The organism is Polaromonas sp. P1_A2, assembly GCF_056406895.1.
Map to the genome: position 1 here is coordinate 788226 of NZ_JBFTZI010000002.1, position 221771 is coordinate 1009996.

Annotated in this window: 217 protein-coding genes, 2 tRNA genes and 1 other RNA gene (1 of these 220 only partly in view); 100 read left to right on the forward strand and 120 right to left on the reverse strand. The window is 64.7% G+C overall.

Features of this window, described 5'->3' with window-relative positions:
* Positions 1-282: 282 nt before the first annotated feature.
* Positions 283-624, forward strand: a complete 342-nt coding sequence (locus tag AC1D09_RS10690) for a hypothetical protein (protein WP_477701044.1) — start codon at positions 283-285, stop codon at positions 622-624.
* Positions 625-769: 145 nt separating this feature from the next.
* Here the strand turns inward: AC1D09_RS10690 and AC1D09_RS10695 are convergent, their stop codons facing one another.
* Positions 770-1693 carry an LD-carboxypeptidase gene (locus AC1D09_RS10695; protein WP_477663074.1) on the reverse strand — a complete coding sequence of 308 codons (924 nt, stop codon included), beginning with the start codon at positions 1691-1693 and terminating at the stop codon, positions 770-772.
* A gap of 69 nt (positions 1694-1762) precedes the next feature.
* Here AC1D09_RS10695 and AC1D09_RS10700 point away from each other — a divergent pair, with 69 nt between their 5' ends.
* Positions 1763-2371: a trimeric intracellular cation channel family protein gene (locus tag AC1D09_RS10700; RefSeq protein WP_477663073.1), complete on the forward strand. Its 609-nt coding sequence runs from the start codon at positions 1763-1765 to the stop codon at positions 2369-2371.
* Here AC1D09_RS10700 and tadA read toward each other — a convergent pair.
* The 7 genes from tadA to guaB form a co-directional block, all read right to left on the reverse strand.
* Complete coding sequence (tadA, locus tag AC1D09_RS10705) at positions 2355-3746, reverse strand: tRNA adenosine(34) deaminase TadA (RefSeq protein ID WP_477663072.1); 1392 nt, start codon at positions 3744-3746, stop codon at positions 2355-2357. The two genes, AC1D09_RS10700 and tadA, sit on opposite strands and share 17 nt — an antisense overlap.
* A gap of 26 nt (positions 3747-3772) precedes the next feature.
* The gene (locus AC1D09_RS10710; protein WP_477663071.1) at positions 3773-4000 is read right to left on the reverse strand and encodes a hypothetical protein; all 228 of its coding nucleotides are present in this window, start codon (positions 3998-4000) and stop codon (positions 3773-3775) included.
* A gap of 1 nt (position 4001) precedes the next feature.
* Positions 4002-4640: an FMN-binding negative transcriptional regulator gene (locus tag AC1D09_RS10715; RefSeq protein WP_477663088.1), complete on the reverse strand. Its 639-nt coding sequence runs from the start codon at positions 4638-4640 to the stop codon at positions 4002-4004.
* A 75-nt stretch (positions 4641-4715) separates the two neighbouring features.
* The gene (locus AC1D09_RS10720) at positions 4716-5300 is read right to left on the reverse strand and encodes a 2'-5' RNA ligase family protein (RefSeq protein WP_477663070.1); all 585 of its coding nucleotides are present in this window, start codon (positions 5298-5300) and stop codon (positions 4716-4718) included.
* Between the two features lie 97 nt (positions 5301-5397).
* Complete coding sequence (locus AC1D09_RS10725) at positions 5398-8106, reverse strand: AAA domain-containing protein (RefSeq protein ID WP_477701045.1); 2709 nt, start codon at positions 8104-8106, stop codon at positions 5398-5400.
* Between the two features lie 17 nt (positions 8107-8123).
* Positions 8124-9743: a glutamine-hydrolyzing GMP synthase gene (gene guaA / locus AC1D09_RS10730; protein WP_477663068.1), complete on the reverse strand. Its 1620-nt coding sequence runs from the start codon at positions 9741-9743 to the stop codon at positions 8124-8126.
* Between the two features lie 67 nt (positions 9744-9810).
* Positions 9811-11280, reverse strand: coding sequence for an IMP dehydrogenase (gene guaB / locus AC1D09_RS10735; RefSeq protein ID WP_074574413.1), 1470 nt, complete (start codon positions 11278-11280; stop codon positions 9811-9813).
* A 4-nt stretch (positions 11281-11284) separates the two neighbouring features.
* Here guaB and AC1D09_RS10740 point away from each other — a divergent pair, with 4 nt between their 5' ends.
* Positions 11285-12019, forward strand: a complete 735-nt coding sequence (locus tag AC1D09_RS10740; protein ID WP_477663067.1) for a DUF4124 domain-containing protein — start codon at positions 11285-11287, stop codon at positions 12017-12019.
* Positions 12020-12060: 41 nt separating this feature from the next.
* Here AC1D09_RS10740 and AC1D09_RS10745 read toward each other — a convergent pair whose 3' ends face one another.
* Together AC1D09_RS10745 and AC1D09_RS10750 are read right to left on the reverse strand one after the other, a co-directional pair.
* Positions 12061-12417 carry an RnfH family protein gene (locus tag AC1D09_RS10745; protein ID WP_477663066.1) on the reverse strand — a complete coding sequence of 119 codons (357 nt, stop codon included), beginning with the start codon at positions 12415-12417 and terminating at the stop codon, positions 12061-12063.
* On the reverse strand, positions 12404-12850 hold the full coding sequence (locus tag AC1D09_RS10750) for a type II toxin-antitoxin system RatA family toxin (RefSeq protein ID WP_477663065.1): 447 nt from the start codon (positions 12848-12850) through the stop codon (positions 12404-12406). Before AC1D09_RS10750 ends, AC1D09_RS10745 begins: the two co-directional genes overlap by 14 nt.
* A 67-nt stretch (positions 12851-12917) precedes the next feature.
* Here AC1D09_RS10750 and smpB point away from each other — a divergent pair, with 67 nt between their 5' ends.
* The 4 genes from smpB (at position 12918) to AC1D09_RS10770 (ending at position 15385) form a co-directional block, all read left to right on the forward strand.
* Positions 12918-13451, forward strand: a complete 534-nt coding sequence (gene smpB / locus AC1D09_RS10755) for an SsrA-binding protein SmpB (RefSeq protein ID WP_477663064.1) — start codon at positions 12918-12920, stop codon at positions 13449-13451.
* 124 nt (positions 13452-13575) lie between these two features.
* Complete coding sequence (locus tag AC1D09_RS10760) at positions 13576-13950, forward strand: COG4315 family predicted lipoprotein (protein ID WP_477663063.1); 375 nt, start codon at positions 13576-13578, stop codon at positions 13948-13950.
* Positions 13951-14014: 64 nt separating this feature from the next.
* Entirely contained in the window at positions 14015-14539 is a 525-nt protein-coding gene (locus AC1D09_RS10765; protein WP_477663062.1) for a sigma-70 family RNA polymerase sigma factor, read from the forward strand.
* 12 nt (positions 14540-14551) lie between these two features.
* The gene (locus tag AC1D09_RS10770) at positions 14552-15385 is read left to right on the forward strand and encodes an anti-sigma factor family protein (protein ID WP_477663061.1); all 834 of its coding nucleotides are present in this window, start codon (positions 14552-14554) and stop codon (positions 15383-15385) included.
* Between the two features lie 12 nt (positions 15386-15397).
* On the opposite strand, the gene AC1D09_RS10775 is transcribed toward AC1D09_RS10770, so the two are convergent.
* The 12 genes from AC1D09_RS10775 to AC1D09_RS10830 all read right to left on the reverse strand — a co-directional run bounded on the left by AC1D09_RS10775 (position 15398) and on the right by AC1D09_RS10830 (position 32024).
* Positions 15398-16525: an enoyl-CoA hydratase/isomerase family protein gene (locus AC1D09_RS10775; RefSeq protein ID WP_477663060.1), complete on the reverse strand. Its 1128-nt coding sequence runs from the start codon at positions 16523-16525 to the stop codon at positions 15398-15400.
* Entirely contained in the window at positions 16522-17397 is an 876-nt protein-coding gene (locus tag AC1D09_RS10780; protein WP_477663059.1) for a DMT family transporter, read from the reverse strand. Before AC1D09_RS10780 ends, AC1D09_RS10775 begins: the two co-directional genes overlap by 4 nt.
* Before the next feature lie 189 nt (positions 17398-17586).
* Entirely contained in the window at positions 17587-19413 is a 1827-nt protein-coding gene (typA, locus tag AC1D09_RS10785; RefSeq protein ID WP_477663058.1) for a translational GTPase TypA, read from the reverse strand.
* A gap of 47 nt (positions 19414-19460) precedes the next feature.
* Complete coding sequence (gene truB / locus AC1D09_RS10790; RefSeq protein ID WP_477663057.1) at positions 19461-20501, reverse strand: tRNA pseudouridine(55) synthase TruB; 1041 nt, start codon at positions 20499-20501, stop codon at positions 19461-19463.
* Positions 20502-20591: 90 nt separating this feature from the next.
* Positions 20592-20960 carry a 30S ribosome-binding factor RbfA gene (gene rbfA, locus AC1D09_RS10795; protein WP_007865402.1) on the reverse strand — a complete coding sequence of 123 codons (369 nt, stop codon included), beginning with the start codon at positions 20958-20960 and terminating at the stop codon, positions 20592-20594.
* Between the two features lie 69 nt (positions 20961-21029).
* Entirely contained in the window at positions 21030-23927 is a 2898-nt protein-coding gene (gene infB / locus AC1D09_RS10800; RefSeq protein WP_477663056.1) for a translation initiation factor IF-2, read from the reverse strand.
* 28 nt (positions 23928-23955) lie between these two features.
* The gene (gene nusA / locus AC1D09_RS10805) at positions 23956-25482 is read right to left on the reverse strand and encodes a transcription termination factor NusA (protein WP_007865395.1); all 1527 of its coding nucleotides are present in this window, start codon (positions 25480-25482) and stop codon (positions 23956-23958) included.
* A gap of 33 nt (positions 25483-25515) precedes the next feature.
* Positions 25516-26103: a ribosome maturation factor RimP gene (rimP, locus tag AC1D09_RS10810; protein WP_074574433.1), complete on the reverse strand. Its 588-nt coding sequence runs from the start codon at positions 26101-26103 to the stop codon at positions 25516-25518.
* 370 nt (positions 26104-26473) lie between these two features.
* Complete coding sequence (locus AC1D09_RS10815) at positions 26474-28114, reverse strand: ABC transporter ATP-binding protein (protein WP_477663055.1); 1641 nt, start codon at positions 28112-28114, stop codon at positions 26474-26476.
* Complete coding sequence (locus tag AC1D09_RS10820; protein WP_477663054.1) at positions 28114-29193, reverse strand: ABC transporter permease; 1080 nt, start codon at positions 29191-29193, stop codon at positions 28114-28116. Before AC1D09_RS10820 ends, AC1D09_RS10815 begins: the two co-directional genes overlap by 1 nt.
* On the reverse strand, positions 29177-30202 hold the full coding sequence (locus tag AC1D09_RS10825) for a microcin C ABC transporter permease YejB (RefSeq protein ID WP_477663053.1): 1026 nt from the start codon (positions 30200-30202) through the stop codon (positions 29177-29179). The genes AC1D09_RS10820 and AC1D09_RS10825 overlap by 17 nt, the downstream gene beginning before the upstream one ends.
* 4 nt (positions 30203-30206) lie before the next feature.
* The gene (locus AC1D09_RS10830; protein ID WP_477663052.1) at positions 30207-32024 is read right to left on the reverse strand and encodes an extracellular solute-binding protein; all 1818 of its coding nucleotides are present in this window, start codon (positions 32022-32024) and stop codon (positions 30207-30209) included.
* A gap of 96 nt (positions 32025-32120) precedes the next feature.
* Between AC1D09_RS10830 and fabI the strand changes: the two genes are divergently transcribed.
* Positions 32121-32930, forward strand: a complete 810-nt coding sequence (gene fabI, locus AC1D09_RS10835; RefSeq protein ID WP_413330533.1) for an enoyl-ACP reductase FabI — start codon at positions 32121-32123, stop codon at positions 32928-32930.
* A 20-nt stretch (positions 32931-32950) separates the two neighbouring features.
* Here the strand turns inward: fabI and AC1D09_RS10840 are convergent, their stop codons facing one another.
* Entirely contained in the window at positions 32951-33691 is a 741-nt protein-coding gene (locus tag AC1D09_RS10840; RefSeq protein ID WP_477663051.1) for a GNAT family N-acetyltransferase, read from the reverse strand.
* Positions 33688-34035 (reverse strand): GFA family protein, encoded by a 348-nt coding sequence (locus AC1D09_RS10845; RefSeq protein ID WP_074575115.1) that lies wholly within the window; start codon positions 34033-34035, stop codon positions 33688-33690. The genes AC1D09_RS10840 and AC1D09_RS10845 overlap by 4 nt, the downstream gene beginning before the upstream one ends.
* Before the next feature lie 45 nt (positions 34036-34080).
* On the opposite strand from AC1D09_RS10845, the gene AC1D09_RS10850 reads away from it, so the two are divergent.
* Positions 34081-35118: a DNA ligase gene (locus AC1D09_RS10850; RefSeq protein ID WP_477663050.1), complete on the forward strand. Its 1038-nt coding sequence runs from the start codon at positions 34081-34083 to the stop codon at positions 35116-35118.
* 21 nt (positions 35119-35139) lie between these two features.
* Here the strand turns inward: AC1D09_RS10850 and AC1D09_RS10855 are convergent, their stop codons facing one another.
* Positions 35140-37428, reverse strand: coding sequence for an Orn/Lys/Arg family decarboxylase (locus AC1D09_RS10855; RefSeq protein WP_413330537.1), 2289 nt, complete (start codon positions 37426-37428; stop codon positions 35140-35142).
* 200 nt (positions 37429-37628) lie between these two features.
* Between AC1D09_RS10855 and AC1D09_RS10860 the strand changes: the two genes are divergently transcribed.
* From AC1D09_RS10860 to AC1D09_RS10875, 4 genes are all read left to right on the forward strand, one after another.
* Positions 37629-38054 carry an NfeD family protein gene (locus AC1D09_RS10860; RefSeq protein WP_477663049.1) on the forward strand — a complete coding sequence of 142 codons (426 nt, stop codon included), beginning with the start codon at positions 37629-37631 and terminating at the stop codon, positions 38052-38054.
* A 10-nt stretch (positions 38055-38064) separates the two neighbouring features.
* Positions 38065-38982: an SPFH domain-containing protein gene (locus tag AC1D09_RS10865; protein ID WP_007865341.1), complete on the forward strand. Its 918-nt coding sequence runs from the start codon at positions 38065-38067 to the stop codon at positions 38980-38982.
* Positions 38983-39007: 25 nt separating this feature from the next.
* On the forward strand, positions 39008-39382 hold the full coding sequence (locus tag AC1D09_RS10870) for a DUF2237 family protein (RefSeq protein WP_413330540.1): 375 nt from the start codon (positions 39008-39010) through the stop codon (positions 39380-39382).
* A gap of 66 nt (positions 39383-39448) precedes the next feature.
* A tRNA-Ser gene (locus tag AC1D09_RS10875) sits at positions 39449-39538 on the forward strand.
* An 81-nt stretch (positions 39539-39619) separates the two neighbouring features.
* Here the strand turns inward: AC1D09_RS10875 and AC1D09_RS10880 are convergent.
* From AC1D09_RS10880 to AC1D09_RS10900, 5 genes are all read right to left on the reverse strand, one after another.
* Complete coding sequence (locus AC1D09_RS10880; protein WP_477663048.1) at positions 39620-40006, reverse strand: hypothetical protein; 387 nt, start codon at positions 40004-40006, stop codon at positions 39620-39622.
* 252 nt (positions 40007-40258) lie between these two features.
* Complete coding sequence (locus tag AC1D09_RS10885) at positions 40259-41389, reverse strand: branched-chain amino acid ABC transporter substrate-binding protein (RefSeq protein ID WP_074575116.1); 1131 nt, start codon at positions 41387-41389, stop codon at positions 40259-40261.
* A gap of 235 nt (positions 41390-41624) precedes the next feature.
* Entirely contained in the window at positions 41625-41978 is a 354-nt protein-coding gene (locus AC1D09_RS10890) for a hypothetical protein (protein WP_477663046.1), read from the reverse strand.
* A complete protein-coding gene (locus AC1D09_RS10895) occupies positions 41975-42412 on the reverse strand; it encodes a DNA polymerase III subunit chi (RefSeq protein ID WP_477663045.1) in 438 nt (145 codons plus the stop codon). Before AC1D09_RS10895 ends, AC1D09_RS10890 begins: the two co-directional genes overlap by 4 nt.
* Positions 42409-43917 (reverse strand): leucyl aminopeptidase, encoded by a 1509-nt coding sequence (locus AC1D09_RS10900; protein ID WP_477663044.1) that lies wholly within the window; start codon positions 43915-43917, stop codon positions 42409-42411. Before AC1D09_RS10900 ends, AC1D09_RS10895 begins: the two co-directional genes overlap by 4 nt.
* Before the next feature lie 65 nt (positions 43918-43982).
* Between AC1D09_RS10900 and lptF the strand changes: the two genes are divergently transcribed.
* From lptF to AC1D09_RS10930, 6 genes are all read left to right on the forward strand, one after another.
* On the forward strand, positions 43983-45110 hold the full coding sequence (gene lptF / locus AC1D09_RS10905) for an LPS export ABC transporter permease LptF (RefSeq protein WP_477663043.1): 1128 nt from the start codon (positions 43983-43985) through the stop codon (positions 45108-45110).
* The gene (gene lptG, locus AC1D09_RS10910) at positions 45107-46246 is read left to right on the forward strand and encodes an LPS export ABC transporter permease LptG (RefSeq protein ID WP_477701046.1); all 1140 of its coding nucleotides are present in this window, start codon (positions 45107-45109) and stop codon (positions 46244-46246) included. The genes lptF and lptG overlap by 4 nt, the downstream gene beginning before the upstream one ends.
* Before the next feature lie 12 nt (positions 46247-46258).
* The gene (locus tag AC1D09_RS10915; protein ID WP_477663041.1) at positions 46259-46639 is read left to right on the forward strand and encodes a sirohydrochlorin chelatase; all 381 of its coding nucleotides are present in this window, start codon (positions 46259-46261) and stop codon (positions 46637-46639) included.
* A 90-nt stretch (positions 46640-46729) separates the two neighbouring features.
* Positions 46730-47674 (forward strand): CysB family HTH-type transcriptional regulator, encoded by a 945-nt coding sequence (locus AC1D09_RS10920; RefSeq protein WP_477663040.1) that lies wholly within the window; start codon positions 46730-46732, stop codon positions 47672-47674.
* A gap of 109 nt (positions 47675-47783) precedes the next feature.
* Positions 47784-48959 (forward strand): pyridoxal phosphate-dependent aminotransferase, encoded by a 1176-nt coding sequence (locus tag AC1D09_RS10925; RefSeq protein ID WP_477663039.1) that lies wholly within the window; start codon positions 47784-47786, stop codon positions 48957-48959.
* Positions 48960-49063: 104 nt separating this feature from the next.
* Positions 49064-49222, forward strand: a complete 159-nt coding sequence (locus AC1D09_RS10930; RefSeq protein WP_007856361.1) for a DUF3309 family protein — start codon at positions 49064-49066, stop codon at positions 49220-49222.
* 70 nt (positions 49223-49292) lie between these two features.
* On the opposite strand, the gene hrpA is transcribed toward AC1D09_RS10930, so the two are convergent.
* Entirely contained in the window at positions 49293-53168 is a 3876-nt protein-coding gene (gene hrpA, locus AC1D09_RS10935) for an ATP-dependent RNA helicase HrpA (protein WP_477701047.1), read from the reverse strand.
* Positions 53169-53281: 113 nt separating this feature from the next.
* A complete protein-coding gene (locus AC1D09_RS10940; RefSeq protein ID WP_477663037.1) occupies positions 53282-54502 on the reverse strand; it encodes a GGDEF domain-containing protein in 1221 nt (406 codons plus the stop codon).
* A 203-nt stretch (positions 54503-54705) separates the two neighbouring features.
* Between AC1D09_RS10940 and argA the strand changes: the two genes are divergently transcribed.
* The 6 genes from argA (at position 54706) to AC1D09_RS10970 (ending at position 60163) form a co-directional block, all read left to right on the forward strand.
* Positions 54706-56055 carry an amino-acid N-acetyltransferase gene (argA, locus tag AC1D09_RS10945; RefSeq protein ID WP_477663036.1) on the forward strand — a complete coding sequence of 450 codons (1350 nt, stop codon included), beginning with the start codon at positions 54706-54708 and terminating at the stop codon, positions 56053-56055.
* 73 nt (positions 56056-56128) lie between these two features.
* A complete protein-coding gene (locus AC1D09_RS10950) occupies positions 56129-56377 on the forward strand; it encodes a DUF1272 domain-containing protein (protein ID WP_413330552.1) in 249 nt (82 codons plus the stop codon).
* Positions 56374-57006, forward strand: a complete 633-nt coding sequence (locus AC1D09_RS10955) for a LysE family translocator (protein WP_477663035.1) — start codon at positions 56374-56376, stop codon at positions 57004-57006. Before AC1D09_RS10950 ends, AC1D09_RS10955 begins: the two co-directional genes overlap by 4 nt.
* 180 nt (positions 57007-57186) lie before the next feature.
* Positions 57187-58893, forward strand: a complete 1707-nt coding sequence (locus AC1D09_RS10960; RefSeq protein WP_477663034.1) for a PAS domain-containing hybrid sensor histidine kinase/response regulator — start codon at positions 57187-57189, stop codon at positions 58891-58893.
* The gene (locus AC1D09_RS10965) at positions 58890-59369 is read left to right on the forward strand and encodes a response regulator (RefSeq protein WP_477663033.1); all 480 of its coding nucleotides are present in this window, start codon (positions 58890-58892) and stop codon (positions 59367-59369) included. The genes AC1D09_RS10960 and AC1D09_RS10965 overlap by 4 nt, the downstream gene beginning before the upstream one ends.
* Before the next feature lie 116 nt (positions 59370-59485).
* Positions 59486-60163: a phosphoribosyltransferase gene (locus AC1D09_RS10970; RefSeq protein ID WP_477663032.1), complete on the forward strand. Its 678-nt coding sequence runs from the start codon at positions 59486-59488 to the stop codon at positions 60161-60163.
* Here the strand turns inward: AC1D09_RS10970 and AC1D09_RS10975 are convergent.
* The 3 genes from AC1D09_RS10975 to imuA are packed head-to-tail and all read right to left on the reverse strand — an operon-like array spanning position 60157 to position 65580.
* Positions 60157-63330 (reverse strand): error-prone DNA polymerase, encoded by a 3174-nt coding sequence (locus AC1D09_RS10975; RefSeq protein ID WP_477663031.1) that lies wholly within the window; start codon positions 63328-63330, stop codon positions 60157-60159. The two genes, AC1D09_RS10970 and AC1D09_RS10975, sit on opposite strands and share 7 nt — an antisense overlap.
* Before the next feature lie 11 nt (positions 63331-63341).
* A complete protein-coding gene (locus AC1D09_RS10980; RefSeq protein WP_477663030.1) occupies positions 63342-64796 on the reverse strand; it encodes a Y-family DNA polymerase in 1455 nt (484 codons plus the stop codon).
* Positions 64756-65580, reverse strand: coding sequence for a translesion DNA synthesis-associated protein ImuA (imuA, locus tag AC1D09_RS10985; RefSeq protein ID WP_477663029.1), 825 nt, complete (start codon positions 65578-65580; stop codon positions 64756-64758). Before imuA ends, AC1D09_RS10980 begins: the two co-directional genes overlap by 41 nt.
* Before the next feature lie 270 nt (positions 65581-65850).
* On the opposite strand from imuA, the gene AC1D09_RS10990 reads away from it, so the two are divergent.
* Positions 65851-66123 (forward strand): hypothetical protein, encoded by a 273-nt coding sequence (locus AC1D09_RS10990; RefSeq protein WP_007865292.1) that lies wholly within the window; start codon positions 65851-65853, stop codon positions 66121-66123.
* A gap of 98 nt (positions 66124-66221) precedes the next feature.
* Positions 66222-66482 (forward strand): hypothetical protein, encoded by a 261-nt coding sequence (locus AC1D09_RS10995; RefSeq protein WP_477663028.1) that lies wholly within the window; start codon positions 66222-66224, stop codon positions 66480-66482.
* Positions 66483-66506: 24 nt separating this feature from the next.
* Here the strand turns inward: AC1D09_RS10995 and AC1D09_RS11000 are convergent, their stop codons facing one another.
* Entirely contained in the window at positions 66507-67013 is a 507-nt protein-coding gene (locus AC1D09_RS11000) for a disulfide bond formation protein B (protein ID WP_477663027.1), read from the reverse strand.
* Between the two features lie 233 nt (positions 67014-67246).
* Between AC1D09_RS11000 and AC1D09_RS11005 the strand changes: the two genes are divergently transcribed.
* The 3 genes from AC1D09_RS11005 (at position 67247) to AC1D09_RS11015 (ending at position 68629) form a co-directional block, all read left to right on the forward strand.
* Positions 67247-67657: a VOC family protein gene (locus AC1D09_RS11005; RefSeq protein ID WP_477663087.1), complete on the forward strand. Its 411-nt coding sequence runs from the start codon at positions 67247-67249 to the stop codon at positions 67655-67657.
* A gap of 47 nt (positions 67658-67704) precedes the next feature.
* A complete protein-coding gene (locus tag AC1D09_RS11010; protein WP_477663026.1) occupies positions 67705-67980 on the forward strand; it encodes a DUF2277 domain-containing protein in 276 nt (91 codons plus the stop codon).
* Positions 67981-68143: 163 nt separating this feature from the next.
* A complete protein-coding gene (locus AC1D09_RS11015) occupies positions 68144-68629 on the forward strand; it encodes a low molecular weight protein tyrosine phosphatase family protein (protein ID WP_477663025.1) in 486 nt (161 codons plus the stop codon).
* 95 nt (positions 68630-68724) lie between these two features.
* On the opposite strand, the gene AC1D09_RS11020 is transcribed toward AC1D09_RS11015, so the two are convergent.
* From AC1D09_RS11020 to AC1D09_RS11050, 7 genes are all read right to left on the reverse strand, one after another.
* Entirely contained in the window at positions 68725-69813 is a 1089-nt protein-coding gene (locus tag AC1D09_RS11020; protein ID WP_477663024.1) for a sulfate/molybdate ABC transporter ATP-binding protein, read from the reverse strand.
* Positions 69814-69824: 11 nt separating this feature from the next.
* Positions 69825-70739 (reverse strand): sulfate ABC transporter permease subunit CysW, encoded by a 915-nt coding sequence (gene cysW / locus AC1D09_RS11025; RefSeq protein WP_477663023.1) that lies wholly within the window; start codon positions 70737-70739, stop codon positions 69825-69827.
* Positions 70736-71629 (reverse strand): sulfate ABC transporter permease subunit CysT, encoded by an 894-nt coding sequence (cysT, locus tag AC1D09_RS11030; RefSeq protein WP_477701048.1) that lies wholly within the window; start codon positions 71627-71629, stop codon positions 70736-70738. Before cysT ends, cysW begins: the two co-directional genes overlap by 4 nt.
* Before the next feature lie 8 nt (positions 71630-71637).
* Positions 71638-72633 carry a sulfate ABC transporter substrate-binding protein gene (locus AC1D09_RS11035; protein ID WP_477663021.1) on the reverse strand — a complete coding sequence of 332 codons (996 nt, stop codon included), beginning with the start codon at positions 72631-72633 and terminating at the stop codon, positions 71638-71640.
* Positions 72630-73229 (reverse strand): RBBP9/YdeN family alpha/beta hydrolase, encoded by a 600-nt coding sequence (locus tag AC1D09_RS11040; protein ID WP_477663020.1) that lies wholly within the window; start codon positions 73227-73229, stop codon positions 72630-72632. Before AC1D09_RS11040 ends, AC1D09_RS11035 begins: the two co-directional genes overlap by 4 nt.
* Positions 73230-73384: 155 nt before the next feature.
* Complete coding sequence (locus tag AC1D09_RS11045; protein WP_477663019.1) at positions 73385-74035, reverse strand: peroxiredoxin; 651 nt, start codon at positions 74033-74035, stop codon at positions 73385-73387.
* Positions 74036-74876: 841 nt separating this feature from the next.
* Positions 74877-75782 (reverse strand): LysR substrate-binding domain-containing protein, encoded by a 906-nt coding sequence (locus tag AC1D09_RS11050; RefSeq protein ID WP_477664861.1) that lies wholly within the window; start codon positions 75780-75782, stop codon positions 74877-74879.
* Positions 75783-75973: 191 nt separating this feature from the next.
* On the opposite strand from AC1D09_RS11050, the gene AC1D09_RS11055 reads away from it, so the two are divergent.
* Both AC1D09_RS11055 and AC1D09_RS11060 read left to right on the forward strand, forming a co-directional pair.
* A complete protein-coding gene (locus AC1D09_RS11055) occupies positions 75974-76627 on the forward strand; it encodes an FMN-dependent NADH-azoreductase (protein ID WP_477664862.1) in 654 nt (217 codons plus the stop codon).
* 152 nt (positions 76628-76779) lie between these two features.
* Positions 76780-77694, forward strand: coding sequence for a TauD/TfdA dioxygenase family protein (locus AC1D09_RS11060; RefSeq protein ID WP_477664863.1), 915 nt, complete (start codon positions 76780-76782; stop codon positions 77692-77694).
* 474 nt (positions 77695-78168) lie between these two features.
* On the opposite strand, the gene AC1D09_RS11065 is transcribed toward AC1D09_RS11060, so the two are convergent.
* From AC1D09_RS11065 to AC1D09_RS11090, 6 genes are all read right to left on the reverse strand, one after another.
* The gene (locus AC1D09_RS11065; protein ID WP_477664864.1) at positions 78169-78717 is read right to left on the reverse strand and encodes an NADPH-dependent FMN reductase; all 549 of its coding nucleotides are present in this window, start codon (positions 78715-78717) and stop codon (positions 78169-78171) included.
* A gap of 152 nt (positions 78718-78869) precedes the next feature.
* Entirely contained in the window at positions 78870-80825 is a 1956-nt protein-coding gene (locus tag AC1D09_RS11070; RefSeq protein WP_477701049.1) for a family 2A encapsulin nanocompartment cargo protein cysteine desulfurase, read from the reverse strand.
* A 12-nt stretch (positions 80826-80837) separates the two neighbouring features.
* Positions 80838-81770, reverse strand: coding sequence for a family 2A encapsulin nanocompartment shell protein (locus tag AC1D09_RS11075; RefSeq protein ID WP_074574500.1), 933 nt, complete (start codon positions 81768-81770; stop codon positions 80838-80840).
* Positions 81771-81856: 86 nt separating this feature from the next.
* Positions 81857-82126, reverse strand: a complete 270-nt coding sequence (locus AC1D09_RS11080; RefSeq protein WP_477663826.1) for a helix-turn-helix domain-containing protein — start codon at positions 82124-82126, stop codon at positions 81857-81859.
* Positions 82123-83076 (reverse strand): serine O-acetyltransferase EpsC, encoded by a 954-nt coding sequence (gene epsC, locus AC1D09_RS11085; protein WP_477663825.1) that lies wholly within the window; start codon positions 83074-83076, stop codon positions 82123-82125. The genes AC1D09_RS11080 and epsC overlap by 4 nt, the downstream gene beginning before the upstream one ends.
* A 9-nt stretch (positions 83077-83085) precedes the next feature.
* Positions 83086-83556 carry a rhodanese-like domain-containing protein gene (locus tag AC1D09_RS11090; RefSeq protein WP_477663824.1) on the reverse strand — a complete coding sequence of 157 codons (471 nt, stop codon included), beginning with the start codon at positions 83554-83556 and terminating at the stop codon, positions 83086-83088.
* 326 nt (positions 83557-83882) lie between these two features.
* On the opposite strand from AC1D09_RS11090, the gene AC1D09_RS11095 reads away from it, so the two are divergent.
* The 4 genes from AC1D09_RS11095 to AC1D09_RS11110 are packed head-to-tail and all read left to right on the forward strand — an operon-like array spanning position 83883 to position 88001.
* Positions 83883-84902 carry an ABC transporter substrate-binding protein gene (locus AC1D09_RS11095; protein ID WP_477663823.1) on the forward strand — a complete coding sequence of 340 codons (1020 nt, stop codon included), beginning with the start codon at positions 83883-83885 and terminating at the stop codon, positions 84900-84902.
* On the forward strand, positions 84899-85753 hold the full coding sequence (locus tag AC1D09_RS11100; protein WP_477663822.1) for an ABC transporter ATP-binding protein: 855 nt from the start codon (positions 84899-84901) through the stop codon (positions 85751-85753). The genes AC1D09_RS11095 and AC1D09_RS11100 overlap by 4 nt, the downstream gene beginning before the upstream one ends.
* Positions 85746-86606, forward strand: a complete 861-nt coding sequence (locus AC1D09_RS11105) for an ABC transporter permease (protein ID WP_477663821.1) — start codon at positions 85746-85748, stop codon at positions 86604-86606. The genes AC1D09_RS11100 and AC1D09_RS11105 overlap by 8 nt, the downstream gene beginning before the upstream one ends.
* A 42-nt stretch (positions 86607-86648) precedes the next feature.
* Positions 86649-88001: an LLM class flavin-dependent oxidoreductase gene (locus AC1D09_RS11110; protein WP_477663820.1), complete on the forward strand. Its 1353-nt coding sequence runs from the start codon at positions 86649-86651 to the stop codon at positions 87999-88001.
* Between the two features lie 89 nt (positions 88002-88090).
* Here AC1D09_RS11110 and AC1D09_RS11115 read toward each other — a convergent pair whose 3' ends face one another.
* The 6 genes from AC1D09_RS11115 to AC1D09_RS11140 all read right to left on the reverse strand — a co-directional run bounded on the left by AC1D09_RS11115 (position 88091) and on the right by AC1D09_RS11140 (position 94919).
* Complete coding sequence (locus tag AC1D09_RS11115) at positions 88091-89047, reverse strand: TauD/TfdA dioxygenase family protein (RefSeq protein WP_477663819.1); 957 nt, start codon at positions 89045-89047, stop codon at positions 88091-88093.
* A 50-nt stretch (positions 89048-89097) separates the two neighbouring features.
* Entirely contained in the window at positions 89098-90897 is a 1800-nt protein-coding gene (locus AC1D09_RS11120; RefSeq protein ID WP_477663818.1) for a phosphatase PAP2 family protein, read from the reverse strand.
* 204 nt (positions 90898-91101) lie between these two features.
* Positions 91102-92235, reverse strand: coding sequence for a sigma-54 interaction domain-containing protein (locus tag AC1D09_RS11125; protein ID WP_477663817.1), 1134 nt, complete (start codon positions 92233-92235; stop codon positions 91102-91104).
* Between the two features lie 29 nt (positions 92236-92264).
* The gene (locus tag AC1D09_RS11130; RefSeq protein ID WP_477663816.1) at positions 92265-93059 is read right to left on the reverse strand and encodes a MetQ/NlpA family ABC transporter substrate-binding protein; all 795 of its coding nucleotides are present in this window, start codon (positions 93057-93059) and stop codon (positions 92265-92267) included.
* Positions 93060-93196: 137 nt separating this feature from the next.
* Positions 93197-93862 (reverse strand): methionine ABC transporter permease, encoded by a 666-nt coding sequence (locus tag AC1D09_RS11135; RefSeq protein ID WP_477663815.1) that lies wholly within the window; start codon positions 93860-93862, stop codon positions 93197-93199.
* Positions 93852-94919 (reverse strand): methionine ABC transporter ATP-binding protein, encoded by a 1068-nt coding sequence (locus tag AC1D09_RS11140; RefSeq protein ID WP_477663814.1) that lies wholly within the window; start codon positions 94917-94919, stop codon positions 93852-93854. The genes AC1D09_RS11135 and AC1D09_RS11140 overlap by 11 nt, the downstream gene beginning before the upstream one ends.
* Before the next feature lie 258 nt (positions 94920-95177).
* Between AC1D09_RS11140 and AC1D09_RS11145 the strand changes: the two genes are divergently transcribed.
* On the forward strand, positions 95178-95765 hold the full coding sequence (locus AC1D09_RS11145) for a DUF2239 family protein (protein ID WP_477663813.1): 588 nt from the start codon (positions 95178-95180) through the stop codon (positions 95763-95765).
* Positions 95762-97135: an MATE family efflux transporter gene (locus AC1D09_RS11150; protein ID WP_477663812.1), complete on the forward strand. Its 1374-nt coding sequence runs from the start codon at positions 95762-95764 to the stop codon at positions 97133-97135. Before AC1D09_RS11145 ends, AC1D09_RS11150 begins: the two co-directional genes overlap by 4 nt.
* Positions 97136-97162: 27 nt before the next feature.
* Here AC1D09_RS11150 and AC1D09_RS11155 read toward each other — a convergent pair whose 3' ends face one another.
* Complete coding sequence (locus AC1D09_RS11155) at positions 97163-97582, reverse strand: hypothetical protein (RefSeq protein ID WP_477663811.1); 420 nt, start codon at positions 97580-97582, stop codon at positions 97163-97165.
* A 340-nt stretch (positions 97583-97922) separates the two neighbouring features.
* Here AC1D09_RS11155 and AC1D09_RS11160 point away from each other — a divergent pair, with 340 nt between their 5' ends.
* Positions 97923-99014 carry an acyltransferase family protein gene (locus tag AC1D09_RS11160; RefSeq protein ID WP_477701050.1) on the forward strand — a complete coding sequence of 364 codons (1092 nt, stop codon included), beginning with the start codon at positions 97923-97925 and terminating at the stop codon, positions 99012-99014.
* Positions 99015-99043: 29 nt separating this feature from the next.
* Here AC1D09_RS11160 and AC1D09_RS11165 read toward each other — a convergent pair whose 3' ends face one another.
* On the reverse strand, positions 99044-100132 hold the full coding sequence (locus AC1D09_RS11165; RefSeq protein WP_477663809.1) for an OmpA family protein: 1089 nt from the start codon (positions 100130-100132) through the stop codon (positions 99044-99046).
* Positions 100133-100549: 417 nt separating this feature from the next.
* On the opposite strand from AC1D09_RS11165, the gene AC1D09_RS11170 reads away from it, so the two are divergent.
* The 4 genes from AC1D09_RS11170 to AC1D09_RS11185 all read left to right on the forward strand — a co-directional run bounded on the left by AC1D09_RS11170 (position 100550) and on the right by AC1D09_RS11185 (position 102523).
* Positions 100550-101017, forward strand: a complete 468-nt coding sequence (locus tag AC1D09_RS11170; RefSeq protein WP_477663808.1) for a hypothetical protein — start codon at positions 100550-100552, stop codon at positions 101015-101017.
* Positions 101018-101137: 120 nt separating this feature from the next.
* Positions 101138-101782, forward strand: coding sequence for a glutathione S-transferase (locus AC1D09_RS11175; RefSeq protein WP_477663807.1), 645 nt, complete (start codon positions 101138-101140; stop codon positions 101780-101782).
* Positions 101783-101821: 39 nt separating this feature from the next.
* The gene (locus tag AC1D09_RS11180; protein ID WP_477663806.1) at positions 101822-102208 is read left to right on the forward strand and encodes a hypothetical protein; all 387 of its coding nucleotides are present in this window, start codon (positions 101822-101824) and stop codon (positions 102206-102208) included.
* A gap of 57 nt (positions 102209-102265) precedes the next feature.
* Positions 102266-102523: a hypothetical protein gene (locus AC1D09_RS11185; protein WP_477663805.1), complete on the forward strand. Its 258-nt coding sequence runs from the start codon at positions 102266-102268 to the stop codon at positions 102521-102523.
* A gap of 6 nt (positions 102524-102529) precedes the next feature.
* Here AC1D09_RS11185 and AC1D09_RS11190 read toward each other — a convergent pair whose 3' ends face one another.
* From AC1D09_RS11190 to AC1D09_RS11205, 4 genes are all read right to left on the reverse strand, one after another.
* Positions 102530-102790 carry a UBP-type zinc finger domain-containing protein gene (locus tag AC1D09_RS11190; RefSeq protein WP_477663804.1) on the reverse strand — a complete coding sequence of 87 codons (261 nt, stop codon included), beginning with the start codon at positions 102788-102790 and terminating at the stop codon, positions 102530-102532.
* 11 nt (positions 102791-102801) lie between these two features.
* The gene (locus tag AC1D09_RS11195; protein WP_477663803.1) at positions 102802-104508 is read right to left on the reverse strand and encodes an FAD-dependent oxidoreductase; all 1707 of its coding nucleotides are present in this window, start codon (positions 104506-104508) and stop codon (positions 102802-102804) included.
* 290 nt (positions 104509-104798) lie between these two features.
* A complete protein-coding gene (locus tag AC1D09_RS11200) occupies positions 104799-105950 on the reverse strand; it encodes a DSD1 family PLP-dependent enzyme (protein ID WP_477663802.1) in 1152 nt (383 codons plus the stop codon).
* A 35-nt stretch (positions 105951-105985) separates the two neighbouring features.
* Complete coding sequence (locus AC1D09_RS11205) at positions 105986-107029, reverse strand: ornithine cyclodeaminase family protein (protein WP_477701051.1); 1044 nt, start codon at positions 107027-107029, stop codon at positions 105986-105988.
* A 76-nt stretch (positions 107030-107105) separates the two neighbouring features.
* Between AC1D09_RS11205 and AC1D09_RS11210 the strand changes: the two genes are divergently transcribed.
* The 4 genes from AC1D09_RS11210 (at position 107106) to AC1D09_RS11225 (ending at position 111112) form a co-directional block, all read left to right on the forward strand.
* Positions 107106-108581, forward strand: a complete 1476-nt coding sequence (locus AC1D09_RS11210; protein WP_477701052.1) for an MFS transporter — start codon at positions 107106-107108, stop codon at positions 108579-108581.
* An 80-nt stretch (positions 108582-108661) separates the two neighbouring features.
* Positions 108662-109921: a DEAD/DEAH box helicase gene (locus AC1D09_RS11215; RefSeq protein WP_477663799.1), complete on the forward strand. Its 1260-nt coding sequence runs from the start codon at positions 108662-108664 to the stop codon at positions 109919-109921.
* Complete coding sequence (locus AC1D09_RS11220) at positions 109921-110376, forward strand: hypothetical protein (RefSeq protein WP_477663798.1); 456 nt, start codon at positions 109921-109923, stop codon at positions 110374-110376. Before AC1D09_RS11215 ends, AC1D09_RS11220 begins: the two co-directional genes overlap by 1 nt.
* A gap of 190 nt (positions 110377-110566) precedes the next feature.
* Complete coding sequence (locus tag AC1D09_RS11225) at positions 110567-111112, forward strand: DUF2846 domain-containing protein (protein WP_477663797.1); 546 nt, start codon at positions 110567-110569, stop codon at positions 111110-111112.
* A gap of 41 nt (positions 111113-111153) precedes the next feature.
* On the opposite strand, the gene AC1D09_RS11230 is transcribed toward AC1D09_RS11225, so the two are convergent.
* The 4 genes from AC1D09_RS11230 to AC1D09_RS11245 all read right to left on the reverse strand — a co-directional run bounded on the left by AC1D09_RS11230 (position 111154) and on the right by AC1D09_RS11245 (position 113028).
* The gene (locus AC1D09_RS11230) at positions 111154-111696 is read right to left on the reverse strand and encodes a CcdC protein domain-containing protein (RefSeq protein WP_477663796.1); all 543 of its coding nucleotides are present in this window, start codon (positions 111694-111696) and stop codon (positions 111154-111156) included.
* A gap of 67 nt (positions 111697-111763) precedes the next feature.
* The gene (locus AC1D09_RS11235) at positions 111764-112159 is read right to left on the reverse strand and encodes a type II toxin-antitoxin system PemK/MazF family toxin (RefSeq protein ID WP_477663795.1); all 396 of its coding nucleotides are present in this window, start codon (positions 112157-112159) and stop codon (positions 111764-111766) included.
* Between the two features lie 54 nt (positions 112160-112213).
* The gene (locus AC1D09_RS11240) at positions 112214-112666 is read right to left on the reverse strand and encodes an ankyrin repeat domain-containing protein (RefSeq protein ID WP_477663794.1); all 453 of its coding nucleotides are present in this window, start codon (positions 112664-112666) and stop codon (positions 112214-112216) included.
* A 38-nt stretch (positions 112667-112704) separates the two neighbouring features.
* Positions 112705-113028, reverse strand: coding sequence for a DUF6172 family protein (locus AC1D09_RS11245; protein WP_477663793.1), 324 nt, complete (start codon positions 113026-113028; stop codon positions 112705-112707).
* Positions 113029-113224: 196 nt separating this feature from the next.
* On the opposite strand from AC1D09_RS11245, the gene AC1D09_RS11250 reads away from it, so the two are divergent.
* Positions 113225-113749: a hypothetical protein gene (locus AC1D09_RS11250; RefSeq protein ID WP_477663792.1), complete on the forward strand. Its 525-nt coding sequence runs from the start codon at positions 113225-113227 to the stop codon at positions 113747-113749.
* A gap of 3 nt (positions 113750-113752) precedes the next feature.
* Here AC1D09_RS11250 and AC1D09_RS11255 read toward each other — a convergent pair whose 3' ends face one another.
* On the reverse strand, positions 113753-114310 hold the full coding sequence (locus AC1D09_RS11255) for a helix-turn-helix domain-containing protein (RefSeq protein ID WP_477663791.1): 558 nt from the start codon (positions 114308-114310) through the stop codon (positions 113753-113755).
* 96 nt (positions 114311-114406) lie between these two features.
* Here AC1D09_RS11255 and AC1D09_RS11260 point away from each other — a divergent pair, with 96 nt between their 5' ends.
* Positions 114407-114928 (forward strand): N-acetyltransferase family protein, encoded by a 522-nt coding sequence (locus tag AC1D09_RS11260; RefSeq protein ID WP_477663790.1) that lies wholly within the window; start codon positions 114407-114409, stop codon positions 114926-114928.
* A gap of 9 nt (positions 114929-114937) precedes the next feature.
* Here the strand turns inward: AC1D09_RS11260 and AC1D09_RS11265 are convergent, their stop codons facing one another.
* The 4 genes from AC1D09_RS11265 to AC1D09_RS11280 form a co-directional block, all read right to left on the reverse strand.
* On the reverse strand, positions 114938-115486 hold the full coding sequence (locus AC1D09_RS11265) for a DsbA family protein (RefSeq protein WP_074574574.1): 549 nt from the start codon (positions 115484-115486) through the stop codon (positions 114938-114940).
* 117 nt (positions 115487-115603) lie between these two features.
* Positions 115604-115852, reverse strand: coding sequence for a hypothetical protein (locus AC1D09_RS11270; RefSeq protein WP_074574576.1), 249 nt, complete (start codon positions 115850-115852; stop codon positions 115604-115606).
* Positions 115839-116204 (reverse strand): hypothetical protein, encoded by a 366-nt coding sequence (locus tag AC1D09_RS11275; RefSeq protein ID WP_074574578.1) that lies wholly within the window; start codon positions 116202-116204, stop codon positions 115839-115841. Before AC1D09_RS11275 ends, AC1D09_RS11270 begins: the two co-directional genes overlap by 14 nt.
* Positions 116205-116443: 239 nt before the next feature.
* A complete protein-coding gene (locus tag AC1D09_RS11280; RefSeq protein WP_477663789.1) occupies positions 116444-117346 on the reverse strand; it encodes a LysR family transcriptional regulator in 903 nt (300 codons plus the stop codon).
* 124 nt (positions 117347-117470) lie between these two features.
* Between AC1D09_RS11280 and AC1D09_RS11285 the strand changes: the two genes are divergently transcribed.
* From AC1D09_RS11285 to AC1D09_RS11295, 3 genes are read left to right on the forward strand one after another with little or no spacing between them, the layout of a single operon-like run.
* The gene (locus AC1D09_RS11285) at positions 117471-118433 is read left to right on the forward strand and encodes a hydroxymethylglutaryl-CoA lyase (RefSeq protein ID WP_477701068.1); all 963 of its coding nucleotides are present in this window, start codon (positions 117471-117473) and stop codon (positions 118431-118433) included.
* A gap of 54 nt (positions 118434-118487) precedes the next feature.
* A complete protein-coding gene (locus AC1D09_RS11290; protein WP_477701053.1) occupies positions 118488-119696 on the forward strand; it encodes a CaiB/BaiF CoA transferase family protein in 1209 nt (402 codons plus the stop codon).
* 43 nt (positions 119697-119739) lie between these two features.
* Entirely contained in the window at positions 119740-120753 is a 1014-nt protein-coding gene (locus AC1D09_RS11295; protein ID WP_477663787.1) for a tripartite tricarboxylate transporter substrate binding protein, read from the forward strand.
* A 98-nt stretch (positions 120754-120851) separates the two neighbouring features.
* On the opposite strand, the gene AC1D09_RS11300 is transcribed toward AC1D09_RS11295, so the two are convergent.
* Complete coding sequence (locus tag AC1D09_RS11300; protein ID WP_477663786.1) at positions 120852-121436, reverse strand: MarR family winged helix-turn-helix transcriptional regulator; 585 nt, start codon at positions 121434-121436, stop codon at positions 120852-120854.
* Between the two features lie 109 nt (positions 121437-121545).
* Between AC1D09_RS11300 and AC1D09_RS11305 the strand changes: the two genes are divergently transcribed.
* The 3 genes from AC1D09_RS11305 to AC1D09_RS11315 all read left to right on the forward strand — a co-directional run bounded on the left by AC1D09_RS11305 (position 121546) and on the right by AC1D09_RS11315 (position 124421).
* Positions 121546-122346: an SDR family NAD(P)-dependent oxidoreductase gene (locus AC1D09_RS11305; RefSeq protein WP_477663785.1), complete on the forward strand. Its 801-nt coding sequence runs from the start codon at positions 121546-121548 to the stop codon at positions 122344-122346.
* 89 nt (positions 122347-122435) lie between these two features.
* Entirely contained in the window at positions 122436-123512 is a 1077-nt protein-coding gene (locus AC1D09_RS11310) for an alkene reductase (RefSeq protein ID WP_477663784.1), read from the forward strand.
* Positions 123513-123605: 93 nt separating this feature from the next.
* Positions 123606-124421 (forward strand): SDR family NAD(P)-dependent oxidoreductase, encoded by an 816-nt coding sequence (locus AC1D09_RS11315; protein WP_477663783.1) that lies wholly within the window; start codon positions 123606-123608, stop codon positions 124419-124421.
* Positions 124422-124502: 81 nt separating this feature from the next.
* Here the strand turns inward: AC1D09_RS11315 and AC1D09_RS11320 are convergent, their stop codons facing one another.
* From AC1D09_RS11320 to AC1D09_RS11355, 8 genes are all read right to left on the reverse strand, one after another.
* On the reverse strand, positions 124503-124718 hold the full coding sequence (locus tag AC1D09_RS11320) for a TOBE domain-containing protein (RefSeq protein ID WP_436154846.1): 216 nt from the start codon (positions 124716-124718) through the stop codon (positions 124503-124505).
* Between the two features lie 48 nt (positions 124719-124766).
* The gene (locus AC1D09_RS11325) at positions 124767-125666 is read right to left on the reverse strand and encodes an ATP-binding cassette domain-containing protein (RefSeq protein ID WP_477663782.1); all 900 of its coding nucleotides are present in this window, start codon (positions 125664-125666) and stop codon (positions 124767-124769) included.
* Between the two features lie 18 nt (positions 125667-125684).
* Positions 125685-126581, reverse strand: a complete 897-nt coding sequence (gene ssuC, locus AC1D09_RS11330; protein WP_477663781.1) for an aliphatic sulfonate ABC transporter permease SsuC — start codon at positions 126579-126581, stop codon at positions 125685-125687.
* Positions 126582-126596: 15 nt separating this feature from the next.
* Positions 126597-127760, reverse strand: coding sequence for an FMNH2-dependent alkanesulfonate monooxygenase (gene ssuD / locus AC1D09_RS11335; RefSeq protein WP_477663780.1), 1164 nt, complete (start codon positions 127758-127760; stop codon positions 126597-126599).
* Between the two features lie 44 nt (positions 127761-127804).
* Positions 127805-128815, reverse strand: coding sequence for a sulfonate ABC transporter substrate-binding protein (locus AC1D09_RS11340; RefSeq protein ID WP_477663779.1), 1011 nt, complete (start codon positions 128813-128815; stop codon positions 127805-127807).
* Between the two features lie 16 nt (positions 128816-128831).
* Complete coding sequence (locus AC1D09_RS11345) at positions 128832-129851, reverse strand: sulfonate ABC transporter substrate-binding protein (RefSeq protein ID WP_477701054.1); 1020 nt, start codon at positions 129849-129851, stop codon at positions 128832-128834.
* A 145-nt stretch (positions 129852-129996) separates the two neighbouring features.
* A complete protein-coding gene (ssuE, locus tag AC1D09_RS11350) occupies positions 129997-130596 on the reverse strand; it encodes an NADPH-dependent FMN reductase (protein WP_477663777.1) in 600 nt (199 codons plus the stop codon).
* A gap of 138 nt (positions 130597-130734) precedes the next feature.
* Positions 130735-131784 carry a sulfate ABC transporter substrate-binding protein gene (locus tag AC1D09_RS11355; protein ID WP_477663776.1) on the reverse strand — a complete coding sequence of 350 codons (1050 nt, stop codon included), beginning with the start codon at positions 131782-131784 and terminating at the stop codon, positions 130735-130737.
* Positions 131785-131962: 178 nt separating this feature from the next.
* On the opposite strand from AC1D09_RS11355, the gene AC1D09_RS11360 reads away from it, so the two are divergent.
* On the forward strand, positions 131963-132235 hold the full coding sequence (locus AC1D09_RS11360; RefSeq protein ID WP_074574597.1) for an oxidative damage protection protein: 273 nt from the start codon (positions 131963-131965) through the stop codon (positions 132233-132235).
* A gap of 9 nt (positions 132236-132244) precedes the next feature.
* A complete protein-coding gene (mnmC, locus tag AC1D09_RS11365) occupies positions 132245-134137 on the forward strand; it encodes a bifunctional tRNA (5-methylaminomethyl-2-thiouridine)(34)-methyltransferase MnmC2/FAD-dependent 5-carboxymethylaminomethyl-2-thiouridine(34) oxidoreductase MnmC1 (RefSeq protein WP_477701055.1) in 1893 nt (630 codons plus the stop codon).
* Positions 134138-134140: 3 nt separating this feature from the next.
* Here mnmC and AC1D09_RS11370 read toward each other — a convergent pair whose 3' ends face one another.
* Together AC1D09_RS11370 and AC1D09_RS11375 are read right to left on the reverse strand one after the other, a co-directional pair.
* The gene (locus AC1D09_RS11370) at positions 134141-134926 is read right to left on the reverse strand and encodes a response regulator transcription factor (protein ID WP_477663278.1); all 786 of its coding nucleotides are present in this window, start codon (positions 134924-134926) and stop codon (positions 134141-134143) included.
* Between the two features lie 139 nt (positions 134927-135065).
* The gene (locus tag AC1D09_RS11375) at positions 135066-136319 is read right to left on the reverse strand and encodes an ABC transporter substrate-binding protein (protein WP_477701056.1); all 1254 of its coding nucleotides are present in this window, start codon (positions 136317-136319) and stop codon (positions 135066-135068) included.
* Positions 136320-136542: 223 nt separating this feature from the next.
* Here AC1D09_RS11375 and AC1D09_RS11380 point away from each other — a divergent pair, with 223 nt between their 5' ends.
* From AC1D09_RS11380 to AC1D09_RS11420, 9 genes are all read left to right on the forward strand, one after another.
* A complete protein-coding gene (locus tag AC1D09_RS11380) occupies positions 136543-137334 on the forward strand; it encodes a sulfite exporter TauE/SafE family protein (RefSeq protein WP_074574603.1) in 792 nt (263 codons plus the stop codon).
* 55 nt (positions 137335-137389) lie between these two features.
* The gene (locus tag AC1D09_RS11385) at positions 137390-139201 is read left to right on the forward strand and encodes a nitrite/sulfite reductase (RefSeq protein WP_477701057.1); all 1812 of its coding nucleotides are present in this window, start codon (positions 137390-137392) and stop codon (positions 139199-139201) included.
* Between the two features lie 11 nt (positions 139202-139212).
* Positions 139213-139608, forward strand: a complete 396-nt coding sequence (locus AC1D09_RS11390) for a DUF934 domain-containing protein (RefSeq protein WP_477663281.1) — start codon at positions 139213-139215, stop codon at positions 139606-139608.
* Positions 139609-139613: 5 nt separating this feature from the next.
* The gene (locus AC1D09_RS11395) at positions 139614-140234 is read left to right on the forward strand and encodes a phosphoadenosine phosphosulfate reductase domain-containing protein (protein WP_007869726.1); all 621 of its coding nucleotides are present in this window, start codon (positions 139614-139616) and stop codon (positions 140232-140234) included.
* Between the two features lie 43 nt (positions 140235-140277).
* A complete protein-coding gene (cysD, locus tag AC1D09_RS11400) occupies positions 140278-141234 on the forward strand; it encodes a sulfate adenylyltransferase subunit CysD (protein WP_477663282.1) in 957 nt (318 codons plus the stop codon).
* A complete protein-coding gene (locus AC1D09_RS11405) occupies positions 141234-142544 on the forward strand; it encodes a sulfate adenylyltransferase subunit 1 (RefSeq protein ID WP_477663283.1) in 1311 nt (436 codons plus the stop codon). The genes cysD and AC1D09_RS11405 overlap by 1 nt, the downstream gene beginning before the upstream one ends.
* Positions 142545-142647: 103 nt before the next feature.
* Positions 142648-142977 carry a ferredoxin FdxA gene (gene fdxA, locus AC1D09_RS11410; RefSeq protein ID WP_007869720.1) on the forward strand — a complete coding sequence of 110 codons (330 nt, stop codon included), beginning with the start codon at positions 142648-142650 and terminating at the stop codon, positions 142975-142977.
* Between the two features lie 70 nt (positions 142978-143047).
* Positions 143048-144151: an NAD(P)/FAD-dependent oxidoreductase gene (locus AC1D09_RS11415; protein WP_477663284.1), complete on the forward strand. Its 1104-nt coding sequence runs from the start codon at positions 143048-143050 to the stop codon at positions 144149-144151.
* Between the two features lie 266 nt (positions 144152-144417).
* Positions 144418-145731 (forward strand): purine-cytosine permease family protein, encoded by a 1314-nt coding sequence (locus AC1D09_RS11420; RefSeq protein ID WP_477663285.1) that lies wholly within the window; start codon positions 144418-144420, stop codon positions 145729-145731.
* Here AC1D09_RS11420 and thiD read toward each other — a convergent pair.
* The 3 genes from thiD to thiM are packed head-to-tail and all read right to left on the reverse strand — an operon-like array spanning position 145715 to position 148060.
* Positions 145715-146560 (reverse strand): bifunctional hydroxymethylpyrimidine kinase/phosphomethylpyrimidine kinase, encoded by an 846-nt coding sequence (gene thiD / locus AC1D09_RS11425; RefSeq protein WP_477663286.1) that lies wholly within the window; start codon positions 146558-146560, stop codon positions 145715-145717. The genes AC1D09_RS11420 and thiD overlap by 17 nt on opposite strands.
* A 4-nt stretch (positions 146561-146564) precedes the next feature.
* Positions 146565-147215 carry a thiamine phosphate synthase gene (gene thiE / locus AC1D09_RS11430; RefSeq protein ID WP_477663287.1) on the reverse strand — a complete coding sequence of 217 codons (651 nt, stop codon included), beginning with the start codon at positions 147213-147215 and terminating at the stop codon, positions 146565-146567.
* An 11-nt stretch (positions 147216-147226) separates the two neighbouring features.
* Positions 147227-148060 carry a hydroxyethylthiazole kinase gene (gene thiM, locus AC1D09_RS11435; RefSeq protein ID WP_477663288.1) on the reverse strand — a complete coding sequence of 278 codons (834 nt, stop codon included), beginning with the start codon at positions 148058-148060 and terminating at the stop codon, positions 147227-147229.
* 304 nt (positions 148061-148364) lie between these two features.
* On the opposite strand from thiM, the gene AC1D09_RS11440 reads away from it, so the two are divergent.
* The 5 genes from AC1D09_RS11440 (at position 148365) to AC1D09_RS11460 (ending at position 151946) form a co-directional block, all read left to right on the forward strand.
* The gene (locus AC1D09_RS11440; RefSeq protein ID WP_477663289.1) at positions 148365-149033 is read left to right on the forward strand and encodes a class I SAM-dependent methyltransferase; all 669 of its coding nucleotides are present in this window, start codon (positions 148365-148367) and stop codon (positions 149031-149033) included.
* 223 nt (positions 149034-149256) lie between these two features.
* Positions 149257-149332: transfer RNA gene (locus AC1D09_RS11445), tRNA-Asn, on the forward strand.
* A 211-nt stretch (positions 149333-149543) separates the two neighbouring features.
* The gene (gene aat, locus AC1D09_RS11450) at positions 149544-150311 is read left to right on the forward strand and encodes a leucyl/phenylalanyl-tRNA--protein transferase (RefSeq protein WP_477663290.1); all 768 of its coding nucleotides are present in this window, start codon (positions 149544-149546) and stop codon (positions 150309-150311) included.
* On the forward strand, positions 150308-151093 hold the full coding sequence (locus AC1D09_RS11455; protein WP_477701058.1) for an arginyltransferase: 786 nt from the start codon (positions 150308-150310) through the stop codon (positions 151091-151093). The genes aat and AC1D09_RS11455 overlap by 4 nt, the downstream gene beginning before the upstream one ends.
* A gap of 73 nt (positions 151094-151166) precedes the next feature.
* Entirely contained in the window at positions 151167-151946 is a 780-nt protein-coding gene (locus tag AC1D09_RS11460; RefSeq protein WP_007869695.1) for an IclR family transcriptional regulator, read from the forward strand.
* Positions 151947-151992: 46 nt separating this feature from the next.
* On the opposite strand, the gene pbpG is transcribed toward AC1D09_RS11460, so the two are convergent.
* The 7 genes from pbpG to AC1D09_RS11495 form a co-directional block, all read right to left on the reverse strand.
* Positions 151993-153057, reverse strand: coding sequence for a D-alanyl-D-alanine endopeptidase (gene pbpG, locus AC1D09_RS11465; protein ID WP_477663292.1), 1065 nt, complete (start codon positions 153055-153057; stop codon positions 151993-151995).
* A 204-nt stretch (positions 153058-153261) separates the two neighbouring features.
* Entirely contained in the window at positions 153262-154800 is a 1539-nt protein-coding gene (locus tag AC1D09_RS11470) for a 2-isopropylmalate synthase (RefSeq protein WP_477663293.1), read from the reverse strand.
* 27 nt (positions 154801-154827) lie between these two features.
* Entirely contained in the window at positions 154828-156528 is a 1701-nt protein-coding gene (gene leuA / locus AC1D09_RS11475; protein ID WP_477663294.1) for a 2-isopropylmalate synthase, read from the reverse strand.
* A gap of 173 nt (positions 156529-156701) precedes the next feature.
* The gene (gene pssA, locus AC1D09_RS11480; protein ID WP_477663295.1) at positions 156702-157514 is read right to left on the reverse strand and encodes a CDP-diacylglycerol--serine O-phosphatidyltransferase; all 813 of its coding nucleotides are present in this window, start codon (positions 157512-157514) and stop codon (positions 156702-156704) included.
* Between the two features lie 248 nt (positions 157515-157762).
* Entirely contained in the window at positions 157763-158779 is a 1017-nt protein-coding gene (gene ilvC, locus AC1D09_RS11485; protein ID WP_413329667.1) for a ketol-acid reductoisomerase, read from the reverse strand.
* A 127-nt stretch (positions 158780-158906) separates the two neighbouring features.
* The gene (gene ilvN, locus AC1D09_RS11490) at positions 158907-159398 is read right to left on the reverse strand and encodes an acetolactate synthase small subunit (RefSeq protein ID WP_007869681.1); all 492 of its coding nucleotides are present in this window, start codon (positions 159396-159398) and stop codon (positions 158907-158909) included.
* A 111-nt stretch (positions 159399-159509) separates the two neighbouring features.
* Positions 159510-161288, reverse strand: a complete 1779-nt coding sequence (locus AC1D09_RS11495) for an acetolactate synthase 3 catalytic subunit (RefSeq protein WP_477663297.1) — start codon at positions 161286-161288, stop codon at positions 159510-159512.
* Positions 161289-161611: 323 nt separating this feature from the next.
* Here AC1D09_RS11495 and AC1D09_RS11500 point away from each other — a divergent pair, with 323 nt between their 5' ends.
* From AC1D09_RS11500 to AC1D09_RS11525, 6 genes are all read left to right on the forward strand, one after another.
* Positions 161612-162178: an RNA polymerase sigma factor gene (locus AC1D09_RS11500; RefSeq protein WP_477663298.1), complete on the forward strand. Its 567-nt coding sequence runs from the start codon at positions 161612-161614 to the stop codon at positions 162176-162178.
* A complete protein-coding gene (locus AC1D09_RS11505; RefSeq protein ID WP_477663299.1) occupies positions 162175-162621 on the forward strand; it encodes a DUF3619 family protein in 447 nt (148 codons plus the stop codon). The genes AC1D09_RS11500 and AC1D09_RS11505 overlap by 4 nt, the downstream gene beginning before the upstream one ends.
* Positions 162622-162704: 83 nt before the next feature.
* Entirely contained in the window at positions 162705-163346 is a 642-nt protein-coding gene (locus tag AC1D09_RS11510) for a DUF3106 domain-containing protein (protein WP_477701069.1), read from the forward strand.
* A 104-nt stretch (positions 163347-163450) separates the two neighbouring features.
* Complete coding sequence (locus AC1D09_RS11515; protein WP_477701070.1) at positions 163451-163966, forward strand: RDD family protein; 516 nt, start codon at positions 163451-163453, stop codon at positions 163964-163966.
* A gap of 36 nt (positions 163967-164002) precedes the next feature.
* Positions 164003-164455, forward strand: coding sequence for a diacylglycerol kinase (locus AC1D09_RS11520; protein ID WP_477663302.1), 453 nt, complete (start codon positions 164003-164005; stop codon positions 164453-164455).
* Positions 164452-165072 (forward strand): LOG family protein, encoded by a 621-nt coding sequence (locus AC1D09_RS11525; protein WP_477663303.1) that lies wholly within the window; start codon positions 164452-164454, stop codon positions 165070-165072. The genes AC1D09_RS11520 and AC1D09_RS11525 overlap by 4 nt, the downstream gene beginning before the upstream one ends.
* Positions 165073-165087: 15 nt before the next feature.
* Here AC1D09_RS11525 and AC1D09_RS11530 read toward each other — a convergent pair whose 3' ends face one another.
* Positions 165088-165426: a P-II family nitrogen regulator gene (locus AC1D09_RS11530; RefSeq protein ID WP_007869659.1), complete on the reverse strand. Its 339-nt coding sequence runs from the start codon at positions 165424-165426 to the stop codon at positions 165088-165090.
* Positions 165427-165583: 157 nt separating this feature from the next.
* Positions 165584-167272, reverse strand: a complete 1689-nt coding sequence (locus AC1D09_RS11535) for an NAD+ synthase (protein WP_477663304.1) — start codon at positions 167270-167272, stop codon at positions 165584-165586.
* Positions 167273-167332: 60 nt separating this feature from the next.
* On the opposite strand from AC1D09_RS11535, the gene AC1D09_RS11540 reads away from it, so the two are divergent.
* From AC1D09_RS11540 to AC1D09_RS11565, 6 genes are all read left to right on the forward strand, one after another.
* Positions 167333-168514 (forward strand): GNAT family N-acetyltransferase, encoded by a 1182-nt coding sequence (locus AC1D09_RS11540; RefSeq protein ID WP_477663332.1) that lies wholly within the window; start codon positions 167333-167335, stop codon positions 168512-168514.
* Between the two features lie 116 nt (positions 168515-168630).
* Entirely contained in the window at positions 168631-169227 is a 597-nt protein-coding gene (locus AC1D09_RS11545; RefSeq protein ID WP_477663305.1) for a porin family protein, read from the forward strand.
* A gap of 88 nt (positions 169228-169315) precedes the next feature.
* Entirely contained in the window at positions 169316-169633 is a 318-nt protein-coding gene (locus tag AC1D09_RS11550) for a hypothetical protein (RefSeq protein WP_477663306.1), read from the forward strand.
* A 31-nt stretch (positions 169634-169664) separates the two neighbouring features.
* Positions 169665-170471, forward strand: a complete 807-nt coding sequence (locus AC1D09_RS11555; RefSeq protein ID WP_477663307.1) for a hypothetical protein — start codon at positions 169665-169667, stop codon at positions 170469-170471.
* 111 nt (positions 170472-170582) lie between these two features.
* Complete coding sequence (locus AC1D09_RS11560) at positions 170583-172187, forward strand: wax ester/triacylglycerol synthase family O-acyltransferase (RefSeq protein ID WP_477663308.1); 1605 nt, start codon at positions 170583-170585, stop codon at positions 172185-172187.
* Positions 172188-172272: 85 nt separating this feature from the next.
* Positions 172273-173109 (forward strand): alpha/beta hydrolase, encoded by an 837-nt coding sequence (locus AC1D09_RS11565; RefSeq protein ID WP_477663309.1) that lies wholly within the window; start codon positions 172273-172275, stop codon positions 173107-173109.
* A gap of 68 nt (positions 173110-173177) precedes the next feature.
* On the opposite strand, the gene ppa is transcribed toward AC1D09_RS11565, so the two are convergent.
* Complete coding sequence (gene ppa / locus AC1D09_RS11570) at positions 173178-173711, reverse strand: inorganic diphosphatase (RefSeq protein WP_074574658.1); 534 nt, start codon at positions 173709-173711, stop codon at positions 173178-173180.
* Between the two features lie 308 nt (positions 173712-174019).
* Here ppa and AC1D09_RS11575 point away from each other — a divergent pair, with 308 nt between their 5' ends.
* From AC1D09_RS11575 to moeA, 6 genes are all read left to right on the forward strand, one after another.
* On the forward strand, positions 174020-176209 hold the full coding sequence (locus tag AC1D09_RS11575; RefSeq protein ID WP_477663333.1) for a sodium-translocating pyrophosphatase: 2190 nt from the start codon (positions 174020-174022) through the stop codon (positions 176207-176209).
* 95 nt (positions 176210-176304) lie between these two features.
* Complete coding sequence (locus AC1D09_RS11580) at positions 176305-177738, forward strand: aldehyde dehydrogenase family protein (RefSeq protein WP_477663310.1); 1434 nt, start codon at positions 176305-176307, stop codon at positions 177736-177738.
* Positions 177739-177829: 91 nt separating this feature from the next.
* The gene (locus AC1D09_RS11585; RefSeq protein WP_477663311.1) at positions 177830-178591 is read left to right on the forward strand and encodes an SDR family oxidoreductase; all 762 of its coding nucleotides are present in this window, start codon (positions 177830-177832) and stop codon (positions 178589-178591) included.
* 103 nt (positions 178592-178694) lie between these two features.
* Complete coding sequence (moaA, locus tag AC1D09_RS11590) at positions 178695-179822, forward strand: GTP 3',8-cyclase MoaA (protein ID WP_477663312.1); 1128 nt, start codon at positions 178695-178697, stop codon at positions 179820-179822.
* A 1-nt stretch (position 179823) separates the two neighbouring features.
* Complete coding sequence (gene mobA / locus AC1D09_RS11595; RefSeq protein WP_477663313.1) at positions 179824-180471, forward strand: molybdenum cofactor guanylyltransferase MobA; 648 nt, start codon at positions 179824-179826, stop codon at positions 180469-180471.
* On the forward strand, positions 180468-181772 hold the full coding sequence (gene moeA, locus AC1D09_RS11600) for a molybdopterin molybdotransferase MoeA (RefSeq protein ID WP_477663314.1): 1305 nt from the start codon (positions 180468-180470) through the stop codon (positions 181770-181772). The genes mobA and moeA overlap by 4 nt, the downstream gene beginning before the upstream one ends.
* Before the next feature lie 29 nt (positions 181773-181801).
* Here moeA and AC1D09_RS11605 read toward each other — a convergent pair whose 3' ends face one another.
* From AC1D09_RS11605 to AC1D09_RS11625, 5 genes are all read right to left on the reverse strand, one after another.
* Positions 181802-183040 carry a hypothetical protein gene (locus AC1D09_RS11605; RefSeq protein ID WP_477663315.1) on the reverse strand — a complete coding sequence of 413 codons (1239 nt, stop codon included), beginning with the start codon at positions 183038-183040 and terminating at the stop codon, positions 181802-181804.
* A 57-nt stretch (positions 183041-183097) separates the two neighbouring features.
* Positions 183098-186271: an efflux RND transporter permease subunit gene (locus tag AC1D09_RS11610; RefSeq protein ID WP_477663316.1), complete on the reverse strand. Its 3174-nt coding sequence runs from the start codon at positions 186269-186271 to the stop codon at positions 183098-183100.
* 28 nt (positions 186272-186299) lie between these two features.
* On the reverse strand, positions 186300-187682 hold the full coding sequence (locus AC1D09_RS11615; protein WP_477663317.1) for an efflux RND transporter periplasmic adaptor subunit: 1383 nt from the start codon (positions 187680-187682) through the stop codon (positions 186300-186302).
* A gap of 264 nt (positions 187683-187946) precedes the next feature.
* Positions 187947-188429, reverse strand: coding sequence for a ribonuclease HI (rnhA, locus tag AC1D09_RS11620; RefSeq protein ID WP_477663318.1), 483 nt, complete (start codon positions 188427-188429; stop codon positions 187947-187949).
* A 77-nt stretch (positions 188430-188506) separates the two neighbouring features.
* Positions 188507-189325, reverse strand: a complete 819-nt coding sequence (locus AC1D09_RS11625) for a class I SAM-dependent methyltransferase (RefSeq protein ID WP_477701059.1) — start codon at positions 189323-189325, stop codon at positions 188507-188509.
* An 11-nt stretch (positions 189326-189336) separates the two neighbouring features.
* On the opposite strand from AC1D09_RS11625, the gene gloB reads away from it, so the two are divergent.
* Together gloB and AC1D09_RS11635 are read left to right on the forward strand one after the other, a co-directional pair.
* Entirely contained in the window at positions 189337-190107 is a 771-nt protein-coding gene (gene gloB, locus AC1D09_RS11630) for a hydroxyacylglutathione hydrolase (protein ID WP_477663320.1), read from the forward strand.
* A complete protein-coding gene (locus AC1D09_RS11635) occupies positions 190104-191678 on the forward strand; it encodes a transglycosylase SLT domain-containing protein (RefSeq protein ID WP_477663321.1) in 1575 nt (524 codons plus the stop codon). Before gloB ends, AC1D09_RS11635 begins: the two co-directional genes overlap by 4 nt.
* Before the next feature lie 25 nt (positions 191679-191703).
* Here the strand turns inward: AC1D09_RS11635 and AC1D09_RS11640 are convergent, their stop codons facing one another.
* The 8 genes from AC1D09_RS11640 to dnaX all read right to left on the reverse strand — a co-directional run bounded on the left by AC1D09_RS11640 (position 191704) and on the right by dnaX (position 198577).
* Positions 191704-191856, reverse strand: coding sequence for a DUF3096 domain-containing protein (locus AC1D09_RS11640; RefSeq protein WP_007871478.1), 153 nt, complete (start codon positions 191854-191856; stop codon positions 191704-191706).
* Between the two features lie 165 nt (positions 191857-192021).
* Positions 192022-192861, reverse strand: a complete 840-nt coding sequence (locus AC1D09_RS11645) for an ABC transporter permease (protein ID WP_477663322.1) — start codon at positions 192859-192861, stop codon at positions 192022-192024.
* A gap of 2 nt (positions 192862-192863) precedes the next feature.
* Positions 192864-193691 carry an ABC transporter ATP-binding protein gene (locus AC1D09_RS11650; RefSeq protein ID WP_477663323.1) on the reverse strand — a complete coding sequence of 276 codons (828 nt, stop codon included), beginning with the start codon at positions 193689-193691 and terminating at the stop codon, positions 192864-192866.
* Positions 193692-193912: 221 nt separating this feature from the next.
* Positions 193913-194962, reverse strand: coding sequence for an ABC transporter substrate-binding protein (locus AC1D09_RS11655; protein WP_477663324.1), 1050 nt, complete (start codon positions 194960-194962; stop codon positions 193913-193915).
* A gap of 136 nt (positions 194963-195098) precedes the next feature.
* Positions 195099-195512 carry an MAPEG family protein gene (locus AC1D09_RS11660; protein ID WP_477663325.1) on the reverse strand — a complete coding sequence of 138 codons (414 nt, stop codon included), beginning with the start codon at positions 195510-195512 and terminating at the stop codon, positions 195099-195101.
* A 44-nt stretch (positions 195513-195556) separates the two neighbouring features.
* On the reverse strand, positions 195557-196183 hold the full coding sequence (gene recR, locus AC1D09_RS11665; RefSeq protein WP_477663326.1) for a recombination mediator RecR: 627 nt from the start codon (positions 196181-196183) through the stop codon (positions 195557-195559).
* Positions 196184-196339: 156 nt separating this feature from the next.
* Positions 196340-196663 carry a YbaB/EbfC family nucleoid-associated protein gene (locus AC1D09_RS11670; protein WP_477663327.1) on the reverse strand — a complete coding sequence of 108 codons (324 nt, stop codon included), beginning with the start codon at positions 196661-196663 and terminating at the stop codon, positions 196340-196342.
* A gap of 72 nt (positions 196664-196735) precedes the next feature.
* Positions 196736-198577 (reverse strand): DNA polymerase III subunit gamma/tau, encoded by a 1842-nt coding sequence (gene dnaX, locus AC1D09_RS11675; RefSeq protein ID WP_477663328.1) that lies wholly within the window; start codon positions 198575-198577, stop codon positions 196736-196738.
* A gap of 225 nt (positions 198578-198802) precedes the next feature.
* Here dnaX and ffs point away from each other — a divergent pair.
* An RNA gene (ffs, locus tag AC1D09_RS11680) (signal recognition particle sRNA small type) lies at positions 198803-198899 on the forward strand.
* A gap of 100 nt (positions 198900-198999) precedes the next feature.
* On the opposite strand, the gene AC1D09_RS11685 is transcribed toward ffs, so the two are convergent.
* Positions 199000-199374: a hypothetical protein gene (locus AC1D09_RS11685; protein WP_477663329.1), complete on the reverse strand. Its 375-nt coding sequence runs from the start codon at positions 199372-199374 to the stop codon at positions 199000-199002.
* 726 nt (positions 199375-200100) lie between these two features.
* On the opposite strand from AC1D09_RS11685, the gene AC1D09_RS11690 reads away from it, so the two are divergent.
* Entirely contained in the window at positions 200101-200853 is a 753-nt protein-coding gene (locus AC1D09_RS11690) for a hypothetical protein (RefSeq protein ID WP_477663330.1), read from the forward strand.
* Between the two features lie 159 nt (positions 200854-201012).
* Here the strand turns inward: AC1D09_RS11690 and AC1D09_RS11695 are convergent, their stop codons facing one another.
* Entirely contained in the window at positions 201013-202377 is a 1365-nt protein-coding gene (locus AC1D09_RS11695; RefSeq protein ID WP_477663331.1) for a hypothetical protein, read from the reverse strand.
* Positions 202378-202581: 204 nt separating this feature from the next.
* Here AC1D09_RS11695 and AC1D09_RS11700 point away from each other — a divergent pair, with 204 nt between their 5' ends.
* A complete protein-coding gene (locus AC1D09_RS11700; protein WP_477664421.1) occupies positions 202582-203163 on the forward strand; it encodes a hypothetical protein in 582 nt (193 codons plus the stop codon).
* A 174-nt stretch (positions 203164-203337) separates the two neighbouring features.
* On the opposite strand, the gene AC1D09_RS11705 is transcribed toward AC1D09_RS11700, so the two are convergent.
* Both AC1D09_RS11705 and AC1D09_RS11710 read right to left on the reverse strand, forming a co-directional pair.
* Complete coding sequence (locus tag AC1D09_RS11705) at positions 203338-203628, reverse strand: hypothetical protein (RefSeq protein WP_477664422.1); 291 nt, start codon at positions 203626-203628, stop codon at positions 203338-203340.
* A gap of 121 nt (positions 203629-203749) precedes the next feature.
* Positions 203750-204226 (reverse strand): low molecular weight protein-tyrosine-phosphatase, encoded by a 477-nt coding sequence (locus tag AC1D09_RS11710; protein ID WP_477664423.1) that lies wholly within the window; start codon positions 204224-204226, stop codon positions 203750-203752.
* A 141-nt stretch (positions 204227-204367) separates the two neighbouring features.
* On the opposite strand from AC1D09_RS11710, the gene AC1D09_RS11715 reads away from it, so the two are divergent.
* On the forward strand, positions 204368-204679 hold the full coding sequence (locus AC1D09_RS11715) for a hypothetical protein (protein ID WP_477664424.1): 312 nt from the start codon (positions 204368-204370) through the stop codon (positions 204677-204679).
* Here AC1D09_RS11715 and AC1D09_RS11720 read toward each other — a convergent pair.
* The 8 genes from AC1D09_RS11720 to AC1D09_RS11755 all read right to left on the reverse strand — a co-directional run bounded on the left by AC1D09_RS11720 (position 204665) and on the right by AC1D09_RS11755 (position 215848).
* Entirely contained in the window at positions 204665-205207 is a 543-nt protein-coding gene (locus AC1D09_RS11720; RefSeq protein ID WP_477664425.1) for a hypothetical protein, read from the reverse strand. The genes AC1D09_RS11715 and AC1D09_RS11720 overlap by 15 nt on opposite strands.
* A gap of 208 nt (positions 205208-205415) precedes the next feature.
* Positions 205416-206108 carry a Crp/Fnr family transcriptional regulator gene (locus AC1D09_RS11725; protein WP_477664426.1) on the reverse strand — a complete coding sequence of 231 codons (693 nt, stop codon included), beginning with the start codon at positions 206106-206108 and terminating at the stop codon, positions 205416-205418.
* A gap of 416 nt (positions 206109-206524) precedes the next feature.
* Positions 206525-207241 (reverse strand): Crp/Fnr family transcriptional regulator, encoded by a 717-nt coding sequence (locus tag AC1D09_RS11730; protein WP_477664447.1) that lies wholly within the window; start codon positions 207239-207241, stop codon positions 206525-206527.
* 150 nt (positions 207242-207391) lie between these two features.
* Positions 207392-207673, reverse strand: coding sequence for a hypothetical protein (locus AC1D09_RS11735; protein ID WP_477664427.1), 282 nt, complete (start codon positions 207671-207673; stop codon positions 207392-207394).
* Between the two features lie 15 nt (positions 207674-207688).
* On the reverse strand, positions 207689-209092 hold the full coding sequence (locus AC1D09_RS11740) for a TIGR03862 family flavoprotein (protein WP_477664428.1): 1404 nt from the start codon (positions 209090-209092) through the stop codon (positions 207689-207691).
* Positions 209093-209247: 155 nt separating this feature from the next.
* Positions 209248-209880: a hypothetical protein gene (locus AC1D09_RS11745; RefSeq protein WP_477664429.1), complete on the reverse strand. Its 633-nt coding sequence runs from the start codon at positions 209878-209880 to the stop codon at positions 209248-209250.
* A gap of 65 nt (positions 209881-209945) precedes the next feature.
* Positions 209946-213248 carry a UvrD-helicase domain-containing protein gene (locus AC1D09_RS11750; protein WP_477664430.1) on the reverse strand — a complete coding sequence of 1101 codons (3303 nt, stop codon included), beginning with the start codon at positions 213246-213248 and terminating at the stop codon, positions 209946-209948.
* The gene (locus AC1D09_RS11755; RefSeq protein ID WP_477664431.1) at positions 213245-215848 is read right to left on the reverse strand and encodes a PD-(D/E)XK nuclease family protein; all 2604 of its coding nucleotides are present in this window, start codon (positions 215846-215848) and stop codon (positions 213245-213247) included. Before AC1D09_RS11755 ends, AC1D09_RS11750 begins: the two co-directional genes overlap by 4 nt.
* Before the next feature lie 179 nt (positions 215849-216027).
* On the opposite strand from AC1D09_RS11755, the gene trxA reads away from it, so the two are divergent.
* The 5 genes from trxA to AC1D09_RS11780 all read left to right on the forward strand — a co-directional run bounded on the left by trxA (position 216028) and on the right by AC1D09_RS11780 (position 221728).
* Positions 216028-216360: a thioredoxin TrxA gene (trxA, locus tag AC1D09_RS11760; RefSeq protein ID WP_477664432.1), complete on the forward strand. Its 333-nt coding sequence runs from the start codon at positions 216028-216030 to the stop codon at positions 216358-216360.
* A gap of 247 nt (positions 216361-216607) precedes the next feature.
* Entirely contained in the window at positions 216608-217870 is a 1263-nt protein-coding gene (rho, locus tag AC1D09_RS11765; RefSeq protein WP_007875125.1) for a transcription termination factor Rho, read from the forward strand.
* Between the two features lie 244 nt (positions 217871-218114).
* Positions 218115-218402 carry a type B 50S ribosomal protein L31 gene (locus tag AC1D09_RS11770; protein WP_074574709.1) on the forward strand — a complete coding sequence of 96 codons (288 nt, stop codon included), beginning with the start codon at positions 218115-218117 and terminating at the stop codon, positions 218400-218402.
* A gap of 183 nt (positions 218403-218585) precedes the next feature.
* Positions 218586-220367 carry a hypothetical protein gene (locus AC1D09_RS11775; RefSeq protein ID WP_477664433.1) on the forward strand — a complete coding sequence of 594 codons (1782 nt, stop codon included), beginning with the start codon at positions 218586-218588 and terminating at the stop codon, positions 220365-220367.
* The gene (locus AC1D09_RS11780) at positions 220364-221728 is read left to right on the forward strand and encodes an MATE family efflux transporter (protein WP_477664434.1); all 1365 of its coding nucleotides are present in this window, start codon (positions 220364-220366) and stop codon (positions 221726-221728) included. The genes AC1D09_RS11775 and AC1D09_RS11780 overlap by 4 nt, the downstream gene beginning before the upstream one ends.
* Here the strand turns inward: AC1D09_RS11780 and phoR are convergent.
* Positions 221716-221771 carry the 3' portion of a phosphate regulon sensor histidine kinase PhoR gene (phoR, locus tag AC1D09_RS11785; protein WP_477664435.1) on the reverse strand. It continues 1309 nt past the right edge of the window, so 56 of the gene's 1365 nt are visible here — the last part of the coding sequence; its start codon lies off the right edge, out of view; the stop codon is at positions 221716-221718. The genes AC1D09_RS11780 and phoR overlap by 13 nt on opposite strands.

A 221771-nucleotide genomic window follows, 5' to 3' on the forward strand; every position in this document is an offset into this window, starting at 1 on the left:
AAGGCCCAAAAAATGGTGAATAATGCCGAAAAAAAGGGTGAGTGACTTTCGACTCACAGGGAAAATCCCTCTGTAGGCCTAAAGATTTAAACAGTGTTCAAAACCAGAATCAACTTGACATCTGGTTACTAACTCCTTGATTCATTTGTTGTTTTGCGTTAACCATTTCACACAAAACACCTTGCATATCCTTAGATGTCGTCTTAATCTAACAGAAGACGCCGTTCCGCGGGGACGCGGACAAATATCCCACGGATGTTCCGGTAGAAAGTTGTGAAACACATGCGCTGGTTAAAACCGAATCTGAAAAGCAGCTTCATGGCTTTGCTGGGCTCTGGCGAGGTCACACCTTCCATACTGGAAGACCGCACCGAGGACATCCGCCAGTTCATTCTCGACGAACTCGGCGAATTCGGCGAAAAACACTATCCCAAGATTACCCGCCGCGTGCGCTACGCCCAGGACGTGCAAAGCCTGTGGTACACCCGCGGCGACGTGATGGCGGTGCTGGCGGCCATGCACGGTGAGACCATCGCCCGTGAAAAAGTCAGCCGCATCAGCGACAAATTCAAGGGCATGCTGCCGCGCGGACTGAGTTCGCGGTCCAGCCCGCTCACCACCTGAACCCCTTTTTCTTGCTTTTCCTTCGTTAGTTCTTTTTCAGTTTCTCCAGTTTCTTCCTGGCCTCCAAGGCAACTTTTTAAACCAGCTTCTAGCTGGTTTATTTTTGTCCGCTCGCAGCCGGCGCCCCGCGCGCCGGCCTGCCCGCTCAGTGCAGATGGCCCCAGAGCACAAAGGCGTCGCGCCCCTCCACCGCCAGGGTGGTTTTCAGGCCCACCGGCAGCACCACCTTGGTCGGCACATGGCCGAAAGGCAGTCCCGTCAGCACGCGCGCCTTGACCTTGCTTTGCAGCCAGGCAATCACCGTCGCCAGCTTGAAGCCCTTGTCGTGCGGCACCAGCGCGTAATTCGTGAACTGCCCGAAGACGATGGCTTTTTGCTGGCCCAGCACGCCGGCATGCAGCAGCTGGGTCAGCATGCGTTCCACGCGGTAGGGATGCTCGGCGACGTCTTCGATGAACAGGATGCCGCCCTTGACCGTGGGCAGGTAGGGCGTGCCCACCAGCGAGGACAGCATGGCCAGGTTGCCGCCCCAGAGCACCGCATCCTTGATCATGAAATCGGCGGCCGGTTTGGCATCGGCCGCGGGTTTGGGCAATTGCCAGCCCGTGCCCTCGCCCTGCCCCGTGATCAGGTCGTCGAAACAGGCTTCGGTAATTTCGTCCGGCGCCTGGGCGCCGAAATCCTCGCCCAGCGCCGGACCGGCCCAGGTCACCGCGCCGGTCTTGGCCATCACCGCCATCTGGAAGGCCGTGAAGTCGCTCAGGCCTACGAAGCGGGTGCCGCCCGCGATGGCCTTGGCGACGGCCTTGTAGGGAATGCCCGGCAGGATGCGCGACAGGCCGTAGCCGCCGCGTGAGATCAGGGCCACGTCGGCGCCGCTGGCGGCCGCGCGGTGGATGGCCGCCAGCCGGGTGTCGTCGTCGCCGGCGAAACGCTGGTGGCGCGCGAGCGCGTCGGTGTCGACCTCGACTTCATGGCCCAGGGCGGTGAGGCGCTGCACGCCGCGCCTGAAAGCGGCTTTGTCGCGCACGGCGCTGGAGGGGGAGTAGATGTAGATATGTTTTTTCACGGCTGCAAGTATCCCACTGCTGGCGCGGCTTTCCGCGCCGGCACGGCAGCAGGTATAAACAGGGCCACCATGATGCTGTATGTGCTGGACCTGCTGGGCGTTGCCGTCTTCGCCGTGAGCGGCGCGCTGGCGGCCGGGCGATTGCAGCTCGACCTGCTGGGCGTGCTGGTGCTGGCGGCGCTGACCGCCATAGGCGGCGGCACCCTGCGCGACCTGCTGATGAACCGCCACCCGGTGTTCTGGATGGCCAGGCCGGCCTACCTGCTGGTGATTGCCGCGGCAGCCCTGGGCACCATGCTGTATGTGCGGCTGCTGCCGATTCCGTCGCAGGCCTTGCTGGTGGCCGACGCACTGGGGCTGGCGCTGTTCGCGCTGTCGGGCGCGCAGCTGGCCGAAGCCGCGCGGCTGTCACCCATCATCGTGGTGGTGATGGGCACCATGACCGGCGTGGCAGGCGGCCTGATGCGCGACATCTGCAGCAACCAGGTGCCGCTGCTGCTGCGCCAGGACATCTATGCCAGCGCCGCGATCGCCGGCATCACGCTTTACCTGCTGCTCAAGGCGCTGGGGCTCAAGCCCTCATGGGCCTTCGGCGCGGGCCTGGTCGCCGTGGCGGCGCTGCGCATCTGCGCCATCTTCATGGGCTGGCATTTGCCGGTCTTCAGACTGCCGGGCTGAAAAACGCCAAGGCCTGGCGCGCGACCGGCTCGCCGTGTTCCTGCACAAAATGCCCGGCTTGCTGGAGCACTACCGGTTCGCCGCAACCGCGGATCAGGGCCCGCAGGCCATGCATGACGGGCGGGCCCAGCACCGGGTCCTGCGCGCCCACCACCATCAAGCTGCGGCCCGTCCAGTCGTTTTGCCAGAAGCCGCGCGCCTGCCGTGAAATGGCGGCGCCGTCGGCTTCCGGGCTGTCCGGCACCATGGGCGGGAAGGCGCGCAAGGCCGCACGGTGGCCTTTGTCCGGAAAGGGCGCGCTGTAGGCCGCACACTCGGCAGCGCTCATCTGCGGGTTGCCGCGGGCGAAAAGCCGTGCCACGTCGAACTCCGGATTTTTCGCGCACATCTCGCGCCAGGCCACAAAACCCGCGGGCAGCGGCGCATCGCCGGTACCCAGCGTGGTGTTCATGACCAGCAAACCCTGGTAGCGCTGCGGTGCCGCCATGGGCAGCGTCAGGCCCAGCAGGCCGCCCCAGTCCTGCACCACCAGCACCACGTTTTGCAGGTCCAGGCTTTCGACCAGCTCCAGCAGTATCTGGCGATGGGTGCTGAAGCTGTGGAAGCTGTCTTTCTTGGGCTTGTCGCTTTTGCCGAAGCCGACCAGGTCGGGCGCGACCACACGATGCCCGGCCTCCAGCAGTACCGGGATCATCTTGCGGTACAGATAACTCCAGGCCGGGTTGCCGTGCAGGCACAGCCAGGTCAGGCCGCCCTCGCCTGCTTCACCTTCGTCGAGGTAGTGCATGCGCAGCCCGCCCAACGCGGGCAGCTCGCTGACGTAACGCGGCGGCCACGGGTAGTCCGGCAGGCCGTTAAAAGCCGCGTCGGGCGTGCGCAGCGCGTCCTCGCGCAGCGGGTGTGCCAGCCGGGCCTCTTCGCGCTTGTCGGCGCGCCGCTGGCGGAAGAAGGCCTGCAGCAGGTCGCCGCACGCCTGCGCCAGCACGCCGCCCTGCAAGGTGGTCTGGTGGTTCAAGCGCGGCTGCTCAAACAGGTTGAGCACCGAGCCGGCCGCGCCGGTTTTGGGATCCGCCGCGCCGAACACCACGCGCTGGAGCCGCGCGTGCAGCATGGCGCCGCTGCACATGGCACAGGGTTCCAGCGTGACAAAGAGTTCGCAGTCCTCGAGCCGGTAATTGCCCAGCGCCTGCGCCGCGGCGCGCAAGGCCACGATTTCGGCGTGGGCTGTAGGGTCGTGGCCGTCCACCGGCGCATTGCGGCCGGTCGCTATGACCTCGCCGCGCCGCACCACCACCGCGCCCACCGGCACTTCGCCCGCGGCGGCAGCCTGGCGCGCCTGGGCAAGCGCCTGTTGCATGAAAATCTCGTCGCTCATGGAAATGGCAGCGGCTGCCGCCGGCCTTATTTCTCTTCCGGCATGGGGCGCGCCTGCTGCAGGGCGCCCTCCACGGCCTGCTTGACCTGCTGCTGCGCTTGCTGGCTTTGCACCTGCGGCGGGGCGTCGGCGGAAACGGCGGGCATGCCGGCGGTCGCAGGCACAGCCACCGGGGTGCTCAATTGTTTTTTGACCAGCAAACCGATGATGGCCAACGTGACCAGCAGTCCCACGATGCTGAAAATACCGCGCATATCAAACCTCCTTGGGGGTGTCATTGCCGGCGGCCATGCCCAGCCGGTCCATCCAGCCGGCCAGGGCGCGCTCGTTTTCATTGCCGCCGGCGTAAATCGTCTTCATCGCGGCATGGGCCTCGCGCCTGTGCTGGTTGATCTTGAGCTTGCACTGCAGCTCGGTCACCAGCAGCTCAAAGCCCACGATGCCGGCCAGCATCTTGTGGGCGAACTCCTCGCCCTGGTCACGCCACTGCTGGGCATAAGGCGGCTCGTGGTCGCCTATGAGTTTTTTGAGCAGGCGGTCCTTGGCCAGCGGGTCTTCAACCAGTGTGGCTTGCACGGTGCAGTGCACGGCCAGGTAGTTCCAGGTCGGCACCCGCGCCAGGTCGGGGTAGACCTTGGGCGACAGGTAGGCATGCGGCCCGAGGAATGTCGCGACGGCCTGGGGCCTTGCCTGCAGGTAGCGCCAGTGCGGGTTGGGTTTGGCCACATGGCCCAGCAAGACCATCTGTTCGCCCCGCATTTCAAGGTGCAGCGGCAAGTGCGTCACATAGGGCAGGCCCGCGTCGTCGACGCTGATCAGGCTGGCGAAGGGGTGATCATGGATCAGCGCCGCGGCCTGGGCGCTGTCACCTTTGAATTGGGGCGGCAGGTACATGGGCTGAAGCATAGGCCAAAACGGCGGGGATTTCCCAGGCCCGCCGGCACGGCCGGCACAGTCGGCCCAAAAGGCTCAGGGCCGCAAGGGCCAGCGCGCCAAGTGAACATGGCGGGTCTGCCCGAGCAAACTATGGACCAGCACGAGTTCACCGACCGTCCAGGCCACAGGCGGCACTGGCGTAGCGCCCAGCAGGCTGTCGTCGTACAGCAAGGTTACATGCGGCGTATAGCCGGGCTTGGCCCACTGCCCCAGCTTGGCCTTCCTGAGCGCCATGCCCAAGGTCTGGTGGAAAGCCATCAGAGCCGATAGGCCCTCACCGCCGCGCAGCACCAGCGGACGGTTGCGCGGCATGCTGGCAAAGCTTTCCGCGCGGTCAAAGCTGACGACGAAGGGCTGCGTGGCAGTCGCTTCGGCAGCGGCCGCGCCGGCCTGCCTGACGATATCTGGCGGCAAACCGGCATAGTCGCCCAGGTGGTTCAGGGTGATGTGAAAGCGCGCGGCCTCCAGAGGCCGGCCGTGCAAGCCATGGTCGACGCGAATCCGGGCGGCAAGCTCCGCGATTTCCAGCGCTATTGCAGGCGGAGGAAACAGCGCCAGGAACAGGCGGTCGGTCGGTTTGGCCTCTTCAAAGCCTGGAAATGAGGATTGTGCGGACATGAATTGGGGTTCTACTGGTCAAGGGTTACCAAGGTGCAGCACTTTGCATGGCTGTTCGCATTGAATTTTCTCAAGGCTGAACCGTTCAGGGGAAACTTCATACATTTGAAGCAGAGCTTGCCCAATTGGCGAGAAACTGGGCAACCTTATCTTCAATGCGGCTCTCCACCGTCCTCAAGCGAAGTAAAGGAATATTGATCTTCCGCAAGATGCTGTTTTTCAACATATCCCGCTCCGCCTGTTCCGGCTTGTCATGGGAGCCGCCATCGACTTCGATCACACCCAGCGGCGTTTTCCCCACCTTGAAATAGAGCACAAAATCACAACTGGCGCGGTTTCTCATGAACGCCTGCTCTCGCGCTGTCAAGGCTGTGTTGGCCGAGGAGGCGACCTGATTTAACGCGACCTGGGAGTGGAACGTCAGCGCCCGGTAGGACGCACGAGACATCGCATCCCTCAGCACCTGCGCCACGACCTGCTCGGACTTGAACCGTGAATCTTCGGGCCTCAACCTGGCGTTGAGCCGCTCCAGGGATTGGTCGTACTCCCGGTACAGCAGATCAAAGGCCGAAACCACGGGAGCGCGCAGAACCTGTTTTCCATCCGCGTAATACTCGACATAGCGCACCAATGCGGCGACGGGTCCATTGTTCGCCGCAAAGACCTCGTCGCCCGTCACCAGGGTGAATTTGCTCTTGGCCCTCGACACCGCCACATTGACCATGCGTGCGTCATCCACAAAATCCAGCCGGGCCTGGTTTTCCCGTTTCTTATCCAGCACGGTGGAAAAGACGATTTCATCGCACTCCCGGCCCTGAAACTTGTGCACGGTGTCTTTCACAAAATCCGCCGGCAAGTGTGAATCAGAAAGAACGACTTGTGCCCTGAAGGGAGCGATAAAGCCTCTGCCGTCTCTACCCAACTCTGCGGGCTCTCCCTCGTCTTCGAGCATCTTGAGCAACGAGTCCAGCTCCCGAAGATTCATGTTTTTCCGGGTATGGTTTCCCTTGGCGGTGACGAGCAGACTTAAGGGTTCTCCGCCACCATCCTGTCTCATCGGAATCAGTTCATTCTCATAGAATTGCTGGTTGCAGAACTGAATGATCCTGGGGTGGCATCGGTAGTGCTCTTTCAGCAAGGTCCGGGGCAGTGTCTGCTTGAAAACACCGATGCTCGAATCGAGCAGACTGTATTTCTCGCAATCGTATTCATCAACAGGCGCCGTCATGTCCAGCTTCACGGGAATGTGCGCCAACTGCCTGCGATCGCCGACGATGACCAGATTCTTCGCGCAACCCAGCGCCAATATTCCCGGGACAATGTCTTGCTGGGAGGCCTCGTCGATGATGACGTAGTCGAGCATGGCCCCTACCTCCATCGAGTTGACGATGGAGTGCGTGCTGCTGCCTATGATCGGAAAACGCTTTAAAAACGCATCAAAGTCTCGCCGGTAAGTCTGCGCATCGAAGGTTTGCGAATCCCGGATATTTTCCTGAAGATGGCGTTTCAGATACCTCATCGAATCCGCCGTCAATTTTTCCAGCAATGCCGTGAAATTTCCACGCGCCAAGGACTCACGGCATGCGACCAGGGCCGCGCCCTTCTCTCGCCGCACCTTGTCGTAATAGTGCATCTGCAAGGCATAAAAGACGGACTGGCGCCTTTGCGCATTACCGAAAGGTTTGGTTCGGAATATCCTGAAGTTAAACAGCAGTTCAACCCTGTCCTTGAGCCTGATGCGCTGTTCCGCGAGATGGGAGAGATAGGCCATCAAATCCGCTGTTTTTCGCGGGGATAAGCTGTATTTTTCCAAAGGCACAGGGCTCCGCACTCCATTTTCCTGCTGCCACTGCAGAAGATAGCGCCGTTCTATGTCCAGCTCATCGATCTCGGCTTTGAGTTGAGCCTCGGTGTTGTGGGCTTGCAGATGCTGCTTCAACTGCGCCAAAGTCGCCTGAAGATCCTCCATTGCGGGAGCAGCCTCGGGCTCACCTGGCGGTACGGCGGGAATGCTGGCGAAGAAGTCCTTTTGGTTGTCTTTGCTCCCAAGCCGGGCAACCAAGTAATCCAAGCCGGATTTTTCTAGTTTTTCATAGACATTTTTCACTGCGGCATTGTTGTTGGACAGCACCGCGACCGTTTTGCCGCGCAAAAGGACATTGGCGATGATGTTCAAGATTGTCTGCGTCTTGCCTGTCCCGGGAGGCCCCTCGATCAGGCTGATCTGCGCGTTGAAAGCCTGTTCAACCGCAGTGAGCTGGCTTTCGTTGACACCAAAGGGATAGATCAGTGGCTCCGACTGTTTTTGCCTGCCATTGATCCCCGCGCAGTAGGCTTGCAAGGCAGTGCCGACACAGTCAGGCAACTTTTCCAGTTGACGCACGACATTGGCCGCGATCTGTTCTTGATCCGTCGACGTCCCGCGGTCCACCCGGGCCTTTGCCACGGAAAGGAAGTAGCGGAATATCGGCTCATCCTTCATCCCCGTCTGCGAAACGAATTCAATACCATCCAGCTTATGGATGTAGGTCTTGGGATTTCCTGGGTACCGGATGGCGGCATATTTCTCGCCATAGATCACCGCCTGTTCGATGGTCTTGACGAGCGAACTGCCTTTCTTTACAAAAAACTTCTCACCCGGCTCCCGGGTGGGATCGATCTTGCAATCACTGAGCGGGCGGGTAAAGGATTTATTGGACGGGAAATGGCAAGTCAATGCCAATGACTGGTGCGTGTCGCTCCATTGAATCGTCCAGTCTCTGATCTGCCGAGTCCTGTCTTCGCCACAGACATGGATAGAGACCATGGACATTCTCTACACGCTCATTCCCATTCAATCGTCGCCGGCGGCTTGCTGCTCACGTCGTAAGTCACGCGGTTGATGCCGCGCACCTCGTTGATGATGCGACCCGAGACCTTTTTGAGCAGCGCATAGGGCAGCTCGGCCCAGTCGGCGGTCATGAAGTCGCTGGTCTGCACCGCGCGCAGGGCCACGACGTAGTCGTAGGTGCGGCCGTCGCCCATCACGCCCACGCTTTTGACAGGCAGGAACACGGTGAAGGCCTGGCTGGTGAGTTCGTACCAGGTCTTGCCGCTGGCCGCATCCTTGAAGTTGCGCAGTTCCTCGATGAAGATCGCATCGGCGCGGCGCAGCAGGTCGGCGTATTCCTTTTTGACTTCGCCCAGGATGCGCACGCCCAGGCCGGGGCCCGGGAAGGGGTGGCGGTAGACCATGTCGTGCGGCAGGCCCAGCGCCACGCCGAGTTCGCGGACTTCGTCCTTGAACAGCTCGCGCAGCGGCTCCAGGAGCTTCAGGCCCAACTGCTCGGGCAGGCCGCCCACGTTGTGGTGGCTTTTGATGGTGACAGCTTTTTTGCTCTTGGCGCCGCCGGACTCGATGACGTCGGGGTAAATCGTGCCCTGGGCCAGCCATTTGGCGCCTTTGTGGCCGCCGTCGCCGGCCTTGAGCCTGGCGGCCTCGGCCTTGAACACCTCGACGAACTCGCGGCCTATGATCTTGCGCTTGGCCTCGGGCTCGCTGACGCCGGCCAGGTGGCCGAGGAACTGCGCGCTTGCGTCGACGCGAACCACCTTGGCGTGCAGCTTGCCGACAAACATGTCCATCACCATGTCGCCCTCGTTCAGGCGCAGCAGGCCGTGGTCGACAAAAACACAGGTCAGCTGGTCGCCGATGGCGCGGTGGATCAGGGCCGCGGCCACCGAGGAATCGACGCCGCCCGAGAGACCCAGGATGACTTCTTCGTCACCGACCTGCTGGCGGATCTTCTCGACGGCTTCGCTGATGTAGTCGCCCATGACCCAGTCCTGGCGCGTGCCGCAGATATCGAGCACAAAGCGCTTGAGGATGGCGTTTCCCTGCTTGGTGTGCGTGACCTCGGGGTGGAACTGCACCGCATAGAAGCGGCGCTCCTCGTCGGCCATGCCGGCGATGGGGCAGGAATCGGTGGACGCCATGAGCTTGAAGCCGGGCGGCATTTCGGTGACCTTGTCGCCATGGCTCATCCAGACATCGAGCATGCCCTGGCCTTCGGGCGTGGTGTAGTCGGCGATGTCCTTGAGCAGCGCCGTGTGGCCGCGGGCGCGCACGTCGGCGGAGCCGAATTCGCGCTTGTGCCCGCCTTCGACCTTGCCGCCCAGCTGGTGCGCCATGGCCTGCATGCCGTAGCAGATGCCCAGCACCGGCAAGCCCAGCTCAAAAACGGATTGCGGCGCCTTGTCGGTGGTTTCTTCGTAGATGCTGGCGTGGCTGCCGGAGAGGATCACGCCCTTGAGCGTGCCGTCCTTGGCGTACTCGCGGACCCAGTCATCGCTGACGTCGCAGGGATGGACTTCGCAAAACACATGGGCGTCGCGCACGCGGCGCGCGATCAGCTGGGTGACCTGGGAGCCGAAATCGAGGATGAGGATTTTCTGGTGTTGCATGAGGGGCTTCTTCAAGGCAAAAAAAGAAAGGGCGTCTTTCAAGACGCCCTGGCCGGCTGGGTCAAACTCAATCGGCGCGGTAGTTTGGCGCTTCTTTCGTGATCTGCACGTCGTGGACATGGCTTTCGCGAATGCCCGCCGAGGTGATTTCGACGAACTCGGCCTTGTCGCGCATGTCCTCGATGGTGGCGCAGCCGCAGTAACCCATGCTGGCCCGCAGGCCGCCGGCCATCTGGAACACGATGGCGACCATGGAACCCTTGTAAGGCACCCGGCCTTCGATGCCTTCGGGCACCAGCTTGTCGGCATTCGGGTTGCCGGTGCTCGATTCCTGGAAGTAGCGATCGGCGCTGCCCTGCTGCATGGCGCCTATGCTGCCCATGCCGCGGTAGCTCTTGTAGCTGCGGCCCTGGAACAGGATGACCTCGCCCGGGGCTTCCTCGGTGCCGGCGAACATGCCGCCCATCATGACGGTGTTGGCGCCGGCCGCGATGGCCTTGGCGATGTCGCCGCTGTAGCGGATGCCGCCGTCGCCGATCAGCGGAACGCCGGTGCCTCGCAGCGCGGTGGCGACGTTGTCGATGGCCATGATCTGCGGCACGCCGACACCCGCGACGATGCGGGTGGTGCAGATGCTGCCGGGGCCTATGCCGACCTTGACGCCGTCGGCGCCGGCTTCGACCAGCGCGAGCGCGGCCGCGCCGGTGGCGATGTTGCCGCCTATGACGTCGACCTGGGGATAGTTTTGCTTGACCCAGCGCACCCGGTCGAGCACGCCTTTGCTGTGGCCGTGGGCGGTATCGACCACGATGGCGTCGACACCGGCCTTGACCAGGGCTTCAACGCGCTCTTCGGTGCCCTCGCCCACCCCGACGGCGGCGCCCACGCGCAACTGGCCGTGGGAATCACGCGCGGCGTTCGGGAAGGTGGTCTGCTTGGTGATGTCCTTGACGGTGATCAGGCCCTTGAGCTCGAAGTTGTCGTTGACCAGCAGCACGCGCTCCAGGCGGTGCTTGTTGAGCAACGCCTTGGCGTCGGACAGCGAGGCGGTTTCGGAGATGGTGATCAGGCGCTCGCGCGGCGTCATGATGGTGCTGACCGGCACGTCCATGCGCGATTCGAAGCGCATGTCGCGTCCCGTCACGATGCCGACCACCCGGCCGCCGTCGATGACGGGGAAGCCGGAAATGCCGAGCTGCTCGCTGAGCGCCATGACCTGGCGCACGGTGTGGGTGGGGGTGATGACGACCGGGTCGCGCAGGACGCCGCTTTCGTAGCGCTTGACCTTGGCGACTTCAGCGGCCTGCTGCTGGGCCGTGAGGTTCTTGTGGACGATGCCTATGCCGCCTTCCTGGGCGATGGCGATGGCCAGCCGGGCTTCGGTGACCGTGTCCATTGCCGCCGACACGAGCGGCAGGTTCAGGCGGATGTTTCGGGAGAATTGGGTGGAAAGTGAAGTGTCCTTGGGCAGGACCTGGGAGAACGCTGGCACCAACAATACGTCGTCGAAGGTGAGCGCTTTGCCGAGTAGGCGCATAGGGATGGCTCCAAAAACACGATTGTACCCTTGTCGCAAAAACCCGTCGGTACTAACCCTTGCCCTCCCGCCGCCGCCCCTGGCACCGGTATCGCCGCTGTTGCGCCCAGGTTGTAAAAAGGCCGCTTTGCCTGCTCTTTGCGCCCCGTTTGCGTCCGAACAGGCAAAAAACCGTGCCGCACAGCGCTACACTCGCGAAATGGACCTCAAACTCGTCTCAAGAACACTCATCCTGGCCGTCGCCGGCGGTGCATTTTCACTGACTGCCCTGGCGCAGTGGCAATGGATAGACAAGGACGGCCGCAAGGTCTACAGCGACCGCTCCCCGCCAGCCGATATCCCGCCAAAAAACATCCTGAAGATGCCGCGCGGAGCCAAAATGGTTGCGCAGCCCGCCACCAATGAGGACCCGGCAGCAGCGCCCGGAGCAGCGGCCTCCGCCCCGGCGGCCAAAAGCGATCCCAACGCACCCAAGCTGACCGGCAAGGACGCACAGCTCGAAGCCAAGAAAAAACAGGCGGAAGACGAAGCCGCCGCCAAAAAGCAGGCGCAAGATGAGCAGGTCTCCAAAGCCAAGGCGGAGAACTGCGAACGGGCGAAAAAGACGCTGGCCGGCCTGCAATCGGGCCAGCGGGTCCCCATCACCAATGCCAAGGGCGAGCGCGACTATATGGATGACAACGCCAGGGCCGCGGAAATCAAGCGTACCCAGGGTATTGTGAGCAGCGACTGCAAATAAGCAGGGTGTGCCGGCCGCGGGCCTGGCCCCTGCCCTTCACCTCAGTAACCGGCCTTGGCGCCGACCCGGGTTTTGGCAAACAGTCCGGCCCGCTTGGCGCCCTGGCGGTTGAACCTCTCCCGGCGCGCCACTTTGGGGTCCACGCGCAGGCCGCGGTAGATTTCCACCCTGTCCTGTTTGTGCAGCACATGTCCCGGCGTGGTTTTGCGGCCCCAGATGCCCAGCACCAGGCGGGCGGCCCGCAGTTCGGGAAACTCCTTGAATATCCCGCTGGCCGCCAGGGCCTGGGCGACCGTCGCGCCGGCTGCCAGCTCCAGCATCCACTCACGCACCTGCCGCGGCGCGGGGGAATAAACCAGGGTGATGGCCAGCGGAGCGCCGCCCTCAGGGCTCGCCATAGACGTCCGAGGCTCTTTTGACAAAAGCATCGACCAGGCTTCCCGCGATCTTGTCGAACACGGGACCGACCAGCGCCGCCAGCGCGGCATTGTCGAAGTCATAGCGCAGGCTGAACTCGACCTTGCAGGCCCTTTCGCCGCCCTTGCCCACCGGCGTGAAATCCCAGTGGCCGTCCAGTTTTGAAAACGGGCCGTCGACCAGCTTGAGGCTGACCTTGCGGTCTTTTTCGTGGGTGTTGCGCGTGGTGAAGCTTTGTGAAAGGCCGGCAATCGAAATGCCGACCTTGGCCGTCATGCCCTGCGCGTTTTCTTCCAGCACCGAGGCCTGGTCGCACCACGGCAAAAACTCGGGATAACGTGCGACGTCGGTGACCAGGGCGTACATCTCGGCGGCGCTGTACCAGATTAAAACGGACTTGTGAACGGTTTTCATACAATGGAAGGCTGGGCGCAATTGTATTGGCACTGTACTTTCCGGTTTTCGCCCCTATCTCTTATCCATGGCCACCAAAGAAGCATCCTCCTCCAAAAAAACGGCCGCAACGCCTTCCGTCAAGCTGTCCCCCAAGGCCGCTGCTGCGGCCGTGCGCATTGCCGACAACAAAAAAGCCCTCTTCAACTATCACATCGAGGAGCGCTTTGAAGCCGGCATGGTGCTCGAAGGCTGGGAAGTGAAGTCCCTGCGCGAAGGCAAGGTGCAGCTCACCGACGGCTATGTGGTGGTGCGCGGCGGCGAGCTGTTCATCATCGGCTGCCAGATCAACCCGCTGGGCACGGCCTCCACGCATGTGCGGCCCGATTCGGTGCGGACCAAAAAGCTGCTGATGCACAAGGAAGAAATCCGCAGGCTGGTCGGCAAGGTCGAGCAAAAAGGCTTCACCCTGGTGCCGCTGAACATGCACTGGAAGGCCGGCAAGGTCAAATGCGAGATCGGCCTGGCCAAGGGCAAGGGCGAACACGACAAGCGCGACACCATCAAGGACCGCGAAGGCAAGCGCGAGGTCGAACGCGCGATGAAGTCCCGCAACCGCTGACCGCGGCATTTTTTTCTCCGGCGATGGAATAAACCGGCCCCGGCCGGTGTTTATCCCTGTGCAGCCGCATGCACGTGCGTGCTGCGCCATCGAAAACGCCCACAACACCACACCGGAGAACTCCATGAAGCTGCTGTCCACCGCCCTTCTGGCGGCTGCCCTGCTCGGCGGCTGCGCCTCCATGACCGCCCCCGCCCCGGCCCGCGTTGCCGACGGCGTGCTGGTCGGCCCCAACGGCATGACGCTGTACGTCTTCGACCGCGACGCCGCCAACAGCGGCAAATCCGTCTGCAACGGCCCCTGCGCCACCAACTGGCCGCCCCTGATGGCCACCGATGCCGACAAGCCGGCTGGCGACTACACGGTGATCACCCGCGACGACGGCAAGAAACAATGGGCCATGAAGGGCAAGCCGCTGTATTACTGGGCCAAGGACAGCAAGCCGGGCGACAAGACCGGCGACAACGTAGGCACCGTCTGGCACGTCGCCAAACCCTGACGCCAGGGCGCTGCTGCCTGCCCTGCCCGGCCTGGTTAGGATGGCAGCAGGCTTTGCACCACGCATGACCCACTTTCCGCTGACCGACCATATCCCCAGCCTGCGCCGCTATGCGCGCGCGCTGACGGGCGACGCCTGGACGGCCGACGACCTGGTGCAGGACACGCTGGAGCGCGCCTGCGCCAAATGGCGGCTGTGGGTGGTGGGCAGCGACCTGCGCGCCTGGTTGTTCACGCTGATGCACAACATCTTCGTCAACCAGGTCAGACGCTCCCTGCGGCAGGCGGCCGCGGGTGCCACGGTCAACGTCGATGAGGTCGAGAACGAACTGGCGGCGCCGGAGGCCGGCACCGCCCAGTCGCTGGACCTGCAGCGCTGCCTGCTGCGCCTGCCCGAAGACCAGCGGGCCGTGCTGCTGCTGGTCAGCCTCGAAGACCTCAGCTATGAGGAGGTCGCCAGGATCACCGGCGTGCCGGTCGGAACGGTCATGTCCCGGCTGTCGCGCGCGCGAAGCCGTTTGCGTGAATTGATGGACGGCCCGGCCCCGGTGGCCGCCGCCGCGCCGGCCCAGCTCAGGCGCCTGAAGTAAAGGCAGCACCCTATGGAAAAAAACCACGACACCTCTCACGCCCAAGGCGAAGCCCTGCACGACCGGATCAACGCCCTGGTCGACGGCCGCTTGCCGCCTGCCCGGCAGGCTGAACTCGAAGCGCAACTGGGCGAAGACGCCGCCGCGCGCGAGACCCTGCGAAGCTGGAAGGCCCAGCGCGAGGCCTTGCGCGCCCTGCACCGCCCCTTGCTGGACGAAGCCATCCCCGACACCCTGCTGGCCGCCGCGCGCCGCGGCCAGGCGGGCAAACAGCAGATCGAGCAATGGCGGCGCTGGGGCGGCATGGCGGCCGCCGTGATGCTGGCCTTTGGCGTGGGCTGGCTGTCGCATGGGCAGCTCGGCGGCCCGGCGCCGCAACAACTCGCCGCTGCGCGCTCGGCGCAATCCTTTGTGCACCAGGCTTCGCTGGCGCACGCGGTGTTTTCGCCCGAGGTGCGCCATCCTGTGGAGGTCACCGCCGCGCAGCAGGAGCACCTGGTGCAGTGGCTGTCCAAACGCGTGGGCCGGCCGCTGAAAGTGCCGGTGCTGGCAGCCGAAGGTTATGAGCTGGTCGGCGGCAGGCTGCTGTCCGGTGACGGCGGCGCCCGCGCGCAATTCATGTTCCAGAACGCGGCCGGCCTGCGCCTGACGCTGTACCTGGGCGCCATCGATGCGACCTCCCAGCCGCAGTCCCAGGCGGCACAGGAAACCGCCTTCCGCTACAGCGGCGACGGCCCCGTGCCCTCGTTTTACTGGGTGGACCAGGGCTTTGGTTATGCGCTGAGCGGTGCCGTCTCGCGCGATGAATTGATGAAGCTGGCGCAGCAGGTGTACCAGCAGCTCTGAGCCTCGGCTCGCTTACTTCAGCCCGCGCAGGGGATGCGCCTCAGGCGTCCAGGGGCTCGCAAAAAACGCATCCGCCATGCCGGGCTTGACGTCTTCAATGCGCGCCGGGTTCCACTGCGGCTTGTAGTCCTTGTCAATGGCCAGCGCGCGTATGCCTTCGACGGTTTCGCCGGCCGCGCCCGGGCGCAGGTGAAAGCAGTGGTGCACCATGTCGCGCTCCATGCGCAGGTCATCGGCCAGGCCCATGCCGCGCGCGCGGCGAATCTGCTCCAGCGTGACGTGCAGCATCAGCGGCGAGCGTTTGCGCAAGGTTGCGGCGGTTTTGGCCGCCCAGGGGTCGGCCGACGCCTCCAGCGCATCGACGATGTGCTTCACACGCTGCAGCGAGAAATAGCCATCGATCTGGCCGTCTGCCTTGGCCGGCCGGGTGTGGCCCGCTGTCCACTGTGCCGCTATCCAGGCCTCGGCCGCCGCGGCCGAAGCAAAGGCCTGGCTACCCAGCGCATCCCAGAGTTCAGGAAGGCGGGCCGCCTCGACCTGGATGTCGGCCAGCCCATAGTCCAGCGCCTCTTGCGCGCCAATGACGTCCCCCGTCAGCGCCAGGTACTCGCCCGCATGGCCGGGGCAACGGCTCAGGAAATAACCGCCGCCTACGTCCGGGAACAGACCAATGTTGGTTTCCGGCATGGCCATCTTGGTGTGCTCGGTCACGATCCGTAATTTGGCACCCTGGCTGATTCCCATGCCGCCGCCCATGACCACGCCGTCCATGAAAGCAACATAGGGCTTGGGATAGGTGTGGATCAGGTGGTTGAGGGCGTATTCCTCGGTGAAGAAGTCTTCCAGCGCGGAATCGCCCGCAAACACCGCCTGGTGGAAAAAGCGGATGTCGCCGCCCGCGCAAAAGCCGCCGAACAGGCTCTCCGGTGTGCCGGGCTGGCCTTTTTTGTTGCTGCCGCGTATGGCCACGACATGGACCGCCGGGTCGTCGCGCCAGGCCAGCAAGGCGGCGGACAAGGCCCGGATCATGCCCAGGGACAGCGCATTGAGCGCCTTGGGGCGGTTCAGGGTGATGAGCCCGGCATTGCCGCGGCGCTCGACCAGCACCTCGGTCCGGGTCTCCGTGTTCATGCCGTTCATGCGCGCTGCCTCCATCCAATCAGTTCATTGACCACCAGCGCGCCTATGACCAGCGCCCCGCCCGTGAGCACACTGGCGCCGGGCACCTCGCCCGCGCCGAACCAGGCCAGCAGAATCCCGAAAATCACTTCCAGCAGCGCCAGCAAGGCGACTTCCGGCGCCTTGAGCACACCGGCGCACATCACCGACAGCACGCAGGGAATGGCCAGTTGCACCAGGCCCAGCAGCGCCAGCAGGCCGACGTCATGCGCCGTGGCGGAAAACGGCAGCGACAGCGGCAAGGTCGCCAGCGTCGAAATCGCCGCGCCCAGCAGCACCGCGGGCACCAGGTCGACGTTCTTGCCATGGGCACGGCTATGCTGCACCACCGTCCAGTTGCTGGCGCTGGCCAGCGGCACCATCAGGGCCACCAGGGTCCCGCCTATATGGCTGGAAAGGTCCATCTGCCCGCCGTACATCCAGGCAATGCCGGCGCCGGCCATGGCGATGGCCAGCCAGGTGCGTGCCGGAATCTTGTGGCCGATGAAGGCGCGCGCCAGCAGGGCCGTGATGAAGGGACTGACCGCCATGGTCACCAGCACGTTGGCCACGGTGGTCAGCGTGAGCGCGACCATGAAGGCGGTGAACATCACGCTCCAGCAGACACCCGACAGCCAGAAAGCCGAGCCGCCGTTGCGGATCTTGCTGAACACCGCCCTGCCCTGGAAAAACGGCAGGATGACCAACAGCGACACCACCGTGAAAAAGCTGCGCCAGAAGGTGACCTCAAAGCTGCGGGCCGACTCCAGGTGGCGGGTCACGACCCCGGCAATCGACCACATCATGGTCACCAGGATCATCAGGAAGACAGCGCGGGAATGCGTGAGTTTCATGGGCGAACAATCAATTCAGCTCTGATACAAACTTAAAAAGCCGCTGAAGCTTTTACGCACAGCGGCCTGATTTTCAAGCGCTCCCCCTCTGTTGCCAGCAGGGGCCGCGGAACCGGCTTTGCCGGGCCGCAGGCGCAGCGGCCCCCTCGGGGGGCAGGAAGCTACACGAAGTGAGCGACCGTGGGGGCTTTAAGACCTTCCAGCGCGCTTGCGGTCGCTTTCTTTCAGATGGCGCTTGCGCAGGCGGATGGACTTGGGCGTGATTTCGACCAGCTCGTCGTCCTCGATGAATTCCACGCCGTATTCCAGCGTGCATTCAATCGGCGGCGTGATCTTGATCGCGTCTTCCTTGCCGCTGACGCGGAAGTTGGTCAACTGCTTGGTGCGCGTGGCGTTGACCACCAGGTCGTTGTCGCGGCTGTGGATGCCGACGATCATGCCTTCGTACACCGGGTCGTTGGCGCGCACGAACATGCGGCCGCGGTCGTCCAGCTTGCCCAGGGCGTAGGTGAAGATTTCACCGTCGTCCATGGAGATCAGCACGCCGTTCTTGCGGCCGCCGATGTCGCCCTTGTGCGGCTCGTAGCTGTCGAAGATGTTGGAGATCAGGCCCGAGCCGCGCGTCAGGTTCAGGAACTCGTTGGTAAAGCCGATCAGGCCGCGCGCCGGGATGCGGTACTCAAGGCGCACACGGCCGCGGCCGTCCGGCTCCATGTTCACCAGCTCGCCCTTGCGCTCGCCCAGGGCCTGCATCACGCCGCCCTGGTGCTGGTCTTCGATGTCGGCGGTGACCAGCTCGATAGGCTCGTGCTTCTCGCCGTTGACGTCCTTGAACACCACGCGCGGCTTGGAGACGGCCAGCTCATAGCCTTCGCGGCGCATGTTTTCCAGCAGGATGGTCAGGTGCAGCTCGCCACGGCCCATGACTTCAAAAATGCCTTCTTCGTCGGTTTCCTTGACGCGCAGGGCCACGTTGTGCTGCAGCTCTTTCTGCAGGCGGTCCCAGATCTGGCGGCTGGTGACGTACTTGCCTTCGCGGCCGGCCAGCGGGCTGGTGTTGACGCAGAAGTTCATGGTCAGGGTCGGTTCGTCGACCTTGAGCATGGGCAGCGGCGCGGGGTTGAGCGGGTCGGTGATGGTCACGCCGATGCCGATGTCGGCAATGCCGTTGATCAGCACGATCTCGCCGGGGCCGGCTTCGGTGGCCTGCACGCGCTCCAGGCCCTGGAAGGTCAGGACCTGGTTGATGCGGCCCTTGATGGCCTTGCCGTCCGGGCCTTCCATGACGACCACGTCCATCATGGGCTTGATGGTGCCCTGGCTGATGCGGCCCACGCCAATGCGGCCGACGAAGGTCGAGAAATCAAGCGCGGAAATCTGCAGCTGCAGCGGCGCAGCCGGGTCGCCCTTCTGGGACGGCACGTGCTTGAGGATGGTGTTGAACAGGGCCGACATGTCGGGGCCCCACTGCTCGTTGGGCGGGCCTTCCTCGAGCGAGGACCAGCCGTTGATGCCGGAGGCGTACACCACGGGGAAGTCCAGCTGCTCGTCGGTTGCGCCCAGCTTGTCGAACAGGTCGAAGGCGGCGTTGACCACCTTGTCGGGATTGGCGCCCGGCTTGTCGACCTTGTTGACCACGACGATGGGCTTCAGGCCCAGGGCCAGCGCCTTCTTGGTCACAAAGCGCGTCTGGGGCATGGGGCCTTCCTGCGCGTCGATCAGCAGCACCACGCCGTCGACCATGGACAGCGCGCGCTCGACTTCACCGCCGAAGTCGGCGTGGCCCGGGGTGTCGACGATGTTGATGTGCGTGCCTTCCCAGGTCACGGCGCAGTTCTTGGCCAGGATGGTGATGCCGCGTTCTTTTTCGATGGCGTTGTTGTCCATCACGGTGTCGACCACTTTTTCGTGCTCGGCGAAGGTGCCGGACTGGCGCAGCAGCTGGTCGACCATGGTGGTTTTGCCATGGTCAACGTGGGCGATGATGGCGATATTGCGGATCTGTTTGTGGCTCATGGTTGGCTTTCTGGGAACTTTAAAACGTCAAAAACTGGCAAAAACTGTCAATGGTGAACAAAGGCCGCCGCACCCGCGGGCGCGGTGCCGCCGGAACTGTGCGCGGCATTCAAAATGTCCTGGATCTCGATCGGGCTCAGCAGGCGTTGCGGAATCAGCTCGTCCGCCGTGATGTGGGCCGAGCCCAGGAAGGCCGGGGCGTCGCCGCCCTGCCCCGCCGCAGGACCGTAGACCTGCACCAGCGGCGCGTCGGCGCCCCACTGGCCGGGCTCGCCCCGGCGGCGCAGGCCGCTTAAAAACCGCCCCGCATTGTCGGCGTCCAATGTGACAGACGGGTACGCGGCCACCAGGGACTGGGCCGGCAGCAGGCAGGCTTCGCGCTCGGGCTCGGTCATGGCTTCCAGGGTCGGCAGGCTGACGCACTGCTGCGTGGTGTAGCCGCCGGTCTCCAGCCGCCTGAGCGAGCCCAGGTGGGCGCCGCAGCCTATGGCCTCGCCGATGTCTTCGCCCAGCGTGCGGATGTAGGTGCCCTTGCTGCAGGTCACGGTGATCTTGATGGCGGCCGGCGCGCGCTCGTCGTGGACCCGGGCCATCTCCAGCTTGAAGATGGTGATGTGGCGGGCTTCGCGCTCGACTTCCTGGCCCTTGCGGGCGTATTCATAGAGGGCCTTGCCGTCTTTCTTGAGCGCCGAATACATGGGCGGCACCTGCGCCAGCGGGCCGGTGAAGCGTGCCGTCAGGTCCTGCAGCAGGGCGGGCGTGATCTCGGGCACGGGACGGGTCTCTATGACCTCGCCCTCGGCGTCGGCGGTGCTGGTCTTTTTGCCCAGCAGCAGCACGGCTTCGTAGGTCTTGTCGGCATCGAGCTGGATCTGGCTGAACTTGGTGGCCGCGCCAAAGCACAGCGGCAGCACGCCGGTGGCCAGCGGGTCCAGCGTGCCGGTGTGGCCGGCCTTGTCGGCGCGCAGCAGCCATTTGGCCTTCTGCAAAGCCTGGTTGCTCGACAGGCCCAGCGGCTTGTCGAGCAGCAGCACGCCGTGCACGGGACGTCGCTGGATTTTCTGGCGATGAGAAGAAGTTTGCGTCATAAGTTCCGACAGGCTCGGCGCACGGGACAAACCCGGCGCTTCGTTGGCGCCGTTGTCCCTGAACCTGTCATCAAGGGGAACGGCGCGAACTCAGTCGTCGTGCGCGCGGGAAGAGACCGCCTTGGCAATCAAGGCGTTCATGTCGGCCGCGCGCTCGGTGGTGCGGTCGAAGTGGAAATGCAGGGTCGGCACGGTGTGCGTCATCAGGCGCTTGAACAGGCCGTTGCGCAGGAAGCCGGCGGCCTGGTTGAGCGCTTCCTCGCACTCCTTCGGGTCGCCGACGAGCACGCTGAAGAACACCTTGGCATGCGCATAGTCGGCCGTCACCTCGACGGCCTGGATGGTCACCATCCCGACCCGCGGGTCTTTCAGCTCGCGCGCGATCAGCTCCGTCAGGTCGCGCTGGATCTGATCGGCGACACGAAAGCCGCGGTTGGGGGTGGATGACTTTTTACGCATGGGCTGAATGGGGCGGAATCTTGTCTTGCCTGGAAGGCCCGCCGCGGGAAGGCGGCGGGCCGGTCCGTTTTACAAGGTACGCGCCACTTCCTTGATCTCGAAGAACTCGAGGATGTCGCCTTCTTGAATATCGTTGTAGTTCTTGATATTCAGGCCGCACTCGAAACCTTCCTTGACTTCGCGCACGTCGTCCTTGAAACGCTTGAGCGAGTCGAGTTCACCCGTGAAGATGACCACGTTATCGCGCAGCAGGCGCAGGCGCGCGCTGCGGCGAACCAGGCCGGAGGTGACCATACAGCCGGCAATGGAGCCGATCTTGCTGACCTTGAACACCTGGCGGATCTCGGCGGTACCGATGACTTCCTCTTTCTTGTCGGGCGTGAGCATGCCGGACATGGCGGCCTTGAGTTCGTCCACAGCGTCATAAATGATGTTGTAGTAACGAATGTCGATGCCGTTGTTCTCGGCCTGCTTGCGCGCCTGGGCGTCTGCGCGGGTGTTGAATCCGATCAGCACGGCCTTGGAGGCGATGGCCAGGTTGACGTCGGACTCGGAAATGCCGCCGACGCCGGAGTACACCAGTTGCACCTTGACCTCGTCGGTCGAGAGCTTGAGCAGCGACTGGGCCAGCGCTTCCTGCGAGCCCTGCACGTCGGCCTTGATGATGATGGGCAGCATCTTGACCTCGCCCGCCGAGATGTCGGAGAACATGTTCTCCAGCTTGGCGGCCTGCTGCTTGGCCAGCTTGGTATTGCGGAACTTGCCGGCACGGTAAGTGGCGATTTCACGGGCGCGGCGCTCGTCGGTCATCACCATGAACTCGTCGCCCGCCTGGGGCACTTCGGTCAGGCCCTGGATTTCCACGGGAATGGAGGGGCCCGCCGATTTGATCGGCTTGCCGTTTTCGTCCAGCATGGCGCGCACGCGGCCGTAGGTCGAGCCGGCCAGCACCACATCGCCGGCCTTGAGCGTGCCGGACTGGATCAGCACGGTCGCGACCGGGCCGCGGCCCTTGTCGAGCTGGGCTTCAATGACCAGGCCCTTGGCCATGGCGTCAACCGGTGCGCGCAGTTCCAGCACCTCGGCCTGCAGCAATACCTGCTCGAGCAGCTGGTCGATGCCGGCGCCCGTGCGGGCGGAAACCGGCACAAAGGGAGAATCGCCACCGAATTCTTCGGGCACGACTTCCTCGGTGACCAGTTCACCCTTGACGCGGTCCAGGTTGGCATCGGGCTTGTCGATCTTGTTGATCGCCACCACGATGGGAACGCCGGCCGCCTTGGCATGCTTGATGGCTTCCTTGGTCTGGGGCATCACGCCGTCGTCGGCCGCCACCACCAGGATCACGATGTCGGTGGCCTGGGCGCCGCGGGCACGCATGGCGGTGAAAGCCTCGTGGCCCGGGGTGTCCAGGAAGGACACCATGCCGCGCGGGGTTTCCACGTGGTAGGCGCCGATGTGCTGGGTAATGCCGCCGGCTTCACCCGCGGCCACTTTGGCGCGGCGGATGTAGTCGAGCAGCGAGGTCTTGCCGTGGTCGACGTGGCCCATGACGGTGACCACGGGCGCGCGCGGCAGCAGTTCCGCCTGCTGGCCCTGCACGTCGTCGTCGGTGAAGGCTTCCGGATCGTCCAGCGCGGCGGTGACCGCCTTGTGGCCCATTTCTTCCACCACGATCATGGCGGTGTCCTGGTCCAGCGGCTGGTTGATGGTGACCATCTGGCCGAGCTTCATCAGGTGCTTGATCACCTCGGAGGACTTGACGCTCATCTTGTGGGCGAGTTCGGCCACGGTGATGGTTTCGGGCACATGCACCTCGATGACCTTGAACTCGGTCGGCGCCACAAAGGTGGACTCGGGGCGTGCTTCGCGGTCGTTGCTGCGGCGGCCGCGCGGGCCGCTGCGGAAATTGCCGCGTCCGGGCACAACGGGCGCGCCACGGCTCGGGATGCCCTTCTTCTTGGCGGCATCGTCCTTCCAGGTCGAGGACAGGTTCTCCGACTTGACTTCCTTCTTGCCGGCGGCGCCCGGCGCGGCGGCAGCCGCGGGAGCACCCGGCTTGGGCGCGGCGCCCGGCGCACCGGCCGGCTTGTGCAGCGTGCCCTTGATGGCGGCCTTGGGGTCGACGTGCGGCACCAGCACGCGCTTGGGCGCGGACATCATGGCGCGGATGCCCGCGGCTTCGGCCTCAGCCTTGCGGCGGCGTTCCTGCAGCTCCTGCGCCTTGGCGGCATCGGCCTGGAATTCAGCGGTGGCCTTGGCCTTGGCGGCCGCAGCCGCGGCAGCGGCATCGGCGGACTTGGTAGCCTGTTCGGCGGCGGCGGTTTCAGCGGCCTTGGAGGCGGCGGCCGTCGGCGCGGCGGCTTCCTTGGCCTTGCCGGCAGCGGGCTTGGCCTTCTTCGCGTCGGCGGCGGCAGCAGCTGCGGCGGCCTGGGCGGTCTGCTCGGCAGCCAGACGTTCCTGTTCGCGCGCGGCATCCTTCGCGTCCTGCTCTTCACGCAGGCGGCGTTTTTCGGCGAGTTCCTGCTCCTGGCGGCGCAGCAGCTCTGCGTGGCGGCGGGCTTCTTCCTCGCGGCGGATCAATTCGGCGTCATCGACGACGGGCGCCGGCGGCGGTGCGGCCACTTCGGGCTGCACTTCTTCGGCGGGCTGGTCCGAGCCTTCGTCGCGTTTGATGAAAGTGCGCTTTTTACGGACTTCCACCTGGATGGTGCGGGCCTTGCCGGTGGCGTCGGCCTGCTTGATTTCGCTGGTGGATTTTTTCACCAGCGTGATCTTTTTGCGCTCAGCCGTGACAGTGCCATGGCTGGCCTGCAAATAGCCCAGGAGCTTTTGCTTGTCCGCCTCGGACAGGGGGTCGCTGGGCTGCGCCTTGGCGACGCCCGCGCTGGTCAATTGCTCGATCAGCGTGGCGGGGGATTTATTGAGTTCAGCTGCGAATTCAGCGACGGTGGTGGTACTGGACATATGTTTTTTTCCTGCAGGCCTTTCATGATCATTGCTCTTGGGCCGCTGCGGGTGCAGGGGTGTCAGCGGCAGCGGGCTCATCGGTAAACCAATGCGCGCGAGCGGTCATGATCAGGGCTTTGGCCTCGTCCGCAGACTGGCCGGTGATATCGGTGAGTTCGTCCACAGCCAGGTCGGCCAGGTCGTCGCGGGTGGTGATGCCCGCTTCGGTCAATTTGGCGATCAGCTCTGGCGTGAGGCCTTGGACGTCGCGCAGGTTCTGCGAAACGCCTTCGGCATTTTCTTCCTTGGCGATTTCCATCGTCAGCAGCGCGTCTTTGGCGCGGGTGCGCAGCTCATTGACGGTGTCTTCGTCGAAGGATTCGATTTCCAGCATTTCCTGCAGCGGCACATAAGCCACTTCTTCGAGGCTGGTGAAGCCTTCGGAGATCAGGATGTCGGCGATTTCCTCGTCCACGTCGAGCTTTTCCATGAAAAGCTTGCGGCTGGTGTCGGTTTCGCTGGCCTGCTTCTGGGCGGACTCGTCGGCCGTCATGATGTTGATCTTCCAGCCGGTCAGCTCGGCGGCAAGGCGCACGTTCTGGCCGCCGCGGCCTATGGAGATGGCCAGGTTTTCCTCGTCGACGACGACATCCATGGCGTGGCGCTCTTCATCCACCACGATGGACGACACATTGGCCGGAGCCAGCGCGCCGATGACGAACTGGGCCGGGTCTTCGCTCCAGAGCACGATGTCGACGCGTTCGCCGGCAAGCTCGTTGGTCACGCCGTTGACGCGGGTGCCGCGCACGCCGACGCAGGTGCCTATGGGGTCGACGCGCTTGTCGTGCGACAGCACGGCGATCTTGGCGCGCGAACCGGGGTCGCGGGCGCAGGATTTGATCTCCAGCAGGCCCTGCTCGATTTCAGGCACTTCCTGGCGGAACAGCTCGATCATGTACTCGGGCGCGGTGCGCGAGAGGATGATGGGCGCGCCGCGCAGGGTCGTGTCCACTTCCATGATCATGGCGCGGACACGGTCGCCGGAGCGCAGGTTTTCCTTGGGGATCATGTCCCCGCGGCGCAAACGGCCCTCAACGCGGCCGGATTCGACGATGATGTCGCCCTTGTCCATGCGCTTGACGGTGCCGACAAAAATCTTGTCGCCGCGCGACATGAAGTCGTTGAGCAGCATTTCGCGCTCGGCGTCGCGGATTTTCTGCAGGATGACCTGTTTGGCCGCTTGCGCGCCGATACGGCCTATGGGCAGGCTTTCAACCGGCTTTTCGATGTAGTCGCCCTCTTCGATGTCGGGGATTTCGTCGCGCGCGTCGCTCACCAGCTCTTCGGCCTCGGGGTTTTGCAGGCCGGCTTCGTCCGGCACCACCAGCCAGCGGCGAAAGGTCTCGTAGTTGCCGCTGTCACGGTCGATCACCACGCGGATGTCCACTTCGCCTTCGTACACTTTTTTGGTGGCCGAGGCGAGCGCGAGCTCAACAGCGCCGAACACGACGTCGCGCTCCACATTTTTTTCACGCGAGATGGCGTCAACCAACATCAACAGTTCGCGATTCATTTCACAAGCCTGCCTTTCTTCATTTCTTGAAATTTAATTCTCTGTGGAGGAAGCGGCACCGGGGGCCGATCTGGGTTTGCGGCCCTTGAAGTCCACCACGGGCGCAAGCCGCGCCTGGTGAAGCTCGTCGAGCGTGAAACCCAGCGCCTGCAGCGGTGCGGGAATCCTCTTCTTGCTAATCTTCTGGCCGGGTTTGGCGGGAGGCTCGTCACTCCAGACGACCTGCCAGCCGGCCTCGGCGCGCTCCAGCGTGCCGCGGAATTTCTTGCGGCTGGCCGTCACCGTCGAGCCGGCGCTGGCCGCCACGCCAATTGGCGCCTTCAGCGTGATGTCGACCAGTTCGCCGGCAAAACGCTCAAAATCCTTTTCGCTGCGTAGCAGCCTGTCGATACCGGGGGAACTGACCTCCAGCCGGGCATATTCGACGCCCTCGACTTCCAGCACAAACTGCAGCTGGCGGGTGACTTTTTCGCAGTCTTCGGCATTGATGAACTGCTCGGCGCCCTGGACGTAAGGCATGTCGATCGTGACACGCAGCAAACCGCCGCCGGTGCGCTCGATCTCGACCAGCTCGTAGCCCAGCCCCGTCACAGTTTGCTCAATCGTCTCTTGCAATGCCATTCAGTCTCTAAAACCCGCTCTATTAATTCAATAGTTCAAAAACAAACGCCCAAAAAAAATGGGCGGTGAAAACCCGCCCATTTGGTCGTGAAGCTCATATTGTAACGTGCCGCGTCCCTCGATGCAAACAATTTCCGTGCCTGAAACGAGAGTCGCCGCTCAAAACCCCGGCGGGAGCAGCCCGCCTTAACCCTTTTTGTTAAGTCATCACACCGTCATTCGTTGATTGCCAGCTTGTGGCGGGACCGGTAGAAGCAAAGATGGGCGCCGCGCACTGTTTTTCAACGGCGCCCACAGAGCAATGCCAAAATTTCAAATGAAATCATAGGGATTTTTTGATTATCTAAAGTAAATTCTCAAATTTGCAGGCCTACACAGCCGTCACAAGCACACGCGTATAAGGATGGCGCGGCGAATCCAGCACCTCGCTGAGCGAGCCGGATTCCAGCACATCGCCGTCCTTCATCACCATGACTTCATGCGCCATGGCGCGTATCACGTCCACGTCGTGCGTGATCAGCAAATAGCTCAGGCCGCGCTCGCGCTGGAGTTTTTGCAGCAGGCCCAGCACCTGCTTCTGGATGGTCACGTCCAGCGCGCTGGTCGGTTCGTCCAGCACCAGCAGCATGGGGTTGACGATAAGCGCCCGGGCAATCGCCAGGCGCTGGCGCTGCCCGCCCGAGAACTCGTGCGGGTAACGCTGCAGCAGGCCTGGAAACTGGGCCTCCGTCATACCGACATCGGCCAGCGCCTGCACGGCCCGCTCGCGCCGGGCTGCGGGGGCCAGGCCGGGCTCGTGCACGCGCAGGCCCTCCTCCACGATGGCCTCGACGCTCATGCGCGGCGACAACGAGGAAAACGGGTCCTGGAACACCACCTGGACCGCCCGGCGCATGGCTTTGTCACGCGCGGCCTCGCGGCCCCAGGCCTGGCCCGCCGCCTGCAGTTGCCCTGAAAAAGGCAGCAGGCCCAGGCTGGCCAGCGCCAGGGTCGATTTGCCGGAGCCCGATTCGCCGATCACACCCAAGGTCCTGCCGGCCGGAATCTGGAAATTCGCGTCTTTCACTGCCACAAATTCACCGCGCTGGAACCAGCCCCGTATCCCGGGAACCGGCACCGGATAGCTCACGCGCAGCCCTTCGGCTTTCATCGTGATCGCGGCATCCGCCGCGGGACTGGCCGCCGCCAGCCCGTCGCGCCGCGGCTTGCTGTCGATCAGCTTGCGGGTATAGGGATGCTGGGGCCGGGCGAACACCTCGGCCACGGCGCCCTGCTCCACAATGCGGCCGTTTTCCATCACCGCGACCCGGTCGGCGAACTTGCGCACCAGGTTGAGGTCGTGGGTGATCAGCAGCACGGCCATGCCGTTGCGCTGCTGCAGCGCGCCCAGCAGGTCCAGGATCTGGCCGCGCAGGGTAACGTCCAACGCCGTGGTGGGCTCGTCAGCCAGCAGCAGCCCGGGCTGGCAGGCCAGCGCCATGGCGATCATGGCCCGCTGCCGCTGCCCGCCCGAGAGCTGGTGCGGAAAAGCCCTGGCGCGGCGCGCGGGCTCGGGAATGCCCGTGTCGGCCAGCAGCTGGATGGCGCCCTGCACCGCTTCAGCCCGGCTCAGGCTTTTGTGGAGCTCCAGCACCTCGGCAATCTGGTCGCCAACGCTGTAGAGCGGGTTGAGCGCCGTCATGGGCTCCTGGAAGATCATGGCGATGTCGCGGCCGCGAATCCCGCGCAGGGAAGACTCCGGCAGGGACAGCAAATCAACGGGTGCCTTGGGCGGCGCCCCGCTGGCCGCGCGTTCGGCCGCGTCGACGCCGGCAAAAACGGCCTTCCCGTTCACCGCGGCGTTTTGCGCCAGCCGCAGCAGGCTGAGCGCGGTCACGGTCTTGCCCGAGCCGGACTCACCCACCAGTGCCAGCTTTTCACCGGGGGCGATGGAGAAATCAATGCCGTGGACCACGGATTTGCCCGCGAACGAAATCCGCAGGTTCTGGACGTCAAGCAGCGGCGCGGCCATCAGTCGGCCTTCCGGGGATCCATGGCGTCGCGCAAGGCGTCGCCCATGAAAGTCAGCAGCAGCAATGTCATGACCAGCACCAGGAAGGTGGACAGCGATATCCACCAGGCGTCGATGTTGTTCTTGCCCTGGGATAGCAGTTCGCCCAGCGAAGGCGTGCCGGGCGGCACACCCAGGCCCAGGAAATCCAGCGAGGTCAGCGCCAGGATGGAACCGCTCATGCGAAACGGCAGGAAGGTCACGACCGGCGTCATGCTGTTGGGCAGGATGTGCCGCCACATGATTTGCAAATTGCTGACGCCCAGGGCCCTGGCCGCCCGCACATAGTCCATCTGGCGGTTGCGCAGAAACTCCGCGCGCACGTAATCGGCCAGGCCCATCCAGCCGAACACCGACAACAGGATCAGCAGCAGCGCGATGCTGGGCGCGAAGATGGCGCTGAAGATGATGAGCAAATAAAGTTCGGGCATCGCCGTCCAGATCTCGATCAGGCGTTGCATCACCAGGTCGGTCTTGCCCGCGAAATACCCCTGCACCGCACCCGCCAGGATGCCCAGCGCCGTGCCGATCACGGTCAGCGCCAGGCCGAAGAGCACACTGACGCGAAATCCGTAGATCAGTTGCGCCAGCAGGTCGCGCCCCCGGTCGTCGGTGCCGAACCAGTTGTCGCGCGTGGGCGCGGCCGGGCTGGGGGACTTGGCGAAGTAGTTCAGGGTCTTGGGGCCGTAAGGGTTGGGCGCATAGATCGCCCAGTTGGCGCCGGCGGTGATGCGCTCGCGGATGAAAGGGTCCAGGTAGTCCGCGGGCGTCGGGAAATCGCCGCCGAAGGTCTGCTCGGAGTAATCCTTGACGATGGGGAAATAAAGGGTGCCCTCGTAGCGCACGACCAGCGGCCGGTCGTTGGAGATGACTTCGGCGAACAGGCTGAGCACCACCATCGCGCAAAAGATCACCAGGCTCCAGAAACCCAGCGGATTGCGGCGAAAGCGCCGCCAGGCGCGGCGGGCGGGGCTGACGTGGAGCGCCGCCGCGGCGTCGGCCGCCGGCGCGGGGGCGCCATTGCTAGTCGAATTTGACACGTGGGTCCACCAGTACGTAAGAGAGGTCGCTGATCAGCTTGGTAAAAAGCCCTATCAATGTGAACAGGTAAAGCGTTCCAAGCACCACGGGATAGTCGCGCCGGATCACGCTCTCGTAGCTGAGCAGGCCCAGGCCGTCCAGGGAAAACAGCGTCTCGATCAGCAGCGATCCCGTGAAGAACGCCCCGATGAACGCGCCCGGAAAGCCGGTGATGATGGGAATCAGCGCATTGCGGAACACATGCTTCCAGAGCACGCGGTTCTCGGCCAGGCCCTTGGCGCGCGCCGTCAGCACATATTGCTTGCGAATCTCCTCCAGGAACGAGTTCTTGGTCAGCATGGCCGTCACCGCGAAGCTGCCGAACACCATGGCGGTCACCGGCAATGTGATGTGCCAGAGGTAATCCACGATCTTCGCGCCCACGCTCAGTTCATCCCAGTTCGGCGAGGTCAGTCCGCGCAAGGGAAACCACTGCAGCTGGCCGCCGAAGATCACCAGCAACACAACACCCAGCACAAAACCCGGAATGGCATAACCCACCAGGATCAGCAAGGTGGTGACCAGGTCGAACTTGCTCCCCGCCCTCACCGCCTTGGCCACACCCAAAGGCACGGCCACGCCGTAACTGATGAAAAATGTCCACAACCCGAGGCTGATGGACACCGGCAGCTTCTCCAGGATCAGCGTCCACACATCCTTGTTCTGGAAAAAGCTCTTGCCCAGGTCGAAGCGGGCGAACTGGCCCAGCATCTGCACCAGCCGCTCATGGGCCGGCTTGTCGAAACCATACAAGGCCTTGATCGCCTCCAGGCGCTTGGGGTCCACGCCCTGGTTGCCGCGGTAGCTGGAGCCGCCCGATTCCACGCCGCCGAAGCCGCCTTTGGCGTCCGACAGGTACTGCTCCACCGGCCCGCCGGGCACGAACTGGATCACGGCAAAGGTAATCAGCAGCACGCCCAATAAAGTGGGGATCATCAGCAGCAGGCGTTTGAGGACGTAGGCGAACATCTGGCTACTTTCCTTGGGGCACGGGTTTGGCCCACCAGGCCATCATCACCCAGTCCTCCGCCCCGGTATAAGGCGGCATGGGCGGTTTGAAGCCCAGCCGCCAGGCGTTGTAGGCGAGACGGTGCGAGGTCAGCGTCCACTGGGGAATCAGGTAGTGGCTGTGCATGATCACGCGGTCCAGCGCCCGGCAGGCCGGGATCAGTTCGGCCTTGGTCCTGGCGCCGACCGCCGCGGTGACCAGCGCGTCCACGGCCGGGCTCTTGACGCCAAAGTAATTGCCCGAGCTTTCGGTATCGGCCGCCTTGCTGCCGAAGATGTCGCTCAGCTGCTGGCCCGGGTCGTGCGTGCCAGGGAAGTTGATGGTCGTGATGTCGAACTCGAATTTGTCCAGCCGCTGCTGGTAGAGCGCAAAGTCCACCGGCGAAAAGCGCAGCGTGATGCCCAGCTTTTCCAGGTTGCGCATCCAGGGCGCGACCGTGCGCACGCCGGTGTCGCGGCTGTCCAGGTAGTCGAGCACCATGGCGTCGCCCTTGGCGTTGCGCAGCGCGCCGTCGCGGTAAGTCCAGCCGGCGTCCTTGAGCAGGGCCTGCGCCTTGCGCAGGTTGTTGCGCAGCGACTGGCCTTCACCGGTCGTCCTGGGCGGCTGGTACATGGGACCGAAGACCGCGGCCGGCACCTTGGCGCGCAAGGGCTCCAGCAGGGCCAGTTCTTCCGGCGACGGCAGGCCGGTGGCGGCGCAGTCGGTGTTGCCGAACAGGTCCTGCACGCGCGGATAGCCGTTGTAGAACATCTGCCGGTTCATCCACTCATAGTCCAGCGCCAGGCCGAGGGCTTCGCGCACACGCGGGTCGGACAGCATGGGCTTGCGGCTGTTGAGCACATAACTCTGGAAGCCGGCCGGCTGGCGGTGCGGAAAATCCTGCTTGACCAGCTCGCCCGAATCGAAGCGCTTGCCCGTCACCCGGCGTGCCCAGTCGCCGGCCGAGTAGAAGCTCATCATGTCGAATTCGGCCGCCTTCAGGGCCTCCAGGCGCGCCGTGCTGTCCTTGTAGATCTTCACGGTGATGCGATCGAAGTTATAGCCGCCGCGCCGCACGTTCAAATCGCGGGCCCAGTAGCCGGGGTCGCGCGCATAGGTGATGTCCTTGCCGAAACGCACCGGGCCGATCTTGTAGGGCCCGCTGCCTATGGGTATGTCCATCACGACTTCGTCGAAGCGCTTGGGCTTGCCGCCCACCATGCCCCAGGCGCGGCTGAACACCGGCAGGCCGCCCACGGTCAGCGGCAGTTCGCGGTTGGGCTTCTTGAACCGAAAGCGCACGGTACGCGCGTCGATCACATCGCAGCCCGCCACATCCTCCAGCGCGGTCTTGTAGCCGGGTGAGGTGTAGGGGCCCATCAGCGTGTCGTAGCTATGCTTGACGTCCGCGGCCTCCACCGGCATCCCGTTGTGGAACTTCGCCTGCGGCCGCAGGCGGAACACCACGCTCAGCCGGTCCGGCGCCACCTGCACGTCCTCGGCCAGCAGGCCATAGCCCGCGGCGGTTTCGTCCATGGAGCCGGCCAGCAGCGAATCGAACATCAGCACCGACAGGTAGGCCGGCGCCGAGCCCTTGATCGTGAAGGGGTTGTATTTGTCGAAAGTCGAATAGCGCAGGTTGCTGACCAGGCGCAGGTCGCCGCCTTTGGGGGCCGCGGGATTGACGTAATCGAAATGGGCAAAGCCCGCGGGGTACTTGAGGTCGCCCCAGAGCGCATAGCCGTGTGCGGCCCATGACGGCGCTGAAACTAGCAGCAGGACCCAGACCAGCAAACTTCGCATGCGACAATTCTGCCCTACTTAGGTCGGCAAATTTCCATCGCGCGAATCTCGCGCCCCTTGCCGGCATATCTTCCGCACATTTACTGGAGCACCTGCATGGCGACACACACCGGATTCCTCACTGGCAAAAAACTGTTGATCACGGGCGTGCTGTCCAACCGCTCCATCGCCTACGGCATCGCCAAGGCCTGCCACGCGCAAGGCGCCGAACTGGCTTTCAGCTACGTCGGCGAGCGTTTCAAGGATCGGATCACGGAATTCGCCGCCGACTTCGATTCGAAGCTGATTTTTGACTGCGACGTGGGCGACGACGCGCAGATCGCCAAGCTGTTCGCCGACCTGTCGCAAACCTGGCCGACGTTTGACGGCTTTGTGCACAGCATCGGTTATGCGCCGCGCGAGGCGATTGCCGGTGACTTCCTCGACGGCCTGTCGCGCGAGGGCTTCAAGATCGCCCACGACATCAGCGCCTACAGCTTCCCGGCCATGGCCAAGGCCGCCCTGCCCTACCTGAACCCGAAATCGGCCTTGCTCACGCTGACCTACCTGGGCGCGGTGCGCACCGTGCCCAACTACAACACCATGGGTCTGGCCAAGGCCAGCCTGGAAGCCTCGGTGCGCTACCTGGCCGAATCGCTGGGCCCCAAAGGCATGCGCGTGAACGGCATCAGCGCCGGCCCCATCAAGACCCTGGCCGCCAGCGGCATCAAGGGCTTCGGCAAGATTCTGAGCGTGGTCGCCGAGGCCTCGCCGATTCGCCGCAACGTGACGATCGAGGACGTGGGCAACGTGGCGGCCTTCCTGCTGAGCGACCTGGCCGGCGGCGTGAGCGCCGAGATCACCTATGTCGACGGCGGCTTCAGCCACGTCGTGGGCGGTATCGCCGAGCCGGCCGAAGCGGCCTGAGCTCCCCGGGCCTCGGCCCCTTAAGGCTGGCGCCAGTAGTCGTAGCTCCAGACGGTCTCAAAACCCGCGCGCCGGTACAGCGCCAGCGCCGGGGTGTTGACGTCTTCCACCTGCAAAAACGCCCGGGCGATGCCGCGCTGCTCGGCCACGGCGGCGATGCCGGCCAGCACGCGCCCGGCCAGTCCCCTGCCCCGGAAGGCCTGGTCGGTGCGCATGCCGTGCACGCTGGACCAGCCATGGCTGAAGGCGCCGGCGCCCGCTGCCACGGTTTTGCCGTTTTCGCGCACGCTGGCATAGACCGAACCGCGGGCGCGGCTCAAGGCCTTGACGCGGCTCGCGCCGTCCACCGGGTCAAAACCTTCGGCCAGGAACAGCGCGGCCCAGGCCGCATCGGGCACATCAGCGGTCTCGGCGGGCACTGCCGCGCTGGCCGCGCGCATGGCCTGCACCGGCGCCACCTGAACCAGCACCGGCTTTCCCGATTGGTAGCCGCGCCGCGCCAGCTCCTGCCGCAGGCCGTCGAAGCAGGCTTCATTGGCCAGGCGGAACACCGTGCGCAGGCCGCGCGCCCGGTAGCGCGCTTCGATCTGGTCGATCATGTCCTCACCCGCCGGCACGTGGCGCAGCGGCACGGCACTGTGGGCCCGGCTGACCGTGCCGCTGTCATAGGGCAGCAGCCAGCCCTGGAACTCCTCGACGGCTTCGGGAGACACCGCGGCCAGGGTGGCCCGCTCTATGGACTCGATATCGCTGGAGGTCATGCCGCCCGCCCGTTGAAATGCTGGACGGGGATGGCGGCAAGGTCCAGGTCCTGCACGCAGCGCAGGTTGATGGCGGCCATGCGCTTGCCGTCCGGGCCCGTGCCCTCGCCATACGGGTGGATGCCGCAGGTGGGGCAAAACCGGTGCTGGATAAGGTGCTTGTTGAACAGATAGGTACTGGCGTTCTCATCGGGCGTCAGCAGGCGCAACTGCTCGCGCGGAACAAACCAGAGCAGCGAGCCCTTGCGCGAGCACATGGAGCAGTTGCAGGCCAGCGCGCCGGTGGGTTCGCCTTCGACCTCAAAGGCAATCCTTCCGCAGTGGCAGCTTCCTTGGTGGCTCATGTTTTGCATCCTTTTTTCTCAATGATTTGTTGGGGAGTCGAGCGCGTGTGGCGCGCCCTCGACAGTTTCCTGGTGCAAGGCTTGCCGCACCCGGCACGGGACTATAGACTGTACATTCATACAGCCAAAAGTCAAAAAAATATGGCACCGCGCCCATCACCAACACCCCCTTTCCGCACTTCGGCTTCCGTGGCGGTTTTTCGCCTCAAGGCCCTGCACCTGCTGCTGGTCGTCGCGGGCCTGCTCACGCCCCTTCTGCCTAGCGCGGCCTTTGCCGCCACGGCCGCTCCGCAGGCGCCGCAGCTCATGCTGGCCAAGGCCTACCGCCCGGGCATCCCCCTGGCTGACTACTGGGTCAGCGAAAAATACGACGGCATACGCGGCTACTGGGACGGCGAGAAACTGCTGACCCGCAACGGGGAACGCATCGCGGCGCCGGCCTGGTTCACAGCAGGCTGGCCCAAAGTGCCGCTGGACGGCGAGTTATGGGCGGGCCACGGGCAGTTCTCCCGCGCGATGTCCACGGTGCGCCAGCAAAGCCCGGACGCAGCGGCCTGGCGGGCCATACGCTTTATGGTGTTCGACCTGCCCGGGCAGGGCGGCCGCTTCAGCGAACGCATCCCGGCCCTGAACGGCGTGGTGAGCCGCATCGACCAACCCTGGGTGCAGGCGGTGGCGCAGTCCAAGGTGGCCAGCCATGCGGCCCTGCAGGCCTTGATGGCCACCACCGTCAGGCACGGCGGTGAAGGCCTGATGCTGCATCGCGGGGCTTCGCTTTACAAAGGCCAGCGCAGCGACGACCTGCTCAAGGCCAAACCGCACGAGGATGACGAAGCCCGCGTGGTGGCGCATATTCCCGGCCAGGGCAAATATGCGGGCATGGTGGGCGCGCTGCTGGTGGAGATGCCCGCCGTGGACGGCAAGCCCGGCCGGCGCTTCAAGCTGGGCAGCGGCCTGAGCGACGAGTTGCGCCAAAACCCGCCGCCCGTGGGCAGTACCGTGAGCTACCGTTTCCGCGGGCTGAACGACAGCGGCATTCCGCGCTTTGCCAGTTTCATGCGGGTGCGGGACGCCGCCGTTTAAGGCGGCCGGGGCCGGCTGGGCCTACTTCTTGACGCAGTCCGCGTAGTAGCGGGTCTTGCCCTTGGCGTCGACCTCTTCCACCAGGCCGTGGATGTCGGTCTCGAACCCCGGGCACTGCGCGTTGAATTCACGCGAGAACTTCAGGTAGTCCACGATGCGCTTGTTGAACACCTCGCCCGGAATCAGCAGCGGGATGCCGGGTGGGTAAGGCGTCACCAGGCCCACGGTGATACGGCCTTCCAGGTGGTCGATCTCGACGCGCTCCGTCGTGCGGTGGGCGATGTGGGCATAGGCGTCGCTGGGCTTCATGGCGGGCGCCAGGTCGCTCAGGTAGACCTCGGTCGTCAGCCGCGCGATGTCGTACTTGGCGTACAAGGTGTGGATGTGCTGGCACAGGTCGGCCAGGCCCATGCGCTCGTACTTGGGGTACTTCTGGCAGAACTCGGGCAGGATGCGCCACATCGGCTGGTTCTTGTCGTAATCGTCCTTGAACTGCTGCAGCGCCGTCAGCAGCGTGTTCCAGCGGCCCTTGGTGATGCCGATCGTGAACATGATGAAGAAGCTGTAGAGGCCGGTCTTTTCGACGATCACGCCGTGTTCGGCCAGGAACTTGGTCACGATGCTGGCCGGGATGCCGGTTTTGGCGAACTTGCCGTTCAGGTCCAGGCCGGGCGTGACGATGGTGGACTTGATCGGGTCCAGCATGTTGAAGCCGGTGGCCATCTGGCCGAAGCCGTGCCAGTTGTTGGCGCCGTTTTTTGCCATCTTGGCACTGCGGGATTCGCCCTTGATGATCCAGTCCTGGGCCTCGCCGATCCCCTCTTCGACCAGCTTGTCCGGCCCCCAGACCTTGAACCACCAGTCGTCGCCGTACTCCTCGTCGATCTTGCGCATGGCGCGGCGAAAGTCCAGTGACTCGGCGATGCTTTCCTCGACCAGCGCGGTGCCGCCGGGCGGCTCCATCATGGCCGCGGCCACGTCGCAGCTGGCGATGATGCTGTACTGCGGCGAGGTGGAGGTGTGCATCAGGTAGGCCTCGTTGAAGAGGTGCCTGTCGAGCTTCACGTCCTGCGAGTCCTGCACCAGCACGTGGCTGGCCTGGCTGATGCCGGCCAGCAGCTTGTGGATGGACTGCGTGGCGTACACCACGGCGTTTTTCGGCCGGACGCGGTTTTTGCCCATGGCGTGGTAAGCGCCATAGAAAGGGTGGAAAGCCGCGTGCGGCAGCCAGGCTTCGTCGAAATGCAGGTTGTCGATGTAGCCGTCCAGCATGCCCTTGATGGTTTCGGTGTTGTAGAGCACGCCGTCATAGGTCGACTGCGTCAGCGTCAGCACGCGCGGCCTGACCTTGCTGCTGTCCACGCCCTTGAGCAGCGGGTTGGCGTCTATCTTGGCGCGGATGGCGTCCGGCTCGAATTCGCTCTGCGGAATCGGGCCGATGATGCCGAAATGGTTGCGCGTCGGCTTCAGGAACACCGGGATCGCACCGGTCATGATGATGGAGTGCAGGATGGACTTGTGGCAGTTGCGGTCGACCACCACCACGTCGCCGGGCGCCACCGTGTGGTGCCAGACCATCTTGTTGCTGGTGGAGGTGCCGTTGGTCACGAAGAAGCAGTGGTCGGCGTTGAAAATGCGCGCCGCGTTGCGCTCGCTGGCGCCTATGGCGCCGTCGTGGTCCAGCAGCTGGCCGAGTTCTTCCACCGCGTTGCAGACGTCGGCGCGAAGCATGTTTTCGCCGAAAAACTGGTGGAACATCTGCCCGACCGGGCTTTTGAGAAAAGCCACGCCGCCGGAATGGCCGGGGCAATGCCAGGAATAGGAGCCATCCTCGGCATAGTCCAGCAAGGCCTTGAAAAACGGCGGCTGCACGCCTTCCAGGTAGCTCTTGGCCTCGCGCAGGATGTGGCGCGCCACGAACTCGGGCGTGTCCTCGAACATGTGGATAAAGCCGTGCAGCTCGCGCAGGATGTCGTTGGGAATATGGCGCGAGGTTTTGGTCTCGCCATAGACGTAAATCGGCACGTCCAGGTTCTTGCGGCGCACCTCCTCGATAAAGGTGCGCAGGTTCAGCACGGCGGGATCGAGGTCGGGGCCGGGCGAGAACTCCTCGTCGTCGATCGACAGGATAAAGGCGCTGGCCCGGCTTTGCTGCTGGGCGAACTGGGAGAGGTCGCCGTAGCTGGTGACGCCCAGCACCTCGAAGCCTTCGCTCTCGATGGCCTGCGCCAGCGCGCGGATACCCAGGCCGGAGGTATTTTCGGAACGGAAATCTTCGTCAATGATGACGATGGGAAAGCGGAATTTCATGGCGGGGAGAGCAGTTCAAGGGCGCCCTGAACCTGTCGGAGGGCATGGGGAACGCTCAAAAGGCATAGACAGGTTGAGCCCGAGCGGCGGGAATGAAGCTTTTTCCAAGCAGCGAAGTGTAAGGACATATTGTTGCGCTACGCTTGTCTTGGGGTCTAATTGCCCCAAAATGTAGCGGATGACCGACAAAAGGAGGAAGCATGAGTGAATCGACGATCTGGTGGCTGCTGGCCGGCGTGGCGGTCGCGGTGGAACTGGCGACGGGGACGTTTTACCTGCTGATGGTGGCCCTAGGGCTGGCGGCCGCGGCCCTTGCCGCCCACCTGGGCGCCTCAACGTCCGTGCAGCTCATTACCGCGGCCGTGGTGGGCTCGGCCACCGTCGGCATTGCCCATCTTGTCCGCAGCCGGGGCCCCGAGGCCCTGCCGCCCGGGACCAATCCGGACGTCAACATGGATATCGGCGAAACCGTGCAGGTCGACGACTGGCAAGCCGACGGCACGGCGCTGGTGCGCTACCGCGGCGCGCAATGGGCGGTCGTGCAGGCGGCCGGCGCGGTGCCCTCCGCGGGCCTGCACCGTATCCGGGAAGTCATTGGCAGCAAACTGGTCGTAGAAAAAATCTGAGGGAATCACCATGTCGTCTTATGTAGCACTTATCGTTTTTATCGTCGCGATGATCTTTGTCATCCGCGCCATCAAGGTCGTGCCCCAGCAGAATGCCTGGGTCAAGGAGCGCCTGGGGAAATATGCGGGCACCCTGACTCCCGGCCTGAACTGGCTGATTCCCTTTGTGGACCGCGTCGCCTACAAGCACAGCCTCAAGGAAATCCCGCTGGACGTGCCCAGCCAGGTCTGCATCACGCGCGACAACACCCAGCTGCAGGTCGACGGCATCCTGTACTTCCAGGTGACCGACCCGATGCGCGCCAGCTACGGCTCGTCCAACTACATCGTGGCCGTCACGCAGCTGGCCCAGACCTCGCTGCGCTCCGTCATCGGCAAGCTGGAGCTCGACAAGACCTTTGAGGAGCGCGACATCATCAACGCACAGGTCGTTGCCGCCATCGACGAAGCGGCGCTGAACTGGGGCGTGAAGGTGCTGCGCTATGAAATCAAGGACCTAACGCCGCCCAAGGAAATCCTGCACGCCATGCAGTCGCAGATCACCGCCGAGCGGGAAAAACGCGCGCTGATCGCGGCATCGGAAGGCCGCCGCCAGGAACAGATCAACATCGCCACCGGCGAGCGCGAGGCATTCATCGCCCGCTCCGAAGGCGAAAAACTGGCCGCCATCAACAACGCCCAGGGCGAAGCGGCGGCCATCATGGCCGTGGCCGACGCCAATGCCAAGGCCATCGAGATGGTGGCTGCCGCCATCCGCCAGCCCGGTGGCGAGCAGGCCGTGCAGCTCAAGGTCGCCCAGCAGGCGGTAGACGCCTATTCCAAGGTGGCCAAGGACGCCACCACCACGCTGATCGTGCCCAGCAACATGACCGAGGTCGGCGCCCTGATCGGCTCGGCCATGAAAATGGTGCAGGCCAACAAGGCCTGAAACAGGCCTGCCGGGAACACACGCCATGACCGAAAAAAACGTCCTGGGCACGGACCTGGTGCCCTGCTCCTACGACCCGCTCACCGGCTATTTCCGGGACGGCTGCTGCAACACGGACGCCTCGGACCTCGGCTCCCACCTGGTCTGCGTGCGGGTGACCGCCGAATTCCTGGCGTTTTCCGCCTTGCGCGGCAATGACCTGAGCACACCTCGGCCCGCCCACCGTTTTGCCGGGCTCAAGCCGGGCGACCGCTGGTGCCTGTGCGCCAACCGCTGGCGGGAAGCGCTCGAGGCCGGCCAGGCACCGCCCGTGGTGCTGGAATCCACCCACAGCAAGGCACTGGAATTCGTCACCATGGCCCAGCTGGAAAAGCACCGTTTCCAGGGCGCGGTCCATTAGTGCGTGCATTTGTGGCGTGTTTTTCAGCTCGCCAGGCCGAGGCACTGCTATAATCAAAGGCTTCGCGGAAGGGTGGATGAGTGGTTTAAGTCACACGCCTGGAAAGCGTGCGTAGGGTTAAACCTACCGCGGGTTCGAATCCCGCCTCTTCCGCCAGTGAGTCAGTAAAAACGGGGCCTTGCGCCCCGTTTTTCATTTGGCATCCCCCAACACCAGCTCGCCTGCGAGGCCCGGGACCTATTCCGGTTTTGCCTCCGCGCCGGTTTCGGCCAGCTGCTTGAGCTTTTCCATTTCCGATTGCATGTGCTGCAGGAATGCGGCAAAACCCTCACGGCCAAGGCGCTGGATGGCCTCGTCGACTTCCTGCTGGCTGGTGGGACGCGGATAGGCCACCCCATCGATTTCGCACACCGAAGCGGCGGGGTATACAAAACCCATCATGTAAGGCAAATTGGCCGCCTCGGTGCCGAACATCCGGGTGAGCTGGCTTTCGTAGAGGATGTCGAGGGGCTTGATTTTCAGTTTACGCCCCAGGATGTCGGTGAGTACCACGACCTCGTCGGCCGCGGCACCCATGACGCCGGGTGCGGCCTGGTTTTCCAGGTGTGCTTGCGGTTTAGCCATTTTTTATGTCTCCAGGAAGAAGGTTGACCCAATGAGTGCTTTTCAGGCGGGTCGTCGCCGGCGCCTTCCTGCCGGACGTTCAACAACCTGCCTGGGGACATTCTGGGCAGGCAGGTGCATGGAACTTGGGGACATTGTCTTTTGGCGAACAATGTTTCGACGATTTCCTGCCCTGCCCGCAGCGGCCAGTCGCACGGAAAAAGGGCAAAAAAAAGCCACCTTGCGGTGGCTTTTTTGGTTCGCGGTGAACGATCAGTTCAGAGCGGACTTCTTGCCGTCCTTGTAGACGTACAGGGTGATGGCGGGGTTCTTCAGTTCGCCATTGGGTTCGAAGGAGATCGTGGTGGTCACGCCCTTGAAGTTGGTCTTGATCAGCTCAGGGGTGTAAACCTTTGGATCCCAGGAACCGGCGCGCTTCATGGCGTCAACCAGGACAAAAGTCGCGTCATAGGTGTACGGGCTGTAAACCTGGAACTGGTTGGGGTACTTGGCGTCGTAACGCTTTTTCCAGGCTTCGCCGCCAGGCATTTTCGCCAGGGAAGCGCCGCCTTCAGCGCAGACCACGTTGCCGATGGTCTTGGCGCCGGCTGCCAGCTTGGCCAGTTCGGCCGTGCAGATGCCGTCACCGCCGAAGTACTTGACGTTGCTCATGCCGAGCTGTTCCATCTGGCGCAGCATAGGGCCGCCTTGTGGGTCCATGCCGCCGAAGAAGATGGCGTCAGGAGCCTTGGCCTTGACCGCGGTCAGGATGGCCATGAAGTCGGTGGCCTTGTCGGTCGTGAACTGTTCGTCAACGACGGTCATGCCTTTTGCCAGGGCCGTCTTCTTGAACACTTCAGCAACGCCTTGGCCGTAAGCGGTACGGTCGTCGATGATCGCGACTTTCTTCAGCTTCAGTGCGTCGGCGGCATAGAAAGCCAGGCCAGCGCCCAGGGCGTTGTCGTTGGCGATGATGCGGTAGGTGGTTTTGTAGCCTGGCTTGGTCAGGTTGGGGTTGGTTGCAGCGCCCGTGACGTGGGGAATGCCGCAGTCGTTGTAGACCTTGGAAGCGGGAATCGTCGTGCCGGAATTCAGGTGGCCGACCACGCCAGCGACTTTGGAGTCGCACAGTTTTTGTGCGGCTGCCGTGCCCTGTTTTGGATCAGCAGCATCATCTTCAGCAACAATTTCAAACTTGACCTTTTTGCCGCCGATGACCACGTTTTGCGCGTTCAGGTCTTCGATGGCCATGCGCACGCCGTTCTCATTGTCTTTGCCGTAATGGGCCTGCGAGCCGGACAGCGGCGCGACGTGACCGATTTTGACGACTGCGTCTTGGGCAGAAGCAAAACCCGCCACCGCAGCGAGGGCAGCCACTACTGTCAGTTTTAATTTCATTTGCATAAAAAACACTCCGATTAGGAAATTACCGTTAAAGGTTGAGAACGAATTTTTTTACTCAACGGGGCCGAACATAACGCAATTTCCGGGCCCGCACCATAGCAACGTCCCTAGGTTAATTTCTGATAAGGGGGTTTACCCGGGGAGCAGGCCGGCTTATGTGAGGGTGTGTTTCAACAGCGCGCGCGACGGCGCCGCGCGTGCAAAACACGCGGCCCCAAACAGTCACCTGGGTGACCTATCCGCCGGCCGGCGGCGGCTTGGTTTCATTCGCAAAAGCCTGGCTCACGGACTGGCGAACGACTTCCTCGATTTCCTCGCGAAGGCGCGGCGCCAGGCTTTGCGTGTGCTCAAGAATGAGCTGGCCTACCACCTCGCGCAGACGCCGGTCCAGCATCAGGTCCACACGCTGCAGCACGCGCTGCACCATCTGTTCCTGCAGGTCCGGCGAAGCCGCAAGGGCTGCCGGCTGCGCGGGCGAGGCCGGTGCCGCGGCGGCAGGTCCAGAAGCCGGCATGGGCGCGGCGACGGGCCGCACGACTTCCGTCAAGGTCGGGACAAAACGCGGCGGCGCGGGCGGCGGACGGTTCATGCGCCCTCCCCGGCCGTGGCCAGGTCATGCCGTTTCATCGCATAGCCCCTGTCGGTGTAATGTTTCCAGCGGCTGCGCGCGGCGAGGCGATCGTCATCCTCCCGCGCCACCACTTCGATAAACCGTTCAAAGCGCTCGAACTCGGGCGGGATGCCCTGCCCCAGGTTGACCAGCACGCCGTAATGCGGGCAGTCCTGCAGCGACTCGGCCAGCACCACGGGCGAGGCCGCCAGGGTGCTTTGCGCCGAGCCGGCCCGGCAATGCGGCACAAACTCGGCCGGCGAAAAACTCCACATCAGCTGGTCCAGCTCCGCCAGCATCGCGGGCTCACCCGTCACCACCACGCTGGCACCGCTGAGGTAAGCCTTTCGTAGCAAGCGGCAGCTGTAGGCCAGCTTGTCCGGCACGTTGAAGTGAAAAGCGATTTCGGTCATGCCCGTGTTCTGGCGGCGGCCTTGGGTTTGGCGGGCGCCTTGGATTTGGCCGCAGGCGCCTGGCCGAGCAGGTAGTCCAGCAGCAGCGGCACGGGCCGGCCGGTGGCCCCCTTGGCGGCGCCGCCTTTCCAGGCGGTGCCGGCGATGTCCAGGTGAGCCCAGGGGAAGCTGGCCGCAAAGCGCTGGAGGAACTTGGCGGCGGTGATCGCGCCGCCGGCCCTGCCGGCCACGTTGGCGACGTCGGCAAAATTGGTCTTCAGGCCTTCGGCGTAGTCCTCGTCCAGCGGCATCCGCCAGCACAGGTCCATGGACGACTCGCCGGCCTGCGCCAGCGCCTCGGCCAGGGCATCGTCGGTGGAAAACATCCCGCTGCGCACGCCGCCCAGCGCGATCACGCAGGCGCCGGTCAGCGTGGCGATGTCGACCACGGCCCTGGGCTTGAAGCGCTCGGCGTAGGTCAGGGCATCGCAAAGCACCAGGCGGCCCTCGGCGTCGGTGTTCAGGATCTCAATGGTCTGGCCGCTCATGCTGGTGACCACGTCGCCCGGCTTGATGGCGCGGCCGCCCGGCATGTTTTCGCAGGCCGGGATCAGGCCCACCACATTGAGCGCGGGCTGCAGTTCGGCCAGCGCCCGGAAGGTGCCCAGCACGCTCGCGGCGCCGCACATGTCGAATTTCATTTCGTCCATCTCGGCGGCGGGCTTGATGGAGATGCCGCCGGTGTCAAAAGTGATGCCTTTGCCAACCAGCACCACGGGCGCCGCGGATTTGGCCGCGCCGTCGTAGCGCAGCACGATGAAGCGCAGCGGTTCGGCCGAGCCCTGGGCCACGGCCATGAAGGAGCCCATGCCCAGTTTGGCGACCTCTTTGGGGCCCAGCACCTCGACCTTGATATTGCGCAGCTTGCCCAATTCCTTGGCGGCGCCGGCCAGCAGGGTCGGCGTGGCATGGTTGGACGGCCGGTTGGCCCATTCCTTGGCAAATTCCAGGCCCTTGACCAGCGCCACGCCTTTGTCCAGGCCGGCCTTGGCCGCCTTGGCGTTCGCGGCGTCGCCCACAGCCAGCAGCACACGCTGCAGCTTCGAAGGGCTGGCCTTGGACTTGGTGGTGGTGTAGACGTAAGCCGCTTCGCTGCAGGCCGTCACGGCGGCGCGCACGGCCTCGGCCTGCAACCCGTCCAGCAGGTCCAGGCACAGCACAAGGCGCTGCGTGTTGCCGTTCTTGACGGCGCCCAGGGCCGCAGTCACGGCCGTGCGGATGTTTTTGGGACTGGCATCGCCCACCCCCGCCAGCACCAGGCGCGTGGCGGCGATGCCGGGCGCCCGGTAGGCTGCCAGCAGCTTGCCCGGCTTGGCCTCGAAGTCCCCGGACTTGATGGCCAGCGCCGTGAGCGCCGAAAGCGGATCGCTGCCGGCGTCCCGGCCCTGGGGGACCAGCACCAGCAGTGCGTCGGTTTTTTCACTGCAAATGCGGGCGCGGGTCAGTGTTTTGAGTTCAAAGTCCATAATTCAGGGTCTGGTGGGTAAACCAAAGTAAAACAAAAATAAAACAAACGCAGATATTTCAGTCAATGTTATTCCAATCTTCGATTCGCAAAGAGCTGGCGCGCAGTTTCGGGGCCACGCTGGTGGTGCTGGTCACCATCGTGATGACCATTGTGCTGATCCGCACGCTGGGCCAGGCCTCGCGCGGTTTCATCAATCCGCAGGACGTCATGCTCTTCATGGCCTACTCCGCGCTGGGCCGCCTGCCGACCATCCTCACGCTGTCGCTCTTCATCGCCATGGTCAGCACCCTCTCGCGCATGTACCGCGACAGCGAGATGGTGGTCTGGTTCACCAGCGGCCAGGGTCTGGCCGGCTTTCTGCGGCCGCTTTTCCGTTTTTCCTGGCCGGTGCTGCTGGTGATCACGCTGATGGCGCTGTTTGTCTGGCCCTGGACCAACCAGCAGACCAAGGACATGCAAAGCCGCTACGAGCAGCGCGGCGACATAGACCGCATCGCCCCCGGGCAGTTCCAGGAGTCCTCCAGCGGTAACCGGGTGTTCTTCATAGACCGCGAGCTGGCGGGCGCGCGGGCCAGCAACAATGTGTTCATCGCCGCCACCGAAAAAGGCAAAAGCTCCATCACCACCGCGCGTTCCGGCCGCATCGAGGTGCTGAACGACGCCCAGTTCCTGATGCTCGAAAACGGCCAGCGCCTGGAAAACGTGATCGGCCAGCCGGCGCTCAAGATCAGCGACTTCGAGGAGTACGGCACCAAGACCGGCGACTCCAATCCACTCGCTGAAAACACGCCCGAAGCCAAGCTGCTGTCCACCCGCTCGCTGATCAAGGCGCCCACGCGCGGCAACCTCAGCGAACTGGCCTGGCGCATCGGACTGGCGCTGGCAGCCATCAACTTCGTCGTGCTGGCCGTGGCCCTGGCCAGCGTGAACCCGCGCGGCGGGCGCAGCGGCAACATGATTTTTGTGCTGCTGACCTTCGTGGTCTATAACAACCTCGTCAACCTCGGGCAGAGCTGGATTTTTGTGGGCCTCATCAGCTTCAGCAACTTCCTGCTGGCCCTGCACGGCGGCGTGCTGTTGCTGGGCCTGGTCTGGCTGTCCAAGCGGCAGTTCAACTGGGTGCTCAGGCCCGCCCGGCGCATCAAGCGCCAGCCCATGGCCGTGCGCAACACCGAAAGCCAGCAAGCATGAAAACCATACGCCGCCTGATTTACGGGGAAGTGCTGGCCGCCATCGCCCTGGTGGCCCTGGGCTTTCTGGCCCTGTTCTTCTTTTTCGACCTGGTCGACGAACTGCAGTACCTCGGCAAGAGCAACGGCATCAACCCCGGCGAGATTTACCAGATCCGCCATGCGTTGCTGTATGTGGGCCTGCTGGTGCCCAACCACCTTTACGAGCTGCTGCCCATCTCGGTGCTGATAGGCACGATTTTTGTCATGGCGCGGCTGGCCCAGAGTTCGGAATACACCATTTTGCGAACCAGCGGCCTGGGCCCCTGGCGCGCGCTCAAGCTGCTGCTGGTGCTGGGCGCGCTGTTTGTGGTGTTCAGCTTCGTGGTGGGCGACTACGTGGCGCCGGCCAGCGATCGCGCCGCGCAACTGCTCAAGGCGCGCTACCAGAGCAAGATCACCATAGGCCAGACCGGCGCCTGGCTCAAGGAAAAACAGGCCTACAACACCTATGTGGTCAATGTGAGGGCCCTCACCCCCGACAACGAGATGCAGGGCGTGCAGGTGTTCGAGTTCAACAACAAGGGCCTGATCGTCTCCACCACCCAGGCGCCGCTGGCGACTTTTGCCGCCGGCGATGCCTGGCAGCTGCAGCAGGCCACCCGCGCGGAGTTCGAGGTCAGCGGCGCGCCCAGCGCCGCCAGGCCCCAGGAAAGCGCCAAGGTCAGCCGGGCGGTGCTGGAAACCTTTCGCTGGCCCACCGAAATCAGCGCCGAAATGGTCTCGGTGGCGCTGCTCAAGCCCGAGCGCATGGGCACCATAGACCTCTTTAACTACGTGCGCCACCTGGACGCCAACGGCCAGACGGCCCAGCGCTATGAAATCGAGTTCTGGAAAAAGGTGTTCTACCCGCTCAGCTGCCTGGTGATGGTGATCCTGGCCCTGCCTTTCGCCTACCTGCACTTTCGCTCCGGCGGCATCGCGGGTTATGTGTTTGCCGGGGTCATGATAGGCATCAGCTTCTTCCTGCTCAACAACGTCTTTGGCTACATCGGCAACCTGCGCAACTGGATGCCCTGGCTGGCGGCCGCCACGCCCGGCATGCTTTACATGGCCGTCTCGCTGGGCGCTTTCGGCTGGCTGGTGCTGAGGCGCTAGGCAGGTACACGAATGGCCATGGCGACCACAGCACAGCCCCGCGGCATCATCCTGCTGGCCCACGGCTCGCGCGACCCGCTGTGGCGCGCGCCCATAGAAGCCGTGGCCGCGCAGGTGCGCGCCCGCGCGCCCGGCACCCCGGTGCGCTGCGCCTACCTGGAGCTTTGCCCGCCCACCCTGCCTGAAGCCGCGGCCGAACTCGCCGGCGGCGGCGCGCGAGCCATCCGGGTGTTTCCGCTGTTCTTCGGCGTGGGCAAACATGCCCGCGAGGACTTGCCGCGGCTGGTCGGGCAGATCCAGGCCAGCCATCCCGGCATCGCCGTGGAGCTGCTGCCCACCGCCGGCGAGTACCCCGAACTCACGGCCTTGATGGCCGGCATTGCGCTGGGCTGAGGCCGGGCCGGCACGGCGGCCGGCAAGCTGCGGGCCGCCCCTTTAGCGCAATACAGGCATAATAAAGTGAATAATTAGCCTGAATTCGATATGAACCTTCACCAATTCCGCTTTGTCCAGGAGGCCATACGGCGCAACCTGAACCTCACCGAAACCGCCAAGGCCCTGCACACCTCGCAGCCCGGCGTTTCCAAGGCCATCATCGAACTTGAGGAAGAACTGGGCGTGGAAATCTTCGCGCGGCACGGCAAGCGCCTCAAGCGCGTCACCGAGCCCGGCGAGCATGTGCTCAAAAGCATCGAACTCATCATGCGCGAGGTCGGCAACCTGCGCCGCATCGGCGAGCAGTTCTCGGCCCAGGACAGCGGCACGCTGTCCATCGCCACCACGCACACCCAGGCCCGTTATGTGCTGCCGCAGCCGGTGGCCAAGCTGCGCGAGGCCTTTCCCAAGGTCAACGTCAGCCTGCACCAGGGCTCGCCCGACCAGGTGGCGCGCATGGTGCTCGACGAAGTCGCCGAAATCGGCATCGCCACCGAGTCGCTGACGCAGTACGACGACCTCGTCACCCTGCCCTGCTACGAATGGCAGCACATGCTGGTGATCCCGGTGGACCACCCGCTGGCGAAAAAGGAAAACATCACGCTGGAAGACCTCGCCGAGGAGCCGCTGATCACCTACCACCCATCCTTCACCGGCCGTACCAAGATCGACCTGGCCTTCGCCGCCAAGCGCCTGCAGCCGCGCATCGCGCTGGAGGCCATCGACTCCGACGTCATCAAGACCTATGTGCGCCTGGGCCTGGGTGTGGGCATCGTGGCCGAGATGGCCATCAAGGAAGACGGCACCAACAGCGACCTGATCGCCATCCCGGCGGGGCCGCTGTTCGGCATCAACGTGGCCCGCGTGGCCTTCAAGCGCAGCGCCTACCTGCGCAACTTTGTCTACAAGTTCGCCGAACTGCTCAGCGACAAGCTGGACCGTGCGCTCATCACAAAAGCCATGGCCGGCCGCGTCAACGATTACGAGATTTGACCCTCCCCCGAAGCGGCCTGCGGCCGCCTCCCCCTCAAGGGGGCGCCGCTGGCGGCCCGGCAAAGCCGGTTCCGCGGCGGCCACTTGAAAAAACCATCACTTTGCAATCATGACCACCACTCAAGAACGCACCCCCACGCTGACCACCAAGCTGCCCGCCGTCGGCACCACCATCTTCACGGTCATGTCCACCTTGGCCGCCGAAAAAGGCGCGGTCAACCTGGGCCAGGGTTTTCCTGATTTTGAATGCGACCCGCAGTTGGTCAATGCCGTCACCGACGCCATGACCCGGGGCCTGAACCAGTACCCGCCCATGACGGGCGTGCCGGTGCTGCGCGAGGCCATCTCAGCCAAGGTGGCCAGGCTCTACGGCCACCACTACGACGCCAACAGCGAGATCACCATCACGGCGGGCGCAACGCAGGCCATCATCACCATCATCCTGGCCGTGGTCCATCCCGGCGATGAAGTCATTGTGCTGGAGCCTTGCTACGACAGCTATGTGCCCAATATCGAGCTGGCCGGCGGCAAGGTGGTTCGCGTGCCGTTGACGCCGGGCACCTTCCGCCCCGACTTCGGCAAGATCGCCGCGGCCATCACGCCGCGCACGCGCGCCATCATCGTCAACTCGCCGCACAACCCCAGCGCCACGGTCTGGAGTGAGGCCGACATGCTGGCGTTGCAGGAGCTGCTGGCGCCCACCGACGTTCTCCTGATCAGCGACGAGGTCTACGAGCACATGGTCTTCGACGCGGCCCAGGGCCGCCTCCACCAGAGCGCGGCGCGCTTTCCGGGCCTGGCCGCGCGCGCCTTTATCGTGAGCAGCTTCGGCAAGACTTACCACGTCACCGGCTGGAAGGTCGGCTATGTGGCCGCGCCCGCGGCCCTCACCGCAGAATTCCGCAAGGTGCACCAGTTCAACGTCTTCACGGTCAACACGCCGGTGCAGCACGGCCTGGCCGCCTACATGGCCGACGAGCAGCCCTACCTGGGCCTGCCGGCCTTCTACCAGCGCAAGCGCGACCTGTTCCGGGACGGCCTGGCCAAAACCCGCTTCAAGCTGCTGCCCAGCGAAGGCAGCTACTTCCAGTGCGTGGACATCTCCGAGGTCAGCGATCTCGATGAAGCCGAATTCTGCAAATGGCTGACCACCGAGATCGGCGTCGCGGCCATTCCGCTGTCGGCTTTTTACGGCAACGGCTTCGACCAGCGCGTGGTGCGCTTTTGTTTTGCCAAAAAAGACGAAACTCTGAACACCGCCCTGCAGCGCCTGGCCAGGCTGTAGGCCAAGGCTGTCAGCATTGACCGACGGCTGGACAGGCCCCCCTCCTGCTTGATCGTGCCTGGGCCCGGGCAAGAATCAAGGCACATAAAACAAGGAGTGCTTTCATGTCCCTCTCGCTCATCCTGCTGATTGTCTTGATCCTGATCCTGGTCGGCGCCCTGCCCACCTGGGGCCACAGCCGCAGCTGGGGCTATGGGCCCAGCGGCGGTATCGGCCTCGTGGTGCTGATCCTCGTGATCCTGCTGCTGATGGGACGCATCTAGCCACACGCCTCACCAGGAAAAATGGCCTTGCATTGCAAGGCCATTTTTTTGCGCACCTCAAAACCCGGCATCAACTATTCAGTTGCGCCCAGGCCTTGTCTAGGCGTTTAACGCTCACCGGCTGCGGCGTGCGCAGTTCCTGCGCAAAAAAGCTCACGCGCAGTTCCTCCAGCAGCCAGCGGAACTCCTGCATGCGCGCGTCGACCGCGCCCTTGCGTTCGGCCACCAGGCGCCAGTAGCGCTGTTCCTGCGGCCGCAGTTCGGCCAGGCGAGCCGCGTCGCGTGCCGGGTCGGCGCGCCATTTTTCCAGCCGCAAGGTGATGGCTTTGAGGTAGCGCGCGAAATGCTGCAGCTGCGCATAAGGCGTGAGCGCCAGAAAACGCTTGGGCACCAGGCGCTGCAGTTGCTGGGCGGCGTCGGCCGCGGCTTCGGCGGCGTTTTTGCTGTCCTTGATCTTGCGCTGGGCCACGGCGAATTCGGTGAGGATGCCCGCGGCCAGCCGGGCCACCTCGCTGGCGATCAGGGTCAGGCGGCCCCGCCCGTCGTCTATGCGCTTCTTGAATTCGCCCTCGCTGGTGGGCAGCGGATCGAGCAGGAAGGCGCGGTCCAGCGCGACCTCGATGATCTGCTCGCGCAGTTCCTCGAGTGTGCCGCCGCCGGAGTTGTCGGCCGCGCGTCCCACCAGCATGTAGGCCGTGGCCATCTTCTGCAGCTCGGGCAGGTTCTTCTCGAGGTATTTGAGCGCGTCCTTGATCTGCAGCGCAAACAGCCGGCGCAGGCCGGCACGGTGTTTGGCGGCCGCCGCATCGGGTTCGTCGAACACCTCGATGGTGACTGCATCGCCCAGGTCGATCAGCGCCGGAAAGCCGATCAGCGTCTGCGAACCCTTGCGGATTTCCATCAGCTCGGGCAGTTCGCCAAAACTCCAGCCCGTGTAGCGTTCCGCCACCTTGACCGCCGGTTTTTCCGCCGCTGCCGGAGCGCCAGGCTTGCCGGCAGGGGGAGTCTTGCCTGGAGTGGCGGCCGGCTCGGGCGCTTTGGCCAGGTTTTTGAGCCCGGCCAGTGCCTGGAAAGCGCCGCGCGCCTGTGAGCCCAGCTCGCCCTTGAGCGCGCCCAGGTTGCGGCCCGCGCCCAGCTGGCGGCCGTGCTCGTCGACCACGCGGAAGTTCATGAACAGGTGCGGCGGCAGCATGTCCAGCTTCATATCGTTGCGCTTGATGTCCAGCGAGGTCGCGTCGCGCACCAGCTTGAGCACCGCGTCCGTCAGCGAGCCGCTGCCGAAGACCTCGGGCTGCAGCAGCTGCTCCGTCATGCGGGCAGCGGTCTCGGGCAGCGGCACCAGGCGCGAGCGCGGTCGCTGGTGCAGGGTCTTGATCAGCGCCTGGACCTTGTCCTTGAGCATGCCGGGCACCAGCCACTCGCAGCGCTCCTCGTTGACCTGATTGAGCGCGAACAGCGGCACCTCGACGGTCACGCCGTCGCGCGCGTCGCCGGGCTCGTGCAGGTAGGTCACCAGGCAGTCCACACCGCCCATGCGCAGGGTTTTGGGAAACGATTGCGTGGTGATGCCGGCCGCTTCGTGGCGCATCAGCTCTTCGCGTGTCAGCAGCAAGAGCTGCGGCTGCTTTTTCGACTCTTCCTTGTACCAGTGCTCGCAGCCCGCGCCGCTGTGCACGTCGGCCGGTAGCTGCTGGTCATAAAAGGCGTAAATCAGCTCCTCATCGACCAGCACGTCCTGGCGCCTGGCCTTGTGTTCCAGGTCCTGCACCTGCTGGATCAGCTTCTGGTTGGCCGCCAGGAAAGGCAGCTTGGTGTCCCAGTTGCCGGCCACCAGCGCCTCACGGATGAAGATCTCGCGCGCCGTGACCGGATCGACCCGGCCGAAGTTGACGCGCCGGCCGTTGTAGACCACCAGGCCGTACAGCGTGGCGCGCTCCAATGCCGTGACCTGGGCGGCTTTTTTCTCCCAGTGCGGATCCAGCAGCTGTTTGCTGAGCAGGTGGCCGGCTACCTGCTCTATCCAGGCCGGGTCTATGTTGGCGATGCCGCGGCCGAACAGGCGCGTGGTTTCCACCAGTTCGGCCGCCACGATCCAGCGGCCCGGCTTTTTGCTCAGGCGCGCGCCGGGGTGGCGGTAAAACTTGATGCCGCGCGCGCCCAGGTACCAGTCTTCCTCGTCGCTCTTGCAGCCTATATTGCCCAGCAGGCCGCACAGCATCGAAAGATGCAGTTGCTCATAGCTGGCCGGTTTGTCATTGAGCGCCCATTTCTGCTCGCCGACCACCGTATGCAGCTGCGAATGGATGTCGCGCCATTCACGCACGCGGCGCACGTTGACGTAATTCTCGCGCAGCAGGTTTTCATACTGGCGGTTGGAGAGCTTGTGGTCCGTGCCGTGGCCGCCGCGCGCGTCGCCCAGCCATTTCCAGAGCTTGAGGTAGCCGCTGAACTCGCTTTTTTCGTCGTCGAACTTGGCGTGCTGCTGGTCGGCCTGGGCCTGCTTGTCCATGGGCCGGTCGCGCACGTCCTGCACGCTGAGCGCGCTGGCAATCACCAGCACCTCGTCCAGCGCGTTGCGGTCCCTGGCTTCCAGGATCATGCGGCCCACGCGCGGGTCCAGCGGCAGTTTGGCCAGCGTGCGGCCCACGGGCGTGAGTTCGTTGTCCTCGTCCACCGCGCCCAGCTCGGCCAGCAGCTGGTAGCCGTCGGCAATCGCGCGGCGCTGCGGCGGTTCGATGAAGGCGAACTCCTCGACATTGCCCAGGTGCAGCGCCTTCATGCGGAGGATCACCGAAGCCAGCGAGCTGCGCAGGATTTCCGGGTCGGTAAAGGGCTGGCGACCCTGGAAGTCTTTCTCGTCATACAGCCGTATGCAGATGCCGTCGGCCACCCGGCCGCAGCGGCCGGCACGCTGGTTGGCCGCCGCCTGCGACACCGGCTCCACCATGAGCTGCTCGACCTTGTTACGAAAGCTGTAGCGCTTGACGCGCGCGGTGCCGGCATCGATCACATAACGGATGCCGGGTACGGTCAGCGAAGTTTCGGCCACGTTGGTGGCCAGCACGATGCGCCGGCCGCTGTGACCGTCAAAAATGCGGTCCTGCTCGGCCTGGCTCAGGCGCGCGAACAGCGGCAGCACCTCGGCATTGCGTGTCAACGGCTGGTGCGCCAGGTGCTTGCGCAAATGGTCGGCCGCCTCGCGGATCTCACGCTCACCGGGTAAAAACACCAGAATGTCGCCCGCGCTGTGCGGGCTCAGCCAGAGTTCATCGACCGCGTCGGCGATCGCGTCGTTCAGGTCATGCTCGCGCGACTCTTCAAACGGCCGGTAGCGCTGCTCCACCGGAAACATGCGGCCCGACACCATGATGACCGGAGCGGGCCCTTTGGCGGATGCGAAGTAATCGGCAAAGCGCTGCGCATCAATCGTCGCCGAGGTGATGACCACCTTGAGGTCGGGCCGGCGCGGCAGCAACTGGCGTAGATAGCCCAGCAGGAAGTCGATGTTCAGGCTGCGCTCGTGGGCCTCATCGATGATGAGGGTGTCGTAGGCCTTGAGCAACGGATCGGTCTGCGTCTCGGCCAGCAGGATGCCGTCGGTCATCAGCTTGACGGAGGCATCGTGCGAGAGCCGGTCCTGGAAGCGCACCTTGTAGCCCACCACCTCGCCCAGCGGCGTCTTGAGCTCCTCGGCGATACGCTTGGCCACGCTGGAGGCAGCGATGCGGCGCGGCTGGGTGTGGCCTATGAGCCGGCCCTGCCCCGGCGGGTAATTGAGTTTGCCGCGCCCCATGGCCAGCGCGATCTTGGGCAGTTGTGTGGTCTTGCCCGAGCCGGTCTCGCCGCAGACGATGACGACCTGGTGGGCCGCCATCGCGGCGGTGATTTCATCGCGCCTGCCGGAGACGGGCAGCGATTCGGGAAAAGTGATGGTCAGGGGAGTCAAAGCTGGGGACAAAGGGAAGAGCCGAAAAGAATGCCGCGGGGCCGGGACGGCCAAAGCCGCCAATTATCGGCGCTTCCGGAAAGTCCCGCGCGCCGGGGGAGCGCCGCACCGGCTCAGGCCGCCAGCACCGGCATGTCGACGATTTCCCCGCTGCTCTCGTCAAACCAGGCAATGCGGCTGGGATAGCCCAGTGCCGCGCGCGACATGCCGCGCCCCAGGCCCACCGCCGAAGAGGCGCGCGCATCGGTTTTGGACACCCGCAGCACGCCAAGCCCTACCTCCGCTGCCCAGGGCGTCTGCTGGCCGGCCGCTGTGCCGGCTTCCAGGCTGGTATTGAGCGCCACGGTGCGCGTCAGGGCAGCCTGCACACGGCGCGCCAGGTGGATCAGGTCGCCGCTGTCGTGGCAGTTGCGCATCAGCAGCAAAAACCCGTCCTCGCCCAGCCGCCCCATCTCCACATGGGCCGGCACGCTGCGCCGCAGCCGCCCCGCGCAGACAAACAGCGCATGGTTGACGGCCGCCAGGCCGTAGAGTTTTTCCAGCACATAGAGGTTGGCGATGGAGACCACGATGACGCCCAGCGGCACCGGCTTGTCGCGGTAGTCCCTGAAAGCGCCGTTCACCATATTGTTGGTTTCGCTGTTGGAACGCATGCGGGTGACGGGGTCGTAGCTGGGGCCGTAGGCCATGGCCTGGTTCAGCTCGATCAGGTAGGAATAGCGTATCCACAGCACCGACGCCATGGTGGCCAGGTAGGCCGTGCCCGCCAGCGCGCTGACCGCATGCGCCTGCCAGGGCACGTGGGCACGGTCCAGCGCCGCCCAGCTCAAGCCCACGATGGCCACCAGCATGAAGCCCACACCCGCCACCGCCACCCACGCCAGGCGGTCGCCGCGCAGGGCGCTGCGCAGGCTCAGGGCCAGCGCCACAAAGCCCATCAACGCGGCCGCGGCCAGGCTCAGCATCAGGGACTGCTGCGGGCTCACGGCCCAGCCCAGCGCGATGACCAGGGCCGCGACGCCCGCCAGCAGCAGCAAGGCGCGCCGCTGGGATGCGGGGCTGCGCAAAATGCCCAGGATAGAGAACAGCAGGTAGGCCAGCAAAACCGACACCAGGCTGGCCACATGGGCCAGGAAACGGTCCAGCGTGTCGGCGTCGCCTATGGGCAGGGCGCCCAGAAAAGCCACCACAAAGAAGGTCGAGGCCAGGGCCGAGGCGGCGGCATTGACAGCGATGCGCCGCAGGGACCGGATATAGGCAAACACCGAACCAGCCAGCATCAGGCCGGCTGATCCGAAATAGCAGCCCCAGAACCCGATCGCATATTTATCCATGACACCCTGACCATACCCTGCCGTACCCTGTTCGCCAAGCCCTAAAAAGAGGGGTCGCCAGCGACGGATACCCCCCGGGCCGGCCGCGTCTCCCTTACACTCACTGGACTTTTTCGTTTGCCGGGAAAAGCAGTGCCTTGCCCTGCGGCCGCCCCGCCCCCCGGCTGCTTCCGCCCTGCCCTATACGACCCGAAAGCGCGCCCATGTCCGCCGTCTTCAATTTCACCTTTGTGCCCTGGTTCCGCTCGGTCGCGCCCTACATCCACACGCACCGCGGCAAAACCTTTGTGGTGGGCCTGGCTGGCGAAGCCATCGCCGCCGGCAAGCTGCAGCACATCGCCCAGGACCTGGCGCTGATCCAGAGCATGGGCGTGAAAATCGTGCTGGTGCACGGCTTTCGGCCGCAGGTCAACGAACAGCTCAAGGCCAAGGGCCATACGGCCAAGTATTCACACGGCATGCGCATCACCGACGAGGTCGCCCTGGACAGCGCCCAGGAGGCCGCCGGCCAGCTGCGTTATGAAATCGAGGCGGCTTTCAGCCAGGGCCTGCCCAACACCCCCATGGCCGGCTCCACGGTGCGGGTGATTTCGGGCAACTTCATCACCGCGCGGCCTGTCGGCATCCTGGACGGCGTGGACTTCAAGCATTCGGGCCTTGTGCGCAAGGTGGACACCGCCGCCATAGGCCGGGTGCTGGATTTCGGCGCCATGGTGCTGCTCTCGCCTTTCGGCTTCTCGCCCACCGGCGAGGCCTTCAACCTGACCATGGAAGAGGTCGCCACCTCGGTGGCCATCGCCATGCAGGCCGACAAGCTGATCTTCCTGACCGAAATTCCGGGCATACGCATACACCACGACCAGCCCGAGAGCGAGGACAACCCCATAGACACCGAGCTGCCGCTGGCCGCCGCCGAAAAGCTGCTGGCCACCCTGCCCAACAGCGAGCGCCCCACCGACACGGGCTTTTACCTGCAGCACTGCGTGAAGGCCTGCAAGGCCGGCGTGGAACGCAGCCACATCCTGCCCTTCGCGGTGGACGGCTCGCTGCTGCTGGAAATCTATGTGCACGACGGCATAGGCACCATGGTGGTCGATGAAAAGCTCGAAGAGCTGCGCGAAGCCACCGGCGACGACGTGGGCGGCATCCTGCAGCTGATAGAGCCCTTTGAAAACGACGGCACCCTGGTCAAGCGCAGCCGCACCGAGATCGAACGCGACGCCGCCAACTACAGCATCATCGAGCACGACGGCGTGATCTTCGCCTGCGCGGCGCTCTACCCCTACCCCGAAGCCAAAACGGCGGAAATGGCGGCGCTCACCGTCTCGCCGCAAAGCCAGGGCCAGGGCGACGGCGAAAAAATCCTCAAACGCATAGAGCAGCGCGCCCGCGCCGCCGGCCTGCAAAGCATCTTCGTGCTGACCACCCGCACCATGCACTGGTTCATCAAGCGCGGTTTTGTGCAGGTGGACCCGGACTGGCTGCCTGAAGGCCGCAAGCGCAAGTACAACTGGGACCGCAAGAGCCAGGTGCTGGTCAAGAAGCTGTCCTAGCCCGGCCGGGGTTTCCCTCGCAGGGGTTTTTCTTTAGCATCGGGTCAATCCCCCCTTCACACAGGACTTCTCCATGCTCCAAATGCGCCCCAACTGCGAATGCTGCAACAAGGACTTGCCCAACGAGTCGGCCGAGGCACGCATCTGCACCTTTGAATGCACGTTTTGCGCCGACTGCGCCGACACCCGGCTCAAGGGCGTCTGCCCCAACTGCGGCGGCGGCTTCACCGTGCGGCCCAGCCGCCCCGAGCGACTTCTCGCGAAATACCCGCCCTCGACCGAGCGCGTCTACAAGCCCCAAGGCTGCGGAGCCGCCGCATGAACACCACCACCTTGCTGCTGTTTTCCGTCGTCGCGCTGGTGGCCATCGCCACGCCCGGTCCCACGGTGCTGCTGGCGCTGGCCAACGGCTCGCGCTACGGCGTGCGCCGCTCCGTGCCCGGCATGCTGGGCGCGGTGGTTTCCGACTTTGTGCTGGTGGGCGCGGTGGCCCTGGGCCTGGGCGCGCTGCTGGCCGCCTCCGAGTTCTGGTTTTCGGTGCTCAAGTGGGCCGGCGCGGCCTACCTGGCCTGGCTGGGCCTGCGCCTGCTGCGCTCGCGCGGCGGCTTTGAGATCCCCCCCGAAGGCGCCACCGGCACGCAGCACGGCAGCCGCGCGATCTTCATGAAGTCCTTCCTGGTGGCGGTGACCAATCCCAAGGGCTACCTGTTCTGCTCGGCCCTGTTGCCGCAGTTCATAGACCCGGCCGCCGCCCAGGCGCCGCAGTACCTCGCGATTGCCCTGGTGTTCGCGGGCATCGATTTCTCCGTGATGTTCGCTTACGCCTTTGTGGGCGCGCGCGCGATACGCCTGCTCAAGGCCTCGGCCACGCGCTGGATGGACCGCGCCTGCGGTGGCGCGCTGCTGGCGCTGGCCGGCTCGCTGGCCTTCTACCGGCGGGCAAACAGCTAGCCATTGCGGGGCCCGGGCGGCCCCTATGTGCGCTGCCGAACAGACCGCTCAAGGCCCGAACCCTCATACTCCCGGAGTCTTTCCAAGGACTTCACCCCCTCCCCGGCCAGGATCCTGGACGCGCCGCCCCGCAGCCGGCGCCTCGCGGCATCGTCGTTACTTTCACAGAGAACATGGCCCATGTCACCCATTACCAGCCTGAGCGCCCTTGAGGCGCTCGCCAAAGCCGACGGCATAGAGGTCCAGCGCCAGGAAGCGCTGCTCAAAACCGGCGCGCTGCAGACCGCCATCCTGACGAGCGAAAACTTCTCCATCATCGCGACCGACGAAAAAGGCATCATCCAGCTCTTCAACGTCGGCGCCGAGCGCATGCTGGGCTATATGGCGGCTGAGGTCGTCAACAAGATCAACCCCAGCGACATCCACGACCCGCAGGAAGTGATGGCCAGGGCGCAGGCGCTGAGCCTGGAGCTCGCCACACCCATCACGCCGGGCTTTGAAGCCCTGGCCTTCAAGGCCTCGCGCGGCATTGAAGACATCTACGAACTGACCTACATCTGCAAGGACGGCAGCCGCTTTCCGGCCATCGTGTCCATCACCGCGCTGCGCGACGACTTCGGCACCATCATCGGCTACCTGCTGATAGGTACGGACAACTCGGTGCGCAAGCAGGTCGAGATCGCGCTGAACGAAGCCATGGCGGTGGCCGAGAAGGCCAACCTCGCCAAATCGGACTTCCTCTCCAGCATGAGCCACGAGCTGCGCACGCCGCTCAGCGCCATCCTGGGTTTCGCGCAGCTGATAGAGTCCGGCACGCCCGTGCCCACGCCTTCGCAAAAGCGCAGCGTGGACCAGATCCTGCAGGCCGGCTGGTACCTGCTGGACCTGATCAACGAGATCCTGGATCTGGCGCTGATCGAGTCCGGCAAACTGTCACTGTCGCTGGAGCCGGTGTCGCTGGCCGAAGTCATGCACGAATGCGAGACCATGATCGAGTCGCAGGCCGAAAAGCGCGGCATCAGCGTGAGCTTTCCGGCCTTCACCTCGCCCCTCTTTGTCAATGCAGACCGCACGCGGCTCAAGCAGGTGCTGATCAACCTGCTGACCAATGCCATCAAATACAACACCGAAAGCGGCAAGGTGACGCTCAAGTGCGTCGACACCCCGCCCGGGCGCATACGCATCTGCGTGGAAGACACCGGCGAAGGCCTGATGCCCGAGAAGATAGAGCAGCTCTTCCAGCCCTTTAACCGCCTCGGGCAGGAAGCCAGCACCGAACAGGGCACGGGCATTGGCCTGGTCATGACCAAGCGGCTGGTCGAACTGATGGGCGGCGTGATCGGCGTGGAAAGCACGATCGGCAAGGGCAGCATGTTCTGGATCGAAATGAACGTCACCGCCGAGCAGAAATTTTCGCCGGAACTGCTCAATCTCGCGATCGGGCTTGCCGCGCCCGCGCCCGCGGACCCGCAAACCTGCACCGTGCTGTACGTCGAGGACAACCCCGCCAACCTGATGCTGGTGGAGGACCTGATCGCCAGGCGCCCGGACTTTCGCCTGCTGTCCGCGCGCGACGGTATCAGCGGCATCGCCATCGCCAAGGCCGCGCTGCCGGACTTCATCCTGATGGACATCAACCTTCCCGGCATCAGCGGCATCACGGCCATGAAAATCCTGTCGGAAGACCCTTTGACGAAACACATCCCGGTCGTGGCCCTCAGCGCCAATGCCATGCCCCGCGACATTGAAAAAGGCCTGCGGGCCGGCTTCTTTCGTTACCTCACCAAACCCATCAAGATCAACGAGTTCATGGAAACGCTGAACTTGATGCTCTCCCTGGCCAAAGCCAGGACCGACCGCCTCGCGGCCGGGGAAACCACGCCATGAACACCGAATTCGACATCCTCAATGCAAGTATCCTGGTCGTGGACGACCAGCCCGTGAACGTGCAGCTGCTCAGGCAACTGCTCGGCGAGACCGGTTACACCCGCGTCAGCGCCACCATGAACCCGCAGGAAGTCGCCGGGCTGCACGCCGAGCACCATTACGACCTGATCCTGCTGGACCTGAAAATGCCCGGCATGGACGGCTTCCAGGTCATGCAGGAACTCAAGAAGAACAGCCGCGACAACTACCTGCCCGTCATCGTGCTGACCGCGGAGCCGGCCCATAAGCTGCGCGCCCTGCAAGCCGGCGCCAAGGACTTCATCAGCAAGCCCTTTGACCTGGTGGAAGTCAAGACGCGCATCCACAACATGCTGGAAGTGCGCCTGCTGTACAGAAAGCTCGCAAACTACAGCAAGCTGCTGGAGCATGCCCTGCAGCAGGGCAGTGTGGAAACTGGCGAAGCACACCAGCGCTGAGCCGCCTCACGCCGGCGCCCTCTTGCGGGCCGCGGTATTCCCGCAGGAAAATAAAACCGTTCCGGCAAGGCGGCCGGGCCCGTTTTAGCGGCCTGAAAGCCTGCCGGAGCCTGCGTATGACGGACTTCGCACTACCCTACCGTGACCGCGTCCATGCCGGGCGCCTGCTGGCTGGCGCCCTGACCTCTTATCGCGGCCGCCCCGGCCTGCTGGTGCTGGCCTTGCCGCGCGGCGGCGTGGCCGTGGGGCGCGAGGTGGCCCGGGAACTCGAAGCGCCGCTGGACGTCTTTGTGGTGCGCAAGCTCGGTTATCCGGGGCATGAGGAATACGCCATGGGTGCCATCGCCAGCGGCGGTGTGCGGGTGATGAACCCGCCGCCCGGCGCCGCGCCGCAGCCGCAGGCGGTGGCCGCCGTGCTGGCCCGGGAAGAAGCCGAGCTGGCGCGCCGTGAACAGCTTTACCGCCGGCAACGCCCGGCACCCGGCATCACGGGCCGCACGGTCATCGTGGTGGACGACGGCCTGGCCACAGGCGCCACCCTGCGCGCGGCCGTGCTGGCGATCCGGCAGCAGCAGCCGGCGCAGCTGGTGGTGGCCGTGCCAGTCGGTTCTGAACAAGGGTGCCAAGAGCTGGAAGACCAGGGCACGGAAGTCGTCTGCCCGGCCCGCCTGGAATATTTCGGCGCCGTGAGCCAATGGTATGTGGACTTTCCCCAAGCCACGGACGAGGAGGTGTGCCGGTTGCTGGACGATGCGCACCGGGAACACACGCGGCAAGCCGGCCGGCCTCAATGAAAGTCGCGGCTGGAGGTGCCCAGCCGCCCCAGCAGCGGCGTCAGGTCTTCCAGCCGCCGCGCCACCAGGTTGCGCACCGCGCCATAGCCCTTGGCGGTGCCGCTCTCCTCGCTGCGCTGCCACACACCGTAGACCGCCAGCAGGCGTGAATGCAGCAGTTCGGCGCGCTGGGCTTCGCGCAGCGACTTCCAGACGATCACGTTGACCGGCCCGGTTTCGTCCTCCAGCGTGACGAAGATGGTGCCCTTGGCGGTTTGCGGCTGCTGGCGCACGGTGACGATGCCGCAGCCGGCCGCTTCCTCGCCGTCAGGCAGGGCATTGAGTTCGCTGGCGCTCAGCAAGCCCTTGCGCGCCAGCCGCTCGCGCAGCAGCGCGACCGGGTGGCGCCGCAGCGTGAGGCCGGTGGCCTGGTAATCGAACAGAATGTTTTCGCCCTCGGGTGTGTCGGGCAACGCCAGCGGGGTTTCATGCGTGGGCACGGACTTGAGCAGGCGCGGCGCCGGCTTGATGGCCGAGGCGTCCCACACCTGCTGGCGCCTGTGGCCCGACAGCGGCAGCAAGGCATCGGCGGCGGCCAGCGCGTTGATTTCCAGCGTGCCCAGTTGCGCGCGCGATACCAGGTCCTCGGTCGAGCTGAAAGGCGCTTGCGCCCGCGCCGCCACCAGGCGCAGGGCCGCGTCCTGGCGCAGGCCGGCCACCAGGCGCAGGCCCAGGCGCACCGCCGGCTGCGTGCCGGCCGGCAGCACACCGTCCGGCTCCAGCGTGCAGTCCCAGTGGCTGTGCATCACATCCACGGCGCGCACCTCCACGCCGTGGCGGATGGCGTCCTGCACCAGCTGCGAGGGTGTGTAAAAGCCCATGGGCTGAGAGTTGACCATGGCCGCCAGGAAACAGGCCGGCTCATGGCACTTGAACCAGCAGCTCACATAGACCAGCTTGGCGAAGCTGGCGGCATGGCTTTCGGGAAAACCGTAGTCGCCGAAGCCCAGGATCTGGCTGAAGATGCGCTCCGCAAACTCCGTGCTGTAGCCGTTCTTGACCATGGCCTGGACCAGGCGGCCGTGGAAACGCTCCACCCCGCCCTTGCGCTTCCAGGCCGCCATGGAGCGGCGCAGGTCGTCGGCCTCGCCGGGCGTGAAGTCGGCGGCGATCATCGCGATCTGCATCACCTGCTCCTGGAAAATCGGGATGCCCAGCGTGCGCTCCAGGGCCGGGTTGAGCGCCGGGTATTCGGGGGTGATGGTTTCGCCGCGCCTCTGGGCTTCGCGGTTCTTCAGGTAGGGGTGGACCATGCCGCCCTGGATGGGCCCGGGCCGGACAATGGCGACCTCGACCACCAGGTCGTAGTAGCTGCGCGGCTGCAGCCGCGGCAGCATGGACATCTGGGCGCGGCTCTCGATCTGGAACACGCCCACCGTGTCGGCCGCGCAGATCATGTCGTAGGTTTTCTCATCGGGCTTGACCTCATGCATCTGCAGCTGGGTGCCCCGGGTCTGGTTCACCAGCGCCAGGCAGCGCCGTATGGCCGACAGCATGCCCAGCGCCAGCACATCGACCTTGAGCAGGCCCATGGCCTCCAGGTCGTCCTTGTCCCACTGGATGATGCGGCGCTCCTCCATGGAGGCCGGCTGCACCGGCACCAGCCGCGTGAGCTTGCCCTGCGTGAGCACAAAGCCGCCCACATGCTGGCTCAGGTGGCGCGGAAAGCCGATCAGCTGCGCCGACAGGTCCAGCCACTGCAGCACCGGCGCTTCCCGGCCCGCCAGGCCGGCCTGGCGGATTTTTTCCCGCAGCACCTCGCTGCCGTCAAACCAGAAATGCTCCTTGGCGAACTGGTCTATCAGCTCCGGCTCTATCGCCAGCGCCTTGCCGACGTCGCGGATCGCGCTGCGCGGGCGGTAGCTGATGATGGTGGCGGCAATCGCGGCGCGGTCGTGGCCGTACTTGCCGTAGATGTACTGGATGACCTCCTCGCGCCGCTCGTGCTCGAAGTCCACGTCGATGTCGGGCGGCTCGCGGCGCTCGCGGCTGATGAAGCGCTCGAACAGCAGCTTGCTTTCGGCCGGGTTGACGGCGGTGACGCCCAGGCAGAAACACACCACCGAGTTGGCCGCCGAGCCGCGCCCCTGGCACAGGATGCCTTCCTGCCGCGCAAAGCGCACGATGTCGTGCACGGTGATGAAGAACATCTCGTATTCAAGTTCTTCGATCAGCGCCAGCTCAAAGCCCAGCTGCTTCCGGACCTTGCGCGGAATGCCCTGCGGATAACGTGTGTGGGCGCCTTGCCAGCTCAGCCGCCTGAGCCAGCGCGCCGGCGTTTCGGCCGGCGGCACCATGTCGTCCCGGGGGTAGCGGTAGAGGTCGCGGATCTCGTCAAGGCTGAAGTTGCAGCGCGCGGCCACCACCAGCGTGGCACGCAGCAGCGCGGCCGGGTAAATGCCGGCCAGCCGCATGCGCGGGCGCAAATGCGCCTCGGCATTGGCCTGCAGCGCAAAGCCGCATTCGTGCACCGGCCGGCCCAGCTTGATGGCGGTCATCACGTCGTGCAGCGGCTTGCGCGAGCGCTTGTGCATCAGCACATTGCCGGCCGCCACCAGGCCTATGCCGGTGCGCGCCGCCACCTCCTGCAGCTGCTGCAGGCGCAGCGCGTCGTCCAGGCCCTGCTGCAGCTCAACGGCCAGCCAGGCGGCCGCGCCGAACAGCCGCAGCGCCCAGTCGGCGTGCGCGCCCAGTGCCTGCACATGGATGGCATCCGGCAGGGGCGACAGCAGGATTTCACAATCGGCCAGCCGCGAAAAATCGGTCTCGGCCAGCGTGACGCGGTAGCTGCCCTTCTCGATCTCGTTGCCGGCGCGGCGCGCCTCGGTGATGAACTCGCAGAGGTTGCCCCAGCCCGCCGCGTTGTGGGGCAGCACCACCAGCCTGAAGGCATCAGCGGCCTGCACCAGGAACTCGGCCCCCGGCAGCAGCTTGAGCCCGTGGGCCCGGGCCGCCTCATGCGCCTTCACGACACCGGCGACCGAACATTCGTCGGTGACGGCCAGCGCCTTGTAACCCAGCTCGGCGGCCCGCTCGGCCAGCTCGTCGGCATGCGAGGCGCCGCGCTGGAAGCTGAAGTTGCTCAGGGCATGCAGCTCGGCGTAATCGGGCAGCGCGTGGGCGGACATGGCGGCTGGCCTCAGGCAAAAAAGCCGTGCAGATACCAGGCGCGCTGCCGTGCGCCCTCGGGCGTTGCGCCCAGGCGCTCGCTGTATATCCAGAGCAGGCCGCCCTGCTGGGTCCGGTAGATGAAGTAGTCGCGCAGCGCCCATGGCTTTGCGCTGAGGCCAGCGCCGCGCGCGGCCTCGCTGTCGGCCAGCAGCCACTCGGCGGCCTCCAGGCGCTGCGGCCCGGCCAGGCGGCGCAGCGGGCCCTGGTAGACCGGGTTGTTGCCGGCGGCGGCCAGCTTGACCGGCTCGGGCAGCAGCCAGGCCGGGTACAGGGCTTCGGTCCTGGCCTCCGCGGGCTGGCTGCTGGAAGCTGCCTTGAAACCCTTTGAAGGCTTGCGGCCGGGCCGGGCGGGATGGAGCTGCGCGCTGATCGATGAAATCACGCCCCTGGCCGGCACCCAGCGCTGCATCAGCTCCGGCCTGTGGTCGGCGCAAGGCTGCCAGGCCCGCACCCGCGCATCGCCCAGGCGGGCGCTCAGGCGCTCGACCAGTTCCACCACGCCGTCGCCCTGCCGGCGTGCCTCCATCAGCAGGCTGCCGGTGGCGGCGGCCGCATCGGCCAGCAGTTCGGTGGCCAGCGATTGCAAAGTCAGGCTGTGCACCGGCGCCGGCAGCTTTTGCTGCGCCAGGTGTTCCGATATCAGGCGCGCCACGTGGCGCAAATCCTGTGCGGGCTGGGCCGTGCGCACTTCGAGCTCGCCGGTGGGCGGCACGTCGCGGCGCTTGTCCAGGTGCCAGGTGATTTTCAGGGCGCTGAGCCCGCTCTGCCGGCCCAGCAGCCAGGCGTGCAGTTGCACCAGCAGCCGTTCCACGCCGGCCATCAGCGCGGGGGCGTGGGTCACCAGCGCGTTGAGTTCGAGCTTTTCCTCGAAGTGCTCGGGCAGCAGCAGCCATTCATAGTCGTCGGGCGCGCTGCCGCGGGCGCGATCCAGCGCCTGCAGCAGTTCCGCGCCGAAACGCCGCGCCATGCCGTCGCGCGGCAGGCGCAGCAGGTCGTCCCAGGTGCGGCAACCTATGCGCTCGAGCACGCCCAGGTGCGGGCGGGCGGCCGTCAGCGTGTGCATGGGCAGCTCGGCCACACGTTTTTTGACGGCGGCCCCACCCTCGCCCAGCACACGCAAGCGGCCCAGCGCGATCAGGGAAGTCGCGCCCTGCGCGCGCCGGACTTCGGCTTGCAATCCGTTCTCGCCAAAAAAAGCCTCCAGCCGCTGCGCCAGCAGCTGCATCAGCCGCGCCAGCCCGCCAAAGAGGCGCAGGCTGCCCGTCACGTCCATCAGCACCGCTTCGTCGACCTGCGCCACGCGCGGCGTCAGGCCCAGCGCCAGGCTGGCCGCCACCTGCTGCAGCATGGCGGCATCCATGGGGCAAGCCGGCTGGCCCGCCTCAGTGGTGGTCGAGATGCGCAATGCGATCCAGCAACGCATGGATGGGACTCTGGGGTGAACTGAGGGGAAGCGCCACGCGCGACGGCAGCAGCAGGGGCGCCAGTACGCCGGCTTCCTCGCGCTGGCGCCGCGCCCTTTCGCGGCTGGCCGCCAGCAGCGCGGCCAGCCGGGCCGGCCGGGTGTCCAGCAGCAGCGGTGCGGCCAGCGGCGGGCCACGCCGCTTGAACACATCGACCCGCAAGCTGCCCGCTTCATGGGCCGAGCCCTCCAGCCGCACACGCAGCGGCGCGGGCGAGGATTCCTGCTGCGCCCGCAGGGGCCGGAACACAAACAGCAGCTTGTGGTGCGCATGGGCGGCGATCTGCAGGCGGCGCAGGTGCGCGCTGCGCGCGTCGGGCAGCCAGGCCAGCACGCTGTGCACGTCGGCGCATTGCAGGGCCTCGCGCGTGGCCCACAGCAGCGAGGGCGCATCGCCGGGCTGGCCGTCTATGCTGAGCAGGCGCCGCATGTCCAGCGCCCGCGCGCCCAGCGCCGGGCCGAAAGGCAGCCAGGGCGCACCCACCAGCACCGTCAATTCGCGGGCCTGGGCCTGCAGGGCCGCCAGCGCCGGCGCCACCAGGCCCCATTCATGCACGCCGGCCTGGGGCTGCAAGAGCTCGATCAAGGCCCCCCGCGGCCAGCCGCCGCCGGGCAGCACGGCGTCCAGCGCCGCATAGCCCGTGGCGACGGTTTGCACACTCGCGCCGCCCAACTCGCCGGCGCGCCAGATATGGGCATTGGCGAAGTCCGGCAAGGCGCGGGCTGCGGGGGTTGGCGAAAGCATGGCGGGAGGTTCAAATCGGGATAAATACTGTATTTATGTACAGTATATCGATGCCGCCCTTGGCCGCAATCCCTTGGCCCTTTAAAAGCCTCACCCATGCAAGAAGCGCCATCAGCGCGCTCTTGCCATCCCGGAGGCGGCCGGGGCCCAAAAAACGGAGGAAGGCGTAATGCCCTGTAATGGCGCCTCCTCCACGGCGCCCGTACATTGGCGCCTCCTCCGCCTGCAAGCAGGCCGGGAAAGATTTTTCAACCCTGAAGGAGAAGAAACATGGCCACCAACATCACCGTGAACATTTCGGGCGGATCGGACAAGGAAAACGTCACGGCCGCCACATTGGCCAACAAACGGTGGGGAGAGAACGGCACGGCGCGGTTTGGCCAGGCCCAGCAGGTCAATGCCGGCGGCACCACTCTCACGATCTACAAGACAACGGCGCCCCGCCAGCTGTCCATCGCCGTGGACGTGACCGACAACGGCGACTTCACCTTGAACGTGCAGGTGAACCAGAACGACATGACGGTTTCCCAGAGCGGGGTGTAATCCCCCGTAATGGCTTTGCCAGGACCGCCGCCGTAAATTGGCTTCACCCTCTTGAACAGCACGAGGGCAATTTTTTGCCAACACCCCAAGGAGGAAATATGGCCAACGTCAGTGTGAATATCGTAGGCGGAACGGATCAGGAGAACGTGACGGCGGTGACTGTGGGAGCGCAGCGCTGGGGAGTCAATGGCGTTCCATTCGGCCAGGTGCAAGTGGTCCCTGAGGGCTACCAGCTCCTGACGGTCTACAAGACCACCGATCCGACACAGATTTCCATCACGGTCCAGGTGCGCGACCCAGGCAACAACACCTTGAACGTGACCGTGAACCAGGACAACATCCGCGTCGTGGATGCCTGAACAGCAGAGATCCCGGCTTGGCGCTTAGTGCCTGCGCGCCAGGCGGGCCAGCAGCAGCAAACCCACCAGCGTGATCACCACAAAGCAGACAAACGACCAGTTGGCAATCGAGCCGCCCAGAAAGGTCCAGTCGATCTTGGTGCAGTCGCCGCTGCCCTTGAAGATCATGGGGATCGCGCGCTTCAGGGGGAAGGTCTCGATCATTCCGTAAAAATCGCGGCCGCAGGAGGCGATCTCCGGCGGGTACCACTGCAGAAAACTCTGGCGTGCCGCGACAAAGGCGCCAAAGCCCGCCAGCAGCACCATCAGGCCCGAGCCGGCCATCAAAAGGCCGCGGCTTTTGGCAATGGCCGTCACGCCCGCCACCAGCGCCACCAGCACCAGCGCATAGCGTTGCACGATGCACATGGGGCAAGGCTCCAGCCCGACCACATGCTGCAGGTAAAGGCCAAAAGCCAGCATGGCCACACAGGCCGCGGCCACCAGCATCAGCACACGGCGCGGCATGGCGTCGAAATAGGTCAAAAACATCAGGGTCCCTCTTTTTTCTGGGTGGATTATGAATGGTCCAGGGGTTCGGGCGTCTGGAGCGGCATAAGTTCCCGACTGCAATTCATGGAGCGCAGTTTTTTCGCCCTCTTTCAAGCGCACAGGCCAGCATTTGTCCTACAGCTGGGCTGTTGCGGCGGACGTAGATTTTCAGGATCATCCACTTTTGCAAGCCGCGGCAGGCGGTTTGCCACAACAACAGAAAGGACCCCATGATGGAATTCCACCGCGGCCGCCTCGTCGACCACATCCATCTGCGCGCCCATGACCTGGCAGCCAGCAAGCGCTTTTACCGCGCCGTGCTGCAGTCTTTGGGCAAGGAAGGCGCCATCCAGGAAGCCGACAGCCATTTTTCCGCCGACGAACTCTGGATAGACCAGGCCGACGGCGCAAGCTCCCACGTCCACCTGGCTTTCCAGGCGAAGGACCGGGCCGCCGTCAAAGCCTTTTATGAAGCGGCGCTGGCCGCGGGCGGCACCGACAACGGCGCGCCGGGCGAGCGAAAATACCACCCGGGCTACTATGGCGCCTTTGTGCTGGACCCGGACGGCAACAACATCGAGGCGGTCTACCATGGGCCTTTTGTGGCCTCGGCCGAGTCGGTGGTGATCAAGCCCGCCGGCTAGGCAGAGCCTGGGATTTCAACGCGAAGCCTTCGCCTCAAGGAGCCGGCATGTGCCGCAACATCAAGACCTTGTTCAATTTCGAGCCGCCGGCCACCGAGCTGGAAATCCGTGACGCCTCGCTGCAGTTTGTGAGAAAGCTCAGCGGCTTCAACGTGCCGTCCAAGGCCAATGAGGCCGCGTTCGAGCGCGCTGTCGAAGAAGTGGCGGCCTCGGCGCGGGTGCTGATCCGCTCGCTGGTGACCCATGCCGAGCCGCGCAACCGCGAAGTCGAGGCTGAACGGGCGCGCGCCAGGTCGGCACTGAGGTTCGGAGCCAATCAGTAGAGAATGAGTTCTTCAAGCCGTCCGTCTTCGGCACTGGAATAAATACCTGCCGACATGACAGGGCTATCACGATGCGACTCGGGCTTGCTTTTGGGTTCACCCAAGGCTCATTGCTTCATTCAAAGACTGATATAAATCAGGTCCACACAAGTATGAAGCGCATATGACGACCAAAGACGATTGGCCCAGGGAGAAACGCTGGAAGGACCTGTACATCCGGTCAACGAAAGTTGCACGCGCAGAGCAACTGGGCCTCGATTACCCCCGCACGACGGAAAAGCAACTTGTGCAGAAAGAGGAGACCGCCCGCAGCGCTGAACGCCTGAAAGTTCTGTTCGTGTGCAGCCGTAACCAATGGAGAAGCCCGACGGCAGAGCAGCTCTGGCGCAAACACCCGCAACTGCTAACCCGCTCCGGTGGTACCAGCCCCAATGCGCGCCATACCGTTTCAGCAGAAGACATCCGGTGGTCCGACGTGATCCTCGTCATGGAAGAAAAACACAAGTCAAGGTTGACTGCAGAGTTCACCAGGCTATTGAATGACAAGACCGTGCATGTTCTTGATATCCCTGACGACTACAAATTCATGGACAAGGAACTGATAGAAATGCTGGAGCAGTGCGTGCCCAGCATACTTGGCCTCGAGTAATCAACCCGTTCGTTGCACGGTACGCTACCGTCATGGGAATGCACTGCAAGGCCTAAGGCTTTCGTCGAGCGAACCCATTCCAGAGCGCAACACCCTCACCCCTCCACAAACACCCTCGCCTTGCGCGGCGTCACCACCAGCATGTCGCCTTCGCGCAGGCCCATGTCCTTGAACTGCTGCGAGGGCATCTGGGCTTCGATGATCGCGTCGCCCGGGACATTGCCTTTTTGTTCGTAGCCTTCGGCGGGGATCAGCTCCAGCCGCGCGATCGGGCCTATGACGATGGCGCGCTCCAGGTGGGCGACGATGCCTTCGGCGCCGGGCGCATAGCGCTGCACGTCCAGGTCGTGCGGACGCACATAGGCAAAGGCCTTGGCGTCCTGCGCGCCGGCGTGTTCCGGTGAATCAAGGCGCAGGCCCTCGAGCTGCACCTCGCCTTCATGGGCACGGCCGTGGAACAGGTTGACGTCGCCCAGGAAACCGTAGACGAACGGGCTGGCCGGGTGGTCCCAGACCTGCTGCGGCGAGCCTATCTGCTCGATCTTGCCCTGGTTCATCAGCACCACGCGGTCGGCCACTTCCAGGGCCTCTTCCTGGTCGTGCGTCACAAAAATGCTGGTCACGTGCAGGTCGTCATGCAGGCGGCGCAGCCAGCGGCGCAGTTCCTTGCGGACCTTGGCGTCCAGCGCGCCAAAGGGTTCGTCGAGCAGCAGCACCTTGGGCTCCACCGCCAGCGCGCGCGCCAGGGCGATACGCTGGCGCTGCCCGCCCGACAGCTGCGAGGGAAAGCGGTCGGCCAGCCAGTCGAGCTGCACCAGGTTGAGCAGCGAGTGCACTTTCTCCTTGATCTGCGCCTCGCTGGGCCTCACGCCGCGCGGCTTGACGCGCAGGCCGAAGGCCACGTTCTCGAACACCGTCATGTGCCGGAACAGCGCGTAGTGCTGGAACACAAAGCCGACCTGGCGCTCGCGCACATGCACGTCGGTGGTGTCTTCGCCGCTGAAGAGGATGCTGCCGCGGTCGGCGGTTTCCAGGCCGGCGATGATGCGCAGCAAGGTGGTCTTGCCGCAGCCCGAGGGGCCCAGCAAGGCGACCAGTTCGCCCGACTCAATGTCCAGGCTGACGTCGCCCAGGGCCTGGAAGTCGCCAAAATGTTTGCTGACGTTGCGGATTTCTATGCTCATGATGTATTCCTTTAGCGGGCGGCGGCGCCTGCGACAGCCCGCGGGCGTTCAGGCGGCAAGTCCGCCGCGGCTTTCATGTCGGCTTCGTGGCGCCATTCGGCCACCGACTTGATGGCCAGCGTGACCAGCGCCAGGATGGCCAGCAGCGAAGCCACGGCGAAGGCGGCCACCGACTGGTATTCGTTGTAGAGGATTTCGACGTGCAGCGGCAGCGTGTTGGTCTGCCCGCGGATGTGGCCCGAGACCACCGACACCGCCCCGAACTCGCCCATGGCGCGTGCGTTGCACAAAATGACGCCGTAGATCAGGCCCCACTTGATGTTGGGCAAGGTGACATGCCAGAAGGTTTGCCAGCCGGTCGCGCCCAGCACAATGGCGGCCTGCTCCTCGTCATTGCCCTGCGCCTGCATCAGCGGGATCAGCTCGCGCGCGATAAAAGGAAAAGTCACGAACACGGTCGCCAGCACGATGCCGGGCACGGCAAAAATGATCTTGATGTCGTGCGCCAGCAGCCAGGGCCCGAACCAGCCCTGGGCGCCGAAGATCAGCACGTAGATCAGGCCGGCCACCACGGGCGAGACCGAAAACGGCAGGTCCACCAGCGTCGTCAGCACCGACTTGCCGCGGAACTCGTACTTGGCAATCGCCCAGGCGGCGGCCACGCCGAACACCAGGTTCAGCGGCACGGCGATCACGGCGGCGATCAAGGTCAGCTGGATGGCCGACCAGGCGTCGGGCTCGCGCAGCGCGGCCAGGTAGGCGCCAAAGCCTTTGCGCAAGGCCTCGGTGAACACGGCCGCCAGCGGCAGCACCAGGAACAGCAGCACAAACAGCAGCGCCACGGTGGTCAGCGTGTAGCGGACCCAGGGGGCCTCGGTGGTGCCGGCGCGGACGCGGCGATTGGGTTGGGATGAGGGAGCACTCATGCCGGAGCCCCCGCGTTGCGGCGCTGCCAGGCCTGCAGGCCGTTGATCACCAGCAGCAGCACAAAGGACACCAGCAGCATCACCACGGCCACGGCGGTCGCGCCGGCATAGTCGTACTGCTCGAGCTTGCCGATGATGATGAGCGGCGTGATCTCGGAAATCATGGGCATGTTGCCGGCGATAAAGATGACCGAGCCGTATTCGCCGATCGCGCGGGCAAACGCCATGGCAAAGCCGGTCAGCAAGGCCGGCGTGATGTGCGGCAATATCACTTTGGTGAAGATTTGCAGGCGCGTGGCGCCCAGCGAGGTTGCGGCTTCTTCAAGCTCTTTCTCGGCGTCTTCCAGCACGGGCTGCACCGTTCGCACCACAAACGGCAGGCCGATAAAGATCAGTGCGATCACCACACCGGCCGGCGTAAAGGCCAGCTTGATGCCCATGGGCTCCAGGTACTGGCCTATCCAGCCGTTGCCGGCCAGCAAGGCCGTCAGCGAGATGCCGGCCACGGCCGTGGGCAGCGCGAAAGGCAGGTCCACCAGCGCATCGACAATCTTTTTGCCCGGGAACTTGTAGCGCACCAGCACCCAGGCCAGCAGCAGGCCGAAGACCAGGTTGACCAGCGCGGCGACCAGCGAGGCGCCGAAGGTGAGCCGGTAGGAGGCCAGCACGCGCGGCGAGGTCACCGCGGTGACGAACTGCTCCCAGCTCATCGTGAAAGTCTTGAAGAACAGCGCCGAGATCGGGATCAGCACGATCAGGCTCAGGTACAGCACCGTGTAGCCCAGCGTGAGCCGAAAGCCCGGCAGCACGCGCCTGGCGGCCCTTTTGCCACCCGCAGGGATGCCCGGCGCCACCGCGGAAGGCGGCGCCACAGAAGACAAGGCAGTCATGGCTTGGCTTACTTGACGGTGTAGAGCTTGTCGAACTGCCCGCCGTCGTTGAAGTGCACTTTTTGCGCTTCACCGAGGCTGCCGAAGACGTCCTGCACCGTGAACAGCTGCAGCGGCTTGAAGGTGCTCGCGTATTTCCTGAGCACGGCCTGCGAGCGCGGGCGCAGCGCATGGCGCGCGGCGATTTCCTGGCCCTCGTCCGAATACAGGTAATTGAGGTAGGCCTTGGCGAGGTCTGCCGTGCCCTTCTTGGCGACGGTGCGCTCCACCACCGCCACCGGGTTTTCCGCCAGGACGCTGATGGACGGGTACACCGCGTCCACCTTGCCTTCGCCGAACTCCCGGTTCACCGACAGCACTTCGGATTCGAAAGTGATCAGCACGTCGCCGATATTGCGCTGCAGGAAGACGGTGGTCGCATCGCGCCCGCCCTTGCCCAGCACCGGCACGTTTTTGTAGAGCTTGCCGACAAATTCGGCGGCCTGCGCGTCGGTGCCGCCCTTCTTCTTGGCGTAACCCCAGGCGGCCAGGTAGGCGTAGCGGCCGTTGCCGCCGGTCTTGGGGTTCACCACAACGACCTGTATGCCGGGCTTGACCAGGTCATCCCAGTCCTTGATGCCCTTGGGATTGCCGTTGCGCACCAGGAACAGCATGGTCGAGGTGGTGGGCGATGCGTTGTCCGGAAATTTTTTTACCCAGTCCTTGGCGACCACACCGGCATTGGCCAGGAAGTCCACATCGGTCGAGGTGTTCATGGTGACCACATCGGCGTCCAGGCCGTCGGCCACCGAACGCGCAATGGCGCTGGAGCCGCCGTGCGACTGGTCCACCTTCACGTCCTTGCCGGTGGTCTTTTTGTAGTGGGCGATAAAGGCCGCGTTGTAGTCCTTGTAGAACTCGCGCGCCACGTCGTAAGAGCCGTTGAGCAGCGTTTGCGCCGAGGCGATACCGCTCGTTGCCAAAGCCAGGGCGGCAAGAGCGATTTTGAGTTGTGAGGAAGTCATGCCGTTTTCAGGGATCCGAAAGAGGAAGAGGAAGAAATTCGCGGAGAAGAAAAATCAAGCTGCGGCGCCGAGAGCGAAGCGTCGCCGGCCAGCGACTGCAGCAGGGCAATGCCCAGCGGCCATTCGCCGTGGCCCGATTCGATGTTGATGTGGCCCGCATCCTGCAGGCGCACAAACTCACTGCCCCAGGCACGGGCATAAGCGCCGGCCAGGCGCACCGGACAGAAAGGGTCGTTGCTGCTGGCCACCAGCACGCTGCGGTAAGGCAGCTTCTGGTAAGGCACGGGGGCGAAGTCGCTCAGCACGGCGCGGCGTTCCGGGTCGGCCGGCGCCACCAGCAAGGCGCCCTGTATGCGTTCGGCCGCCTCGGGCGGCAGGTGCGCGGTCGCGATGCAGCCCAGGCTGTGCGCCACCACCACCACCGGCTCGTTCTGCAGCAGGATGGTGTTGGCCAGCGACGCCACCCAGGCCTTGCGCGAAGGCGTGATCCAGTCGTCCTGCCGCACACGCACCGCATTGCTCAGGCGCTCGGCCCACAGGCTTTGCCAGTGGCCGGGGCCGGAGTCGCGCCAGCCGGGAACAATGATGAAGCGCAAAGTGGTGATCCTCAGCGGGTTTCAAGCAGGTGAGCCACGCTATGCGCCACAGCCGTTTGCAAGCCGGGGCCGCGGAACCGGCTTTGCCGGGCCGCAGGCGCAGCGGCCCCCTCGGGGGGCAGCGCATTACGCGAAGCGAAAAGCGTGGGGGCCATTTACTTGTTGGGCTGAGGGGTGACGCGCAGATACGGCTTGATGGCCTTGAAACCCTTGGGGAAACGCTGAGCGATTTCGGCCGGGTCCTGCAGACTGGGCACGATGATCACGTCGTCGCCGTCCTTCCAGTTGACCGGCGTGGCCACCTTGTAGCCGTCGGTCAGCTGCAGCGAGTCAATGACACGCAGGATTTCGTCGAAATTGCGGCCCGTGCTGGCGGGATAGGTGAAGGTGGTGCGAATGGCCTTCTTCGGGTCGATGATGAACACGCTGCGCACGGTGGCCGTGGGGCCGGTGCTCAAGGCGTTCGGGTGGATCATGTCGTAAAGCCCGGCCACCTTGCGGTCCGCATCCGCCAGGATGGGGAAATTCACCGTGGTGTTCTGCGTCTCGTTGATGTCGTTGACCCACTTGCTGTGGGAATCCAGCGGATCGACGCTGACCGCGATGGGCTTGACGTTGCGCCTGGCGAACTCACCGCTCAGCGCGGCAGTCTTGCCGAGTTCGGTGGTGCAGACGGGGGTGAAGTCAGCGGGGTGCGAAAACAGCACCACCCAGGAATCACCGGCCCATTCATGAAAGGAAATCTTGCCCGCGGTGGAGTCTTGCGTGAAGTCGGGGGCGGTGTCGCCGAGTCTGAGAGTGGCCATGGTTTGCTCCTTGAGGTTGCTTGATCAAAGCATTGTGGGGAGCAAGCGTTAAAACGCAAAAGAATATATTGCTCTTAATTTATCTGGTTTCCTGCATAAGGTTTGTTTTTAACGGCTGGCTTCTTGCTGAGGCTTGCTGGCCGGGGTTGCCCGGCGGCAAGTAACTTTCTTTTGCTTCGCCAAAAGAAAGTCACCAAAGAAAAGGCGACCCGCAGTCTGGGTCCCCTACGCTGCGCTGCGGGGCAACCTGCGGTGCTCGAGCCAAGCGGGGTCCGGCTAAACTCGCTTCGCTCAGACAACGCCGGCCCTGATCCGCTTGTCTCTGCGCTCCTCGGCCCAGCCAGGACGGGGCAATCGGGAGCAGGGACAGAAGACAAATACCAAAGAACAAACCAAGACAAACAAGGACTCGCCACGGCGAGTCCTTGTTTCTTCAGGCATTCGGTATTTGGATTTGGTATTCCTCGTCCCCACCCCTTCTGGATGCGCCGAGGAGCGCAGGTCCAGACGGATCAGGGATCGCGTTGTTTGAGCGAAGCGCAGCGTAGCGAGTTTAGCGAGACCCCGGCTGGACCGAGCACCGCAGGTTGCCCGTAGCGCAGCGGAGGGACGCAGACACCAGGGTCGCCTTTTCTTTTGCTTACTTTTGGTGTTTGCGTAACTTCGCTGCGCGAAGTGAGCAAACCCCGCGCGCGTAGCGCGCCTTTTGGCGAACAAAGAAAACCCGCTTTGCGGGTTTCGCTAAAAGTGAGTTGCCGCCGGGCAACCCCCGGCCAACAAGCCTATGCAAAGAAAACAGCCATAGAACAAGAACAGGCCAATGGAGCTTGAGGCCAAAACCTCAAACCAGCGAATCCCCTCTCATCCTCTCTCCAAGGAAATCCAGAAAACTCCTTACCGCCGGCACCTGCCCGCGCCGCGAGGGGAACACCGCGTGCGCCACACCGGAAGGAAGCGCCCAGCCCGGCAACACAGGCACCAGCAGCTGGGCCTGCCGTTCGGCCGCGCTCATGGAGTCGGGCAAAAAACTCATGCCGGTGCCGGCCAGCACCGCGAGTTTCAGGGTCTGCAGGTCGTCGGCGACATAGCGCGGCTGGTGCTGCAGCACGAACTCCTTGCCGCCCGGCCCCAGCAGCCGCCAGGACGAGCGCCCGTCGGCCCAGGACATGGACACGGTGTCGAGCTTGAGCAGGTCTTCGGGTTTTTCGGGCCGGCCCTGGCGCTGCAGCAGGGCCGGGCTGGCCAGCAGCTGGCCGCCGCTGGAGCCCAGGTTCTTGATCACCAGGCTGCCGCTGTCTTCCAGCGTGGGGCGCACGCGCAGCGCGATGTCTATGCCCTCCTCCACCAGGTCGATCACGCGGTTGGTCACGCGCATGTCTATGCGCACCTGGGGGAACATCTCCATATAGCGCGGCACCAGGTAGCCCACCGAGCCCTGCGCCAGCGTCACCGGGCAGGTGATGCGCAGGGTGCCGCGCGGCTCGACCTGCATCTGCGCCACGGCTTCGGAAGCCGCCAGGGCTTCGTCGCGCATGGCGCCGCAGTGGCGCAAATAGATTTCACCAACCTCCGTCAACGAGAGCTTGCGCGTGGTGCGCTGCAAGAGCCGCACGCCCAGCCTGGACTCCAGTTCGGCCACGCGGCGCGACAAGCGTGACTTGGGCAGGCCCAGCGCGCGCCCGGCCGCGGCAAAGCCGCCGCGTTCCACCACCTCGGCGAAATACAGCATGTCATTGAGGTCTTGCATAAAAACCGTCCTTTCTTCACGACCGGATTCGGCCTTCGCTCCCGATTGATTGTCCCAAATACAGGACGATCTATCGCAATTTTACCGACTTATCAATCAATCGACTCATCCGCACAATCTATCCATGGCTGCGATTCAAGGTGAATACGGCCTGAGAACCTGGTCCAACAACACTTTTTAGGAACCCCATCATGAGCAAGCTTCTCCACATCGACTCCAGCATCCTGGGCGGCAACTCGGTTTCCCGCCAGCTCACCGCGCAAATCGTCGCTTCCTGGCGCGCCGGCCACCCCGGCACCGAAGTCAGCTACCTGGACCTGGCCGTTGACACGCCCAGCCACCTCTCGGCCGAGTCGCTGGGTTTCCGCATGCCCGCCGGCAGCGAGCTGAGCGAGGTGCAAAAGCGCGAAAACGCCGTGTCCGAAGCCCTGGTGACGCAATTCCTGGCAGCCGATGTGATCGTGGTGGGCGCGCCCCTGTACAACTTCGCCATCCCCAGCCAGCTCAAGGCCTGGATTGACCGCGTCGCCCAGGTCGGCCGCACCTTCAAGTACACCGAAAAAGGCCCCGTGGGCCTGGCCGGCGGCAAGACCGTGATCGTGGCTTCTGCCCGTGGCGGCGTCTATTCGACCAGCGAAGCCATGACCGCCCTGGAACACCAGGAGAGCTACCTCAAGGTGGTGTTCGGTTTCTTCGGCATCACCGACGTGCGTTTTGTGCGCGCCGAAGGCCTGGCCATGGGCGAAGCCGCCAAGGAGGCCGCCCTGGCCGCCGCGCAGATTGAAATCGTCACGCACACGCAGGCACCGGCCGCCAACCAGGACCGGGCCGCCGTCGCCGCCTGAACCCGGCATTCCGCATCGCAAAAAGCCCGCATCCGCGGGCTTTTTTCATGGCGAGGTAATTACCAAATGACAAATCGATTGTTCACTTTGGGCCGGCGCGTCCCTATATTCAGCGCTGGCCCCGCCATGGGGCACCCATCACAAAGGTGAAGATGACAGCGACTCTGGCTCCCAGCGGGCAAACGGCAGCAGCGACGGCCGCCGCACCCTCCCCCTCCGTTCTTGAGATCCGCCCTTTTGACGCCCCGCTGGGCGCCGAAGTGCTGGGCCTGGATCTTTCCCAGCCGCTCTCCACGGCCGACTTCAGCCGCATACACCGCGCCCACCTGGACCACCACGTGCTGGTGTTCCGCGACCAGCGCATCACGCCGCGCCAGCATGTGGACTTCAGCCGCCGCTTCGGGCCGCTGCAAATCCATGTGCTGAAAAACTTCCAGCTGCAAGACCACCCGGAAATCCTGATCGTCTCCAACATCAAGGAAAACGGCGAACCCATAGGCCTGGGCGACGCCGGCCACTTCTGGCACTCCGACCTGTCGTACAAGGACAAACCCAGCCTGGGCTCGCTGCTGCATGCGCAGGAACTGCCCGCCGAAGGCGGCGACACCCTGTTCGCCAACCAGCACACAGCCTGGGACACCCTGCCCCTGGCCCTCAAGACCGCCGTGCAAGGCCTGCGTGCCGAACACACCTACCTCGCCAAATACGAAGAACTGCGCAGCCGCAGCCCCTGGCGGCCCAAGCTCACCCAGGAACAGGTCGACGAAGTCAAACCGGTGGTCCACCCGGTGGTACGCACCCACCCCGAAACCGATCGCAAGGCCTTGTTCGTCAGCGAACATTTCACCACCCGCATCCTCGACATCCCCGAAGACGAAAGCCAGGCGCTGCTGAAGGAATTGTTCGAACACACTTCGCGCCCCGAACTCATCTACCGCCACCAGTGGCAGCCGCACGACATGGTGTTCTGGGACAACCGCTCAGTCACCCACCTGGCAGCCGGCACCCCCGACCACCTGCGCCGCAAGCTGTACCGCACGACGATTGAAGGCGACGCACCGTTCTGACGACTCGTAGTCGACCTGCGCTTACGACGCCAAGGCCGCGAGCCCTGTCTTGCAGACCGCAGCCCAGGCGGAGCCTGGGCCTCTTCGCACTGTCCAGATGCGCGCAGGCGCATCTGGAGCCGCAGCGCTCAGCCCCAACCCTCTCCCAGAGGGAGAGGGAGTAATAAGGTTCGGCATTGGTATTCGGCTGTTGGGTATTTCTGTCCCCACCCCTTGTGGATGCGCCGAGGAGCGCAGGGCCAGACGGATCAGGGCAAAAACTTGTTTGAGCCGCAGGCGAGTTGTTTTTGACCCCGTCTGGACCGAGCACCGCAGGCTGCCCGCAGCGAAGCGGAGGGACGCAGCAACCAGGGTCGCCTTTTCTTTGGTGACTTTCTTTTGGCGAAGCAAAAGAAAGTTACTTGCTGCCGGGCAACCCCGGCCAGCCGCCCCAAGCAAAAAGCGCAAAGGCCGGAGCAAGACCGGCCCCAACCCTCAAGCGTGTTTCTTCACCCAGCCCACGTAGGCATCAACCCAAGCCTGCAAAAACTTCCGGCTGCCTTCGCTCAAGCTGCCGTCAGCCTCGTACAGGCCTTCCTTGTTATGGATAAAAGCCTCAGGCTGCCCCAGCGTAGGCACATTCAGGTAAGCCAGGATATTGCGCAAATGCTGCTGCGACAGCGCCGTGCCTATGGCCCCCACTGAAGCGCCAATCACGCCGGCCGGCTTGCCGTCCCAGGCGCTCTGGCCGTAAGGGCGCGAAGCATGGTCAATCGCGTTTTTGAGCACGCCGGGAATCGAGCGGTTGTATTCAGGCGTGACAAACAGCAGGCCTTGCGCGGCCTTGATCTCTCCCTTGAGCCTCACCACCTGCGCGGCCGGCTTGCCGTCATCGTCCTGGTTGTAGGGCGGCAGGTCGTCGATGCGCACATGGGTGAAACTGAAGTCCGCGGGGAACAATTTTTCCAGCGCGCGGGCGAGCTTTTTGTTGAACGAATCCTTGCGAATGCTGCCGACGACGACAGCAATGTTGTATTGGGCCATGGGGCTCTCCAGGAAGTGGTGGATGGGATGGGGATGAAAAAAATGGGGGGCCTGAACCGCGCATGCGCGTCAGGCCTCCCACTTTGTAAACCAATTCGGCAATCCCTGCTGTAGGACTCCAGGACACAAAGCATCCCGGGCCCGGTCACCGCTCAGCCCGCGCGCCTTTGCCCGGCCAGGCGCTTGACCACCGCCACCAGCCGGTCTATTTCGTCAAAGGTGTTGTAAAAGGCCAGCGAGGGCCGCACCGTGGTTTCCACGCCAAAGCGCCGCAAGATGGGCTGGGCGCAGTGGTGGCCGGTGCGCACGGCGATGCCCTCTTCATTGAGCGCATGGCCGACCTCCTCGGTGCCGTAGCCCGCCAGCACAAAGGACATCACACTGGCCTTGTCGGCCGCCGTGCCTATCAGGCGCACGCCGGGTATGGCACCCAGCTCCCGCATGCCGTAGGCCAGCAGGTCGTGCTCATAACGCGCGATGTTTTCAATGCCGATGCGGTTCACATAATCGATGGCCGCGCCCAGGCCCACCGCGTCGGCAATATTGCCGGTGCCGGCCTCGAACTTGTTGGGAATCGGCTGGAACACGGTTTTTTCAAACGTGACGTCGGCAATCATGTTGCCGCCGCCCTGCCAGGGCGGCATGTCTTCCAGCACCTCGCGTTTGCCCCAGACCACGCCAATGCCGGTGGGGCCGAAGACCTTGTGGCCCGAGAACACGAAAAAGTCCGCACCCAGCGCCTGCACGTCCACCCGCATGTGCGAGACCGACTGCGCGCCGTCGACCAGCGCCTTGGCGCCGGCCCGGTGGGCCATCTCGACGATCTCCTTGACCGGCACCACGGTGCCCAGCGCATTGGAGACCTGCGTGACGGCCACGATTTTGGTGCGGTCGTTCAGCAGCTTGCGGTATTCATCGAGCAGCACCTGGCCCGAATCGTCGACCGGGATTACGCGCAGCTTCGCGCCCTTGGCAGCGGCCAGCTGCTGCCAGGGCACGATGTTGGCGTGGTGCTCCAGGTTGCTGACAATGATCTCGTCGCCCTCGCCCACATGCTGGCCGCCCCAGCTCTTGGCCACCAGGTTGATGGCCTCGGTGGTGCCGCGCACAAAGATGACTTCATTGACGTCGGGGGCGTTGATGAACTTCTTCACGCGTTCGCGCGCGCCCTCGTAGGCGTCGGTCGCGCGCGCGGCCAGCTCATGCGCCGCGCGGTGGATATTGGAGTTTTCGTGCTCGTAAAAATACGAGATCCGGTCTATGACGGACTGCGGCTTGTGCGTGGTGGCGGCGTTGTCGAACCAGACCAGTTGCCGGCCGTTGACGCGCTCCTGCAGGATGGGAAAGTCGCGGCGCACCGCGTGCACGTCAAAGGCCGGATGCGCCGACTGGCCCGCCAGCGGCACCGTAGCATGCGGCGCGGGTTTGGCCGGCGTGACGTAGCCGCTGGGCAGCACCACCGAATCGACGAAATAGAACTTGGGTCTTCCTCCCTCCCCCTCTGGGGGAGGGTTGGGGTGGGGGCTGCGGGCCGCATCGACGACAGGCGCAGTGGGTGCTGCGCGGCCCCCATCCCTGCCTTCCCCCMGAGGGGGAAGGAGTGAATCCAAAATCAGCGGAAGGGGTGGCGGATGCCCATGCCTCGCGTCGAGGAAGTAGTATGGTGCGGCGCCGGCCGGCGGCTGCGCCGCAGCGGCGGCCTCAGGTACACCCAGCGCAGCGCCGCCAATACGCGGCTCATACGCCGGCAGCACACTGACGGCCGTGTCGGGCACACCGTTGCCGGCCGCCGCATGCGGCAGCAAGGCCGGCGCACGATTCGCCAGCGAAGGAAGCTGTGCCGGTGAAGCCGGAACCAGGTTGGCGCCGGGAATCTGCCCCTGCGGAATCGGCGTACCCGGAACGCCCGGGCCGAAGCCCGCGGGGCTGGCCAGGGGCGAGCCCGGCGGCGCCAGGTGCAAAGGCCCCTGCACGCCCGGCACGGGTGACGCAGGCAGCGTGGGCGCCTGGCCCGGCAAGGCCGCGAACAAGGCGGTGGCCATGCGCGACAGCAGCGCCGTATCGATCGGCGATTCAGGCTGCACGGCCTGGGGAGTGGAAGCGAGCATGTTCACCGCGCTTTATTTATAGGTATCGGGATAGTCGTGGTATTTCCCGATCTCCACGTCATCCAGCACCGCCAGCGCGTCGGTGGTCAGCACCGCGAGCGAGCAGTACAGCGAGATCAGGTAAGACGAAATCGCATGGTTGTTGATGCCCATGAAGCGCACCGACAGGCCCGGGCTTTGTTCGCCGGGCAGGCCGGGCTGGAACAGGCCGACCACGCCCTGGCGCTTGTCGCCCACGCGCAGCAGCAGGATCTTGCTCTTGCCGTCGGCCACCGGCACCTTGTTCGAAGGGATCAGCGGAATACCGCGCCAGGTGATGAACTGCGAGCCGAACAGGCTCACCGTGGGCGGCGGCGTGCCGCGGCGCGTGGCCTCACGGCCGAAGGCGGCAATGGCCAGCGGGTGCGTCAGGAAAAACGCCGGTTCCTTCCAGACCTTGGCCAGCAGTTCGTCCAGGTCGTCGGGCGTGGGCGCGCCGGTCAACGGGAAGATGCGCTGCTCTTCAGCGACCTGCGCCAGCAGGCCGTAGTCGGGGTTGTTGATGAGCTCGCTTTCCTGGTTTTCCTTGATGGTCTCAATCGTCAGGCGCAGCTGCTCCTTGATCTGGTCATGCGGGCTGCTGTAGAGGTCGGAGATGCGCGTGTGCACGTCCAGCACGGTGCTGACCGCGTTCAGGAAATATTCGCGCGGCGCTTCTTCGTAATCGACAAAAGTGCGCGGCAGCTGGTTTTCTTCCTCGCGCGCGGTGCACTTGACCTTGATGGACTCCGGGTTCTTCACCTTGTTGAGGCGGTAGATGCCGGCCTCCACAGGCACCCATTGCAGCAGGTGGGTGAGCCAGCGCGGCGAGATGGTCTCGAGCTGCGCCGTGGTCTTGGTTGCATTGGCTAGTTGCCGCGCGGCGTTATCGCCGAGTGCGGTGGTTCCGCCCACTGTTGCCGACATGTAAAAACTCCCTCGTTAGAAAATGAAAAAAGAAAAATGGAAGAAAGAAACAATGGGCTGCAGTGTCGAAGGCCTGCGGGCAGGCTTCAACATGCTATAGCCATCAAGTTGAGGCCGCGCACCAGGTTGGCGTGGCTGATGGCCTCACCGCGCGTGACCAGCGTGGACGGCGTGACGCCCAGCGCCACCGCAAGTTTTTCGACGGTGACCAGCGAGGCGATGGCCCTGCCCCGCTCGATCTCGCCGACGTAGGATCGGTTCAGGTCCGAGCGCTCGGCCAGCCCTTCCTGCGACCAGCCCTGGGCCTCGCGCGACTGGCGCACCGCGATGCCGAAACTTTCGACCAGCGCTGTCATATCAGTGCGCTCCCCAAGGCCTGCGGCGCGGCCTCCGCACCGGCCTCCCCACCGGCCACTCCACGCGAGACCGCCTGCGTGACATTGCCGCCCGCCGGCACGTCGTAGGTCAGCCAGACATTGCCGCCTATGACCGCGCCCTTGCCCAGGGTCACACGGCCCAGGATGGTGGCGCCGGCGTAGATCACCACGTCGTCTTCCACGACCGGGTGGCGCGGCAGGCCTTTTTGCAGCTTGCCGTCGAGGTCTTTCGGAAAACGCTTGGCGCCCAGCGTCACCGCCTGGTAGAGGCGCACGCGCTGGCCGATCACGGCGGTCTCGCCGATCACGACGCCCGTGCCGTGGTCGATAAAAAAGCCCGCGCCTATCTGCGCGCCCGGGTGGATGTCTATGCCGGTCTGCGCATGCGCGAGTTCGGCCACGATGCGCGCCAGCAGCGGCAAGCCCAGCCGGTACAGCTGGTGCGCCAGCCGGTGGTGGATCATGGCCAGCACGCCCGGGTAGCACAGCAGCACCTCGTCCACGCTGCGGGCGGCGGGGTCGCCGTGGTAGGCCGCCAGCACGTCGCCGTCGAGCAGCTGGCGAATGGCCGGCAAGGCGGCCGCAAAACTGCGCGTGGCCAGCAGCGCTTCGGCCTCAGTCCCGGCATCGCTGCGGCCCTGGTGGCGCGCGCTGTAGGTCAGCTCCAGCCGCACCTGCGCGAGCAGCCCGTGCAGTGCCGAGTCCAGCGTGTGGCCGACATAAAAATCCTCGCTCTCCTGGCGCAGGTCGGGCGGGCCCAGGCGCATCGGAAAGAGCGCGCCCTTGAGCGCCTCGACCACCTCGGCCAGCGCGTCACGCGAGGGAAACTCGCGCCCGCCCGGCTCGCGCGAACGCTTTTGCGATTCACGCCAGCCCTGCCGCACCGCGTGCAGCTCTCCCACAATGTGGTTGACATCAAACACAGCCATGGCGGGGCCTCAATCCTGCACCCAGGGCAGGCCCCGGAAACGCCAGCCGTCGGCCACGCCGCGATGCTGCAGCGCGTCGATCTCGCCTTCAAAGCCTTCAAGCACGTTGTAGACCTGCGTGAAGCCGGCCTTGGCCGCCGCCTCGGCCGCCAGCGCCGAGCGCTTGCCGCTGCGGCACAGCAGCAGCACCACGGCCTCCTTGCCGCCCACCCTGGCTTCCAGCTCGCGCACAAAACGCGGGTTGCGCGTCAGCGCGGTGCCGGTGGCCCAGGCCACGTGCAGGCTGTCCGGCACATGGCCGACAAACTTGCGCTCTTCGCCCGAGCGCACATCGACCAGCAAGGCCTCGCCCGAAGAAAAAAGCCGCCACGCCAATTGCGGCGGCACGCCGCCCGCATAAGGCAGGCCGGCTTGCTGCGCGGCCTCGCGCGCCGCTTCAAGGGCCTGGGGCAAAACCAGTTCGGAAGTTTCAGAAGACATCGTCGTTGTTTCCTGGGCAGTCGTTCAACACAGCCCGGATCAGCCGCCATTTCGATGGGGATGGCCAGCAGCCGGGGTCGATGAACCGAACTCTAGGGGTCGCGGCACAAAACGCCAAAGAACAAAAACGAGATTCCTAAAACCGAAATCGTCCTTGGGCCTCTCGCCTGCGCCAAACCGTGCAGGCCCTGTAAGCCGATCACCAGCCAACTGTTGGAGAAGCAACAGCTGGCCGTCCAAACCCGGCAAAAACCGCCGGAATCGGCCCCAAACCATTGGCATGGATGCTGCGTTGTGGAGCGCGTCAACCACTCACTCCTCACGCCATGAACATCACCCGCTTACTCGGCCTCGCCGCTTTGTCTTTCGGCCTGCTGGCCACCCAGGCCCATGCCGCCCCGCCGCTGGAGAAAACCGAGATCCGCTACCAGGGCTGGGTCGGCCAGGTCACCTGGATAGAACTGGCCGAAGACCTGGGCTACCTCGCGCCGCTCAAGGCCAAGTGGGTGGGCAACACCATCAGCGGCCCGCAGGACATCCAGAGCGTGGTCACCGGCGATGTGGACTTCGGCGGCGCCTTCAACGGCGCGGTCGTCAAGCTGCTGGCCAAGAAGGCGCCCATCAAGGCGGTGCTGGGTTACTACGGCGTCGACGAAAACACCTACAGCGGCTACTACGTCAAGGAAGACAGCCCGATCAAATCCGCGCGCGACCTGATAGGCAAAAAAATCGCCGTGAACACCCTGGGCGCGCACCACGAGTTCATGGTGCGCGAATACCTGGAGCGCGCCAAACTCAGCGAAGCCGAGGCCAAGCAGGTGACCCTGGTGGTCACCCCGCCGGTGACCGGCGAGCAGGCGCTGCGCCAGGGCCATGTGGAGGTGACCACGCTGGGCGGCGTGCTGCGCGACAAGGCGCTGGAGCGCGGCGGCATACGCCCGCTCTTCACCGACCGCGCCCTGTACGGCAATTTCACCGCGGGCACCATCGTCCTGCACAACAAATTCATCGAACAAAACCCGGGCACCACCCGCCACCTGGTGTCAGCGCTGGCGCGCTCCATCGAATGGGCACGCAACACGCCGGCCGCCGAGGTGCGGGCGCGTTTCGTCAAGATCATCGAGGGCCGCAAACGCGCCGAGAGCGCCGACAGCATCCAGTACTGGAAAAGCACCGGCGTGGCGGGAACCGGCGGCGTGATCAAGGACGCCGAACTGAAAATCTGGATCGACTGGCTGGTCAAGGACGGCTTGCTCAAGCCCGGCCAGGTCAAGCCGGCAGACCTCTACACCAACGCCTTCAACCCTTACTTCAACAACGCCGACAAACTGGCGGCCGCCAAATGAGCGCCGCCAAGATCCGCTTTGAAAACGTCAGCAAGGAGTTCACCGTCCGCGCCGACGATGGCGGTGCCGCGCGGCGCTTTGTCGCGGTTCACGATGTCACGCTGGACGTGAAGTCCGGCGAATTCCTGGTGCTGGTCGGGCCCAGCGGCTGCGGCAAGTCCACGCTGCTGGACCTGCTTGCCGGCCTGGCCCTGCCCACCAGCGGCCGCGTGCTGATAGACGGCCAGCCCGTGGCCGGCCCGGCACGCGACCGCGGCGTGGTGTTCCAGCAGTACGCCCTCTTTCCCTGGCTCAGCGCGCTGGACAACGTGGCCTTCGGACTGGAAGTCGCGGGCCTGGGCAAGCGCGCCCGGCGCGAGAAGGCCGCGCACTACCTGGAACTGGTGGGCCTCACGGACTTTGCCAACCGCTTTCCGCATGAACTCTCGGGCGGCATGAAGCAGCGCGTGGCCATCGCGCGCAGCCTGGCCTACGAACCCCAGGTGCTGCTGATGGACGAGCCCTTTGCCGCGCTGGACGCGCAGACGCGCGAAACGCTGCAGGAAGAACTTGTGGAGATCTGGCAGCGCACCGGCAAGACGATTGTGTTCATCACCCACGGCATCGACGAAGCCGTGGTGCTGGGCCAGCGCGTGGCGGTGATGACCACACGCCCCGGCCGCATCAAGCAGGTCGTGGACATCCCCGACTCACTGCGGGCCGGCACCCAGGACGTGCGCTCGCTGCCGTTGTTCGGCGAGTTGCGCCACGAAATCTGGTCGCTGCTGCATGACGAGGTCGCCTCGGCACGCCAGGAGCGCCGCGCGCGCATCGCCTCCCAGCCTCAAATCAAGGAAACCACCCATGTCTGACATTGCCCTGAACCCGGGAAGCCATCCCGCCCATGTATCGCCGCAAACCCTGCAGCTCAAAACACCGCCGGTGTGGCTGCGGCTTTACCACCCGCTTGCCAACGCCACCTGGCGCAGCGGCCTCATCGTGGCGCTGGCCCTGCTCTGGGAACTCGCGCCGCGCCTGGGCCTGACCGACCCCACCTTCCTGCCGCCGCTGACCGAGGTGCTGGCCGCCGGCTGGGCGCTGGCGCTGAACGGCCAGCTCTGGGAACACACCTCCATCAGCCTGGCGCGCTCGCTGGGCGGCTTGCTGCTGTCCATCGTGCTGGCCATCCCGCTGGGGCTGGCCATAGGCTGGTACCAGCGCCTGGGCAATGCGCTGAACCCGCTGATCGAGCTGCTGCGCAACACGGCGCCGCTGGCCCTGCTGCCGGTGTTCCTGCTGTTGCTGGGCATAGGCGAGGTGTCCAAGCTTTCCATCGTGGTCTACGCCTGCGCCTGGCCCCTGCTGCTCAATACCATCTCAGCGGTGCGCCAGGTCGACCCTCTGCTGGTGAAATCGGCGCGCACCATGGGCGCCTCATCGCGGCAGCTGTTCCTCAAGGTGATCCTGCCGGCGTCCGTTCCCACCATCTTTGTGGGCATACGCCTGGCCGCGGCCTCGGCCATGCTGGTGCTGATCGCGGCCGAGATGGTGGGCGCCAAGGCCGGGCTGGGCTACCTGATCATCTACGCCCAGTTCAGCTTCCTGATCGCCGACATGTACTTCGGGATCATCGCCATCACCGCGATAGGCGTCACCGTGAACTTTGTGCTCGAAAGGCTGGAGCGCCATTTCACGGCCTGGAAGCCGGCCCCTGCCCGTCATTGATCCGTCATTGACTCACCCTGCCAGAAAGAAGAAAGACATCTCATGACTCAACGCAAACTGCGCCTGGGCGCATTCATCATGGCCACCGGCCACCACATCGCCGCCTGGCGCCACCCCGGCTCGCAGGTCGATTCGGGCGTCAACATCGACCACTACATCGAGGTCGCGAAAACCGCCGAGCGCGGCCTGTTCGACCAGGTGTTTGTCGCCGACAGCCCGGGCATGGCCTTCCACGGCGATGACGAGGCCTTCAGCCGCCAGGGCCGGGTGTCCTACTTTGAACCCGTCACGCTGTGGGCGGCCCTGTCGGCCGTCACGAAACACATAGGCTTTGTGGCGACCGCCTCCACCACCTATGAAGACCCCTTTTTGCTGGCGCGCAAGTTCGCCTCGCTGGACCACCTCAGCAAGGGCCGCGCCGCCTGGAATGTGGTGACCACGGGCGCCGACAACGTCTACGGCAACTTCGGCCTGGACAAGCACCCCGAGCCCGCGGTGCGCTACGAGCAGGCGCATGAGTTCATCGACGTGGTCAAAGGCCTGTGGGACAGCTTTGAGGACGATGCCTTCCAGCGCGACCCGGTGTCGGGCAAATACTTCGACCCGGCCAGGCTGCACGCAATCAATCACGTGGGCAAGTACTTCAAGGTCAGCGGCCCGCTGAACCTCGAGCGCCCGCCGCAGGGCTACCCGGTGATCGTGCAGGCCGGCTCGTCCGAGCCCGGCCGCGAGCTGGCCGCGGCCTCGGCCGAAGCCATCTTCACCGCCTGGACCAGCCTGGCCGAGGCCCAGGCTTTCTACCGCGACGTCAAGGGCCGCCTGGCCAAATACGGCCGCCGGCCCGAACAATTGCTGGTGCTGCCGGGCATCTCCCCGGTGGTCGGCCGCACGCAAGAAGAAGCCGAGGCCAAGTGGGCCGAACTGCAAAAGCTGATCCACCCCAGCGTGGGCCTGAACACGCTGCACACCTTCTGGCCCGGCGAGGATTTGACGAAGTGGAACCTGGACGCGCCGCCGCCCTACATCCCCGAGCCGCCGCCCGGGCAAAACAGCCGCGCCCACGTGGTGCTGGAGCTGGCCAGGCGCGACAGGCTCACGGTGCGCCAGCTTTATGAATACCTGGCCGGCGCGCGCGGCCACTGGGTGGTGGTGGGCACGCCGCAAACCATTGCGGACAGGATGCAGGCGTGGTTTGAAAACGGCGCGGCCGACGGCTTTAACGTGATGCCGCCGGTGCTGCCCGAATCGCTCAATGATTTTGTCGAGCTGGTGGTGCCCGAGCTGCAGCGGCGCGGCCTCTTTCGCACCGAATATGAAGGCCGCACCCTGCGCGAGAACCTGGGCCTGGACCGGCCGGCCAACCAGTTCAGCGTCAAGGCGCAAAAGGTCGCCTAGCCCTCATTTAACTCACATTCATCGTGTCCCAGTGGGTGGGATTTTTCAGGCCTGCGGTTTCGCACCGCAGGCCTTTTTTTATGCCGGCTTCAGGCAGCAATCGCCACCGGCGCCGCGGTGTTCTTGCCGGCATTGCCTGCCGGCGCCGCCTTGCCATGCACCGTCGAGCGCCGGCCGTCCACGCTGACAGGCACGTCGCCCGCCAGGGTCACACGGCGCACCACGCGGTGCTGGTCGCCGTAGTCGTTGATGGCGTAGTGCTGGGTCGCGCGGTTGTCCCAGATCACCACGTCGCCCTGGGTCCAGCGCCAGCGCACGGTGTTCTCCAGGCGGATGATGTGCTCCTGCAGCACCGACAGCAGGTGCTGCGAATCGGCGCTCGAGTAACCGACCAGCTTCTTGACGAAATGGCCCAGCACCAGCGCGCGCTCGCGCGTTTCCGGGTGCACGCGCACGACGGGATGCTCGGCCTCATGCAAGGTGCGGGTGAAGACCTCGCGATAGTGCCGGGCGCCCTCGTCCGAGATGTCTTTCTCCGGGCGATGCGCGGCATAGTCGTAATCATTGCCGTGCACGGCCCAGAGTTTGTCGGCCAGTTCGCGCAGCGCCGGCGGCAGGCCCTGGTAGGCCGCGGCCGTGTTGGCCCAGACGGTGTCGCCGCCCCAGGGCGGAATCACCACGCCGCGCAACACCGAGATCTTGGGCGGCGCGACCGCGAAGGTCACGTCGGTGTGCCAGGAGTTGGCACGCCCGCCGTGCGCCGAATCGAGCTCCAGGATAAAACCCGTGCCCTCGCGCGTGGGCACCGTCGGGTGCGCCACCGGGTCGCCCAGCCGCTGGGCAAAGGCTTCCTGGGCAGCATCATCAAGGTGCTGTTGGCCGCGCAGGAACAGCACCTTGTGCCTGAGCAGCGCCTGGTTGAGCGCCACCACGGTGTCGCCGGAAATGTCCGCCGACAGCCGCAGGCCGCGCACCTCCGCGCCTATGCGGCCGGCCACTGGCGTGATGTCGAGGGTGGGATGGGACGAGGAATTGAGCTGGGTCATGGAATGCCTTTCTTGAATGGGAAATGGGGTGAAACCGCGGGAGCAGATGCTCAGACAATGGCCCGCGTGCCATCGAAACGCGTGAAGGAAAAACCTTCGAAGGGCTCGCGAAAGCTGGCCTTCTGTTCGCGCAGCAGGCTGATGACAAGGGCCTCGCCCTGGGCATAAGAGGCCGCCGCGTCGGAGCGCCAGTGGATGCCGGCCCAGGACCGCCCGGAGCCGTAATTCAACGCCAGTTTGTTGAGCTCGCCGCCTATGGTCAGGGGCGGGCCCTGGTAAGGGATCAGCCGCGTCGGGTCGGCCGGGTCGGGCTGCACCGGGTTGGGAAACGGCTGGGATTCGTCGTAAAAGGCCTTGAGCAGCGTGGCCGTGACCGCGCCTATGATGGCCGCGCCGCCCGGGTAGGAGGAATGGATGGGCGCGCCTTCGGGATACACCTGCGAGAGCAGGAAGCTGCCGTTCTTTGCGCGGCTGCGCTCCAGCGCCTGGGAGTCCAGCAGCGCCGTGTGGATCGGGTAGTCGCTGGCGCCATTGGCCAGCCGGTGGTGCACCAGGCCGCCAAACGCCTCGGGCCGCAGCACGCGCTGGGCATACCACTTCTGGTAGTAGTTGATGCGGATTCCCAGCGAGGCGGCCAGCGAAAGAATGGACTGGAAGTAGGCCGCGCCAAAGGTGCCGGAGGCGCCGCCCTGCGTCTTCGACCTCAGGTAGGGATTGTTGGGCGCCAGCGGTATCTGCGCGCCCGGGTAGAGCCCGCCGTAGCCGGGGTCAGCGGCGGATGCCGGCGTGCTGAGCAGCTGGTTGCCGACGACCGTGAAGGCGGCGGGGGCGTGCGCGTAGGCGGCCAGGTCGCGCCCGGTGGCGATGTAACGCGGGGTCGGGTCCTGGATGAGCCGCCCGCGCGGCAAATGGCCGTTTTGCACATGCAGCCATTCATCGTAGGCCGTCAAAAACTCGCCGGCCGGGGCGTAGCTGCGAATGCGGGCGGACAGGCTCTGCGGCCCGAAAGGCACGTCGCGGTAGAGGAACTGCGAAATCACCGGACCGTCCACAACGCCAGGCGGTGTGACCCAGCGGCCCGTGCGGCCGCTGGGGTCCTTCGCATCGACATACAAGGCCGCGCCGCGAAACAAGGTCTGCGGCGTCACGCGGCCGTTGACCTTGGGGCCGTGGAAATCAGGCGCGCGGCTGATCTCTTCGGCGGCCAGCAACACGTCCTTGTGGCTGGTGCCCTCGCGGTATTCGCTCAGGGGCACGTCGCGCAGCAGCGATTTCCAGTACAGCTCGACGGCTTCACCGGCACGCGCCGCGCTGGCCAGCGCCGGCGCGGGCGGCAAGCTGAATTGCCCGGCGTTCAGCCCGTCGAGGCTGACAGCCAGCGTGCCCACCGGGTTGAGCAGCTTGCGCGTGCCGCCCAGCGGAATTTTCTCGAAGTCAGCCGGCTCGCGCGAGGCGAATGCCGCGGTGGCCAATTTCCATGCGGCCGGGTCCACCTCGCCGCGGGCGTTGTGCGGCAAGGCGCGGCTGTCCGAACCTATCCTGTTCGGGTAGCGGTCTTCATCGCCATTGGTGGGATGCGGCGGGATGGGCAGCTCGGCATTGGCCTTGGCCAGGCCGGTACGCAAGGCCGATGCGCGCTGGCGAAAGTGTTCGTCATAGGCATGCTCCGCCGTGGCGCTACCCTGCGCCGCCGCAGGCAGCGCAGTCAACAAAGCCGGAGCTGCCGCCGTGGCGGCCAGGCCGGCGAGGCCGGCGCCGGCCTGGCCAAGAAAGCCGCGCCGCGGGAGGTTCTGCGGCGCGCCGCTGGAATCACTGGAATCGCTGAGGGTGCTTGGGATGTGCTGGGACATGAAGACCTTGAAAAAAATGAAGGTGTGACAGCCGGCATGCCAACAGCGCGGCTGTGGCATGCCGCCCAGTTACTGCAGAAGCCATGCCAGCGAAACCGGCCTGCGGGGAGGGGATTTGGCGTCCCGGCTGCTGGAAAACAAACAGTGCCGTGATGAATGCAGCACAGTGCGCACCACCCTGCGCAAAATGCAGCAGTGAGTGGCTCAGTCCGCGGTCGCCGATGCCAGCGATGCCACCGGCTCAGAAACATCATGCGCTGCATCGAGCAGGCCATGGCGCTTGAGCAGGGTTCGCAGCACATTGCGTGACAGGCCCAGCCGGCGCGCGGTGTGCACCTGGTTGCCGCCGCACAGTTCGTAGGCGGTCTTGACCAGGGTTTCTTCGACCTGGTTGAACAGCCCGGGCTGCTCGACCTTCATGCGCTGCAGCAGTACATCGCGCAGCGCGTCGGATGGGGGAGCGGGAACAAGTTCGGCCGCGGTGTCTTCGCCCTGCGCTGCCGGCGGTGCCGGCCTGCGGCCGCGCGATGCGCCGGCGACCGAGCGCTGGATCACCTGCAAATCCACCGCCGTCAGGACGCTGTTGGGCGCCACGATGAGCGCGTAATGCACGACGTTCTCGAGCTCGCGGATATTGCCCGGCCAGTCATGCGCGAGCAAGGCTTGCTCGGCGTCGAGCGACAGCCTGGCACCGGTGACGCCCAGGCGCTGCGAATAACTGGCCAGGAAATGGCGCGCCAGCGGCAGGATGTCGCCGGGGCGCTCATACAGCGGGCGTAACTCCAGCGTGGCCACGCTGATGCGGTAATAGAGGTCGGCGCGGAAGTGGCCGGCGGCCACCGCGTTGCGCAGGTCGACGTTGGTCGCGGCGATCAGGCGCACATCCAGCGCAATGGGCTTGCGCGAGCCCAGGCGCACCACCTGGCGCTCCTGCAACACGCGCAGCAGCTTGACCTGCAGGGCCAGCGGCAGGTCGCCGATCTCGTCGAGGAAGAGCGTGCCGCCGTTGGCGGCCTCGAACCAGCCCGCGCGCGCTTGCGAGGCGCCGGTGAAGGCGCCGCTTTCATGGCCGAACAGCTCGGCATCGATCAGCGCTTCGCTGAAGGCGCCGCAGTTAACCGCCAGGAAAGGCCCGCGCCGGCCGCTGCCCTGGTGCACGCGGCGCGCCAGCAATTCCTTGCCGGTGCCTGTCTCGCCGATGATCAGCACCGTGGCGTCAGTGGGCGCGACCTGCTCGACGCGCGCCAGCAGCGCGACCGAGCCCGGGTCCTCGAACACCAGCGCCTTGGCGCGTATGGACAAGGCGCCGGCATCGGGAAGCGTCAGCAGCTGTGACATGCGCGCGCCTCAGGCCTGGGAGGCTTGCTTCAGAAACCGGCCAGCACCGCGCCCTTGAACTCGGCCTGCACGTACTTGCGGATTTCTTCCGAGTGGTAGGCCTTCACGAGCTTGGCAACCCAGGGCTTGTCCTTGTCCTGCTCACGCACGGCCAGCAGGTTGACGTAAGGCGACTTGGCCGCTTCCTGCGCAATCGCGTCCTTGGGATTCAGGCCGGCCGACAGCGCATAGTTGGTGTTGACGGCCGAGGCGTCCAGGTCGTCCAGCGAGCGCGGCAGCTGCGCGGCGTCGAGTTCCACGAACTTGAGCTTCTTGGGGTTCTCGACCACATCCAGCGGCGTGGCCTTGAGGCCGGCTTCGGGCTTGAGCTTGATCAGGCCCTTGTCCTGCAGCACCAGCAGCACGCGTCCGCCATTGGTCGGGTCGTTGGGGATGCCGAAGCGCGCGCCTTCCTTCAGCTCGGCCAGGCTTTTGACTTTCTTGGAGTAAAGGCCGATCGGGAAGTTGACGGTATAGCCGACGTTGACGATCTTGTAGCCGCGGTCCTTGACTTGCTGGTCCAGGAAGGGCTTGTGCTGGTAGCTGTTGGCGTCCAGGTCGCCGGCGGCCAGCGCGGCGTTGGGCTGGATGTAGTCGCTGAATTCGACGACCTGGATTTTCAGGCCGTCTTTTTCGGCGATCTTTTTGACCTGCTCAAAAATCTGCGCGTGCGGGCCGGCGGTGACGCCTATCTTCAGGGGTTTGTCCTGCGCCAGCACGGCAGAGGAGAATGAGGCGGCCAGCGCGAGCGCGACGGCCGATTGGATGAGAGTGCGTTTGTTCATGGTGTTTCCTTTGGATGAATTGAAAAAATCTTGTCCCCTCCTCCCCTGGGAGAGGTTTCTGTCTTGCTCCTTCTCCCCCGGAGGAGGGAGAAACTCAGGGAATCAACATCGCTGTTGACAGGCGATGAAGGCTCGGCTCATTTGTGGCTCAGCCTGCGCACGGCCCAGTCGCCCAGGCTTTGCACCGCCTGTACAAACAGGATCAGCACCAGCACCACGGCCAGCATGACTTCGGGCAAAAAGCGTTGGTAGCCGTAGCGGATGCCGAGGTCGCCCAGGCCGCCGCCGCCAATCGCGCCGGCCATGGCCGAATAACCGGTCAGGCTCACAAAGGTGATGGTCAGGCCCGCGACGATGCCGGGCAGCGCCTCGGGCAGCAGCACCTTGAGCACGATCTGCCGCGTGCTCGCGCCCATGGCCTGCGCGGCTTCGATCAGGCCGTGGTCCACCTCGCGCAGCGAAGCCTCCACCAGGCGCGCGATAAAGGGCGCCGCCGCAATCGTGAGCGGCACCACTGCGGCTGCCGTGCCTATGGAGGAGCCGGTCAGAAAGCGCGTGAGCGGGATGATGGCCACCAGCAAAATGATGAAAGGCGTGGAGCGCACGGCGTTCACCAGGCCGCCGACCACGCGGTTCACGCCCGCGTTGCGCAGCACGCCGCCCTCATCGGTCAACCGCAGGAAGACACCCAGCGGCACGCCTATCAGCGCACCGACCAGGCCCGAGATGCCGACCATGATGATGGTCTCCCACAGCGAACTGACAAACAGCTCCAGCAGGGCTTGCGAAAAATTACTGAACACTGGCGAGCCTCCCGGTCAGATCCGCGCCGACTTCATCGACATGCACCCCGGCACCGCGCAGATGCGCCACCGCCGCGCTGAGCTGGGCACGCGCGCCGCGCGCGAACACCGCGAGCGAGCCGAAAGGTTTTCCCTGGATTTCATCAACCTGGCCGTGCACGATGGAAAGATCAATGCCAAAACGGCGGATCACGTCCGACAGCAGCGGCCGGTCGGACTCATCGCCCGCGAACGCCAGACGCAGCAGTTGGCCTTCTTCGGCGTGCTCTGCACTCATCAGTGTCCGGATGCGCGCAAGCACACTGTCAGGCAAGTCCTGCGGGACGATCTCGGCAATCAGGCTGCGGGTCGTCTCGTGCTGCGGGCGCGTGAAGACGTCGATGACCGGCCCGCTTTCCACAATGCGGCCCGCGTCTATCACCGCGACGCGGTCGGCCACCTGCTTGATCACCTGCATCTGGTGGGTGATCAGCACGATGGTCAGGCCGAACTCCTTGTTGATCTGCTTCAGCAGGCCCAGGATGGAGCGTGTGGTTTCCGGATCCAGCGCCGAGGTGGCCTCGTCCGACAGCAGCACCTTGGGCCGGTTGGCCAGCGCACGCGCAATGCCCACGCGTTGCTTTTGCCCGCCGCTGATCTGCGCCGGGTAGCGGTCCGCCAGGGCGCTCAGGCCCACCAGTTCCAGCAGCGGCCCGACCCTGGCCTTGATCTCATCGGCCGGCAGCCCGGCAATCTCCAGCGGCAGGGCCACGTTGCCGTAGACCGTGCGCGAGGAAAGCAAATTGAAGTGCTGGAAGATGATGCCGATGTCGCGACGCGCCACACGCAGCGCCTCGCCGCCCAGCGAGCTCAGCTCGCGGCCGCCCACCAGCACCTGCCCGGCGGAGGGCCGGTTCAGCAGGTTGATGACCCGCACCAGGGAGCTTTTGCCGGCGCCGCTGCGGCCGATGATGCCGTAGACCTCGCCCGGCTGGATGTGAAGGTCGACGCCCCTGAGCGCGTCGACCGGGCCCGTGGGGCCCTGGTAGGTTTGAACAATACCTTTGAGTTCGATCATGAAATCCTGCTGACTTTTGCCGCCTTCGCGCTTCTTGTGGAAAACCGCTGGCTGCTTTTTTTTGAACAGACAGCGAATGTAGAAGCCTGAAGCTCAAACTCAAAAGAATATTAAATAGGTTAATTAGATGAAATTCAGACTATGTAAATAATTGCACCCGGCTTCAATAGGGCTGGACAATTTATACCCGGGTGTTATAGAATTAATTCACCCGGATTAAATTAATCCTCTTTTTTGACATTTACTGAGCCTGTTGCCATGCCATCCCAACCATCTCCTGAAACTTCCCCGCGCCTGGTCGCCTTCTCAGGCTTCCGGCAAGTTGCCGCCGGCGACCATGCGCAAGTCCTCGGCGCGCTGCGCAAGCTGTCCAGCACCGAAGAGCTGCTGCGTGTTTTTAACGAGGCCACCGGCGAGCGCATAGACCTGGACCTGCGCCCCGAGGCGGATTTGCCGTCCTCGCCGGCCACCGCTGAAGCGCCGCAAACCTCCGCCGCGCGCCCCGTGGGCCGGCCCAAACTCGGTGTGGTCGCGCGTGAAGTCACGCTGCTGCCCCGGCACTGGGAATGGCTGGGCAGCCAGCCCGGCGGTGCCTCCGTCACCCTGCGCCGGCTGATTGATGAGTCGCGCAAGGCCAGCGAAGGCCGGGTCAGCGTACGCACCTCGCGCGAAAACGCCTACCGCTTCATGAGCGAGATGGCCGGCGATTTCGCGGGCTTTGAAGAAGCCAGCCGCGCACTGTTCGCGGGCGACAAGCCCAAATTCGAAGGCCTGGTCGCGCCCTGGCCGCAAGACGTTCGCCTGCAGCTGGCGAAGCTGGCGGCCGCCGGCTGGAGCGCCGAATGACGCCGCCCGCCGCCAAAACGCTGAGCGAGGGCGTGCCGATGTGGAAAACCTTCGCGGCCTTTCTGGGCCCCATGCTGCTCAGCAACATCCTGCAATCGCTCTCGGGCACGATCAACAACATCTACATCGGCCAGATGATTGGTGTGGGAGCGCTGGCGGCCGTGACCAGCTTTTTCCCGCTCATGTTTTTTCTCATCGCCTTCACCATCGGGCTGGGCGCGGGCGCGTCGGTGCTGATAGGCCAGGCCTGGGGGGCGCGCGACACCGGCAAGGTCAAGGCCGTCGCCGGCACCACCCTGGCGGTGGGCGCGGGATTCGGCCTCACGGTCGCCGTTTTTGGCGGCGCCTTCACCGCGCCGCTGCTCAAGGCCCTGGGCACACCGCCCGACATCCTGGCCGATGCCACGCTTTATGCCCGCATCATGCTGGTCGCCATGCCGGGGCTGTTCGTCTTCCTGCTGTCGACCTCCATGCTGCGCGGCGTGGGCGACACGGTGAGTTCGCTGTACACGCTGTGCATTTCCACCGCCTGCGGCCTGCTCGTGACGCCCGCGCTCATCCTGGGCTGGGGCGGACTGCCCAAGCTGGGCGTGGCCAGCAGCGCGGTGGCCACCATCCTGTCCTTCCTGGTCTCGACCGCCTGGCTGGCCCGGCGCCTGCACGCCATCAAGAGCCCGCTGGCACCCGACGCCGAATTCAGGCGCCTGCTGCGCGTGAACCCCGCCATCCTCAAGACCGTGCTCAAGGTCGGCGTACCCACCGGGGTGCAGCTGGTCGTCATCTCGCTCGCCGAGATCGCCCTGCTCTCGCTGGTCAACGGCTATGGCTCCAGCGCCACGGCGGCCTATGGCGCGGTGAACCAGGTGGTGGCCTATGTGCAGTTCCCGGCCATTTCCATCGCCATCACCGCCTCCATCCTGGGCGCGCAGGCCATAGGCGCGGGCCGCACCGACAGGCTGGGCGCCATCACACGCACCGGGCTGCAGATGAACCTGGCGCTGACCGGCGTGCTGGTCTTGCTGGGCTATCTGTTCTCGCGCCACCTGATGGCCCTGTTCATCACCAGCGAACCGGTGATAGAGCTGTCGCAAACCCTGCTGCACATCATGCTGTGGAGCAGCGTGGTCTTCGGCATGCAAGGCGTGGTCTCGGGCGTCATGCGCGCCAGCGGCACGGTCTGGGTGCCCATGGGCATTTCGATTTTCTGCATCGCGCTGATCGAGGTGCCCACGGCCTGGGTGCTCAGCCACCGCATAGGCATCAACGGCATCTGGATTGCCTACCCCGTCACCTTTATCGCGATGCTGGGCCTGCAGACCGCCTATTACCGGCTGGCGTGGAAGAAAAAAACGATACGGCGCTTGATATAGGGACAGGCCCCAGGCACCGGCGCCGCTTCAGTGGCGTATGAACTGCGCATCCGGCACGGCGAACAGCCCGTCGTTGCCGGACTTTCCGTCCAGGAACTCCCCGCCCACACGAAGCGCCTCCGCGATCAGGCGTTTCACGCCGTCGAGCTTGTCGGCCAGGCCCGGAGAGATGCCCACGAAGGAATAGACGCAGTAGCTTTCATGCCGCACCACGGCAAACTCGCCGTCCATCACAAAGGCGTAACACCAGGCGGCATCCGTCCTGCCGGCCAGCGAAACCGGCAGCAGGCAGGCCTTGACGCCTTCGTCGACGGCCCAGGTCTGATGCTGGAGTTCCTGGGAAGCGGCGTCCGCGGAGTGGACGAACTTGCGTATCTTGCGCTTGAGGTCGGGTGTCCAGAATGAGTCAAAAACATCCCGGGCAACGGGTTGAATCACGAATGCCATGGTGGTCTCCTACGAAGGGCTGGCGGGTGTCGGAATCGGGGGTGGAGTAGCCCCCGGCGGTCGCTGATTGCCGGACCATATTCGATTTCCCGGCCGCCATTGCGGCGAATTGTCCGTGGCTGGAAATTTGAAGTGGGATAGTCGCAATCCGGCATTCGGTGCCCATGGACACCGAGCCCGTTCAAGGTCCGTTCAAGGCCTGTTCAGCGACTGTTCAACACCCTGTTAAGCGCTGTTTCAAGGCGCTTACAAAGCCTTGCTACCATGGGTGCGTCCCCCCCATCACCAGGGCCCCGCGCCCGCCGCCGGCACACCGCAGGCATCGATGATTTCCCCCACCATGAACCGCCGCAACCCCGCCATCGACATCGCCAGGGGCATAGGCATCCTCCTTGTGGTGCTGGGGCATAACTGGACAGTCCTGCAGGAAAGAGGCGAGCTCTTCCGGGTGATTTATTCCTTTCACCTGCCGCTCTTTTTTTTCCTGTCGGGCCTGTTCCTGAAGGACAGCGGCGACCTCGGGAAATCGCTACTGTCGCGCGCCGACACGCTGCTCAAGCCCTACTTCGCCGTGTTGCTGCTGCTGGGCATCGGCGAGATGCTGGCCCCGCAGGCTGTACCGGTGGCCGGCACCACGCCGCTCGCGTATTTCACCGGCGTCCTCTATGGCACCGCGCCCACCATTGCCTGGACACCGCTGTGGTTCTTGCCGCATCTGTTTGTCGCCTCGGTCCTGGCCACGGCTTTGCTGCGCGCCACCCGGAATCTTCCCAGGCGCAACACCGCGCTGTGGCTGCTCGCCTCTGCCCTGCTGGCGGCCGGCGTGGGCTGCATAGACGGGTTCTGGCAAACCGGCACCGGGGAGGCGCTGCGCTTCATGGGCCTGGAGCGTTTGCCCGGCCTTCCCTGGAGCCTGGACCTGCTCCTGGTCAGCACACCCTTCATGCTCTTCGGCCATCTGCTCGGCAAGCCCGTGGCGGCCCTGCGTTTCAGCCTCCCGGGGTTTGCGGCCGCTGCCCTCGCCTTCGCCGCGCTGCACAGCTGTTCCGGCGAAACCATGGACCTGAACCTGCGGGTGTACGGCCATCCGCTCATCGCCACCTTGCAGGCGGGGCTGGGCATCTATCTTGTGCTGAGTGTTTCCGCGCTGTTGCAGCGCCATGCGCTACTGCGGCGCCCGCTGGCTTATATCGGGTCGGCAAGCCTGTTTATCCTGCTGTTCCATTACGTCGTGCAGGGACGGGTTTTTCTGCTGCTGTCCCACGTCAGCCGCAACGAGGTGTCCGTAGGCGCGGCAAGCTTTGCCGCAGGGGTGATGCTGCCCCTGGTTTTGCTGGAGCTGGTGCGAAGGCAAAAGTATCTGGTACTGCTGCTGTTGCCCATGCGCGCCGGCCCCGCGCTGCCGCAAAATGCCCCCGGCAAATCGCCGTGAACCGAGCCGCCGCTTGCCTGGCGGTCTGCTTATTTGCCTTTGGGCGTGATCACCACATCCACGCGCCGGTTGCGGGCCCGGCCCTCCTCGGTGGTGTTGTCGGCCACGGGCTGCGACTTGCCATAACCCTTCACCGCAAGGCCCGCCGCGGGCACGCCTTCCTGCGACACAAAATAGTCCTTCACCGCGGCGGCCCGCTTGTCTGAAAGCGCCTGGTTGGCGGCCTCATTGCCGACATTGTCGGTATGGCCCGAGACCATCACCGCCGCATCCGCGAACTTCTTCACCCGGTCGGCCGCTTCATGCAGCGTCTGCCGCGCTTCGGGCTTGAGCACCGCCTTGCCGGTATCGAAGAGCACGGCCGAATCGAGCGCAATGGTGACCGCCTTGGGCGGCGTGAATGCGTCGAAGTCGTAGGGGCCTTCGAACCTGGCGCGGAAATCCACCGTTTCCGCCGACAGGTCCAGCCGCAGGATCACCGGCTGGCGTTTGTCGACCTTGCAGCTCATCACGCCGCGCTTGTCCAGCGTGGTGTTGCCCAGGGAAAGCTCGCACAGCCGTTCGGAGCGCAAGGTGTACAAGCTCACCGCCAGCGCATTGCTCGTGGCGGCCGAGATGTTTTTGCCGTCGCCCGTCACGACCAGCTCGCCCGGCCCGGCATTGAAGGCGTAGTAATACGACACGGCCTTTTTGATGCCCTCACCCTTGATGCGGTTGCCCTTGAGCCGGGTCGGCTCGTCGATGTCGGTGGAGCCCGCGCCCGCAATCACCGGGGCCGCACCGGCCGCCTGCGGCACCGGCAGCTCGACAGGGCCTTCCAGCGCCAGCGCGTAATCAATCGTCTCTTCGCTGAGGTCCAGGCGCAGGATCAGCGGCTGGGCTTTTTCGACCTGGCAATTGAGCGTGATGGTCTTGTCGGCATTGGTATTGCCGTGTGATTCGGAACACAGTTTGTTGGCTTTGAGGTCATACAGCCCAAAGGCCAGCGCCTGGGTCGCGCCGCTGGGCGAGTTCTTGGCCGTGGCGGTGATCTTGATGGCGCCGGGGCCGCCGTTGAGCGCGTAGTAGTAGCTCAGCTTCTGCTTGATGCCCACGCCTTTGATTTCTTTGGCAGGCAAAGGTGTCGGGCTGTCGGGATCGGTGGATGCGGCTGGCGCCATCGCAGCGGGTGCGGCAGGGGCAGACGCAGGCGCCGAAGGCGTTGCGGCAGGTACCGCGACCGCCGCCGGCACCGCGGCTGCCGCCGGCCGGGGAGCCTCGTCTTTTTTTCCGCAGCCGGCCAGTGTGAGGCCCAAGCCTGCAGCCATGCCCAGCAGCACAAGTTGTTTTGTGATTGTCATAAGCCTCCCAGATGGTTCTTGCTGTTGTGATGCCAGTCCGTAATGTGCGGTACGGCGCTGTTGACTGTCAATCGCGATATCCCAAAGTAACTCGAAGTAACCGAAGGGCAAACCAGGTGAACGATTCATGCCGGCAGCTTCCCGGCGCCAACCGGATTTCAGCGCTACGATGGCTTCATCCCCAGGAGATGCGTCATGAACGAGGAACTCTCACGTCTGGCAACCGCGATCCACATGAACGAGCCGCAGTGCGAGCCGCTTCGCCTTGCCTTTGGCCTGGCCTGCGCACAACGCACGGAACACCTGCTCGAAAGCCCGGAGGCCATTCGCTGCCTGGCGGTGCTTCGGTCTTTTGTGGAAGGCACATCAGACCGGCCCGCCCTGGCGAAGGCGGCACAGGAAATTGCCAGGGTGGCCAACAGCCACAGGGGATCCAACTCCATTGATGGCTCGGCCCACGCAGCCGTCTCCGCCACCTACGCCGTGGCCAATGCCCTTGCCGGCCAGGCCCTGGACGCAGCGGGCTACGCGGCTTACGCTGCCGTCTATGGTTACGGCGGTTACGCGGTCACCGACCCATCGGCTTTTGAAGGGGAGTTCGCCTGGCAGCTTGAAAAGTTAAGCGAACTGGCCCGGACCTTCACGGTGCATAGCGACGGCTGACACGGTGCCCCATCCGGTTTCCGCACAAGGCCTGTACGTGTGCCGCTTGCGCGGTATAAACGTCAGGTCTTCTTGATTCCCTTCGCATTCGTGACCGGCCAACCCTGAACAGGAACTCCCATGCAGCTCATAGGAATGCTCGACTCCCCCTACGTCCGCCGCGTAGCCATTTCCCTGCAGCTTCTGGGCCTGCGCTTTGAGCACCAGTCGGTCTCGGTGTTCAGCACCTTCGAAAAATTCCGCGCCATCAATCCGGTCGTCAAGGCACCCTCGCTGGTCTGCGACGACGGCACGGTGTTGATGGATTCCACACTCATCATTGACTATGCCGAAGCGCTGGCGGCGCAGGCGCCGGCCGGCAGGAGCTTGATGCCTTCCACGCTGGCCGAGCGCCAGCAGGCCCTGCGCGTGATTGGCCTGGCCCTGGCCGCCTGCGAAAAAAGCGTGCAGATCATTTACGAACGCATGCTGCGCCCCGCCGAGAAACTGCACCAGCCCTGGGTGTCGCGCGTGACCAGCCAGCTGCTGGCGGCCTACGGCGAACTTGAGGCCGAGCTGCAGCGCAAACCCCTGGCCGTGAGCAGCGACACCATGGGCCAGGACGGCGTGACCGCAGGCATCAGCTGGCATTTCACGCGGGCCATGCTGCCCGAGGTGGTGAACGCGGCGGACTTCCCGGCCTTGCGCGAGTTTTCCGCGCGGGCTGAGCAGTTGCCCGCGTTCATGGCTGCGCCGCATGGCGACAGCACCTACGTTTCCCGCTAAAGCCTTTTTGCATCCGCCGAATCCCCAAGGAGACCCCGCATGAAAAAGTCGCTGATGGTCCTCGCGCTTTTTTTCGCAAGCTTTCAGGCGGCCTTCGCCATGTCGCTCAAGGATGCGGGAGAAAACCTTCTGTACTTTGAGCATGCAAAGCTCAGTGCCGAGCACTGCGAGAGGCAGCAAGTTGCCGTCCGGCCCGCTTTCAACAGCTGGCAGCAGCAAACCCTGCCCCTATACCGCCAGTCAACCGATGCGATACGCGCCGAGGGCGCCAAAAGAGGGCTGTCCAGGTCCGAACAGGAAGATGTTCTTGCCGCGGCGATTGAGAACCAGAGAAAACTTGCACAGGACAACATCGCCAGAAAAGGCGTTGCCTGCAAGAACTTCGGGGCGGTTCTGGATATGTATTCCGGGCTGCTCAAGCGCTGAATATCCAGAAGACGGCCGGGGTGGACGGGTCCGCCCCCGGCCGCTAGGATGGACAGCATGGCCCCAGACTCCATTCCCGCCCCGGAACCCAATCCGGAATTCTCCGAACAAAAGGTCAATGAGGCCAGGGATGCCTGGTGCACAACCTATGTCCATGTCTGGGCCGATCTTTCGAAGGGCCACTACGACAAGGACGCGGTGCAAAAAGCCGCCGACGAACACTGGCAGCGCAGCCCGCGATCCAGCCCGGTGATGGTGGCCACCACGGAGTTCACGAAGGCGGCGAAGGCCGCGCCGCCGCCTGCCGCGCCCTAACCCTCCCTAGCCCACCTGCAGCTGGTGCTCATAACACCACATCCAGCTTTCGCCCGGTTCAAAGGACTGGATCACCGCATGGCCCGTGGCCTCATGGTGTTTGCTCGCATGCTGGTTGATGGAGTCGTCGCAGCAGCCGATATGGCCGCAGTGCACGCACAGCCTCAGGTGCACCCAGGTGCCGCCCATGGCCAGGCACTCTTCGCAGCCTCTGGCATTCGGTGAATGATTCTCGGCGGGAACATGGTCGCAGGGTTTGATACGCATCAGGAATCTCCTCAGGCCGTTGCCGCGGCGCGTTCCATGGCCGCCAGGTGCTGGTGGATCATCGCGACCGCCGCCGCGCCCTCGCCGATCGCGCCGCCCACACGCTTGACGGATCCGCTGCGCACGTCGCCCACGGCGAACAGGCCCGGGATGTTGGTTTCCAGCGGCGCGGGTTTGTAGTCGGAATGTTTGCAGGTCACGCTTTCGCCGGTGCGCACAAAGCCGTGCGCGTCCAGGGCCACGCCGCAGCTGTCCAGCCAGGCGGTTTCCGGGTCCGCGCCTACAAACAGGAAGACATTGCGCACCTCGGCGTCGTGTTCGGTGCCGCGCTGGCGGTTGCGCCAGGTCACGGCATTCAGGCCCGCGTTGCCGTCGCCGTGCAGCTTGACCACCTCGGTCTGCGGCAGCAGCTCGATATTCGGCGTGGCATCTATACGGTCTATCAGGTAGCGCGACATGCTGGCCGCCAGGCTGGGGCCACGCACCAGCATGTTGACCTTGGCCGCGTGCTGCGACAAAAACACCGCGGCCTGCCCCGCCGAATTGCCGCCGCCCACCAGCACCACCTCGGTCTGGCTGCACATTTTGGCTTCCAGCGCCGAGGCCCAGTACCAGACGCCGCGGCCCTCAAACTCGGCCAGGCGCGGCACCTCGGGGCGGCGGTAGCGCGCGCCGCTGGCCACCACCACGGTCTTGGCGCGCAGCACGCGGCCGTCGGTCAGCTTCACATGCAGCTCGCCCTTGATGGCCTTGGCCGCGCAGTCCAGCGACTGGGCCTGCGCGGGGATCAGCATCTCCACGCCGAATTTCTGCGCCTGCACATAAGCGCGGCCGGCCAGCGCCTGGCCCGAGATGCCGGTCGGGAAACCCAGGTAGTTCTCGATGCGCGCGCTCGCGCCGGCCTGGCCGCCATAGGCGCGGCAGTCCAGCACGATGACCTGCAGGCCTTCGGAGGCCGCATACACGGCCGTCGCCAGGCCGGCGGGCCCGCCGCCCACCACGATCACGTCGAACAGCTCGCTGCGCTCGGCGGTATCCACCATGCCCATGCAGCGGGCCAGCTGGTTCTCGCCGGGGTTCACCAGCACCGAGCCGTCGGGGCAGACCGCCAGCACGTCGCCGGCGGCGGCGCCATACTCCACCATCAGCGCGGCGGCATCGGCGTCTTCGGCAATGTCGACCACATGGTGGGGTTCACCGTTGCGGTTCAAAAAGCTTTGCAGCCGCACCACGGCGGCCGACTGCGGCCGGCCTATCAGCACCGGTCCGCTGGCGCCGGCTTCGATCAGCGCGACGCGCCGCAAAATCAACGCGCGCACCACACGCTCGCCCAGGTCGGCCTCGGCAATGATGAGGGCACGCAGCTGGCTGGGCGGCACCAGCAAGGTGTCCACCTCGTCCTCGGCATGGCCGTCCACCAGCGCCGGCGCGCCCGACAGCTGGCCCACCTCGGCCAGGAACTGGCCCGGCCCCTGCGTGACGATGGGCACCACATGGCCCAGGCCGTCGCGCTGGGTGATGGTGACCGAGCCCTTGAGCACCACAAACATGCCGGGGCCGGGCTCGCCGGCGGCAAACAGCCTGTCGCCTCTTTTGAAATGCAGCACGCTGCCAAAGCGGCGTATGCGCGCGATCTCCGCCGGGCTCAGCACCGGGAACATCTGGTGGCGCCGGCTCTCGGCCAGCGGCGGGGGTGTGGGGGTTGGGTCGTCAGCCATCAAAAACTCCGGTGCGCGTGAGGATGGAAACAGGCAGCGCTTGCACAGCGCCATGCCGACATGATGCCGGATTAACGGCCGGCATGGCGACTGCTACAAACTTTTGCGCGGCCAGGTCCGGTTGCTGGCCTCGGCTATTTCATTTCGAAACCAGCGGCGACAACATGTGCCGCTGAGCCGTTCACAAAACCCAGCGAAGCGGTCCTGGCTAGGCGCGCCGCCGCAGACAGTGCTCCAGCACGGCAAGGCGGCTGCAACAACGCCAGGAGGGTTTTTGAGCGGCTCAGCCGTTACCAGCCGTACAAACGGCGCCAGCTCGCCACTTCGCCGTTCTCGGCCAGCGCATGGTACTCAGGATGCTGCGCGCCGGTGGCGCAAGCGTGGTTGGGCAAAATGCGCAGCTGCGTGCCGACCGGGAAACGCTTCGCGATATCGGTATCGGGCGCGCCTTCGCGCGAGAGTATGCCGTGCTCCTGGTTGGCGCCGCTGAGCACATAACCGGCCAGCACCTCGCCCTCGGCATCACAGACCTGGCCGTAGCCGAAGTCGTGTGCCTGTTTTTGGGTGCCGCGGTCGCGGCTCATGGCCATCCAGCCGGCGTCCACAATCGCCCAGCCTTTGTCCACCTGGTGGCCTATCACCGTGGTCAGCACGCTGAGTGCGATGTCGTCGGTGGTGCAGACGCCGATGTTGTGCATCACCAGGTCAAAGAACACATAGACCCCGGCGCGCACCTCCGTCACGCCGTCGAGCTGCGCCGCCGACAAGGCCGTGGGCGTGGAGCCCACGCTGACCACCGCGCACGGAAATCCCGCCTCGCGCACACGTTCGGCGGCCCGCACGCAGGCGGCGCGTTCCTGCTCGGCCATGGCAGCCAGCGCCTCGGGCGTGTTGAGGTCGTAGCTGGAGCCCGCATGCGTCATCACGCCGCCCAACACCATGCCGCCCTGGTGCAGCGTACGCGCCACGTCCAGCAAGGCGGCCTCGCCGGGCTTGATGCCGGAACGGTGGCCGTCGCTGTCGATTTCTATCCAGACCTCGAATTTTTCGCCGTGCTCTCGGCCGAAGGCGGCAATCGCCGCGGCCGAGGCCACGCTGTCAGTGATGATTTTGAGGTCGCAGCCCTGGCGCCGCAGCGCCAGCGCCTGCGGCAGCTTGGCCGGCACCATGCCGACGGCATAAAGGATGTCGTTAAAACCGTCGGCGTAAAACTGCGCGGCCTCCTTGAGCGTGGACACCGTGATGCCTTCGGCCCCGGCCCTGGCCTGGGCGCGCGCCACCGGCGTGCATTTGCTGGTCTTGACATGCGGCCTGAAACGCACGCCCAGCGCGTTCATGCGCTGCTGCATGCGTTCAATGTTGCGCTGCATGCGCGCCAGGTCAATCACGGCGGCGGGTGTGTCCAGGGCGGCCAGGGGGTGGGACTGGGTGGTGGCGGTCAAGGGAGTCTCCGGGGGCTATGTGGGAATCAATCAAATTACCAGGGCCAGCTGATGCGCTGGCCCTTGCCGGCAAGGCGCGCGCGCTGCTCCAGCATGCGCGCAACCGTGAGGTCTTGCAAGGCGATGCCGGTCATGTCAAACACGGTGATATCGCTGGCGCCGCGTGTAAATACGGCCTTGCCCGACAGCACATCGCCGATTTCGGTGCAGGCGGTGTCGGGCGCCCATTGCAGCTCGCCTATGCCGCGCGACTGGGCGGCATCGTCCACAAACACGCGTGCCCTGGCCAGCAGGCCTTCGGGCAGCTCGCGTTTTCCCTTGGTGTCGCTGCCCACGGCATTGATGTGGGTGCCGGGCTGCACAGCGGCCAGTGCGAACAGCGGGCCCTTGCCGGTGGTGGCCGTGATCAGCACATCGCTTTGGGCCACGGCGGCATTCACATCGGCCGCATGCGCGATGGCGCACTGCCCGGCAAACTTCGCCTCAAACGCCGGCTTGGGTGCGCCGTCGGCCGTCGCGTAAAACACCTGGCGCAGCCCGGGCAGTTGGCGAATGGCAAAGCGCAGCTGCGCCTGCGCCTGCACGCCGGTGCCAAAGACGCAGACCGTGCGGCTGTCCGGCCGCGCCAGCTGCAGGCCCAGGCCGCCGGCGGCGCCGGTGCGCTCGGTGGTGACGGCGTTGCCGTCTATCAGGCAGGTAGGCCGGCCGGTGGCGGGGTCAAACAACATGATGGTGGCCTGGTGGGCGTCTGCGCCTCGCGCGGGGTTGCCGGGCCAAAAACCTGCTGCCTTGAAGCCCAGCAGCGACTGCGCGCCCACGTCGCCCGACTTGATGCCGAACACACCGCCGGTGGCCAGCCTTTCACGCACCAGCGAGAACACGCGGCCCTCTCCCTGGCTGTGCAGCACAAAGGCCTCGCGTGTGGCCTCCAGCACATCGGCAGGCAGCAGCATGGCCTCTACCGCGTGTTTGTCCAGCAACAGCAGTTGTGCCTCGGCCGGTGGAATGGCGTTTGGCGCAGTCTGGCCAAAGCTGGCAGGATGGCGCTTGGGGCCGGGCGTTTGGGCTTCATTCAACATCTGGAAATATTATCCATTATTGGACAATTTGTCAAACAAGCTACTTCCCTTTCACCCGTCCATTGCAGGAGACTCCATGCCCGGCAACCCGCACGCCCCTTGTGACGAAGGCATCATCCGCGCCCAGGCCGGCGACTGCGGCGTGACGCCGCACCCCAAGCTGGCGCTGGCCGCCACGGTGCTGGGTTCTTCCATGGCCTTTATCGACGGCTCGGTCGTCAACATCGCCCTGCCCGCCATACAGCGCGACCTGGCCGGCGGCTCGGCCTCCGGGCTGGCCGAGATGCAATGGGTCATCAATGCCTATTTGCTCTTGCTGGGCTCGCTGGTGCTGGTGGGCGGCTCGCTGGGCGACCGCTTTGGCCGGCGCAAGATTTTTATCATGGGCATCGCGCTGTTTACCGCCGCCTCCATCGCCTGCGGCATCGCGCCCGGGCCGCTGGCGCTGATCGCGGCGCGCGCCCTGCAGGGCGTGGGCGCGGCGCTGCTGGTGCCGGCCAGCCTGGCCATCATAGGCAATGTGTTCGAAGGCGAGGCGCGCGGCAAGGCCATAGGCACCTGGGCTGCCTGGGCGGCGATCACCGGCGCGGCCGGGCCGGTGCTGGGCGGCTGGCTGGTCGATGCCGTATCGTGGCGCGCCATCTTCTTTTTGAATGTGCCCATGGCAGTCGCCACCGTGTGGCTGGCCCTGTACGCCGTGCCCGACAGCCGCGACCCCGACGCGCCAAAGCAGCTGGACTGGCCCGGCGTGCTGCTGGTGGCCACCGGCCTGGGCGGCCTGACCTACGGCCTGACCCTGGCGCCCGAGCGCGGCTGGCAGGCGGCCGAAGTGCTGGGCCCGATCGCGCTGGGCGCGGCGCTGCTGCTGGCCTTCGTCTTTGTGCAGGCCCGCACGCGCGCGCCCATGATGCCGCTGGGCCCGTTCAAGTCGCGGGATTTTGTGGGCACGAATTTGCTCACGCTGCTGCTGTACTTCGCGCTCAGCGGCGCGCTGTTCTTTTTGCCCTTTGTGCTGATAGGCGCCTTCCACTATTCCGCCACTGCCGCGGGCGCGACCTTGCTGCCCTTCTCGCTGCTGCTGGGCTTTCTGTCGCCGGCCACCGCCAGACTCACCGAGCGTTTTGGCGCGCGCGCCATGCTGATGGCCGGGCCGGCCGTGGCGGCCGCGGGTTTTGCGCTGCTGGCCCTGCCCGGCGTGGGCTGGCCTTACTGGGCCGGCTTTTTCCCGGCCATGGTGGTGCTGGGCCTGGGCATGACGATTGCCGTCGCGCCGCTGACCACCACGGTCATGAACGCCGTGCCCGCCGCCCATGCCGGCATCGCCTCGGGCATCAACAACGCCGTGGCGCGTGTGGCCGGCCTGCTGGCCGTGGCGCTGCTGGGCGTGGTGTTTGCCATCGTGCTCCAGGGCCCGGTGCAGTCGGCCCCGCCCGAAGTGCTGGTCGCGGCCTTTCGCTGGGTGGTGCTGGGCTGTGTGCTGTGCGCGCTGGGCGCATCGGCCTGCGCGCTGCTGTTTCTGGCGCCGGCCGGGGCTAAAAGCACGCGGCCTTAAACTTGAGGCTTCAGGCGGCCTAACCGGGCTCGCTCCACGCGGCCAACACCGCGTCCTCCCACCCTCCTCCACACCACCCCATGCCATTTTCCTCACTGGGCTTTTCGCCCGCGCTGCTGCCCCTGCTGCTGCGCGCCCTCGACGAAAAAGGCTATACCGCCCCCACGCCCATACAGCAGGCCGCCATCCCGGCGATCCGGGAAGGCCGCGACCTGGTGGCCTCGGCGCAGACCGGTTCGGGCAAGACCGCGGCCTTTGCGCTGCCGCTGCTGCAGCGCCTGGCGACCAGTGCCGCGCCCAGCGGCCACCGGCCCGTGCGCGCGCTCATCCTGGTGCCCACACGCGAGCTGGCCGCGCAGGTCGGCGAGGCCATCGTGAGCTTTGCCAAATATTTGCCCCAGCGCGTGAAAGTCGCGGTGGTATTTGGCGGCGTCTCCATCAACCCGCAGATGATGAATCTGCGCGGCGGTGCCGACATCGTGGTCGCCACACCGGGCCGCCTGCTGGACTTGATCGACCACAACGCCCTGACCCTGGCCGGTACCACCAGCCTGGTGCTGGACGAAGCCGACCGCCTGCTGGACCTGGGCTTTGGCGAGGAACTCCATCGCATCCTGGCCCTGCTGCCGGCCAAGCGCCAGACGCTGTTTTTCTCCGCGACCTTCCCACCCGCGATTGAAGCCCTGGCCGCCAGCCTGCTGCGCAACCCCTTGCGTGTGGAAGTCGCGCCTGTTGTACAAGCCGTGCCCGACATTGCCCAGCGCGCGATTGAAGTCGACGCCCCCCGCCGCACCCAGCTGCTGCGCCACCTGGTGCAGACCGAAAAGTGGGAGCGTGTGCTGGTCTTTGTCGCGACCAAACACGCGGCCGAAATCGTCGCCGACAAACTGCGCAAGGTCGACATCCAGGCCGAACCCTTCCACGGCGAGCTAAGCCAGGGCAAACGCACCCAGGTGCTGCAGGACTTCAAGATCAAGGCCGTGCAAGTCGTGGTCGCCACCGACGTCGCCGCGCGCGGCATAGACATTGCCCAGCTACCGGTCGTCGTCAACTACGACCTGCCACGCTCGGTCACCGACTACACCCACCGCATAGGCCGCACCGGCCGGGCCGGTGAATCGGGTGTGGCCGTGAGTTTTGTGAGTGTGGATACCGAGGCGCATTTCAAGCTGATTGAAAAGCGCCTGGGCCTCAAAGTGCCGCGCGAGCAGGTCGTGGGTTTTGAGCGGGTGGAAGTGGCGGCGGTGAACCCGGCGGATCCTGCGGGGACCGGTGGGATCAAGGGGAAGCGGCCTAGCAAGAAGGATAAGTTGCGGGCTGCGGCGGCAAAGGACAGCTGATGAACATCGTGCAGATCACTAGGATAGCGCTGGCGCCCTGCAGCATGGCTCTTGCGCTACTGGCAAACCCATCCGCGTTCGCGGCGGACCCGGATATCCAGGGCTGCTGGCAAGGCGAAAGCGTTGTCATCTACCTCAAGGAGGGAAGCAGCAGAACCCAGGCTGGCAATTGCTCTTTCAAGGTCGTTTCAGACCGCATCCTCATGCGTTGCCCCGTGTCCGGCAGTGAAGCCCAGATTGATTACAGCTACCGCATCACCAAGCCGGGCACCTATACCGCCACCATGATCTCTCACAGCTCCCGCCCCGATCTTGTGGGAGGAAGCCGCGACTACGAATATCGCCTCGAAGGTGAACGGCTGCTCATCACCACCTATCCACAAACAACCACTCCGTTGGCGCCTACAGCCGCGGTCAAGGTTGAATCGGTTTCGATTCGGGCAGCTTGCAAATAGAGCCTGCAAAGGCCAAGACTTGCCCGGCGCCTTTAAAGCTGGCGTTACAAAGGCGGCGACCTCACGCCCCTGGAAAAGCTCGTCCTCACGGCCGTCTTGGCGCGAACCTGGGAAGAGGAATGAATATGGCTGCGCAATCCATCGCCGATGAGCAAGACCTGTACTCGGCGCCAGCTATAGTTCAAGTCCTATGAGCATCTCACACCTTTCCGTAGCGCCATCCAACCTTCTGCACCGGGTGCGTGCCTGGCGACTTGCGGCCTTGTCAGCTTTGGGCGCTCTCCTGCTTTTGCAGGGTTGTGCCACCGGCCCGAAAGGCCCGTTTTTTGCGCCGGCATCGCCTTCAGCTGAGGCAGCGACGGTTTACGTCTATCGCCTGGATACGCCACCGTACCTCAGAAAGCCCGACGTCAAAATCAACGACGTGGTCGTTGGCGAACTGCCCACCAACAGCTACACAGTCGTCAAACTGAAGCCCGGTAACTACACCGTGAAGACCAACTGGAACGGCACGCTCTCCCTGGGACTCGACGGCCTCATTCTCAACGCGGATACGGCCCTTTCCGTCGCTGCCGGAAAATCGTATTACGTGAACCTCGTTGGCAGGCTGAGTGTCGCCGGCACGGCGGTGGGCTATGGCGCCAGAATCATCAGCGAGGAGTTGGCTGAGCCACCAGGCGCCATTTACCTGTGCGCCTTCATTCCGCCTGCGAACGTGGGCATTGAGCCCAGGTGAAACTCTTCACTTGAGTTGCGCTGCCACTTCTCCAGACTAGATTAAGCATCACTCTGCGCTTCACGCTCCCTCTTGGCCCGCAAGACACGAAAGCGCCAGCGCACAAGGCCGATGGCATAGCTGATGTAGTAGCCCGCCAGCAGGCCAAAGACGGCCAGTGTGAGCGGGCTGCGCGCGAAGTCACCGAGGCCGTTGGGCATCCCCGGTGCGATGAGGTAGACCTCGACCAGGCGATAAACAATGCGCGCGACAAACAGCAGTGAGAGCGCGATGCCCAGGTGCGCATTGGGTGTGTAGTACAGGCCTTGGGGTGTCGGCTCGAAGCGTGTCTTGCCCAGCCCGAAGACGCCCAGCCAGGCGCCCAGGCCCAGGCCGCCGGCCAGCCAGCAGAGCCGGTCCAGGTGCTCGCGCGCGGCAAAGCCAAGCAAGACTATGAAGACGGGAAAGATCACCAGCGTGATCCAGGGACGAATCCTCGACAGGCGCTGGCGCCCCACCATGCGGCGAAAGCGAGCATAGACACGCCATGTGATCAGCGGAACAAGCACAAGCCATGTGAGGGTGGAGGGAGTGGGCGCTGGCATGGTGTTGGCCTTTAATTGGCGAGGAATGGGCACAGGCGGCGGAAACGACCCGGCGTGATGCTCCGGACTATCGCTGGAGAAACGACGCCTGCAAAAATCGCATGCCCGCCAGTATCTGCTGAACCCGTTCAGCCGACAAGCTCCCTATGTGTTCACCGAGGCGCGTCTTGTAAACCGAAGAGACCTGGGACACGACCACCACGCTTTGCTTCTGCAGGCTCCCTTCGCCAGGCTCCAGCAAGACATTGCCCGGCTCGGTCGCGCGGTTCAGGTTGGAGGTCAGCGCGCACACAACCACGGTGCTGATGCGGGAGCGGTTAAAGACGTCGTCCTGCACGATGACATGGGGATGCCGGGAGCCCGGGATGGAGCCGCGTGAGGGATCGGGCTCTATCCAGAATATGTCGCCCTGCTTGAAGGTGTCGGGAAAAGGGCCTGAAGGGGCTTCGGTATCTCTGTCCATGAGCCGTAGTTTCTCACCTCGGACATCCAGCACCCCAGGCGATGCAGCCCAGGGTCAAGGGGTTGCTCCCGCATCGATCAACAGCTTGGCGATTTTGGTGTGACCTGCTTCGCGCGCCTGGGCCAAAGCGGTGTCGCCCCACTTCGAAACCTCCTTGAGGCTTGCACCCGACTTGATGAGCAGTTGCACCGCACGGATGTGGCCGTGGCTGCTTGCCTGCATAAGCGGTGTTTGCATGTCCCCGTCCGGGCTGTTCACATCGGCTCCCGCGCCAAGCAGAAGCTGAAGTATTTCCGTCCGGCCGTGAAAAGCGGCGAAGGTCATGAATGTGGGCGATGCCCGGCTGTCCTTGCGCAGGTTGGGATCAATCTTGCCGGCAATCAGCGCTTTGACCTGCGCTACGTCATTGCGCTCTATGGCTCGCATCATCAAATCATGCTTGTCTGATGCCGCAACTACAGACGCGAAAAACAGGCCCAATAGCAAAAACACGAATCGGGTCAGCATGTTTTCCGCTTTCGAGAATCGACTCTGGATGCGCTTATTTACTCGCCATCCATCAAATCATCCTCACCCTCATTCCTCACCCGCGCCACCTTGATACCAGGCTTGGCCAGCACCTCGACATAAAACTGCTCGCCGCCGTCTTTCACGATTTCGTCAATCGACTTGATGAGGTTTGCCTCGGAGACAACAACCGCCGAAACATCGCTATAGCCTGACTTGCAATCGAAGTCCCAGAAATCCACGCCCTTGGGCAAGGCCTTGGCGCGTTCGCGTTTGAAATATTTGCGGATGTCGTGTTTGGCGGCTTCGAGCAGGCGCTCGCGGTTTTTGCCTTCGACTTTGAGCTGGAATGTTTTCTTCATGAGTACTTTGGTGTCAGTGAGCGGCCTGTTGCGGCCACGGGATGCTACCGATTATCGGGCCGCGGCCGCATGGGCCTGCAAAACCATGGGCAAAAGCGGTGCGGCGGGCCACAATTTGCGCGGCATGGCGTTTGCTTGACCTACGCGCCAACGTGCAAGCCCCCCATCGTCCCTTCAAAGATTCAAGGAGTTTCCGATGATCTATGGTTTGACTTACCTCGGTGTGATCCACACCGCCATCAGCCTGGTGGCCGTCGCGGCGGCGCTGATTGCCTTTTTTCGCGACAAGGAAATCATTGCCGCGTCCACCCTGGGCCGGGTCTATATCTGGACTACGGTGCTGACCTGCCTCACGGCTTTTGGCATCTTCCAGCATGGCGGTTTCGGCAAGCCGCATGCGCTGGGCATCATCACTCTGCTGGTGCTGGGCATTGCCTGGGTCGCGGGCAACACCAAGGTGCTGGGCCGCGCCTCGCCTTATGTGGAAACGCTCAGTTATTCGATCACCTTTGTGTTCCATATGATCCCGGCGATCACCGAGACCTCCACGCGCCTGCCGCTGGGCGCGCCGCTGCTGCCGAATGCCGATGCACCTGAGCTCAAGGTGGCCACGGGTGTGTTGCTGCTGCTTTACCTGATTGGCGCGGCGCTGCAGGTCAGGCGCATACGCGCGCGCAATGCGGCGCAAGCGGTGCCGCTGCCGGGCTCGGCTACTGCTTGAGCATCAACCCGGGCTGATGACCAGCAAATAACGGCAACCCCCTCGCCCCAGGGTTTTAAACACCAGCGGGCGGTCCACGCCAAAGTCCAGGCAGTCGCCGGGTGCGAGTTCAAAGGCCTCGTCGCCGTATTCAATGCGCAGGCCGCCCTCGACCAGCCAGAGGCGCTGGCGGTAGGGCTGGCCTGTCCACCTTGGGTAGGCGACGCGTGTGGCGCGCGGCAGTTCGACCTCGACCATCTCGGCGCCGCCTTCGCTGCCGCGCTCGGCCACCTGGCGGCGCAGATAACCGGCTTCGGGGTCGCGCCAGACTTCCTGGTCCGCCCTTTTGCGCAGGCGGCGGCCGGCGTCCTTGTCCTCTTCGGTGAGCAGTTGCGCCAGCGGCACGCCCAGGCCGGCCGCGAGCCGGCCCAGGATCATGGCGGTGGGGCTGCTTTCGACACGCTCGACCTTGGAGATCATGGCCTTGCTGACACCGGACAGTTCGGCCAGCTCGGCCAGGCTCAGGCCCTTGGCCTGGCGCAGGGCCAGCAGCCGGGAGGCGATCAGGGCGTCAATCGTCATGGCTTGCTTTCAGTGGAAAAAAGATTTGTCCATCATAAGGGACAAATAATCTCTTATAGTAGACAAATCTTGATTTCCCTTCCGAAAGGAGCCCCCATGCATCCCGTGCTGTGCACCGAAGAACGCCATGCCGGCCAGATCCTGGCCATCTTCAACGAGGCCATCGCCAATTCAACCGCGCTGTACGACTACAAGCCGCGCACGCCCGAAAGCATGGTCAGCTGGTTTGCCGCCAAGCGCAGCAACGGCTTTCCGGTGATGGGGCTGGAAGACGACACGGGCAAGCTGCTGGGTTTTGCGAGCTATGGCACTTTTCGCGCCTTCCCGGCCTACAAGTACACGGTCGAGCATTCGGTCTATGTGGAAAAAAGCTGCCGCGGCCAGGGGCTGGGGCGCAAGCTGCTGGAGGCCGTCATCGCCAAGGCCGAGGCGCAAGGCATGCATGTGCTGGTGGGCGCGGTCGACCTGGAGAACAGCGCGAGCATGGAGCTGCACAAGCGCCTGGGCTTTGAGCATTGCGGCACGATCAAACAGGCGGCCTTCAAGTTCGGCCGCTGGCTGGACCTGGCGTTTTTGCAGAAGACGCTGGTGACGCCCCTGCAGCCGGTGGACGGCTAAGAAGCGGTTCTACGCCTGGCCCGATTGCGCCAGCGCCTTGTCGATGGCCTCATGCAAATGCTGCAGGCCGAAAGACACGTCGCAGACCACGCCGTTGACGTAAAACGTGGGGGTTGAGCGCACGCCCAGGTGGCGGCCGCTTTGCATGTGCTCCTGCACGCGCTGCAGGTAGACATGGTCGTTCATTTCATTCTGGTAGCGCGCCATGTCCAGGCCGGCCTGGGCGGCGTACTCGAGCAGGTGTTTGTCCTTGAGGTGCTGCTGGTGGGTGAAGAGCAGCTCGTGCATGGGCCAGAACTTGCCCTGGGCGCCGGCGGCCTCGGCCGCTTCGGCGGCGAGTTCGGCATGGGGGTGCACCTCGCGCAGCGGGAAATGCCGGTAGACAAAACGCAGCTGCGGGCCGAAGTGCGGCAGCATGACTTTTAAAGCGCCGTAGGCCTGGAAGCAGGAGGGGCACTCGAAGTCGCCGTACTCGAGCAGCGTGACCGGGGCCGACGAGCGGCCGCGTATGTGGTCTATGGCCTCGTCAGGTTCAAGCTGGGGGTCCGGCGTGGGCATGGTTCACCTTTCTTCGACTGTTCAACTCTTGGTTGACACAGTATGCGCCCTGGGCCGTGACGTGATCAAGACGCCGGGCAGCCAAGGCGCGGGAAGCGATGAAACAGTCTGTGCGGATCAGCCCTGGTTGGCCGCGTTCTCGAGGGCTTCGTCCAGCGCCTTGCACGAGGGCGAGCACACGGCCTGGGACTTGCCCAGCACCTTGCGCGTGCCCATCAGGGAACGGGCGCGGTGTTTGCCGCACATAAAGCAGGACATGGTGGCCGCACCGAAGGAGGTGGTGGCGGCGAACGGGGAGCCCGAGACCTTGGACTTGTAGCGCAGGCCGTCTGCGAGGACAGCGGTTTTGGCGTCAGCTCTTGCCATGGTTTGGATCTTCCTTGGTTTGGGGGGTTGAAGGTTTCATGGCCTTTTCGATGGCCTCTTTGGCCTGCTGCTCGGCGGCGAGCGAGGCGTCCAGCGCGGACCGGCACAGGCCCGCGTACTGGTAGTTCACGTTTTCATACAGCTCGGCGGCGGCCGGATGGGTGTCCAGCAGCGCGCCCAGCGCCACGCCCGGCTCCACGTCGCCCAGTTCGCTGACGAGGTGCAGCACCACGGAGCGGTATTGCTCGGCGCCCACAGGCACCGCGCTGTGCTCCAGGCGCTCGAGCAACTCGGCCAGCACGTGGGTGACCGTGAGGTCGGTTTTGTGGGGATGGGGTTGGGTGGCGTTCATGCAGTGAATCTGGGGTTTCCTTCCCCAAAATCAAGCGCCGTGGCTGGCCAGGACGCCCGCCTTGCGGCGGCTGCCGGACCCGATTGGGCCTAGCCTGGATCAGCCTGGCACGCTATATTTTCTATAGCTGATGACGCTTGTCTGCCGTGGGTTGGAGGCTTATTTTACCGCAAAAGCGGGGCGACCGCTTTCACCGCGCCCAGCGGGGGGTTTTAGGGGGCCGGGCCGCAGCATGCGGCTCAGGCGCCGGAGCTGTCCGCCAGGTGTTTGGCCAGCAGCCTGGCCGCGGCCGACAGGCCGGCCTCGTCCCTGAAGCAGATCGCAAAACGGCGCCTGGCCCAGGCATCCGTCAGCGGCATCACGCGCAGGCCGAAGGTGCGCGCATAGGGATCGGCCACCTCGCGCGGCACCACGCTGATGGCCAGGTTGGCGCGCACCACCCGCAGCGCGGCCTCGAAGTTGGAGACGATGACGCGGTGCACGATGGCCTTGCCCTGGAGCGCGGCGGCGCGCTGCAGCAGCACCTGCACCGCGCTTTGCGCCGGCAGGCTCACGTGTTCGTAGCCCAGCGTCTGCTCAAAACTCAGGGTCTCATGCACAGCCAGCGGGTGCGAGGCATGGGCCACGATGGCCAGGTGGTCGTGTCGGTAGCCGCGGGACTGCAGGCCCGACAGGTCGGCCGCGTCCCAGCAGATGCCGACCGAGGCCACACCCTCCTTGATGCCGCGTATCACCTCGGGGCTGACGCGCTCTTCCATGCTGATGCGGATGTCGTGGTGGGCCGGCGCCTGCAAAAAGCCGGCGACGTCGTCGGCCAGCGATTCGGCCATGACCGAAGCCGTGGCCAGGATGCGCACCTGGCCGCGCACGCCCAGCGCATAGTCGCCCATTTCGCGCTCAATCTGCTCGGCGCTGGCCAGCATGGCGCGTGCGTGCTCCAGCAGGCTTTCGCCGGCCGGCGTGGGTTCGACGCCGCGCCGCCGGCGCAGCAGCAAGGGCGTGCCCACGGTGTCTTCGAGCTGGGCCAGGCGCTTGCTGACGGCCGAGCCGACGATGTTGGCCTGCTCGGCCGCGCGGGCAATGCTGCGCGCGTCGCAGACGGCGGCAAACAGGCGCAGCGTGGTCAGGTCCAGGTCTCTCATGCTTGCCTTTTTGAGATTTCAGATATTCCAAATTGGAACAGCATAGCTTCCAAAATTGAAAAACCAAACAGTTTGGGAAATTCTAAACTGGGGACTCGGAACTTCGGAGACACACCCCGTGACCCTGGCCACCCATCCCGCAAGCATCGCCCCCGCCCTGCCCGCCCACGCCATCATCCGCGAGGTCGGCCTGCGCGACGGCCTGCAAAGCATTGCCGCCGTGATGCCGACCGCCCACAAGCTCGAATGGCTGCGCCAGGCCTATGCGGCCGGCCAGCGCGAGATCGAGGTCGGCTCTTTTGTGCCGGCGCGCCTGCTGCCGCAGCTGGCCGACACGGCCGAGCTGGTCGCCTATGCCAAGACCCTGCCGGGCCTGCTGACCTCGGTGCTGGTGCCCAATCTCAAGGGCGCGGAGCGCGCGATTGAATCGGGCGCCGACCTGATGCTGCTGCCGCTGTCGGCCAGCCACGCCCACAGCCTGGCCAATTTGCGCAAGACGCCTGACGAAGTCGTTGCAGAGATAGGCCGCATACGCGCGGCGCGCGATGCCTCGGGTTCGCGCATCGTGCTGGAGGTCGGCATGAGCACGGCTTTTGGCTGCACGCTGCAGGGCCGGGTCGAACCGGCCGAGGTGCTGCGTCTCTTGCAGGCCGTGCTGGACGCGGGCGCAGACCGCGTGAGCCTGGCCGACACCGTAGGTTATGCCGACCCGGCCATGGTGCACGACTTGTTCGAGGCGGCTTTTGTGCTGGTGGGCGACAAGCTGGCCTGCGGCCATTTCCATGACACGCGCGGTATGGGCATGGCCAATGTCTATGCCGCGCTGCAGACCGGCATGACGCGCTTTGACGCCTGCCTGGCCGGCATAGGCGGTTGCCCGCACGCGCCCGGCGCCAGCGGCAATGTGGCCAGCGAAGACCTGGCCTATATGTTCGCGAGCATGGGTATACAGACCGGCATTGACTTCGACAAACTCATGGCCTTGCGCGGCCAGGTGGCCGGATGGCTCGAAGGCGAAAGCCTGCACGGCACGCTGTGGCGAGCGGGCCTGCCCAAAACCATGCGGCCCGCCGCCGCAAGCGCCTAAACTCTTCGCTGGCAAGCTTTGCCGGCATTGCTTTTTTTCTTTCACGACACCCGCATGCAAAACACCCCTGCTTCCACCCCACCCCAGCCGCTGGCCGGCCTGCGCGTCGTGGAGTTCACCCATATGGTCATGGGCCCGACCTGCGGCATGCTGCTGGCCGACATGGGCGCCGAGGTCATCAAGGTCGAGCCCATAGACGGCGACCGCACGCGCCACCTGCTGGGCGCGGGCTCGGGCTTTTTCCCGCTGTTCAACCGCAACAAAAAAAGCATAGGCATTGACTTGCGCGATGCGGCCGGCGCCGAGGTGGCGCGCCGGCTGTGCGCCAGCGCCGACGTGGTGGCCGAGAACTTCAAGCCCGGCACCATGGCCAAGTACGGCCTGGACTACGCCGCGCTGAGCGCCGCCAACCCGCGCCTGATTTACGCCAGCCACAAGGGGTTTCTGCCCGGCCCTTACGACCACCGCACGGCGCTGGACGAAGTGGTGCAGATGATGGGGGGCCTGGCCTATATGACGGGCCGGCCCGGCGACCCGCTGCGCGCCGGCAGCAGCGTCAACGACATCATGGGCGGCATGTTCGGCGCCATCGGTGTGCTGGGCGCGCTGATACAGCGCGGCATCAGCGGCAAGGGCATGGAGGTGCAGTCGGCCCTGTTTGAGAACAACGTCTTCCTGGTCGGCCAGCACATGCTGCAGTACGCCATCACCGGCCAGCCGGCCGCGCCCATGCCGGACCGCATCTCGGCCTGGGGGGTGTACGACGTGTTCAGCGTGAAGGACGGCGAGCAGATTTTCCTGGCGGCCGTCAGCGACGCGCAATGGGCCGCGTTTTGCGACGCGCTGGGTTTTGCCGACCTCAAGGCCGACGCACGTTATGCCGGCAACAACCAGCGCGTCACCGAACGCCCCACCCTGCTGCCGCTGCTGCGCGAACGCCTGGCGCTGCGCAGCGCCCGCGAGCTGGTGGCGCTGTTTGAGGCGGCCGGCCTGCCTTTTGCGCCCATACGCAAACCCGAGGAGCTCTACGACGACGAACACCTGCTGGCCACCGGCGGGCTGGCCGACATCAAGCTGCCCGACGGCGAGCGCGCCGGCCAGATCGCCAAGACCACGCTGCTGCCGCTGACCATGGATGGCGAGCGGCTGAAGGTCCGGCTGAACCCGCCCACGCTGGGCGAACACACACGCGAGCTGCTCGCCGGCCTGGGCTACGGCGAAGGCGAGATCGAGCGGCTGCACCGCGAAGCGGCGGTCTCATGATGCGCTAGACACCCCCACGATTCACGACAAAAGGAGACAAGACATGCGCAACACAACAAAGAATCCCATCAACATTCACCGCCGCCACACACTGCAAGGCCTGGGCGCCCTGCTGCTGGGCGGCGGCCTGGCCTGGGCACCGCGCCGCGTGCTGGCGCAGGCCACGGAACGCGCGGTGCGTTTTATCCTGCCGGTGGGCGCGGGCTCGGGCGTGGACACCATAGTGCGCGCCGCCACCGCGGCCCTGGGCAAGACACTGGGCCACCCGGTGGTGATCGAAAACCAGCCCGGCGCGGGCGGCATCGTCGGCACCTCGGCGCTCGTGAAAGCGGCGCCCGACGGCATGACGCTGGGCGTGGTGTCCAACAACCATGTGGTCTATCCCAGCGTCTACAAGTCGCTGCCCTTCGACCCCATCAACGACATCACGCCGATCTGCGTGCTGGGCAGCACGCCGTTTGTGCTGGTGGTCAATCCGGCCAAGGTGGCGGCAACCAATGTGAAGGAGCTGGTGGCCCTGCTCAAGGCCAAACCCGAGGCCTACAACTACGCTTCATCGGGCAACGGCACCATATTGCACCTGGCGGCCGAGATGTTCATGGACGAAGCCCAGGTCAAGGTCAAACACATCCCCTACAAGGGCGTGGGGCCCATGGTGACCGATTTGATAGGCGGCCAGGTCGAGATCGGCGTGCTGGCCCTGCCCGCGGTGCAGGCCCACCTCAAGAGCGGCGCCCTGCGCGCCATAGGCGTGGGCAGCGCGGCGCGTGTGGCGGCCGCGCCGGATATCCCGACGATTGCCGAGCAAGGCCTGCCCAACTACAACATCGAGGGCTGGTTTGCCGTAGTCGGCCCGGCCAAACTGCCGATGGCCGAAGCCAGGCGCATACAGGCCGCCGTGGCTGCGGCGTATGCCACACCCGAGGTCAAGGAGGCCATGGCCAAACAAGGCAACACCATCAATCCCGGCACGCCCGAGGCGGCCGCGCAGTTCTTTCGCAGCGAAATGGTGAAGTACGCCAGGCTGGTGAAAAAGGCCGGCGTTGAACTGCAGTGAGACCCGCCAGCAGCGTGTAGCCTGTCGACACCGGCTGGATAAGCGGGAAGAGATGAGCTGAAGCACATGCTTCAGCAGCGGCTCTCCGTCCGCTGTGCTCAGACGCTCCTCTCAGCTTGCCCGGAACTGGGGATACCCGCCGGGGCCGGCGCTTGGTCGTCCGCCTTAAAGGCAAGCAAAAACGCGTCGGAAGCCACCTGGTCGGCCAGGGCCCTCAAGCTCGCAGCCGAGGCAGGACCCAGAACAAGCTCCACGCGATCGTTTGTTGCTGCCCAGTGCACCATGCCTTCCGAAAGCCGTGTCTTGCCAAGCGAAGTGAGAACGCTGTGTTTGGTCCGGCGGTCATGGGCGTCCTGACGCAACTCCACAATTCCGTCGCGCACCAGAGGCCTTAGCGCATGGGTGAGGGCCGAAAGCTGAATGGCGAGCCGGGCCGCCAGGTCCTGTAGCGTCGGTCCCTGTTGATCGGCGCCCGTGAGCATGTGGATTCCTGCGATGAGCGCGAGCTGCGTGGCTTTGAGGTCCAAGGGCGCCAGCGCTTCGTCATACAGCTGCTCCAGCCTGCGAGCCGCCAGGCGCAGTGGCGTGACCACGCAGGCCCGTCCGGCCAGGATGTCCTGCTCATCTGCGGCAGGCTGATCCGGGCCGGATTCCGTATCAACAAGGTCTTTGGTAATTCCCATATTTACAAAATGGTTTAGTACTGCACTATTGATGGTTTGCGCGCAATCGGTCTTATATTTGAGCCCTCAACTTATTAGTTGAGCCCTCAATTTTATTGGAAAACTCTCAATGACAACTCCCAGTTCCCGGAAAGTCGCTCTTGTCACAGGGGCATCTTCCGGCATAGGCGCCGTTTATGCGGATCGCCTCGCCGCACGTGGATACGATCTTATTCTGGTCGCCCGGCGCGCCGAGCGCCTGCAGGCCCTCTGCGCGCAAGTCTCAAAGGCGCACGGCATCGAAGCCGAAGCTGTCGTGGCCGATCTGAGCAAAGACCAGGATTTGGCGCGGATCGAGACGATTCTGTCCACCCACAAGGATCTGCGCGTCCTGGTGAACAACGCCGGCATTGCCCGCCTGGGACCGCTTGCCCAAAGGTCCGCGGACGACGCGCTGTCGCAGATTGCCCTCAACATTACAGCGTTGACACGCCTGACTCAGGCGGTGGTACCCGCATTCATCGGCAGAAACCAGGGCGTGATCATCAACATCGCTTCTGTCCTGGCCATCCATTCGATGCCCATCAGTGCTGTCTACAGCGGTACCAAGGCCTTCGTCCTGCAGTACAGCAGGGGCCTGCAGCAAGAGCTTGCCGAAACCGGGGTGAAGGTTCAGCTCGTCCTTCCGGCGTCGACGGCCACCGAGATCTGGGATCTGTCGGGCGTCCCTCTGGCGGCCCTCAACAAGGATGCCTTGATGACGACCGAGCACATGGTCGACGCGGCGCTCGCCGGGCTGGACCAGGGCGAAACGATCACCTGGCCGTCGGTGGCTGATGCCAACCTGTGGGAAAAGTACGAGGCAGCCCGCTCCGAGCTGTTCGCGAACACCCAGGTTGGAGTGCCGGCACCTCGCTACAACATCCTCTGAGCCGAGCCCGCTGAACGTTACGGCTCTTTCTTTTCCCTCCTTTCCTTTCGTTTTCCATTTTCCATTTTCCATTTCCCCAAGGACAGCACATGCTTTTCGATGCCTTCTCCCTGCGTGCCACCCCGCTCAAGAACCGTACCGTGATGTCGCCGCTCACGCGCAGCCGCGCGAGCGACAGCAACACGCCCAACAGCTTGATGGCCACCTACTATGCCCAGCGCGCGAGCGCCGGCCTCATCATCACGGAAGGAACCTCGCCCTCGCCCAACGGCCTGGGCTATGCCCGGATCCCGGGCCTCTTCAACGACGCCCAGGTGCAAGGCTGGAAGCTGGTGACCGACGCGGTCCATGCCAAAGGCGGCAAGATTGTCGTGCAGCTGATGCACACCGGCCGCGTGTCCCACCAGGCCAACCTGCCGGCCGGCGCCGAGGTGCTTGGACCTTCACCCGAGGCCTGCCCTGGCGAGATGTGGACCGATACCCAAGGCAGCCAGCCGCACACGCCGCCGCGCGCCATGACGGAGGCCGACATCCAGGCCGTGATCGGCGAGTACACCACGGCCGCGCGCCTTGCCATCGCGGCCGGTTTCGACGGCATCGAACTGCACGCTGCCAACGGCTACCTGCTCGAGCAATTCCTGAACGCCAACGTCAATCGCCGCACCGACCGCTACGGCGGCACGGCCGAAGGGCGCAACCGGCTGGTACTCGAGGTCGCCCGCGCTGCCGTGAAGGAGATCGGCGCCGAGCGGGTCGGCATCCGACTGTCGCCTCATGGTGTGGTCAACAGCACCGGCAGCTTCGACGGCGTGGACGAGCAGTACCTGGCGCTGGTGAAACAGCTCTCCGCGCTCGGCCTTATGTACATTCACGTCCTGGACCATTCGGCCATGGGCGCCCCGCCCGTCCCGGCCAAGCTCAAGGCCGATTTGAAGGCGGCGTTCGACGGCCCCTTCATCCTCGCCGGCGGACAGGACAAAGCCAGCGCACAACAGGCACTGAGCGAAGGCCGCGCGGACCTGATCGCCATAGGCAGGCCTTTCATCGCCAACCCCGACCTGGTCGAGCGCATGCGCCAGGGCGCGCCCTTGAACGCTCCTGTCCCGGACACTTTCTATACGCCGGGAGCCAAGGGCTACACGGACTATCCGACGCTCGCAGCTTGAGCATCAAACGTCCCCGATTGGCGCTCCACCCGGATACGCAAACCTCGCTGGCCTTGGAGTTCCCTGGCTGCTCTACACAATAGGGAGAACGATTTGAGTACCGATACAAGCGTCAACTTTGGCAGGCGCGCGCTGGTGACCGGCGCATCCAGCGGCATTGGCGCGGCAATCGCGCGTGAGCTCGCGGCGCTGGGCGTTGATCTCGTGCTGACGGCGCGGCGCCGCGACGCACTCGACGCGGTCGCCGCGACCTGCAAGGGCGTGAAGGTCGAGACCATCACCGCGGATCTCGGCAAGCCGGATGCTGCGCGGGCACTGTGGGACTCCGCGATTGCCGGCGGTCCCATCGACATCCTCATCAACAACGCCGGGTTCGGCTATTTCCGCCGGTTCGACGAGGTCGACTGGGCGCGCGACGCGGAGCTCGTCCAACTCAACATGACCTCGCTCGTCCAACTCGCACGGTGCTTCGTTGACGCGCGCAAGGCGACCACCAGCCGCGCGCACATGGTGAACATCGCGTCGACCGGCGCGTACCAGTCGGTGCCGAACATGGCGCTGTACGCCGCGTCGAAGGCGTTCGTACGCAACTTCAGCGAGGGCCTTCATGACGAGCACCGCGGCACGCCGCTGTCGGTGACCTGCATCTGCCCTGGCGGCACCGAAACCGCGTTCCATACAGCGTCCGGCGGGGGCGACTACTCGTGGATCGCGAACGCGTCGATGAAGAGCCCGGAGTTCGTGGCACAGGCCGCGATCCGCGCGATGCTGCGCGGCAAGCGCACGGTAGTGCCGGGTCTCTTCAACAAGCTGTCGTGCTTCGGCGTGCGATTCCTGACGCGGCGGACCGCGTCGCGCGTTGCGACCCAAGTCCTCGGCAGGCCGCGGTTCGTGCTGCCGACGCGATGAGCGCCTTGGGAGAAACGGCAACCATCGCAAAGAACCGATGGGTGCATGCCTCAAGGATCGCCAGAAGCCTGGGCAGTTTGTCTACAGCTTTGCGATAGACACCTCGGTCGACTTGACCAGTGCCACGACCTCGCTGCCGATGGCCAGCTCCAGCTGGTCGACGGAGCGCGTGGTGATGACCGAGGTGACGATGCCCCAGGGTGTTTCGACGTCGATTTCGGACACCACGTCGCCGCGGATGATTTCCTTGACCTTGCCGCGGAACTGGTTGCGGACATTGATGGCTTGGATGGACATAAAGGTTCTCCTGGAACTGGGTTAAAAAATCGTTGAATGGGTAAAAACTCAGACCGCCCAGCGCACACCGTGCACCGGCGTGTTGGGCCATAGCGGCTCGCTGGGCGAGATCGCCTCGCCGGGCTGCTGCAGCACGCGGTCCAGGATCTTTTTCTCGATCTGGCCGAACAGCGGCTCGCTGCGTTCGCGCGGGCGGGCGATGCGCACGCGCTCGTCGAGCGCGATGCGGCCGTCCTCGATCAGGATCACGCGGTCGGCCAGCGCCACGGCCTCCTGCACGTCGTGCGTGACCAGCAAGGCGGTAAAGCCGCTGCGCCGCCACAGGCCCTCGATGAGCTGGTGCATCTCTATGCGGGTCAGCGCGTCCAGCGCGCCCAGCGGTTCGTCGAGCAGCAAGAGGCGGGGGTTGTGCACCAGGGCCCGGGCCAGCGAGACGCGCTGGCGCTGGCCGCCCGACAGGCGCGCCGGCCAGTCGGGCTGGCGGTCGGCCAGGCCCACCTGGGCCAGCACGTCGGCCGCGGCCGCATGGCCGCCGGGCGGCAGGCCCAGGGCCACGTTGTCGATCACACGGCGCCAGGGCAGGAGCCGCGAATCCTGGAACATGATGCGCGTGTCCTCACGCAGGCCCCTCACGTCCTGGCCGTCCAGGCGTATGCTGCCTTGTGTGGCGGCCTCCAGCCCGGCCACCAGGCGCAGCAGGGTGGATTTGCCGCAGCCGCTGCGGCCCACGATGGCAACAAACTCTCCGGGTGCTATCACGAGCTCGGTGTGCTGCAGCACCTGGCGTTTGCCATAACGTTTCGAGAGTCCGCGGATTTCCAGGCGCACGCCGCGCTCCTGCGTTGACGGCTGCGCTTGCGTCGGCAGCGTGTCAGGTTCGGTATCGCGCCCGAGTTCCGTCGCCAGATAGGTTTGCGAAGATTCAAAAGAGATATGGGGATGCAGCATGGTGTTTCCTCGTGCCATTCAGGCCGCCGCACTCTGGTAGCCGGGATGCCAGCGCAGCCAGTAGCGCTCCAGCCCGCGCGCGAACACATCGGCCAGCTTGCCCAGCAAGGCGTACAGCAGGATGCCGACCAGCACCACATCGGTCTGCAAGAACTCCCTGGCGTTCATGGTCAGGTAGCCTATGCCGGCCTGGGCTGAAATGGTTTCGGCCACGATCAAAATCACCCACATCAGGCCCAGCGAAAACCGCAAGCCCACCAGGATGGACGAGAGCGCGCCGGGCAGGATGACTTCTCGGTAGAGCTGCCAGCGCGTGAGGCCATAGGTACGGCCCATCTCGATCAGGCCCGGGTCCACATTGCGTATGCCGTGGAAGGTGTTGATGTAGATCGGGAAGAAAACCGAGACCGCGATCAGGAACAGCTTGGCGGTTTCGTCGATGCCGAACCACAGGATCACCAGCGGGATCAGCGCCAGCGCCGGGATGTTGCGCACCATCTGTATGGTTGAGTCGAGCAGGGTTTCGAAAAACTTCACCGAGCCGGTCAGCAGGCCGACGGCCAGGCCCAGCCCGCCGCCCACGGCCAGGCCCGCGAGCGCCCTGCCCGCGCTGACCTTCACATGGGTCCACAGCTCACCCGAGGCCGACAGCGTCCAGGTGGCCTTGATGACTTCTGAGGGCGCCGGCAGCACGCGGGTGGAAAGCCAGCCCAGCGAGGAGGCAATCTGCCACAGTGCGATCAGGCCGACTGGCACCACCCAGGGCAGCAGGCGCTGGCCCAGGTCGCGCAGCACGGCGGCGATTTGCAGGCGCGGCAATGAGAAGCCCGCGGCCAGCGGCAAAAAGCCCAGGCCGGGAGCGTCCACGGTGTCGGGCACCGGGGTCACCTGGAGTTCACGAACAGAGTCTGTCATCAGAGCGCTCCAGGTTCAGCTTTGCGAGACGCGCGGCAGGTAGTCATTGGCCACGACTTCGCCAAAGGGGCCGTTGAGCACCTGGCCGGGCAGCTTCTGGCGCAGCCCGCGCGGCAGCAGCGGGAAGACCAGCTCGGCAAAACGGTAGGACTCCTCCAGGTGCGGGTAACCCGAAAGCACAAAAGTGTCCAGGCCCAGGGCCGCGTACTCCTCTATGCGTGCGGCCACGGTTTGGGGGTCGCCCACCAGGGCCGTGCCGGCGCCGCCGCGCACCAGGCCCACACCGGCCCAGAGGTTGGGGCTGATCTCCAGTTCGGCGCGCGTGCGTTTGCCGCCGCCCGCATGCAGCGCGGCCATGCGGCGCTGGCCTTCGGAATCCATGCGCGAAAACGCTGCCTGGGCGCGGCCCACGGTGTCGTCGTCGAGCCGGCTGATCAGGCTTTCAGCGGCGCGCCAGGCTTCATCCTCGGTCTCGCGCACGATGACGTGCAACCGTATGCCGAACTTGACCTTGCGGCCCAGCCTCTCGGCGCGGGCCCGCACGTCGGCGACTTTTTTGGAGACTTCGGCGGGTGGCTCGCCCCAAGTCAGGTAGGTGTCGACCTGCTCGGCGGCCAGCGCATGGGCCGGCGCCGAGGAGCCGCCGAAGTAGACAGGCGGATGCGGTTTTTGCACCGGCGGGTACAGCAGCTTGGCGCCTTTGACACTCAGGTGCTGGCCCTGGAAATCAAAACTTTCACCGGCGTGGCTGCGAGCCAGGATCTCGCGCCAGATGCGTATGAATTCGGCCGACTGCTCGTAGCGCTGCGTGTGGTCCAGGTAGACACCGTCGCCTTCGAGCTCGGCCTGGTCGCCGCCTGTGACCAGGTTGATCAAGAGGCGCCCGCCCGAGAGCCGGTCAAAGGTGGCGGCCATGCGCGCGGCCAGGCTGGGCTGGTGCAGGCCGGGCCGCACCGCCACCAGGAACTTGAGGTTTTTGGTGACGGGCAGCAGGCTGGCGGCCACCACCCAGGGGTCTTCGCAGGAGCGGCCGGTGGGAATCAGCACGCCTTCATAACCCAGGGTGTCGGCGGCGGTGGCGACCTGCTTTAAATAGTCATGGTTGACCTCGCGCGCGCCTTCGCCCGTGCCCAGGTAGCGGCTGTCGCCGTGGGTGGGAATAAACCAGAAAACCTGCATAAAAACTCCTTGAACCTTGAATACGGGGGTGCTTGGCGCTGCGCTTATTGGCGCGCGACCTGGGTGGCTTCAGGCCGCCAGACGATGTCGGCCACCTTGACGGGCCGTGGGATCAAGCCCAGCCGCAAAAAGGCATCGGCGACGCGCTGCTGGTCTGCGATGGCGGCGGCATTAAGCGGGCCGACAGGCGACACCGGACGGCGCTGGATAAACAGGCTCACCACGCCGGCGTCCAGCCCGCTGAAATCGGACACCAGCTTGATGGCCTCGGACCGGTTGCTTTGCACCAGCGCGTCGGCACGGCTCAGTTCCTCAAACAGCGCCGCAAGAGTCTGCCCATGCTGGGTGGCAAAGGGGCGCGAGGCCAGGTAAAAGGAGTTGTTGCTCGACAGCTCACGCCCCGTGGCCAGCACACGCGGCTTGATGGCGAGCTCGATCGCGGCGTAAAACGGGTCCCAGATGGCCCAGGCGTCCACGCTTTTGCGCTCGAAGGCGGCGCGCGCGTCGGCGGGCGCCAGGTAAATCGGCTGGATGTCGTCCCATTTCAGGCCGGCCTTGTCGACCGCGCGCACCAGCAGGTAGTGGGCGCTGGAGCCTTTTTGCAGCGCGATTTTTTTGCCCTTGAGGCCGGCCAGGCTGCGTATGGGCGAGTCGCCCAGCACCAGGACGGCCGAGCTGTCGGGCTTGGGCGGCTCAACGCCGACATAGACCAGTTCCTTGCCGGCGGCCTGGGCGAACACGGGCGGCGAATCGCCGGTCAAGCCGAACTCCAGGCTTCCCACCGACAGCGCTTCCAGCAGCTGCGGCCCGGCCGGGAATTCGGCCCAGGTGATTTTGGTGCTCGGAAAACGTTTTTCGAGCACGCTTTTTTGCTTGAGGATGACCAGGTTGACGGCGGACTTCTGGTAGCCGATGCGCAGCTGTTCAGGGGCTTTTTCGGCCTTGGCGGCGGACTGGGCTTTTACGCCCTGCAGGCCCAAGCCCCACAGCGAGGCCGTGGTGGCGACGATCTTCAGGAAGCGGCGGCGCAGTTGTAGCGGTGTGAGGGTGTTCATATGCGGTGTCCTTGTGTCAGGGAGCCGGTTTGTAAGCGGCTTCGCTGACGGCGATGGCCTTGGGGATCAGCTTGAGCTCAAAAAAGGTGTCGGCGAGTTTTTGCTGGTCGGCGATCACGCTGGCGGGCACGGGCTGGACCTTGAACTCATAGCGCTTGAGGCTGAGCTCCACCACGTCCACCGGCAGGCCTTGCAGCGGCGCGATCAGCTCGGCGGCCTTTTTGAGGTTGGCCTTGAGCCAGGCGCCCCGCTCCACCGAGTCGTCAAACAGGGCCTGGATGACCTTGGGATTTTTGGCGACGAAGCCGCGCTCGGCCAGGTAGTACTGGTAGTTGTTGACCACGCCCTTGCCGTCGGCCAGCACGCGCGCGCCTATGGCTTTCTCGGCGGCGGCGGTAAACGGGTCCCAGATCACCCAGGCGTCCACGCTTTTGCTTTCAAAGGCGGCGCGCGCATCGGCAGGCGGCAGGTAGACGGGCTGGATGTCGCTGAGCTTGAGGTGGTTTTTCTCAAGCAGCTTGACCAGCAGGTAGTGCACATTGCTGCCCTTGTTGAGGGCCACCTTCTTGCCTTTGAGTTCGGCCACGGATTTGATGGCGGAGTCTTTGGGCACGACGATGGCTTCGGCTTCGGGCGCGGCCGGGTCGTAGCCTATGTAGGCGAATTTGGCGCCGGCGGCCTGCGCGAAGATGGGCGGCGCTTCGCCCACATAACCCACGTCGACCGAGCCCAGGTTCAGGCCTTCGAGCAGTTGCGGGCCGGCCGGGAACTCCACCCACTTCACGCTGGCGTTCAGCGGCAACAAACGCTTTTCGAGCGTGCCCTGGGCTTTTTGCAGCACAAACAGGCTGGCGGCTTTCTGGTAGCCGATGCGCAGCTCGACTTTGTCCTGTGCGTGCGCCACGGGCAGCGTCAGCAAGGTGATCAGGCCCGCGATCAGGGCGGCCAGCAGCAGGCCCAGGCTGAAGTCCAGCCAGGTGCGCGCCCTGGAGGGTTGCGGGGAAGTGCCGGGCGTGCCGGCGGGGGTGGTGCTCATGGTGATGTCCTTGTCAAAAATCTTTTCCGGATGCGCGGCCGCGGGAGGCAAAGCTCCGCCCGGCCGCCTGTATAGCGGTTTCAAATGGCGTCGTGGAAATTCGGGGCGGCGGCTGACCGATCAGACCGAGCGCCCCGGCGCGGCGTCAGACGCTACATCGCACCCGGGAAAAGTGCACCGGCTCGAAGCCGGCAGTGGCCGGCTGGCGGAAGCTTTCGGCCAGCAGGGTCAGCACCGCGTCGTCCAGCCGCACGGCGATGTCGGGGCCGACCTCGTAGCGCTTGTCGGCCGACTGCGGCACCTGGGAATCGGTGGCGTAAACACCGGGCAGGATATGGCGCGCGGCCAGCGCCTGCAGCACCGGGCGCAGCGCGTAGTCCAGCGCCAGCATGTGGTGCGGGCTGCCGCCCGTGGCCAGCGGCAGCACGGTTTTTTCTTTCAGCGCGGTCTGCGGCAGCAAGTCGAGCAGCACCTTGAGCAGCCCGCTGTAAGCCGCCTTGTAAACCGGCGTAGCCACGACAACGGCGCGCGCCCTGGCAATCTGCTCGATGGCCTTGACGATGGCCGGGTGGCCCCATTCGGCCAGCAGCAACGCCTGGGCCGGCAGCTCGCGGATGTTGAGCCGGTCCACCACCAGCCCGCCGCGCAGGGCCAGCCTGTGGCTGACAGAGTCGAGCAGCGCCGAGGAGCGCGACTGCTCGGAGGGGCTGCCGGCGATCAGCAGTACGGATTGTTGCGCGGACATTGTTTGATTGAATCCCTGATTTGCCTTAAGTACCGGCGCTATGTGATGAATCATTCCCAGTGCCGGCGCGGAACCGGCTCAGCCGGGCCGCAGCGGGCGCCCCCTGGGGGGAGGCGGCCGAAAGGCCGCTTCGGGGGGTTACTTTCTCGTGTAGATCTGGTCGAAGGAGCCGCCGTCGGCGAAGTGCTCCTTGTCCGCCTTGGTCCAGCCGCCAAAAGCCTGGTCTATGGTGAACAGGTTCAGCTTGGGAAATTGCTTGGCGTACTTGGCAATGGCTTTTTGCGAGACGGCCGGGCGGTAGAAGTTCTTGCCGGCAATGTCCTGGCCTTCTTCGGAATAGAGGTACTTCAGGTATTCCTCGGCCACGGCGCGCGTGCCCTTTTTGTCCACGTTCTTGTCGACCACGGCGACGGCCGGTTCGGCGAGGATGCTCAGCGAGGGCGCGACCACGTCGAACTTGGCGCCGAATTCCTTTTCCAGCAGGTAGGCCTCGTTTTCCCAGGCGATCAGCACGTCGCCCTGGGCGCGCTGGGCAAAGGTGATGGTCGAGCCGCGGGCGCCGGTGTCCAGCACCGAGACATTGCCGTAGAGCTTGGCGACAAACTCCTTGGCCTTGGCGTCGCTGCCGTATTTGCGCTTGGCGAATTCCCAGGCCGCCAGGTAATTCCAGCGGGCGCCGCCCGAGGTCTTGGGGTTGGGCGTGATCACATTGATGCCGGGCTTGATGAGGTCGTCCCAGTCCTTGATGCCCTTGGGATTGCCCTGGCGCACGGCCAGCACGATGGTGGAGGTATAGGGCGAGGAGTTGTGCGGCAGCTTCTTTTGCCAGTCGGCCGACAGCCAGCCGCCGTTTTTCACCAGTGCATCGGTGTCACCGGCCAGGGCCAGGGTGGCGACGTCGGCATCCAGGCCGTCAATGATGGAGCGCGCCTGCTTGCCCGAGCCGCCGTGCGACTGCTTGATGGTCACGTCCTGGCCGGTCTTGGCCTTCCAGTATTTGATGAAGGCGGCGTTGTACTCGACGTAAAGCTCGCGCGTCGGGTCGTAGGACACATTGAGCAGGGTGACGGGCGGCTTGGGCGGCTGCTGGGCCTGGGCCGTCAGCAGTGACCCTGCCAGCGTCAAACCCAAACCCAGGGCGGCGGCCGTGCGGGTGGAAACATTGATAAAGTTGCGGCGTGAAGTCATGGTTGCTCTCTTTTCCAGAAAATGCGTGTAAATGCAGACAAAATGGATTCTGGAAGCAGCCTTAGAAAACCGGAACGAATAAAAACTCAGTTCTTTATTCTGTATTTATCCTTGGACGCCCTTTGGGGCCCTCGGATCACCCCTTTTGATCCCCCCGATACACGAAAGAACCCTCGCCATGGCACGCCTCGTCAAATGCATCAAGCTCGGTAAAGAAGCCGAAGGCCTGGATTTCCCCCCCTACCCCGGCGCCCTGGGCAAACGCATCTGGGAAGAAGTCAGCAAGGAAGCCTGGGCGGACTGGATGAAGCAGCAGACCATGCTGGTCAATGAAAACCGCCTGAACCTGGCCGACGCCCGCGCCCGCCAGTACCTGGCGCGCCAGATGGAAAAGCATTTCTTCGGCGAGGGCGCCGACGCGGTGCAAGGCTACGTACCGCCTACCCCCTGACACGGCGGCATGCCTGAACGCATCGAGTGGCTGGATGACGGCACGGCCGGTGGCAGCCCCTTCAGCCCGCGTTTCGGCGACCGCTACCGCAGCGAACTCGGCGGGCTGGACCAGGCGAAAGAAGTCTTTCTCAAGGGCTGCGGCCTGCCCCAGGCCTGGGCCGGCCAGCCGCAATGGACGGTACTGGAGACCGGTTTCGGCCTGGGCCTGAACTTCCTCGTGACCTGGGCCGCCTGGAAGGCCGACCCGGACCGCCCCCGCCTGCTGCATTTCGTCTCGACCGAGGCCTTCCCGGCCAGCGCGGCCGACGTGCTGCGCAGCGCCCAGACCCATCCCGAACTGATCCCCCTGGCCGAACAGCTGCAGGCCCAGCTCTGGGGCCTGTTGCCGGGCTTTCACCGCCTGGTGTTTGAGGACGGCCGGGTCCTGCTGACGCTGTGCATAGGCGACGCCAAGGCGATGCTGCGCGACCAATCATTCGAAGTCGATTCGGTCTACCTGGACGGCTTCAGCCCCCAGCGCAACCCCGATATCTGGGATGTGCACACCTTCAAGGCGGTGGCACGCTGCTGCCGGCGCGGCACGCGCGTGGCCACCTGGACCATTGCGCGCAGTGTGCGCGACGCACTGGCCCAGTGCGGCTTTGTTGTCAAAAAAGTGCCGGGCATACCGCCCAAGCGCGACAACCTGCAGGGCGAGTTCAACCCGGCCTGGGAACCCAAAAAAGCGCAGCCGCCGCCGGCGCGCCGCACCCCGGGCACCTGTGTGGTGGTGGGCGCGGGCCTGGCCGGCGCGGCCGTGGCGGCCAGCCTGGCGCGCCGCGGCTGGCAGGTCACGGTGCTGGACGCGGCCGAAGAACCGGCCGCCGGTGCCTCCGGCCTGCCGGCCGGCCTGCTGGCGCCGCATGTCTCGCCCGACGACAACCCGCTCTCGCGCCTGTCGCGCCACGGCATACGCGCCACGCTGCAGCAGGCCGAGGCCTTGCTGCAAGCCGGCGACTGGGGCTGCACCGGCGTGCTGGAGCACGCGGTGGAACACCCGCGCAAACGGCCCGAGGCCTGGCAAGCGGACTGGGCCGATGCCGCCGGCGACTGGAGCCGCCCGGCCGAGGCGGCACAGCTCGCGCATTGCCGCCTGCCACCCGATGCGCCCGCGCTATGGCATGCGCACGCCGGCTGGGTACGGCCGGCCGCCCTGGTCGATGCCTGGCTGGCCGCACCGGGCGTGTTGTCGCAAGGCCGTTCGGCAGTGAGCCGGCTCAGCCATGCCTCGGGCCAGTGGCAGGTTTGGGATGCGCAGGGCCGGGAGCTGGCGCGCGCCGAACTCGTGGTGCTGGCGGCTGGGTATGCAAGCCGGGCACTGGCCGCCGGCGCCGAGACGGAAAACGCCGGCGAACTCGCGCTGCAGGCCATACGCGGCCAGGTCAGCTGGGGCCGGCATGAGCCCGGCACGGCCGGCGCCCTGCCCTCCTTCCCGGTGAACGGCCACGGCAGCCTGGCGCCCGCCGTGCCCCTGGCCGGCGTGGCCGGCGGCCTGGCCTGGGTCATGGGTTCGAGCTTTGAACGCGACAACCCCAAGGCAGAGATACGCCCCGAGGACGACCGCCACAACTTCAGCCGGCTGCAAACCCTGCTGCCCGAAACGGCGCGCGCGCTGGCCGCGCAGTTTGAAGCCGGGAATGTTCAAAGCTGGGCCGGCGTTCGCTGCGCGACACCCAGCCGCCTGCCCATGCTGGGGCCGCTGGCGGACGGCTTATGGGTTTGCTGCGGCATGGGTTCGCGCGGGCTGAGTTTTGCCGCGCTGTGCGGGGAGTTGCTGGCGGCCCGGCTGCATGCCGAACCGCTGCCGCTGGAGCAGCGCCTGGCCGATGCGCTGGCGCCGCAGCGCGTACCAGCCGTTTGAAGCTCAGCTCAGGCTGCGTAGCAGGTATTTGAGTTTTCCGGGATGCAGGGGCTTGCGCAGGCTGCCGCGCGCGCCGGCAAACCAGCCGCGCACCGCGTCCAGCGGCGTCAGCTTGCTGCCGGTCAGGATCAGAAACTCGATGGGCGGGCGCGAGGCCTCGACGCGCTTGACCATCTCCCAGCCATCGATGTCGGGCAGGTCCATGTCGAGGATCACGAGTTTGTAAAGCCGCGTATCCATGAGCTTGAGCGCTTCGCTGCCGCTGGCGGCCTCGTCCACGATCAGCCGGCCGGCCATGGCCAGGCGGGCGCGCAGGTAGAGGCGCGCATCGCGGTCGGCGTCCACCACCAGCACCTGGGCCTGCTCGGCTTCGGCTGCGGGCTCTTCCAGCGGTGAGGGCGCGGTGGGAGCTTGGGAATCAAAGTCGAGGTCCAGGTCCAGCACGGCGCCTGACTCGGACAGCAGGTCCAGGTCGAGTTCGGGCTCCACCGGTTTGCCGGTGACTTGAGGGTGCTCGGCCTCCAGCAAGGCGTCCATGCCTTCAATCACGGCGGCCCATTGCAGCGGGCGCTTGATGGCGAGGCGAGCCCGGGACGGCGCGTTGTCGCCTATCCAGACCAGTTTGAGATCGTCATGGGCGGGGTTGGCCAGCTCGATCGCGGCCTCCCAGCTGTCGCCGTCTATCAGGGCCAGTTCGGCTTCTTCGGGCGCGGTCGCGGTCCACAGCGCGTAGGCCGTGGGCCGGGTTTCGGACAAGCGAAACACCGTGTTCAGGGCGTGACGTTCCACGTCATCAAACCCGAACACTTTTACAAATATCCGCTTGACAGCCTCACCACCCGTATTCGTCATGTGGGCCCGATTATGCGGGGTTCGACAGGCTCTTTTTCATGATTCTCATGAAATTGGCGCGCTCGTTGCCAAAAGGTCACTTCATGGCCGCAGCCGGTCGGCGGGCCTTGACATAGTCGTCCGGCGGCAGATAGGCCTTGCCGTCGGCATAGCGCCATTGCACCATGGTGCCCTTGTTGCCGCGCAGGTCCAGCTTGCCCACATAGGCGCCCATGGTGGACTGGTGGTCGATGGCGCGGAACTCGGCCGGGCCGAAGGGGGTGGAGAACTTCAGGCCGCGCAGCGCCACGACCAGCTTCTCGCTGTCGGTGGAGTTGGCCTTTTTGATGGCGGCAAAAATCGCCTGCATGGTGGAATAACCCACGACCGAGCCGACCTTGGGGTATTCGTTGAAGCGGCGGTAGTAGTTGGCGGCGAAGCTGGCGTGCTCGCGCGAGTCGATCTGGTCCCAGGGATAGCCGGTCACGATCCAGCCCCTGGGCGTTTCGTCTTTCAGGACATCCAGGTACTCGGGTTCGCCCGACAGCAGCGACACCACGGGTATCCTGGGGAAAATGCCGCGCTGGTTGCCCTCGCGCACCAGCTTGGCCAGGTCGGCGCCGAAGGTCACGTTGAAGATGGCGTCGGGCTTGCTTTGCATGGTGGCCTGCAGCGTGGTGCCGGCGTCCAGCTTGCCGAGCGCGGGCCACTGCTCGCCGACGAACTCCACGTCGGGGCGCCTGGCCTTGAGCAGTTCCTTGAAGGCCGCCACGGCGCTGGTGCCGTACTCATAGTTGGGCGCGATCACGGCCCAGCGCTTTGCCGGCAGTTTGGCGGCCTCCTCGACCAGCATGGCGGCCTGCATATAAGTACCGGGGCGCAGGCGGAATGTGTAGCGGTTGCCCTTGTCCCAGATCAGCGCGTCGGTCAGCGGCTCGCTGGCGATAAACACCTTTTTGTTCTTCTGGGCATGGTCGGCCAGTGCCAGCCCGACGTTGGACAGGAAACCGCCGGCCAGCACGTCGACTTTTTCCTTGGACGTCAGCTCGATCGCGTGGCGCAGAGCTTCCTCGGGCTTGCCGGCATCGTCGCGGGCGATGACCTCGACCTTTCGGCCCAGCAGGCCGCCGGTGACGTTGATTTCTTCCACGGCGAGCTGCCAGCCCTGGCGGTAGGGCTGGGTGAATTGGGGGATGGTCGAATAGCTGTTGATTTCGCCGATCTTGACGGGCGTTTTCGAGCCGCCCTGCGCCAGCGCCAGGCCGGCCGCCGATGCCAGAAACAAACCGCCCAGCAGGGCGGATTTTGCAAATTTCACGGTTTTCTCCAAAAAGTAAGCGATTCGTTCCATCGAGCCGGCGCACGCGTGGGGTAGCCAGCCGGGAAAAGCAGGGACTGTACCAGCGCATTGTGGATGCGGGGCGCCCGGATGGGTGATTGTGGATTTGCTTTAAGCAGACGGCGGCCTGAATCGCCCTGAAATCCGCATATTTGCTTGCGAATAAGCTTATCCAGATAACGGCAGAACAAATGTGTAGTTTGTTTTTATAAGCTGCACACTTACATTTTCCGGCATGCATGAATTTGCCTTCGTATTTGCCGGCTTTGCCGTGGGTTTGGTGGTAGGCCTGACAGGCGTGGGCGGCGGCTCGCTGATGACGCCGCTGCTGATCTTCTTTTTCGGCATCAAACCGCACCTGGCCATAGGCACCGACCTGCTGTTCGCCGCCTTCACCAAGATGGGCGGCACCGTGAGCCTGGCGCGCGCCCGCGCAGTCGACTGGAAAATCGTCGGCCAGACGGCCGCCGGCAGCATCCCGGCCTCGCTCGCCACACTTTATATGTTGCAGCGCCTGGGCCCCGCCAACCCGGCGACCCAGGCCATCATGACCACCACCCTGGGCCTGGCGCTGCTGCTGACGGCCGGCGCCACCTTCTACAAGGTGCTGCGCGGAAAGGCCGCCCCCACCAGCATCGCCCCCGAAGCCATCGTCCAGGCCACGCGCGCGCGCCACTGGTCGCTGCCGCTGCTGTTCGGCGCGGTCATAGGCACCCTGGTCACCCTGACGTCCGTGGGCGCGGGCGCCATCGGCGTGATCGTGCTGATGCTGCTCTACCCCACCCTGCCGCTGCCGCGCATCGTGGCCGCCGACATCGCCCATGCCGTGCCGCTGACCCTGGTCGCGGGCCTGGGCCACGCCTCCATCGGTTCGGTGGACTGGTCGCTGCTGATCAAGCTGCTGGCCGGCTCCCTGCCCGGCATCTGGCTGGGCTCGCACCTGGTGCACAAGACGCCGGACCGCGTGATCCGCTCGCTGCTCTCGGTGCTGCTGGCCTATGCCGGCGTGAAACTGATCTCGATCTGACCGGCTTCAGGCCGCTTTCCTTATAAAAAAATCCCACGTTTGAATCCCGACAGCCATGTACCAATACACAGAATTTGACCGCGAGTTCGTCCAGGCCCGCGCCAACCAGTACCGCGACCAGCTGAGCCGCTGGCAGGCCGGCAAGCTGCCGGAAGACGAATTCCGCCCCTTGCGCCTGCAAAACGGCTGGTACGTGCAGCGCTACGCGCCCATGCTGCGCGTGGCCGTGCCTTACGGCGAGCTGTCGAGCGCGCAGGTGCGCGTGCTGGCCAAAATCGCCCGCGAATACGACCAGCCCAATGCGGCGCTGTTCAACGACGCCCAGGCCAAGCAGGACAAGCTGGGCCCCGTCAACCTCAAGAGCGGCCTGTCGGTCAGCTCCAAGCTGACGACCGGTTATGCCCACTTCACGACGCGCCAGAACGTGCAGTACAACTGGATTCCGCTGGACAAATCGGCCGACGTGATGGACCTGCTGGCCAGCGTCAACATGCACGGCATCCAGACCAGCGGCAACTGCATACGCAACATCACCAGCGATGAGCGCGCCGGCATCGCCGTCGACGAAATCGCCGACCCGCGGCCCTTCGGCGAGATCCTGCGCCAGTGGAGCACGCTGCACCCCGAGTTCGCCTTCCTGCCGCGCAAGTTCAAGATCGCCATCAGCGGCGCCCGCGAAGACCGCGCCGCCACGGCCTGGCACGACGTGGGCCTGCACCTGGTGCGCAACGCCGAAGGCGAGCTGGGCTTCAAGGTGCTGGTGGGCGGCGGCATGGGCCGCACGCCTGTCATAGGCACGGTGATACGCGAGTTCCTGCCCTGGAACCAGATCATGAACTACCTGGAAGCCGTGATACGCGTGTACAACCGCTACGGCCGCCGCGACAACATCTACAAGGCGCGCATCAAGATCCTCGTGAAGGCCGAAGGCCAGCGCTACATCGACGAGGTCGAGGCCGAGTACAAACAAATCCTCGAGCACGACGGCGCGCCGCACACCATCACCCAGGAAGAACTGGACCGCGTGACCGCCTCCTTCGTGCCGCCCACGCTCAACTGCGACCGCAAGAGCGCCGACGCGAAGATCGCCAACATCCTGCGCGCTGCCGCCGAGGACGACATCGAGTTCGGCCGCTGGCTGCAGCGCAACGTGGCGCCGCACCAGAATCCCGACCTGCGCGCCGTGACCTTGTCCTTCAAGCGCCTGGGCCAGGCCCCCGGCGACGCGACGGCCGACCAGCTCGACATCGCCGCCGACCTTGCCGACCAGTTCAGCGCCGGCGAGGTGCGCGTCACGCACGACCAGAACCTGCTGCTGCCCTGGGTGCGCTGCGACGAGCTGCCCGAACTCTGGCGCGCCGCCCGCAAGGCCGGTTTCGCCAAGCCCAACGTTCGCCTGCTGACCGACATGATCGCCTGCCCCGGTGGCGATTTCTGCTCGCTGGCCAATGCGCGCTCCATCCCCATTGCCGAGGCCATCACCGAGCGCTACCAGGACATGGACGAGCTGCACGACCTGGGCGAGATCGACCTGCATATCAGCGGCTGCATCAACTCCTGCGGCCACCACCACAGCGGCCACATCGGCATCCTGGGCGTGGACAAGGACGGCCTGGAGTGGTACCAGGTCTCGCTGGGCGGCTCCGACGGCTCCGCACTGAGCGGCGCCTCGGTGCCCGGCAAGGTGGTGGGCCCTTCGTTCACGGGTGCCGAGGTTCCTGAAGTCATTGAAGCGGTGCTGGACACCTACCGCCAGCTGCGCGAAGACGGCGAAACCTTTATCGCAACCCTGCGCCGCGTCGGCATGGAGCCCTACAAGGCCGCCGCCAAGGCCGCGCGCTTTGCCCCCAACACCGTCGCGCACTGAAAGGAATGACGATGAAACTACTGCCTTTCAACGAACACAGCGGCACCGGACAAGCCGGTGTCCTGGCCATCGCGAACGACGCCGACCCCTTCGAGGTTTCGCTGGCCGGCGTGGCGCGCATAGACCTGCACTTCCCGAAATTCACCGACGGCCGTGCCTACAGCCAGGCTTTTTTGCTGCGCCGCCGCCGTGAATTCAAGGGCGAGATCCGCGCCACCGGCGACGTGCTGGTGGACCAGCTGGCGCAGATGGAGCGCAGCGGCTTTGACACCGCGGTGCTGCGCGCCGACCAGGACATGGCCATTGCCCAGCGCGTGCTGGCCAGCTACCCCGGCTACAGCGCGGGCCGCTACCAGGGCGACGCGGTGCACATTGCCCCCCATTTCAAGGAAGCGGCTGCCGCCTGAACACCATGAGCCTCGACCTTGCAAAAATCAACGCGGAACTCGGCCACAACGCGCAGGGCCTGGTGGGCTGGGCCGTGGGACTGGGCCGGCCCGCCATCGTCACCACCAATTTCCGCCCCTTCGAGGCGGTGATACTGCACATGGTGACGCGCGCCAATCCCCGCGTTCCCGTGGTCTGGATGGACAACGGCTACAACACCGAGGCCACCTACCGCTTCGCCGACGAAGTGACCCGTCTGCTCAAGCTGGACCTGCATATTTACCTGCCGCGCCGCTCCCGTGCGCACCGCGAAGCCGTGGAAGGTCCAACCCCGGCGCTGGACGATCCACGCCATGCGGCCTTCACTGAAGAGGTCAAGCTCGAGCCCTTTGCCCGTGCCCTGCGTGAAACCGCCCCCCAGGTCTGGTTCACGGCCTTGCGCGCCACCGATACCGCGGTGCGCGCCCAGATGGACCCGGTCAGCGTCAACCCCGATGGCCTCATCAAGGTCGCGCCGCTGCTGCACTGGTCTTCCAAGGACCTTTACCAGTACTGCGAAATCAACGGCCTGCCCAACAACTTCGACTATGTGGACCCGACCAAGGGCGAAGACAACCGCGAGTGCGGCCTGCACCTTGCGCACTGACGGCCCTCTCTCCCCTGCCCCCTATGCCCCACCCCGCAGACCTATGAACGCCCGCACACCCTCCCCCCTGCTGCCAGCCGACCCGGCGCACCCCATCGCGCGGCTGTCCAACTCCCACCTCGATGCGCTGGAGGAGGAAACCATCTTCATCCTGCGCGAAGTGGCCGCGGCTTTCGAGCGCCCGGCCCTGCTGTTTTCGGGCGGCAAGGATTCGCTGGTGATGCTCAAGTGCGCCGAAAAGGCTTTCGGCGTGGGCCGCATCCCCTACCCGCTCCTGATGATAGACACCGGCCACAACTTCCACGAAGTGACCGATTTCCGGGATTTCCGCGCCAAGGAGCTGGGCGCCGAGCTGATCGTGCGCAACGTCGAAGACTCGATGAAGCGCGGCACCGTGCGCCTGGCGCACCCCGGCGAGTCGCGCAATGTGCACCAGTCGGTCACGCTGCTGGAGGCGATTGACGAATTCCGCTTTGACGCGCTGATAGGCGGCGCGCGCCGCGACGAGGAAAAAGCCCGCGCCAAGGAGCGTATTTTTTCGCACCGCGACAGCTTCGGCCAGTGGCAGCCCAAGGCGCAGCGGCCCGAACTCTGGACGCTGTTCAACACCCGGCTGCAGCCCGGCGAGCATTTCCGCGTGTTCCCGATCTCCAACTGGACCGAACTCGACGTCTGGCAGTACATCGAACGCGAAAACATCGCGCTGCCTTCGCTCTACTACGCGCACCAGCGCAAGGTGGTTGAGCGCAAGGGCCTCTTGGTGCCGGTGACCGACCTGACCCCCGCGCGCGACGGCGAGCAGGTGGTGGAAAAGACCGTGCGTTTTCGCACCGTGGGCGACATCACCTGCACCTGCCCGGTGGACAGCCCGGCCGCCACGGCCGCCGAGATCGTGATTGAAACACTGGCCGCCGACGTGAGCGAGCGCGGCGCCACGCGCATGGACGACAAGACCTCCGACGCATCGATGGAAAAGCGCAAGAAAGACGGGTATTTCTGATGAGCACGACTGATTTGACCGCCGGCGACGTGAAACTCGCGCCCCCCGGCCAGAACGACCTCAAGCCGGCGCTGAAATTCATCACCTGCGGCTCGGTCGACGACGGCAAGAGCACCTTGATAGGCCGCCTGCTGGTAGACAGCCGCGCGGTGCTGCAGGACCACCTGGCCGGCGTGCAGCGCGGCGGCGAGACCGACCTGGCCCTGCTGACCGACGGCCTGTCGGCCGAGCGCGAGCAAGGCATCACCATCGACGTGGCCTACCGCTATTTCGCCACCGAAAGCCGCAAGTTCATCATCGGCGACGCGCCCGGCCATGAGCAATACACCCGCAACATGGTGACGGCCGCCTCCAGCGCCGACGCCGCCGTGGTGCTGGTCGATGCCACCAAGCTGGACTGGAAAAACCCGTCCTTGGAGCTGCTGCAGCAGACCCGCCGCCATTCGCTGCTGGTGAACCTGCTGCGTGTGCCCTCCATCGTGTTCGCGGTGAACAAGCTCGACGCCGTGGAAGACCCGGCGCTGGCATTCAAAAACATCACCGCGGCCCTGGCGGCCTTCGCCCAGGCCGCGCGCATCCCGGTGAAAGCGACCGTGCCGGTGTCGGCCCTCAAAGGCTACAACGTGGTCGACGGCAAGCCCGGCTGGTGCGGCTATGAAGGCCTGTCGCTGCTGCAGCTGCTGGAGCACCTGCCCGTCACGGCCGCCGAAAGCACCGAGGCTTTTTCGTTTCCGGTGCAGTGGGTTGAAAAATTCTCGTCCTCGTCGGACACCTCGCAGGGCCGCCGCGTTTTCTGGGGCCGTGTCGCCACGGGCGGCGTGCAGCCCGGCCAGAGCGTGACCATCCTGCCCAGCGGCAAGACGGCGGTGGTGGCCCAGGTGCTCGACCACACCCGCCAGCCCAAGACCATACTGGCCGGCCACAGCGCGGGCATCGTGCTGGACCGCGAAGTTGACGTGTCGCGCGGCGACTGGCTGCTGGCCGTGGACAGCTTCGAGCCCTCGCGCGAGATCTCGGCCACCGTGGCCTGGATGGACGACGAGCCGCTGGTCGCGGGCCGCGTCTACTGGACGCTGCACGGCCACCGCTGGGTCAAGGCCAAAGTCAAGCGCATCGTGCACAAGCTCGACGTGAACACCCTGGCCGAGGAGGATGCCGGCGAGCTGCCACCCAACGCCATCGGCCACATCGAATTGAGCCTGCAGGAGCCGCTGGCCACCCTGCCCTATGCGCGTTCGCGCATCCTGGGCTCGCTGGTGCTGGTGGATACGGCGTCGCACAGAACCTCGGGCGCGGCGCTGGTCCTTTGAGCCGGCCCCCACGCGAAGCAGACCGCGCTTCGCGTTCTTTGATAACCCTGTTGGCGGAAACCTCTTAAAATCAAGGGTTTCCACCGACTAGCCTAGAAAAAACATGACCCACATCGTCTCCGAATCCTGCATCCGCTGCAAATACACCGACTGTGTGGATGTCTGCCCCGTGGACTGCTTCCGCGAAGGCCCCAACATGCTGGTGATCGATCCGGACGAGTGCATCGACTGCGCCGTCTGCATCCCCGAATGCCCCGTGAACGCCATCTATGCCGAGGAAGACGTGCCGGCCGACCAGATCGCCTTCATCAAGCTCAATGTGGAATTGAGCCGCGCCGAGGGCTGGAAAAGCATTACCAAGCGCAAGGACGCTCTGCCCGACGCCGAGGAATGGAAAGACAAGACGGGCAAACTGTCCGAATTGATCCGCTAAGCCGACCCGGGGCCGCCGGCCCCAGGCCCTTCCCGGGCCGCCATGCGCCTTGCCGGGCGCCCCAGGAACCATGGAACCCCAACTGAACCAAGAAGTGATCAACACCGCAGCCGAACACGACGGCCCCATCGAAACCGATGCGGTGATCGTGGGCGCCGGGCCCGTGGGACTGTTCCAGGTGTTCGAGCTGGGCCTGCTGGAGATCAAGGCGCATGTGATCGACTCGCTGGCCTACCCCGGCGGCCAGTGCATAGAGCTTTACCCCGACAAGCCGATTTACGACATTCCCGCCGTGCCCATGTGCACGGGCAGGGAACTGACCGACAGCCTGCTCAAGCAGATCGAGCCTTTCGGCGCGACCTTTCATTTCGGCCAGGAAGTCAGCAGGGTCGAACGGCAGCAGGACGGCCGCTTCTTCGTCGAGACCTCCAAGGGCACGCGCTTCCTGACCAAAACCATCTTCATCGCGGCGGGTGTGGGCGCTTTCCAGCCCAAGCTGCTGCGCGTCGATGGCCTGGAGCAGTTTGACGGCAGCCAGCTGTTCTACCGTGTGAAGAACCCGGCCGACTTTGCCGGCAAAAACCTGGTGATCGTGGGCGGCGGCGACTCCGCGCTGGACTGGGCGCTGAACTTCGCGGCCGAGGGCCCGAACAAGGCCGAGAGCGTGATCCTGGTCCATCGGCGCGACGGCTTCCAGGCCGCGCCCGCCAGCGTGGCCAAAATGCGCGAACTCTGCGAGGCCTACGAGATGCAGTTCATTGTGGGCCAGGTCACCGGCTACGAAGAAAAGCAAGGCCGGCTCACCGGCGCCAAGGTCACCGGCTCCGACGGCATCACGCGCGTGGTGCCGCTGGACCTGCTGCTGGTGTTCTTCGGCCTGTCGCCCAAGCTGGGGCCGATTGCCGACTGGGGCCTGGACATAGAACGCAAGCAGCTCAAGGTGGATACCGAGAAGTTCTCCACCAACGTCCCGGGTATCTTCGCGGTGGGCGACATCAACACCTACCCCGGCAAGAAAAAGCTGATTTTGAGCGGCTTCCACGAGTGCGCGCTGGCGGCCTTTGGCGCCGCGCCCTTCATCTTTCCCGACAAAAAGATCCACCTGCAATACACTACGACCAGCCCGAAACTGCACAAGGTGCTGGGCGTCGAGTCGCCGGTGTTTGACGACTGAGCCGGGACAGCCCCTGCGCCCTCCAAAAGCCCGCCATGCGCGGGCTTTTTGCTGCGGCCTGAATCCATCCTACAATTTGCGCAGTGCCCGCAAGGGCGCTTTCGCTGGGGGTGTTGCCGCGGTTCGTGATTGCGAACGGCGGTGGCTGAGAAAGTCCCTTTGAACCTGATTTGAGGTAATCCTCGCGCAGGGAAGCATGTTCCATAGGTCCGCTGTTCTTGCGGGCTTCAGGCAGGCCGACCTGGCATTGAAGATCGGAACTGCTGATGACCACGCCCCCTACTTCCGCCGCCGGCAACACCGCGCTCACGCCACTGCCCGCGGGCGAGCGCCTGTTCGGCTGGAGCGACCATGCCGCGCTCTGGCTCAGCCTGGGCGTGGGCCTGCTGGTCATGCAGATAGGCGCCTACCTGGTGCCGGCCCTCGGTACACAAACGGCGCTGGCGGTGATCGTCTGCGGCTCCATCCTGGGCGCGGGCCTGCTGGCCTGGACCGCCAAAATCGGCTGCGACAGCGGGCTTTCGAGCGCCGGGCTGATGCACGCCACTTACGGCAGCAGCTTCGCGCGCCTGCCGGTGCTGCTCAACATCGTGCAACTGATAGGGTGGACCACCTTCGAGCTGGTGGTGATGCGCGACGGCACCATCGCCATCGCGCGGCAGTCCGGAGGTTTTACGGGCGCCGTGTGGCCCCTGCTGGCCACGCTGCTCTGGGGCGCGGTGCTGCTGGCGCTGCTGTCGGGCTCCATGGTCAGGCTGGTGCGCAAATTCATAGGCCGCTGGGGCCTGCCGCTGGTCATCGCCTCGTTGCTGTGGCTGAGCTGGCAGTTCCTGGCCAAGGCCAACAGCCAGGGCCTGGCCGCGCTGTGGAACCGCCCCGGCGAAGGCGGCATGGGCACGCTGTCGGCGCTGGACCTGGTGATCGCGATGCCGGTTTCCTGGCTGCCGCTGGTGGCCGATTTCGCGCGCCACGGGCGCGATGGCAACAGCGCCCTGCGCGGCACCTGGCTGGGTTATGCGATTGCCAATGTCTGGTGCTACGCGTTGGGCGTGCTGGTGGCCGTCACGACGCCCAGCACCGACCTGGTCGCCGCGCTGCTGCTGGCGCAGGGCGGGCTGCTCGCGCTGGGGCTGATCCTGGTCGACGAGGTCGACAACGCTTACGGCGACCTGTATTCGGGCTCGGTGGCCGGCCACAGCCTGAAGCCGGCCTGGAGCGTGCGCCGCTGGGGTGTGGGCCTGGCCCTGCTGTGCACCGCGCTGGCGCTGGTGCTGCCCATGCACAGCCTGGAGCCGTTTTTGCTGATGCTCAGTTCGGTGTTTGTGCCTTTGTACGGCGTGATCCTGGCGCGGCTGGCCGGCACGCCCCATATCGCCGCGCTGGTGGCCGCACGCAAGGTGAATACCAGCGCCGTTGCGATCTGGCTGCTGGGCATTGTTTGCTACCACCTGTGCGCCAAGCTGGCACCCGACTGGGGCGCCGCGCTGCCGACGCTGGTGCTGACCTTTGCCCTGGCGCGGCTCACCCGAGCCGGCTCTTCCGATTCTTCCGACGCTTCCGGCGCTACCGCAGCGGCTTGAGCCGCATCGCGAGGGGTGCGTGGCCGTGGTTCAGCGGCCCGCTGCCACCGCCTGTGCGCACCCGGGCGCCGGCCTGCAGCGCCGCGCGCACATAGCTGCGCGCCAGCAGCACGGCCTCCAGCAGGGGCTGGCCCAGCGCCAGGTGGGCGGCGATCGCGGATGACAGCGTGCAGCCCGTGCCGTGGGTGTTGGGGCTGGGAATGCGCGGCCCACGCATCCAGTGCAGCTCGCCGCTTTGGGTGGCCAGCAGGTCGCTCACCACATCACCGGGCAAATGCCCGCCCTTGAGCAGCACGGCGCGCGCGCCTTTGGCCAATAATTCCTGCGCCGCGGCCTGCATGGCTTCTTCGTCGGCCAGCGGCCGGCCGACCAGCAGCGACGCTTCATCGAGGTTGGGTGTGATGACCGTCGCACGCGGGAACAGCTCGCTCACCAGCACCGCGATGGCCGGGTTGGCTATCAGCACCGCGCCGCTGGTGGCGACCATGACCGGGTCCAGCACCACGTTCTGCAGCGCGTGGCGGTCTATGGCCTCAGCCACGGTGAGCACGATGTCGGGTGCATGCAACATGCCTATCTTCACCGCGTCCGCGCCTATGTCTTCGATGACGGCGTCGATCTGCTCGCCCAGCATCTGCGGCGGCACGCCGTGGATGGCGCGCACCCCGCGCGTGTTCTGCGCCGTCAGGGCGGTGATGGCCGTCATGCCGTAGCAGCCCAGCGCGGCAAAGGTTTTAAGGTCGGCCTGGATGCCGGCCCCGCCGCCGCTGTCGGAACCCGCGATGCTCAGGACGCGGGGGTATTCGTGGTCAAAAAGAGTGTCGGTCATTGAGTCATCCATGATCCCGGGTATGGTCGCACAGCGACCTCAGTGTGGCGGCCGCCGCGCGCGGGTCGTCGGCGGCACACAGCGCGCTCACCACGGCCAGGCCGTCGGCGCCGGCGCGCAGCACCTCGCGTGCGTTGCCGGCATGGATACCGCCTATGGCCACCAGCGGCAGGCGGGTGGCGGCCCGCACAACCGCCAGCCCTTCCAGGCCCCAGGGGTCTTTGGTATCGGTTTTAGTGGGAGTCGAAAAAACCGGGCTCACACCCAGGTAGTCGACCGGCAGTGCCGCGCTTTGCTTCACGTCATCCATGGATTCGACCGACCAGCCGATGAACACGGCGGGCGGCAGCAGCTTGCGCGCCTCGTCGGCCGGCAGGTCGTTCTGGCCCAGGTGTACGCCATCGGCGCCGCAAGCCAGGGCGATGTCGATGCGGTCGTTGATGACCAACGGTATGCCTTGGGGCGCGAGCAGCGCTTTGAGGATCAGGGCCTGGGCCAGGAATTCGCGCGTGCCCAACTGCTTTTCGCGCAGCTGCACGCAGTTGGCCCCGCCCTGCACGGCCTCGGCCACCACGTCGGCCAGGGGCCGGCCGCGCATCAGCGCCTGGTCGGTGACCAGGTAAAGCCGCAGGACTTCGGGGTTCAATCGCGCCATGCTGTGGTCCCTCACCCGTTCGCCACTTCCAGCTTCAGGCGGGCGGTGAAGGTAGCCTTGTCCAGCAACTGCAACTCATCGAGCAACTGCACGGCCATGCTGCCCACACCCAGGCCGCGCGCCAGAGTTTTCTCCGCCGCCACTTCGCCGGCAAGGCCCAGAACAGCCATCGCGGCGGTAGTCGCTCGCCAGGCGTCCGGCTGCACCGCGCAAAACGCGCCAATCAGGGCGGTGGCCGAGCAGCCGACGCCGGTGATGCGGGTCATCCAGGAATGGCCGTTGGAAAGCCGGGCCCAGCGGCGGCCGGCGTCCAGGATATGGTCGGTCTCGCCGCTCACGCAGACAACGCCCTCGGTGCGCGCGGCCAGAGCCCGCGCGGCGTCCAGCGCATCCCCGGCCGCGGCTCCGCTGTCGACGCCGCGCGTTTTCACGGCGGCGCCGGCCATGCTCATGATTTCAGAGCCGTTGCCGCGAACCACGGTGGGCGCGGCGACGGCCAAAAGAGCCTCCAGCGCGGCATTGCGGTAAGGGGTGGCACCCGCGCCGACCGGGTCGAGCACGCAGGGAATCCCGCGCGCCGAAGCGGCCGCCAGAGCCAGCTTCATGCTCTCGACCCAGTACGCGTCCAGCGTGCCGATGTTCAGCACCAGTGCCTGGGCGATGCCGGCCATGTCGCGCACCTCTTCATGCGCATGCGCCATGACGGGAGAGGCGCCCGCGGCCAGCAGCACATTGGCGTTGAAATTGATCACCACAAGGTTGGTGATGCAATGCACCAGCGGCGAACGCTCGCGAACCGACGCGAGGTCGGACCAGAGATCTGCAACAGAAAGATTGGAAGCCATGCGCGCTTGCTCTGGTGACGGTGCTAAAGGGCTGTGCGATGCTGAGGACGGCTTCGGCCCGCGCCAAGATGGCGGGACCGCGCCAGGCAATTATCGCGGATGCCGCATAGCTCGGGGAGTGGCCTCCCAAGGCGCCACAAGATCTGCGGGCTCCAAGGTTTTTTCACCGATACCGGACCTTCCCGCCCGCGAAACCTGCGGGGGCGCCTAGAATGAATTTCAACAGCGCCTTGCGGTATGCTTTTCGGGTCCACTTCGGAAAATCCGTCCTGGCAAAAACACCTCACTCCCAAAGCCCAAACCCATGAGTCAAACCCCGGTCCACGAATTTCACAACCAGGATCTTCTGGAGGTCATCCCATGGGGATCCAGCAAACTGATTGAAGTGGGCTGCAGCTCCGGCGCCCTGGCAAGAGAGTTCAAGAAAATATCGCCAGGTTGCCACTATTTCGGGATCGAGATAGATCCTGACTACGCCAAGTTGGCGGACCGGTACTGCAACGAAACCCTGGTCCTGGACATCGAGAATGCCGACGATGCATTCTGGAGAAAGCACGCGGACAGGGACTGCTGGATCTTTGGCGACTGCCTTGAGCACCTGAAGAACCCCTGGAATATCCTGCGCAAAGTACGCGAGGCCATGCCGCCGGGGGGAACCATCGCAGCCTGCATTCCAAATGCGCAGCACTGGTCCCTCCAGGCCCGGCTGAGCATAGGGAATTTCCGTTACGAGGAAAGCGGCCTGCTGGACAAAACCCATTTGCGATTTTTCACCAGGCAAACCATCCTGGAAATGTTTAACGACACAGGGTTCGCGGTCACGGAATGCGTCCCCAGAATTTTCCCGGAACCCGCAAGAGAGCAGTTCCTCCCCGCGATCGAGCAGCTCGCAAGGCTGGCAGGAGCGGATCCACAAATCGCGGTGGAAGATGCAATGCCGCTCCAGTATGTTGTCAGGGCGGAGCCCAAATAGCCGGTGCGGCTGAAGTTCGCGAGCGAAAACCCATACCGGAAAACTGCAATTGCTATTAATTTAATAGCTTATTGCGCTCAATTCGCAATGGCTTGAAAAGAGTCGCGCGTCGGCGTTTACGCCAAGGCCGCCGCAAGCCGCGCCATTCGGCGCCAACAAGTCACGCAGAAAACACCTCGGGCTTAAAAATCGTAAAAATTGACGCTATAATCTAAGGCTGCATTCCTCAATAGCTCAGTTGGTAGAGCGCCGGACTGTTAATCCGTAGGTCCCTGGTTCGAGCCCAGGTTGAGGAGCCAGTTAATTTCCGAAATGGGCACCCTTGCGGTGCCCATTTCTTTTTGCGCGGCGCAAATCGCAGTTGCTTTTTTCAGCCGCAAGCAGGCTACCCGGCGCATCAGAGGCTCCATTACCTGCGAGCCTTGCCGCCGCGCCCCACTCGGCTACCATGTGCGCATGCCCTTCCCGGCCTGCTGTTTCCGCGGTTTCATGCCGATGCGCTTTTAAGCCATGGGAAAACTCCCGCGCCCCGTGCCCTGGCTTGCCGCCGGCGAAAGCTTTCCGCCGCTCGAAGAAGCCTGGGGTCATCACGACCCGGCCCCCGGCCTGCTGGCTGCCGGCGCCACGTTGGATGTGCCGACACTGGTGCAGGCCTATTCGCAAGGCATTTTTCCGTGGTTCAGCCTGGGCCAGCCACCGCTATGGTGGAGTCCCGATCCGCGCATGGTCTTGCAGACCCGGCATTTCAGGCTGCATCGTTCGCTGCGCAAAACGCTGGCCCGTTTCCAGGCGCAGAGCAGTTGCGAGCTTCGTTTCGACAGCGCCTTCGAACAGGTTATCAGCGCCTGCGCGAGCAAACCCCGCGAGGGCCAGCCGGGCACCTGGATTGTCCCGGACATGGTTCAGGCCTACACCAGCCTGCACCGGGCCGGCCACGCCCATAGCGTGGAGACCTGGGTGGACGGCGAACTGGCCGGCGGCCTTTACTGCGTCAACCTGGGCCGCATGGTGTTCGGCGAATCGATGTTCGCCCACCAGACCGACGCCTCCAAGATCGCACTGGCGGCGCTGGTGGCTTTTTGCCGCGCCCGCGAGATGGCCATGATCGACTGCCAGCAAAATACCCGGCATCTGGCCTCGCTGGGGGCGGGTGAAATCAGCCGCGTGGAATTTGTCGCCCATCTCGCCGCAAACGTGAACAAAACCGCACCCCTCTGGGAGTTCAAACCCGTATACTGGAATCAGCTTCTGACGACGGGAATGACAGACCTACCGTGACGCACCTCAAAGACCTGCCCCTGCAAACCTTGCAGTTCTATGCAACGGCGCCCTACCCCTGCAGCTACCTGCCGGGCAAGCAGGCCCGCTCGCAGGTCGCAACGCCCAGCCACCTGATCCACAACGACGCCTATTCAGACCTGGTGACCAATGGCTTCAGGCGCAGCGGCATGTTCACCTACCGCCCCTACTGCGACGGCTGCCAGGCCTGCGTGCCGCTGCGGGTGCCCGTCAAGCTCTTCAGCCCCGACCGCAGCCAGCGCCGCGCGTGGAGGCGGCACCACACGCTGCATGCCCGCATCCTCAAGCTGTGCTTCATGCCCGAGCACTACCAGCTTTACCTGCGCTACCAGAACGGCCGCCACGCCGGCGGCGGCATGGACCACGACAGCATTGACCAGTACACCCAGTTCCTGCTGCAAAGCCGCGTCAATTCGCGCCTGGTGGAGTTCCGCGAAACCCTGCCCAACGGCGAGCCGGGCGCGCTCAAGATGGTGTCCATCCTGGACGTGCTGGAAGACGGGATTTCGGCGGTCTACACTTTTTATGAGCCCGACGCCCGCGCAAGCTACGGCAACTACAGCGTGCTCTGGCAGATCGAGCAGGCGCGGCGCCTGGAGCTGCCCTATGTCTACCTGGGTTACTGGATCGCCGAGAGCCCGAAGATGAACTACAAGGCGGGGTTCACGCCGAACGAAGTGCTGCTGGACGGCCGCTGGGTGCTTTCCACAACACCTGCAGCGGCCAGCCCGGGCGCCAGCGAACATCCCGACCCGGCTTAAGCCCGCCGCTTCGCATGCGTCACCAGACGCATCTGCATTTCACAGGGTAAAATTTGCAGCAGAAAGCCTGCACATGAAAAAGCCCGACTCCGCTCCTTCCGCCACACCGACCGTCCAGGTCATCGAGAGAATGTTCACGCTGCTCGAAATCCTGGCAAACCGCGAGGAGGCCTTGTCGCTCAAGGAAATCAGCGAAAAATCGGGCCTGCACCCTTCCACGGCCCACCGCATCCTGAACGACCTGGCCACCGGACGTTTTGTCGACCGCCCCGCGGCGGGCAGCTATCGGCTGGGCATGCGCCTGCTCGAGTTGGGCAACCTCGTGAAGGCGCGCCTGGATGTGCGCGAAGCGGCGCTGATCCCGATGCGCGAGCTGCACAAGATCACCCAGCAGCCGGTGAACCTGAGCATGCGCCAGGGCGACGAAATCGTGTACGTGGAACGCGCCTACAGTGAGCGCTCCGGCATGCAGGTGGTGCGCGCCATAGGCGGCCGCGCGCCGTTGCATTTAACGTCCGTGGGCAAGCTGTTCCTGGCCTTTGATGACCCGCAGCGCCTGCGCACCTATGCGACGCGCACCGGGCTGTCGGGGCAGACCCGCAACAGCATCACCCAGTTGCCGGTGCTCGAGCGCGAACTCTCCAAGGCGCGTCAATACGGCATCGCGCGCGACAACGAGGAGCTGGAACTGGGGGTGCGCTGCATGGCCGCCGGCATTTACGACGACCAGAACAAGCTGGTGGCGGGTTTGTCGATTTCGGCGCCGGCAGACCGGCTTGATGAGCACTGGCTGCCCAAGCTGCAGGCAACGGCCAATGAAATTTCTGCGGCGCTGGGCTACAGGCCTAAATAGAAAAAGAAAAGAGATCCGCCTTTGGCGTTGGCCGCGGCGGAAAGACTCAGCCGTTGGCTTGCTTGGCGGAAGCGCTGACGTTGACCTTGGGCTCGGTCACCGGGTTGGACTCCACCCAGCGGCGCACGCGCTCGGCATCGCCCAGGCGGCTCAGCTTGCCGGCGGAATCCAGGAACACCATGATCAGCTTGCGGCCCGCGATTTTGGTCTGCATGACCAGGCACTGGCCGGCTTCAGAGATGTAGCCGGTTTTCTGCAGGCCGATGTCCCACTCGGGGTTCTTCACGAGGCGGTTGGTGTTGTTGTACTGCAGAGTGCGGCTGCCGACAGCCACCTGGTAGCCGGTGGAGGTCGACAGTTCACGCAGCATGGGGTCGCCGTGGGCGGCATTGACCAGCGTTGCCAGGTCTTGCGCGCTGGACTGGTTGCGGCTGGACAGGCCCGTGGGCTCGACATAGCTGGTGTCGGTCATGCCCAGCATCTTGGCCTTGGCGTTCATCAGGCTCACGAAGGTGGCCATGCCGCCGGGATAGGTGCGGCCCAGGGCATGCGCCGCGCGGTTTTCGCTGGACATCAGGGCCAGGTGCAGCAGTTCACCGCGGGTCAGTGTGGTGCCGACCTTCAGGCGCGAGCTGCTACCCTTTTCGGTATCCACGTCATCCTGCGTCACGGTGATCATCTCGTCCATGGGCAGCTTGGCGCCGCTGATGATGACGCCGGTCATCAGTTTGGTGAGGGACGCGATGGGCAGCACCGCATGGTCGTTCTTGCTGAACAGCACTTCGCGCGTGTCCTGGTCAATCACCAGCGCCACGCTGGACTTGAGTTCCAGCGGATCCTGCGCACTGTGCAGGCCGGCGATCTGGCCGAAAGACGGTTTGGCCGGCACCGATGCGCGGATGATGCTACGGCGCTTGGTACCTGCAACAAAACGTACGCTCTTGCGCGTGGAGACAACTTTTTTGGAAGCCAACGCCTTCGAAGAAGCGTGCTGCTTTTTGACAATGGTATTTTTGGCGGTCGCCGCATTGGCGGCGGGCACTGCAAAGGCGGCTATCAAAGCCACGAATCCAACGATTTTTAATGCGCGATTGAAAATCTGATGAGACATGGTGAATATTGCCTGCGTGGGATTGCAATGATGGGATGGCTGGAGTGTATACAAATAGAAAAAGTCACGCAATATCAAAAACTTGCGTGACTTTCCTAAAAATACACTCAATTCGTGCGATTTTTCCGCTTCGCCTCTCGGTTTGCACCCAGACTCAGCGCCAAGTCGTTGAATTTAAACGACTTTATTTTCCGAATTGTTACATCAACCCTGCGCAGCCACCCGGTCAGCTTTACTTTGGAGTTTGTTCAGGGCACTCAGATACGCCTTGGCCGAGGCCACCACGATGTCCGGATCGGCCCCCACCCCATTGACAACCCGTCCGCTGTTCTGCAAGCGCACCGTGACTTCCCCCTGGCTTTCCGTCGACCCGCTGATGGCGTTCACGGAGTAAAGCACCATCTCGGCACCGCTTTTGACGTGTGATTCGATGGCCTTGAGGGAAGCGTCCACGGGGCCGTTGCCGTCCGACTCGCCTTTGACTTCCTTGCCGGCCACCGTGAACACGACGCTGGCCTGGGGGCGCTCGCCGGTTTCACTGTGCTGCGACAGGGACACAAAGCCGTACTGCTCGTTGTCGTGGGAAGCGCTTTCATCGCTGGCCAGCGCCAGGATATCTTCGTCAAAAATTTCACTCTTGCGGTCGGCGAGTTCCTTGAATTTGGCAAAGGCGTTGTTGATGTCCGCTTCGCTTTCCATGGCGACACCGAGCTCGAGCAATCGCTGCTTGAAGGCGTTGCGCCCGCTCAGCTTGCCCAGCACGATCTTGTTGGCGCTCCAGCCCACGTCCTCGGCGCGCATGATTTCATAGGTGTCGCGCGCCTTGAGCACGCCGTCCTGGTGGATGCCCGATGCATGGGCAAACGCGTTGGCACCGACCACGGCCTTGTTCGGCTGCACCACAAAGCCGGTGGTCTGGCTCACCATGCGGCTGGCCGCGAGGATGTGCTGCGTGTCTATGCCCAGGTCCAGGCCGAAATAATCCTTGCGGGTCTTGACGGCCATCACCACTTCTTCGAGCGAACAATTGCCGGCGCGCTCGCCCAGGCCATTGATGGTGCATTCCACCTGCCGCGCACCGCCGATTTTCACGCCGGCCAGCGAGTTGGCCACGGCCATGCCCAGGTCGTTGTGGCAGTGCACAGACCAGACGGCCTTGTCGCTGTTGGGAATGCGCTCGCGCAGGTTCTTGATGAAGTTGCCGTAGAGCTCGGGAATGGCGTAGCCCACGGTGTCGGGCACGTTGATGGTGGTTGCCCCCTCCTTGATCACGGCTTCCAGCACGCGGCACAGGAAATCAGGCTCGGAGCGATAGCCGTCTTCGGGGCTGAACTCGATGTCGCCCATCAGGTTTTTGGCAAAACGCACCGAGAGTTTGGCCTGCTCGAACACCTGGTCGGGCGTCATGCGCAGCTTTTTTTCCATGTGCAGGGGGCTGGTCGCCAAGAACAAGTGCAGGCGCCCGGAAACGGCCGGCTTCAGGGCCTCGGCGGCGCGGGAAATATCCCTGTCGTTGGCACGCGCCAGCGAGCAGACCGTGGAGTCCTTGACGACCTCCGCGATCGCTTTGACGCATTCGAAGTCACCGTTGGAGCTGGCGGCAAAGCCGGCCTCGATCACGTCGACCTTCAGGCGCTCCAGCTGGCGGGCGATGCGCAGCTTCTCGTCCCGGGTCATGGAAGCGCCGGGCGACTGCTCGCCGTCGCGCAAGGTGGTATCAAAAATAATGAGTTTGTCGGTCATGGTGAGGCTCCTGAAGCTGAAGATTTTTTAGTTGGATGGGGCCAAAGCGGCGCAAGACGTATTTTCGCTCGAAGCCTTGCGCATTTGCGCGCGCTGCCATCCTGACAGAATGGCCTTCAATGATGCCGAGACGATATTCGCGTCCATGCCGACGCCAAACACCGTATGCCGTTCGTCGACGCGCAATTCCAGGTAGGCCACGGCGCGGGCATCGGCACCGGAGCCGAGGGCGTGCTCATGGTAGTCCAGCACGCGCACCGTGGTGCCCAGCGCGGCGTTCAAGCCATTGACGAAGGCCTCGATAGGCCCGGCGCCCTGCCCTGCAATCTGCCGCATCCCGCCGGCTATTTGCACCTGGGCCGTCAAAGCCACGCCATCCGCCGAGACGCTTTGCTGAACCTGCGGCGCCGCGGTGCCGGCCATGCCGTATTCGTCCTGAAACAGCTGCCACAGATCTTGCGCCGTCAATTCCTTGCCTTCGCTGTCCATCACTGACTGCACCGCCTGGCTGAATTCGATCTGCAGCCGGCGCGGCAATTCAAGGCCGTATTCGCTTTCCAGCAAATACGCGATGCCTCCCTTGCCCGACTGGCTGTTGACGCGAATCACGGCCTCGTAGCTGCGTCCCAGGTCTTTCGGGTCTATGGGCAGGTAGGGCACGGCCCAGGCAGCGCCTTCTTTTTGAACTGCGAAGGCTTTTTTGATGGCATCCTGGTGGGTGCCGGAAAACGAGGTGTAGACCAGCTCGCCGACATAGGGGTGGCGCGGGTGCACAGGCAGCTGGTTGCAATGCTCCACCGTGCGGCGGATTTCATCGATGTTGGAGAAGTCAAGATTGGGGGCCACGCCCTGGGTGTACAGGTTGAGCGCCACATTGACGATATCGAGGTTGCCGGTGCGCTCGCCGTTGCCAAACAGGCAGCCTTCGACCCGCTGCGCGCCGGCCATCAAGGCCAGTTCGGCCGCCGCCACACCGGTCCCGCGATCATTGTGCGGGTGAACCGACAACACCACCGCGTCGCGCCTGGCAATGTGGCGGTGCATCCACTCGATCATGTCGGCGAACACGTTGGGGGTCGAATGCTCCACCGTGGTCGGCAGGTTGATGATGCAGGGGCGCTCGGCCGTGGGCTGCCATACCTCGGTGACCGCATCGACCACGCGCTTGGAAAACGCCAATTCGGTGCCGGAAAAATGCTCGGGCGAATACTGGAAAGTCCACTGCGTAGCGGGCTGGGTACGCGCCAGATCCTGGATCAGCCGCGCATGGCTGGTGGCCAATTCCACGATCTGGTCCGGATCCATGCCCAGGACCACTTCGCGCATCAAGGGCGAGGTGGCGTTGTACAGGTGCACGATCACTCGCCGGGCGCCGGCCACCGCTTCCATGGTGCGGCGTATCAAAGGCTCTTTGGCGGGCGTCATCACCTGGAGGGTGACATCGTCGGGAACCATGTCGTTGTCGATCAGGTGGCGGACAAAGTCGAACTCAACCTGCGACGCGGCCGGAAAGCCGACCTCAATTTCCTTGAAGCCGATCCGCAGCAGCTGCCCGTACATCCGCAGCTTGCGTGCGATATCCATGGGCTCGATCAGCGCCTGGTTGCCGTCACGCAGGTCGGTGCTGAGCCAGACGGGCGCTTGTGTCAGGACAGCGTCGGGCCAGGTACGGTCGCGCAAGCCAATGGGGGCGAAGGCGGGATATTTGCTGGCAGGTTGCTTCAACATGGTTTTCCTCTCTCGAAATCCGAAATCAAGAACCAGCAACCCAAAAGAAAAACGGCCCGTTGCTGGTGCAAACGGGCCGTTGAATCAGGTGTACGCGTGCGCTACCGTCTCCGCCCGTTGGCAGATAGCAGTAGTGCTAGCGAAATTTGTTTCATCCGGTCAATGTACCACAATTATTTGTGAAGGCCGCGCTCGTCCGGTTCGTCGGTCGACGTCGATATCACGCTGGTCTGCAGGCCCTTGGCCTTGCGCCAGCCGTACAGCACATAGCCCGAAAGGCCATACAGCACAAACAGGCCGAACATCACGGTAGGCGGATGGATGTTGATCACGGCGATTCCCAGAGCGATCAGCACAATGGCCGCGAAAGGCACGCTGCGCTTCATTTGCACGTCCTTGAAGCTGTAGAACGGCACATTGGTGACCATGGTCAGGCCAGCGTAAAGCGTGAGGGCGAAAGTCACCCAACGCACTTCCATCCCGCTGATGCCGGCATCGGTCATCAGCCAGATAAAACCGGCCACCAGTGCCGCGGCAGCCGGCGACGGCAGGCCCTGGAAGAAGCGCTTGTCGACTACCGCCGTGTTCACGTTAAAACGGGCCAGGCGCAGCGCGGCGCAGGCACAGTACACAAACGCGCCTATCCAGCCCCAGCGCCCCAGGCTGGTCAGGGCCCAGACGTAGGCGATCAGGGCTGGCGCGGCGCCGAAAGACACCATGTCCGAGAGCGAATCCATCTGCTCGCCGAAAGCGCTCTGCGTGTTGGTCATACGGGCAACCCGCCCGTCCAGGCTGTCGAGCACCATCGCGCAGAACACGCCGATGGCGGCCTGGTCGAAGCGCCCGTTCATGGCCATGACGATGGCGTAAAAGCCGCCAAACAAGGCGGCCAGCGTGAAGAGGTTGGGCAATATGTAAATGCCCTTGCGGCGCTTGCGTATCACGACCTCCTGGTCGTTGCCCGCGGATTCTTCGCCATCATGCATAAAAAAAACTCCTGAAGCACAGCTGGTGCACACAAATAGCTATCAAAGTCATAGCATCCTAGGACACCACAGCGGAAGCCGGCCCCGCCCGCCGGGGGCACTCAATTGCCGGTCCAAGGCGCCAAGGATACCAAGATCGGCCCACATAAACTCCCGGAACACGCCCGAGTTTGTGCTTCCCAGAAAAAAAGCCGCGCAGGAACTTTGCGCGGCTTTTTGCAGGACAAGGCCCTGGCGGGCCTTTCCCATCAGTTGCGGGTCTGGTCGACCAGCTTGTTTTTGGCGATCCAGGGCATCATCGCGCGCAGCTTTTCGCCCACCACTTCGATCTGGTGTTCGGCATTGAGGCGGCGGCGGCTCAGCAGGGTTGGCGCGCCCGCCTGGTTTTCCAGCAGGAAGCTCTTGGCGTATTCGCCGGTCTGGATGTCCTTCAGGCACTTGCGCATGGCGTCCTTCGTGGCCGAAGTCACGATGTTGGGGCCCGTCACGTATTCGCCGTACTCGGCGTTGTTCGAGATCGAGTAGTTCATGTTGGCGATGCCGCCTTCATAGATCAGGTCGACGATCAGCTTGAGCTCGTGCAGGCATTCGAAGTAGGCCATTTCGGGCGCATAGCCGGCTTCCACCAGCGTTTCGAAGCCGGCCTTGATCAGCTCGACGGTGCCGCCGCACAGAACAGCCTGCTCGCCGAACAGATCGGTTTCGGTCTCTTCGCGGAAATTGGTTTCAATGATGCCGGCCTTGCCGCCGCCATTGGCCATGGCATAGCTCAGGGCCAGGTCGCGGGCCTTGCCGGACTTGTCCTGGTGCACCGCCACCAGGTGAGGCACGCCGCCGCCCTGGGTGTAGGTGTTGCGCACCGTGTGGCCGGGCGCCTTGGGGGCGACCATCCAGACGTCGAGGTCGGCGCGGGGAATCACGGCGCCGTAGTGCACATTGAAGCCGTGGGCGAACACGAGGGAAGCGCCCTGCTTGATGTTGGGGGCCACGTCGTTCTTGTAGACCGCGCCGATCTGCTCGTCGGGCAGCAGAATCATGACCACGTCGGCGGCTTTGACCGCGTCGGCGACTTCGGCGACCTTCAGGCCGGCCTTTTCAACCTTGGGCCAGGAAGCGCCGCCCTTGCGCAGGCCGACGACCACTTTCACGCCGCTGTCGTTCAGGTTTTGCGCGTGGGCGTGGCCCTGGCTGCCGTAGCCGATGATGGCGACCGTCTTGCCCTTGATCAGGCTCAAATCACAATCTTTGTCGTAAAAAACTTTCATTTTTCTCTCCAGAATAGGTATTGGCGAAAATGCCCTTCGACAGGCTCAGGGCGAACGGTAAACGCATATCGCCACTCAAAATCCGTTCGCGTTGAGCCTGTCGAAACGCGCGCACGGACGACTTAAATCAAACCCGCAAAATCCGCTCGCCGCGGCCGATGCCGCTGGAGCCGGTTCGCACCGTCTCCAGGATCGCGCTGCGGTCTATGGCTTCCAGGAAAGCATCGTTCTTGGACTGGTCGCCGGTCAGCTCGATGGTGTAGCTTTTCTCCGTGACGTCGATGATGCGTCCGCGGAATATATCAGCCATGCGCTTCATCTCCTCGCGCTCCTTGCCGACCGCGCGCACCTTGACCATCATGAGCTCGCGCTCGGTGTAGGCGCCCTCGGTCAGGTCGACCACCTTGACCACTTCGATGAGGCGGTTCAGGTGCTTGGTGATCTGCTCGATGACGTCGTCGGAGCCCGTGGTCTGTATCGTCATGCGCGACAGGCTGGGGTCCTCGGTGGGGGCGACGGTCAGGCTTTCGATGTTGTAGCCGCGCGCCGAAAACAGGCCGACCACGCGGGAAAGAGCGCCCGGCTCGTTTTCCAGCAAAACTGCAATGATGTGTTTCATAGGAAGATTCCTCTTTTCGCTGCCCTCCCCCGCGCACGGTAATGCGCAGGCTCGGCAGACAATAGATTCGTCAGGTGACGGTGAATGAATGGGTGTCTGGCGGCTTGAGGCTTAGAGGTCTTCCGACCCCAGCAGCATCTCGGTAATGCCCTTGCCGGCCTGCACCATCGGGAACACGTTTTCGGTCGGGTCCGTGCGGAAATCCATGAACACCGTGCGGTCCTTGAGCTTGCGGGCTTCGCGCAGCGCCGGCTCCACGTCCTGCGGCTTTTCGATCAGCATGCCGACGTGGCCGTAGGCCTCGGCCAGCTTGACGAAATTGGGCAGCGCGTCCATGTAGCTGCTGCTGTAGCGCCCGGCGTATTCGACTTCCTGCCACTGGCGGACCATGCCCAGGTAGCGGTTGTTCAGCGACACGATCTTGATCGGCGTGTTGTACTGCAAGCAGGTGGAGAGTTCCTGGATGCACATCTGCACCGAACCTTCGCCCGTGATGCAGAACACCTCGGAGTCAGGCTTGGCCAGCTTGATGCCCATGGCATAGGGAATGCCGACGCCCATGGTGCCCAGGCCGCCCGAGTTGATCCAGCGGCGCGGTTCGTTGAACTTGTAGTATTGCGCGGCCCACATCTGGTGCTGGCCCACGTCGGAGGTGATGTAGGTGTCGGCATCCTTGGTCAGGTTCCAGAGGGTTTCGACCACATGCTGGGGCTTGATGACGTCGCCCTTGCCCATGCTGTATTTCATGCAGTCGCGCTTGCGCCAGCCTTCGATCGTGTCCCACCAGCCGCCCAGCGCATTGGCGTCGGGCTTGAGGCCGGATTCCTTGATCATGCTGATCAGCTCGGTCAGCACGTCCTTCACGTCGCCCACGATCGGGATGTCGACCCGCACGCGCTTGGAGATGCTGGACGGGTCGATGTCGATGTGAATGATCTTGCGCTCGTTCTGCGCGAAATGCTTGGGGTTGCCGATCACGCGGTCGTCAAAGCGGGCGCCGACGGCCAGCAGCACGTCGCAGTTCTGCATCGCGTTGTTGGCTTCGATGGTGCCGTGCATGCCCAGCATGCCGAGGAATTTTTTGTCGCTGGCCGGGTAGGCGCCCAGGCCCATCAAGGTGTTGGTGCAGGGGTAACCCAGCATGTCGACCAGGGTGCGCAGTTCCTGCGAGGCATTGCTGAGCAGCACGCCACCGCCGGTGTAAATGTAAGGCCGCTTGGCCGAAAGCAGCAGCTGCAGGGCCTTGCGGATCTGCCCGCCGTGGCCTTTGCGAACCGGGTTATAGGAGCGCATTTCAACGGTTTGCGGGTAGCCCGCATAAGGCACCTTGTTGAAGGACACGTCCTTGGGGATGTCCACCACCACCGGGCCGGGGCGGCCGCTGCGAGCGATGTGAAAGGCCTTTTTCAAGGTTTCGGCCATCTGCCGCGCATCCTTGACCAGGAAGTTGTGCTTCACGATGGGCCGGGTGATGCCGACGGTGTCGCACTCCTGGAAGGCATCCAGGCCGATGGCGTGGGTGGGGACCTGTCCCGTGATGATGACCATCGGGATGCTGTCCATGTAGGCCGTCGCAATGCCGGTTACCGCATTGGTCACGCCGGGGCCCGAGGTGACTAGGGCCACGCCCACGTCGCCGGTGGCGCGGGCATAGCCGTCCGCCGCGTGCACGGCCGCCTGCTCATGGCGCACCAGGATGTGCTGGATCGAGTCCTGCTTGTAGAAGGCGTCGTAAATATGAAGGACCGCGCCGCCGGGATAGCCCCAGACGTACTTGACACCCTCAGCCTGAAGCGACTTGATGAGGATTTCCGCGCCGCGGAGTTCCTGGGAATTTGTGTGTGCAGACGCTGCTGCCGCGGAAGCGATTTCCGCCTTGGAGATTTCCATGATGAACCTTTGTGAATTTCTCTAACGAAATACCTTGGGTGCCTCTTCGCCCACTCTTGTGAAGCGGCGTCGAGACTTGAGGCCAAAACCATAAGCGGAAACATAAACCGCCGAGCCATGACCCGTTTGCCTTTTGAATTGCAGGGCATATTATGACATTTCGCGTTGCGCAATGGCCGCAGGCGCCGAAAAAGGGCCGGCCAGGGCCGGCCGTGATGCGATAATTTTCCAGCGGCATCCCATGGATGCATGCTGATCGGCACAGGCCCCGCGGCGACCGCGGGCCATCCCCGCAGCACTGGACGAACCGGAACCCCCTACCGTTGGCAACTGAACAAGAACTCTCGGATTTCCTGAAAAACGTTGAAAAACGGGCTTTCAAGCGCAGCATTTACCACGTCAGGGACGAAGAAGCTGCGCTCGACATCGTTCAGGACAGCATGATGAAGCTGGCGCAGCACTACGGCGACAAACCCGCTGCGGAGCTGCCCATGCTGTTCCAGCGCATCCTGGCCAACACCACGCTGGACTGGTTCCGCCGCCGCAAGACCCGCAACGCGCTCTTTTCCAACATGAGCGACTTCGAAGCGCCCGGGGAAGACGGAGATTTCGATCTTCTGGAAACTTTAGAGACCTTGACCAACTCAGAAGGTACGGAGAGCGCCCAGGACGCGACGGAGCGGGCTCAGATATTGCATGAGATCGAACTGCAGGTAAAGGAACTGCCCGCCCGTCAACGGGAAGCCTTTCTGATGCGTTACTGGGAGGAAATGGACGTCGCTGAAACAGCAGCCGCCATGGGCTGTTCAGAGGGTAGTGTCAAAACGCACTGTTCGCGCGCGGTTCACGCTCTCAGCAAAGCCCTGAGCGCCAAAGGTATAAAACTATGACTAATTCACTACAAAAAAGAGCCGATATCCTGCAGGACCGCTTTGGCCTGAAAACCGCCTCCTACCTGTCCGCAGGCGCGGCAGACCTGCCTTACGACATTTCCGAGCGCCTGCGTGCCGCGCGCTTTCAAGCCGTCTCCAACCGCAAAGTGGCAAAAACCCAAACCGCCCCCGGCATTGTGGTCAATGGCGGCAGCGCGGCCATGACCTGGGGGTCCGACGACGGCCTGAGCTGGTGGGCCCGGATCGGATCGGTCCTGCCCCTGGTGGCTCTGGTTGTGGGCCTGCTGGTCATCAATTCGATCCAGAACGACAACCGCGCCCAGGAACTGGCCGAAGTCGACGTGGCGCTGCTCACCGACGAACTCCCGCCCGCGGCCTTTGCCGATCCCGGTTTTGTCCAGTACCTCAAAGTGACGCGCCAAGCCCCCACGGTCCAATGACCCGCCCCGCAGGCGTCCGGCGCCTTCCCCTGCCTCTTGAACCTTCAAGCAGCTTGAAGCTGCAATGGCTGTCGTTCGGGCTCGTGGCGGCTGCCCTGCTGGCCGCTCCAGCCTTGGGTTTCGCCCAGGGCCCCAAACCGGCAGCCCCCGCCAGCGCGCCTGCCAAACCTGCGGCAAGTGCGCCCGCCAAAGCGGTCGTTTCCAAGCCCACATGGGCGGAGCTCAGCCCCATGCAGCAACAGGCGCTCGCGCCCCTGGCCTCAAGCTGGAACACCAACATCAGCGAGGCGCAAAAGCGCAAATGGCTGGAAATCTCCAAAAACTACCCTTCGCTGCCGCCTGAAGGCCAGGCCAACCTGCACAGCCGCATGAACGAATGGGTCACCTTGAGCCCCCAGCAGCGCGCCCAGGCACGGTTGAATTTCGGCAAGACCAAGGAACTCTCCAAGCAGCTCACGCCTGAAGAGAAAAAAGCCAAATGGGAAACCTACCAGGCCCTGAGCCCGGAAGAAAAACAAAAACTGGCCGCCAAGGCCAGCCCCAAGCCCACCGGGGCCGCAACCGCCGTCAAGCCGGTCGCTCCCCAGAAGCTGGCGCCCGTTCCGCCGCACCCGGTCAAGGCCAGCAGCAAGCCTGCGCCTAAAATCAATACTTCACAACCGGCGGCAGCCGCCACGCCCGCAGCACTGCCCGCCAGTGCCTCAGGCGTCACGCCCCAGCGTTGATACGCCGCCGGCAGGCAAACCTGCCGGATTTATTGGCCGCTCCGGCAGTTTCTGCCCTCGAGCATTGAAGAGCGACTCATTTGACAGCCACCGACACCCCCTCAATACCGTCCATCCCCCGGCGCATGGCATGCTGGATGTACGAAGGCATGCTGATGTTCGGCGTGGTTTTCCTGGCCGGCTACCTCTTCAGCACCCTGAGCCAGACCCGCAACGCGCTGGACAACCGCCATGCGCTACAGGCTTTTGTGTTTGTGATCTTCGGCATCTACTTTGTCTGGTTCTGGGCCAAGGGCCAGACGCTGGCCATGAAGACCTGGAACATCCGCGTGGTCGACGTCCACGGCGCGCCCATTACCCAAAAACGCGCCCTGCTGCGCTATGTGCTGAGCTGGCTGTGGTTCCTGCCGCCGCTGGCCGTCAGCTGGCTGCTGGCGCTGCCGGGCCGTGAGGGCGCCGTGCTGACGCTGGGATGGGTGGCCATCTGGGCCATTCTGGCGCGCTTTCATCCGCAAAAGCAGTTCTGGCACGACGTCTGGGCGGGGACCCGGCTGATCACCTGGGTAGCACCCGAAAAACCCCGCCGCAAGGACAAAGGCATGACAGGCGCGGGTGCATAACATCAACATGCCATAAAGCTGCGCGACAATCGCCCCATGCCCGAACAAGTTCCGTTTTCCGCCTCCGCGCCAGCCTCCATCAGCACCGCCTCCCCCGCGCCTCTCGATGAGCCGGTCAACCCCCAAAAACACCGCAGGGGCCTGACCCGCGTCTGGCATGCCACGGGCTACTCGATCGCCGGCCTGCGCGCCGGCTGGCATGAAACCGCCTTCCGCCAGGAAGCCATCGCCTCCATCGTGCTGATACCCGCCGCCTTCTGGCTGGGCCGCAGCTGGGTGGAGACCGTGCTGCTGGCCGGCACGGTCATCCTCATCATGATCGTGGAACTGCTCAACACCGGCATCGAAACCGCCATAGACCGCATAGGCCCTGAGTGGCACGACCTTTCCAAGCGCGCCAAGGACATGGGCAGCGCCGCCGTCCTGCTCAGCCTGCTGCTGTGCGCGGGCACCTGGGCCATGGCGCTGTGGCAACGATTTGCAGCATGAACAAAGACAACACCGAAGTGACAGACACCTCCAAACCTGCTTTTTCCCTTTGCGTCTACTGCGGCTCACGCACAGGCGCCCAGCCTGAATATGCCGCGATCGCCGCCCTGGTCGGCACCTGGATAGGAACCCACGGAGGCCAGCTGGTCTATGGCGGCGGACGCAACGGCCTCATGGGCATACTGGCCGACGCGGCGCTCGCCGCGGGCGCGCGGGTCGTGGGCGTGATTCCCAAGGCGCTGGTCGAAAAAGAATGGGCCCACACCGGCTGCACCGAGCTGCACATCGTGGAAAACATGCACGAGCGCAAACGCATCATGGCCGAGCATGCCGACGCCTTCCTGGCCCTGCCTGGCGGCATAGGCACGCTGGAAGAATTCTTTGAAGTCTGGACCTGGCGCCAGCTGGGCTACCACGACAAGCCGGTCGGGCTGCTCAACATGGGCGGTTACTACGACAGCCTGCTGGCCTTCCTGGCCTCATCGGTGAAGGCCGGCTTCATGAACGACTGGCTGATGGACCTGATACGCACCGGCAGCGAGGCGGAACCCCTGCTCGAAACCCTTGTGCAGACGGCCGGCATGACACCCGCTGCCACCCGCCTCGACCAGATTTAAGCGGCTTGGCGGCTCTCAGACCGCCGCTTCGTCTTCCTCGCCCGTACGGATGCGCACAACGCGCTCCACGCTGGTGATGAAAATCTTGCCGTCGCCGATCTTGCCGGTGCGCGCGGCGCGCACGATGGCGTCCACGCAGCGCTCCACATCCTCGGTTTTCACGACGACTTCGACCTTGACCTTGGGCAGGAAGTCGACCACGTACTCGGCGCCGCGGTAGAGCTCGGTGTGGCCCTTCTGGCGGCCGAAACCCTTGACTTCAGTGACGGTCAGGCCCGTCACGCCGCATTCGGCCAAAGCCTCGCGGACTTCTTCGAGTTTGAAAGGCTTGAGGACGGCGGTAATTTGTTTCACTGAATATCTCCGGTAGTTCTAAAAATCATCGAAAGCACTTGAAGGTCGCGAGAGGCTCTTCACCAGCATGAGCCGCGGGACTGGCTTTGCCAGACCGCAGGCGGGCGGCCCCCTCGGGGGGCAGCGACCCACACGCAGTGGGGGAGCGTGGGGGCCATCACTGTCTAAATTTGCTCGTAATAGGATAGCGCCAATCCTTGCCAAAGCTCCTGTGGGTGACCCTGATGCCCACCGGCGCCTGCCGGCGTTTGTATTCGTTGATTCGGATCAATTGAGCCACGCGCACGACCAACGCGCGGTCAAACCCGGCAGCGGCGATGGCGTCCACGCCCTGGTCGTTCTCCATATACCGCTCCAGGATGGCATCCAGCACCTCGTAAGGCGGCAGGCTGTCCTGATCGGTCTGGTCGGGGCGCAGCTCGGCGCTGGGCGGGCGCGTGATGATGCGCTCGGGAATCGGGTTGCTGCCGGTGCCGTAGGGGTCATTGGCATTGCGCCAGCGCGCCAGCCGGAACACCGAGGTCTTGAGCACGTCCTTGATCACCGCGAAGCCGCCCGCCATGTCGCCGTACAGCGTGCAATAGCCGGTGGCCATTTCGCTCTTGTTGCCGGTGGTCAGCACGATGGAGCCGAACTTGTTGGACAGCGCCATCAAAAACACCCCGCGTATGCGCGCCTGGATGTTTTCCTCGGTCGTGTCTTCCTTCAGGCCCTTGAACTCGCCGGCCAGCGAGGCCTTGAAGGCCTCGAATTCAGGCACGATGGAAATCTCGTCGTAGCGCACCTTCACGCGCTCGGCCATCTCGCGCGCGTCTATCCACGAGATATCGGCGGTATAGGGCGAAGGCATCATCACCGCGCGCACCTTGTCCGCGCCCAGCGCATCCACCGCGATCGCCAGCACCAGGGCCGAATCGATGCCGCCCGACAGGCCCAGGATGGCACCCGGAAAACCGTTTTTGCCCAGGTAGTCGCGCACGCCCAGCACCAGCGCGTCCCACAAATCGGCCTCGGGGCTGCGCTCGGGCGCCGTGTCCGCCGCCAATGTGACGGCATTCCCCGCGCGCTCGGCGCGGACGGCAAACAGCTTTTCCTTGAAACTCTCGGCCCGCCCGGCCAGCGTGCCGTCGGCCTGCAGCGCAAAAGAGCGCCCTTCAAACACGATTTCGTCCTGCCCGCCCACCAGGTGGGCATAAACCAGGGGCAAGCCAGTAGCCAGGCAGCGGTTTTGCATCATCTGCTCGCGCTCGCCGCCCTTGCCCACATGGAAGGGCGAAGCATTGATGACCACCAGCAGCTCGGCGCCGGCTTCCCTGGCCAGCCGCGCCGGCTCTTCAAACCAGGCGTCTTCGCAGATCAGCAGGCCTATGCTGATGGCCTCATCGCCCTCCCCGGCCTGAAACACGCAGCTGCCCTGGCCGGGTGTGAAGTAGCGGCGCTCGTCGAACACCTGGTAATTGGGCAGCTCGCGCTTGGCGTAACTTTCGATGACGCGGCCCTCGCGCAGCACCCGGGCCGCGTTGTGGCGCTGCTGCACCTCCACACTTTTGGTGCGCAAGCCCTTGCCGTTGTCGCCGTGGGTGGGCGTGCCCACCACCACCGTCAGGCCTTTTAACCCGGCCAGCTCGCGGGCCACTTGATTCACGGCATCATCACAGGCCTGGATGAAAGAGGGGCGTAAAAACAGGTCTTCAGCCGCGTAGCCGCAAATCGCCAGTTCCGGTGTCAGAACCAGCCGCACACCGTCCTGGTAGGCGGCGCGGGCGGCCTCGATGATCTTTTGCGCATTGCCCGGCATGTCTCCCACGCAGTAGTTCAATTGGGCAACGCAGATTTTGAGTGGCATGTAGAAGTAAAACCCCAAAAACACGTGAAAAAAGACTCAAACGATTATGTCATCCGCGTGATGGATTCGCCGCTGAAGGTGAATGCCTCCGAGTGGAATGCCCTGCTGGCGGCGCAAAGCCCCGGCGAAGCCGCCAACCCCTTCATGCGCCATGAATACCTGGCCGCGCTGCACGAAAGCGGCAGCGCCACCCCCGAGACCGGCTGGACGCCGCGCTTTGTCACTCTCTGGCAGGGCAATACCCTGGCCGGCGCCTGCCCGCTTTACCTCAAGGCCCACTCCTACGGCGAATACGTCTTCGACTGGGCCTGGGCCAATGCCTACCAGCAGCACGGCCTCGACTACTACCCCAAGGCCTTGGCCGCCGTGCCCTTCACGCCCGTGCCGGGCGCCCGGCTACTGGCGCGCACCGCCGCCGAGCGCGCATTGCTGGTCAAGGCGCTGCTTGCCTGGTGCGGCGATGAAAACCTGTCGTCGCTGCACCTGCTGTTTACGGCCGATGAAGATGTCGCCGCTTGCGAAGAGGCCGGGCTCATGCTGCGCCACACAGTCCAGTTCCACTGGACTGCACCGCCCGCCGGCTACCGTGACTTCGACGACTTCCTGATGTCGCTGAACCAGGAAAAGCGAAAAAAAATCCGCCAGGAGCGCCGCAAGGTGCACGACGCCGGCATCACTTTCCGCTGGTCGCTGGGCAAGGACATCAGCCAGGCCGACTGGGACTTCTTTTACCGCTGCTACGAGCGCACCTACCATGAGCACGGCAACGCGCCCTACCTGAGCCGCGACTTCTTCCGGCGCATGCAGGACACCATGCCGGAAAACTGGCTGCTGTTTGTGGCCGAAGGCACGCCAGGCGGCGAACGCCGGCCCATCGCGGCCAGCCTCATCGCTGTCAGCGCCCCGCCTTCATCGCCGGGCGCGGCCGCTCCCCCGCTGGCCGCCTACGGCCGCTACTGGGGCGCCCTGGCCCGCGTCGACTGCCTGCACTTCGAGGCCTGTTACTACCAGCCGCTGCAGTGGTGCATAGAGCACGGCTACCAGCGCTTTGAAGGCGGCGCCCAGGGTGAGCACAAAATGGCGCGCGCCCTGCTGCCGGTGAAGACCACCAGCGCCCACTGGCTGGCCCATCCCTCCTTCGCCGACGCGGTCGAACGCTTCCTGGAGCGTGAAGGCGCTGGCATCCAGAGTTATATGAACGACCTGGAGCGGCGCAACCCGTTCAAGGCATCCTCTAAATAGAGGACTTACAACAGAGCGATTAGGTCAATTTATGCGGAATCGACATACCAGGCGTTACAAATGAAGGTATGCTTGGCGCCGGTTTCTTAATGTTTCACACTTCTGAAAGTATTTCGATGAAAAAGGTTTTCCTGGCCGGCGCAATCGCCGCAGCGTTTGTGTCGATGCCGGCTTCGGCCCAGTGGTATATCGGTGGCGGTGTCGGTTCGTCCAAAGTCACCGGCGCAGACGGCACGGCGTCCACGACGCCTCCGCTTACGGTCACTGGCGCTGACTCCAACAAAGCTTCCGTCAAGATTTATGGCGGCTACCAGATCACCCCCAACTGGGGCGTGGAAGCCCAATACGCCGACCTCGGCAACCGCGATTTCGCGATCCGCAACGGTGCCGGCGTCCAACTCGCCACGGGTAGCCTGAAAACAACGCAATTCAGCATTGCCGGCACCGGCACGCTGCCGCTGGCCAACAACTTCTCGCTGTTTGGCAAGCTGGGCATCTCCAGCAACCATGGAAAAATCAGCGCCGTCGGCATCTCCGACCGCGGCAGCAAGACTTCCCCCCTGATCGGTGTGGGCGCCCTCTATAACGTCACCCCGAAACTCGCCGTTCGCCTCGAGTACGAAGACTTCGGCAAGTTCTCCAATGACGGCGGCGCAAGCGGCGGTGCGATTCGCGCCAATAACTTCGGCCTCAGCCTGCAATACGCATTCTGATAAGCTCCGTATCCTGAAAAAGCCGGGCTTGTCCCGGCTTTTTTCATCCAGCCGCCCCCTCATCCTTCACGTCACGCGAGGAACCCAAATGGCCGCCGCCTCCGCCTACAAGGTCAACCTGGTTGAATGCCCCACCCTCAGCGCCGAGCAGCGCGCAGCCGCGGAATTGCGCTTTCGCATGGCGCTTGAATTCGCCGTGGGCGGGCCCGAATATGTGCTGCCCTCTCTTCAGGCCTATATGCTGGCGCAGACCCTGAACGAAGGCCTGCCGCTGGAAGGCGCTTCGCAAGCCGAAGAGCAGGTCATCGCGCTGTGGGAGAACGCCGAGACCGATGCCATCCTGGCCGCCATGCGGCCGCTGGGCGACAACCTGGACAACGCGCGCTTCGAAATTATCCCGCTCTGAATCGCCGGGCGAGCCAACAGCCACCATCACCATGAGCAACGCCGCCATCCCGCTACCGCCCCCTTCGGCAACCGGCGCACAGGCCGCCAACGACAGCGCCGTTGAAACACCGTTGCCGCTGGGCCGCCCGCATGCCCGCCGCCTGCGTGAAATCTACCGCTCCGCCGGCTGGCCCTGCCAGGATCTGTTGGAAATCGAGCTCCTGGCCACCGGCATGCTGCAGCGCGTGGCCGGCCCGGCGGGCCATGAAACCTTGCGCGTCACCGACGCAGGAATCGCCTACCTGGCGGCCACGCTGCTGCGCAACCGCTCGGCCCTGTCCAAGCATGAAGCGCTGGTCGAGCAGGTTGCCGGCGAGATGGTGCGCGCCGGCCGCATCGCCTGGCGCGGCCTGGGGCTGCGCGCCCAGTTGCCGCCGGAAGCTGAAGGCGGCAAGGCCCGCTGGTGCATGGTCCGGCCCGACGTGTTCTCCATCCGCAACACCACGGTGCAGGAATACGTGGACCCCATCGTCCACGAGATCAAGGTGCACCGCTCCGACCTGCTGGGCGACCTGCGCCGCCCCGAAAAGCGCGCCGCCTACCTGGACCTGGGCGGTGAATGCTGGTACGTGCTGGGCTGCGATGCCAAGGGCCGGCCCATAGGCGCGGCCGACGAGGTTCCGGCCGAATGCGGCGTAATGCTGATGGAAGACCGGCGCCTGGTCGTGGCCCGCGCAGCGCCGCGGCGTTCGCGCCAGGCCTTGCCGCTGGGCGTCTGGATGGCACTGGCCAAGGCAACACCGGTAGCCGGGCTCAATGACGATGAGCAAGGCATGCTGGGCGACTGCGAAGCTTGAACGCGATCGCAGCCGCGCGCTGAGCCCGGCGCGACAGCCGCGGCTACGGCAAACCCTAGTGCCGCGGCCCGGCCCGCTCGGTTAAGGTCTCCCCACGGAGACAACACAACCATGAAATCCCTGACCGGCCTGGACGCGACCTTTCTTTACCTCGAAACCCCTGAAATGCCCATGCACGTGGGCTCGCTCAACCTCTGCGAACTGCCGGCCGGCTTCAAGGGCAGCTTTCACAAGGCCGTCAAAAACCACATCGCCAAACGCATGCACCTGGCGCCGGTGTTCAGCCGCAAGCTGGTGTTCATGCCGCTGGACCTGGGCCACCCGCTGTGGGTGGAGGCCGATTCGGTGGACATCGACTTCCACATCCGCCGCGCCGACCCCGCCAAAAAAGGCGCGGCGCCCATGACGCTGGCCGAGGTGCACAAGCTCTGCGCCCAGTTGCACGGCGAGGTCATAGACCGCGACTACCCGCTCTGGGAGTTCTACATCTTCGACCGCATCCAGCTGCCCGAATCCCAGGGCGGCGGCACCGTGGCGGGCTTTTTCTCCAAGATCCACCATGCCGCGCTGGACGGCAAGGGCGGCGTGATGCTGGCCAATGCCATGCTGGACCTCAGCCCCGAGCCGCGCGAGGTGGCGCCGCCCGACCCCGACAGGCGCCGCAAGCTGGAGGCCGACCTCAAGCTGGGCAAGATGATTGGGTCGGTGTTCTCGAGTTCGCTGGGCCAGCTGGCCAAGGTCGCCAAGTCGCTGCCCGCCGCGGCCAGCACCTTCGGCAGCACGCTGGCCAAACAATCCATGGGCAGCTCGGCCACCGGCGTCAAGCCCAAGATGCCCATGAAGCTGGCGCCGCCCACACCCTTCAACGCAGGCATAGGCACAGGCCGCGTGTTTGTCACCGCCACCATCCCGCTGGCGGAGACCAAGGCCATGGGCAAGGCGGTGGGAGGCTCTTTCAACGACATGGTGCTGTGGATCTGCTCGACCGCGCTGCGCAGCTACCTCACGCAGCACCACAGCCTGCCGAAAAAATCGCTGGTGGCCGCCATGCCGGTGTCGCTGCGCGAAGCCGGCGCCACCGATGCCAGCAACCTGGGCAACCAGGTCAGCATGAGCCTGGTCGAACTGGGCACGCACCTGGCGCACCCGCTCAAGCGCATGAACGCCATCATGGCCTCCACCGCCAAGGTCAAGACCTCCATGCAAAGCCTCAAGGGCCTGCTGCCGACCGATTACCCCTCGCTGCTGGCGCCCTGGCTGGTGGGCGGCGCCGCCAAGATGGCGCTCAATGCCTACGGCAAAAGCGGCATGGCCAGCCGCCTGCCCATGGTGGCCAACCTGGCGATTTCCAACGTGCCGGGCCCGCCCGTGCCGCTGTACCTGGCCGGCGCGAAATTCCTGACCTTCCATCCGCTGTCCATCATCCTGCACGGCCTGGCGCTCAACATCACCATACAGACCTACGCCGGCCACGTGGACTTCGGCATCATTGCCGACAAGAAAGCGCTGCCACATGCCAGGGACCTGGCCAAGGCCATCGAGGACGCCTTCGTGGAGGCGCAGGCGCTGATGGCGGCCCCGGCGCCGGCCGCACCCGCGCCCCGCAGGACAGCCAGGCCCACCGCGAAAAAGGCCACTGTGAAGGCCGCCCCGGTAAAAACCCGAAAGACCGCTGTCACGAAGGCGACGAAAACCGCGGCGAAGCGGGCAAGTTAGAGTCGCCTCCCTCTGTAAAAATCGGTAAGCGCCCCATACTGGTTTCTGTAGGAAACCAACACAAAAGTATCCAATGCTCCAAGCCATGGCAAGCCCCTCATCCAAGCGAAACCCGTCTTCCTCCCCCCAGAATTCCTCAAAACCGGCTCCGCACGATATTCCGCCCAGCGCCTGGCTGCTCGCACTCGAATTGCGCGCATTCTGGGAATTCGGCGCCCTGCTGCCCGCCTGGCCCCTGCTGGCCCGCGCGCCGCGCGGCGACGGCCATGCCGTGATGGTGTTTCCGGGCCTGTCGGCCAACGACGCCACCACCGTACCGCTGCGCCAGTACCTGCAGTCGCTCAATTACAAGCCCTGGGGCTGGGAACAGGGCTTTAACTTCGGCCCGCGCGCCGGCGTGCTCGAAGAAGCCCGCGACAGCCTCATCCGCACCTTCGAGGCCACGGGCCGCAAGGTCAGCCTGATCGGCTGGAGCCTGGGCGGCGTCTATGCGCGCGAGCTGGCCAAGGAAATGCCGGACAAGGTCCGCTGCGTGATCACGCTGGGTACGCCTTTTGCGGGCTCGCACAAGGCCACCAACGCCTGGCGTGTTTATGAGCTCACCAGCGGCCGCAATGTGGAGCGCGAATCCGAAAACTACGACCTGCCGGCCGCCCCGCCCGTGCCGACCACCAGCATTTATTCACGCAGCGACGGCGTGGTGGCCTGGCAGGCCAGCATCCAGGCGCCCAGCGCAAGCAACCCGCTGACAGAGAACATCGAGGTGCTGGCCAGCCATATCGGCATGGGCGTGAACCCCAGCGCCTGGTGGGCGGTGGCTGATCGTTTGGCCCAGCCCGAAGGCCAGTGGAAACCCTTCGCGCGCGAGGACAAGGGCCGGCTGCACGGCCTGGTCTACCCGGTGCCGGCGCAAGCAACTTAACACCGCGCCGGGCATCAAAAAAGCGCCTGCAGGTTTTCCTGCAGGCGCTTTTTTGTGGGAACCCGAAATCAGGCGGCCTTGGCGTAATTGGCAATGCCGTCGGTGATTTCCTTCTTGGCCGCATCCGGGCCTTCCCAGCCCAGCACCTTGACCCACTTGCCTTCTTCCAGGTCTTTGTAGTGCTCAAAGAAATGGGAGATGGTCTTCAGGCGCAACGGGTTCATGTCCTCGGGTTTTTGCCACTGGGTGTAGAGCGAGCATTTTTTGTCCACGGGCACGGCCAGCACCTTGCCGTCTTCGCCGGCTTCGTCCTGCATCTTCAGGATGCCGATGGCGCGGCAGGTCACCACAACGCCGGGAATCAGGGGCACCGGCGTGATCACCAGCACGTCGACCGGGTCGCCGTCGCCGCTGATGGTCTTGGGCACATAGCCGTAGTTGGTCGGGTAGTGCATGGACGTGCTCATGAAGCGGTCCACAAAAATCGCGCCGGACTCCTTGTCCACCTCGTACTTGACCGGGTCGGCGTTCATCGGGATTTCGATGATCACGTTAAAGGATTCGGGAACGTTTTTACCGGGGGAAACTTTATCGAGGGACATGGTCGCTTGAAGTGTGTGTTGAAGGGAAAGAGATGAAATGAAAGGCTTAGCGCCGCATGGATGGCCGCGCAAAGGGCGCGGGGGTTAATACTCTGTGGCTACCGGCAGCTCGGTATTTACCCTCATTTTACTGATTCAGGGCTTACGCATCGCGAACTTGTCATGTTTTCACGTTAAATTTCGCGAGTTGGCCAATCGACTTGTCTCCATACGTGACACAAGCAACGAGGAAGCAACGCAGCGGGGGCACCGCTCGCGTGGCACCCCCTCCAAGCGAAAAACAACGTAGGAGAATTTCAATGTCAGCTATGACAGGCAACTCGGCGCTCATTCTTGCGCTGGTCTGCGGACTGATCGCCGTCGGGTACGGTATCTGGGCACGCAGCTGGATTCTTTCCCAGGACGCAGGCAATGCGCGCATGCAGGAAATCGCAGCCGCCATCCAGACAGGCGCCGCCGCCTACCTCGCGCGGCAATACAAAACCATCGCCATCGTCGGTGTCGTCCTCGCGGTGCTCATCGGCTTCTTCCTGGACGGCAAGACTGCCGTCGGCTTTGTGGTCGGCGCAGTGCTCTCGGGCGCCTGCGGCTTTATCGGCATGAACGTCTCGGTGCGCGCCAACGTGCGCACCGCGCAGGCCGCCACCAGGGGCATAGGCCCCGCCCTGGACGTCGCCTTCCGCGGCGGCGCCATCACCGGCATGCTGGTCGTGGGCCTGGGCCTGCTGGGCGTGAGCGGTTTTTACTGGTTCCTGGTGGGCAACGGCAACTACACGCCGGACCTCAAGCTGGCCAACCTGCTCAACCCGCTGATCGGCTTTGCCTTCGGCTCCTCGCTGATTTCCATCTTCGCCCGGCTGGGCGGCGGCATCTTCACCAAGGGCGCCGACGTCGGCGCCGACCTGGTGGGCAAGGTCGAAGCCGGCATCCCCGAGGACGACCCGCGCAACCCCGCCGTGATTGCCGACAACGTCGGCGACAACGTGGGCGACTGCGCCGGCATGGCCGCCGACCTGTTTGAAACCTATGCGGTGACGCTGATCGCCACCATGGTGCTGGGTGCCCTGCTGCTGTCCAGCGCCGGCGCCACCGCCGCGGTCTATCCGCTGGCGCTGGGCGGCGTGTCCATCATCGCCTCCATCATCGGCTGCTTCTTCGTCAAGGCCTCGCCCGGCATGAAGAACGTGATGCCGGCCCTCTACAAGGGCCTGGCGATTGCCGGCGTGCTGTCGCTCATCGCCTTCTACTTCGTCACGATGTGGCTGATGCCCGACAACGCCGTCACCGCCACCGGCACGCAGATGCGCCTGTTCGGCGCCTGCGCGGTCGGCCTGGTCCTGACCGGCGCGCTCTGCTGGGTCACCGAGTACTACACCGGCACGCAGTACAAGCCCGTGCGCCACATCGCGCAGGCCTCCACCACCGGCCACGGCACCAACATCATCGCCGGCCTGGGCGTGTCCATGCGCTCCACCGCCTGGCCCGTGGTGTTTGTCTGCATCGCCATCCTGGTCGCCTTCAAGCTGGCCGGCCTCTACGGCATCGCGATCGCGGCGACCTCCATGCTGAGCATGGCCGGCATCGTGGTCGCGCTGGACGCCTACGGCCCCATCACCGACAACGCCGGCGGCATCGCCGAGATGGCCGAGCTGCCCAGCAGCGTGCGCGACATCACCGACCCGCTGGACGCCGTGGGCAACACCACCAAGGCGGTGACCAAGGGCTATGCCATAGGCTCGGCCGGCCTGGCCGCGCTGGTGCTGTTCGCCGACTACACGCACAAGCTCGAGGCCTACGGCAACGCCATCAGCTTCGACCTGAGCAACCCCTACGTCATCATCGGCCTCTTCATTGGCGGCCTGATTCCCTACCTGTTCGGCGCCATGGCCATGGAGGCCGTGGGCCGCGCCGCCGGTGCCGTGGTGGTCGAAGTGCGCCGCCAGTTCCGCGACATCAAGGGCATCATGGACGGCACGGGCAAGCCCGAGTACGACACCGCGGTCGACATGCTGACCACGGCCGCCATCAAGGAAATGATGATTCCCTCGCTGCTGCCCGTGGTGGTTCCCATCGTGGTCGGCCTGGCGCTCGGGCCCCAGGCACTGGGCGGCCTGCTGATGGGCACCATCGTGACCGGCCTGTTTGTCGCGATCTCCATGTGCACCGGCGGCGGCGCCTGGGACAACGCCAAAAAGTACATTGAAGACGGCAACCACGGCGGCAAGGGCTCGGAGGCGCACAAGGCTGCCGTGACCGGCGACACCGTGGGCGACCCCTACAAGGACACCGCCGGCCCGGCCGTGAACCCGCTGATCAAGATCATCAACATCGTGGCGCTGCTGATCGTGCCGCTGGTGATGAAATTCCACGGCGGTCCCGCGCAAGCCGCGCCCAGCGCGCCCATGGCGGAACCCCCGGCCGTGAGCGCACCGGCGGCGGCCACGTCGACGCCACCGGCAGCCACGGCCTCCGCTCCCGCGGCGCCAGCCTCCAAGTAAGACGCCACGCGTCCCATCCCAAAGCCCGCTACGGCGGGCTTTTTCACGGGTCTTTGCCGAGGCGTGTTTCATCGCTTTCGCGCAAAATCAGGCGCATGCAGCTTAATTTCATCGCCAACGCCTCCCTTCCGTCCGTCTCCGGCAAGACCATTCCCGTCATAGACCCGTCCGACGGCCAGGTGTTTGACGAGATCCAGCGCAGCAACGCGCACGACATAGACACCGCCGTGCGCAGCGCGCGCGAATGCCTGGAGCTGGTGTGGAGCCGCTTCAACGCCGCCGAACGCGGGCGCCTCTTGATGCGGCTGTCGGCCAAGGTGGCCGAGCATGCCGAGGAGTTGGCCCTGCTGGAGCAGCGCGACTGCGGCAAGCCCACCAAACAGGCGCGCGCCGACGCGGCGGCCCTGGCGCGCTATTTCGAGTTCTATGCCGGCGCCTGCGACAAGCTGCACGGCGACACCATTCCCTACCTGGACGGCTACAGCGTGATGACCTGGCGCGAGCCGCACGGCGTCACCGGCCATGTGATCCCCTGGAACTACCCCATGCAGATCTTCGGCCGCAGCGTGGGCGGCGCGCTGGCCGCGGGCAATGTCTGCGTGGTCAAGCCGGCCGAGGACGCCTGCCTCTCACTGATCCGCGTGGCGCAGCTCGCCGCCGAGGTCGGCTTTCCGGCCGGCGCCATCAACATCGTGACCGGCTATGGCCATGAAGTGGGCGACGCGCTGGCGCGCCACAAGGGCATAGACCACATCAGCTTCACCGGCAGCCCGGCGGTGGGCACGCTGATCCAGCAGGCGGCGGCCGAGCGCCACTGCCCGGTCACGCTGGAGCTGGGCGGCAAAAGCCCGCAAATCGTCTTTGCCGACGCCGACCTCGACGCCGCGATACCGGCCATCATCAACGCCATCGTGCAGAACGCCGGCCAGACCTGCTCGGCCGGTTCGCGCCTGCTGGTGGAACAGGCGATTTACGAGCCGCTGCTGCAGCGCCTGGGCCACGCCTTTGAAAACCTGCGCGTGGGCCCCGCCGCCATGGACCTCGACGTCGGCCCCCTGATACGGCAAAGCCAGCAACAGCGCGTCTGGGATTTCTTGAGCGACGCGCAGGTCGCCAACATCGCCATGGTGGCCCAGGGCCAGATCGTCGACGAGGCGCCCGACACCGGCTTTTACCAAGCCCCCACCCTGCTGCGCGACGTCCCGGCCACGCACCGGCTGGCCCAGGAAGAGGTCTTCGGCCCGGTGCTGTGCGCCATGAGCTTCAAGGACGAGAACCACGCCGTGGAACTCGCCAACGCCACCCAGTTCGGCCTGGTCGCCGGCATCTGGACGCGCGACGGCGCGCGCCAGTTCCGCATGGCCAGGCGCGTCAAAAGCGGCCAGGTCTTTATCAACAACTACGGCGCCGGCGGCGGCGTGGAGTTGCCTTTTGGCGGCGTGAAGTCCTCGGGCTACGGGCGCGAAAAAGGCTTTGAAGCGCTGTACGGCTTCACCACACTCAAGACCGTGGCGGTGCGCCACGGCTGAGCGCCGGCACCCATCCCGACGGTCCCCCCGGGGCAGGGATGTAATAAGCTCACGTATCAGTTCGATAACTCAAAATACCTGGAGACAACCCATGCGGGTCAAAGACAAGTCCATCATCGTCACCGGCTCCGGAGGCGGTATCGGTGAAGGCATCGCCCGGCGGCTGGCGGCCGAGGGCGCCAAGGTCATCGTCAACGACATCAATGTGGCGCTGGGCGAAAAAGTCGTGGCCGCCATCACCAAGGCCGGCGGCACGGCCTCTTTCTTCGCGGCCGACGTGACGAAGTCCGCCGAGGTCAAGGCCCTGGTCGACGCCGCCGTGCAGCGCTACGGCCGGCTCGACGTGATGGTCAGCAACGCCGGCTGGACGCACCGCAACCAGCCCGCGCTGGACGTCAGCGAGGACGATTTCGACAGGTGCTACGCCATCAACGTCAAAAGCATTTACCTGGCCACCATCCACGCCACGCCGGTGTTCCGCAGCCTGGGCGGCGGCAGCTTCATCAACATCGCCTCCACCGCCGGCGTGCGCCCGCGCCCGGGCCTGACCTGGTACAACGGCTCCAAGGGTGCCGTCATCACCACCTCCAAATCGCTGGCGGCCGAACTCGGTCCCGACAACATCCGCGTCAACTGCGTCAACCCGGTGTTCAACCCCGACACCGGCCTTTCGGCCGAATTCGCCGGCGGCCCGCTGGACGAGGAGCGCAAGGCCCGCTTTCGCGCCAGCATCCCGCTGGGGCGGTTTTCGACCGCGCTGGACGTGGCCAATGCCGTGCTTTACCTGGCCAGCGACGAGGCGGATTTCATCAGCGGTATCTGCCTGGAGGTCGACGGAGCCCGATGTGTCTAGCCCCAGCTGTACCCCGGGATGACGTGCATCTCTTGGGGATAAGGCCTCTTTTTAACGCCTTGGAAGGGCCAATGGAGTAAATTCTCCCTTTGGGCCCCTCACGATGACGACCGAAAAAATCATTCCGCTGGCAGATATCCGCTACGCGAGCCGCGTGCCGCATATCCCTGCCCGGGTCACGGCGCCCACCGGCCTTTTGAGCGACACACGGGGCCGGCCGCTGCGGGACTTGCGCATCAGCGTGACCGACCGCTGCAATTTCCGCTGCAGCTACTGCATGCCGCGCGAGGTCTTCGACAAGGACTACGCCTTCCTGCCGCAGACCTCGCTGCTGAGCTTCGAGGAAATCACCCGCCTGGCCAAAATCTTCGTGGCGCACGGGGTCGAGAAAATCCGGCTGACCGGCGGCGAGCCGCTGCTGCGCAAGCACCTGGAAGTGCTGGTCGAAATGCTGGCCAAATTGCAGACAGCCCAAGGCAAGCCGCTGGACATCACGCTGACCACCAACGCCTCGCTGCTGGCCAAAAAAGCCCAGTCGCTCAAGGACGCCGGCCTGCAGCGCGTCACCGTGAGCCTGGACGCGCTGGACGACGCCACCTTCCGCCGCATGAACGACGTGGACTTCCCGGTCGCCGACGTGCTCAAGGGCATAGAAGCCGCGCAAAAGGTGGGCCTGGCGCCGCTCAAGGTCAACATGGTGGTCAAGCGCGGCACCAATGACGCGGAAATCCTGCCCATGGCCCGGCATTTCCGCCACACCGGCGCGGTGCTGCGTTTTATCGAATACATGGACGTGGGCGCCACCAACGGCTGGCGTATGGACGAGGTGCTGCCCTCGGCCCAGGTGGTGGAGCGCCTGAACGCCGAATTCCCGCTCACCGCCGTCAACCCCAACTACAGCGGCGAGACCGCCGAGCGCTGGCGTTATGCCGACGGCGCGGGCGAGATCGGCGTGATCAGCAGCGTGACCCAGGCTTTTTGCAGCGACTGCAACCGGGCGCGCCTGTCCACCGAAGGCAAGCTCTTTCTCTGCCTGTTTGCCAGCCAGGGCCAGGACTTGCGCGCGCTGCTGCGCGGCGGTTATGCCGACGAGCAGATCGCGGCTGCCGTGGCCCATATCTGGCAAGGGCGCGACGACCGCTATTCAGAGCTGCGCGCCGCGCTGCCGGCGGACACCAGCATGCCCGGCAGCCATGCCAAGCGCGTCGAGATGAGCTACATCGGTGGCTAGCATGACAAGCAACAGCCACAACAGCTCGCTGCACGCCGAAGCCATCACCGGCCTGATCCTGGCCGGCGGGCGGGGTTCGCGCATGGGCGGCGTCGACAAGGGCCTGCAGAATTTCAACGGCGTGCCGCTGGCCCTGCACACGCTGATGCGGCTCTCGCCCCAGGTCGGCGAGGTCATGATCAACGCCAACCGCAACCTCGCCGCCTATGAGGCCTTCGGCGTGCCGGTCTGGCCCGACAGCACGGGCCTGGGCGAATTCGCCGGGCCGCTGGCGGGTTTCCTCACCGGCCTGGAGCGCTGCGAGACGCCCTACCTGCTCACCGTGCCCTGCGACACGCCGCTGTTCCCCGACGACCTGGTGGCGCGCATGGCTGAGGCCTATGTACGGGGCGGCGCCGACTTCGCCGTGGCCGCCGCGCCCGAGGAAGACGGCCAGCTCAGGCCGCAGCCGGTGTTTTGCCTGATGGGCACCCACATGCTCGAAAGCCTGGTGCGCTTCACCCATGGCGGCGGCCGCAAGATAGACGCCTGGACGGCGCAGCACAAAACCGTGTCCGTGCCTTTTGACCGGCCCGGCGACGACGCGCACGGTTTTTTCAACGCCAACACCCTGGCCGAGCTGCACCAGCTCGAATCGCGCCTGCCGTGAAGACGCTGGACCAGATCGCGGCCGAACTGCAGGGCTACGACCCGCAAGCCCTGTCGGCCGGCCAGGTGCTGGACTTTCTCTCACGGCTGGTGGCGCCGGTCCAGGACACCGTCAAGCTTCCGTTGTTCGAGGCCCTGGGCCGCGTGCTGGCCGAGGACGTGGTGTCGCCCTTTGACGTGCCGCCCCATGACAACTCGGCCATGGACGGTTTTGCCTTTGACGGCAGCCAGCTGGCCGCCGGCACGGCGCTGGACCTGAGGGTCGCCGACGGCACGGCGCTGGCCGGCAAGGCCTGGCAAGGCAGCGTGCAAACCGGCCAGTGCGTGAAGATCATGACAGGCGCCATCATGCCCGCCGGGCTGGACACCGTGGTGCCGCAGGAATTCGTCAAGCAGCATCCGGACGGCAGCATCAGCATCCCGCCCGGCCTGCTGCGCGCCGGCGACAACCGCCGCCTGCGCGGCGAGGACCTGGCGCAAGGGCTGCCGGCGCTGCGCAGGGGCGATACCCTCACGCCGGCCCGGCTGGGCCTGGCAGCCTCCCTGGGCCTGCCCACCCTGCCCGTCTGGCGGCCGCTGCGCGTGGCCTACTTTTCCACCGGCGATGAAATCCTCTCGCTCGGCGAGGCGCCGCGTGAAGGCGCGGTCTACGACAGCAACCGCTACACCGTCTTCGGCATGCTGAGCCGCCTGGGCTGCGAAGTCATCGACATGGGCGTGGTGCGCGACGACCCGGCCCTGCTCGAAGCGGCCTTCACCGAGGCCGCCGCGCGGGCCGATGCCATCATCACCTCGGGCGGTGTCAGCGTGGGCGAGGCCGACTTCACCAAGGCCATGATGAAAAAACTCGGCGACGTGGCCTTCTGGCGCATCGCCATGCGGCCGGGCCGGCCTATGGCCGTGGGGCGCATACCGCCCCCAGCGCAGGGCACCTCCTGCAACCCCAACGGCGCGATCTTGTTCGGACTGCCCGGCAACCCGGTTGCCGTGATGGTGACCTTTCTGGCCTTTGTGCGCCCCGCGCTGCTGCAGATGATGGGCGCCGGCGCCGCGCAACCGCCGCTGCTCAAGGCCCGCAGCCTGGAGCCCATGCGCAAAAAAGCCGGCCGCACCGAATACCAGCGCGGCTGGGTCTCCACCGCGGCCGACGGCTCGCTGCAGGTCAAGACCACAGGCAGCCAGGGCTCGGGTGTGCTGCGCTCCATGGCCGAGGCCAACGGCTTGATCGTGCTGCACCACGCGCAAGGCAATGTGGCGGTGGGCGATGAAGTCGATGTGCTGATGTTTGAGGGCGCCCTGTAAGTCCATCGGGCGCGCGGCACCGGCAGGGCCTAGTCGTTGCGGGGAGCTGGTAGCGGGGGCAAGTCTTCGTAACCGAAAAAATAGGGCACAACCCGGAAACTCATCAGCAAGCCGCCCTTTTCCGGCGAGGCATTCAGGCGCTCATAGTCCTGCGCGCCCAGGTGCTGTATTTTTTCGGCGTCGCGGTGCCGGCTGAAAACGTCGTGACGCCACTGATAGACCTCACCGAGTTTTTCCAGGTAGGTGTAGTGGTGGTCGTTGTCGTTGTAATAGTCGTCAAACCGGTTGCCTCCCAGGTAGATGGCGTTGGAACCCTCGTACCCCGTTTTCTGGCTGGTGCGCGAGTCCGTGTTCAGGAAATACACCCAATCGCCCGGAACAAAGTTGCCGGGGGCAACATCGCCCACCATGCGCAAGACCTTGCCCGGCCGCTCAAGCTCCAGGGGATCAAAATCAGCTTCAAAACTCCACATGCGGCCGGGCTCCAGGTCAACCAGGGGCTCCCCGTCGGCCAATAGCCGCTGTTCCACGACGCGTGCCTTGCCGGCATCCCTTTTGACGCGGCGAAAGTAATCCAGCGCGCCTTGCGCAAACACCACCTTGGTCGCGGCGTAGCAGCCGATGTCGTATTTCCCCTGCTCAAAAAACATGTCATTCAGGGCTTTGTGCAAAGGGGTACGTAGCCTGGGCGTTCCATTGGCCCAATAGCGGGCATTCCATTTGGCGGGGCCGCCCTCGGGCCAGCCCCATTCCAGCACCTCGGCCCAGGCCACGGTGTTCTGGCGAATGCCGACATGGTCGGCCAGGGCCTGCACATCGCAGGCCTTTCCCCTGAATTCCGTCAAGCGGCCCGGGTGCAGCAAGGCCAGCAGGATCTCTTTTTGGGAAACCGTCCTGAGCTTGCGCGTCTTGTTGTTTTTCACCGGCATCAGCAGCACCTCGTCCCTGATCGCCAGCTCAGTGCGTTGAGCCAGGAACAGGGTGCTCACGGCCGTGCCTGAACCCAGCAGGGAATAGGTCATGGCACCCCGGGGCTTATCGACGGTCTCCTTCACCAGGCGGGCCGGAATGCCGAGCCGCTGGAGGTAACGAGACATCTTGGGGCTGAGCTGCGCCAGCTGGGACGGTGAGCAGAGGAACTGCACACCATAGGTGCCGGCCTCCGGCGCCTCCTGGGCTTGCGCGAAAGCCGTATGGGCCGCTGCAAGCAGGAGCGCAACCAGGAAAGAAACAGCTGTACGGATCCGGCCCGTGCGGGTCGCGGTCAAAACGGCGTTCTCACCGCCATGCCGGGAACCCGGCCTGGAATACGCGGCGCCTTCCGGTCATTTCGCCACGTACTCCGGATGTTCATGGTGCGCATCCGGCTCTTCTTTCGCGACCGCCTTGTTCGCACCCGGAATGGCCTTGCGCGCAAACAGGGTGTACATGGTGGGCACCACAAACACGGTGAGCAAGGTGCCCAGGGACATGCCGCCGACGATGACCCAGCCGATCTGGATGCGGCTTTCGGCACCCGCGCCCTTGGCCAGGGCCAGCGGCAAGGCGCCCAGCACCATGGCGCCGGTGGTCATCATGATGGGGCGCAGGCGCTGTGCCGACGCCTTGACCAGCGCGTCTATCATCTCCAGCCCCTGGCCGCGCAGCTGGTTGGTGAACTCGACGATCAGGATGCCGTGCTTGGTGATCAGGCCCACCAGCGTGATCAGGCCGATCTGCGAATACACATTGAGCGAGCCACCCGACCACTTGAGCGCGAGCAAGGCCCCGATCATGGACAGCGGCACCGAAAGCATGATGACCAGCGGGTCGATAAAGCTTTCGAACTGCGCCGACAGCACCAGGAAAATAAACAGCAGCGCGAGCACAAAGACGATGGCCAGCGCGCCCTGGGAGCTCCTGAACTCGCGCGAGGTGCCGTTGAGGTCGGTGCTGTAGCCGGTCTTCAGCACCTTGGCGGCGGTCTGGTCCATGAACTTGAGCGCCTCGCCCAGCGAATAGTCGCTGGCCAGGCTGGCCGTGATGGAGACCGAGCGGCGCTGGCCGAAGTGGTTGAGTTCGCGCGGCGAGACGCTTTCGCGCATCTTCACCAGCGCCGACAGCGGAATCATCGCGTCGTTGCGGCCGCGGACATAAATACGGTCTATGTTCTCGGGCGTGATGCGGCCGCTGGCCTCGGTCTGCACGATCACATCGTACTGCTCGGCATCGCGCTTGTAGCGCGTCACGTTGCGCCCGCCCAGCAAGGTTTCGATGGCCTTGGCGATCACCTGCACGCTCACGCCCAGGTCGGCCGCCTTGTCGCGCTCGACCTCGATGCGCAGCTCGGGTTTGTTCAGCCGCAGGTCCACGTCGGGCGAGACGATGCCGGGGTTTTTGGCGATCTCCTCCAGCATCTGGCGCACCACGGTGTTCAGGTTCTGGTAGCTGTCGGAGGTCTGGATCACAAAATTGAGCGGCCGTTCGCGAAAGCCCTGGCCCAGCGAGGGCGGCGTGATCGGAAAGGCAGTGACGCCCGGCAGCGCATTAAATTTGGGCTGCAGCTCGCGCGCCATGTCCAGGGTGGAGCGCTCGCGCTTGTCCCAGTCGACCGTGCGGTAGACCACGCTGGCCTGGGCCACCGTGGGGTTGCCGACGTTGGCGAAAATCCGGTCGAACTCAGGGAAGGGCTCGCCCATCTTCTCGAGCGCCTTTGCATAACGGTTGGTGTAGTCCAGCGTCGCGCCGTCCGGCGCGTTGACGTTGGCCAGGATCACGCCGCGGTCCTCGATCGGCGACAGCTCCTGCTTCATGCCCGGGAACACCAGCGCGATGGCCAGGGCGCTCAGCAGCATCACGCCGATCACGATCCAGCGCGCCTGCAGCGCCATGCCCTTGAGCCGCTGGGCCAGCGAGGGCCGGCTGCCCTCTTCCACCACGGGCACATAGCGCTTGGTGACCACCCAGCGCAGAACCGCGCCGTAACGGTCGGAAATCGCGGTCAGGGCCCGCTCCATGTAGCGGTCAAAACGGTTGGGCTTGGGGTTGTGCTTGAGCAGCTGGGTGCACATCATGGGCGTGAGCGTCAGCGCGACAAAGCCCGACACCACCACCGCGCCGGCCAGCGCCAGCGCGAACTCCACAAAGAGGCGCCCGGTGCGGCCCGGCGTGAAAGCCAGCGGCGCGTACACGGCCACCAGCGTGGCCGTCATGGTGACCACCGCAAAACCGATCTCGCGCGCGCCCTTGATGCCGGCCGAGAACGGGTCCATGCCCTCCTCGATGTGGCGGAAGATGTTCTCCAGCATCACGATGGCGTCGTCCACCACCAGGCCGATGGCCAGCACCAGCGCCAGCAGGGTCAGCGTGTTGATGGTGAAGCCCGCCAGGGCCATCATGGCGAAGGTGCCTATCAGGCTCACCGGAATGGTGACGATGGGGATGATGGAGGCGCGCAGCGTGCGCAGGAAGACAAAAATCACCAGGGCCACCAGCACGATGGCCTCGGCGATGGTGTGGTACACATTGTTGACCGAGCGGTCGATGAACACCGAGTTGTCGTTGGCGACGTCGATCAGCATGTCGGCCGGCAGGTCGGCCTTGAGCTTGGGAAAGACTTCCCGCACGCCCTTGGACAGGTCCAGCGGGTTGGCCGTGGCCTGGCGGATGACGCCGACCGCCACGGCCGAGCGGCCGTTGAGCCGGACCGCCGTGCGCTCGTCGGCCGCGCCCTCCTCCACGCGCGCGACGTCGCGCACCTTGACCGAAAAGCCGTTGACGTTCTTGATGACGATCTCGCGGAACTGCGCAGGCCTGACCAGATCGGTCTGCGAGGTCACGCTGAATTCGCGCTGCTGCGACTCGATGCGGCCGGCCGGCAGCTCCAGGTTGCTGCGGCTGATGGCGTCCTCCACGTCCTGCGTGGTCAGCTTGTAGGAGGCGAGCTTGTCGGTGTCCAGCCAGATGCGCATGGCGTACTTGCGCTCGCCGAAGATGCGCACGTCGGCCACGCCGGTCACGGTCTGCAGGCGCGGCTTGACGATGCGGTTGACCAGGTCGTTGATCTGCAGCGGCGTGAGCGAGTCGCTGGAAAAAGCCACCTGGATGACCGGGAAGGCGTCGGCCTCGACCTTGGCGATCACCGGCTCTTCAATCGCCTGCGGCAGGCGGTTGCGCACGCGCGAGGTGCGGTCGCGCACCTCGGCGGCGGCCGAGTCGGCGTCTTTTTCAAGGCGAAAGCGCACGCTGATCTGCGCCTGGTCGGCCCGGCTGATGGAGGTGATCACGTCCACCGCGTCGATGCCGGCGATGGAGTCTTCCAGCGGCTTGGTGACCTGCGACTCGATCACCTCGGCCGACGCGCCGGCGTAGCGCACGCTGACGGTCACCACGGGCTCGTCGATCTTGGGGTACTCGCGCACGGACAGGCGGTTGAAACTGACCGCCCCTATCAGCACGATCAGCAGGGACAGCACGGTGGCAAAGACCGGGCGGCGTATGGAAACTTCAGCGAGTTGCATGGGGATCTATGGAAACCGGGACGGCCGCTCAGGTGGGGTCGCGCGCCGGCGGGCCCGCGGGAATGCGCTCGGCCGGGCTCAGGCTGCGCACCGGCACCAGGCCCCGTGGGGCTTCGGACACAACGACGCCGCAGGGGTTGGGGCCGGACAGCGGCGCCTGGGCCGCGGGCTCCGCCGCGGCGGCTTTCACCGGGGCGGGTGCTGCATTGGCAGCTGCGGGCGTGGCGGCTGCCGGGGCTGAAGCACCCGCGGCCGGGGCGGCGGCTTTTGCATTCCCCGCGCGGGCCGAAGCACCCGCGGCCAGGTCCACCACGGTGACCAGCGTGCCGTCGCGCTGCACGCGCTGCTGGCCGGCCGAGACCACGGTGTCGCCGGCCTCCAGGCCTTCAAGAATTTCGACCTTGCCCGGGCTGCGCAGGCCGACCTTGACCTCCACGCGTTTGGTCGTGCGGGTCTGCTCGTTCGGGCCTTCCAGCAGCTTGATGACGAACTGCCGTCCGCCCTGCGGAACAATGGCCTCCTCGGGCACCACGCGGGCGTTCTCGCGCACGCCGAACACGGTGTTGACACGGGCGAACATGCCGGGGCGCAGCTGCAGCTGGCGGTTGTCTATGCAGCCGCGCACGCCTATGGAGCGGCCGTTGGCGTCGATCAAGGGGTCTATGGCCTGGATCTGCGCGTTGTACTTGCGGCCGGGCAAGGCGTCGATGTCGAGCACGGCCGTCTGCCCGCGTTTGACCTTGTTCTGGAAGCGCTCGGGCAGGCGGAAGTCGACAAAAATCGCCTCGATGTCCTCGATGTTGACGATGTCCGCGCCGTCCTTGAGGTAGTCGCCCACGTTGACCAGGCGTATGCCGGCGATGCCGTCAAAGGGCGCGAGGATTTTCAGGCGCGCCGCCGTGGCCTTGGCCAGCGACAGCTTGGCTTCGGCCACCTGCAGGTTGGCCGCGCTTTCATCGAGGGAGCGCTGGCTGATGAAGTTTTGCGCCACCAGTTCCTGGTTGCGTTTCTGGTTGGCCCGGGCGATGGAGAGTTCAGCCTGGCTTTGCTGCACCTGGGCCAGCGGCAGCTGGTCGTCGAACTGCACCAGCACCTGGCCTTTGCGCACGCGCTGGCCGTCGGTGAAGTTGAGCTGGGTGATGCGCCCGCTGACCTCGGGCCGCAAGACCACGCCGCGGCGTGAACGCAGGCTGCCCACGGCCTGCGTGTCGTCCGACAGCCGGGCCAGTTCCACTTTGGCGGCTTCCACCGTGACCGGTTTCCCCGAATTGGCGCCGTTGCCGTTGCCGGAGGCTGAAGGTGTGGCGTTTGCGGCATCCGGTGCCTTGGGTTTCTGGAGCCACCAGGCGGCGCCCGATGCGACCGCGATGCCCGCGACGGCGACAGCTGTGTAGAGTGCTTTGGATGCCATGGGGAGGGAACTTGTAATACAAAGAGATACAAACTTCCAATGTAGCAGGACACCATGGCGCGCGCAGCCTTTTCTCGCCCTTGCCAGGGGCAAGCGCGGTAGCTTTACAACGGCTTTACCAAAGGCCGGCGGCCGCCGTGGGCCGGATGCTACGTACGCTTATGGTGCATGCCGGCACGCGGGCATTGGCGCCGGCCATCCCTGCTTGGGTCGCGTTTTTTCGCGCATGTTCCCGCCGCCGCCCGCAGCCCACCCGGGCGCTTGTTACAAGCGGCCCAGCGCGCGTTCCACGCCCTTGTTGGCCAGCGCGTCGGCGCGCTCGTTGCCGGGGTCGCCGGCATGGCCCTTGACCCAGCGCCAGTCGATCTTGTGGCCGCTGCCGCTCACCAGCGCGTCCAGGCGCTGCCACAGGTCCACGTTCTTGACGGGGGCCTTGGCCGCCGTGCGCCAGCCCCTGGCCTTCCAGCCGTGGATCCACTCGGTGATGCCCTTGCGCACGTACTCGCTGTCGAGGTACAGCGTCACGCTGCAGGGCCGCTTGAGCGCGGCCAGGGCCTCGATGACGGCCGTCATTTCCATGCGGTTGTTGGTGGTGCCCAGTTCGCCGCCGAACAGTTCTTTCTGGGTGCCGCCCTGGGACAGCAGCACACCCCAGCCGCCGGGGCCGGGATTACCCTTACATGCGCCGTCGGTGTAGATCACGACGGGCTGTGACGTGGCGGCTGGGCTGGTGGGTAAATCGGTCATGCGTTGCTTGCTGCTTATGAAAAAAATACCGGGCCCCTACAGCACCCGGCGGTTGAAAAGAAAGAAAAAGGACCCGCTCAAACCGGCGGCCGCAGCCGCACGGCCGGCTCCTTGTTGGCCACCGCGGCCGGCGCCGCGGCTGGGGCCTTGCGGGCCTTCCAGGCAGGCTCGAGCAGCCGCACACCGCGCACACGCTTGATCGCCGCGAGAAAGTACACGGCGCCGAAGATAGGCCACCAGCGCGCGCCCGCCGCGTCCATCCATTCGAAGCGGTCCAGCCAGGCCTGGCTGGTCAGCGCCGGGCGGTAGCAGCCGAAGCGCCCCGACTCTACCTCAAAGTCCAGCAGCCTCAGCCAGTCGCGCAGCCGCCAGTAGCCGATGAACTCGCCGGTCTTGGGCAGGAACAGGCTGTCGTAGCCCCAGCGCTGGTACAGGTGGCCGCGCCGCTGGCGCAGGCCCCAGAGGCTGGTGGGATTGAGCCCGCTGATCACCACGCGGCCCTCGGGCACCAGCACCCGGCTGACCTCGCGCAGGGTGGCATGCGGGTCGCGGCTGAGCTCCAGCGTGTGCGGCAGCACCACCAGGTCCAGGCTGCTTTCCGGAAACGGCAACGCGCCCGAGTCGGTCAGCAAGGCCGCGCGCCGGGAACTTGCCGCGGGGGCGCCGGTCGCACCATCAGCGTGCGCGGGCGAGGAAGGCACCGACTCCAGCGCCAGCCATTTGTGCGGCATGCGGTTGGCCTGCAGCGCATCGAGTTCCGGCAGGCCCAGTTGCAGGGCGTGGTAGCCGAAGACGTCGCTGACGGCCTGGTCGAAATGCGCGCGCTCCCAGTCCAGCAGGTAAGCGCCAGGCGGCGTCGCCAGCCAGTCCGTCAAACCTATAATTTCAGAGCTCATCGAACCACCGCATGTATTTGATCCCCATCCCCGCCTTCAATGACAACTACCTCTGGTTGTTGCATGACGGCAAGCGCGCCCTGGTCGTGGACCCGGGAGATGCCGGGCCGGTGCAGCGCGCCCTGGATGAGCACGCATTGCAACTGGAGTCGATTCTAGTCACGCACCACCATGCGGACCACACGGGCGGTGTGGACGCCCTGCGCGAAGCAACCGGCGCCCAGGTCTGGGGCCCGGCCACCGAGCGCATTCCACAGCCTTATACGCACCTCAAAGGCGGCGACACGGCGCAGGCCCTCGGGCTTGAATTCCAGGTGATAGACGTACCAGGCCACACGGCCGGCCACATCGCTTATTACGCACCGGACGTCAACGGCAAGCCCCTGCTGTTCTGCGGCGACACGCTGTTCTCGGGCGGCTGCGGGCGCTTGTTTGAAGGCACGCCCGCGCAGATGCTGGCCTCGCTCGACAAGCTCGCCGCCCTGCCCGGCACTACCGTGGTCTGCTGCACCCATGAATACACGCTGTCCAACCTGCGCTTTGCCATGGCCGTGGAGCCCGGCAACGCGGAACTGGCGGCCTACCAGGCCAAATGCATACGCCTGCGCGAGCAAGGCGTGCCCACCCTGCCGAGCTCGATCGCGCAGGAATTGCTGGTTAACCCCTTTTTGCGAACCCGGCAAGCCACTATCATGCAGGCTGCCCGGCACTTTGATGCGTCGGCCCATGACGACACCACCGTATTTGCCGCCATCCGGCAGTGGAAAAACCAATTCAAATGACGCCACACCCCCGCACCACTGCAGTCGCCACTGTTTCGAGCTTTTCCGGCCCTTCGAACTCTTTCTCTTCCCCACTATTTCGCCTTGTGTCGCTGGCCCTGCTGCTGGCGGCGGCGCTGCTCGCGGGCTGCGCCACGCAGGCGCCCGGCCTGCCCAGCGACCCGGTGCTGACCACCGGCGGCGCGCCGGCCGCCAAGCCGCTGCTGCCCAGCGGCCCGCTGCAGGCCATCACACCAGGCCAGGCCGGCTCGCGCCAGATCGCTTCGACCGAGCCGCCCAAGGAGCTCTGGGACCGCATTCGCCGCGGCTTTGCCATGCCCGACCTGCAAAACGAGCTCGTGACCGACCGCGAGCAGTGGTATGCCAGCCGGCCCGACTACATCCAGCGCATGACCGAGCGCTCCAGCAAATACCTGTTCCACATTGTTGAGGAACTCGAGCGCCGCCAGATGCCCACCGAATTGGCCCTGCTGCCTTTCATCGAAAGCGCCTTCAACCCGCAGGCCGTCTCCAGCGCCAAGGCCGCCGGCATGTGGCAGTTCATGCCGGCCACCGGCAAGTATTTCGACCTGAAGCAAAACGCCTTCCGCGACGACCGCCGCGACGTGCTGGCTTCCACCCGCGCCGCGCTCGACTACCTGCAAAAACTCTACGGCATGTTCGGCGACTGGCACCTGGCGCTGGCCGCCTACAACTGGGGCGAAGGCAGCGTGAGCCGCGCCATCGCCAAAAACCAGCGGGCCGGCCTGGGCACCAGCTACTCGGACCTCAACATGCCGGCCGAAACCCGGCTCTACGTGCCCAAGCTGCAGGCCGTCAAGAACATCGTCGCCAACCCGCAGGCCTTTCGCACCGAGCTGCCGCTGATCGAAAACCATCCCTACTTCCAGCAGGTGCTGATCACGCGCGACATCGACGTCGCCCTGGCCGCGCGCCTGGCCGACGTCAAGATCGAGGACTTCAAGGCGCTCAACCCCTCGGCGCACCGCCCCGTCATCATCGCCGCCGGCACGCCGCAAATCCTGCTGCCCTGGGACAACGCCACGGTGTTCCAGCGCAACTTCGAGGCCTACAGCCAGGGCCAGTACGCAAGCTGGACGGCCTGGACCGCGCCCAGCACCATGAGCCCGGGCGAGGCGGCGCGCCGCACCGGCATGAGCGAGACCGACCTGCGCGGCGTCAACAACATCCCGCCGCGCATGCTGATCAAGGCCGGCTCCACCCTGCTGGTGCCGCGCTCGGCCAAGGTCGAAACCGACGTCACCCCGCATGTGGCCGACACCGCCCAGGTGTCCTTCGCGCCCGAAGTCGTCACGCGCCGCACCACCGTGAAAGCCCGCAAGGGCGAATCGGTGGCGACCATCGCCAAGCGCTACGGCCTGAGCGCCGCCAATGTGGCCGAGTGGAACCACGTCAGCGCCTCCAGCGCCTTCAAGCTGGGCCACCCGGTGGTGGTCTTCCTGCCGGTCAAAAGCCATGCCGCCTCGGCCAGCCACGGCCGCGGCAAGGCCGGCGTCAAGGCCGTCAAGCGCGGCACGGCCAAGCCTGTCGTGAAATCGAAAAAGCGCTAAGGCGGCGCTTTCACGCCCCGAGCGGCTACAGCTTGAGCGTGCCCACGCCGAACAGGCCCACCAGGCCGATGACGATCAGGTAGATGGCCACGATGTAGTTGAGCAGGCGCGGGATGATCAGGATCAGGATGCCGGCGATCAGGGACATCAGCGGCCCTATGCTGAGCGAGAGGTTCATGGCGTTTTCCTTGGAGTTTTGGATGCCGGCCTGCCCGCCTGCCCTCACGCGGCGGCGAGGGCATGGAACGGGGCAAGCCCGGTTTTGACTCTAAGGAGGTGCGCCGCCGGGCGCTGTAGGACGGCAGGAAGTTTGCGGTACAGGGGAAAACGCCAAGGTTTTCCGTCAGAGCTTTTCCGTCTCGCCGCTGCGCGGCTGCCACTTCATGAGGCGTTTTTCGAGCCGGCCCACAATGCCGTCCAGCACCAGCGCGAAGGCCGTCAGCACCACGATGCCGGCGAACACGGTGTTGACGTCAAAGGTGCCCTCGGCCTGCAAAATCAGGTAGCCCACGCCGCGCGCCGAGCCCAGGTATTCACCGACCACCGCGCCCACAAAAGCCAGGCCCACCGAGGTGTGCAGGCTGGAGAACACCCAGCTGGTGGCGCTGGGCAGGTACACGGTGCGCAGCAGCTGGCGCTGGTTGGCGCCCAGCATGCGGGCATTGGCCAGCACCACCGGGCTGACCTCCTTCACGCCCTGGTAGACATTGAAGAACACGATAAAAAACACCAGCGTGACGGCCAGCGCCACCTTGCTCCAGATGCCCAGGCCCAGCCACAGCGAAAAGATGGGCGCGAGGATCACGCGCGGCATGGAGTTGGCGGCCTTGATGTAAGGGTCCAGGATGGCGCTGGCCGTGGGCGCCAGCGCCAGCCACAGGCCGCAGGCCAGGCCCAGCACCGTGCCGATGCCGAAGGCCAGCACCGTCTCCAGCAAGGTGGTGCCCAGGTGCAGGTAGATGTCGGCATTGCCAGACAGTCCTTCGGGAAACAGCGCGCTGGGGCCGACGCCGAAAGGCATGAACCAGCTCCAGACCCGGCCCGCCACCTTGATCGGTTCGCCCAGGAAAAACGCGGTCTTCTGGTTGCGCGAAGCGGCGTGCCAGACCAGCAGGATGACGACCAGCAGGCCGACCTGCCAGGCACGCAGGTTTTTTTCGGAAGGTTTGACATGCCGCCACATATTCAAGCGGCCTTCTTCAATTGCTGCGCATAACCCTTGAGCACCTCGTCGCGCAGCACATTCCAGATCTGCGTGTGCAGCTCGACAAAACGCGGGTGGTGGCGCACCTCGGCCACGTCGCGCGGGCGCGGCAGGTCGATGGCGAACTCACCTATGGGATGGGTGCCCGGGCCGGCCGACAGCACGACCACGCGGTCGCTCATGGCAATGGCTTCGTCGAGGTCGTGGGTGATAAAAAGCACTGCCTTCTTTTTGGCGGCCCAGAGCGCCAGCACTTCGTTTTCCATGAGCTGGCGCGTCTGGATGTCCAGCGCGCTAAAGGGTTCGTCCATCAGGATGATGTCCGGGTCCAGCGCCAGCACCTGGGCCAGCGCGGTGCGCTTGCGCATGCCGCCCGAGAGCTGGTGCGGATAGCGGTCGCCGAACTCGGCCAGGCCCACACGCTCCAGCCAGCCCTGGGCCTGGCGGCGCGCTTCGTCATCGGGAACGCCTCGGTACTGCAAGCCCATCATCACGTTGGCCAGCGCGCTGCGCCAGGGCATCAGGGCTTCGGTCTGGAACATATAACCGGCGCGGGTGTTGATGCCGGCCAGCGGCGCACCAAAAACTTTGACCTCGCCCGACGAGGCCTGCAGCAGGCCTGCGCCTATATTGAGCAGCGTGGACTTGCCGCAGCCCGTGGGCCCGACGACCGAGACGAACTCGCCCGCGTTGATGCGCAAGGTGGTGTTGCTGACAGCGGTGTAGCGCTGGGCCGCGTCGTCGCGTGAGCGGAAGGTGCAGCTGATGTCGATCAGCTCGAGGGCGCAGGCGGTATCGGGTTCGGGCATGGCGGGAGCTTACAACAAGCTGCCGGCACGGAGATAGGCCCCCACGCTTTTCACTTCGCCTTCGGCTTCGTGTAATGCGCTGCCCCCCAAGGGGGCGCTGCGCCTGCGGTCTGGCAAAGCCAGTCCCGCGGCCCCTGCTGGCAAAAGACGGGCCCCAAGCTTTTCGCTTCGTGTATTTTCGACATCAGCACGGGCGGGCTCGACCACCAGCAGGGGCGGTGCTAGGCCTTGAAGCGATCCTTCGCGCGGCGCGCAAACTCGTTGGTATAGGTCTTGGTGATGTCTATCTTGTCGGCCCTGATGCTGGGGTCGAAGCTGGCCAGCGCCTTGAGGGCCGTGCGCGCGCCGTCGTCGGGAATGATGCCGTCCAGCGAGATCGACTCGCGCACCTTGTTGAAGGACGCCAGGTAGAGCGCGCGGTCGCCCAGCAGATAACTTTCGGGCACGGTCTTGATGATGTCGCCCGGGCCGGCGGTCTGCAGCCACTTGAGGCCATGCACGATGGCATTGGCCATGGCCTGGCAGGTGTTGGGATGCTTTTGCACAAACTCCAGCGGCGCGTAGAGGCAGCCCGCCGGCATGGAACCGCCGAACACCTCCGTCGTGCCCTTGAGGGTGCGCGTGTCGCTGATGATCTTGACCTCGCCTTTTTGCTCCAGCATGGTCATCACCGGGTCGGTGTTGCTCATGGCGTCGATCTGGCCCGAGCGCAGCGCGGTCAGCGCGCCGGCCGCTGTGCCCACGCCGATATAACTCACGTCGCTGGGCTTGATGCCGGCGCGCGAAAGCACCAGGTTGGCCATCATATTGGTCGACGAGCCCGGCGCCGACACGCCGATTCTTTTGCCCTTGAGGTCGGCCAGCGACTTGTAGTTGGGCAGGTTCTTGGTCGAGATGCCGAAGGCGATCTGCGGCGCCCTGCCCTGCAGCACAAAGGCCTGGAACATCTGGTTCTTGGCCTGCAGGTTGATGGTGTGCTCAAACGCGCCCGAGCACACGTCGGCCGAGCCGCCGACCACAGCCTGCAGCGCGCGCGCGCCGCCCGCGAAATCGCTGATCTCGATGTCCAGGCCCTCGGCCTTGAAGTAGCCCAGCTGTTCGGAAATCGTGAGCGGCAGGTAATAAAACGCGGCCTTGCCGCCGACGGCAATCGCGATCTTGCTTTTTTCGAGTTTGGGCTGGGCCCGCAGCGACGGGATGGCCAGCGTCGCCACGGCCAGCGCGGCGCCGCCGGCAAAGCCGCGGCGGGAAATCAGGGGTGGGCGGTTCATGCAAAGCCTCTTTTCTTGTGGATGGCACAAGCTTATCGAGACGTAAAAAAGCCCGCATCGGGGACATCCCGTGCGGGTTTTTACCAAAAATCAGGCGTTGCGGTTACCAAAGGTTACCGCGCGTAGCGCAGATGCTTCAGCGGTAAGCCGAAAGCAGGATCAGGATGTTGACAAACAGCGCGACGGCCCAGACCGCCGAGCGCGCCTTGGCTAGGTCGGCCACGTACATCATGATGTAGGCGATGCGCAGAAAGACGAACAGCAGCGCCATGATGTCCAGCCGCGTCTGCGCGGCCTGCAGCATGTGCGCGATGATCACCGCCGCGAAAAAAAACGGCAGCGCCTCAAAGGTGTTCTGCTGCGCCGCATTGGCGCGGGCGCGCCAGTCGGTCTGTTTGGCCAGCCAGCCGCGCGGGTTGTGGTTGTCAAAGCCGCCGTCGCGCCGGGGCGTGCTCATCATGCCGTACTTGGCGATTGCCGCGCAGGCGATCGGCAGCAGCGCCGCGATCAGCACACACCAGTAGGCAATGGTGAAGCGTGCGTATGTCATGTGGGTTTTCCTTCCGTATGTTGTTGTGTCGTCGCGGGCGCCCCTCAGCGCCTGTCCACCAGCGCATGGGCAATCGTGCCCAGGTCCACGTATTCCAGTTCGCTGCCCACAGGCACGCCGCGCGCCAGGCGCGTGACCTGCACGCCCCGGCTTTTAAGCGCCTGGGCAATCACATGCGCCGTGGCCTCGCCTTCGGCCGTGAAATTGGTCGCCAGGATCACCTCCTGCACCTCGCGTGAGGCCGGCGGCAGCGCCTCGCCGCGCTCGTCCTTGGGCACCACGCGGTCGAACAGCTTTTGCAGGCCTATGTCGTTCGGGCCTATGCCGTCCAGCGGGCTCAGTTTGCCCATCAGCACAAAGTACAGGCCCTTGTAGGCCAGCGTGCGCTCCAGCGCCGCCTGGTCGGCCGGGGTTTCGACCACGCAGAGCTTGCTGCGGTCGCGCTGCGGGTTCGCGCAGGTGCTGCAAAGCGCCTGCTCGGTCAGCGTGTTGCACAGGCTGCAGTGCCGCACGCTGTCCACCGCATGCTCGAGCGCGCGCGCGATCTGCAAGGCGCCGGGCTTGTCGTGCTGCAGCAGGTGAAAAGCCATGCGCGCGGCCGACTTGGCGCCCACGCCCGGCAGCTTGCGCAGCGCCTGGGTCAGGCCTTCAAGGGCATTGGAGTCAGCCATGTGGAGGGGAAAGCAGCCTGAAAAAGATAAACAACAAAGGCGTAGCGAGCGGGTTCAGGGCAAGGCGCGGGTGTCAGGCCACCGGAATGCACTTGAGGTGCATGAGGATGGCCTGATCGGGACCCGCAACGCCGCCATGAACCCGCGCAGTAGCCGTTAAAAGGGTAATTTCATGCCGGGTGGCAGGCCGGCCGTCAGCTTGCCCATTTTTTCCTGGCTGACTTCCTCGGCCTTGCGCACGGCGGCGTTAAAAGCCGCGGCCACCAGGTCTTCCAGCATGTCCTTGTCGTCGGCCAGCAGGCTGGGGTCGATCTCGATGCGCTTGACGTCGTGCTTGCAGGTCATGGTGACCTTCACCAGGCCGGAACCGGCCTCGGCCGTCACTTCCACAAAAGCCAGTTCGTCCTGGGCTTTCTTGATGTTGTCCTGCATGGCCTGCGCCTGCTTCATGAGGCCTGCGAGTTGTCCTTTGTTAAACATGGGATCTTCCTTTTGAATCGTGAAATCGGGGAATGTCGGGAGTTGGAATGCGTGCTTACAAGCTGTCTTTGATCATATCGATTTAGCCGCCAGCGGCCGTATGCTGCCGGGGACAATTTTCGCCCCCCAGTCGCGCATCATGTCCTGCACCAGCGGGTCGTTCTGGATCATCTCTTCGGCCGCGCGCTGGCGCTCGGCCGCCGCGGCGCCATTACGGCGCGCCGGGGTGTCGGTGACCGGGCCGACCTCCACCACGAGCTTGAGAGCAGGGTCGCCCACATGGGTTTGCAGCGCTACCTGCAGCTTTTCGCGCGCGGCCGCCTGGTTCAGCGATTCGCGCTCCACGCGCAGCGTCCACAGGCTGCCGTCCTGGCTGCGCAGCTCCGACTGCAGGCCCAGCTCGCGCGTGAGCGCCGCCACGGCCTCGGCCGCGACCATCTGGTTGACCGTCTGGCCCCAGGCTTCGCCCAGCGGCACGGGCACCAGCGGCGGCGGTGTGGTGGAAGGCGCGCTGGCCGGTGGGCGCGGCTGTGGCGGCGGTGCAGACTGCATAGGCGCAGGCTCGGGCATGGCCGGGGCGCTGGCGCTGAAATGGGGTGCGGGCTGCGCGCGCTCGGCTTGCGCAACGGGCGCTGGAGGCGCCACAGGCGGCCTTCTTTCGACAACCGGCGCGGCTGGTGCGGCCGGCGCGGGGGCGGCAGCCATAGGCATAGGGGCCGGCGCGGGCGCAGCGGCCCGCACCACCTCAGGCTGAGGCTTTTTTCCGGGCTCGGCGGCACCCCCCGCATGGCTGGGGGCGGCCGAAGCCGAGGGCTTGAAGGCCAGCAGGCGCAGCAGCACCATGGTCAGGCCCGCGTATTCGTCGGGCGCCAGGCCCAGCTCGCCGCGGCCGTGCAGGCACAGGCTGTACAGCAGCTGGGTCTCGTCGGCCGGCAGCACGCGCGCCAGCCGCGCCGTCTCGGCGATGTCCGGGTCGGCATCGTCGCCGCCCTCGCCCATCTCGGGCACGGCCTGCAGCACCGCCATGCGCTGCAGCACCGTCGTCATTTCTTCGAGCGTGGAGGCCGCGCTCAGGCCGTTGAGCCGCAGCGCCTCCGAGGTTTCCACCACGGTCTTGCCATCGCCACGCGCCAGCGCATCCAGCAGGCGGTAGACATAGCTGCGGTCCACACTGCCCAGCATGGTGCGCACGCTGGCCTCCTCGAGCGAACCCGAGCCGAAGGCAATCGCCTGGTCGGTCAGCGAGAGCGCATCGCGCATGGAGCCGCGCGCCGCGCGCGCCAACAGGCGCAGGGCCTGCGGCTCGGCCGGCACGTTTTCCACGCCCAGCACCTGCGTCAAATGTTCGAGCACCGTCTCGGGCGCCATGGGCCGCAGGTTGAACTGCAGGCAGCGCGACAGCACCGTGGCCGGCACCTTCTGCGGGTCCGTCGTGGCCAGCACAAATTTCAAATATTCGGGCGGCTCCTCCAGCGTCTTGAGCATGGCGTTGAAGGCCGTGTTCGTGAGCATGTGAACTTCGTCGATCATGAAGACCTTGAAGCGGCCCACCACGGGTTTGTAAACCGCCTGCTCCAGCAGCTGCGCGATTTCATCGACACCGCGGTTGGACGCGGCATCCAGCTCGGTGTAGTCCACAAAACGGCCGCTGTCGATGTCGGTGCAGGCCTGGCACACACCGCAGGGCGTGGCCGTGATGCCGCCCTGCCCGTCCGGGCCCAGGCAGTTCAGCGACTTGGCCAGGATGCGCGAAATCGTCGTCTTGCCCACGCCCCGCGTGCCGGTAAACAGGTAAGCATGGTGCAAACGCTGGGTCGCCAGCGCATTGCCCAAAGCCTGCACCACATGCGACTGCCCCACCATTTCAGAGAAATTTTTGGGGCGGTATTTGCGGGCGAGAACGAGATAGGACATATCCAGGCATTCTAAATTGCCCGGACGGGGCCCCCACGCTTTTCACTTCGCCTTCGGCTCCGTGTAATGCGCTGCCCCTTTCCTGACGAATGGGGCCGCCACGCCTGCGGCCCGGCAAAGCCGGTTCCGCGGCCCCGGCTGGTGTAAATAGCTCCGGCAGCAAAATCCGCTTCTTTGAAGGCCTACGGCACAAGGGTCATTCCCAAGTCCCTTACAATCGTGGGTGACGGGCCTTCCCGCATGGTAAAGCGGCCAACCGGGTCAGGTGGGGAACCAAGCAGCCCTAACTGTGGAGCCAGTGCCGGGGTCAAGGCTCGTCACCTTATTCATTTCAAATCCGCAGTTCTTGCGGGTTTCGAGCCCAGAGCCGCCTCCAGGAGCCTCAAGTGGGGCCGCTACAGAAACGATTTGATTGTCTGCGATCAATCTGAAATACGAGCACCTCCCGGAGCGGTCTCTTCAATCACACTATCCAATGCTTGCAAAATGGCCGTGGCAGCCAAAAACCTGACAATTCCGCGTCCCGCGCCCCCCATGAGAGCAATGCCGCAAAAGCGCAAAAGGGGTTCACTCGCTAAGCGCGGCTCCAAGGAGAACACGGGGGAGCCACTCATGCCTCTGAACTCTCCAAGGTTAAGCGGATTAGCCACCTTCAGTACATGCTGCGCCGGCTGAGGCCCTGCTTCCTGATAATGACCTGCGAGCAGTACTTGACTGGTCTCCACCAACTTGGTCTCATAGTTCACGCCATTAAGCTCGACCGGGTGCCCACAAACAAAGAAGAGCGAAGTAAACATTTGGCCCATCCAATCAGTTACTTCGGGCCTGTCTAAATTGATTATTCGGCCTAGGTCTCGGTCCCGCTGCGGAATACCTTGAATCGTTGTCTCGAAAACGTGAACATCGACTTCGTAATCATCATCTGGTAGTTGTTCGAGCCTATATCCATTAACCAAAGTAAGCGCAGAGCTAGACCCCTCAGCCGCGCATATCACGACTTGCGAAACCGAGGCATTCCCAATGACGTGCGCAGCAGTGATGGCAAACAGCCTGCGCCGGTAACCAGCTAGAAAGCACGTTCCCCAAGTCGATATTGTGGCGTCCTCAATACCGGTCCGAAACATGATGGGGCGCGCCGTGGACCGCATCCACATCAATGCATCCGGTGTAGGTGCCTCTCTAGCTGCCATGTTTTTGCGCTTGCGTGTAGACCGACTGAAGCCATGTACTCGCAGCGTCCGAAGGCTCCGTAGCCCGCAACTGAGCATCCTGCCAAAGATCCGCGGCAACCTCTTCGAGCTGCCCAGGCTCCACCGTCTGCCATCTCTCATGTAGCCGCTCGGCACACTTGGCAATCCATTGGGTTTGCGTAAGGTCGTTCATAGCCCCAGCTTACCCAAATGCTGTTTATTTGCACAGCATCCAATACCTTGATTAAGGCTAGATTCAAGGGACTCCATACCCGCTGCAGGCCAGGCAAATTATCACTATGACTTCGAAGAAGCTAGGCTTATAAAGCGTCTATGGTTACTGCCAACGTTGAACTCCATAAGCTCATGCTGTCGGCTGACAAGCTTATAGCGCTACCGCTACAAGAACGATACGTTTTTGCGCTCGCCGGTCATGTTTTCAACGAGTTGATGCTGCTTCAAAAACTTGTTCTCATAGCTCAGCCCCCAAGCGACGCACACCAGTTTGTTAAAGACGCGGCTGTCGGTTCCGCAATATTCGCGCTGCGGGTACTAGTTGGGAAAACTGAAGAAGCTATCAAAATCCTGACGAAGGACTCGGTAGAAACAGTGTTGCGCTCCCGAATGTTCAGCGGAGTCGAGGGACTGGATGCTGCCTGGACTGAAGTAATTGCAAAGTACGACACACTGCCATGGCTCACCAGTATTCGGAACAGCCGCTCCTTCCATTACATGAACTCTGGCCAGTGGGCACCTCACCTCGGTAAAGAAATTTGCCAAGAAGCTTATGTGATCGTAGGTAAGACCCACGGCAACACGTTCTTTCATTGGCACGAGATGTCTGCGGCGTTGCCAATGCTGAAACTGGTGAATGAACAAGCGCCATTTGAGGGGCTGGCCGTAATGCTTCATGAATTAGGGCTACTCCTCGGTGAGCTAAGCAGATGCATTGCGGAAGGGCTACAGGCCTATATGCATGACATTCTCACGGATGACGATGCACTCGAAGATGCCGAGGTGCTGAACTTACCCAGCATGAAGGATACGAGATGGGGATATTTCTACTGCCTGAAAGAATCGGAGTAATGTCCGATTTCATGTGTCACTCTGATGCTGCACTTGAGGGGCTTAGGGCCTCCGAAAACCCGCATGGATATTCGGTTTACAAGTTTGGACCTTGAGGTCACGACTCGTCACCGACTAAGCCAATGGTTCGCGTTGGTACGCTCTTGTCAGCCAGGCAAGTTAGGCCAAATTTAGACCTTCTGGCGGCTCCACAGCTCGATCAAACTCTTCAAGTAATGCATCCGGATCTAAGTCTCTATTCAAGCGGGTAAGCGCTTCTTCAATATTCTCTTTTGCAAAAACCACTACTTTTTGCTTCTTTAGTTGAGTTTGGTCGTAGCTAATCTGATCACGTGGCGTAGCGCAGACCAATAGCGCAACGACGCTGACACTAAGCTCAGCTTCCTTCAACCGCTTTTCAAGCACTCCCCGGCGATCCACAAGCTTTCCGATTTTTGTTGCGGTATCTGATGTCTTGACAGTGCACTCCACAATAAGAACACGCCCAGATGGACTAACCGCCACAATGTCGGGAGCCTCTGCGTCGATACTCTGCGCAGAAGAAAATCCGAGAAGATACAACAACGAGTTGATGGCTTTCTCGAATCCTCGGCTGTCTTTCTCAGGTGTTTTCAACAAGGCATCTCTAAGCTTGGGAAGCCCGGTGTCATACGCTTGAAACGAAGCGAGTTTTACGTTCCTTGATTTAGCAGGGTCTACAAACCAATGTCGCCGCACAGTATTCTTGTTGAGCGACAACATTACCAAAATCTGGACTGCATTTTTCTGCGTAATTTCCAGAAATCCATACTTGTAGCCGTCTCGAGCCTCTTGCCACCGCATTTGCTCAGATATTAAACGCCGGCCGATCCCTTCTCCTGGCACCGTTCGTATAGCTACATCGACCTTTGAAATGTCAAAGCCCTGCATTGCCTTAAAGTTCAAAACCAACTTATCCTGCCGCAGCGAACTATCGTCAAAAAGTAAATCAACTGGCGCCCCTACTCTTAAATCAATGTACGGAGCTCGGTTGCTATACCTCGGATCTGCAAGGCTAAGCCAGCCCACCAGGTCAGTGATCCCGTCAAAAGGCGGGGACGTAACCCGCAACAAATTCTCGTAATCGGCAAAATCTTGATAAGACGGCAGCGAAACTTGCTCCCCAAGAACCTGAAGATTAAGGACGCTATACCAAGTATCAGGGGCACGTACTTCCGAATAGTATTCAATCTTCGCTGGTACCTTAAGTGTCAGAGAAAGACCGTGAACGCTGATCTTCCCCGCACAGGCATTGTTGAAATACTCCAACATATCAGCCACTGATTGAGATGCCAGCTCAATCTGACCTGCATACAAATTCCCAGCCACTATTTGAAAGTTTCGATCAGCGTTCGCAGCGGCGGGAATTGCCGCTATAAGTGCACTAAGAATCTGCAACTCATCACCATGCTTAATGGCCAAATATCGCACGTGCAATGAATGCCCATCGCAAAGCCACTTCTCTACGGCTGCAAAAAAAACTGTGTACTGCTGCTGATGACTCATAGTTGTTCCCGTAGATAGTGTCGGCAACTCGACTAAGACTTCCCGCCGTCAATCACAATGAGCCCCAAGAGTCCTTTCGCTTACGACTCCATCCCGCCCACGAGACTTTCTCACAAGTAGTACCTAGCCTATAAGATACCCCGAAGATCGCTCACTACGGCGTCAATTGGCTGAGCCAATCAACCATTTCCTTTGACTACGACCTTGCCGCAATCCATCTTCATCGATAACAACATTTGGGACTTCCTCTTTGCGCGGAATCTAGATCTGTCTGTCGAATTACCTTCTTCGAGGTATTCGATTGGAATTACTCGCGAAGCTGAGTTTGAAATACCTCCAATCAAGGAGCGAAACCCCGAGCTTGAATTGTTTATTGAGCAGCAACGAGCTAAGTGCAAAGTAGTTGTAGACACGTACTTCGGATTTGAAGAGTCAACTATTCCGAGTGATGAGCAAAGAGTAGCTGGCTTCGGTCACGGTCGATGGGCAAGCCAGAAAGAAACGGAATTTATAGCAGCGCAGAATCGGAAGATGGCGAACCGCAACAGACGAAAAAATGAAAAAACCAAGTTGCACAAAGAAGAAGCAGATGTTGCATTAGCGGCAAGGTCCTTTGATTCGATAGTGCTATCTCTTGACGCAAAGGAAGGGCCGATCTTAGATGCGCGTAGGAGCGGGGGACAAGTTGTCTTTTTGACGAATTTTGACGCGAGGGGGAAATCGCTCAAACAATTCATTGACGATGAGCTCCAAAACCTCTCAGCTGAACTCAGTCTTTCCAGCTAGCGCACTTCCCATTCGGTTTCCGATATCCCGGTCCGCCTTTGGACCCGCACCCCCCACCTCCGCTGCCGCCGCTACGGCCCCCGGAACTCCTGCGCTTCCCGCCGCTTCGGCCCTTCGCCACCGCCTCGTTACCAACCAGAGCAGCCACCACCCACGCGGCAAACAATCGCCGCTTCACTTCTTAGTCCCCTCTTTGCCGGTATAGGGATTGGTGTTTCCCTTGTGCGTGTAGTTGTCTTGGGTGGTCGAGTTGGGATTGGTCGCGTGGCTGGGCGCGACATAGGTGCCGTCTTTTTTGGTGTAGCTGTGGATCGAGTGGTTCTGGCTGTTCACATGCCCGGAGGAACTGTGATGGGAGGAGGTGCTGGAGTGACTTCCCGAGCTGAGATGCCCACCGCCACCGCCTTTTGCGTAAGCCCCTAGGGAAATGGTGCAAAGCACCAAAAGAATCAGAGTTGTTTTCATGCGCGTATCCCATGTCGCCCGGAATGGGCTCCCTGAGTCTGCGCTTTAGTGGGATGGCGGGCATCATCTACTTGGACGAGATGATGGAGAAACCGGGGGTTTTCCTGGGGCCCTGGTTCCGCTACAGCCGCTGCTCCACATGCCGCATCAGCCCCTCGCAAGCATCCTCCACCAGGTCCAGCACATGCTCAAAGCCGTCCTTGCCGCCATAGTAGGGATCGGGCACGACCGGGCTGTCGTGCTTTAAACAAAACTCGGTGAGCCTGCGCACCTTGTGTAAATGCGCTGCGGGACATTCGTCCTTGATCAGTTCCAGGTTGTCCCAGTCCATGGCCAGGATCAGGTCGTGGCGCTCAAAATCCGCCTCCGAGATCTGCCGGGCCCTCAAGCCTGAGAGGTCATAACCCCGCCTGGCCGCATGGGCCTGGGAGCGCTCGTCGGGCGGATTGCCGGGGTGGTAGTTGTGGGTGCCGGCCGAGTCGACCTGCACCTGGCCGCCGAGGCCGCGCGCCATGACTTTGTGCAGAAACACGCCATGGGCCGTGGGGCTGCGGCAGATATTGCCCATGCAGACAAAGAGGACGGAATAGGGTTTCATGTGAGGGGTGTGGGCCGGAAACTGCCCTGCGAGGCCGGCCTTGCGGCCTTAATCTACCAGAGCGGTTTCGGGTTTTCCGCCTCGCCCCGCGCTCACCCGAGCCGCCAGGCATGCCGAAAGGGCCATAGCCACAGCCACCCCATGCGTATACAGTCCACTGAACTAGAGGACAACAATGCCATGCTGATGACCTGCATAGGCGGCCCGCTTCACGGGCTGCAAGTGGGACTTGCCGACGACGCCCGGGTGTATGAGGTGCAGGACGGCAAGCCGCGTGCGCGTTATTTGCGGCAGGTGCCGTCGCAGCACTACGACCCGCAAACGGGCAACGCGGGCTCCACGGCCTTCTTTGCGCTAAGTTCGCTGAGCGGGATGGAGGTGACGAACCTGATCATCACCCACCTGGAAGGCTTTCGGCCCCGGGTTTTGCCGGTCGCGTCAAAGCCCGTCTGACGCACCCGCGTCCACACCCGGCAAGAAAGATCCATCGAGTGCGGCCGGCCGGCTGGCCTGCATCCCCGGCACCACGGCCGCGGGGTGGTCGCGCTCGGCGCGTTCCTGCATGAGCGCCAGGTGCAGCTGGTGCAAGGCGTCCACGCACTCCAGCACGATGGACTGGACCATTTCCGCGGCCTCGCCGGCCTGCGACCTTTGCGGGGCCGCGAGCTTTTCACCGACGCTGAGCATCAGCCTGACCATGACGGCGCGAAACAGCAGGTCCCAGTCGGTGATCGCGATGTCCAGCGGGTAGTCGGGCAGGAGCGCCTCAAACTGCCGCGCGCGGCGCGAAGCGAGAAGGGCATCGTGGCCGCGCTCGCCGTCGCCTGCGGCCCAGTCGCGCAGGACGTCCAGCACAGCGGCGCTGGCACCGGGCACCTCACGCCGGGACTCCGTCAGGAACCCGGTTGAATTCAGCATGGCCAAGGCCGAGCGTGCCAGCAGCTTGGGGTTGGGGGCGGGTGAGGAAGCAAGTCGGATCATGACAAACCTCGCGAAACAGGGCTGCCGCATGGCGCTGCGGCAAGAAGCGGATGATGCGACCCAACCCGGCCCGGTTGGGCTGGGTTGGGTTGGACGATCACCTTTGTCCTTTGTAGGAGGTCTAAACCTGCCCGTCGGTGCGCTGCCGCACATGCGGGGCAAAGGTTTTGAGGGCCGCGGCGGAAAGTGGCCTTTCCCAGTACAGGCGTCAGTGCAGCAGCTGGGCGTAAGTCTGCCGGTCGGTCGCGTAGCAGCTGCAGGTCGCGGCTTCCAGGCCGGGGCGGTCCAGCACCGTCACATCGCCGCGGTGGTATTCGATGAGGCCGCTGCGCTGCAGGGTATTGGCGGCAGCCGTGATGCCGACCCGGCGCATGCCCAGCATATAGGCCAGGAATTCGTGCGTCACGTGGAAGTGGTCGGAATGCGCGCGGTCCTGGCTCATCAGCAGCCAGCGGGCCAGGCGCTCGGTGGTCTGGTGAAAGCGCAGGCAGGCGGCCGAAGCGGCCTGCTGCGCCATCAGCACATAGAGGTAACGGTTCATGCCGCGCTGCAGCGGCAGGCTGCGCGCCAGCTCGAGCCGGAAGGCCGGTGTGCCGATTCGCCAGGAAGCCCCGGCCCCCTGCACCACCGCATGCAGCGGCGCGGTGACGACGCCCAGCGCGAGTTGCGCGCCCAGCATGCCTTCGCGGCCCACCATGCCGACTTCCACCCCGGGGCTGCCTTCGACCAGGGCCACCAGCGAGACGAAGCTGTCGACGGGGAAGTAGACGTGGCGCGTGGGTTTGCCCGGCTCGCAGAGCACCTCGGCCAGCACGAGTTCTACCGGCTCGCAGACAGCCAGCAGGCGCAGGCGGTCCTTGCGGGGAAGGCGCTCGATGAGGTGGTTTTCGACAGGGGCCAAAATGGCTCTCCAGTTAAGAACCTGTTCACGGCCTAAACGGCGCCGCGCAAGCACCTTCTCGGGATGGGATGCAAGGCGCGGTGCGCCAGCCCATAGCATCGCTATGGGCCAGCGCCGCAACGCCGCAGACCGCCCGAGAAGGCGCTTGCCCTCTGGGTTGGGGTGAAATCGGGCGATTGAGCCACCCAGGCCCTTGCATGGGCATTAGCCCATGCGGCGTTCCCGGCCGGCCCACTCATCCCGATTGCACCCTAACGCGGCTCCGTTTAGGCCGTGAACAGGTTCTAGGACATCCCGGATGTGCCGGGCCAATGACAAGGCCGCGCTACTGTCGTCAGTTCAATTCGGTTCCCCAGTATGCACGACGCGCAGCACATCGCACCGTGTGCCAGCGCACACAGCCCGCAAGCGGGCCGCTAGGCCGCGAGCTCGTCGGGCAACAGCCGGTCGTATTCCTTCTTGACCACGGCATAACACTCGCAGGTGCGTTGCTCCAGGCCCGGGCGGTCCAGCACGGTGATGCGGCCGCGCGAGTAGCGGATCAGCCCGAGGTGTTGCAGCTTGAGCGCGCCTTCGCTGACGCCCTCGCGGCGCACACCCAGCATGTTGGCGATGAGCTCCTGCGTCATGACGAGTTCATTGCCCTGCAGGCGGTCAAGGCTCAGCAGCAGCCAGCGGCACAGCTGCTGGTCCAGCGAATGGTGGCGGTTGCACACGGCTGTCTGCGCCATCTGCGTGATCAAGGCCTGGGTGTAGCGCAGCAGCAGGTGCAGCACCGGCGCGCGCTTGAATTCTTCCTTGATGGCCTCGGCCTTGAGGCGAAAGCCCTGGCCGGCGCTTTGCACCACGGCACGGCTGGGGGTGGATTCGCCGCCCATGAAGAGCGAGATGCCGACCACGCCTTCATGGCCGACCACAGCGATTTCGGCCGAGGCGCCGTTTTCCATCACATAAAGCAGGGAGACGATGGCCGTGGTGGGAAAGTACACATGGTCCAGCGTGCTGCCCGATTCGTAGAGCACCTGGCCCAGCGGCATGTCGACCCACTCCAGTTGCGGCGCCCAGCGCTGCCACTCTGCATCCGGCAAGGCGGAAAGCAGTTGATTCTTTCTGGGGTCGGGGGAAAGGCTGATTGCGAACTCCGAAGCGGGCCTGGTTGTGAGCAGGCCTCTGGCAGAGGTCTCGCACCATCGTCGAAGTATAGGCAGTAAAGGTGTTCCGGTATGTACGCTATCGCACAAACTGAGAAAACCCGGTTCCGGGCCTGCGGGAGATATTTCGGCCTACCTGGCCGCCACTTCAATCGCCTCTGTCGTCTGCAGCGCATGTTGGGCGATCTGCGCCGAGGCCAGCGCCAGCGAGGCGAGCGCGTAGGTGCCGCTGATGATGCCCTTGTAGGCGACCTCCGCCCCAATGGCGTCCTGGCCCAGGCCTTCGGTGGCGGCGATGATGCAGGCCTCGACGCTATCGAGGCCGGCGTCACCAAACAGGTCTTCGCCTTCGTAGCTCACGCGGTACTCAAACTCGTCCTGCATCATGGGTTCGATGTGGAAACGGACAATCATGGCTTCCCCTTCTCTTCAGATTTCCAATGACAACCCGAAGTGCGCAATCAGGCCCTGCCCCGCTGCGCGGCCGCTGGCAAAACAGGCGGTCAGCAAATAGCCGCCTGTGGGCGCTTCCCAGTCCAGCATCTCGCCGGCGCAGAACACGGGCTGGCCTGGGCCTTTGAGGTTTTGCAATTGCAGTTGCGGGTTCATCGCTTCGAACATCACGCCGCCCGCGGTGCTGATGGCTTCGTCAATCGGCCGGGTGGCGGTCACGCGTACCGGCAAGGCCTTGATGCCGGCAGCCAGGCGCACCGGATCGGCGATCGCGTCCTTGCCCAGCAGTTCATACAGCATGGCGGCCTTGATGCCGTCCAGGTTGAGGCGGCTTTTCAGGTGGCTGGAGAGCGAGCGCGAGCCGCGCGGGTGGCGCACCTCGACCAGCACCTGTTCGGCGGATTTGTCCGGCAGCAGGTCCAGCATAAAGGTGGCGCTGCCGTGGGCGGCGATCTCGTCGCGCAGCAAACTGGACGCGGCATAGACCAGGCTGCCTTCGACGCCGGTGGTGGTGGCGATGAACTCGCCCTTGCGGCTGAAGCTGCGGCCGCGCGAGTCGGTGAAATGGATGGCGACGGACTTGAAGGGCTGGCCGGCAAAGCGGCTCGCGAAATGTTCGGTCCAGCCGGTGTGGGGCAGCGGGCTTTTGCCGATCAGTTCCTGCAAAAACTCGCGGCGGGTTTCACCGGCATCGGCGATGGCCTCCTGCAGTTGGGCCGGACTGTCGGGCCGCGCAGCCACGTCAAAGCCGCAATTGGAAGGCAGCAGCGGCGCAAGCGCCACGCCGCGCGCGGCCAGCAGCGGCACCCAGGCGCCGTCGGAGCCCAGCCGCGCCCAGCTACCGCCGCCCAGCGCCAGCACCACGGCATCGGCCTGCACCTGCACTTCGCCGGCGGGTGTTGCGAATTTCAACGCGCCGTCTTCGGCCCAGCCCAGCCAGCGGTGCCGCATGGAGAACTTGACGCCGGCCTGGCGCAGGCGCTGCAGCCAGGCGCGCAGCAGCGGCGCGGCCTTCATGTCCTTGGGAAACACGCGGCCCGAGCTGCCGATAAAGGTTTCCACGCCCAGGGCTTCGGCCCAGGCGCGCAGCTCGGTGGGGCCGAAGGCGGCCAGCAGCGGCTGCAGTTGCGCGGCGCGCTCGCCGTAACGGCCCACAAAGGCCTGGGGCGCTTCGGAATGCGTGAGGTTGAGCCCGCCTATGCCGGCCAGCAAAAACTTGCGGCCCACCGAGGGCATGGCGTCATAGACCTCGACCCTCAGGGCCGCGCCGGCGCCGGCCAGTACCTCGGCGGCCATCAGGCCGGCGGGCCCGCCGCCTATGACGGCCACGCGCAATGCGGCGGCCGGGGTGGAGTCAAGAGAGGATGCGCCAGATGTCAAGGAGGTTCCGCATGCAGCGGCCACAGGTTAAACAGGAAAATCGGAAGGTTCGCGGTCGCGAACACAAAGCGCCTCAAACGGGCGCGGCTCGGCGGAACAGGATGGCCCGATTATTACAGGGAGAGGCCGCTGGGATAGCGACCGGCCACCGGTCCTTACATGGGCGGCGCAAAACCATTGCGCCCGACGATCACGCGCAGCGCGGTCGGCTTGCCGCCCTGCGCCTGGGCGGTGATCATCACTTTGGCGCCGGGTACCAGCAGCGTGTTTTCATCGGCCTTGCCGGGCTTGAAGGACACCACGGGCGCATCGGGCGGCACGATGACGGTTTTTTCGCCGTCTTTGTACTTCAGCGTGAGCTTTTGCCCGCCGGGCACCGTCGAAGGCGCGGCGGCCAGGTCGGCCACGGTGGCATTGGTCATGGTGCTCTCGGGCCGCAAGTCCCAGGGGCGGTGGCCTTCGCCGGTGCCGCGCGCGGCTTCGGGGAACACCACGACTTCGAGCGCCAGCTGGCTGCCGTCGGCCTGCGGCATGGCGGCCGTGCCTATATAGCTGCCGGGCTTGATGTCGGCCAGCGCCAGCGGAAAGACTTCCGAGACATCCATCGCGGCGGGCCGCACCAAGGTAATGACTTCACCGCTGCGCTCCCTGACGGTGAGGCTGGTGGCATCGATTTTTTCAATCGTGGCGCGCAGGCGCAGCGTGGGGTTGGCTGGCGCGGGGCTTTGCGCCAGGGCCAGCGGCAGGGTGGCCGCCAGGGCCAGGGAAGCGGCGAAGTGCTTGAACATGGGGTGCCTTTCAGCCGGCGTGGAGTGGAAGGAATAGGAATGGGCGCCGGACAGGCCCGGTGTGATCAGTCAACGAGGACCACAGTTCCCTGCCCCGTCAGAAAAGCCGCTTTGACCGGCGCGCCCGGGTAGATGCGCTGCACCGCCGCGCGATAGGCCTGCAACTGCGCGACCAGCGCGGGCTGGCGCTGCGGGGCGGTGGCCGATTTGTAATCCAGCACCCACCAGTGGCCTTCATGGCCGGCGTCCTTGCGCTGCACCAGGCGGTCCAGCCGCAGCGCCTGGCCGGCATAGACCAGATCGACTTCATTGCCCTGCCAGGCCAGCACCTCGGGCCGCCACGCCCAGGCGCCCTCGCCGGCCAGGATGCGGCCGGCCAGCGCGGCCGACTGCGCGGCCTGGGCCGGGCTCAGGCGGAACTCGCGCGCCGCGGCCACCACCTGTTCGGGCAACAAGGCACCGCCCCACTCGAGCAGACGGTGCATGGCCTTGCCGATGCGGGCCTTGAGGGAATCCTCGTCGAGACGCTGCACGTCGGGCGGCTCCGGCATCAGGACTTGGGGCAGCTCGGGCAATTCGGGCAGGTAGAACACGCCGGCATCGGCCGCGTCCGGGCGCCGGCCCGCCGTTTCATCGGCCACTGGCGCGGGCAGTTCGCCCAGCAAGCCCTGCAGGCGCTGCCACCAGCTTTCGGTGGTCACGCGGTGCGGCTCGATGGACGAAATCACCAGGGTGTGGCGCGCGCGCGTGAGCGCCACATAAAGCGCATTGAGTTCTTCACGCTTGCGGGCGGCCTGCTCGGCGGCCAGGGTGTCGGTGGCGCAGGCCGGAGGCCGGCTTTCGCTGACCAGGAAGACAAACTTGCGCGGCTCGGTGGCCTCGCCGGGCCAGTCGACCAGCACGCCCATGCTGTCGGCATTGCGCTCGACGGTGTCGGTGTCCAGCAGCAGCACGGCCTCGGCCTCCAGGCCCTTGGCGCCGTGAATCGTCAGCAGGCGCACGGCTTCGCCGCTGACAGTGGCCGGCGCCTGCGTGCCGCCGGCCTTGAGGGCGCGCACAAAACCATAGGGCGTGGCGTAGCGGCCGCCGTCCAGTTCCAGCGACACACCCAGCAGCGCGCGCAAATTGGCCAGCACCGCGCCGCGTTGCGCGGTGGGCGCCGCGGCGCCAAAACGCGCCAGCACGTCGCCGTCGTCGTAAATGCCTTGCAGCGCGTCGTGCGGCGGCAGGCTGTCGAGCCAGCTTTTCCAGCGCGCCAGCGTTGCGCCCAGGCCTTGCAGTTCGGGCGCCAGCAGTTCTTCTTTCTGCAGCAGCTCGTACCAGGGCTTGCCGTGTTCGCGCTGCAGCAAAGCCAGATGCACCAGTCCATCATCGGACAGACCGAACAGCGGCGAACGCAACGCGCGCGCCAGCGACAAATCATGCTGCGGCGACACCAGCACGTCGAGCAGCGCCACCATGTCCAGCACCTCGCAGCAGTCAATCAGCTCGGTTTTTTCGCCGACCTGGGCGGGAATGTGCAGGGCGCGCAGCTCGTCCTGCAGCGGCAGCAGGCCGGCACGCTTGCGCGACAGCACCATCACGTCCTGGGGCCGCAGCCCGCCGGCGATCTGCTCCGAAATCCAGGCGGCGGCCTGTCGGGCTTCGCGCGTGCGCAGGGTTTCCTCGGGCAGTTCGCGCGGGGTGGTCAGGCTGTCGCGCCAGCCGGCGGCCAGCGGCGAGGCTTCTTCCTCGTCCTTGCTGCGCGGAACCGGCGGCAGGCGGCCCACGGCGCCGGCCAGGCCCGAGGCCGTGGTGTGCTCGCGAAAGCCCTCATAGGCGTCGGCTTCGCGCGCCGTCACCATGGCGGCGTTGACGGTGTCTATCACGGCCTCGGCATTGCGGCGCGTGTGGTCGCAGCTGAGCAGATCGCCGCCCAGGCCGTGCACCACAAAAGCCTGCGCGGCGCGAAAGACCTGCGGCTCGGCGCGGCGGAAGCGGTAAATGCTTTGTTTCGGGTCTCCCACCAGGAAGACACTGGGCGCCGTGCCCGCGCCCGAATAACCGATCAGCCAGGAATACAGGGCCTGCCACTGCAGCGGGTTGGTGTCCTGGAACTCGTCGATCATCAGGTGGCGTATGCGCGCGTCCAGGCGCTCCTGCACCCAGCCCGAGAGCACAGGGTCGGCCAGCATCAGCAGCGCGGCGCGCTCGACGTCGTTCATGTCGACCCAGCCGCGTTCGCGCTTGAGGGCGGTGAACTGCGCGATCAGCACGCGGCTCAGGCGCGCCATGCGCTGCTGGTGCTGCCAGGCGTCGTGCTGCTGGCGGGCCGCGACCACACGCAGCACCAGGTCCTGGGCGATGCGCACCTGTTCGATGCCGATGATTTTTTCGCCGAACTTGCGCGGCGTGCCTTTTTCGGTCAGCAGGGCCGCGATGGCAGCCGGGAAGTCGCCGGCCGTCAGCGCCTGTTCGAGCTCCACGCCCTTGGCCGAAAAAGTCGGCGCGCTGGCCCGGCCCAGGGCCATGGCGGCGTCCCTCAGGGTCTGCCGGTGAAAGCGGTTGGTGCTGAGAAGTTCTTCGGGCTCATCCAGCCCGCCGAATTCGGTGAACTGCGCCGCGAAGGGCTGCACAGAGGCGGCGATCACGCCTTTTTCGTCGGCCAGCGTGAATTCGGTGCGCTTGTCGAGCGCAGCCTGCAAAGCCTTGTCGGCCTGGAAGCGGCCGTGGGTGAGCACCACGGCCTCGAAGTCGGCCTTGAGCGCAGCGTCGAGCGCGACCGCCGCGTAAAAACGCCGCCAGACCAGGGCGCGCGCGGGTGCGTCGTCTTCGAGCAGCTCGTAGTTGACGGGCAGCTCCAGCCGCTGCAGCACCGCGACCGGCGCGCTGCGCAGCAAGGCCGCGAACCAGCTGTGGAAGGTGCGTATCTGCACCGAACGCCCGCTGGCCAGGATGGAACGGTAGAGATTGGACAGCTGCTCGCGCAGCTGCTGCGCGGCCTGCCGGCCCTTGGCGCCGGCCAGGTCCAGCTGTACGCCGCGCATGTCCAGCTCGCGCTGCAAGGTGGCGTCGTCGGCGTGGGCAAAGGCCTTGAGCCAATCGTCCAGGCGCTCGCGCATTTCGCCGGCGGCTTTTTTGGTGAAGGTGATGGCCAGGATTTCATGCGGCAAGACCTGCTGGCCGGGCGCGGCCGTGGCGCCGTCCAGCAGGGCGCGCACGATGCGCGAGACCAGCATCCAGGTCTTGCCGGCGCCGGCGCAGGCCTCGACCGCGACGCTGCGCCGCGGGTCGCAGGCAATCGCATAAAAGGCCTCGGCCGAGACCGGCTCGCCGTTGCATTCGTAGGCGGCGGTGTGGGCGACCAGCGTATTGGCCAGTGGGGTCATGCGCCCTCCTCCCCGGCTGTGGCTTCTTCGTCCAGGCTCCAGAAGTCCTTGCGGCATAAGCCTCTGGCCGCGCAGTAATCGCAGGCCTTGCCCTCGCCCAGCGCCGGCAGCGCCGCGCCGCGCGCGATGCGCGCCATGTCGGTGAGGATGCTGTCTATCAGTTCGTCGCGCAGGCCGACGATCTCGGGTTGTTCGTAAGTTTTGGTCGGCTCTTTTTCACCGAGGTTGACATAGGCCGCGGCCAGGGTGTCGTCGCTCATGAGCGCGGCGTAAAAGGCCAGTTGCGTGTCTTCCTGGCCGCCCTTGATGCGGTCGGCGGTGGTGGCGCGCGGCTCGGTCTTGTAGTCGATCAGCAGCGCGTGGCCGTCGGCCTGGCGGTCTATGCGGTCCAGCTTGCCGAGCAAGGTCAGCTCGCCCAGCGGCATTTCGCGCCAGACCTCGGCTTCGTCAAAGCTGGCGCCGCTAGCTTCGTGCCCGGCCAGCCATTCGAGGTAGCCTTCGCGCACGCCGGGCCAGGCGGCGGCAAAAGGCAGGAATTCACTTTCAGTGAGCGCCAGTTCCTGGGCGGCGCGGTCGGCGGCCGTGTCCATCATGGTGGCGCGGACGGCCGGGTCGTCGGTAGGCTGCGCTTTCAGTGCTTCATGGAAATGCCGCAACAGGCCGTGCAGCCAATTGCCGAAGTCGCGCTTGCCGAGTTCGCTTTCAAGCTCCTCGGGCTCCTGCAGCTTGAGCTGGCGCAACGCGAAGAAACGATAAGGGCAGCGGCGCAGGTCTTCATAGGCGCTGGCCGACAGCCGCGTGAGGGGCAAGGCCTCGCCGGTCGGAAAGGGGTGCGGTGTGGGCTGGATGTCCACGGCGCGCAGGCTGCGCGGATCGGCGGCGGCTTGCGTTTCTTGGAGGGCGTCGTCCTGCGCCAGCAGCAGTTCCTGCACAAAGCCGCTGGGGATCAGGTGTTCGCCGGCTTCGCTGCTGCGCCACAGCACGTCGACCCGGGGCGCCTGCAGGGCGTAATGCCAGGCCTGGCGAGCCGCGGCGGCCAGGGTCTCGCGCGAGGGCAGGCCCAGCAGTTCGCGCTGGGTGGGCGTCCAGGGGCCGGCGGGCTCGGGCGAGACCGGCAGGCGGATCTCGTCGCAGCCGGGCAGCACCACGGCGCGCATGGGCCGGCCCAGCAGCTGCGGCAGCGGCAGGATCACTACCTGCTCGGCCGCCGGGTGCGGCGGCGCGAACTTGCCGCCTTCGAGTGCCTGGTTGGCCCATTGGGTGAAATCATGCAGGCGCATGACCGGCGAGGCCTGGAATTCAATCTCGGCGCCCTCGTGCAGGCGCAGCACCTCGAGCACGGCCTGGCCGGCTTCGTCTTCGGCCAGCGCCTCCCACTGGCCGGCCGCCTGCAGTGCGGCACGCAGGTCGCGCAGCCACACGGCCAGCGGGCGGGCGCGGGCCAGGGGCGCGCGCAACGCATTGGCCTGCAGGGCCAGCGGCTGGGTGGCCATAAAGGCCGGTGGCACGATGTCTTCGGCGGCAAATTCCGGCAGGTCGCGCCAGGCGCGCACGCCGACGCGGCGCAGCTCGGTTTCGGCGGCGGTCACCAGCATGGGCTCAAAAGCGGGCGCATTCTTGAGCCAGTCGAGCACGGCGTCTGTCGAAGCATCCCAGGGCAAGGCGCGCAGCAGGCTCATGAGGCCGGCGGCGGCGCGCGTGGTGGACAGCTTCCAGCCGGTTTCATCGCGCATGGCGATGCCGCGCTCGGCCAGCATGGCGCCCACGCGGCGTGTCAGCTGGCGGTCCTGCGCGATCAGGGCGACCGGGCTGCGGCCCTGCGCCAGGTGGGCCAGCACGCAGGCGGCGGCGCGGCCGGCTTCGTCTTCGGCGTCCTGGGCGGCATGCAGGGCAGGCGGCGGGCCGGCTTGCAGGGGGATGCACAGGGGGATGGACAGGGACAGCTCGCCGAAATGGGCTTTGAGCGCCTCGGTCAGCGGGTCGGCCTGGAAGCCTTCGAGCACGGCGAACAGCAGGGGCCGGGCCTGGAACAGGCGGTCGGTCGGGTAGGCCGAGGCCGCGGCCCAGGCCAGCGCGATGCGGCCCACGGCGGCTTCGAGCGCCAGCACCGGCGAATCCAGTCCCGCGCCCAGGGTCTGGGCCAGCCCTTCGCTCCAGGCGCGGCGCCTGGCCGGCATGACGGCGGCGGCCACGCCGGCCAGGCTCCAGGCGGCCTCGACCAGGCGGCCGGCCAGCGCATCCTGCTGGCTGCCCAGCCCGGCGCGCTCCAGCAGCGAGGCGGCGGTGAGCATGTCGACGGCCACGTCCATGCGCAAATCGTCACCCGAGGGCGTGAACAGGCCCAGCGTGCCACCCAGGCCGCCGGCCCAGTTCATGGTGGTTTCAAAACGCGGGACAAAAAAGGTGTCGCCGGCCTGCGCGGCCCAGGCCTGGCGCGCCTGCTGGATCAGCTGGGCATAGGGCAGCAGCACGACGCATTCGGCCGGGTGCACGCCGCGCGCCTCGATGGCCGCGGCCAGCGCGGCCATGGCCTGGCGCCAGCACCGCGCATCAGGCGGGGCGGCGGTGTCGGCAAGGTCGGCGATGGAGGCTGGTGGCATGAGTAGGGTTTGCGACGGGCGACAGGGGGCAACTTGGGACGGGCCGCGGGCGGATTGAGCGGATGGCTATCAGGGTGATAGCCCCTGCCTGCCCGACCCGGCCACTTGCTTTCTGCCACAATGACTGCAACTTTAGCCCTACGTATCGTAACCATCCTAACCAAGACAAAGGAGCCGCCATGGCGAGCGAACTGATCAAACATACCACCGATGCCACCTTCGAAGCCGATGTGCTGCAATCCACCAAACCCGTGCTGGTGGATTACTGGGCCGAATGGTGCGGTCCGTGCAAGATGATCGCTCCCATCCTGGATGAAGTGGCGACCGGCTACGACGGCAAGCTGCAGATCGCCAAGATGAACGTGGACGAAAACCGCGACATCCCCGCCAAGTTCGGCATACGCGGCATCCCCACGCTGATGCTGTTCAAGGACGGCCAGTTGGCCGCCACCAAGGTCGGCGCCATGAGCAAGGCCCAATTGACCGCCTTCATCGACCAGCAACTGGCCTGAAGCTTCGCGCCGGAAAAGGAAGCACGGCGCCCCGCCGCTTCCTGACCGGCGCCCCTCCCCCGGGCACCCGCCCCGCGCGCATGAAATTAGCCCCCGTTTCCCGCCTGAATTTCCTGTCATAATGTGCCTTATTCACCGGTACGGCCCGCGCCGCCCGGTTCGAGTTGCCGGTTTGTAAGCCACCTTCTGCGGCTTCTTTTCAAACCTCCCCCGTTTTCCATCAATGAACTCCGCAAGGAGTAATTCCATGCACTTAAACGAACTCAAGGCACTGCACGTGTCTGAAGTCCTCAAGCAGGCCGAAGCCCTTGAGATCGAAAACGTCGGCCGCATGCGCAAGCAGGAGCTGATGTTCGCCATCATCAAAAAACGTGCAAAAACCGGCGAGACCATCGTGGCCGACGGCGTGCTGGAAGTGCTGCCCGACGGTTTCGGCTTCCTGCGAGCCCCTGACTCAAGCTACACCGCGTCCACCGACGACATCTACATCAGCCCCAGCCAGATCCGCCGCTTCAACCTGCATACCGGCGACATGATCGAAGGCGAAGTGCGCACCCCCAAGGACGGCGAACGCTACTTCGCGCTGAACAAGCTCGACAAGGTCAACGACGGCCTGCCCGAAGACAACAAGCACAAGGTCATGTTCGAGAACTTGACCCCGCTGTTCCCGCGCGAGCAGTTCAAGCTCGAGCGCGACATCAAGGGCGAAGAAAACCTGACCAGCCGCATCATCGACATCGTCTCGCCCATCGGCAAAGGCCAGCGCGCCCTGCTGGTGGCGCCGCCCAAGTCCGGCAAGACCGTGATGATGCAGAATATCGCCCACGCCATCACCGCCAACTACCCCGAAGTGGTCATGATGGTGCTGCTGGTGGACGAACGCCCCGAGGAAGTGACCGAAATGCAGCGCAGCGTGCGCGGCGAGGTGATTTCTTCCACCTTCGACGAACCCGCCGCGCGCCACGTGCATGTGGCCGAAATGGTGATCGAACGCGCCAAGCGCCTGGTCGAGCTCGGCAAGGACGTGGTCATCCTGCTGGACTCCATCACCCGCCTGGCCCGCGCCTACAACAACGTGCTGCCCTCCTCCGGCAAGGTGCTGACCGGCGGCGTCGACGCCAACGCGCTGCAGCGCCCCAAGCGCTTTTTCGGCGCGGCCCGCAACATTGAAGAAGGCGGCAGCCTGACCATCATCGGCACGGCCCTGGTCGACACCGGCAGCCGCATGGACGAAGTGATCTTTGAGGAATTCAAGGGCACCGGCAACTGCGAAATCCACCTGGACCGCCGCCTCTACGAAAAACGCGTGTTCCCGGCCATCCACCTCAACCGCAGCGGCACCCGCAAGGAAGAACTGCTGCTTGCACCCGAAATCCTCCAAAAATCGCGGATTTTGCGTCAATTCATGTACAACATGGATGAAATCGAGTCCATGGAGCTCATGCTCAAGAACATGAAGGCCACCAAGAACAACCACGAATTCTTCGACATGATGAGGCGAGGCGGCTAGAACGTGGCCCCCACAGTCGCTCACTTCGTGTAGCTCCTTGCCCCCCGAGGGGGCCGCTGCGCCTGCGGCCCGGCAAAGCCGGTTCCGCGGCCCCCGCTGGGTTGGGATCGGAGCCCTCCGTGGGAAATCTACCATTTTTGGGCTAAAACGGCGCTAAGTGCTTGATTTCATGCCATAATCTATGGCTTAGCGGAAAGTGCCCAGGACTGGCTTGTGTGGCTCCCGCATCGAACAAGGAAAGATCATGAAAGAAGGCATTCACCCCAACTACCGCGAAGTTTGTTTCCTGGACCTGTCCAACAACTTCAAGTTCGTCACCCGCTCCTGCGTCAACACCAAAGAAATGGTGACCATGGAAGACGGCCGCGAACTGCCCCTGTACAAGCTCGATACGTCCAGCGAATCGCACCCCTTCTACACCGGCACGCAAAAATCCGTGGACAACATGGGCGGTCGCGTCGAGAAATTCCGCAACCGTTTCGGCAAAACCACCGCCGCCGCCAAAGAGGCCGCGCCCGAAGCTGCGAAGTAAGCTGCGAATCCTTTCGCCAGCCTGCAAAAAGCAGCCTGAATTTCAGGCTGCTTTTTTTTCGGCAAAATTTGCCGGCAGCCGCAAAACCTCGCGGCCCGGTTTGACGCAAAATCACCGGTGGCCCGGGATGGCGGCCCGGCAGTCTTGCCGGCCCTTCCCCGCACTTTCCCGACTCCAACCGTTTTGAACAAACCTTCACCCGCCATCATTGCCCAGTCCGCCGTGCGCCGCCTGCCGCGGCTTGCGCTGCTGCTGTTCTGCGCGGCCTATGTGCTGCCGGGCTTTCTGGGGCGCGGGCCCTGGAAGAACGAGGACATCGCGGCCTTCGGCGTGATGCGCGAACTGGCCTCCACGGTGGCCAACTGGCTGCAGCCGCAGCTGCTGGGCCGGGCCACCGAATTTGACGCACTGGCGCCCTACTGGCTGGGCGCGATCGCGATCAAATGGCTGCCTTTCCTGGACCCGGCCCTGGCGGTGCGGGTGCCCTTTGTGGGGCTGCTGGTGCTGACCCTGCTGGCCACCTGGTACGCCGTTTATTACCTGGCGCGCAGCCCGCTGGCCCAGCCGGTCGCCTTCGCCTTTGGCGGCGAAGCCAGCCCGGTGGACTATGCCCGGGCCATTGCCGACGCCGGCCTGCTGGCGCTGATCGCCAGCCTGGGCCTGGCGCAGCTCTCCCACGAAACCACGCCGGCGCTGGCGCAGCTGGGCTTTACGGCGCTGGCTTTTTACGCCATGGCGGCCAGCCCTTACCGCCGAGCCACCAAAATCCTGGGGCCGGCCTTCGGCCTGCTGATCGGCCTGGCCGGGCTCACCCTGAGCGGTGCACCCACGCTGGCCCTGCTGCTGGGCGCGGGCGGCGCGCTGGTGGAATGGATGCACATGCACTGGGGCGCCGACCAGACGGACCCGGCAGCCAGGCAGCAGTCCTGGCACTGGGTGCTGCTGATCACCGGCATCACGCTGGGGGTCGCGCTGCTGGCCTACAGCCTGGACCTCTGGCGCTGGCGCATCCACCTGCCAGGCAGCGACGACACTTCCGCCTGGAAGGACTGGCGCAGCCTGGGGCGCCTGCTGCTGTGGTTCACCTGGCCGGCCTGGCCGCTGGCAATGTGGACGCTTTACCGCTGGCGCCGCCAGCTGGCCAGCCGCCACGTCGCCCTGCCGCTGTGGTTTGCCGCCATGGCTGTGGCCGCCACGCTGACCACCACGGCCTCGGACCGCAGCCTGCTGCTGAGCCTGCCGCCGCTGGCCGCGCTGGCCGCCTTCGCGCTGCCCACGCTCAAGCGCAGCGTGGCTTCGCTGATCGACTGGTTCACGCTGCTGTTTTTCACCGGCTGCGGCATCATCATCTGGGTGGTCTGGATCGCCATGCAGACCGGCGTGCCGCGCCAGCCCGCCGCCAACGTGGCCAAGCTTGCGCCCGGCTTCGAGCCCAGCTTTTCCTGGCTGGCCTTTGTGTTTGCGCTGGCCGCCACCCTGGCCTGGACCTGGCTCGTCAAATGGCGGGCCGGCGCGCAGCGCGCGGCCGTCTGGAAATCGCTGGTGCTGCCGGCCGGCGGCGCTACCTTGTGCTGGCTGCTGCTGATGACGCTGTGGCTGCCGCTGCTCGACTACGCGCGCAGCTTCGCGCCCATGTCGCGCCAGATCGCCAGCCTGGTGGACAAAAACGCCTGCGTCGAGATCTACGGCATAGGCAGCGCCCAGGCCGCCGCCCTGCAGTACCACGGCCGGCTTGAGCTGCGCCAGGCCGGCGCGCAGGCCAGTTGCCCCTACCTGATCGTCGACGTCGAAGCCCAGCCCACACTCAGCAGCAGGGTCAACCTGCCCGACTGGGCCTTCCAGGCCACGGTGCGCCGCCCCACGGACAAGACCGAAAACGTGCTGCTCTACAAGCGGGTCAGCCAGGACGGCCCGGCCAAACCACCCGCCCCGTCCCGCCGCACCAACGGCAAAGCCAAGCCTTGAGCGAGCTCAAGGTCATCAGCCGGCACGCGGGCACGGTGCTGGTCGGGCAGCTGGCCGTCATGGCTTTTGGCGTGGCCGACACCGTGATCGCGGGCCGCTACAGCGACGAGGCGCTGGCCGCGCTGTCGGTCGGCTCGGCCCTTTATGTCAGCGTGTATGTGGGGCTGATCGGCATCGTGCAGGCGCTGTTGCCCATCTGGTCCGAGATGCTGGGCGCGCGGCGCCATGAGGCGGTGGGTGCCTCGCTGCGGCAAAGCATGTACCTGTGCGGCTTCATCGTGGCGGTGGGCATGGCCGCCATGCTGTTTCCCGGCCCGCTGCTGCGCTGGGCCCAGGTGCCCGAGCTGATGCGGGACGAGGTGCAGCATTACCTCGCGGTGCTGGCTTTTGCCTTCGCGCCCTCGCTGCTGTTTCGCATCTACAGCACCTTCAACCAGTCGCTGGGCAAACCGCTGCTGGTCACCTGGCTGCAGGTCGGTGCCCTGCTGGTGAAGATTCCGCTGTCGATCTGGCTGGTGGCCGGCGGCGCCGGCGTGGAGCCCATGGGCGCCGTGGGCTGCGCCTGGGCCACGCTGGTCGTGAACTACCTGCTGCTGGCGCTGGCCCTGCTGATGCTGCGCACCCGGCCCATGTACCTCCCTTACCGCATCTGGGAGCGCATGGAGCGGCCCGACTGGTCGCAGATCGGCAACTTCGCGCGCCTGGGCATCCCGGGCGGCCTGGCCTACCTGGTGGAGGTGACCTCGTTCACGCTGATGGCCCTTTTTATCGCCCGCCTGGGCACGGTCGCCTCGGCCAGCCACCAGATCGCCTCCAGCGTGGCGGCGGTGCTGTACATGATGCCGCTGTCGATGGCAATTGCCTGCAGCGCCCGGGTGTCCTTCTGGATGGGCGCCGGCCGGCCGGACTATGCAAGGCGCGTGGTGCTGCTGGGGCTCAAGCTGACCGGGCTGGCCGCGCTCACGCTGGGGGGTTTTGTGGCCATGGCCGGGCCTTTGCTGGCGCGCTGGTATTCGGGCAGCCCGGAAATCATCGCGCTGGCTTCCTCGTTGCTGGTGTGGGTGGCCTTCTACCATGTGGCCGACGCGACCCAGGCCCTGACCGCGTTTTTGCTGCGCTGCTACCGCATCACCATCATGCCGCTGGCGCTGTACGGCGTGCTGCTGTGGGGCCTGGGTTTGCTGGGCGGCTACCGCCTGGCCTACGGGGGCATCGCGGGCCATGCGGCCACCCAGTCGGCCGCCAGCTTCTGGGCCGCCAGCACGGTGGCCATCGCGCTGGTGGCGGCCTGTTTCCTGGGTTTGCTGTGGCACGCCGTGAGGCGCAGCCTGCGGGTGGCGCCGGCCGCTCAGGCGGCCTGAGCCAGCTGCACCCGGCGCACACGCGCGGCCGGAAAGACGATCG

Excerpts from the sequence above, each read along its gene's own strand:
- AC1D09_RS11550 (WP_477663306.1), top strand. The coding sequence starts at position 169,316 with ATGGCCGCCGCCTCCGCCTACAAGGTCAACCTGGTTGAATGCCCCACC.
- AC1D09_RS10870 (WP_413330540.1), top strand. The coding sequence starts at position 39,008 with ATGACCGAAAAAAACGTCCTGGGCACGGACCTGGTGCCCTGCTCCTAC.
- truB (WP_477663057.1), bottom strand. The coding sequence starts at position 20,501 with ATGACGCAAACTTCTTCTCATCGCCAGAAAATCCAGCGACGTCCCGTG.
- AC1D09_RS11715 (WP_477664424.1), top strand. The coding sequence starts at position 204,368 with ATGCGTATACAGTCCACTGAACTAGAGGACAACAATGCCATGCTGATG.
- AC1D09_RS10995 (WP_477663028.1), top strand. The coding sequence starts at position 66,222 with ATGGCCAACGTCAGTGTGAATATCGTAGGCGGAACGGATCAGGAGAAC.
- AC1D09_RS10980 (WP_477663030.1), bottom strand. The coding sequence starts at position 64,796 with ATGCGTTGCTGGATCGCATTGCGCATCTCGACCACCACTGAGGCGGGC.
- AC1D09_RS10950 (WP_413330552.1), top strand. The coding sequence starts at position 56,129 with ATGCTCCAAATGCGCCCCAACTGCGAATGCTGCAACAAGGACTTGCCC.
- cysW (WP_477663023.1), bottom strand. The coding sequence starts at position 70,739 with ATGAGTGCTCCCTCATCCCAACCCAATCGCCGCGTCCGCGCCGGCACC.
- recR (WP_477663326.1), bottom strand. The coding sequence starts at position 196,183 with ATGGCTGACTCCAATGCCCTTGAAGGCCTGACCCAGGCGCTGCGCAAG.
- ilvN (WP_007869681.1), bottom strand. The coding sequence starts at position 159,398 with ATGAAACACATCATTGCAGTTTTGCTGGAAAACGAGCCGGGCGCTCTT.
- AC1D09_RS11210 (WP_477701052.1), top strand. The coding sequence starts at position 107,106 with ATGCCCGGCAACCCGCACGCCCCTTGTGACGAAGGCATCATCCGCGCC.
- AC1D09_RS11015 (WP_477663025.1), top strand. The coding sequence starts at position 68,144 with ATGACGACCAAAGACGATTGGCCCAGGGAGAAACGCTGGAAGGACCTG.
- AC1D09_RS11105 (WP_477663821.1), top strand. The coding sequence starts at position 85,746 with ATGTCTGACATTGCCCTGAACCCGGGAAGCCATCCCGCCCATGTATCG.
- AC1D09_RS11215 (WP_477663799.1), top strand. The coding sequence starts at position 108,662 with ATGCCATTTTCCTCACTGGGCTTTTCGCCCGCGCTGCTGCCCCTGCTG.
- AC1D09_RS11610 (WP_477663316.1), bottom strand. The coding sequence starts at position 186,271 with ATGCAACTCGCTGAAGTTTCCATACGCCGCCCGGTCTTTGCCACCGTG.
- AC1D09_RS11625 (WP_477701059.1), bottom strand. The coding sequence starts at position 189,325 with ATGAGCTCTGAAATTATAGGTTTGACGGACTGGCTGGCGACGCCGCCT.
- cysT (WP_477701048.1), bottom strand. The coding sequence starts at position 71,629 with ATGACTGCCTTGTCTTCTGTGGCGCCGCCTTCCGCGGTGGCGCCGGGC.
- AC1D09_RS10830 (WP_477663052.1), bottom strand. The coding sequence starts at position 32,024 with ATGCGAAGTTTGCTGGTCTGGGTCCTGCTGCTAGTTTCAGCGCCGTCA.
- AC1D09_RS11470 (WP_477663293.1), bottom strand. The coding sequence starts at position 154,800 with ATGACCGACAAACTCATTATTTTTGATACCACCTTGCGCGACGGCGAG.
- AC1D09_RS11305 (WP_477663785.1), top strand. The coding sequence starts at position 121,546 with ATGACAACTCCCAGTTCCCGGAAAGTCGCTCTTGTCACAGGGGCATCT.
- smpB (WP_477663064.1), top strand. The coding sequence starts at position 12,918 with ATGGCCACCAAAGAAGCATCCTCCTCCAAAAAAACGGCCGCAACGCCT.
- AC1D09_RS10900 (WP_477663044.1), bottom strand. The coding sequence starts at position 43,917 with ATGGACTTTGAACTCAAAACACTGACCCGCGCCCGCATTTGCAGTGAA.
- dnaX (WP_477663328.1), bottom strand. The coding sequence starts at position 198,577 with ATGTCCTATCTCGTTCTCGCCCGCAAATACCGCCCCAAAAATTTCTCT.
- AC1D09_RS11225 (WP_477663797.1), top strand. The coding sequence starts at position 110,567 with ATGAGCATCTCACACCTTTCCGTAGCGCCATCCAACCTTCTGCACCGG.
- AC1D09_RS11755 (WP_477664431.1), bottom strand. The coding sequence starts at position 215,848 with ATGCCACCAGCCTCCATCGCCGACCTTGCCGACACCGCCGCCCCGCCT.
- AC1D09_RS10760 (WP_477663063.1), top strand. The coding sequence starts at position 13,576 with ATGAAGCTGCTGTCCACCGCCCTTCTGGCGGCTGCCCTGCTCGGCGGC.
- AC1D09_RS11180 (WP_477663806.1), top strand. The coding sequence starts at position 101,822 with ATGAAAAAGTCGCTGATGGTCCTCGCGCTTTTTTTCGCAAGCTTTCAG.
- AC1D09_RS11175 (WP_477663807.1), top strand. The coding sequence starts at position 101,138 with ATGCAGCTCATAGGAATGCTCGACTCCCCCTACGTCCGCCGCGTAGCC.
- AC1D09_RS11110 (WP_477663820.1), top strand. The coding sequence starts at position 86,649 with ATGACTCAACGCAAACTGCGCCTGGGCGCATTCATCATGGCCACCGGC.
- AC1D09_RS11265 (WP_074574574.1), bottom strand. The coding sequence starts at position 115,486 with ATGCCCACGCCGGACCCCCAGCTTGAACCTGACGAGGCCATAGACCAC.
- ssuC (WP_477663781.1), bottom strand. The coding sequence starts at position 126,581 with ATGACAGACTCTGTTCGTGAACTCCAGGTGACCCCGGTGCCCGACACC.
- AC1D09_RS11235 (WP_477663795.1), bottom strand. The coding sequence starts at position 112,159 with ATGGACAGAGATACCGAAGCCCCTTCAGGCCCTTTTCCCGACACCTTC.
- AC1D09_RS10880 (WP_477663048.1), bottom strand. The coding sequence starts at position 40,006 with ATGGCTAAACCGCAAGCACACCTGGAAAACCAGGCCGCACCCGGCGTC.
- AC1D09_RS10920 (WP_477663040.1), top strand. The coding sequence starts at position 46,730 with ATGAACCTTCACCAATTCCGCTTTGTCCAGGAGGCCATACGGCGCAAC.
- AC1D09_RS11710 (WP_477664423.1), bottom strand. The coding sequence starts at position 204,226 with ATGAAACCCTATTCCGTCCTCTTTGTCTGCATGGGCAATATCTGCCGC.
- AC1D09_RS11125 (WP_477663817.1), bottom strand. The coding sequence starts at position 92,235 with ATGTCACAGCTGCTGACGCTTCCCGATGCCGGCGCCTTGTCCATACGC.
- AC1D09_RS11545 (WP_477663305.1), top strand. The coding sequence starts at position 168,631 with ATGAAAAAGGTTTTCCTGGCCGGCGCAATCGCCGCAGCGTTTGTGTCG.
- AC1D09_RS10895 (WP_477663045.1), bottom strand. The coding sequence starts at position 42,412 with ATGACCGAAATCGCTTTTCACTTCAACGTGCCGGACAAGCTGGCCTAC.
- AC1D09_RS11355 (WP_477663776.1), bottom strand. The coding sequence starts at position 131,784 with ATGACTTCACGCCGCAACTTTATCAATGTTTCCACCCGCACGGCCGCC.
- AC1D09_RS10740 (WP_477663067.1), top strand. The coding sequence starts at position 11,285 with ATGGCTCCAAAAACACGATTGTACCCTTGTCGCAAAAACCCGTCGGTA.
- guaA (WP_477663068.1), bottom strand. The coding sequence starts at position 9,743 with ATGCAACACCAGAAAATCCTCATCCTCGATTTCGGCTCCCAGGTCACC.
- AC1D09_RS10720 (WP_477663070.1), bottom strand. The coding sequence starts at position 5,300 with ATGTCCGCACAATCCTCATTTCCAGGCTTTGAAGAGGCCAAACCGACC.
- AC1D09_RS11155 (WP_477663811.1), bottom strand. The coding sequence starts at position 97,582 with ATGGCATTCGTGATTCAACCCGTTGCCCGGGATGTTTTTGACTCATTC.
- AC1D09_RS11020 (WP_477663024.1), bottom strand. The coding sequence starts at position 69,813 with ATGAGCATAGAAATCCGCAACGTCAGCAAACATTTTGGCGACTTCCAG.
- AC1D09_RS10970 (WP_477663032.1), top strand. The coding sequence starts at position 59,486 with ATGACGGACTTCGCACTACCCTACCGTGACCGCGTCCATGCCGGGCGC.
- AC1D09_RS11275 (WP_074574578.1), bottom strand. The coding sequence starts at position 116,204 with ATGAACGCCACCCAACCCCATCCCCACAAAACCGACCTCACGGTCACC.
- AC1D09_RS11750 (WP_477664430.1), bottom strand. The coding sequence starts at position 213,248 with ATGACCCCACTGGCCAATACGCTGGTCGCCCACACCGCCGCCTACGAA.
- argA (WP_477663036.1), top strand. The coding sequence starts at position 54,706 with ATGTCCGCCGTCTTCAATTTCACCTTTGTGCCCTGGTTCCGCTCGGTC.
- AC1D09_RS11260 (WP_477663790.1), top strand. The coding sequence starts at position 114,407 with ATGCATCCCGTGCTGTGCACCGAAGAACGCCATGCCGGCCAGATCCTG.
- AC1D09_RS11090 (WP_477663824.1), bottom strand. The coding sequence starts at position 83,556 with ATGTCTTCTGAAACTTCCGAACTGGTTTTGCCCCAGGCCCTTGAAGCG.
- AC1D09_RS10700 (WP_477663073.1), top strand. The coding sequence starts at position 1,763 with ATGATGCTGTATGTGCTGGACCTGCTGGGCGTTGCCGTCTTCGCCGTG.
- AC1D09_RS11720 (WP_477664425.1), bottom strand. The coding sequence starts at position 205,207 with ATGATCCGACTTGCTTCCTCACCCGCCCCCAACCCCAAGCTGCTGGCA.
- AC1D09_RS11290 (WP_477701053.1), top strand. The coding sequence starts at position 118,488 with ATGCAAAACACCCCTGCTTCCACCCCACCCCAGCCGCTGGCCGGCCTG.
- AC1D09_RS10855 (WP_413330537.1), bottom strand. The coding sequence starts at position 37,428 with ATGAAATTCCGCTTTCCCATCGTCATCATTGACGAAGATTTCCGTTCC.
- ssuE (WP_477663777.1), bottom strand. The coding sequence starts at position 130,596 with ATGTCCGCGCAACAATCCGTACTGCTGATCGCCGGCAGCCCCTCCGAG.
- AC1D09_RS11065 (WP_477664864.1), bottom strand. The coding sequence starts at position 78,717 with ATGGCCCAATACAACATTGCTGTCGTCGTCGGCAGCATTCGCAAGGAT.
- AC1D09_RS11295 (WP_477663787.1), top strand. The coding sequence starts at position 119,740 with ATGCGCAACACAACAAAGAATCCCATCAACATTCACCGCCGCCACACA.
- thiD (WP_477663286.1), bottom strand. The coding sequence starts at position 146,560 with ATGACCGACACTCTTTTTGACCACGAATACCCCCGCGTCCTGAGCATC.
- AC1D09_RS11705 (WP_477664422.1), bottom strand. The coding sequence starts at position 203,628 with ATGAAAACAACTCTGATTCTTTTGGTGCTTTGCACCATTTCCCTAGGG.
- infB (WP_477663056.1), bottom strand. The coding sequence starts at position 23,927 with ATGTCCAGTACCACCACCGTCGCTGAATTCGCAGCTGAACTCAATAAA.
- rbfA (WP_007865402.1), bottom strand. The coding sequence starts at position 20,960 with ATGCGTAAAAAGTCATCCACCCCCAACCGCGGCTTTCGTGTCGCCGAT.
- cysD (WP_477663282.1), top strand. The coding sequence starts at position 140,278 with ATGAACGCCCGCACACCCTCCCCCCTGCTGCCAGCCGACCCGGCGCAC.
- imuA (WP_477663029.1), bottom strand. The coding sequence starts at position 65,580 with ATGCTTTCGCCAACCCCCGCAGCCCGCGCCTTGCCGGACTTCGCCAAT.
- AC1D09_RS10765 (WP_477663062.1), top strand. The coding sequence starts at position 14,015 with ATGACCCACTTTCCGCTGACCGACCATATCCCCAGCCTGCGCCGCTAT.
- AC1D09_RS11325 (WP_477663782.1), bottom strand. The coding sequence starts at position 125,666 with ATGCTGCATCCCCATATCTCTTTTGAATCTTCGCAAACCTATCTGGCG.
- AC1D09_RS11655 (WP_477663324.1), bottom strand. The coding sequence starts at position 194,962 with ATGAACCGCCCACCCCTGATTTCCCGCCGCGGCTTTGCCGGCGGCGCC.
- AC1D09_RS11395 (WP_007869726.1), top strand. The coding sequence starts at position 139,614 with ATGAGCCTCGACCTTGCAAAAATCAACGCGGAACTCGGCCACAACGCG.
- AC1D09_RS11150 (WP_477663812.1), top strand. The coding sequence starts at position 95,762 with ATGACGCCGCCCGCCGCCAAAACGCTGAGCGAGGGCGTGCCGATGTGG.
- ppa (WP_074574658.1), bottom strand. The coding sequence starts at position 173,711 with ATGTCCCTCGATAAAGTTTCCCCCGGTAAAAACGTTCCCGAATCCTTT.
- AC1D09_RS11635 (WP_477663321.1), top strand. The coding sequence starts at position 190,104 with ATGACGCCACACCCCCGCACCACTGCAGTCGCCACTGTTTCGAGCTTT.
- AC1D09_RS11220 (WP_477663798.1), top strand. The coding sequence starts at position 109,921 with ATGAACATCGTGCAGATCACTAGGATAGCGCTGGCGCCCTGCAGCATG.
- AC1D09_RS11270 (WP_074574576.1), bottom strand. The coding sequence starts at position 115,852 with ATGGCAAGAGCTGACGCCAAAACCGCTGTCCTCGCAGACGGCCTGCGC.
- AC1D09_RS11375 (WP_477701056.1), bottom strand. The coding sequence starts at position 136,319 with ATGGAACGAATCGCTTACTTTTTGGAGAAAACCGTGAAATTTGCAAAA.
- leuA (WP_477663294.1), bottom strand. The coding sequence starts at position 156,528 with ATGTTGAAGCAACCTGCCAGCAAATATCCCGCCTTCGCCCCCATTGGC.
- ilvC (WP_413329667.1), bottom strand. The coding sequence starts at position 158,779 with ATGAAAGTTTTTTACGACAAAGATTGTGATTTGAGCCTGATCAAGGGC.
- AC1D09_RS11005 (WP_477663087.1), top strand. The coding sequence starts at position 67,247 with ATGGAATTCCACCGCGGCCGCCTCGTCGACCACATCCATCTGCGCGCC.
- AC1D09_RS11195 (WP_477663803.1), bottom strand. The coding sequence starts at position 104,508 with ATGGCTGACGACCCAACCCCCACACCCCCGCCGCTGGCCGAGAGCCGG.
- trxA (WP_477664432.1), top strand. The coding sequence starts at position 216,028 with ATGGCGAGCGAACTGATCAAACATACCACCGATGCCACCTTCGAAGCC.
- fabI (WP_413330533.1), top strand. The coding sequence starts at position 32,121 with ATGGCGACACACACCGGATTCCTCACTGGCAAAAAACTGTTGATCACG.
- AC1D09_RS11690 (WP_477663330.1), top strand. The coding sequence starts at position 200,101 with ATGGTTACTGCCAACGTTGAACTCCATAAGCTCATGCTGTCGGCTGAC.
- AC1D09_RS10710 (WP_477663071.1), bottom strand. The coding sequence starts at position 4,000 with ATGCGCGGTATTTTCAGCATCGTGGGACTGCTGGTCACGTTGGCCATC.
- AC1D09_RS11565 (WP_477663309.1), top strand. The coding sequence starts at position 172,273 with ATGGCAAGCCCCTCATCCAAGCGAAACCCGTCTTCCTCCCCCCAGAAT.
- AC1D09_RS10990 (WP_007865292.1), top strand. The coding sequence starts at position 65,851 with ATGGCCACCAACATCACCGTGAACATTTCGGGCGGATCGGACAAGGAA.
- AC1D09_RS11615 (WP_477663317.1), bottom strand. The coding sequence starts at position 187,682 with ATGGCATCCAAAGCACTCTACACAGCTGTCGCCGTCGCGGGCATCGCG.
- AC1D09_RS11560 (WP_477663308.1), top strand. The coding sequence starts at position 170,583 with ATGAAATCCCTGACCGGCCTGGACGCGACCTTTCTTTACCTCGAAACC.
- AC1D09_RS11035 (WP_477663021.1), bottom strand. The coding sequence starts at position 72,633 with ATGACTTCCTCACAACTCAAAATCGCTCTTGCCGCCCTGGCTTTGGCA.
- AC1D09_RS11245 (WP_477663793.1), bottom strand. The coding sequence starts at position 113,028 with ATGAAGAAAACATTCCAGCTCAAAGTCGAAGGCAAAAACCGCGAGCGC.
- gloB (WP_477663320.1), top strand. The coding sequence starts at position 189,337 with ATGTATTTGATCCCCATCCCCGCCTTCAATGACAACTACCTCTGGTTG.
- AC1D09_RS10925 (WP_477663039.1), top strand. The coding sequence starts at position 47,784 with ATGACCACCACTCAAGAACGCACCCCCACGCTGACCACCAAGCTGCCC.
- AC1D09_RS11405 (WP_477663283.1), top strand. The coding sequence starts at position 141,234 with ATGAGCACGACTGATTTGACCGCCGGCGACGTGAAACTCGCGCCCCCC.
- thiE (WP_477663287.1), bottom strand. The coding sequence starts at position 147,215 with ATGGCGCGATTGAACCCCGAAGTCCTGCGGCTTTACCTGGTCACCGAC.
- AC1D09_RS10715 (WP_477663088.1), bottom strand. The coding sequence starts at position 4,640 with ATGTACCTGCCGCCCCAATTCAAAGGTGACAGCGCCCAGGCCGCGGCG.
- AC1D09_RS11505 (WP_477663299.1), top strand. The coding sequence starts at position 162,175 with ATGACTAATTCACTACAAAAAAGAGCCGATATCCTGCAGGACCGCTTT.
- AC1D09_RS11525 (WP_477663303.1), top strand. The coding sequence starts at position 164,452 with ATGAACAAAGACAACACCGAAGTGACAGACACCTCCAAACCTGCTTTT.
- lptG (WP_477701046.1), top strand. The coding sequence starts at position 45,107 with ATGAAAACCATACGCCGCCTGATTTACGGGGAAGTGCTGGCCGCCATC.
- AC1D09_RS11645 (WP_477663322.1), bottom strand. The coding sequence starts at position 192,861 with ATGTGGCGGCATGTCAAACCTTCCGAAAAAAACCTGCGTGCCTGGCAG.
- AC1D09_RS11120 (WP_477663818.1), bottom strand. The coding sequence starts at position 90,897 with ATGTCCCAGCACATCCCAAGCACCCTCAGCGATTCCAGTGATTCCAGC.
- AC1D09_RS11115 (WP_477663819.1), bottom strand. The coding sequence starts at position 89,047 with ATGACCCAGCTCAATTCCTCGTCCCATCCCACCCTCGACATCACGCCA.
- AC1D09_RS11230 (WP_477663796.1), bottom strand. The coding sequence starts at position 111,696 with ATGCCAGCGCCCACTCCCTCCACCCTCACATGGCTTGTGCTTGTTCCG.
- AC1D09_RS11205 (WP_477701051.1), bottom strand. The coding sequence starts at position 107,029 with ATGTTGAATGAAGCCCAAACGCCCGGCCCCAAGCGCCATCCTGCCAGC.
- AC1D09_RS11540 (WP_477663332.1), top strand. The coding sequence starts at position 167,333 with ATGGATTCGCCGCTGAAGGTGAATGCCTCCGAGTGGAATGCCCTGCTG.
- AC1D09_RS11495 (WP_477663297.1), bottom strand. The coding sequence starts at position 161,288 with ATGGAAATCTCCAAGGCGGAAATCGCTTCCGCGGCAGCAGCGTCTGCA.
- epsC (WP_477663825.1), bottom strand. The coding sequence starts at position 83,076 with ATGGCTGTGTTTGATGTCAACCACATTGTGGGAGAGCTGCACGCGGTG.
- rho (WP_007875125.1), top strand. The coding sequence starts at position 216,608 with ATGCACTTAAACGAACTCAAGGCACTGCACGTGTCTGAAGTCCTCAAG.
- AC1D09_RS10690 (WP_477701044.1), top strand. The coding sequence starts at position 283 with ATGCGCTGGTTAAAACCGAATCTGAAAAGCAGCTTCATGGCTTTGCTG.
- AC1D09_RS10750 (WP_477663065.1), bottom strand. The coding sequence starts at position 12,850 with ATGAAAACCGTTCACAAGTCCGTTTTAATCTGGTACAGCGCCGCCGAG.
- AC1D09_RS11060 (WP_477664863.1), top strand. The coding sequence starts at position 76,780 with ATGACAGCGACTCTGGCTCCCAGCGGGCAAACGGCAGCAGCGACGGCC.
- AC1D09_RS11390 (WP_477663281.1), top strand. The coding sequence starts at position 139,213 with ATGAAACTACTGCCTTTCAACGAACACAGCGGCACCGGACAAGCCGGT.
- rimP (WP_074574433.1), bottom strand. The coding sequence starts at position 26,103 with ATGGCATTGCAAGAGACGATTGAGCAAACTGTGACGGGGCTGGGCTAC.
- AC1D09_RS10865 (WP_007865341.1), top strand. The coding sequence starts at position 38,065 with ATGTCGTCTTATGTAGCACTTATCGTTTTTATCGTCGCGATGATCTTT.
- lptF (WP_477663043.1), top strand. The coding sequence starts at position 43,983 with ATGTTATTCCAATCTTCGATTCGCAAAGAGCTGGCGCGCAGTTTCGGG.
- AC1D09_RS11520 (WP_477663302.1), top strand. The coding sequence starts at position 164,003 with ATGCCCGAACAAGTTCCGTTTTCCGCCTCCGCGCCAGCCTCCATCAGC.
- AC1D09_RS11770 (WP_074574709.1), top strand. The coding sequence starts at position 218,115 with ATGAAAGAAGGCATTCACCCCAACTACCGCGAAGTTTGTTTCCTGGAC.
- fdxA (WP_007869720.1), top strand. The coding sequence starts at position 142,648 with ATGACCCACATCGTCTCCGAATCCTGCATCCGCTGCAAATACACCGAC.
- AC1D09_RS10745 (WP_477663066.1), bottom strand. The coding sequence starts at position 12,417 with ATGGCGAGCCCTGAGGGCGGCGCTCCGCTGGCCATCACCCTGGTTTAT.
- AC1D09_RS11095 (WP_477663823.1), top strand. The coding sequence starts at position 83,883 with ATGAACATCACCCGCTTACTCGGCCTCGCCGCTTTGTCTTTCGGCCTG.
- nusA (WP_007865395.1), bottom strand. The coding sequence starts at position 25,482 with ATGAATCGCGAACTGTTGATGTTGGTTGACGCCATCTCGCGTGAAAAA.
- AC1D09_RS10815 (WP_477663055.1), bottom strand. The coding sequence starts at position 28,114 with ATGGCCGCGCCGCTGCTTGACGTCCAGAACCTGCGGATTTCGTTCGCG.
- mnmC (WP_477701055.1), top strand. The coding sequence starts at position 132,245 with ATGCCTGAACGCATCGAGTGGCTGGATGACGGCACGGCCGGTGGCAGC.
- AC1D09_RS11240 (WP_477663794.1), bottom strand. The coding sequence starts at position 112,666 with ATGCTGACCCGATTCGTGTTTTTGCTATTGGGCCTGTTTTTCGCGTCT.
- AC1D09_RS11045 (WP_477663019.1), bottom strand. The coding sequence starts at position 74,035 with ATGGCCACTCTCAGACTCGGCGACACCGCCCCCGACTTCACGCAAGAC.
- AC1D09_RS11640 (WP_007871478.1), bottom strand. The coding sequence starts at position 191,856 with ATGAACCTCTCGCTCAGCATAGGGCCGCTGATGTCCCTGATCGCCGGC.
- thiM (WP_477663288.1), bottom strand. The coding sequence starts at position 148,060 with ATGGCTTCCAATCTTTCTGTTGCAGATCTCTGGTCCGACCTCGCGTCG.
- pbpG (WP_477663292.1), bottom strand. The coding sequence starts at position 153,057 with ATGTCTCATCAGATTTTCAATCGCGCATTAAAAATCGTTGGATTCGTG.
- AC1D09_RS11650 (WP_477663323.1), bottom strand. The coding sequence starts at position 193,691 with ATGCCCGAACCCGATACCGCCTGCGCCCTCGAGCTGATCGACATCAGC.
- AC1D09_RS11050 (WP_477664861.1), bottom strand. The coding sequence starts at position 75,782 with ATGCAAGACCTCAATGACATGCTGTATTTCGCCGAGGTGGTGGAACGC.
- AC1D09_RS11360 (WP_074574597.1), top strand. The coding sequence starts at position 131,963 with ATGGCACGCCTCGTCAAATGCATCAAGCTCGGTAAAGAAGCCGAAGGC.
- AC1D09_RS10930 (WP_007856361.1), top strand. The coding sequence starts at position 49,064 with ATGTCCCTCTCGCTCATCCTGCTGATTGTCTTGATCCTGATCCTGGTC.
- AC1D09_RS10725 (WP_477701045.1), bottom strand. The coding sequence starts at position 8,106 with ATGGTCTCTATCCATGTCTGTGGCGAAGACAGGACTCGGCAGATCAGA.
- AC1D09_RS11735 (WP_477664427.1), bottom strand. The coding sequence starts at position 207,673 with ATGATTGTCCGTTTCCACATCGAACCCATGATGCAGGACGAGTTTGAG.
- AC1D09_RS10770 (WP_477663061.1), top strand. The coding sequence starts at position 14,552 with ATGGAAAAAAACCACGACACCTCTCACGCCCAAGGCGAAGCCCTGCAC.
- AC1D09_RS11415 (WP_477663284.1), top strand. The coding sequence starts at position 143,048 with ATGGAACCCCAACTGAACCAAGAAGTGATCAACACCGCAGCCGAACAC.
- AC1D09_RS10885 (WP_074575116.1), bottom strand. The coding sequence starts at position 41,389 with ATGCAAATGAAATTAAAACTGACAGTAGTGGCTGCCCTCGCTGCGGTG.
- AC1D09_RS11660 (WP_477663325.1), bottom strand. The coding sequence starts at position 195,512 with ATGACATACGCACGCTTCACCATTGCCTACTGGTGTGTGCTGATCGCG.
- ssuD (WP_477663780.1), bottom strand. The coding sequence starts at position 127,760 with ATGCAGGTTTTCTGGTTTATTCCCACCCACGGCGACAGCCGCTACCTG.
- AC1D09_RS11190 (WP_477663804.1), bottom strand. The coding sequence starts at position 102,790 with ATGCGTATCAAACCCTGCGACCATGTTCCCGCCGAGAATCATTCACCG.
- AC1D09_RS10840 (WP_477663051.1), bottom strand. The coding sequence starts at position 33,691 with ATGACCTCCAGCGATATCGAGTCCATAGAGCGGGCCACCCTGGCCGCG.
- typA (WP_477663058.1), bottom strand. The coding sequence starts at position 19,413 with ATGAGCCACAAACAGATCCGCAATATCGCCATCATCGCCCACGTTGAC.
- AC1D09_RS11380 (WP_074574603.1), top strand. The coding sequence starts at position 136,543 with ATGCATGAATTTGCCTTCGTATTTGCCGGCTTTGCCGTGGGTTTGGTG.
- AC1D09_RS10915 (WP_477663041.1), top strand. The coding sequence starts at position 46,259 with ATGGCCATGGCGACCACAGCACAGCCCCGCGGCATCATCCTGCTGGCC.
- AC1D09_RS11420 (WP_477663285.1), top strand. The coding sequence starts at position 144,418 with ATGACCACGCCCCCTACTTCCGCCGCCGGCAACACCGCGCTCACGCCA.
- AC1D09_RS11055 (WP_477664862.1), top strand. The coding sequence starts at position 75,974 with ATGAGCAAGCTTCTCCACATCGACTCCAGCATCCTGGGCGGCAACTCG.
- AC1D09_RS11255 (WP_477663791.1), bottom strand. The coding sequence starts at position 114,310 with ATGACGATTGACGCCCTGATCGCCTCCCGGCTGCTGGCCCTGCGCCAG.
- moaA (WP_477663312.1), top strand. The coding sequence starts at position 178,695 with ATGACGACCGAAAAAATCATTCCGCTGGCAGATATCCGCTACGCGAGC.
- AC1D09_RS11345 (WP_477701054.1), bottom strand. The coding sequence starts at position 129,851 with ATGAGCACCACCCCCGCCGGCACGCCCGGCACTTCCCCGCAACCCTCC.
- AC1D09_RS11250 (WP_477663792.1), top strand. The coding sequence starts at position 113,225 with ATGATCTATGGTTTGACTTACCTCGGTGTGATCCACACCGCCATCAGC.
- mobA (WP_477663313.1), top strand. The coding sequence starts at position 179,824 with ATGACAAGCAACAGCCACAACAGCTCGCTGCACGCCGAAGCCATCACC.
- AC1D09_RS11695 (WP_477663331.1), bottom strand. The coding sequence starts at position 202,377 with ATGAGTCATCAGCAGCAGTACACAGTTTTTTTTGCAGCCGTAGAGAAG.
- AC1D09_RS11460 (WP_007869695.1), top strand. The coding sequence starts at position 151,167 with ATGAAAAAGCCCGACTCCGCTCCTTCCGCCACACCGACCGTCCAGGTC.
- AC1D09_RS11075 (WP_074574500.1), bottom strand. The coding sequence starts at position 81,770 with ATGTCGGCAACAGTGGGCGGAACCACCGCACTCGGCGATAACGCCGCG.
- AC1D09_RS11310 (WP_477663784.1), top strand. The coding sequence starts at position 122,436 with ATGCTTTTCGATGCCTTCTCCCTGCGTGCCACCCCGCTCAAGAACCGT.
- guaB (WP_074574413.1), bottom strand. The coding sequence starts at position 11,280 with ATGCGCCTACTCGGCAAAGCGCTCACCTTCGACGACGTATTGTTGGTG.
- AC1D09_RS11340 (WP_477663779.1), bottom strand. The coding sequence starts at position 128,815 with ATGAACACCCTCACACCGCTACAACTGCGCCGCCGCTTCCTGAAGATC.
- AC1D09_RS11280 (WP_477663789.1), bottom strand. The coding sequence starts at position 117,346 with ATGAGAGACCTGGACCTGACCACGCTGCGCCTGTTTGCCGCCGTCTGC.
- AC1D09_RS10975 (WP_477663031.1), bottom strand. The coding sequence starts at position 63,330 with ATGTCCGCCCACGCGCTGCCCGATTACGCCGAGCTGCATGCCCTGAGC.
- AC1D09_RS11555 (WP_477663307.1), top strand. The coding sequence starts at position 169,665 with ATGAGCAACGCCGCCATCCCGCTACCGCCCCCTTCGGCAACCGGCGCA.
- AC1D09_RS11145 (WP_477663813.1), top strand. The coding sequence starts at position 95,178 with ATGCCATCCCAACCATCTCCTGAAACTTCCCCGCGCCTGGTCGCCTTC.
- rnhA (WP_477663318.1), bottom strand. The coding sequence starts at position 188,429 with ATGACCGATTTACCCACCAGCCCAGCCGCCACGTCACAGCCCGTCGTG.
- AC1D09_RS10860 (WP_477663049.1), top strand. The coding sequence starts at position 37,629 with ATGAGTGAATCGACGATCTGGTGGCTGCTGGCCGGCGTGGCGGTCGCG.
- AC1D09_RS11575 (WP_477663333.1), top strand. The coding sequence starts at position 174,020 with ATGACAGGCAACTCGGCGCTCATTCTTGCGCTGGTCTGCGGACTGATC.
- AC1D09_RS10955 (WP_477663035.1), top strand. The coding sequence starts at position 56,374 with ATGAACACCACCACCTTGCTGCTGTTTTCCGTCGTCGCGCTGGTGGCC.
- AC1D09_RS11585 (WP_477663311.1), top strand. The coding sequence starts at position 177,830 with ATGCGGGTCAAAGACAAGTCCATCATCGTCACCGGCTCCGGAGGCGGT.
- tadA (WP_477663072.1), bottom strand. The coding sequence starts at position 3,746 with ATGAGCGACGAGATTTTCATGCAACAGGCGCTTGCCCAGGCGCGCCAG.
- AC1D09_RS10940 (WP_477663037.1), bottom strand. The coding sequence starts at position 54,502 with ATGGATAAATATGCGATCGGGTTCTGGGGCTGCTATTTCGGATCAGCC.
- AC1D09_RS11010 (WP_477663026.1), top strand. The coding sequence starts at position 67,705 with ATGTGCCGCAACATCAAGACCTTGTTCAATTTCGAGCCGCCGGCCACC.
- AC1D09_RS11140 (WP_477663814.1), bottom strand. The coding sequence starts at position 94,919 with ATGATCGAACTCAAAGGTATTGTTCAAACCTACCAGGGCCCCACGGGC.
- pssA (WP_477663295.1), bottom strand. The coding sequence starts at position 157,514 with ATGCATGATGGCGAAGAATCCGCGGGCAACGACCAGGAGGTCGTGATA.
- aat (WP_477663290.1), top strand. The coding sequence starts at position 149,544 with ATGGGAAAACTCCCGCGCCCCGTGCCCTGGCTTGCCGCCGGCGAAAGC.
- AC1D09_RS11580 (WP_477663310.1), top strand. The coding sequence starts at position 176,305 with ATGCAGCTTAATTTCATCGCCAACGCCTCCCTTCCGTCCGTCTCCGGC.
- AC1D09_RS11535 (WP_477663304.1), bottom strand. The coding sequence starts at position 167,272 with ATGCCACTCAAAATCTGCGTTGCCCAATTGAACTACTGCGTGGGAGAC.
- AC1D09_RS11185 (WP_477663805.1), top strand. The coding sequence starts at position 102,266 with ATGGCCCCAGACTCCATTCCCGCCCCGGAACCCAATCCGGAATTCTCC.
- AC1D09_RS11000 (WP_477663027.1), bottom strand. The coding sequence starts at position 67,013 with ATGTTTTTGACCTATTTCGACGCCATGCCGCGCCGTGTGCTGATGCTG.
- AC1D09_RS10780 (WP_477663059.1), bottom strand. The coding sequence starts at position 17,397 with ATGAAACTCACGCATTCCCGCGCTGTCTTCCTGATGATCCTGGTGACC.
- AC1D09_RS11320 (WP_436154846.1), bottom strand. The coding sequence starts at position 124,718 with ATGTCCATCCAAGCCATCAATGTCCGCAACCAGTTCCGCGGCAAGGTC.
- AC1D09_RS11300 (WP_477663786.1), bottom strand. The coding sequence starts at position 121,436 with ATGGGAATTACCAAAGACCTTGTTGATACGGAATCCGGCCCGGATCAG.
- AC1D09_RS11385 (WP_477701057.1), top strand. The coding sequence starts at position 137,390 with ATGTACCAATACACAGAATTTGACCGCGAGTTCGTCCAGGCCCGCGCC.
- AC1D09_RS10775 (WP_477663060.1), bottom strand. The coding sequence starts at position 16,525 with ATGAACGGCATGAACACGGAGACCCGGACCGAGGTGCTGGTCGAGCGC.
- AC1D09_RS10890 (WP_477663046.1), bottom strand. The coding sequence starts at position 41,978 with ATGAACCGTCCGCCGCCCGCGCCGCCGCGTTTTGTCCCGACCTTGACG.
- AC1D09_RS10960 (WP_477663034.1), top strand. The coding sequence starts at position 57,187 with ATGTCACCCATTACCAGCCTGAGCGCCCTTGAGGCGCTCGCCAAAGCC.
- AC1D09_RS11440 (WP_477663289.1), top strand. The coding sequence starts at position 148,365 with ATGAGTCAAACCCCGGTCCACGAATTTCACAACCAGGATCTTCTGGAG.
- AC1D09_RS10965 (WP_477663033.1), top strand. The coding sequence starts at position 58,890 with ATGAACACCGAATTCGACATCCTCAATGCAAGTATCCTGGTCGTGGAC.
- AC1D09_RS11745 (WP_477664429.1), bottom strand. The coding sequence starts at position 209,880 with ATGTTCAAGCACTTCGCCGCTTCCCTGGCCCTGGCGGCCACCCTGCCG.
- AC1D09_RS10825 (WP_477663053.1), bottom strand. The coding sequence starts at position 30,202 with ATGTTCGCCTACGTCCTCAAACGCCTGCTGCTGATGATCCCCACTTTA.
- AC1D09_RS11100 (WP_477663822.1), top strand. The coding sequence starts at position 84,899 with ATGAGCGCCGCCAAGATCCGCTTTGAAAACGTCAGCAAGGAGTTCACC.
- AC1D09_RS11080 (WP_477663826.1), bottom strand. The coding sequence starts at position 82,126 with ATGACAGCGCTGGTCGAAAGTTTCGGCATCGCGGTGCGCCAGTCGCGC.
- AC1D09_RS10845 (WP_074575115.1), bottom strand. The coding sequence starts at position 34,035 with ATGAGCCACCAAGGAAGCTGCCACTGCGGAAGGATTGCCTTTGAGGTC.
- AC1D09_RS11670 (WP_477663327.1), bottom strand. The coding sequence starts at position 196,663 with ATGTTTAACAAAGGACAACTCGCAGGCCTCATGAAGCAGGCGCAGGCC.
- AC1D09_RS11130 (WP_477663816.1), bottom strand. The coding sequence starts at position 93,059 with ATGAACAAACGCACTCTCATCCAATCGGCCGTCGCGCTCGCGCTGGCC.
- AC1D09_RS11685 (WP_477663329.1), bottom strand. The coding sequence starts at position 199,374 with ATGTTTACTTCGCTCTTCTTTGTTTGTGGGCACCCGGTCGAGCTTAAT.
- AC1D09_RS11160 (WP_477701050.1), top strand. The coding sequence starts at position 97,923 with ATGAACCGCCGCAACCCCGCCATCGACATCGCCAGGGGCATAGGCATC.
- AC1D09_RS11170 (WP_477663808.1), top strand. The coding sequence starts at position 100,550 with ATGAACGAGGAACTCTCACGTCTGGCAACCGCGATCCACATGAACGAG.